Raw genomic sequence first — 165,001 nt, 5'->3', positions numbered from 1 at the left:
CTCGCGCAGCTGGTGCAATGGGCGGCGACTTTCCTCGTGATTCGGATTCTCGATCCGCACGACTACGGCCTGTTCGCGATGACTCAGGTGATTCTCGTCCTGCTCAACATGCTCAACGGCTACGGCCTGGCGAGCGGCCTCATCCAGAAGGCCGAGATCGGCAAGCGGGAGATTCGCCAGCTGTTCGGCATGCTGGTGCTGCTGAACTTCGGCCTCGGCGCCACGCAATTCCTGCTCGCCCCGCTCGCCGCGGCCTATTACCGGCAGGATATCGTGATGCACCTGCTCCGGGTGCAGGCGCTGCTCTATCTTACCACCCCCTTCATCGCACTTCCCTATGCGCTGCTGTCGCGCACGATGGATTTCCGCCTGCAGGCCCGGGTCAACATCCTCGCCTCGATCGCAAGCGCGAGCGCAGCACTGGGCGGCGCGCTGGCCGGGCTCGGCGTATGGACGTTGGTGCTCGCCCCGATCGTCCTGTTCAGCGTGCGGGCGATCGGCATGACGATCGCGGCGAAATCGCTGGTGTGGCCGAGCTTCGACTTCCGCGGCGCAGGCAGCCTGGCCAAATATGGTGGCATGATGGCCGCGGGCCAGCTCTTCTGGTTCTTCCAGAGCCAGGCCGATGTGTTCATCGCCGGCCGGCATTTCAGCCCGCACATGCTCGGCATCTATACGACCAGCCTGTTCCTCACCCAGATCTTCGTGTCGAAGTTCGTGCCGCCGCTGAACGAAGTGGCCTTTTCCGCCTATGCGCGAATCCAGCACGACACCGAAGCGGTGGCGACGGCGTTCACGCGCAGCGTGCGGATCATCATGATCGCAGCCCTGCCCTTCTATTTCGGCCTGGCCGCCACGGCCGAACCGCTGGTGCTGACCGTGCTCGGCGACAAATGGGCCGAGACGATCCCCGTCGTCCACCTGCTTGCGCTGGCCATGCCGTTCATGACGCTCCAGGTCCTGCTCCAGCCCGCCTGCGATGCGCGGGGCCGCCCCGGCATCGGCGTCCGCAACGGCGCGATCGGCGCGGTGATCCTGTCGGTCGGTTTCCTGGTCGGGGTGCGCTGGGGTCCCGACGGGCTCGCCATGGCGTGGATCGTCGCCTACCCGATCTATCTCGGTGTCAGCCTGTGGCGGTCGCTGCCGGTGATCGGCACGAATATCCGCGCCATCGCCGATGCGATCGCGCCAGCCCTGCTTGCCGCGCTCGCCATGGCGCTGGCGGTCGTGCTGGTCGACAGCATCCTGCCGCCGCTTCACCCGCTGCCGCGCCTGGCGATTCTCGTCGCGACGGGCGCGCTGGTCTATGCGGCGTGGCTGCTGCTGTTCGCGCGCGGCGTGGTGCGCGAACTCATCGCGATCGTGCGGAAAAGGCCGCTCGCCTGATCCCGTCGCGGCACCGGCGCCGCGGCACTATCACGCCGACTGGATATAGGTCCGCATCGCCTCGGCATCGGCCTCGATCCGGTCGATGCGATATTTGACCAGATCGCCAATCGAGACGACCCCGATCACCCGGCCGCCCTCGACCACCGGCAGATGCCGGATTCGCCGCCGGGTCATCAGCGAGAGCGCGCCGATCACCGCTTCGGCCGGTCCGACGCTGATCGCGGGCGAGGTCATCACCTCCCCGACCTTGCGATCGAGGGCGCCGGCACCGTGGCTGCTGAGCGCATGGATCACGTCGCGTTCCGAAAAGATCCCGACCACCTGGGCCCCGTCCATTACCGGTACCGCGCCGATCCGCCGGTCGGCGAGCAGCGCCACCGCCTCGGCCAGACTCTGATGCGCGGTGATCGAGATCACGTCGCGTCCCTTGCCGGCCAGGATCGCTGCTATCGTCATCGTCAGTCTCCTCGTCCGCGACCCGTCGACCCGAGTCCCTGAGGCGCTTGAGGATTCCACGTTTGCGGCCCAATGGGAAGCATGAGCGAGCATCCGTCAGGACTGGATAACCCCGAACAGGCGGCATTCGCCTGGCGTCGCTATCGTCGGCTGCTTGGGTGGATGACCCTGTTCTCGCTGTTTTGCGGGCTCGCCGCGGTGTTCGGGCTGCAGCATTTCTACGGGCCGCTGTCCTGGATCGCGATCCTCGCCGCGATCGGCGGCATCGGCGGATCGGTACTGATGGCCTCCGCCCTGATGGGCCTGGTGTTCCTCAGTTCGGGCACCGGCCATGACGAGGCGGTCGACGCGCGCGACCCCGAAAAGACCGGCCCGCGGCACGACCGGCCCTAACGCGCCGTCTCCAGTTTCAACGCGAAGTCCAGTTTCGCCTCGCCATTGCCCCGGGACGGTCACGCGCCAAGTCTTCAGCCCCTTGCGCTCGACCAGCGGTCCGTTCGCCGAACCGATCTTGTAGGGAATCGGCAGCTCGAAGATTATCGGCGTGGCGCGGGCGTTGGTGACCCTGACCGAATAGGGTTTGCGCCGGTCCGATCCGGGCCGCGCGACGATGGTGTAGCGGACGTCGCTGCTTTCCCCCGCGCCCAGTTCGACCTCGTCGCCGACCGCCCGATCGCGAAGGCTGCTCTCGGCGACCAGCAGCGAGGCACCTCGCACCGACTCGAACAGGGCGACGCCACCCGCCGGCAGGGGCAGGCCGAGCCCGTTCGTGTCGCGATTTTCAGTCCGCAACAGCACGGCCGACGCAACGCTTTCGGGCTCGCCGTTCCTGTCATAGTCGAACTCCTCGAACGTGCCGGCATGGATCCGTTCGAAGCGCACGCCCTTGCGATCGATCATCGCCACCTGCTTCCGGCTCCGCGCGGCGACCGTGACGCGTTCGGGAATCCGGTAGAGCTTCAAGTCGCCCAGTTCCTCCTGGACAGCGGTCACCACACTGACCGCCTCAGCCGATTCGTGCGAGCCCCGTTTCATCGCCGATGCCGTCACGACGATATCGGAACCTTCCATATCGCCCTGGACCAATCCTGGCGGTGCCGGCGCGGGCAGCCGGTCGATGCCCCAGCGCGGGTGGGTGCTGGTGATGTCCATCGGCCAGCATTGCAGGTGCAGGTCGGGCGCCGGGCCTGCCGGAAGCTTCGCATTGGCCTCCTTGTTCGGCGCACCCGCGACCGCCTGGGTATGGGCGTCGGCAAAGCCCTGGCTTCCGCCATTGGCGATGGTCAGCCAGGCGAACAGGTCGAGCGTCTTCCCATCCTCGCCGAGCCGCGCGACATAATGAGCCGACCAGTCGAAGCCTTGCGCAAGATAGGAAAGCTGCACCGTCGCGTTCGCCGCCGCCACACTGTCAGTCACAACGGACAAGGTCGGTTTGGCCGACAGGTCCGCGGGCACACCCGGATAGGACAGGGATTCGGGCAGGCCGGAGCAGGACAACGCCTCGACCCCGTCCGCCGTGGTCAGCAACACCCCGCCGCTGGGCCCCGACTGGATGATCGCCTCCCCCGTAGTCGTCGCGCCGATCCGGCGACTGGTGCGGCGGATGGTCACGCGGCGCTTGAGCCATGCATCGACCAGCGCCGCCGGCGACAGCAGCCGGGCATCCCGATTCTTCTCGTTCACCCGGCGCGGCAGGCCGGTAACGATCGCGCTTTCGGGCAGCATGCCTTCGGACACGCCTTCGAACCGGATCACCGATCGGCCCGCGGGTATCGCGATCGTCCGCGTCTCTGTGATCAGCGCGTAACCGGCCGGCCAGCCAGGCGGGATCGCACCCTCCCCGCGGGCGGGGGTCGCGGTACAGCGTGACCGATACGGCATCGACCCGATCCGATTCCACCATCGTCTGCGCCGCCACGGGCACATTCGCGACGACGAGCAGCAGCGGGACGCCGCCTCGCATTCTCATGTCGGGCTCATTTCGGGACGTCGAACGTCACGTTCAGCACCACCACGTCATTGGCGGGAACCGCCACGCGCCAGGTCTTCACTCCCTTGCGCTCGACCAGCGACATGCTCGCCGACTTGACCTTGAAGGGCAGGGGGAGCTCGAACGTCTCGGGCGTCGCCCGTGCATTGGTGACGCGCACCGTGAAGGCAGCGCGCCGCTTGCCGCGCGGCAGGGCGGTCGTCACATAGCGCAGGTCGGGGCTGGTGCCGGCGCCCAGCTCGACCTCCTCGCCGATCGCCCGGTCTTTCAGGCCGCTCTCCCCCACCAGCATCGGCGTCCCGCCCGCAGCCTCGAACACCGCGACGGCACCCGCCGGAAGGGGCAGGCCAAGGCCTTTCGCGTCACTATTCTCGGTACGCAGGACCAGCTCGGCGGGCTGGCTCGGCATCGCCACGGACTGCCCATCGAGCGTGCTGTTGAAGACGCCGGTATAGATGCGCTCGAAACGAACGCCCTTCCGGTCGATCATCGCCACCTGCTTGCGGCTCAGTGCAGCGACGGTGACAGGTTCCGGAATGCGATAGAGCTTCAGGTCGCCCAGATCCTCCTGCTGCGCGACCATGACCGGCACGGGTGCCGGTGGCGGCGGCGGGGGTGGCGGCGCCATCATCATCCTGTCGCGGCGCGATGCGGTCACCACGATATCGGAATAGCCCCGCAACATCTCCATCTGTGGCGGAGCGCGGTCGATGCTCCATTTGGGATGAGTGCTGGTGATGTCCATCGGCCAGCATTGCAGGCGGAGCTCAGGCGGCGGGCCTTTTGGCAAGGGCCGCACCTGCTCCCGGTGAAGACCGCCCGCCACGGCCTGGGTGCTTGCCCCGGCAAAGCCCTGGCTGCCGCCGTTCGCCACCGTCAGCCAGGCGAACAGGTCCAGCGTCTTCCCGTCATCGGCGACGCGCGCGACATAATTGGCCGACCAGTCGAACCCCTGCGCCAGATAGGAAAGCTGCACCGTCGCGGTCGCCGCCACGGGGCTGTCCGTCACCACCGACAGCGTCGGCTTGGCGGAAAGACCTTCGGGTACGCCGGGATAGGACAGCGATTCGGGCAGGCCCGAACAGGACAGCGCCTCGACCCCATCCGCCGTGGTCAGCAGCACGCCGCCGCGGGGCCCCGACTGGATGACCGCGTCCCCCGTCGTCACCTTGCCGGTCGCGCGATTGGTGCGGCGAATGGTGACGCTTCGTTTCAGATAGGCGTCGACTAGGGACGCCGGCGACAGCAACCGCGCGTCGCGATTCTTCTCGTTGACCCGCCGGGGCAGCCCGCTGACGATCGCGCTTTCAGGCAGCATGCCTTCGGACACACCCTCGAAGCGGATCACCGACCGGCCGGCGGGGACCGCGATCGTCCGCGTCTCGGTGATCAGCGCATAGCCGCCGGGCCAGCCCGGACGGATCGCCCCCTCACCCCGGCCCGGCTCGCGATAGAGCGTCACCGACACCGAATCGATCCGGTCGGACTGAACGATCGCCTGCCCCGACGCGGGCCCCGCGACGGGCAATCCGGCCATCAGCGCGATCTGGAGAGCGAGACGCCGCACCGTCAGTACCGTGTGTCGAACACCACGCTCAGCGATGCCTTGCCATTGGCCGGCACCGGTACTTTCCACTCCATCCGGTCAGCGGAAATGCGCTCCCCGTCGATGCTCTGGTCGGTCACGCGGACATCGCCCCACAGCCCGTCCTGCGCCAGGTCGATCGTCACCGGCTCGGGCCGGGCATTGGTGAAATCATAGCGCATCGTCGTACGCCAGCGGCTTGACGACTGTCGCTTACGCTCCACCACGACCGCCATGCCCTTCACGTCGAACGCCTCGCCGGTACGTATCGACATCTGCGATCCCATCGGCGTCGCCGGAATTCGGTTCTCGCCGATGAACTGCGGATCGCCCCGCGCATCGCGCATATAGACGCGGATCGTACCGGCCGGCAGCTGATCGCCCAGCCCGCCGCTCTTCGAGGTCGAGAATTTCAGCACGGTCGCCGCACTGCGCGGGTCGGACGTCGTACCCAGCCAGCCATTGATCCATTCATAGGCCTTGCGCGCCGGCGCGCCCTTCACGTCGAGGAAGCTGACCTGCTTCTGCTGCGCATTGGCGATCGTGGTGCGCTCCCCCAGCGGGTAGAGATAATAGTCGCCGAGCCGTTCCCGCGTGCCCGTTTCGGTGCCGGCCTGCTCGATCGCCTCGCTACCGGGCCGGTCGAAGCCACCGAGCCGTTCGAAGCTGCCGGGGGTGCGGTTGGGATTGCCCGCGACGAGCAAGACATCGGCATTGCCGTAGGTCGTGCCCGTGCTGTTGGTCAGCGTGACCCAGCCCTGCACGTCGACCGTCGCCTTCGCCTCGTCGAACAGCATGACATAGTCGCTGGTCCAGCCAAGGCCCGGCGTCAGATAGGAAAGCGTCGCGGGTACCCGCCCGGCGCGCGCGACCTGCAGGGTGACCGACAGGGTCGGCCGCGCGCGCAGATTCTCCGGCACCTTGTCGAACACCACGCGCACCGGCAGCCCGTCGTCGCGCAGCACCTCGATCCGGTTGCCGATCTGCAGCACGATGCCGCCGTTCGCCGCGAGCACCTTCGCCTGCTCCCGCGTCTCGACACCGGTCGCCGGATTGGTGCGGACGATGGTGACGACCGAACCGACCGCTTTCTCCATCAGCTTGTCGGGAGAGAGCAGGTCGAAATCGAAATTCTGCTCGACGATGCCGATGCCGGGTCCGCCCAGCGTGACCGTCTCCGACCTGATCTGTGCCGAGACGTCGGGGAATTCCTGCCGCGTGCGGCCCGCGGGGAGATCGAGCTGGCGGATATCCTGCACCAGCGACTGGCCATTCTGATAGATGGTCACCGAAACATCGCCCTGCGTGCTCGGTCCGGTCGGCAGGGTCGGCGTCGTTTGCGCCGCAACCGTGGTCGGCAGCGCCGTCAGCGCCAGCATGGTCCAGAACCGCATCACCGTCCTCCCGGTTAGGTTATGAACCATCGTGCTAGAGCAGCGGCGGCGGAGGTCAATCCTTCTGATTCCTCCCTGCCACGGGGACGAATGAAAAAGGCCGGCCCCACTTTCGCGGGACCGGCCTGTTCTCTTCGTTCCGGACGGATCAGCCGACCGTCGTCGTCTCGCTCGCGGGCGGGCGGCCGCGGCGACGCTTGGGCTTTTCTTCCGGCTCTTCGGTCGAGACGGCCGAAATGCTCAGCGACGGCGGCAGCAGACCGGCCTCGAACATGGCAGGAGCCTCGTCCTCGACCGGGCGGCGCGGCGGACGACCGCGGCGGGGCCGTGCGACGACCTCGGCCTCGGCCACGGGCGCAACCTCCTCGCGCGGTGCCTCCTGACGGACCGGTGCACGGTCCTCGTCGACCTGAACGGAAGCAGCGCGGTTGCCGCGATCCTCGCCACGGCCCACGGTGCGATCGCCGCGCTCATTGCCGTTGCGGTCATTCGCGTTGCGCTCGTTCCGCTCTTCACGGGCGTTACCGTTGCGGTCGCCCCGGTCCTCGCGGGCATTGCCATTGCGATCGTTGCGCTCGGCACGGTCCTCACGGGCGTAGCGGCCATTGCCGGCATCGCCATAGCCATTGCCGTTCCGGTCGCCATTGCCGTTGCGCGAACGGGGCCGTTCGTCGTCATACTGGCCGGTCTGCTGGTTGCCGCTCTGGCCTTCGTTGCCCCGATCCTGACCCCGGTCCTGACCATTGCCATTGCCCTGGCGGGAGTCGCGCGCATTCTGCTCGCGGACGATCGGCTCGCCGTCCTCGTCATATTCCTGCTCGTCCTCCTCGAAGGCCGCGCCGCCATTCTGGCGCCGGTTCTCCTCGAAGCGCGACCGCGTCTCGGCAAGCACGCGGAAATAATGGTCCGCGAACTGCAGGTAATATTCGGTGTTGACCCGGTCGCCCTGCATCTGTGCGTCCCGCGCGAGAGTCTTGTACTTCTCGAGCAGTTGCGCGGCATTGCCACGCGCACGGTTGTCGATGCGGTTGCCGTTATCCTGACGGCCCGAATTTCCCTGCGGGCGCTGCTGCTGCCCGCCACGGCCGCGACGGCGGCCGGCCTGACGATTATTGATCAAGTGTTGTTGTCCTGTCGTTCGTAACCAACCCGGTCGTGCTCCAGAAATGTGGATGCAAGCCCCTTGGCCCGTGCGCACCGACCATCGGCGAAACGGGCCTGCCACGGTCGCCGGACGGCAGCGACTTCATGACGAAGGAGGCGGGCAACAGCCCGTTTTCAACCGGTTATGATGAAAACGCGTGCCCCTGCCCCGCTCAATAGCGGCTGGCGGCACAATCTCCAAGAAGAATATTGTGAAGTTTTTATGCTGATTCAAGTCGCGATCAACACACGAGGATTATTGCCCAGGTCCCGCCGCAGCGTGACCGACAGTCCCTGCGCGACCAGAAGCGCGGTGACGGCATCGGCCTGGGTCGACCCGATCTCAAGGATCGCGACCCCGCCGGACGCGATCAGCCGCGGGAGCTGGGGCACGATAATACGATAATCGTCGAGACCATCGGGACCGGCGAACAACGCGGACGCCGGCTCATGGTCGCGCACCTCGGCCGGCAACGCCTCGCCGGTGCCGATATAGGGCGGGTTGGCCAGGATCAGGTCGAACTGCCCAGCGACCCCTGCGGCCCAGTTGCCGGACTCGAAACGGGCCCGGTCGGCCATGCCCAGCCGGGCGGCGTTGGCCCTCGCCATGTCGAGGGCGATATCCGATGCGTCCACGCCGAGACCGGTCGCGCCTCGCCATTGGTCGAGCGCGGCGAGCAGCAGGGTGCCGGGACCGGTACCCAGATCGAGGATCGTCGCGGGCGCGCGACCGGTGAAATGGTCGACCGCCGCCTCAATCAGGGTCTCGCTGTCGGCACGGGGAACAAGGGCGCCCGGTCCGACCTGCAGCTCGATCGTCCAGAAGGCGCGGGTACCGGTGAGATAGGCGATCGGCTCATGCTTCCGACGGCGGGCGACGAGCGGCGCGAAGGTTGCCGGGACCGGATCGTCGAGATGGCGAAGGAGCAGGGATTCGCGGGTCGCGCCGAGGGCATGAGCCATCAGGAGTTCGGCATCGAGGCGCGGCGTTTCGGAGATACTGGCAAATGAGGCAGCGGCACCGGCAAGCGCCCGTCTTACCTCCCCTCCCGCTTGCGGGAGGGGATTGAGGGGTGGGCTCGCGCTCACCGCAAATGTTCCGCTTGAGGTCGGCCGGGCGCCCACCCCCAGCCCCTCCCGCAAGCGGGAGGGGAGAGACTAACCATCGAGGCTCGCAAGCCTTTCGGCCTCGTCCTCGGCGATCAGCGCGCCGATCAGTTCGTCAAGCTCGCCCTGCAGGATTTCCGGCAGACGGTGAAGCGTCAGGTTGATCCGGTGGTCGGTCACCCGGCCTTGCGGGAAATTATAGGTCCTGATCCGCTCCGAACGATCGCCCGACCCCACCATAGACTTGCGCGCGCCGGCGCGCTCGGTGTGAAGCCGGTCGCGCTCAAGCTCGTACAGGCGGGTGCGCAGCACCTTCATCGCCTTGGCCTTGTTCTTGTGCTGCGATTTCTCGTCCTGCTGGATCACCACCAGGCCAGTGGGGATATGCACGATCCGCACCGCTGAATCGGTCGTGTTGACCGATTGCCCGCCCGGCCCGGACGACCGGTAGATATCGATGCGCAGGTCCTTGTCGTCGATCTTGACGTCGACCTCCTCCGCCTCGGGCAGCACCGCGACAGTGGCGGCGGAGGTGTGGATTCGCCCGCCCGCCTCGGTGACGGGCACGCGCTGCACGCGGTGAACGCCGCTTTCGAACTTCAGCTTGGCGAACACGCCCTTGCCCTCGACCGAGGCGATTGCTTCCTTGAAGCCGCCCGATTCGGAGGAGGACGCCGAGATCAGGTCGACCCGCCAGCCCTGCGATTCGGCATAGCGCTGGTACATGCGGAACAGGTCGCCGGCGAACAGCGCCGCCTCGTCGCCGCCGGTCCCGGCGCGGATCTCGAGCATCGCGGCGCGCTCGTCCGCGGCATCGCGCGGCAGCAGCGACAGCGCCAGTGAGCGTTCCGCCTCGGGCAGGGTCCCGCGGATCGCCTCGATCTCCTCGCGCGCCATGGCGCGGATCTCGGGATCGGCCTCGTTCTCCATGCCAGCCAGCACATGCAGCTCGGCGCGAAGCCGCCGCACTTCGCCCGCCGCCCGCGCCACCGGCTCAAGCTCGGCATATTCCTTGGAAACGGCGACGAAACGGTCGGACGGCAGGTCACCGGTCGCCATCAGCGCCTGCAACTCGTCGCGCCGCGCCTCGATCTGCGCGATCCGTTCCCCCGAGATCGTCGACATCAGGCGCTCAACACCCGCGCGAGATCGTCGAACGGCACCTCGTCCTGCGTGCCGGCGCCAAGCGCCTTCACCGCGGCGACACCCTTGGCGAGTTCGTCGTCGCCGAGGATGATCGCGAAGCGCGCACCCTGCGCATCGGCCCTGGCCAGCCGCCGCTTCATATTGCCCTTGAACGCCATGTCGGCCGCGATTCCGGCGCGGCGGAGATCGGCGAGGATACCCGTCGCGCGAAGCTCGGCTGCCTCGCCCATCGGCACGATCACCGCGTCGATCCGCTCGGCCGCAGGCTCGTCGATCAGCATCGCCAGCCGCTCGACGCCAGCCGCCCAGCCGACACCCGGCGTCTCGTTGCCGCCCAGCGCACCGATCAGCCCGTCATAGCGGCCCCCGGCCAGCACCGTGCCCTGCGCGCCGAGCCGGTCGGTGACGAATTCGAACGCCGTGTGCCGGTAATAATCGAGACCGCGCACCAGCCGCGCGTTGCGCGTCCACGCGACCCCGGCGGCATCCAGCCCCCTGGTCACGCTTTCGAAGAACGCGCCAGCCTCGCTGGTTAGGTAGGCGTCGATATCGGGCGCAGCGTCGGCGATCGGTCGGTCCCCGGGATCCTTGGTATCGAGGATACGCAGGGGATTCCGTTCGAGACGATCCTGACTTTCCGCAGACAGGTCGCCCTTGTGCTGCCCGAAATGGGTAATCAGCGCGGCACGCCACGCGTCCCGCGTCTCCGCATCGCCCAGCGTGTTGAGCTGCAAGGTCACGCCGTCCGAGATACCGAGTTCGCGCAGGAGCTGATCGGCGAACACCAGAAGCTCGACGTCCGCCGCCGGCTCGGCCGCGCCGATCACTTCCGCGTCGATCTGGTGAAACTGGCGGAACCGCCCCTTTTGCGGTCGCTCGTAGCGGAACACGGGGCCCGCGGTCGCCAGCTTCAGCGGCGCATATTGCTGCCAGCCCTCGGTCAGATAGGCGCGCGCGATCCCCGCGGTGAATTCGGGACGCAGCGTCAGGGAGTCCCCGCCGCGATCCTCGAAGGTGTACATTTCTTTCGAGACGACGTCGGTCGTCTCGCCGAGCGAGCGCGCGAACACGGCGGTCGATTCGAACACCGGCACGTCGACGCGCTGAAACCCGTAGAGCCGCCGTACATGATCGAATGCCGCGAGCACGCGCGCGAAGCGCCGTTGCTCGTCGCCGAAGATATCCTGCGTGCCGCGGATGCGCTTTGGGGTTTCAATACGGGCCATAAAGGCGCGCTATCTATGCGAGGGCGGCGTCAAGCGCTAGCCTCTGGATAACAGGCGCCCAACCATGGCGTGCCTCTGTCTTCGGGGACGATGTCATGCAACTCGGCAGGAAGATCGCCCCGGCGCGATTCGTCGTCTTCATCCTGGTGTTCGCGGCCGGGCTCGCGGTCCTGATCCCGATGCTCGGCAAGGGGCGCGGCACGATGGCCGCATTCGACATCGCCAGCGCCCTGTTCCTGCTGCTGGTCGCCCCCCTGCTCCGCGACACGACCGACGACATGCGGCAGCACGCCAAGGACAATGACGCCAACCGCGCCCTGCTGCTGGCGCTCACCGCGCTTGTCTCGCTGGTGGTGCTGGTGTCGGTCGCGAGCGAACTGCTGAGCGGCAAGGGAAACCCGGTCTCCACCGCCTTGCTGATCGTGACGCTCGCGCTGGCCTGGCTGTTCTCGAACACCGTCTATGCCCTGCATTATGCCCATATGTTCTATTCGCGCGCCGGCGGGGGCGGTGACACCGGCGGCATCGACATCTCGAAATGTCCGGAGCCGGATTACTGGGACTTCGTCTATTTCAGCTTCACGCTGGGAATGACCTTCCAGACATCCGACACTGCCATCAGTTCCGCGCGGATCAGGCGCGTCGCGATCGGCCATTGCCTCGCCGCCTTCGTGTTCAACATCGGCGTGCTGGCCTTTTCGATCAACGTACTCGGCGGCGGCGCCGGCTGATCGCCAACGCGATCTCAGCGCTCGCGCCGCACCGTCACCGAGCGCCGGCCCTTGATGTCGAAGAAATGCGCGCCGAGCATGCTGCGACGATAGGTCACTACATCGCCGACGGCAGGCCGCGCGCCACCGCTGGTGGTGGTGCTCCACACGCTGCCATCGGCGAGCCGGAACTCGTACAACCCGAAGCTCGTCGGAGAAATGCCGGCGATGGTGCTGCGGAATCCCGATTTGGGTGCCGCGGGCTCGGGCGCCCTCGCCTCGCGCACGGCGGCATGACCGGGCTCCGGCCGGACCGGTTCGGCCGTCGGGGCAGGCGTTGCTGCAGGGGGTCCCTGCTGCTGGTCGTAGCAGGCGAGCCGCCGGGCCGGATCAGCGATCGAACGGCAATCCTGCGCCTGTGCCGGCAGTGCCAAAGCCCCGATGCCAAGAACCAGGGCGGCCGAAAGCGCCGCCGTCCGATATACGCTAATCATCACCCGGACCGCTCCTATAGGATATATAATCCTGAAACCCTAGCGCGGCGACGGGCGGGACGCCATAGCCGCGTTGGGTTTGCGAGCCCGGTCTGCCGTCCGATTCAGGCGGCGTCGGCAATTTCCAGAGCGCCCTGGCCACGCAATCGCTCCGCGTCGCGTGCCGGCGGGCAACCGAACATCCGCGCATATTCCCGGCTGAACTGCGATGCGCTTTCATAACCGACCGAATAGGCCGCGCGCGAGGCGTCGGCACTGGCGATCAGCAGGCGGCGCGCCTGCTGGAGGCGCAGGGATTTCTGATATTGCAACGGGCTCATCGCCGTTGCCTGCTTGAAGTGCCGGTGGAAGGACGCGGGACTCATCCCGGCGATCTCAGCCAGTGCCTCAACCCGGAGCGGCTTGTCGAAATGGGTCCGGATCCAGCCGATCGCGGCGCGCACCTGCGACAAGCGGCTGTCGGCCATCGCCGCCTGGCGCAGCAGGCCACCCTGCGGCCCCTGCAGGATACGATAGAGGATCTCCCGCTCGAGCATCGGCGCCAGCACCGGGACATCGCCGGGAGACTCGAACAGGGCAAGCAGCCTCGCCCAGGAATCGAGCAGCTGCGACGTCACCGAGCCGACCGCGAAGCCGGCGGTCGGCTCCTCCGCCCGGAGCGGCAGGTCCGATAGCAGGGACGTCACCGCGTCCTGGTTCAACGCCATGCTGACCACGATATAAGGCTTGTCCGCGCTTGCCTCGACGATGCAGCCAGACACCGGCAGGTCGATCGAGGCGATGAGCTGGTCAGCCGCGCCATAGTGCAACAGGCGGTCGCCGATCATCACCTGCTTCGCCCCCTGCAGGACGATGCAGATCATCGGCTCGTACATGCCGGGCAGGGCCCCGGTCGGCGCCCCGCTGACGTGCACCGCCAGGCGCGGGATTACACCGCCACGCCGGCCATCGTCGTGATGCCGCAAGGCAAGGGCGCACAATCGATCGAGCTGGTCCTGCATGCCTGCAACATGGCGCGCAGGGCGCACGAAACAAGCGCAATACGGTCGGCACGCCAATCGGCTGATAGGATCGGGCAAGAACTCGACACGATCAGGCGCGCGGATCGGGGCCGCGCCGACCAGATAGGCGCCGCAACCTGCCCACCCTTTGCTAGGAAATCCCCATGAGCGGCACTTTCGGCGACACCACGACCACCGACGAAATACTCGACGGCGTATCCCTGCGCGGCAAGCGCATCCTGGTGACCGGCGCCTCGGCCGGCCTCGGCGTCGAGACGGCGCGCGCCCTTGCCGCTCACGGGGCGCATGTGGTCGGCGCCGCGCGCGACCTCGCCAAGGCGGAACATGCGACCCAGGTGGTGCGCGACCAGGCAGCCAATGGCGGCAGCCTTGAACTGGTCCAGCTCGACCTGGCCGATCTCGCCAGCGTGCGCGCCTGCGCCGACGCGCTGCTTGCCGATGGCCGCCGCTTCGACGTGGTGATCGCCAATGCCGGTGTCATGGCGACTCCGAAAGGCACCACCGCCAACGGGTTCGAGACCCAGTTCGGTACGAACCATCTCGGCCATTTCGTGCTGGTCAACCGAATCGCCTCGCTGATCAATGCGGGCGGGCGGCTGGTGAACCTGTCATCGGCGGGCCATCGCTTCGCCGATGTCGATCTCGACGACCCGAATTTCGAGCATACGCGCTATGCCGAATTCGTCGCCTATGGCCGTTCCAAGACCGCCAATATCCTGTTCGCGGTCGAGTTCGACCGGCGCCACAAGGAGCGGGGTATCCGCGCCACCGCGGTCCATCCCGGCGGCATCCACACTGAACTCGCCCGCCATATGACTCAGGAGGCAATGGACGCGCTGGTCACATCGATCAACGAAGCCCAAGCCGCGGCGGGGGGCGCCCCTTTTCGCTTCAAGACCATCCCGCAAGGCGCGGCGACCTCGGTCTGGGCCGCGATCGTCGCCGACCCGGAAGAGACGGGCGGCAGATATTGCGAGGATTGCCACGTCGCCGGCATCGTCGAGGGCGAAGGCCTTCGCGGCGGCGTGCGCCCCTATGCGCTGGACCCGGACCACGCCCGGGCGCTCTGGGCGAAGAGTGAGGAGATGGTGGGCGAACGTTTCTGACCGCCGCCCGCCACCAACACTGACAACGGGAGTATCACATGAAGACCATCGGCTATGCGGCACAGGACGCCGAATCTCCCCTCGCGCCGTTCGCCTTCGAACGACGCGAGCTACGCGACAACGACGTAGCGATCGACATCCTCTATTGCGGCGTCTGCCATTCCGACCTGCACATGACCCGCAACGACTGGGGTGGGGCGATCTATCCCTCGATCCCAGGCCATGAGATCATCGGGCGGGTCTCGGCCGTCGGGGGCGGCGTCACGCATCACAAGATCGGCGACCAGGTCGCTGTCGGCACGATCGTCGACAGCTGCCAGCACTGCGACCAGTGCCTGAAGCACGAGGAGCAGATGTGCCGCGAGGGCGTGACGCTCACTTATAACGGGCGGGACCGGATCACCGGCGACCTTACTTATGGCGGCTATTCGAAGCATATCGTCGTGCGCGAGGAGTTCGTCCTGGCGTTGCCCAAGGGCCTCGATCCGGCCCATGCGGCGCCCCTGCTCTGCGCCGGCATCACCACCTGGTCACCACTGCGCACCTGGAATGTCGTGCCCGGCAGCCGGGTCGGCGTCATCGGGCTTGGCGGGCTCGGCCATATGGCGGTGAAGCTTGCGGTCGGGCTTGGCGCGGAAGTGACGGTCATCACCCGGTCGGATGCGAAGGCGGCCGATGCGCTGGCGCTTGGTGCGGGGCGCGTGCTGGTTTCCGGAGACGACGCCGCGATGCAGGCGGCGGCCTCGTCCTTCGACCTGATCATCGATACGATTCCGGTGGGCCATGACCTGTCGCCCTATCTCGGGCTGCTCGATGTGGATTCGACGCTGGTGATCGTCGGCGCGCTGGCGATGATGGACAGCTATTCGAGCCTGCCGCTGATCATGGGTCGCCGCCGCATCTCCGGGTCGCCAGTCGGCGGCACGGTCGAGACCCAGGAGATGCTCGCCTTCTGCGCGGAAAAGGACATCCTGCCCGATTGCGAGATCGTCCCGATCCAGCAGATCAACCATGCGTTCGAGCGGATGGAACGGGGCGACGTGCGCTACCGGTTCGTGATCGACATGGCCTCGCTTGCATGACGGCCCCGCGCTGAGCGCCTGACCGGCGTTCAGCGCGCGTCGTGGAAGATGATGCCAAGCGTGTGGCGGTGGCCCATGCGGACCTTGCTGACCCCATGCCGCAACGCCACCCGGTAATCGCCGCGCGTGCCGCGCTGTGGCCGCTGGTTGACCGCGAACACCACGGCATCACCCCTCGCGAGCGGCACCACCTCCGCGCGCGACTGCATGCGCGGGCGTTGCTCGGTCAGCACGAATTCGCCGCCGGTAAAGTCCTCCCCGGGCGCCGACAGCAGGATGGCGACCTGTAACGGAAAGACATGCTCGCCATACAGATCCTGGTGGAGGCAATTATAATCGCCCGCGCCGTAGCGGAGCAGCAGCGGCGTCGGCCGCGACTGCCCCGCCGCATGGCACCGGTCGAGAAAGGCGGCGTGATCGCCGGGGAAGCGCGCATCGATCCCCATCCGCTCGTTCCAGCGATCGGCGATCGGGGCAAGGCGCGGATAGAGCGCCCCGCGCAGCCCCGCGACCAGCGGCGGCAGGGGGTAAGCGAAATAGCGATATTCGCCCTGCCCGAAGCCGTGCCGCGCCATCACCACGTGGCTGCGGAAGGCCGGCCCCGGCCCATAGAGCGCGGTGGTCGCATCGCATTCGGCGGCAGAGAGCAGGCCGGGCAGCATCGCCCAGCCCTGCCCGTTCAGCGCGGCCTGCACGCCGCTCCAGTCGATCGCCTCGATCACGCCGCCTGCCCGCTTTCGAGGCCGAGCAGCCGTTCCTTCGCCGCCAGCCCGCCGGCAAAGCCGGTCAGCGCGCCGTTCGATCCGATCACCCGGTGGCACGGCGCGATGATCGAGATCGGGTTCTTCCCGTTCGCCGCGCCGACCGCCCGCACGGCGCTCGGCCTGCCGACCTGGCGGGCGATCTCAGCATAGCTGCGCGTCTCGCCGAACGGGATGGTCAGCAGCGCCTGCCACACGCTCTTCTGGAAATCGGTGCCAGCGAAATCGAGCGGGACGGTGAACGCGGTCAGCGTACCGGCGAAATAGGCGTCGAGCTGCCGCCCGGTCTCGACCAGCACGGGATGGTCCGCGTCCTCGACCATCACGCCAAGCCGGACTCGGCCCGGACGATCATTCTCCCACAGGATCGCAGCCAGCCCCTTGTCGCTCGCGACCAGCTTCAGGTCGCCGACCGGCGACGGGATCGTCTTGTAAGAATAGGTCATGTCGTTGCTCCGTTCTTGCGGATCATGACATGGGCCCGGGCGCCGATCGACACACCCCGGAGATTGCCTTCAAAGTTTATTCGGCCCGGCGGGGAGCGAACGATATCCTCCCCGCCGGTGCCGGTTGCGCCCTGCCCTAGAAATTCAGGTCGGGCGTCATCGTCCGCAGGCTGAACGCCAGCCAGACCAGATAGACGGCTGAGATCGCGACCAGCACGGTCCATCCCGTCGCCAGTCGCTTGCGGTCCGAACTGCGTGCCATCGTCCAGGCATTCCAGAGGGTCAGCGCGGTGCCCGCGACGGCGACCAGCGTCAGCAGCTGCAGCAGCCGCATCCAGATATCGAGCCGCCCGTCGAGCGCCGCGAGGTTGCTGCCCAGCACCGCCAGCATCGCCATCCAGCCGCCCGCGACGATTAGCGCTATCCATGCCGTGATCCGCGTCGCCCGGTGCAGCATCAGCGGCCTCCCTGCGATCGACGGGCGATAGCCATAACGACGGCGCACCAGCGCGACGATCGGCCAGGACAGGGCGGTCACCAGCATCACCGCCAGCGCCGCGAGCAGTGTCGGCACGATCCACCCGGCATTCAGCGACGTGGAAGCCGGCAGGAACAGGATGATCGCGGCGATTCCCTTGGGCGCCAGGGCAACGACCTTGCCGTCCCTCACCAGCGCGCCGAGCCGATCGTCGCCGCCGACCTCCTGCCATTGCCACGGCGCCACCTCGCGCCAGCGCTTCGGCGCGCCGGCGGCATCGGTCAGGGCTGACACCGTGATCGTCTTGTCGTCGTTGAGCACGACCGTCGCCTCGCCAAGCAGGGTGGCGATACGCAGCCAGTTGGTCAGCGAACCACGGCTGCTGACATAGTGGCCGACCAGCAGGCGCCCATGCTCCGCCGCCGTGGCAAGCGTCGGCAGTTCAGGCGCGGGCTGCGGGAAATAACGGTCGGAGAAGCCCTCGAACAGCTTGCCGCGCAGGGTGTGTGCCGCCCCCGCCTTGCCCGAGCTGTTGAACGACACGAACAGCCCGACATTCTTGTCGAGATACAGATGCAGATCGGAATGGAACCAGTTGGTGTCGCCGCCATGCCCGACGATGTTCAGCCCGTTGCGGTCCTCATGATAGAAACCGAGCGCCATGCCCGGCAGGCCGGGGATCGGCGTGTTGGCGGTCGCATGCATCAGCGCGGCGGTCTGCGGGTTGAGCAAGGGCCCGCCCTGGGCGAGGTGCGCGATCATGAACTGGGCCATGTCGGCACCGGTCGAGGACAGCGCCCCGGCCGGGGACATCGGGATGATCTCGAATTTCTGCGGCTCGCCCGAAGCGACGGCATAGCCTTGCGACATGGCCGCGGCGAGCGCGGGCGGCAGCGGCTGGGCGAAGCTCGAATGGCGCATGCCGATCGGCGCCAGGATATGGCGCTGGACATAGTCGTCGAACTTCTCGCCCGAGACCCGCTCGACCAGATAGCCGGCGAGCGACGCGCCATAGTTGGAATAGGAAGCCGTGCTGCCCGGCGCATAGATCCGGTGCGGCACCCAGCGCTTCAGCACCGCGTCGAGGGGCCGGTTGTCCTCGGGCTTGGTCGTGATGAGGTACTTCGCCGTCTCCTCGAAGCCCGAGGTGTGAGTCATCAGGTTCCGCAGCGTGATCGGCTTGCCGTAGGCAGGCGGAATGGTGAAATCGAGATAGGCGTTCACATCCTTGTCGAGATCGAGCTTGCCCGCCTGGACCTGCTGCATCACGGCCGTCCAGGTGAACAGCTTCGAGACCGAGCCGGGCCGGAACAATGTCGCCGCCGGATCGACCCGCTTGCCGGTCTTCACATCGGCCTTGCCGAAGCCGCGCTGGGTCAGGACCTTGCCGTCCTTGACCACGACGACCACCGCCCCCGCGATTCCGCCCGATTCGATGCTATAGGGCATCAGCCCGTCGAGCCAGCTGTCGACGTCAGTCGCGGTCAGTTGCGCACCCGCCGACGGGGCTTGCGCCGTGACCCCGGCGGGGACGAGCGATGCCGCAGGCGCACGCGGCGACTGTCCCGACGCAGGCAGGGCCAGTGCCGCAAGGCACAAGGCGATGGTCTTCACGATTCGCATGCTCACGCTTCCTCCCCTTTACCGGTATCGAATGCCCGGCCTGGCGCCGGTGTTGGGCGCCCTCGATCGAAGCGCCTGTTGCCCATGCTTCCCTCGAAACACGCGCGCATCATGACGTATGTTTCACTTATGGCAACCATTTTCTCATCAGGCTAACGGCGTTCCCTGCCCGGCTGGTTTGCGCTAGCAATGCCCGGAGAGGGAATATGGCCAAGGCAAGTACCAAGAGTCAGCATCCGGGCCTCGCATTGCGGGCCGCGCGAACCGAGCAGGGGCTGACGCTCCGGGCATTGTCCGCCCGGATCGACATGCCCTTTTCCACGCTGTCGAAGCTGGAGAACGGCAAGATGGCGATGACCTATGACAAGCTGGTGCGGCTGGCGCAGGGCCTGGGCGTCGACATCGGCAGCCTCGTCGCGGGCACCACGCCGGCCGAGCAGCCCCCCGCCGCCGTGGGCCGCCGCAGCGTGCAGCGCGCCGGAAAATGGCCCGGCGCCAGCTCCGAACGCCACACCCATCACTATCCGGCCGCCGATCTGCTGGGGAAGATGATGGTGCCGATCATCATCGAAGTAAAGGCGCGCAGCGTCGACGAGCTGGGCGGGCTGGTCCGCCATTCCGGCGAGGAATATCTCTATATCCTTTCGGGCGCGATGGAGCTTCACTCCGATCTCTACGCGCCGCTGCCGCTTGCTCAGGGCGATTCGGTCTATTTCGACAGCGGCATGGCGCACGCCTATGTCTGGGTCGGCGGGGAACCGTGCCAGGTACTCTCGGTCTGCGCCGGCGCTGGCATGCAACGCATGGCACAATCGGCCGGAAAAAGCTGGGACCTGGTCTCCACCGACTAATCCGGTTCGTCGCTCGAGAACCATGTTTCTGATATTGAAACATGAACGCATCCATGTGATGGAACGCGGCATGGAAGCCCCGATCACGCTCGCCCGCCCGCTCTCGCTCACCCATCGCCGCGACGCGATGCTGATGCGGGAGCCATTCCGCATTTCCGGCTATCTGTTCGAAGCGATGCCCGCGGTTACCGCGACTCTCTCGGACGGCGAGTATGCAGGCCGGGGCGAGGCGGCCGGCGTCTATTATCTGGACGACGATCCCGCCCATATGGAAAGCGAGATCGAACGGTGCCGCGAGGCGATCGAGGCGGGGATCGACCGGCAGGGCCTCCGCGACCTGCTCCCCGCCGGCGGCGCCCGCAACGCGCTCGACTGCGCCTTGTGGGAACTCGAATCGCTGCGCAGCGGCGAGCCGGTGTGGAAGCTCGCCGGAGTCGGCCCGCCCAGGCCGCGCGTCACCACCTTCACCCTGCCCGCCGACGACCCCGCCGTGATCCAGCAGCGGCTGGCGGGCCTGCCGACCGCCCTGGCGATCAAGCTCAAGCTGGAGGGCGATCTCGCCGCCGATACCGAGCGGGTTCGCGTGGTGCGCGCCGCGCGGCCGCACGTCTGGATGGGGGTCGATGCCAATCAGGGCTATGACGGCGACGATCTCGACGGACTCGTCGCGATGCTGGGCGACCAGAATGTCGCGCTGCTCGAACAGCCGGTCAGGCGCGGCGCCGAGGCACTGCTCGACGGCTGGCGCTCGCCGATCCCGCTCGCCGCCGACGAGAGCGTCCAGGACCTGGCCGAGATCGACGCCCAGCGTAGCCGTTTCCAGGTGATCAACATCAAGCTCGACAAATGCGGCGGCCTGACCGAGGCGCTGCTGATGGCCGATCACGCCCGGCGGCTCGGCCTGAAGGTGATGGTCGGCAACATGGCCGGCACGACTCTCGCGGCCGCGCCCGCCTTCGTCCTCGCCCAGCTTTGCGACGTGGTCGATCTCGACGGCCCCTGGTTCCTCGCCGACGATCCCCTCGCCGCGAGCCTCTACAAGGACGGCGAGGTCATGGTGCCAGCCAGCCTGTGGGGTGCCGGCTGAGGCGGGAGAGCAGAGTACCTATTTTGCAGATCCCTCGCTGCGCCAACGGCTGCTTTCGCGCCCAAAGCAATGTCCCGCCCGGCCAAGCCCGCGGCTTGACATGCTCTAAAATGCTACGTATTCTTTTGTAGCATTTACGGAGCAATCATGTATCATTATTTACCCTTGCGGGACTTTCTCGCAGCCAGAGGCGATCGAGCGGTCAGCCTATCCTTCAAGGAGATCGAGGACCTTATCGGCCGGCCTCTGCCATCGTCAGCATCGGGCGCGGTCAGCCGCCAATGGTGGTCCAATGCACCTTCCCATTCTCAAGCCCGTGCGTGGTTGTCCCTAGGGCGCAAAGCCAAGCTTAACCTTGCCGCGCAGATGATCACCTTCTCTCGGCCTGTGCCTCCTACGACTTTGCCCGAAGCCATCGTTATCGACACGGCCGATCTTCATCCTGTGGCGCTTCGGCTGCTCGAAACCATCGTATCGGAGAGCAAGCTCCCCGTAGAGACTGCCGCTGCCGCGCTGCTCAACAGTGCGGCCAATGACAGGCAAGCAAAGCCCGAATAATAGTCCGGCGTTGACTCACCGCGAGTGTCTTCTTTTCCCAATAGCCGACATTATCGGCGCGATGCTTGCACCAGGGAAGCATGCTACGGCCGGCCGAGTCCATCTGCGTTTCATGGAAGGCGCCGAGGCGAACCTATGTTCGCCAGCCACCAGAGAGTCGCGGCAAGCGACCCCATTCCCAGTGGAATGACCCAAAAATGGAATGGACTTATGAACTGGATAAAAAACATCACTATTACCAAGGCTACAAATTCATCGATTCCTTCACTGTCGCCACGCCAGGTCAGCAAGACAAAAAATAACGGAAATACCGTAAATGCAATGGCGAATGTCGAAAATAGAGTGAGCACGAATCGTTTCAATCCGACCTCCTGGCATCGAGCGGCCGCCATATGCCGATCTGTTGTGCAGACTAAATGGAGGCGGTGACCTCTTTCCATCACCTCAAGCCGTTCGTGGGAGGGGCGGTCGCGTCCCGGGAAGCTGCATCACCATGCGATGGGGCCGCGATCCTTCACCACCCGCGCGCTGCGCCCGTTCATCTTTCTCCGCGAAGAAGACCCAATCACGACAAAGATGCCCGCACCCTTTTCGATGACCGGAACTGAAAGCTTCCTCGACGGCGTCAGCCATGGTCTCGGCATGGCGCAGATACCCCCGTTCCGCATCGGACGCGATCTGGCCGAGGGGCGGCTTGAACGAATCCTTGCCGAATATCCCCTTCCGCCCTGCCCCGTCTCGATCCTCTACCCGCGCAATCGCCAGCTTTCGCCGCGCGTGCGCGTGTTCATCGACTGGATCGGCCAGCACGCGATGACGGACTCATGAAGCTGGCTTGGCCGCAAGCAACCCGGTCACCGAGATTGCGATGCCGATGACGGCAAATGTGCTGAGAACATTGTGCCATCAGCTGCCAAGATGCGAATCATACCAGGCGAGCATCTGTTCCAGGGAGTCCTGCTGGTGCGGCCTTTCCGAGAAAAAATGCCCCTCGCGCGGATAGCGAATCATTCTGGTTTCCCGGCCCATGAAGCGCAATCCATTGAAAAGCGTCTCACCCTGCCCGATCGGCACCCGCGCATCCTCCTCCCCATCCACGACCAGGGTCGGCGTGTGGCAATCATCGAGGAAGCGCGCCGGGGAATGAGCGTCATATAGCGACCGGTTCGAAGCGAGCGGTCCGAAATAGCGGGTCAGGAAGCTCGGTGCGATGTCGGTGCTGGTGGCCATGCTGAACAGATCGCCCATCGCTGCGCCTGCTACGGCCGCCTTGAACCGATTGGTATGCGTGACGGTCCAGGCCGTCAGGAAGCCCCCATAGCTCCAGCCGCCAATGCCCAGCCGGTCAGGGTCAGCGATTTTCCTGGCCACCAGAAGATCGACCCCATCCATGATATCCTGGAACTCGGCACTGCCCCAGTCGCGGTCGTTCGCCGCGCTGAAATCGGGGCCCTGACCGCTTGACCCCCGCGGGTCGGGCAGCAGCACGACATAGCCGTGAGACGCAAGAACAAGGCCCCAATCATACCAGGAACCGTGAAACCCGAGGGTCCATGCACCCACCGGGCCGCCATGGAGATGCACGACTGTCTTGTACCGGCGCTTGCTGTCGTAGTTGGGAGGAAACAGCACCACGCCGTGAATGACGCGACCGTCCTTCGAGCTTTTCCAGCAGAGAGCCTGCTGGCTGCCCAGGTCCCAGGCAGCGACCTGAGGATTGGCGTTTGTCAGCGAACGCGCCGTGGTGCCCGAGAAAACATAGACTTCACCGGGATGCTGCGGCGTTTCCTCGACAAAGGCTATCTTACGGCCATCGCTGCTGACCGTGATCTTCTCGGCGGCGCCCGCCAGTGGCTCAAGGTCGGATACGACGCCGGATGCCGCATCGACCCTGGCAAGCGAATATGTCGCGCCCCGCAGCACCAGGGCTGTCAGGCTCTTTCCGTCTCCGTTCCAGACCATATCCGCAATGCCGAGCAACGCACCGCCACCCACCACGACCCGTTTTCCGGAAGCCAGGTCGGCGAGAACGGGGATTCCGGTATCCGTCGTCGGCGCCAACTGAATATAGCCAAGCGCGCGGCCGTCCGGCGACCAGCGGATCATGCGCTCGCTGGCAAAACCGGGAAGGGTCTGGTCGACCTGCCCCATGCCGGTCTTGAACGTCATCACCGAAAGACGGTTTTCGACATCATCGGTACGCGGCGTTTCCGAAACGGTAGCCGCGATGCGCGCCCCGTCCGGCGACCAGTCATAGTCGACGATATTGGTATTGCCTCTCGTCAGCAGTCGAGCCTCATGGGTCGACATATCGTAAAGCCACAGGCGACTATATTTCGGGCTCTCCCCGACAACGATCCCGTCCTGGCGCGTCTCCCGCCGGCGCGCCTCGGCCCGGGTCTCCTGATCTTTCCGGGTGAAGGCCAGAAACCTGCCGTCTCTCGACCATTTGAAGTTCCTGACGTTGCCGCGGATATTGGTCAGGGGAAGAGGCTCGCCGCCCTCCGCCGCAACCAGCCATATCTGCTGCCCCGGCAACGCATCCGACTCCACCGAGTCTATCGGCGCATCGCCCTTCGCGTGAAAGTCGATCCGGTCGTCGGCATTGGCTATGGTGAAGCGAAACGTCCCGTCCGCCACATGAGGATTGGGGCGGCTCGAGAGAAAAGCGATTGATCGACCATCGGGCGACCATCGCGGTGACGTCGCGGATTCGTCAGCCCCCGCCAATCGCCTGGCGGGACTTTTCCGATCTGTCCCAACCACCCACAACGACGAACTGTCTCCAGCGTCCACCACATAGGCAATCGAGGCGCCATCCGGGGAGATTTGCGCGCCACCAACTCCCTTCATATTCACGATATCTGCCGGATCGACCGTCTTCCGGCTCGGGGCAGCATTTGATTCAGAAGCGAGCAACGCAAAAGCCGTAAAAACCAGTATCACGTATTTCATGACGCGCCCCCACTTCGCCCGCGATTTGATCGCTACGCTCGCTTGTCTTCGGTCATCCGAATATTTATCGATACGCTACTATTGCACTTCAACCAGTCCGATCACCTCGACGGCCTCGCTCCGACAAAAAGGCCGAGTATAGCAACGGCGGGAAGTTAATCCTCCGGCGCTGAAATAGCGACCGGGGGATTTTCCGTGATCGTCAACCGTTCAGGCATGCCCAACGGAATGCCGTTCCCCGGCGCTGGACTCGGCGCGCCTTACCCCATTAAGCCACCCCATCTTCTCTTTTTGCCGAAAGGCCCTCCTTGATGATCCGTCGCGTCCTTTTCGTATCCCTGCTCGCCTCCGTCGCAATGCCTGCCCTTGCGGAGAATTCGAAACCGCAGCCCGTGCCCTTCGTGAACACCATCCCCGAGGCGCGCGACATTCCCTATCCGGGCACGATCACGCTCGAGATCGATGCGACCGATACCAGGCGCGGCATCTTCACGACGAAGGAGACCATTCCGGTCGCCAAAACCGGGCCGATGGTGCTGCTCTTCCCGAAATGGCTGCCCGGCGCGCACTCGCCGCGCGGCGAACTGGACAAGGTCGTCGGCCTGCATATCCACGCGAACGGCAAGGAGCTTCACTGGACGCGCGATCCGGTCGACGTCTTCGCCTATCATATCGACGTGCCGTCGGGCGCGAAGACGCTCACCGTCGACCTGCAATTCGCCTCCGCCACCGCGAGCGACCAAGGCTCGATCGTCGTCTCGCCCGAGATGCTGCGCCTGCAGTTCAACTCGATGAGCCTCTATCCGGCAGGCTATTTCACCCGCCAGATCCCGGTGAAGGCCACCGTCAAATATCCCGATGGCTGGCACGCCTCGTCGGGCCTGCCGTCAAAGGCAGTCGGATCGACCTACAGCTATGAACCGACCAACTACGAAGTGCTGGTCGATTCGCCGGTGCTTGCCGGCCGGTATTACAAGGGCTGGGCGCTCAGCCCGCGGGTGAACCTCAACGTCTATGCCGACAATGCGGCGGAGCTCGCCGCGACGCCGGAGCAGATCGACGCGCACAAGCGCCTGGTCGATCAGGCGGTGAAGCTGTTCGGCACCCAGCATTACGACAATTATGAATTCCTGCTGTCGCTGTCGGACCAGATGAGCGGTATCGGGCTCGAGCATCACCGCAGCTCCGAGGACGGGGTGAAGCTCGGCTATTTCCTGAAATGGAAGGACGGCCCCGGCTCGCGCAACCTGCTGCCGCACGAATATACTCATAGCTGGGACGGCAAGTACCGCCGCGGCGCCGACCTGTGGACGCCCGATTACCGCACGCCGATGCGCGGCTCGCTGCTGTGGGTCTATGAAGGCCAGACTCAATTCTGGGGCTATGTGCTTCAGGCGCGGTCGGGACTGGTGTCGAAGCAGGACACGCTCGATCAATATGCCTCGATCATGGCGAGCCTCGACAACCGCCCGGCGCGCGAATGGCGCAACCTGGTCGACACCACCAACGATCCGGTCATCTCGCAGCGCCGGCCCAAGGGCTGGCTGAGCAACCAGCGTTCCGAGGATTATTACAACGAGGGCCTGCTGGTCTGGATGGAAGTCGATTCGATCCTGCGCAAGCTGTCCGGCGGGACGAAGTCGATCGACGATTTCGCCGGCACCTTCTTCCGCGGCAAGGACGGCGACTTTGGCCAGGTCACCTACACGTTCGACGATGTCGCGGCGACGCTGAACAGCATCCAGCCCTATGACTGGGCCGGTTTCCTCAAGGAGCGCACGACCGAGACGGGCGAACCCGCTCCGCTTCAGGGTTTCGTCAGCAACGGCTACAAGCTGATCTACACCGACGAGCCGACGCCGTCGTTCAAGCATGCCGAGATGACCGCGAAGCGTGTCGATCTCAGCTATTCGCTCGGCCTCGCGCTCAACAACGAAGGCGCGGTCACCGGCGTGATCTGGGACAGCCCGGCGTTCAAGGCAGGGCTGACGGTCGGCGACACGATCGTCGCGATCAACGGCGCCACCTGGTCGGCCCAGACGATAAAAGACGCCGTAACGGCGGCGAAGACGGGCAAGGAGCCGATCGTGCTGCTGGTGAAGTCAAGCGACCGCATCACGTCAGCGAGCATCGACTATCATGGCGGCCTGCGCTATCCGCGCCTCGAAAAGATCGGCAACGGCGAGGGTGGCCTCGATAAGCTGCTGACGGCCAGATAAAGGAGAGGGGCACCCCCACACCGCTCGATCCGGGCTTGCCGGGGCTTTCACGCCTCCGGCCGGTCCGGATGAACGACCATGAGAGCCCAGGACAGACATGAACATCGATTTGATCTCGATCGGCGACGATCCCCCCAACAGCCTCAACGTCATCATCGAGGTGCCGGTCGGCGGCGAGCCGGTGAAATATGAATTCGACAAGAAATCCGGCGCACTGTTCGTCGATCGGATTCTCCACACGCCGATGCGTTATCCGGCAAATTACGGTTTCGTGCCGCACACCCTGTCGCCCGATGGCGATCCGCTCGACGCGCTCGTCATCGCGCGCTCGCCCTTCGTGCCGGGCTGCGTCGTACGTGCGCGCCCGATCGCGGTGCTGAAGCTCGAGGACGAGGCCGGCGGCGACGAGAAGCTGGTCTGCGTGCCCGTCGACACCACCTTCCCTTATTATTCGGACGTGGGCGAACGCGGCGATCTGCCCTCGATCGTGCTCGCGCAGATCGAACATTTCTTCAAACACTACAAGGACCTGGAGTCCGAGAAGTGGGTGCGTATCGGCCAATGGGGCGATGCCGAGGAAGCCAGGCGCATCGTGATCGAGGCGATCGCAGCAGCGAAGGCCGCTAAAGAGGCCAAGAACGCGGCATGATCCACGGATGACACCCCGAACGGCCTGGAGGGGATGCGCGGCGGCGGGAATCGTTGCCTTCATCTGCTCCGCGTCGTTCGGGCTCATCCCGGGCATGGCCGCGTGCGGGCCGACGGGCGGCCTCGACCCGATCGTCGCCTTCGAATTCACCCGCACCCCGGCCGATGTCGCCACCCTGTTCGGCGACGAGCCCTGCACCTCGTCCCTGGTCGCCGCGCAGAAGACCGGCCTGCTGCTCGACACGCTCGGCTTCATCCCGAGTTATACCGCCTTCCTTATCCTCGCCGCGATCGCCACAGGCACATCTCGCCCAAGAGGCCGAACGACAATGATCGCGACCTTTCTCGTCGCGGCCGTCAGCGACCAGATCGAAAACGGGCTGCTCTACGCGATCGTGCGCGACCTGCCCGGCACATCAGCGCTGCTCGGCCCCTTATGGTGGGCAGTGCACGTGAAGTTCGCCCTGCTGGCGCTAGGCACGTTGGGGCTGGGTATCCTCCTCGCCGGCCGTCCGCGGTCAGGCTCGGCGTTCGGTGCGATCATCGGCCTTGGCGGACTGGTTGCGCTGTACGGCCTGGCCACCATGCCCGGCGACGGGATGGCGACCGGGTTCCTCATCGCCTGGGTCGCCCTGCTGATCGCGGCGCTTATCGCTTCTTTCGCGCCTTCGCTTTTCGCGGTGCGCGCTGCCCCGCCGCCAGACCGAGCGACGCCCAGCGCCTGAGCTCGTCCGCATCGTCATAGACCTCGTCTGGCGCGCGGCGGTAGTTCATCGATTCGACCCGGCCCTCGCTCATCTCGTAAGAGAAACGCGAACACCCGGCGGCATCCCATTCAGCGTCGCTGACCGAATCGGATTTGAACCACGCCCCCTCGTCCGAGACGATCGCGAAGATGGTGCCGTCACAATACAGCGTCGCCCCGCCCATCATCTTGCGCATCGTGACGGTACCGACCGGCTCCATCGCCTCGGCGATCCAGTCAACCAGCCCCTGGTCGAACGCCATCCGCCTCTCCTCAGCCGCGCCCCGCGAGCCTGGTGAGCGCCGTGCCGGACACGCGATTGACGGTCCAGTCGTCCATCGGCACCGCGCCCATCGCCTTGTAGAACTCGATCGCCCTGGTGTTCCAGTCGAGCACGGCCCATTCGAAACGCGTGCATCCGCGGTCGACCGCGATCCCGGCGAGATGCCGCAGCAAGGCCGCCCCGACTCCCTGTCCGCGCGCCTCGGGCGTCACGTACAGATCCTCAAGATATAGGCCGCGCCACCCGGTCCAGGTCGAAAAATTGTGGAAGAACAGCGCCATGCCAAGCGGCGTCCCGTCCTGCTCCGCGATCACCGCCTCGACGGCCGGATGGTCGCCGAACATCGCCTCGTGCAGCAGCGCCTCGGTCGCCACGACCTTGTCGGCCTCGCGCTCGAACTCGGCAAGCTCGCGCACGAAGCGCATGATGGTGGCGACATCGTCGGGAGTGGCGAAACGGAGTTGGGTCATGCTGCGGCCTCTGTCTGCGGGGCGGGTGCGGCGGTGCCGCGAATGGCGGCGAGGCACCCGGCGATGATCAGGCCGGCCCCCGCCACGGTGTAGAGCGAGACATGCTCGCCAAAGACGATCCAGCCAAGCATCGCCGCCCAGATAAAGGCGGTATATTCGACCGGCGCAAGGATCTGCGCCTCGGCCCGGCCATAGGCCCAGGCGAGCGCCGCCGCCGAGAAGGTGCCGAGCAATGTCGCCAGCCCGATCGCGGGCAGTTGCGCCACGGAGGGCATCACCGCGAACCAGGGTGCGCCGATCAGGAGCAGCACGCCGATCACCCCGCCGGTAAACAGCGTCACCTCGATCGGGTCGGCAAGCTGCGCCTGCTTGCGCAGCAGGACCAGGCTGAAACCATACAGGAAGGACGCCAGGATGATCGCACCCGACCCAAGCAGGGTCTCGCTCGACGCGCCCGTCTTCGCCTGCCCCCAGGCGATCACCACCACGCCGACGCTCGCAATGACTGATCCAAGGATCGCCGCGCGCCGGATCTGCTCGCCGAGCATCGCCGCCGCCAGGTACAGCGCGACCAGCGGCGCGAGGAAGGTCAGCGCCACGCCCTGCGCCATCGGCACGCGGACCAGGCCCCAGAAGAACAGCAGCACCGACATGCCGGCGGCAAAGCCGCGCCCGATATGCAGGTTGAGCGCCATGCGCGCCGGCCATTTATTACCACGAATAATGAAGATCGTGCCGGTCAGCACGGCACCGGCGACCGACCGCCACAGCACGGCACTGTAAGCGCCGCTGGCGATGCTCAGCCCCTTCATCACGGCATCCATCGCCGAATAGGTCGCGATGCCGAGGGTCGCGACCCCAAAAGCCACGGTTGCCGCCGAATATCTCGGGGACGCGCTCACACCCGGAGCCCGTCGCGCGGCGTGCTGCGCGACAGCATGGCCAGCGCGACCAGCGCCGCGACTCCAACCAGCGCCTGCGCCACGCGACCGCGCGCATCGGGCCTGCCCATCCTTTGTCTCCCGGTGACCGCCGCGTCAGGCGGCGGCGCGTGCCTCGTCCGCCGCCTCGATCTCGGCGGCCTTCGCCTCGACCAGCTTGACGATATGCTCGATCATGTCCTCGCTCTGGACGGTGTGATCGGTGACGCCCGACAGATAGACCATGTGCTTGCCGTTGCCGCCACCGGTCAGTCCGATATCGGTCTCGCGCGCCTCGCCGGGGCCGTTGACCACGCAGCCGAGCACCGACAGCGACATCGGCGTGCGGATATGCTGAAGCCGTTCCTCGAGCGCCTGCACCGTGCGGATCACGTCGAAGCCCTGGCGCGCGCAGCTCGGGCAGGAAACCACCCGGACGCCGCGGTTGCGGATGCCGAGCGCCTTGAGGATCTCGAAGCCGACGCGGACCTCCTCCTCTGGCTCGGCGGAGAGCGAGACGCGGATCGTGTCGCCGATGCCGTACCAGAGCAGCGAGCCGATCCCGATCGCCGACTTGACCGTCCCGCCGACGAAACCCCCTGCTTCGGTGATGCCGAGATGCAGGGGACAATCGACCACTTCCGCGAGTTGCTGGTACGCGGCGACCGCGAGGAACAGGTCCGACGCCTTCACCGCGACCTTATATTCGTGGAAATCGTGATCTTGCAGGATCTTGATATGATCCAGCGCGCTCTCGACCAGCGCCTCGGGGCACGGCTCGCCATATTTTTCGAGCAGGTCCTTTTCCAGGCTGCCCGCATTCACGCCGATACGGATCGCGCAGCCATTGGCTTTCGCCGCGTTGACGACTTCCCGCACGCGATCGGACGAGCCGATATTGCCCGGGTTGATGCGCAGGCAGGCAGCACCGGCATCGGCTGCCTCGAGCGCGCGCTTGTAGTGGAAATGGATGTCCGCGACGATCGGCACCCGGCTGGCGCGGACGATCTGCTTCAGCGCCGCCGTGCTCTCAACATCGGGGCAGGAGACGCGGATGATGTCGACCCCGGCATCCTCGCAGCGGCGGATCTGGTCGATCGTCGCCTTCGCATCGGAGGTCGGCGTGTTGGTCATGGTCTGGACGGTGACGGGCGCGTCGCCGCCGACAGGAACATTGCCGACCATGATCTGGCGGCTCTGACGGCGCGTGATGTCGCGCCAGGGACGAATGGACATGGAATTTCCTCGCTTCGCGGCCCCTATAGCGCCGGACAAGCGCGCAAGAAAGCACGAGCCTCAGCCCTGCATCGAATCCCGATAGCGACGGCTGCCGCGCAGGCTCGTCCCGTCAGCGAGGGTGACGGTGAAATCGCCGCTTCGATCGGTCTCGACCCGTCTCACCGCGGCCCGGCGGACCAGGCGACTGCGATGGATCTGGACGAAGCCGGATCCAAGCTCCGCCGCGACCGCGGCCAGGGTGGCGCGGTGGAGCAGGGTCCGCCCAAGCCAGGCCAGTTCGACATAGTTGCCGGCGGCATTGACGTGATCGATCTCATCGACCGGAATCTGATGCGACACCGCCCCGTCCACTACCTTCAGGGTGCGCGGCGACGCCGGCATATCCTTCGTCTCCCCGGCGCGCGCGAGCAACCACTGGGCGATGGCGATGAGGCCGGCAAACTGGAGATAGGAGGCGAAGTCCTTGCGAAATTCGTAGAGGATCGGGTTGGAGAGCCGGTTCAAGAACAGATACTGCCCGCCCTCCGCTGCGTAGTAGAGCTTTCGCAGGACCGTCATCAGCGCCATGTGAGCCAGCGACAACGGCACGCTGGCCAGCACGATCAGCAACAGCACGACGGCCCAGGAAAAGCGCGGCGGCCGCAAATGCCTGATCAGCCAACAGATCGCGGGCGCCACCGTCAGCCAGGCGACGATGCTGGTGACTTCCCAGACCCAGACATGCGCCTTGGTCTCGTGCCTGCCCGCAAGGGCAAGGTCACTCATCGTCGATTCGGCATTGGCGATCATCACGGCGAGCAGGATCACGAGGAAGCCACCGCCGAGAATGAGGGCGAGCCGGCGCTGCGCACCGTTCATCCCGCCTCCGCCGCTATTCGTCCCCATCGTTCTGGCCATCGTCCCTGTGATGCCGCGTTCCGCCCCTCCCCGATACCGGGCCGGGCGGGCCCTCGCTAGCCGTTGCCGATCGATGAACGAGAGGCGCGAGGGAGAGAGGCGCGATGGAACGACATTACGGAATGGACTGGCTGAGGATCGGGGCGTTCGGCCTGCTGATCTTCTACCATGTCGGCATGGTCTTCGTGACCTGGGGCTTTCATATCAAGACCGCCGACCCGGCCGAGTGGGTGGCGGTGCCGATGCTGCTGACCAATGCGTGGCGGCTGACCCTGCTCTTCGTCGTCTCGGGCTTCGCCAGTCGCGCGCTGTTCGCCAAATCGACCGGGATTCGCGGCTTCCTCGGCAACCGCAATGCGCGCCTGCTCCTGCCCCTCGCCTTCGGCGTCATCGCGATCGTGCCACCGCAAAGCTGGGTCGAACTGGTCACCCGGCATGGCTATGCGCACAGTTTTCTCTGGTTTCTCACGCATGACTATTTCCGTTTCGGCACGCTGGACGGGGTCATCCTGCCAACCTGGAACCATCTGTGGTTCGTCGCCTATCTCTGGGTCTACACCCTCGCCCTTGCGCTGTTGCTGGCACCGCGCCTGCCCGGCGTGCAGGCAATGTTCGACCGGCTGTTCGGCGGACCTGGCGTGCTCTGGATCCCGCTCGCCTGGCTGCTCCTGATCCGGGTGGCCCTGTTCCCCAATGTGGATGAAACGCACGACCTGGTCACCGACGGGGTCGCGCATCTGCAGTATTTCCCCGCCCTCCTGTTCGGCTTCGGACTGGCCGGCTCACGGCCGGCGCGGGCGGCGCTCGCACGATTCTGGGTGCCTGCGGCAGTGCTGGCGGTGGCGAGCTATGCGATCGTCGCCTCGTTCGCGATCGCCTATCCCGGCTTCGCTATCCCCACCCGGGCGATGGCGCGAATCTTCCATGTCGCCCGCGAGGTGCAATGCTGGGCGAGCATCGCCGCGCTGATCGGCATTGCCGAGCGCTTCTGGAACCGGGACCATGCGTGGCGGCCGATGCTGACCGAAGCTGTCTTCCCTTTCTACATCATCCACCAGACGGTGATCGTGGTGGTGGAATATTGGCTGAAGCCACTCGACATCGGCCCGGTCGCCGAGTTCGCGATCCTCGTCCCGGCGACGGTGACAGGATGCTGGGCCTTCTACCTGATCGGCCGCAGGATCGGCTGGCTTCGGCCGCTGATCGGCCTGAGGCGGAACCTCGCGCCGAAACCGGAGGCGGTCGCCGCCGACCTCCAGCCAGCCTGACCGGCCCGGACGAGGCGACCGCCTCGTCCGGGCCACCGCCCGCCGTGCGGCGTAACCCCTTGACTAGCCATGGCGTCAGGAAACGCTAAAGGCGCGCTCATGGAACGGCACTACGGCCTGGACTGGCTCCGCATCGGCGCCTTCGGCCTACTCATCTTCTACCATGTCGGCATGGTCTTCGTGCCGTGGGACTTCCATGTGAAGACAGCCCACCCGATCGACTGGGTGGCGATCCCCATGCACACGACCAACAGCTGGCGGCTGATGCTGCTGTTCGTCGTGTCGGGCTATGCCAGCCGGGCCCTGCTTGCCAAGAGCGCGAGCCCCGGCTCCTTTGTCGGATCGCGCAACAAAAGGCTGCTGATCCCCCTGCTGTTCGGCATGGCGATCATCGTCCCGATCCAGCCCTGGGTCGAGCTGACCACCAAGCACGGCTATGATGGCGGCTTCGGCTGGTTCTGGCTGCACGACTATTTCCGCTTCGGGACCTTCCACACCCTCCTCCTGCCCACATGGCAGCACCTGTGGTTCGTGCTGTATCTCTGGGTCTATACGGTGGCGCTGGCCGGCGGTGTGTGGCTGATGCGCGGGCGCAGCCTGCAGGGGATCTTCGACCGGATTTTCGGCACCGTCGCGATCCTGTTGTTGCCCGTCGCCTGGCTGCTGGGCGTCGACCTGTATCTTCTGCCCGGCGCGCGCGAGACTCACGACCTGTTCAGCGATGCGATCGCGCATGCCCATTACCTGCCCGGCTTCCTGTTCGGCTTCGCGCTGGCGCGGTCGGAGCCGGCGATGGCGGCGATCGGACGCTGGTGGAAAGCAGCGGGGATCGCCGCGGTGCTGAGCTACGCAGCGGTCGCCGCGATCGAGCTGCGCTGGCCGGGCAGCGCCATGCCCTATCCGTACGGCTATCTCTTCGCCTCGGCGCGGGCGATCCAGGGCTGGGGCGCGATCATCGCGCTGATCGGTATCGCCGAACGCTACTGGAACCACGACCATGCCTGGCGCCGGATGCTGACCGAAGCGGTGTTTCCCTTCTACATCATCCACCAGACGGTGATCGTCGCGGTCGAATGGGTGCTGCTGCCCTATGGCCTGCCCCCGCTGGCCGAGTTCGCGATCCTGGTCTTGGCGACGATCGCCGGATGCTGGGCCTTCTATCTTGTCGGGCGCGAGGTCGGGTGGTTGCGGCCGCTGATCGGGCTGCGCGGCTTCATCGCGCCACGGCATGCGCGCCCTTCCCCCAAACTGGCAACCGCGGAGACCCTGTCATGACTCAATCCGGCTGGACGCTCGTCATCCATGGCGGTGCAGGCATGATGACCCGCGATCGCATCACCCCCGAACAGGATGCCGGCGCGCGATCCGCGCTGGGGCTGGCGCTCGACGCAGGATCGGCCGTGCTGGCGGCCGGCGGCAGCGCGCTCGATGCCGTCGAGGCGGCGGTGCGCGTGCTTGAGGACGATCCCCATTTCAATGCCGGGCGCGGCGCCGCCTTGACTCATGAGGGAGTCGCCGAGCTCGACGCGGCGATCATGGAAGGAGCCGGCCGGGATGCCGGCGCGGTCGCCGGGGTGACCGGCACCCGCCATCCGGTGAGCCTTGCCCGCGCGGTGATGGAGCAGAGCCGGCACGTGCTGCTCGGCGGCGAAGGCGCCGACCTGTTCTCGCGCGAGCACGGACTCGAACAGGCCGGCCAGGACTGGCTCGTCCTGCCCGAGCGCCGCCGTCAGCTCGAGGAGTTGCAGGCGCGCGGCGCCGATGCGTTCGACGTCGACATGAAATACGGCACGGTCGGCGCGGTGGCCCGCGATAGCGCCGGCCATGTCGCCGCGGCCACCTCCACCGGCGGCGTCACCGGCAAGCGCTGGGGCCGGATCGGCGATTCGCCGCTGATCGGCGCCGGCACCTATGCCGACGACCGGGCCGGCGCCGTCTCGGCCACCGGCTCTGGCGAATATTTCATTCGTGCCGGCGTCGCCCACGAGATCTGCGCGCGGGTGCGCCTCGCCGGCATACCGCTCCGGGCCGCGGCCGATGCGGTGATGGCCGACGTGCTGGCGCTCGGCGGCAAGGGCGGCGTGATCGTGACCGGGCCGGAAGGCGAGCCGGTCTGGAGCTTCACCACCGCCGGCATGTACCGGGGCCGTGCCGGATCGGACGGCGCACGGACGATCGCGATCTACGGCGACGAATAGCCCATGCTTTCACGGTCAGGCCCGAACGGGTAGAGCGACGGCCATGAGTCGCTTCCTCCCCGCTCTCGCCGCCGTCGCCCTCGCCGCGACCGCTTCCCCCGCCGCCGCCTATTGGGAATATGGTCACCAGACCATCGCCCAGATCGCGCGGGCGAACGTCAAGCCGAAGACGCGGGTGGCGATCGATCGGCTGTTGCGCCAGTCGACACTGCTCGGCACGCCGACCTGCCCGGCGCGCTCGATCGAGGATGCCAGCATCTGGGCTGATTGCATCAAGAATATCAAGGGTCCGGACGGCAAACGCCCGTTCGATTTCGCCTATAGCTGGCACTATCAGAACGTGAACATCTGCAAGCCGTTCGATCTCACCGTGCCGTGCAAGGACGGCAATTGCGTATCGGCGCAGATCGAGCGCGACGTGAAGCTGCTGCGTGACAAGGCGACCCCCTTGAAGGATCGCGTCGAGGCGCTTGTGTTCCTGATCCACTTCGTCGGCGATCTGCACCAGCCGCTCCATGCCGGCGACAAGGGCGACAAGGGCGGTAACGAGGCCAAGACAAGCTATGGCATCCTGGAAACGCCGCGGCTCAACCTGCACACCGTGTGGGACGGCTATCTCGCCGAACGCGCGATCTCGACACCACCGTCCGTGGTGCGGCGCTATTCCGCGACCGAGCGCGCGACGATGGCGACCGGCGACGTGACCGACTGGAGCCGCGAGAGCTGGCAGATCGCGCACGACTCCGCTTATGCCAGCGCGATGAAGGGCGATCCCTGCGCACCGACGCCGGAGCACATGACGCTGGACGACGCGACGATCGCGTCGCTCGTCCCGGTCGAGCGCCTGGAAGTGCAACGCGGCGGGCTTCGGCTGGCGAAGCTACTCGACAAAGCCTTTTCCTAGTCCTGCGACCCCCAGCGCCAGCGCCAGCCGCCGTCGGTCTTGCGCCAGGCGATGGTCGCGAAGGCCACGATCAGCGTAACGCCGACGATGGCCTTGAACAGGTCGCCGGGCAGAAAACGGATGTCGAGCAGCAGCGCCGCGCAGAAGCCCAGCGTCAGCGCCCAGCCCTGCCACGTAACCGGCGTCGCACCCAAGCCGAACAGCTTGGGCGCGAACCAATAGCCTTCGCGCACATGGTACCAACGTTTGATATCATCCAATCCCATCACCGCCTCCATCAGCCGGGGTTTTTGCCGGCCTTCCGCGCTTTGCCCGGACCGGCGCTTCAAGCTTCACGCCACGCTTCGACAGCGCCTCGCGAATCAGGCATTCGAGCTGGGCATTGACGCTCCGCAGGTCGGCCGCCGCCGCACGCTCGACCGCCGCGTAGAGCGCGGGGTCGAGGCGTAGCGGGAACGCCTTTTTGGAGGGAGCGCTCAACGAGACCGGCTTACTGGTAGAGCGTGCCGGTATTGACGACCGGCTGGGTATCGCGTTCGCCGCACAGCACGACCATCAGGTTGGAGACCATCGCGGCGCGGCGCTCGTCGTCCAGCTCGACCACATTCTTCGCCGACAGCATCTCCAGCGCCATCTCGACCATGCCGACCGCGCCCTCGACCAGCGTCTTGCGCGCGGCGACCACGGCCTGCGCCTGTTGCCGCCGCAGCATCGCCCCCGCGATCTCCTGCGCATAAGCGAGGTGAGTGAAGCCGCATTCATCGACGGTGATGCCCGCGACGGCGAGCCGGGCAATCAGTTCCTCGCGGAGTTCGGCGCTCACCTGATCATGATTGCCCCGCAGCGTGACTTCCTGATGCTCGAAATCGTCATAGGGATAGCGGGCGCCGATAGTACGCACGGCGGCCTCGATCTGGACGATTACGAACGCCTTATAATCATCGATATCGAACAAGGCCTGAGCGGTGTCGGTCACGCGCCAGACCACCTGCGCCGCGATCTCGATCGGGTTGCCACGCAGGTCGTTCACCTTGAGCCGTTCCGAGATCATGTTGTTCGCGCGGAGCGACACCTTCTTGCGGACCAGCCAGGGCAGCACCCAGCGCAGGCCGGTGGTCCGATCGGTGCCCTTGTACGATCCGAACAGGGTGATGGCCGCCGCCTGGTTGGGCTGGAGCATGTAGAAGCCGGCCAGCAGGAACACTGAAACGACGATGCCGCCGGTTATCAGCACGCTGGCGAGCCCCGGCACGTCCCTGACGAGCGTCGTCCCGAAACCCGCCGCGGCATTGGCGATCAGGATGACGAGCAACATGACATAGCCGCTGGACGTGGACGCCGTCCGCTCTTTCGACAGTGTGAGCGCGGTATTTCTGACGACCGAATCCGACATGGGAGCCTCCCGTTAATGTGATATCACATTTATATCGAGATTTAGCCCTGGGCAAGCGGAAACGAAAACGCCGCCGGATCGGGCGATCCGGCGGCGCTGTCGATACGCGAAGTGAGAGAGTTCAGTTCAGGACGATCGTCACCGCGCGGCGGTTCTGGGCCCAGCTCGCCTCGTCCGAGCCGAGCGCGATCGGGCGTTCCTTGCCATAGCTGATCGTCGAGATGCGCGCCGGGTTGATGCCGCGCGCCGCAAGGTAATTCTTCGCGGCGTTGGCGCGGCGATCGCCGAGCGCGAGGTTGTATTCGCGGGTGCCACGCTCGTCGCAATGGCCTTCGAGGCTGACGGGCACGTTGGGCCATTTGGCGAGCCACGCAGCCTGGCTGTCCAGGATTTCACGGGCATGCGCGTCGATATCGTAGCGGTCGAGCGCGAAGTTGACCGTGTTGCTCGTCACCGAGCGCTCGAAGTCGGCGCGCGAGCCGGGAACGACATCGTCGCGGGTCACCGGGCCGCTGGGGCTCGTGTCCGGACCGGGCGCGGGCGGAATCTGCTTCGGTTTCGGGCTGCATGCGGCAGTCGCGACGAGCGCGGCGGCAACGATGAGCGTGGTCGTCAGTCTGGCCATCAGGCTTCTCCTTCGATCAAGAGTCGTTTCGATTGCGTCTCGCCCCACCGGCATCGCTTTAAGGTTAACCGGAGTCAACGTCAGGCTGAACGGTGATACGGGCGCGAATTGCTTCAGGGGCGTAACGGTCCCCAGGCCGGATCCGATCCGTCAAGCGGCGTCGGAATCTTCCGTTCGTTGACCCCGGTCAGGTCGACCGACCACAGATCGGCATTGCCGGCGCCACCCCGGTGCGAGCGGAAGAAGGTGAGCACACGGCCATTGGGCGACCAGCTTGGCCCCTCGTCCTGCCAGCTGTTGGTCAGCAGGCGTTCGCCGCCGCCGCTCGGGCTCATCACGCCGATCCGGAAATCGCCCGAAATCCTGGTGAAGGCGATCAGGTCGCCGCGCGGGCTCCAGACCGGGGTGGCGTAGCGCCCGCCGCCAAAACTGATGCGCTGCTGGTTCGATCCGTCGGCGTTCATCACATAGATCTGCTGGCTGCCCGAACGATCGCTCTCGAAGGCGATACGGGTGCCGTCGGGCGAATAGCTGCCGCCGGTGTCGATCCCCGGCGCATTGGTCAGCCGCTGCGGCGACCCGCCGGAGGTCTGGACCCGATAGACATCGGTATTCCCCGCCACCGCCATCGAGAACACGATCCACCGCCCATCGGGCGAGAAGCGCGGGGCGAAGGTGAGGTTGGGATTGTTGACCAGCAACCGCTGCTGCGCCGTCGCGACATCATAGACGTAGATGGCCGGGCGATCGTTCAGATAGCTCATATAGACGATCGACTTCTGGTCCGGCGAGAAGCGCGGGGTCAGCACGGTCGACTGGCCGTTGGTCAGGAAACGATGATTCGCACCGTCCTGGTCCATGATCGCCAGCCGCTTGAACCGCTTCGCCTTTGGTCCGGTTTCGGAAACGTAGATGACACGGCTGTCGAAATACGGCCCTTCGCCGGTCAGCCTCGTGTAGACCATGTCTGCGCATTTGTGCCCGGCACGGCGCCAGTCTCCCGGCGAGACGACGAAACCCTGGCGGGTAAGCTCGCTGCGCGCGAACACGTCGTAGAGATAGCAGCCGACCGTCAGCGTGCCGTCGTCGTTCGCGCGGACGAATCCCTGGACCAGGGTCTGCGCGCCGGCACCGCCCCAATATTCGAAGGACGGCGCGGTGACTTCGGGAAAGGCGACGCCCTTGAGCGCGTTCGACGCGATCGGCTTGAACAGGCCGCTGTTCTTCAGGTCGTTGGTCACGATCTGCGCGAGATCGCGACCGAGCTTGTCGGTCGGGCCGGCGGGCGTGTTGACCACGGCTGAGGTCGGCATCACGGGAACAGCGATCCCCAGTGGTGCCGAGGTGCCGCCGACGACATCGACCACCAGGCCGCCGTCCTGCGCAGGGGGCACCTGGGTAGCCGTCACCGGCGGCGGGGCGACGGGAGCATTCTGCGCCTGGGCCGAAAGCGGCAACAGGGCGGCGAACGCGGCGGCCAGTAACACGATAGGGGAAGATGTCATCATGGTCCTCATCCCGGAAGTTTGTAGCGCAAGCTGAAATTGCTCCAGCCATTGGGGCCGTCGTAGAGTTCTGGCGGCAGGCCCCGGAGCGGCGAACAGTCCCGAAACGCCGTATTGGCGCCATCGACCACGGCACCGACATATCGACGGTTGGAGTCGTCCACGCCCGCTGGCTCACCTACCATCTCCGGCGCGGCGGCAAGGGACCCATCGCGATTATAGCGGAGTCTCACCGTCAAGACGATCCGCTCCGCCCCCGGCCCTGGCTTAGCGATGCGGTCGAAGCAGGGCGAGAACTGGCGCCTGATCGACGCCGCCATGTCAGCCATCGCCTGCCCGCTGAGAGGATCCGGCGACGCGATATGCGGCTTCTGCGCATCGGCATGTCCAAGGGACACAATCAGTGCGCACAGTCCGACGAATGCGAGGGCGTAGCGGGATGGGGACATCGCATACCTCATCCCGGCAACTTGTAGCGCAAGCTGAAATTGCTCCAGCCATTGGGGACGTCATAAAGTTCGGCGGGTAGCCCGCGGAGCGGCGCGCAGCCCTTGAAGGTGGCGATCGCATTGTCGTCCACCCGGTCCTGGTAGCGGCCATTCTCGGCATCGACGCCGCTATGGCCGACGACCTGCGGATTGCCAGCGAGCGACCCGTCACGGTTGAGGCGAAGCCGGATCGTCACGATGATCCGCTCGGCGCCCGGCCCGGGCTGCACCTGGCGATCGGCGCAGGGCTGCACCTGGCGCCGGATCGCCGAACCGATATCGGCTGCGGCCTGCTGGCTCATCACCGCCGCCTGCGGCACCACCGACTTGGCGGGCGACGGCTTGTCCGACAGGCCCTTGAGGAAATCGTCGCCCAGGCGCGATCCACGCGGGCGCGGCTTCGTCGACGCCGTGTCGGTGCCGGTGGCGCGGTTATGAGAAGCGGTCGCGCGGCTGGTTGGCGCTGCCTCGCGGGTCGGCGGCTTCTTCGACTTGTCTGGCGTCGGGGCGACCGGCTTCTTCGGCTCAGGCACCGCATTGGGCGCGGGCTTGGGCGGCGGCGCTGCCTTGGGCTGGGGCTTGGGCGGCACCGGATCCGGCTGCGGCTCCTCCTTCGGCGCGGCAGGCGCGGCATCTTCGGGCGGGCCCTGCTCGGGCGCCTGCGATTCGGCCGGCGGCGTCACCGCCTGCGGCGCCTTGGCGACGAGATCGACCTTGTCGACCAGCGACACCTCGATCGGCGCCTGCTTCGGCATTTCCGGATCCCGCGCGGCGAGGAAGCCCATCGAGAGCAGGCCAAACAGGACGGCATGGCCGAACAGCGCGACACCCAAGGCGATCGCTTCGGACCGCTGCATCGTACGAGACCTATGAACCGTTCGTTTCGAGCGCAGTCGGGAAACGAGCCGCGGGCGCGACGCATGGTTTCTCTACTGCGCTCGAAACGAACGGAAGGGGAGCGCGTGTCATTTGCCGTCGTCGCCGACCGTCACCAGCGCGACCCGGTTGAGGCCAGCATGGTTGAGTTCCCCCATCACCCGCATGACGCGGCCATAGTCGAGACTCTTGTCGGCGCGCAGGAATATCTGGGGTGGCTTGCCGCCTTCAGTCTTCGCGGCGAGCTGCCGCAGCACGTCAGGCAGGATATCCTGGCTGACCTCGTCCTGGTCGACATGGATCTTGCCGCCGGCCTCCATCGAGATCTGCACCGGCTTCTGGTCCTGGTCGAGCGGCTTGGCGCGGCTGTCCGGCAGGTTCACCGGTACGCCGGCGGTCAGCAGCGGCGCGGTGACCATGAAGATGATCAGCAGCACCAGCATCACGTCGACCAGCGGCGTGACGTTGATCTCCGCCATCGGTGCGCGCCGGCCGCGGCTGCGCTGCGAGGGAAGCTGCATCGCCATCTAGAGCTTCCGCCCGTCAGTCTCGAGTTGGCGGCTCAGCGTCGCGTGGAAACCGTCGGCGAAGCGGTTGAGCCGTGCCTCGATCCGGTTGATGCCGTGGCTGAAGCGATTGTAGGCGATCACCGCCGGGATGGCGGCGAACAGGCCGATCGCGGTGGCGAACAGCGCCTCGGCAATGCCCGGCGCGACCACGGCAAGCGAGGTGTTCTGCGCCGAGGCGATACCGGTGAAGCTGCGCATGATGCCCCAGACAGTGCCGAACAGCCCGACGAACGGCGCGACCGACCCGACGGTGGCGAGGATGTTGAGCCGGTCCGACAGCTTGTCGATCTCGCTCGCCACCATCGATCCCATGGCGGTCGCCAGTCGTTCGCGCGTGCCCTCGCGATCGATCGCACCGCTTGCGGTCGAGCGGCGCCATTCCTTGACGCCGGCCGAGAAGACCCGCGCGATCGGCAGATCGCTATCGCCCTGGATGCGGTGGAAGGCGTCGATATCCTCCGCTTTCCAGAAATCGCGCTCGAATTTCTCGATCTTGCGGCGCGTGCCGCCGATCCGGCGCCAGAAAGTGAGGATGATTGCCCAGGTCCAGATGCTGGCACCCAGCAAACCGAGCATGACGATCTTCACGACCAGGTCCGCCTGGAGGAAAAGCGCGACCGGCGACATCGTCGCGGCATCGGTATTAAAGAACACTTCGTTCACGCTTCCTGATCCCTCTGGCCAACGAGGCGCTGGAATGCCTCGATCCATTCTCTTGGCTGCCGCTTCGGCTTGCCAGATACACCGACCAGCGCCGCAGTCACTTCCGCCTCGCTCAGTATCTGGGCACCGCGCATGACTCTCTGATGAATATCGACCGACGCGGCGCGCACCTGCATCAATCTGGTCACCACGACCAGCGCATCGTCGAGCTTCGCCGGCGCGCGATAGCGAATGGCGAGCGCGCTGACCGCATAGGCACCCTCGCCCCCTTCCTGCGCCGCGCGCTGGTCAATCCCGGCGAGGCGGAGCATGTCCGACCGGGCACGTTCCATGTAGCGCAGATAATTGGCGTGATAGACGACGCCTGACAGATCGGTGTCCTCGAAATAGACGCGGACCGGGAATCGATGCTCGATCCCGTCGAAGCGGCCTTCGACCGGTTGATCCTGTTGCTGCGCCACCATGTCCTGTCGTCCTAACGGACCGGTTCATCGGAAGGAACCCCGTTCACCGCGCCGGAGGTTCATCTCGTCCCCTGCTTGACAGTAAAGTAACCCATGGGTTACATGTAACCTCAGAGTTACAAGGACGCGACATGATCAATCAGACCGATCTTGCCGATCGCATCGCCTGGGGCCGCGCCCGCGCCGCCACCGCGATGGCACTCGTATTCGTGGCGGCGCAGGCGGGCAGCTTTCCCGACGCGCCGGTCAATCGCCCGCAAAGCCTTCACCTCGCTGCCTGGATCGTGTGGGCGGCAGCGCTGCTGCTGTTCCTTGCCTGGGGCGGCGGATTGCTGCGCGGCGCGCGGATGCGCGCCCTGCTCAACGACGAGACAACGCTAGATCATCGCAAGCGGGCGATGGCGCTTGGATTCTGGGGCGCGATCGGCACGGCCACCCTGGTCTATGCCATCAGCTTCTACGAGCCGATCTCGGCACGCGAGGGTGCCCGGCTCGTCATCACCTTCACGATCGCACTCGCCCTGCTCCGCTTCGGCACGCTCGAGCGGCGGGCGCTGAAGGATGGCTGACCGGCTGCTCAACAGCCTGAAGGACGAACGCGCCCGGCTCGGCCTGACCCAGGCCGATCTGGCCGACCGGGTCGGCGTCAGCCGCAAGACGATCAACACCGTCGAAAACGGCGTGTTCATCCCCTCCACCACCCTCGCACTGAAGCTCGCCCAGGCGCTGGAGAGACGTGTCGAGGACATCTTTCAACTCGCCCCGGAGAATTGACAACGACCCATCTGGACGGCCCCGCACATTGTTCTAGGCTGTAGCGCATGACCGAACCCGCCCTCAGGATCCGCGGCCTGTCCAAGAGTTTCGACAAGCCGGTCATCACCGGCCTCGACCTGGAGATCGGTGCCGGGCAGCTCTATGCCCTGCTCGGCCCGAACGGCGCGGGCAAGACCACCACCCTGCGCATGGTGACCGGCCTGACCCGGCCGGATTCGGGCACAATCCATATCTACGGCATCAGCGCCCGGCAGCATCCCAACGAAGCCAAGGCGATCACCGCCTGGCTGCCGGACGAGCCGATGCTCTACGACAAGCTGACGCCGAGCGAATATCTCGCCTTCGTCGCCGGGCTTTGGCGGATGGAGCCGCAGGCCGCGGCTGACGAGGCCGAGCGACTGCTCCACTGGCTCGACCTGTGGGACGAGCGGGATACGCGATGCGAGGGCTTTTCGCGCGGCATGAAGCAGAAGGTCGCACTGGCCGGCGCGCTGATCCACGACCCGAAGTTGCTGATCCTCGACGAGCCGCTGACCGGGCTCGACGCCGCCATGGCGCGGGCGGTGAAGGATGCGCTGCGGGCGCAGGTCGATGCGGGGAAGACGGTGATCGTCACCACCCACATCCTGGAAGTGGCGGAGCGCATGGCCGACCGGATCGGCATCATCGCCGGCGGCAGGCTGCTCGCCGAGGGCACGCTCGAGGAACTGCGGAGCAGCGCCGGTACCGAGGGCCAGACGCTGGAAGACACCTTCATCCGCCTGACGAGCGGCGCATGATCGCTGGCCTGAGGCCGGTGCCGGGCAGCTTCACCTGGCTGGCCCTGCACGAGATCCGGCTCGCCTGGCGAACCCGGCCGCGCAAGGGCGCGACACGCTGGATCGGCTACATGATGCTGCTGGCATGGCTGGCCTTTGGCTGCTTCCTTGCCTGGGTCCTGCGCGACGAGCCGATCCTGCCGCTGCCCGGAATCATGACCGGCATCCTGGCCGGCAGCATCGTCGGCTTCAGCTTCATGACGACCCAGGCGATCATCGGCAGCCAGCGCACCCTGTACGAGAATGGCGATCTCGACCTGCTCTTTTCAGCACCGATCGAGGGGCGGACGGTCCTGCTCGCGAAGCTGTCCGGCATCGCCGGCACGATCGTGCTGACCTATGCAGTGCTGCTGCTGACCCTGGTCTTGCCGATCGCGCTCTTCGGCCATCCGCAATTGCTGGGGCTGGTGGCGCTGCTTGCCGCGCTCGCGCTGGCCGCCGCGGCGATCGGGCTGGGGATCACGCTCGGCCTGGCGAAGCTGGCGGGGCCCCGCGCCGCGCGGACGGTCGGCCAGATCTCGGCCGCGCTACTGGGCGGCGCCATCTTCCTCGTCTCCCAACTGGCGGGCCATGGCGACCGGCGCGAATCGAGCGTGTCGGTGCTGTTCGAACGCTTCAGCGACGAGGGTGTCGGGAGCACCGGCCTGTCCGGCCTGCCCGGCCATGCCGCCTTTGGCGATCCTGTCGCGGTCATCGTCCTGCTGGGCATCGGCGTGCTGCTGTTCGTGCTGGCCGGCATCATGCTGCAACGCCTGTTCCTGTCCGGCTATCAGGACGGCGGCGCCCGCCTGTCCCGCGCCCGGCCGACCGGGCGAGCCACCGACCGGTTGTTCCACGCCAGCCTGTTCCGGTCGGTCTTCGCCAAGGAATGGCGGCTGCTCGCACGCGACCCGGCGCTCGTCTTCCAGATCCTGCTGCGGCTGATCTATCTCGCGCCGATCGTCTTCGTCGCCTTCGGCCGGGGCAGCCATGCGCCGATGACGCCCGGCCTCGCCTTCGCCAGCGTGCTGCTCGCCGGCCAGATGGTCGGCAGCTTCGCCTGGCTGACCGTCTCGGCGGAGGACGCGCCCGACCTGATCACTGTCTCCCCGGTCAGCAAGGCGGCAATCGACCGGGTAAAGCTGATGGCCGCGTTCGCGATGGCAGCGCCGATCGGGGTGATTCTGCCGATCGTGATCGCGTTCCAGACGCCGCCGGGGGCACTGGTGACGCTGGCGTGCACGGCGGTCGGCGGCAGCGCCGCCGGCTATATCGAGCTCAAGCTCGGCAAGCCGGCGCAACGCAGCAGTTTCGCGCGGCGGCGCTCCGGATCGGTGGTCGGGAACATATTGTCGATCCTGGTCGCCATCATCTTCGGCGGAATCGCGGGAGCAGCGGTTTATTTTATCCGCTGACGAAGGCCGTTGCGCCGGGCTAAGCTTGGGGTACCGAATCATCCCTTCAGGAGAGCATCGATGGTCGAGCGGCCCACCAACGGCATCACCGCGTTCCTCACGATCCGCGGCAAGCGCGGGCAGGAAGCGCTCGATTTCTACACCCGCGCCTTCGGCGCCGAGGTGACCGAGAAGAATCTCGCCGAGGACGGCCAGCGGCTGATGCAGGCCGGCCTGAAAATCAACGGCGGCTGGCTGATGCTGTCAGACGAATTTCCCGAATGGCGCGGCTATGACGAGCCCGAGCCCAAGGGCGTCGGGCTTCATTTGCAGGTCGACGATGCCGATGCCTGGGCCGAACGCGCGGCCGCGGCGGGCGCCACGATCACCATGCCGGTCGACAACCAGTTCTGGGGCGACCGTTACGGCCAGCTCACCGATCCGTTCGGGCATCTCTGGTCGATCGGGTCGCCGATCAAGGAATAGCACGCGCCGGTTTCAGTGCACCGTCTCGCCGCGGGCGCACATGCCGACGAACTTCACGATCCGCGCGGCGCGGGTTTCCGGCTTCTTCGCGTCATGGATGCGGTAGAGGATCGCATAGCGGTTCGCGCCGGTAAGGCCGTCGAAAAAGGCCCGTGCGCCGGGTTCGGCGTCGAGCGCCGCGGCAAGATCGTCGGGAACGGCGATGCTGCTTTGCGGGGCATAGGCCGCGTCCCAGCGCCCGTCGGCTTTGGCCGCATCGATCTCCCGCTGGCCCGCCGGCGCGATCCGCCCGGCCTTGCCAAGCTCGACGGCGCGATCGCGGTTCCTCTCCGACCATTTGCCCCGGGGCTTGCGCGGCGTGAAGCGGATCAGCCACCAATGCTCGTCATAGGGATCCGACTGGCCGTCGATCCACCCATGGCACAGCGCGCCGTCGATCGCCCCGGCCTTCGATACCGACAGGACGCCGGCATGTGCCTTGGCAAGCTTCAGCCACACGCCCTTGCTGTCACGCGGCTGCGCGGCGAGCCACCCCTCCCATGCCTCGCCATCAGCAAAGGACAGGATTGGCAGGCCGGCGCGTTCCTCCACGTCAGGCCGCCCTTTTCTCCAGCGCGTGCGCTGCCTCGGCCATCAGCGACTCGATGATCTCCGCGACCGGCTCTTCCTTCGTCACCATGCCGACCGACTGGCCGGCCATCAGGCTGCCATGCTCGACATCGCCGTCGATGACCGCACGGCGCAACGCGCCGGCCCAGTAATGCTCGATCTGGAGCTGCGCCTCGCCCATCTCGACCTTGCCCTCATCGAGAAGCTGCGCGACCTCGCGCTGCTTCGCGGTGAACAATTCGCCGCCGGCATTCTTCAGCGCGCGCACCGGGATGACCGGCAGGCGCGGATCGATCTGGACGCTGGCGATCGCATCGCGAGCGGAGGCGCGCAGGAACGCCTTCTTGAAATTGGCATGCGCAATCGATTCGGTCGCGCAGACGAAGCGCGTCCCGAGCTGGACGCCCGCCGCGCCCATATCGAGATAGCCTGCGATCGCCTCCCCCCGGCCGATGCCGCCGGCGACGAACACCGGCACTGCATCGGCGACCTCAGGCAGGATCTCCTGGGCCAGCACGCTGGTCGAGACCGGGCCGATATGACCGCCGGCCTCCATGCCCTCGACAACGAGCGCGTCGACGCCGGAGCGGATCAGCTTCTTGGCGAGCGACAAGGCGGGGGCGAAGCAGATCAGCTTCGCGCCGTTCGCCTTGATCGCGTCGATCGACCCCGTCGGCGGCAGGCCGCCCGCGAGCACGACATGGCTGACACCGTGTTTGTTGCAGACCTCGATCAGGTCGAACAGCATCGGGTGCATGGTGATGAGGTTCACGCCGAACGGCTTGTCGGTCAGCGCCTTGGTGCCGGCGATCTCGGCGTCGAGCAGCTCGGGCGTCATCGCCCCGCAGGCGATCAGGCCGAAGCCGCCCGCATTGGAAATGGCGGAAACGAGATTGCGCTCCGACACCCAGGACATGGCGCCGCACAGAATGGCTGTTTCCGAGCCGAGGAATGCGGCCCCGCGCGCCATGCGGCGGCGAAGCCTCTCGCCTCCCACTGAGTGAGTGGGGCTGGGGGCGGACGTGTCGGCATGTGCCAGGGTATCGGTCATGTCGCGCACATGCCCTCCCGGCGGCAAATGCGCAATCAGGTCGGAATGGTCACTGCGTATTTCTCAGCCATGTCGGGGATTGGCCCTTTAACGGGCCCTCTCCTAACTCCTCCCGCAAGCGGGAGGGGAACAATCAGGCCGCGTCTTCGGCATCAAGACCATAAGCGGTATGCAGCACGCGCACCGCGAGCTCGGTATAGTCTTCCTCGATCAGCACCGAGACCTTGATCTCCGAAGTGGTGATGACCTGGATGTTGATGCCGCGCTCGCCCAAAGTCTTGAACATCGTCGCCGCGACGCCGGCATGGCTGCGCATGCCCACGCCGACCACCGAGATCTTGGCGACGCGAGTATCGTGGAGAAGGCCGGTATAGCCGATATCGCCCTGCGCGTTGCCAAGCACCTCGAGCGACCGGGCCAGATCGGCGCCGGGCACGGTGAAGGTCACATCGGTCGATCCGGTCGCATGGGCGACGTTCTGCACGATCATGTCGACATTGATATTGGCATCGGCCAGCGGGGTGAAGATCGAGGCGACCGCGCCGGGACGGTCGGGCACCGCGGTCAGCGTGATCTTCGCCTCGTTCTTGTCATGGGCGATGCCCGTGATGAGCTGGCGTTCCATATCGTCGATCTCCTCTTCGCCCACGATCATCGTACCGGGCAATGTATCCGCCATCGGCGCGTCGTCGCCGGTGAACGACGACAGCACCTGGACGCGGACCTGTTCCTTCATCGCAAGCCCGACCGAGCGCGTCTGGAGCACCTTGGCCCCGACGCTGGCGAGCTCCAGCATTTCTTCGTAGGTGACCCGCTTCAGCTTGCGCGCGCGCGGCACGATGCGCGGGTCGGTCGTATAGACGCCGTCGACATCAGTGTAGATGTCGCAGCGATCGGCCTTCATCGCCGCCGCCATCGCCACCGCAGAGGTATCCGAGCCGCCGCGCCCGAGCGTCGTCACGCGCTCGCCGGTCGCGACGCCCTGGAAGCCGGGGATCACCGCGACCTCACCCTTGTCGAGCGACAGATTGAGCGTGGCTGTGTCGATCTCGGCGATGCGCGCCGAGCCATGACCGTCCGACGTGCGGATCGGCAGCTGCCACCCGAGCCAGCTCCGCGCAGGCACGCCGATCGCCTGGAGCGCGATCGCCAGCAGGCCGCTGGTGATCTGCTCGCCGGCGGACACCACCACGTCATATTCGTGCGGATCGTAGAGCGACGAGGCCTCGCGGCAGAAATTGACCAGCCGGTCGGTCTCGCCCGCCATCGCCGACACGACGACCGCGACCTGGTTGCCGGCCTCCACCTCGCGTTTGACACGCGCGGCGACACTCCGGATCCGCTCGATCCCCGCCATGGAGGTGCCGCCGAACTTCATCACGATACGAGCCATGGAGATGCAGAAATCCTTGGGGTGAGCGGGGCGCCCTGATAGGAAGCAGATATGGTGATGGCAAGCGACCCCGTAACGACGATCGATCCCGAAGAGGCAGCGCATTTCGGCGCGATGGCCGCCGAGTGGTGGGACCCGAAGGGATCGTCGGCGATGCTCCACCGCCTGAACCCAGTGCGACTCGGCTATCTGCGCGAGCGGATCGACGCGCATTGGGGACTGGATGGAGCCAGCTTCACGCCGCTGGCGGGGAAGACGGCGCTCGATGTCGGCTGCGGTGCGGGGCTGTTGTGCGAGCCGCTCGCCCGGCTGGGCGCGACGGTGACCGGAATCGACGCGGCGGCGGAGAATATCGCGGCGGCCCATGCCCATGCCCGACAATCCGGGCTGACGATCGACTATCGTACCGGCGGGATCGAAGGACTGGGCGCGGCACGCTTCGACCTGGTGACCAGCCTGGAGGTGATCGAGCATGTCACCGATCCGGCGGCGTTCGTCGCGGGCCTGGCCGGCGCGCTGGCCGATGGCGGGCTGATGGTCCTGTCCACGCCGAACCGCACGGCGCTGTCCCGGCTGGCCATGATCACCATCGGCGAGGGTACCGGACAGATTCCCAGGGGCACGCATGACTGGGACAAGTTCCTCACGCCCGAGGAACTGATCGCGCTGATCGAGGCAGCCGGGTTGACGGTGGTCGATACGCGCGGGCTCAGCTTTTCAGTGGCGAAGGGCTTCGTGATTTCCGACGATATGACGCTGGATTATTTCGTGACGGCGACCCACGGATAACGTCACCCCGGACTTGTTCCGGGGTCTACCCCGCCGCAAACCAAAACGCCGGGGCTTTCGCGGCACGGTGGATGCCGGAACAGGTCCGGCATGACGGGTGGCACTACAGGCCGACCTTCTTCTCCAGCCAGCGCGCCGCGGCGTCGGGCGATGCCTTGTCGCGGTCCCGGTCGACCATGTAATTTGCCTCGCGCATCGCCTCGACGGGGATATGGCTGATCAACGGGGTGACCGCATCGACAAAGGCGCGGTCCCGAGCGCGTTTCGGCGAGACGAGCAGGATTGCATCATAGCCCGGGATCGCTCCCTTCGGATCGGTCAGCACGGTCAGCCTGTCAGCCGCGATCCGGCCGTCAGACGAGAAGGCAGGGATGACGTCCGCCGTGCCGTCGGTGAGCGCGCGGAACATGAAGGTCGGCTGATAGGGATGCGCCTCCCTGAAGCGCAGGCCGTAAGCGCGCTTCACCGCCGCCCATTCTGGACGTTCGAGGAATTCGATGTCGGTGGCAAGGCGAAGCTGCGGCGCGATAGGCGCGAGATCGGTGATACTGCGGATGCCGCGCCGGGCGGCATCGTCGCCGCGCATCGCGAAGGCATAGCTGTTCTCGAAACCCAGGGTGCCAAGCAGCCGGACGCCATGGTGACGTTCCGCCCAGTCGGCCACGCCCTTCACGATCGCGGCGCGCGGCGGCACATCGGTGCGCTTCATGCCGTTGGTCCAGACCGTCCCTGAATAATCGACATAGACATCGATATCGCCGCCCGCGACGGCCGAGAAGGCGACGACCGAGCCAAGCCCCTCGCGATACTCCACGCGGTAGCCCGCCTTTTCCAGCCGGTGGCCGATCACCCGGGCCAGGATATATTGTTCCGAGAAGCCCTTGGCGCCGACCACGACCGTCTGCCCGCCGCGCGGCCATAGGGGCGCGAGCGCGGCCAGGACGCTCACCGCCAGCACGGCAGCCGCGATCCACACCCGCAACGGCCGCCGCGCGGCAATGCCATGTTCGATCGCCCCGAGCAGCGCATCGACCGCAAGCGCAAGCGCCGCCGCCGTCAGGCAGCCCGCCAGGACCAGCGCCCAGTTCTGGGTCTGCAGCCCGGCGAAGATCATGTCGCCAAGGCTCGGCTGGCCGACGGTGGTGGAAAGCGTCGCCGCGCCGATCGTCCAGACCGCCGCGGTACGGATGCCGGCCATCAGCACCGGCGCGACCAGCGGCGCCTCGACCAGGCGGAGCTTCTGCCACGCCGTCATGCCCACGCCGTCAGCCGCCTCGATCACCGCCGGATCGATACCGGCAAGACCGGTGACACCGTTCCTGAGGATCGGCAGCAGCGCATAGAGCGTCAGCGCGAGCAGGGAGGGCAGGAAACCAAGCGCCGGGATGCCGCCGCCGACAAGGGTCGAGAGCGACAGCAGCAGCGGATAAAAGAGCGCCAGCAGCGCAAGCGACGGGATGGTCTGGATCAGGCTGGCGAAACCGAGCGCGATCTTCGCCACGGTGGGCCGTCGCGCCGACCAGATCGCCAATGGCAGGCTGATAACGAGCCCCAGCGCCAGCGCCGAGGCGGCGAGCAGCAGATGGGCGGCCAGAAGATCCGGCACGCGGGTGAGCGCTTCGAGGAACGGGCTCATGCCCCCTGCTCCAGGGCGTGCAGCCGCCGGGCCTGCTCGCGTGGCACGGCGACGAGCGCGTCGGCCTCCGTCCCGCCCTCGCCCGCCAGCAACGCCCTTGGCGTCGCATCGGCAACGATCCGCCCCGCCGCCATCACCAGCACCCGGTCGGCGAGCAGCAGCGCCTCCGCCATGTCGTGAGTCACCATGATCGTGGTGAGGCCGAGCCGGTCGTGCAGCGCGCGGATCGCGACGCCGAGTTGATCCCGCGTCACCGGATCGAGCGCACCGAAAGGCTCGTCCATCAGCATCAGTCCCGGCGCGGTGGCGAGCGCCCGGGCGACGCCGACACGCTGGCGCTGGCCGCCCGACAGCGCGTCGGGCATGCGGTTTCCGAAATCGCGCGGCAGATCGACCAGGTCGAGCAGGTCAGCGATTCGCCCGGCCCGGTCGCGCTCCCCGGCGAGACGCAGGCCAATGCCGATATTCTCTGCAACGCTCATATGCGGAAACAGGCCGATATTCTGGAAGACATAGCCGATCCGGCGGCGCAGCGCGTGCGGCCCGGCGTTCGTCACTTCCTCCCCGCCGATCGCGATTCGCCCGGCGGTCGGTTCGATCAGCCGGTTGACCATCTTGAGCAGGGTCGACTTGCCCGACCCGGATGCCCCGACCAGCGCGACGAAGCTGCCCCCCGCAATCTCGAGCGATACGCCGTCGACCGCGACCGCGCCGCCCGGATAGCGCTTGGCGACGCCATCGAAGGCGATCGAGGGGCCGGGCGATTGTGCTGGCATCGGCGCAGTTTGTGCGGGAGGATGACGCGAACGTCAAACAGCGACGAATGATGGTGAAGTGGAGGCAGCATGGCAGAGGCGGCAGGGAAATCGATCTTCATCACCGGTGGAGGATCGGGTATCGGCCAGGCGACGGCGAAGCTGTTCGCAAGCCGCGGCTGGCGCATCGGGCTGGCCGACGTCAACGCGAAGGGCCTTGCCGAGACCGCGGCGATGCTGCCGACGGGCATGGTCGAAACCTATGTGATGGACGTGCGCGACCGCGAGGCCTGGACGGCGAACCTCGACGCCTTCACCGCGCCCGCCGGCGGAGCGCTCGACGTGCTGTTCAACAATGCCGGGATCGGCACCGGCGGGCCTCTCGCCGAGATGAGCTTCGAGGATATCGACCGGACGGTGTCGATCAACCTGATGGGCGTGCTGAACGGTGCGCGGATCGGCTATGTCTATCTCGCGCGGGCGCCGGGTTCGTGCCTGCTCAACACCGCTTCGGCATCGGCGATCTACGGGGCCGCGGGGCTGGTACCCTATTCGATGAGCAAGTTCGGCGTTCGGGCAATGACCGAAGGACTCGACGGGGAATGGCATGGTGCCGGGATCAAGGTGCGCGACATCGTGCCGAGCTTCATCGAGACGCCCCTGCTGAACAGCCCGAGAGGCGGATCGAACCAGTCGATTCGCGAAACGGTGACGGCCGCTGGCCTCGAACTGACGCCGGTGGAAGCCGTCGCCCAGGCCGCCTGGGATGCGGTGCATGGCGACAAGGTGCACAGCTATGTCGGCAAGACCGCGCACCGCATGGCCTTCGCCGCCCGGTGGATGCCGGGCCAGCTTCGCAAGATGATGCGACGAGGGGTTACGGCGGCGAAGTGAATCGCCGCCCCTTCAAAGGAGATGCCTGGAAAATCAGTCCACCAGCAGGTCGATCGCCTCGGCCATGTCGACATCGCGTTGCGAGAGGCCGCCCGCATCATGGGTGGTCAGCAATATCTCCACCCGGTTCCACACGTTCGACCATTCGGGATGATGATCGGCCTTCTCCGCGAGCAGCGCGACGCGGGTCATGAAGGCGAAGGCCTCGCTGAAATCGGCGAAGGTGAAGGTTCGGGTGATCGCGTCGCGCGCCTCGTCGAAATCCCATTCATCGAGCGCGTCCAGCGCTTCGGTCCGTTCTCCCTCGGTCAACTGTTCGATCGCCATCAGTGCCTCCTGTAGCGCTCGATGCGCCTTCGCCCTATGGCATAGCCGATGGCGATCCCCGTTCAACCGCGCACCGCGCCCGATGCCGATGCGATCCGCGCGATCGCGCTGAAGACGCTCAACGCGCTGCCGGCCGAATTCCGCGCGCATCTCGGCGATGTCGTGCTGATCGTCGAGGAGTTAGCCGACGAGGAGACGCTCGCGGCCCTCGGCATCGAGCACCCGCTCGACCTGAGCGGGCTCTATCACGGGCGGCCGGTCGGCGAGAAATCCTCGATGGAATCGGGCGCCCTGCCCGACCGAATCCATCTCTATCGCCGCGCGATCCTGGAGGAATGGATCGAGACCGGGATCGCGCTGGACGAGCTGGTCGCGCATGTGATGATCCATGAAGTCGGTCATCATTTCGGCCTGTCTGACGCCGATATGCATGCGCTGGAGGACATGGTGGGAGACGCGTGACGGACGCGCTGGCGTTCCGCGACGTGACCTGCGCGCGGGGCGGGCGGGTATTGTTCGAAGGATTGTCCTTCGCCGTCCCGGCCGGCGGCGCTGCCCTGGTCACCGGGCCGAACGGGGTCGGCAAATCAAGCCTGATACGAGTGGCGGCCGGACTGCTCCGGCCGGCGAAGGGCGCGGTCGAGGGACCGGCGGCGCGAGCGCTGATGGCCGAGGCCGCCGCGTTCGATGCTGAACGGCGGCTGGGCAGCGCATTGCGGTTCTGGGCCGCGCTCGATGATCACGACACCGATCCCGACTCTCGCGTCGCCGCCGCGCTCGAAGCGACGAACCTTGCGGCGCTGGCCGAGGTGCCGTTGCGGCTTCTCTCGACGGGCCAGCGTCGCCGCGCGGCGCTGGCGCGGGTGGTAGCGAGCCGGGCGCCGCTATGGCTGCTCGACGAACCCGCCAACGGGCTTGACGATGCGAGCGTGGGCGTTCTGGAAATCCTGATCGCCGCGCACCGTGCTGGCGGCGGGATCGCGCTGGTCGGGACTCATCTGCCGATCGACGTGCCGGGCGCACAACCGATCATGCTGGGGGCCGCATGAGGCCGTTCCTCACCCTCGTCGCGCGCGATCTCGGTCGTGCCTGGGCTGGCGGGAGCGTGACCTATACGCTCGCCTTTTTCCTGCTCGTCGCGATCCTGTTCCCCTTCGCCATCGGCCCGGATGCCGCCCTGCTGGCGCGGGTCGGCGGCGGGGTGATCTGGGCGGCGGCGCTGCTCGCGGCGTTGATGCCGGTCGAGCGGCTGATCGGGCCCGATGCCGAAAGCGGCGTGCTCGACCAGTTCGCCGTGCGCGGACTGAGCATGGCGAGCGTCGCGGCCGCGAAGATCGCGGCGCACTGGCTCGCCTTCGGGCCGCCGCTGATGCTGGCGGCGGTGATCGCGGCGGGGCTGCTGGATTTGCCGGGCGAGACGGTGCTTCGGGTTGAATTGGGGTTGCTGATCGGGACGCCCGGGCTGGCGGCTTTGGCGGTCGCGACGTCAGCCCTGGTGTCGGGGCTGCGCGGCGCTGGGGCCGTCGCTGGACTGGTGATGCTGCCGCTCGCGGTGCCGCTGCTGATCTTCGGTGCTGGCTCGATCGACGGCGGGATGGGGGCGGTCAAGCTGCTGGCGGCGGTTAGCCTGATGCTGGTGGCTGGAGCGCCGTTCGTAGCGGGTGCCGCGATGCGTGCGGGAATGGAGTGAGCTTTCTACTCCCCCTGCGAGCGGTAGGGAGAAATTAACGCGACCACCGCGCCCAGATCGCGGTCGGCAGGAGCAGCCCGCGCGTTTCCTCGCGGACCGCCAGTTCTCCAGCTTCGACCTTGCCGCCGAGATCGCCCAGGGCCTGGTTGAGCAGTTCGCCGATCGCCAGCGCCGACATGCGCACCGCATAGACAGTGAGGAACAGGAAGCGCGATTCAGTGTCGAGCAGCTTGCGGCAATCGGCGATCAGGCCCGGCAGACCTTCCTCCAGCTTCCACACCTCGCCCTCCGGGCCGCGGCCGAACTTGGGTGGATCCAGCAGGATACCGTCATAGCGCCGGCCGCGCCGGACCTCGCGCGCGATGAACTTGGTGGCGTCATCGGTCATCCAGCGGATCGGCTTGTCCGCCATGCCTGACAGCACCGCATTGGCGCGGGCGGCCTCGACCGATTTCTTCGAAGCGTCGACATGGACCATCTTCACGCCTTTGGCCGCCATCGCCAGCGTGCCGACGCCGGTATAGCCGAACAGGTTGAGGCACTCCGACGCCTCCCTGTCGGCGACTTGTTCACGCATCCAACTCCAGACTGGCGCCATGTCCGGGAAGAAGCCCAGATGGCGGAAGGGCGTGTTCTGCGCGGTGAAGCTGACATCGTCCCATTTAAGCGGCCAGCCCTCGCGCGGGACTGGCTCGGAGAACTCCCAGCGGCCACCGCCGTCCTCGTCGGAGCCGGGAATGAATTCGGCCTGGGCGCGCCAGTCGTCGCGGGCGGGCGCCCACAAGGCCTGTCCCTCGGGGCGGATGAAGCGGAAGCGGCCATAGCGTTCGAGCTTGCGGCCGTTGCCTGAATCGATCAGCCCGTAATCGGCCCAGGGCTCGCCGATGAGTGTCTTGAGGTCCATCTAGAAACCCGTTCGTGTCGAGTAGAGGTCGAGCGCGTCGAGAACGCGTATCGAGACACATTTGCCCCTCGACATGCCATCTCGACAAGCTCGATGGCTATTCGGGGCGAACGGCATTTGGGACAGCGCGCTCGGCGATATAGCCGGTAACCGCCTCGAACGTGCCGGGCAGCGATGCGTACCGCTCCTCGCGATCGAACAGGTCGCCGATCCGCGCGGGCAGCGATGGGCGGATGCCGGTCGCGCGTTCGACCGCATCGCCGAACTTGGCCGGATGCGCGGTCGCGAGAGTCACCACGGGTACATCGGCGGGGAGATCGACTCGACGCGCCGCGGCGAGGCCGATCGCGGTGTGCGGGTCGATGACCTCACCCGAACCATCGGATGCCCAGCGCATCGCCAGCGCCATGTCGTCAAGATCGACCCGGTCGCTGGCGAACAGGCTCGCCGCGCCTTCGCGCTGGGCGTTGGTCAAGCGCATCGCCCTGGTCGATTCGAAGTCGCGCATCTGCGCGCGCGTCGCGGCACCGTCGCGGCCGCCGAGATCGAACAGCAGGCGCTCGAAATTGCTCGACACCTGGATGTCCATCGACGGGCTCGGCGTCGGCACGACGGTGCCTTGCGAATAGTCGCCCTGCGACAATGCGCGATGGAGGATGTCGTTGACGTTGGTCGCCACCACCAGCTTCGCGACGGGCAGGCCCATCTTCGCCGCGACATAGCCGGCGAACACGTCGCCGAAATTGCCGGTCGGCACCGAGAAGGCGACCGGCCGGTCAGGCGCGCCGAGGCGGACCGCAGCGTAGAAATAATAGACCACCTGCGCCATCAGCCGCGCCCAGTTGATCGAGTTCACCGCCGAGAGCTGGAATTTCCCGGAGAATCCGGGATCGTTGAACATCGCCTTCACCAGCGCCTGGGCGTCGTCGAAGCTGCCGTCGATCGCGATGTTGTGGATGTTGGGCGCGAGCACCGTGGTCATCTGGCGGCGCTGCACGTCGGAGACGCGGCCCTTGGGATGGAGCATGAACACATCCACGCCAGCGCGGCCGGCCAGCGCGTCGATCGCGGCCGAGCCGGTATCGCCCGAGGTCGCGCCGACGATCGTCACCTGCCGGTCGGAACCGGCAAGGAAACGTTCGAACAACAAGCCGAGCAACTGGAGCGCGACGTCCTTGAAGGCCAGCGTCGGGCCGTGAAACAGCTCGAGCAGCCATTGCTGATGGTCGAGCTGGACCAGCGGGGTGACCGCGGCGTGGGAGAAACGGCCATAAGCCTGCACGCAAAGGTCGCGCAGTTCCTCGCGGGAGAGCGTGCCCTCGACAAAGGGCGCCATCACCGCGACGGCGGTATCGACATAGGAAAGGCCGCGCAGCGCCGCGATCTCGTCCCTGCCCAGGCTTGGCCAGGTCTCCGGGACATAGAGGCCCCCGTCACTGGCGAGGCCGGCAAGCGTGACCTGTTCGAAGTCGAGGACGGGGGCTGCCCCACGGGTACTGATATAGCGCATGGCCGATGCGCCTAACCGCGACGCGGCAAAGTCACAAGCATGTCAGGCTTTCGGGCGCATCAAGCTTTCAGGCGGCGACGCACGGCTATCGCGTAGATCACCGCCGCGACGAGCGCGAACAGGAACCATTGAACGGCATAAGCAAGGTGGTTGTTGGGGACCGCCGACAGATCCGGCCCAGGATTGGCGTCGAGCCCCGGCGCGGGCGGGTCGGCCATAAGCATCAGCGTCTTGGGTTCGGACGAGAAGATCGAGGCGATGAGCGGACGATGGTCGAGTGCATGGGTGATATAACCGGTCACCTCGCCGCCGCGCCATGTCGGCTTCGCATCGGGCGCCTGGGCGACACCGATCTGTACCGTCAGCCCAGGCCCTTCAGCACCGGTGCGGCACTGTGCGATCTGGCGCCAGCCGACCCCGCCGCGCGCATTGCGCCCGCCCTCGACCCTGAAGCTGACCGGTTCGAGGCAGAAGGCACTTGCCCGGCGGAACAACAGGCTGTCGTCAACCGGAATGCGCGGAAAGGCGATCGGCGGCAGCCCGCGATTCGCGGAGAGGCGAACCAGCATCGCCTCCTTCTCGCCCTTGCGCTGGAACTGCCAGACGCCGAGCGCGATCATCGCCGCGATGGCCAGGCCGACCAGGACGGTCGCCACGATGGGAAAGCGCTTCATTCGTCCGCGATCCGGCCTTCGCGCGCCGAATTGCGATATTCGAACGCGAGCAGCGCGCCTTTGGCGACGCGCAGCGACCCGGTGACCGCTATGGCCGCGAGCGGCACCAGGATCAGCGCGAGCAGCCAGAGCGGCGGTTCGACCGTCAGTTGCAGCGTCACCGCCACACCGACGAGCAGGCCGCCGACGATCAGGGTCAGGAACGCGGCGGGGCCGTCCCCGACGTTGAACCGCGTGAGATCGAGCCCGCAGGCGGCACAGCGATCGGCGAATTTCGTCATGCCGGCGAACAGCGTGCTGGCGCCGCAGCGCGGACACAGGCCCTTGAGCGCCACATCGAACGGCCCGGGGCGCGACGAGGCGACCGGATCAGGCGCGACCGACGCACCAGGGATCGGGCTGCATGTCGACGGGCACACCCACGGCATCGGGCGCGGGGTAGCGCAGCTTGAAGGTGAAGGCGCGCTCGCTCGGGCCGAACCGGTCGAGCAGCCAGAGTCGGGCAAAGGCCTCGTCGATCGTTGGCACGGCCCCGACAGGGACCCACCACAGCGCCTGATAGGCCCCGTCGAATCGATCGAACCAGCTGCGGCGTTGCGCCATCACCGGGGTGTGGGCGCTGCGATAGACATAGTCGAAAAGTGATTCGGCATCGGCCCAGACCGACATGTTGACGATCAGTCTGGGATCGGGCGTCGGCTGGAGATCGGTGGCGCTGTTGCCATCGCCTTTCAGCCGCCAGACGAATCCCGCGCTTGCCTCGGCGAGCGCGTTGATCCGGTCGAGTTCCAGGAAGAAGCCGGCCACCTGCGGGTCATCGGCCGGCGCGACGAGCCGACCGACATTGACCTGCGCGAGATGCCAGCCCGACGTCACGCCGGGGCTAGCCGCCGTGGACCGCTGCGCCCCAGCCGCCCCAGACATAGATCGAGACGAACAGGAACAGCCACACCACGTCGACGAAGTGCCAGTACCAGGCGGCAGCCTCGAAGCCGAAATGCTGGCGCGGGGTGAAGTCGCCCTTATACGCCCGGATCAGGCAAACGATCAGGAAGATCGTGCCGATGATGACGTGGAAACCATGGAAACCGGTCGCCATGAAGAAGGACGCGCCATAGTTGATCCCGTGGAAGGGGAACGGCGCCTCGGCATATTCATAGGCCTGGATCGACGAGAACAGCAGGCCGAGAACGATCGTCAGCCACAGGCCCTTGAGCACGCCGTCGCGGTTGCCGACGCCGAGCAGGCCCCACAGGCCGGTCTTCTCGCCGCCGCGCTGGTTGTGGATCAGGGCGTGGTGCGCCCAGGTGACCGTCGTGCCGGAGGTGAGCAGGATGATCGTGTTGAGCAGCGGGAACTTGAACGCGTCGATCACCTCGATGCCCTTCGGCGGCCAGGTGCCGCGCGCTGCATCGGCGATCAGACTGACCGTGCCGTCGGCGATCTGCACCGGCGCCGGGAACAGCGAAAAATCGAAGAAGGCCCAGAACCAGCCGACGAAGAACATGACCTCCGAGGCGATGAACAGGATCATGCCGTAGCGCAGGTGAAGCTGCACCACCGGCGTATGATCGCCGGCATGCGCTTCACGGATCACGTTGCTCCACCAGGAGAACATGGTGAGGAGAACGGCCGCGACGCCAATGAAGAAGATCGTGCCGCCGCCGATGCCGAACACGCTGCCGGAATGCATCCACATGATGCCACCGATCGCCATGGTGAGCGCTGAGAACGAGCCGACGAACGGCCAGATATCGGGTGGCAGGATATGGTAGTCGTGGTTCTTGGCGCCGGCCATTCTTCGGTCCCCGTTAAGTAGGCTGTCGACAACGCTCTAGCTGGCTGCTTTCGCGGAATCCACAGGGTAAAAGGTGTAGCTGAGGGTGATCGTCTTCACGTCAGCCGCGTCGGGATCGGTGAGGATCTTCGGGTCGACGAAGAAGATCACCGGCATGCGGGCGGTCTCGCCCGGCTTGAGCGTCTGCTGCGTAAAGCAGAAGCACTGGATCTTGGTGAAATATTTGCCCGCCTGGGCCGGCGTGACGTTGAACGTCGCGGTGCCGGTCACCGGCTTGTCGCTGTTGTTCGTCGCGGTGAAGAACGCCATATCGCGCGCGCCGATCGCGATCGTTTCCGACGGCACTTCCGGCTTGAACGTCCAGGGCAGCTTAGGCGCGACATTGGTGTCGAAATCGACCCGCACCTGCTCGTGCCCGACCGCGCCCGGCGCCACCAGTCCGCGCTGGGTGGTGCCGTTGAGCCCGGTCGCCTCGCAGAACATGCGGTACAGCGGCACGCTGGCATAACCGAGCCCGGTCATGAAGCACACGCCGACACCGGCGAGGATCGCGGTGCGCAGCGTGCGGGTCAATGCGCCGCCCCGGCCTTGATCTTCACGATGCTGATCGCGAAGACGAGGATGACGAAGGCGCCGAGCAGCACTGCCATGACGATCGCGCGGGAACGCTGGCGGGCGCGAATCTGATCGTCTTCGTTCTTCATCAGCCGACCCACCTGTCGACGACCAGCGCGCCGAAAATAATGAAAAGATAAAGGATCGACCAGGCGAACAGCCGCTTTTCGGGCCGCATCGCATCGCCCGTGCCGGTCGTGCGCAGGCTGACCTGAAGCGCGAGCGCGGCGAAGACGAGCGTCGTCGCGATGGCAACCACGCCATAGATCGCGCCGGTCAAGCCAAGCGCCCACGGAGCGATCGCGACCGCCGCCATCGGGATGGTGTAGAGCCCGATCTGCAATCGGGTCGTGCGCTCCCCGGCGACGACCGGCATCATCGGCACGCCGGCGGCGGCGTAATCCGACTTCATGAACAGCGCGAGCGCCCAGAAATGCGGCGGCGTCCACAGGAAGACCAGGGTGAACAGCAGCACCGGCAGCGTCGCGATGTCGCCGGTGGCGGCCGCCCAGCCGATCAGCGGCGGAAAAGCGCCGGCGGCACCGCCGATGACGATATTCTGCGGCGTCCGGCGCTTCAGCCAGACGGTATAGATCAGGACATAGAACAGGATCGAGGCAGTGAGGATCGCGGCGGCGATCAGGTTCACCGCCAGTCCCATCAGGATCACCGAGAAGAATGCCAGGCCGACGCCGAAATGCAGCGCCGCCTGCCGGTCCATGCGGCCGGCCGGCAACGGCCGGCGCTCGGTCCGCTTCATCCTGGCGTCGAGATCGGCCTCATACCACTGGTTGAGCGCGCCGGCAGCGCCGGCGCCGAGCGCGATGCACAGGATCGCGGTGAAACCGAGCACCGGATCGATGCCCACCGGCGCCGCCAGCATCCCGCACAGGCCGGTGAAGACGACGAGCGTCATCACCCGCGGCTTCGTCAGCGCGAGGAAATCGCGCCAGTCGGCGGGAAGGGCAGAGGCGGGCAATGTGGTCGTCGTGGTCATTTCTTTATTCTCCCTTCCCGCATGCGGGAAGGGCCGGGGGAGGGCATATCGAAGGGAGGCGCCCTTACAGGCCCTCCCCCAAAACCCCTCCCGCATGCGGGAGGGGGATTTCCTTGAGCCGCCCGCGAGCGGCCCCGTGCGGTCAGTCGATGCGCGGCAGCGTCTCGAACTGATGGTAAGGCGGCGGGCTCGACAGCGTCCACTCAAGCGTCGTCGCGCCTTCGCCCCAGGGGCTGTCGCCTGCCTTCTTGCCCGCGAACAGCGACCAGAACAGGTTGACGAAGAAGACCAGCATGGACGCGGCCATGATCATGTAGCCGACCGTCGCGATCCAGTTCCAGTGCTCGTACGCCGGGTTATAGTCCGGAATACGGCGCGGCATGCCCTGGAGGCCGAGGAAGTGCATCGGGAAGAACAGGATGTTCACGCCGATGAAGAAGACCCAGAAGTGCAGCTGGCCGAGGAACTCGCTGTACATCCGGCCCGACATCTTCGGGAACCAGTAGTAGAAGCCGGCGAACAGACTGAACACCGCGCCGAGCGACAACACATAGTGGAAGTGCGCGACGACGTAATAGGTGTCCTGCATGTAATCGTCGACGCCGCCGTTCGCGAGCACGACGCCGGTCACGCCACCGACGGTGAACATGAAGATGAAGCCGATCGCCCACATCATCGGGGTCTTGAAGCTCATCGAGCCGCCCCACATCGTCGCGATCCACGAGAAGATCTTGATGCCGGTCGGAACCGCGATGACCATCGTCGCTGCGGTGAAGTACATCTTCACGTTCACGCTGAGGCCGGTGGTGAACATGTGGTGCGCCCACACGACGAAGCCGACCACGCCGATCGCGACCATGGCATAGGCCATGCCGAGATAACCGAACACCGGCTTCTTCGAGAAGGTTGAGATGATGTGGCTGATCATGCCGAAGCCCGGCAGGATCATGATGTACACCTCGGGATGGCCGAAGAACCAGAACAGATGCTGGTACAGGACGGGATCGCCGCCGCCGGCCGGATCGAAGAAGGTGGTGTGGAAGTTGCGGTCGGTCAGCAGCATCGTGATCGCCGCGGCGAGAACCGGCAGCGAGAGCAGCAGCAGGAAGGCGGTGACCAGCACCGACCAGACGAACAGCGGCATCTTGTGCAGGGTCATGCCCGGCGCGCGCATGTTGAAGATGGTGGTGATGAAGTTGATCGCCCCGAGGATCGAACTGGCGCCCGCGAGATGGAGCGACAGGATCGCCATGTCGACCGACGGCCCCGGCTCCCCATATGTGGAGAGCGGCGCATAGACCGTCCAGCCGGTGCCGGCGCCCCCGAAGAAGGGCGAGGCGAGCAGCAGCGTGAAGCTTGGCACCAGCAGCCAGAAGGAGATGTTGTTCATGCGCGGGAACGCCATGTCCGGCGCGCCGATCATCAGCGGCACGAACCAGTTGCCGAAGCCGCCGATCATCGCCGGCATGACCATGAAGAACACCATGATCAGGCCGTGCGCGGTGATGAGCACGTTCCAGAGATGCAGCGCGTGATCCAGCCCCTGGTCGCCGCCGGGCAGCCAGGCAGCCCATTCGCCGAGATACTGGATGCCGGGATGAGCCAGCTCCGCGCGCATCAGGCCCGAGATGCCGCCACCGATGATGCCCGCGCAGATCGCGAAGATCAGATAGAGGGTGCCGATGTCCTTGTGGTTCGTCGACATGAACCAGCGCGCGAAGAAGGCCGGCTTGTGATCGGCGTCGTGATGCGCGTGATCGTCATGGTGCGCATCGAACGCGGACGGGTGAAGGGCGGTATCGGTCATTGTCTTACTGTCCAGCGTTGCCGGCGCCGGCGACGTTGGTCGCGGCAGCCTGGTTGGTGGCGGGAGCGGCGCTGGTCGCGTTCTCGACCGGTCCGGTGGCGTTTTCGGTGGCCGTTTCGGCCGGCGCGGTCGCCGCTGCGTCGGCCGGCTTGGCGCCGCCGGCGGCCGGCATCGTGCCGCCCTTCGCCTTGACCCAGGCGGCGAACACCGCTGGCTTCACGGCCACGACCGTGATCGGCATGAAACCATGGCGCGCGCCGCAAAGCTCGGAGCACTGGCCGAAATAGACGCCTTCCTTCTCGATGGTGAAGCTCGTCTCGTTCAGGCGACCCGGGACCGCGTCGAGCTTGATCCAGAAGGCGGGCATCGCCCAGCTGTGGATCACGTCGTTCGCGGTGGTGATGAGGCGGATCGGCACGCCGACCGGCAGCACGATACGGTTGTCGGTCGCGAGCAACGCGGGGCCGTCGGCATCGGTGCGCGCACGCTCGCCCGGCTGAACCTGCCCCTTCTCCTTCAGCATGTTCGAGGTGATCTCGAAGCCGCCATGATCAGGATATTGATAGGTCCAGTACCACTGGTTGCCGATCGCCTTCAGCGTGACGGCATTGGCGGGCGCCGGCTTGAACTGCGCAGCGAGCAGCCCGATCGAGGGCGCGGCGATCAGCGCGAGGATGATAACCGGGACCGCGGTCCAGATGATCTCGATGAAGGTGTTGTGCGAGGTCTTGGATGCGACCGGGTTCGCCGCGCGGCGATAGCGGAACATCACCCACATCAGCAGGAACAGCACGAGCACCGAGATGGCGGTGATGACGGGGAGCAGGATCGCATTGTGGAACCAGTGAGCGCGACGGCCATTCGGCGTCACCTGATCCTGCAGGGTCAGATGCCCGTCCACCGGCATGCCGACACCCGGGACCGGACGGACATCCGGCCCGCCATCGAGCACGAGCATCGGATCGGCCGGCGCCGCGACGGCGGGCGCGGCGCTGGTGGTCGGCGCAGCATTGGTCGTTGCCGGGGCCACCGTCGTGGTAGGCGTGGCCGCCTGTGGCGCCGGTGCCGCGGCGTTGCCGATACCCGCTATCGCGAGTCCTGCCGCCAGCACAATCGACTTCAACCCCTTACTGCGCATGCGTCTCGTCACCCCTGATTGCGCCTTTTCCGTCTCCGGCGCGCGAGCGGACATACGCTCGTTGCGATGGGCCTATACGCGGGAGGTGCTGGTGCCTCAAGCGTGTCGGGGCGTTTTTTGACACTGGGGCCGACCCGGACGTTGCGCGCCCCCTGCCGGGCTCCTATCAACCCTTCGCTTCACGAAAGACCCGCGCAGATGACCGACGACGAGATCCTGGCCGAGTTCCGAGCCGCCGACGCCCTGCTTGAAGGACATTTCATCCTGTCCTCGGGCCTGCGTTCCTCCCGCTACCTGCAATGCGCGCGCGTGCTGATGGATCCGGCGCGGGGCGCCCGCCTGTCGACCGAACTGGCGACGCGAATCCCGACCGAGCTGCGCTCTCGGATCGACGTCGTGGTCTCGCCCGCGATGGGCGGGGTGATCGCCGGGCACGAGATGGCGCGCGCGCTCGGCGTCGAGGCGATGTTCCTCGAACGGCCCGACGGCGTGTTCGAACTGCGCCGCGGCTTTCGCCTGTCGCCCGGCGCCAAGGTGCTCATGATGGAGGATGTCGTCACCACCGGCCTTTCGTCCCGTGAGGCGATCGCGGCGATCGGACGGGCCGGGGGCGAGACGATCGCGGCCGCCTCGCTGGTGGACCGGTCGAGCGGAACGGCCGATCTGGGCGTGCCCTTCTTCCCGCTGATCCGGCTCGACGTACCGACCTACAGGGCCGAATCGCTGCCGCCCGAGCTGGCGGCCCTGCCCGCGATCAAGCCGGGCAGCCGGGCCGCGGCATGAACGATTTCCTGCGGCTCGGCGTCAACATCGACCATGTCGCGACCGTCCGCAACGCGCGCGGCGCCGGCTATCCCGATCCGGTCCGCGCCGCTCTGGCCGCCGCCGAGGCAGGCGCCGACGGAATCACCGCGCATCTGCGCGAGGACCGGCGCCACATCACCGACGACGATATCGCCCGCCTGTCAGAACAGCTGACCATCCCGCTCAATCTTGAGATGGCGGCGACCGACGAGATGCTCGCCATCGCGCTGCGCCACCGGCCGCACGCTGCCTGCATCGTTCCCGAAAAACGCGAGGAACGCACCACCGAAGGCGGGCTCGACGCGGCGGGACAGCATAACCAGCTTGCTCCCCTGGTCAGCGCGCTAGGCGCTGCGAAAATCCGCGTGTCGCTGTTCATCGAGCCCGAGGCCCGCCAGATCGAGGCAGCGCTGCGTCTCGGCGCACCGGTCGTGGAGCTGCATACCGGCCGCTATGCCGAACTTGAAGGCGCGGCGCAGGCGGACGAACTGCGCCGGTTGAGCGACGCCGCTGCTCTTGCCGCCAAGAATGGGATCGAGGTCCATGCCGGCCACGGCCTGACCTATGACAATGTCGCCCCCATCGCCGCGATCCGGCAGGTGCGCGAGTTGAACATCGGTCATTTCCTGGTGGGCGAGGCGATGTTCATCGGCCTTGGCGAGGCAGTGCGCACGATGCGCGCCGCGATGGACGCCGCGCGGTGATTCCTCCCCGGCACGGAGAGGGAGACCGCGCGCTTCTTCAGCGCGTGGTGGAGGGGGGCTTCTACAAGCGCTTCGCCTGTGGAAGCCCCCCTCCACCATCCTGCGGATGGTCCCCCTCCCCGTACCGGGTAGGATTTGCTCCATGATCATCGGGCTCGGTTCCGACCTGTGCAATATCGAGCGTATCCAGGCGTCGCTCGACCGGTTCGGCGCGCGCTTCGAGAATCGCGTGTTCACCGAAATCGAACGCGCCAAGGCGGATCGCCGCCCCTTTACCAAGGCCGGCACGCTGGCCAAGCGCTTCGCCGCGAAGGAGGCTTTCTCCAAGGCGGTCGGCACCGGATTCAAGCGCGGCGTTTTCATGAAGGACATCGGCGTGATCAATGCGCCGTCGGGCGCGCCGACGCTGGCGCTGACCGGCGGCGCCCGGGCGAGGCTTGACGCGCTGACACCTGCAGGCCACGTCGCCCATGTACATCTGACGCTGACCGACGATCATCCATGGGCGCAGGCCTTCGTGGTGATCGAAGCGATCAGGACTGAGTAGGACGACATATGAGTGAGGAGTTGGCGTTGGACCGAGTGCCCGAACAGGAGGCCGCGCCCGCGCCGGAAGCCGTCGACACGCGCCCGACCACCGACTGGTGGGGCGAAGTGAAGGGAATCCTCTGGCTGATCCTGGCAGTGCTCGGCTTCCACAGCTTCATCGCCAAACCCTTCTACATCCCGTCCGAATCGATGTTGCCCGGGCTACAGGTCGGCGATCAGCTGATCGTCACCAAATATGCCTATGGCTGGTCCTTCGTCTCGCCGACCATCCCCAACCCTGTCGCGATGTTCCGCAGCCTGGTGCTGCATCAGGAGGTGGAAAGCTGGGGCGTGCAATTGCCCTTCATCCAGGGCCGGCTGTTCGGGAAGATGCCCGAGCGCGGCGACGTCGTCATCGTGACGCCGCCGGGACGCAACACCGACTACATCAAGCGCCTGATCGGCCTGCCCGGCGACCGGCTCCAGGTGATCGACGGCACCGTCTATCTGAACGGCACCGCGGTGAAGCGCGGGCTGCCGCACGACACGCTGATTCCGGTCGATGCCAAGACGGTGTGCGATCCGGAACAATATCCCGGCGCGCTCCAGACCGGCCCCGACGGCAAGCAATATTGCCGCCTGACGCTGGTAACCGAGACGCTCCCCAATGGCCGCCACTACGACACGGTCGAATCAGGACCGAGCGACGGCGACAATTACGGCCCGATCACGATCCGCCCCAACCATGTGTTCCTGATGGGCGACAATCGCGATCATAGCGCCGACAGTCGCTTCTCCGTGTCGGCCATGGGCCTGGGCGGCGACGTGCCCTGGGAGAATCTGGGCGGCCGCGCCGAGTTCATCACTTTCTCTAAGAGCGGCAACGGGACGTGGAATCCCTTTACCTGGGGGCAGAGCTTCCGTCCGGGCCGTGCTGGCACCTCGCTGCACGCGGCGCGGGATACTGCGAAGGAATGACGATGGCGACGCCACCCGCAGCAACCGAACCCGGCCCGAACGAACTGCGCGATCCCTTCGTCCGCAAGGAGCTGAAGCGCGCGACCGTGTGGCTCGGGCTCGCCGCGGCGATGGCCCTGGTGGTGGTGCTGATCCAGCCGATCCTGATCATCTTCGGCGGCCTGGTCTTCGCCGCGATGCTCGACGGCGGCGTTCGCCTGATCGGGCGCGTGCTGCCGCTCGGACGCGGCCTCCGCCTGCTGATCGTCGTGCTCTGCACCATCGCGTTCGTGGTGGGCGTCATCTACATGACCGGCGTGCAGGTCACCGACCAGGCGGAGCAACTGCGCGTGACGCTCGAGGTGCAGGCCAACCATCTCGTCACCTGGGCATCGGGCATGGGCCTGATGCCGGGACGTGCCGATGTGAACGGCCTGCTCCAGCAGGCGATGGGGTCCTTCGGCAAGCTCACCTCCTGGGTCGGCTCGGCGCTGGGGGCGCTGACCAGCCTGTTCATGGTGCTGGTGATCGGCCTGTTCGTGGCGATGGAACCGCGGCTCTATGATCGCGGCCTGCAATGGATGGTCCCTTCCGACGTGCGCGGCGAATTCGCCATCACCATCGACCGGATGGCGGCGACGATGCGGCGGCTGCTCGCCGGGCGCCTGGCGGGCATGTTGTTCGAGGGTGTGTTGACCTGGCTCTGCCTGTGGGCGGCCGGCGTGCCGATGGCGCTGCTGCTCGGCATCCTGACCGGCCTGCTCGCCTTCATCCCCAATATCGGCGCCTTCACGAGCGGCGTGCTGATGACCGCGGTCGGCTTCAGCGCCGGGGTCGAGACCGGCCTGTGGGCAATCGCGATCTATTTCACCGTCCAGACCTTCGACGGCTATGTCGTGATCCCGATGGTCGCCCGGCGGACCGTCGACCTGCCACCCGCTCTGACCCTCTCGTCGCAGATTCTGGCAAGCACGCTGTTCGGCGTGCTCGGCCTGGCCTTGGCCGACCCGATCGTGGCGATGATCAAGGTCGCGCTCGAGCGCAATTCGGAGCGCGCGATCGAGGACGCCAGCGAAGAGGGGGCCAGCGCGGCATGATCAGGCTCTATGATTACTGGCGGTCGTCGGCTGCCTATCGCGTGCGGATCGCGCTGAACCTCAAGCACGTCCCCCATGAGCGCGAGAATATCGCCCTGCTCGAAGGGGTGCATCGGTCGCCGGAGAATCTGGCGCGCAACCCCCAGGGATTCGTGCCGACGCTGGTGGTGGAAGGCGAAGCGCTGACTCAGAGCCTGGCGATCATCGACTATCTCGACGCGCTCTATCCCGATCCACCGATGGTACCGCACGATCCGCTCGCCCGCGCACGCGTCCTTGCCCAGGCGCTGCTGATCGCGGCCGACATCCATCCGGTGAACAATCTGCGTATCCTCAAGCGGCTGGAAAGCCAGTTCGGCGCCGATCAGGCGGCGAAGGACGAATGGTACCGCCACTGGATCATCGAGGGCTTCACGGCGCTGGAGAAGCTGGCGAAATCGGGTCCCGGCCCGCTGCTCGGCGGCGACGCGCCCAATCTCGCCGATGTCTGCCTGGTGCCGCAGATGTTCAACGCGCGCCGCCTCTCGGTCCCGCTGGAGGGTTTCCCCAGGCTGGTGGCGGCTGACGCCGCGGCGAATGCGATTCCCGAGATCGCAGCCGCGCATCCCGACCGCGTCAAACCCGAGCGCTAGCGCCGGGCGACGACCGAATCGAACAGGTCGAGATAGCGTCGCGCTGAATCGGCGCCCGGTTCGGGCATCGGTTTCGGGCGTAGACGATCGGGCATGAGCCAATGGTCGAGCGCGCCGACCAGGGCATCGTCATCCCCCACCGGCACGATGCTGCCCTGCGCCGGGATCGTGACGATCTCGCTGACCGCAACGCTCGAATCGGTCGACACCACCGGGGTCCCCTCGGCGAGCGCCTCGCGCAGCACGCCCGGCACGCCTTCGAAATCGGACGTCAGCACGACCGCGGTCGCCCGTGCCAGCACATGGCATGGATCGGGATGATAGCCAGGCAGATGGACCCGGCCATCCAGGCCGAGCGCGGCGACCTGCGCCTCGAGCGCGGGCCGTTCGGTACCCTCCCCCAGAATCACCAGTTGCACATCGTCATCCGCCAGCCGGGGCAGCGCAGCGATCATCCGATCCCAGCGCTTCTGCGGCGCGAGCCGGCCCACGCCGAGCAGGAAACGCCCCCCGGGCAACCAGGCAGGCCTATCATAGGGCGCCCGATGCGCCGGCGGATTGGGGATCACGCTGATCCGATCAGCTGCGATTCCCATCCTCGCGATCGATTCGTCATGCATCGCCGCCGTCATCGCGACGACGTGATCGACGAAGTGCGGATGGGTGAGCAGCCAGACCCGATAGGCGGCCGAAAGAAGCGGCCCCTGGTCGGCGCGGTCGAGCCGGTTCGATACCTTGGCGACGATCGGCGGGCAGTGTCGGCCGAGACGGAGCCGCAGGTACAGGGCCATGCCGGTATAATGGTTGCCCGGGCAGAAGATCAGGTCGGGCGACAGCTCGCGAGCGATTCCCGCCACCGCACGCAGCCCACCGTAGGAGCGATCGCCGAGGATCCGGATGTCCAGGGTTTCGGGTGTGATGAGAGGCAGTTCGCGCGCCAGCGGGCCGCTCGCGTCGCCGATCACCAGGGTGACGCGCCGCCCCGCCTCGCTCCAGCTGCGGGCGAGCCGCAGCAATACCCGCTCGACTCCGCCGCCTTCGAGCGTCTGCGCATAGGCCAGTATGCTGGCTGGCTGGAGAGAGGGATTCGGCATCTAGCGGAGTGCCATAACGGCTCATTGCAGCAAAAGTGTCGCAGCGCAGCACAAAACGGACATTATTTGGGTGCAGGTTGCAAATTGCCGCAGAAAAACGATCTAGCTAAAGGCGCGCCAACCCCGGTCAAGACCGGAACCAGAATAAAACAGGTCGAAACGTGGACGGACTGGGCTCGAAAATTCCTATCATCGACAGTGCCAATGCGCCCCTGGTGACGGTCCCCGACCTCGCCGGGCTCGAACCCGTGCAAACGCTGAAACGGCGCTGGCCCATGGTGATCGGGGCCATCATCACCCTCGCGATGATCGGGGGGCTTCTCCGCGAACTGTTCGGATCTGGCCTCGCCGGCCTGAGTCGCGCCGTGCCGCACGACCCGCTTTTCTACGTAGCCTTCACCCTGTTGTATCTCGCCCCGCCGGTCGGCGACTTCATCATCTTCCGCAAGCTGTGGCGCATTCCCCTGTCCGGGCTGGCCGCGCTGCTGAAGAAGCGGATCGCGAACGACGTGGTGCTCGGCTATTCGGGCGAAGCCTATTTCTACGCCTGGGCGCGGCAGCGCTCGCAGATGGTGGCGGCCCCGTTCGGTGCGGTGAAGGACGTCAGCATCCTGTCCGCGATCGCGGGCAATGCCGTCACCCTGGGAATGATCGCGATTGCCTTGCCGCTCGGCGTCGATCTGCTCACGCCGATCCAGCTTCACACGGTGGCGACATCGGCAGCGATCACCTTCGCCATGTCGCTGCCCTTCCTGATCTTCTCCAAGCGTGTCTTCTCGCAGCCGCGCCGCACCCTGTGGTGGATCTTCATGGTTCACGCCATCAGGCTGATCTCCGGATCGGTCTTCCTCGCCTTTGCCTGGCACTATGCGCTGCCGACCGTTTCGATCGGCATGTGGCTGATCCTCGGCGCAGCGCGACTGCTCGTCTCGCGGCTCCCATTGGTGCCGAACAAGGACCTTCTTTTCGCCAATTTCGCGATCATATTGATCGGGCAGGATGCAGAGCTTTCGGAACTGATGGCGATGACGGCTGCCCTCGTGCTGCTCGTGCATGTCATCCTGATCGGTTCCTTCAGCCTGTACGGCTTGCTGAGGACGAAGAATGTCGTTGCGTAAATCTTTCACGGGCATCGTGCTGGGTGGTGCGATGATCCTTCCGCTGGCTGGCCAGGCGCAGGCCGGCGTGCTCGGCCCGGACAGCACGGCGTGCACCAGCGGCACCGGCCCTGCGATCCGGGTCAATATCTCTGGCCTGAAGGATCGCACCGGCGAGTTGAAGCTTGAACTCTATCCGGCGACCGAGGCGGATTTCCTGAAAGACGACCGCGATCTCATCAAGGAAGGCAAGTTCTTCCGGCGGGTCCGCGTACCTACCCCGCAATCGGGCGCGATCACGATGTGCATCAAGGCGCCGACGCCGGGCCATTACGCGCTGCTGTTCACGCATAATCGCGACGGCCGGAACAAGTTCGATTTCTGGAGCGACGGCGCCGGATTCCCGAGTAACGTGAAACTCGGCCGAACGCGCCCCAAGCTGAACATGGCGATGATCAATGTCGGCTCGGGCGTGACGACCACCGACATCCAGGCGCAATATCTGCGCGGCCTCGGCGGCTTCGGCCCGATCAAGCCGAAGAGCTGAGGGCGACATGCGAATCGTCGACGTCAACGAATTCTATTCACCCACCGGCGGCGGCGTCCGTACCTATATCGACCGGAAAATGGGAATCATGTCCGAACTGGGGCATGAACTGATCGTGATCGCCGCCGGCCGCGAGAATCTGGTCGAGGAACGCCCGGGCGGCGGCAAGATCATCTACGTCAAGGCATCCCGCCTGCCCTTCGACAAGAATTACGGCCTGTTCTGGGATGCGGCCCCCGTCACCAGCCTGCTCGACGAGCTCAAGCCCGACCTGGTCGAAGCCTCTTCGCCTTGGCGACCGGCCTGGATCGTCGGGCAGTGGCAGCAAAAGAGACGACAGGAGGACGCCGCCAAGGTGTTCTTCATGCACAACGACAATGTCGCGGCCTATGCGCTGCGCTGGTTCGAGGGCCTGGCAGCGCAAGACCGGATCGAGCGCGCCTTTGCCTGGTACAGCCGCTATATGAGCCGCTTCCTCGACAATTACGATGCGGTCGTGACCAACGGTCCAGCGCTGGAGAAGCGGCTGAAGGCGCGCGGCGTGCGAATCGACGCGGCAATGCCGTTGGGTATCGAGCGCGGTCATTTCTCCCCCGACCTGCGCGACGAGACGCTGCGCAACGCCCTGCTCGCCCAGTGCGACCTGCCACCCAACGGCCATTTGCTGCTCGGTCTCGGTCGTCACCACCCGGAGAAGCGCTGGCGACTGGTGATCGACGCGGTCGAGCGCGCCGGATCGTCACTGCCAGTGGGCCTGGTGCTGCTCGGCACCGGTATCGAGAGTCGCACGATCGAAAAACGCATCGCTGGGAGCCCGCATATCCGTATGTTCCGCCCAGTCTATGACCGCGAGCGGCTGGCGCGGATCGTGGCGAGTTGCGACGCACTGATCCACGGGTCAGAAGCCGAGCCATTCGGGCTGGTTGCGTCGGAGGCGATGGCCGCGGGGCTACCGCTGATCGCGCCCGACACCGGCGGGTGCGCGGAGATCGCCGATCCGCATTGCTCCGAACTCTACACCGCACGTGACGCCCAGTCCGCGGCGCTTGCCATCCACCGCTTGTTCGCACGCGACCCGGCTATCCTGCGCCGCGCCGCCAGGGTTGCCGCCGGGAAGGTCCGCAGCGACCGCGAGCATACCATAGAGTTGATGGACTATTATACCGGACTAGTCGCGGCGCGGCGCGACGGACGGATGAGCAGCGCCGTCGCCTGACGCACCCCGGCCCGGCACCCGCATTTCCACCGCGGTTCGGTTAGCGCGGTGCGGGTTGAAAGCGATCAGCGTACTTCAGACAGCGCCCACAATAGCTTGCGATATCCTCGCCGCTTCGGTGGCGGCGCCAAACGTGAGGGCGACCGATTTTGCGAGACCGCTTCATGATGAAACAGACCACTAGGCTCGCACCAGCTTCATAACAGCCTCCGGCTCGTGGTATCAGATCAGCAGTGTCTTTCAGGTGCGTCCCAAATGGATGCGTCAAATATCGCCAAAATGGACACAGTTCCTCTGTCGGCAAGACGAATAGGATTGTCTTGTATCAAAGACTTATGGTTCAGGGGTGGCGTTCCTGCGGCATCTTTTGGCGAAGCGGGCGGCTTGAGCTTGGGGGGCGAGTTCATCAGTGAGCGAGGCGAGCGACACGTCCGTCTGGCGCCCGCCGATGACCCGCCGGTCGAAAGCGACCGGCCCGTGCCAGTCTGGTTATCCTGATCCGGCTATTGGCGCTCCAAAGAAGTAGTCGTCACGAGCCAAATGAGAACAGAAACTTGCGCCATCTAACTAAGATTTATCCAACAAAACTTCTAGATCTATTAGCCTCCAAGACTACCAGAACAATGACTACCCACCTTTACTTTCACACTCACAAGACGACTGCATTGACGACTCAAAAATGCATGAATAACCTGCATTTTCTAACAGCAGTTCGACAACCCACAAGTTCGGAGATATGATTTATGAGAATAACAAGGGCATCAGTCATTGCTACGGCAACTGCGTTCAGCGCACTGCTGTCCACTCCGTCCTATGCCGCATGCACCGTCGGTCCATATATAAGCATGCCGACAGCTACCTATTCAGACACCGTAACCGCAGCACAGAATGTGAGCTTGTACGCGAATTCTGCTATCTACTCGACGACTGGTGTATACAAACTAATCTTCCAGGTTGACGGAAATTTAGTTCTTTATAAGAATGGGAGTCAGGTAATTTGGGCCGTTAACGTTCAAAATTGCATCCCCACGCCGAACGTAGCAGTTAGAGCAAGGTTCGAGACAGATGGAAATCTGTCAATTTACTATGCCCTGCAGAACAACCCCACACAGGAATTCAGTGTCTGGAGTACGAACACCCAGGGGCATCCCAACTCCAGACTAATAGTGCAAAATGACGGAAATGTTGTAATTTATGATTCCAACAACTCAGTTGTATGGGCTATTCGCCACTAACAACTGTACAATACAAACGTGGTGCCGCCATCTCAAGATGACGGCACCACATTACAGATATACATAACTCTTTGCGCAATGCGCCCGCGGAAGAGCTCGTATTATTTTCGAATAGAATCTCCGTTTTTGAGATGAAATTTGCTGTATGTTATCACAACACTTACATTAACGCAGACAGTAAGCGACGGAGTGAAGGAGCAGGCTAGCGCCGCCTCACAAGGAAGCACTACATCTGTCGACAGAAAGCAGTCGGATGAGATTGTCGTTACCGCCCGCCGGGGCGACGCGGCGCTGCCCGCCGAGACCGAGTTCAACGAAGACGACATCGCTGCGGATGGCTCGGATAGCATCCGAGAGCTAATATCGAACCTCCAACCGTTCATCGACCCTACTGGCGCCGAACCGGTCTTCCTGATCAACGGCAAGCCGGCAGGATTTGACACCTCGATCCTCTCCTACCCCGTCGAAGCTCTAACCAGAGTTGCGGTACTGATGCCGGAGGCCGGCCCCCGTTATGGGGCAAGGGCGGGCGCGCGCGTTGTCAACCTGGTGCTGAAGCCGAAATTTTCGAGCCACGAGGCGGAAGTAAGTTTCAATGCAGCGACTGCGGGCGGGCAATATGGCGGCAGCCTCGGTGCGACACGGAATGCAATAAGCGGGGACACGCGTTGGAGCGCGCGCGTCCAATTCAGTCACCAAAGCGTACTACTCAAGTCTGCGCGCAGAATCCCGCGGAGTGCCGATGCTTCCTACAGAAGCGACTCTCCTGCCGAACTTGAGGGAACGAAGATTGTTTCAACGCTTGAGCAATTTGCAGCGACAGCTAATCAGATCGACCCGGACGATTTCGAAACGCTGCAGCCGTCAGCTCGCAATGTAACCTTCGGCATCAACGTAGCGCGCCCACTCGGCAATCTCACGGCGTCGGTCAATCTCGACGCAGGCCGGAACGACAGCGACGGGTTACGTGGTATTCCGAAAGTATTGCTGGCCTCGCCGACCGGCAGCAGTTGGTCGCCGAACGGGGCGGTCCTGCCGCTCGTTAGCGCGCGCGCGCTGCGTAGCAACAACAGCGTGCAAACCCTTGGAGCGTCACTGACACTGTCGGGGATGGTTCGGCGCGTACAGACCAGCCTTGCAGCGGGCTTCTCACACAGCAACAGTCACGATCTGCTCGAAAGCGAGGCCGATGTAGCACGGTTGCAGCAATCGGTTGATTCGGAAGATCCGAAATTTGATCCCTATGCTCCTTTCAATGATTCTTTCCTAAACTTCAGGCGCGGCTATTCTCGCACAAATGGCCTGAATATTCGCTTGAACCTGCAAAAGCCCATACTGAACTTGCCCGCAGGACCGCTTTCTTGGAGCTTTTCTGCAACGGCAGTTCAGGGGCATAGTCTCGCCATGCAACGAGATAATGCTGCGCTGACATCGAATCGCTCCAAATACGCGCAGTCGACTGGCCAGCTCTCCGTCAGTCTCCCAATCTCCAGCCGGGGTTCCGCGTTCGCCGCGTTCCGCGATCTCACGATTGATCTCTCGGCTGGCCGTCAAAGCGGTGCAGGCGGCAGCGCTGAAACCAGCTATGGCAGTGGCGTGACCTGGGCGCCATTTGCACCGCTCCAGTTTCGCGGATCGATGGATCGAGCGCAGAACACACCATCGTTTGATCAGCTCAACGGACCGATAGTCGCCACTGTCAATCGCATTTTCGATTATGCCCGAGAGGAGGTCACGGAAACGACATGGACAACCGGCGGCAACCCTCTACTCGGGCGCGGCAACCAGACTAGCGTTTCACTCGCGATGATGGTGCAGCCGCTTAGCCGACAAGAGTTGGCGCTAAACTTCACCTATCGGCAATTTGTCGCGACGGACAGCCCGGCAGCGTTCCCGGAACTGACCCCTTTGATCGAAAAGGCCTTTCCCGAGCGCGTTACGCGCGATAGCGTGGGCCGTCTGCTCGCCGTCGATGCTCGCCCAATCAGCATCGAACGGCAGAAGGACGCAAATCTTAGTTCCAGCCTGACCTGGCGTTTGGGCGGAATCCGGCGACCCTCCCTAGGGGGTATGGCCCTGAACCTCGCAGCCGATCGAGCTCAAATCAATCTGGCGCTAAGTTATCAACTGCGTTTGCAAAGTGAGAGCTTGATCCGGCGTGGGCTTCCCGTGATTGACCGCCTCGTCGATTCCGGAACATCGCGCCATGAATTGGCTCTCCGGATCAGCGTGGGCAAGCGCGCGTTTGGCGGAAGTCTAAATACCAGTTGGAGCAGCCCCGCGCGCGTAACCGGAAGTGATGGGGCCTTTCGGCTGACGCCACCGCTGATGTTCAATCTCTCCTTGTTCGCTAACGTCGATCGATTGCTTAGGGCTCCGCAGGGTAATGGGTGGACCCGAAGGATGAAGGTGTCTTTCGACATCCAGAACCTGTCTAAAAGCTATCGCCGCATCACGCTTCCCGACGGGAGTGTGCCGGCGGGATACTCGCGCGACGAGGTTGATCCACTCGGGCGCACAGTACGGCTGACACTGAGAAAGCAGTTCCAGTGAACTGAACGCCTATGCGGACACATAGTCGACCCGTTTGACACAGTGCCAGCATTTCTCGCGAATGTAGAGGCGCGGATATTTTCAGACCGCGCGCGCCATAGCACCGATGCCTCGGGTTTTAATGCGCGGGAGATGAGCCTTGAGCTTTGGGAATGCCATTTCGTCCGGATTGAGATCAGAGCGATAGAGCGGCAGGCAGACGAGCCAAGCACCATGCCCCTTTAGGATTGGCTCGGCCATCTGGACATGCCTCCACGAGGTGATTAGGCGGCGGCGATGGAGCAAGCGCACCCCGCCGACGTCGTGTCTCCGCCCATGCCCAGAACCGCCCGCAGTCGTGCCGCGCTTGCGCTCGTCTTCATAGCGGCGATGGCACTGTTCTTCCGTACGCCGATTCTCAGCGGGTTCGATCTCGGCTTCGGAGATCGCGCCGACGGGATGATCGAGATCAGCATTCTCGAACATTGGCGCAACGTGCTGAGCGGTGTCGCACCCTGGAATGCGACGGGCTATTTCTATCCCTATGCCGGTACGCTCGGCTATAATGACGGCTATTTCCTATACGGGCTGGTCTATTCCTTCTGGCGACTGTTCGCCGATCCGTTCCATGCCGACACGCTGAACATCTTGACCTTCAAGACGATCGGTTTTGTGTCGGCCTACCTGCTGGTCGCCCGAACGCTTGGCTGGGGCCGAACCGCGGCGTCGCTGGTGGCACTGCTGTGGACAATCGCGAGCAATATCTCGCTCCAGGCGATGCACGCGCAGTTGCAAAGCGTCGCGCTGCTGCCGGTCGCGATGATGCTGGCGATAGCAATCGCTCGGGCTGAGCAAAAAGGGCGCTATCGCCGCGCTCGATTACTGGCCGTGGCGCTCGCCGCGCTGATGGCGGCGTGGCTGCTGACCGCCTATTACATGGCCTGGTTCACGATCTTTTCGGCCGGCCTGTTCGCCGTCTGTTGGTGCGCCCTTAGCGGTAACTGGCGACCCGCCGCACTCCTTCGCCTCGTACATCGCCACGCCGGGACGCTTGCCTGCACCGCCAGCGCTTTCATCGTCCTGATCATTCCCTTCCTCAGCGTCTATCTGCCCAAGGTGGGTGAGACCGGCGGGCAGTCGTACCGCCACATGCTCGGCTACCTCGTCACGCCGCTGGTCGACATGATCAATGTGGGGGCCGACAACTATGTCTGGGGCTGGATCTTCCGGCTATTGCTCGCATTGGTCCATGCTGTCCTGCCGGCGGATCCGGCGCTGCCGGGGCGGGTGCTCGGCGGGGAACATGAATCGGGATTGCCGCTGATCCTGTTCCTCCTTGTAGTGACTGCGGCGTGGCGGATCATCGTTCAGCGCCGCGTCGGTCAGGATCGGTCGGCTTCTACAGAATTGCGGGCGTTCGCGCTGGCGATGATGGTCGCGTGGCTGCTCACGTTGCAATTTTGGGTAGCGTCGCCGTGGGGGCTCGTGTTCGAGCTGGTGCCTGGGGCGAAGGGCATGCGAGTCGTGTTGCGCTATCAGCTTTGGCTGATGCTGCCGTTTCTGCTGCTCGTCGTCGCGGCCTGGCGGGAAAAGGCAACCCTGCTGGCGCGATCGAAGCCCTGGTTGGCCGTGGTGTTCGTAGCGCTGCTGGTGGTCGAGAATCTCAACGCCGAATCTCCCGCGCGGCTCAGTCGTTCCCTACAGCGCTCAGCTCTATGGGGCATCCCCCCACCGCCTGCCCGCTGCGCGAGCTTCTATGTAGTCGCCGCCCGTCAAAACGAGCCGCTCTTTATCAATGCCGAGAAGAATGAGCGCCTTCCGCATAATGTCGATGCGATGTTCCTTGCCGAGCTCTGGCGTGTGCCGACGATCAATGGCTTTTCCACCTTCAACCCGCCCGACTGGAAGTTCGCCAAACCGCTGGCCGCCGATTACGACGCCCGGGTATTGGAGTATGCGCGGCGCCACAAACTACGCAACCTCTGCCGGCTCGACGTGCGGCGCGCCGATCTGTGGACTCAGATTTCCAGCTAACGCAAAATTGCCGGAAATCCATTTCGCGTCATGTCGATCCTGTGGTGGAATCGCCTGAGCGGGTCGCGATTTAACCGGCCACTTAGAGTCGAATTCGATTCCAACACCCTCTACCGCCGGGCAAAGATCTCGATCGTCTGGTTGCCAAGCGGCCTGACCGCCTGCAACCGGTAGTTCCGTCGCATCTCCGCCATCACCAGCGCCCGCAGGTCCGCGCGTTCGCCGCGATACGCCGGTCGCAGGACGACGATGGCTGGCTTCTGCGCGAGGATGCGCTCGATCTCTCCCTGTTGATCGACGCCGATCGCGCCCTCTTCGCGGATGCGTCCGAGATGGCTGGGAAAGACATAGCGGGTCGGCACGCAGCGGCCGCTGGCCGGATAGAAGCCGCTTTCGCCCGAATAGACGTAGAGGCAGCCGGGCCCACGCCCGATCGCGTCGGCGACGGCGTAGAATTGCGCGGCCGTGCCGCGATTGTGGCGCTTGATGGCGAGCAGCGTCTGGCCCCCGACAAAGGCGATCAGCAGCACCGGCAGGGCGACGCGCCGGCCCGTGCGGTGATCGCCAAAGAAGCCGGACGCGCAGATCGCGAGCGGCACCATCAACGGCAGCGCATAATGTTCGAACCAGGACCCGAAAACCAGGAGTCCCAGCGCCGCCGCGGCGGCCCAGGCGAAGAGCCAGCGCCGCACCCCACGCTTCTCCGGCGTCCGCACCCCGTCCGAGCCGATCGCCAGCAGGGTCGCGGCGATCAGCGGCGAGGTGATCAGCAGGATCGTCGCCAAATTGCCGAGTTGCTCGAGCATCGGATCAGGCTTGCGATCGAGGATCGAGGTGATGTTGGCGTAGAACCACGCATCGCTCGCGCCGAGCGAGGCGAAGGCGAGCCAGGACAGGATCGTCGGCATCAGCGCGACCGCGACCAGCCCGGCGCCATAAGACAGGATCGCCCAGCGCGCGCCGGCTCGCCAGTCGCGCCACAACAGCCACAGGCCGAAGAACATGCCTTCGAACACGACCGAATATTTGACCTGAAGCGCGAGGCCCACCAGCGCCATGCCCGCGAAGCCGCGCAGGCGCGGGGCGTGTTCCTCCGCCCGGGGGGCGATGAGCGCCGCGGCGGCAATGATCAGCAGATTGTAGAAGATCGGGGCCTGCCCGCCCTGCCCGTCGACGAAATTGACCCACAGGACATAAGCGAGCGCCCCCGCCAGCGCGCCCCTGCCCCAGCCGGCGCGATCGGCGAGGCGCGCGATCAGCAGGGCGGTCGCCACCAGGCTGGCCAGCGCCATCGCCTGATAGGCCCAGATACCGAGCGGCATGCCGAGCGCCGCCGCCGGCAGATAGATCAGGAACAGCCCGATCGGTTTCCTGTCCCACACATCGACATAGGGCAGCGCGCCATGAGTCCAGGCCTGCGCCGCGACGAAATAGAATTCCTCGTCGACATGAACGACCGGGCTGCCGAAGGTGATCGCCCGGGCGATGATCGCAACAAGAAGGATGACGATCATTCGCCGGCCCGGCGTCGCAGGCTTCGTCAGCCGGTCAGCGGCCAGGGAAAACAATCGAGACATCGACCCCGCCCTTAGAAGCGATGGCACCTGCTGTCACGGAGCCGCCATAGAGCAGGTGCAGGGACAACCGGCAGGAAGAAGGAAATGCCGATGCACCACCGGATCGATCGCCGCTCGTTCATGCTGACGGGGTCGCTTGGCCTCGGCGCCTTCGCCATTCCGGGCTTCGCCCAGACGCCCAATGTCGCCCATGGCACGGGCTTCACTCATTCAGTCGCGAGCGGCGAGCCGTCGGCCGATTCTATCCTGCTATGGACACGCTACGTCCCCGCGAACGGCGACGCGGTCGAACTGAAGGCGGAACTATCCGAAACGGCCGACTTCGCGAAGATCGTCGCGGGCGGCGTGCAGATCACCGGCCCCTGGCGCGACCATACGGCGAAGATCACCGTCGGCGGCCTCGCACCGGGCCGGACCTATCACTTCCGCTTCGTCGCGCCGGACGGGAGCTTCTCGCCGACCGGCCGAACCAGGACGCTGCCCGAGGGCGCGGTGAAAAGCTTCCGCGCGGCGATCTTCTCCTGCTCGAACCTGCCCTTCGGCTATTTCAACGCCTATGCCCATGCCGCGGCGCGCGACGACCTCGATCTTGCCGTCCATCTCGGCGACTATATCTACGAGTATCCGGCCGGCATTTATCCGTCGGTGCAGGAAACGGTACCTGGCCGGCGGATCGAGCCCGCGACCGAGATGATCCACCTCGCCGATTACCGGCTGCGCTATGCAAGCTATCGCGCCGATCCCGACCTGCAGAAGCTGCACAGCCTGGTGCCGATGATCGTGCAATGGGATGATCACGAATCGGCGAACGACAGCTGGGAAGGCGGGGCGGAGAACCACCACGCTGACGAGGGCGACTGGAATGTCCGGCGCGCTGCCTCGATCCAGGTGTTCCGCGAGTGGATGCCGGTCTCCGACGAGCCGTGGAAGGCCTATGACATCGGTACGCTGGCGACGTTGTTCCGTACCGAGACCCGGCTGCTGGCGCGGACGAAGCAGCCCGATATCGGCCCCCTGTTCAAACAGGCCGATCCGGCAACGGCACTGAAGGCGTTCCGCGACGGTGCCTGGCAGGATCCGGCGGCAACCATGATGGGGTCGCAGCAGGAGGATTGGCTGGCGCATGCGATGCGGGCCTCCGTCAAGGCGGGCCAGCGTTGGCAAGTGGTCGGATTCGGCACGATCATGGGCGAGACGGTGATGCCGGCCGCGGCTGCGAGCTGGCTCGCGCCGGACGCGAGCCAGCGCTCCAGGGGCTATATCATGGCCGGCATCGCCGCGGCGAAAAGCGGTCTGCCGTTCAATTTCGACAATTGGGGCGGCTATCCCGCCGCACGCGCGCGCTTCCTGAAATCCTCGCAGGCGCTGGGCGCCAACCTCGTCGTCATTTCCGGCGACAGCCACAATGCCTGGGCCTATGATCTGGCGCAGGACGGCAAGCCCGCCGGCGTCGAATTCGCGGGGCATGCCATCACGTCCCCCGGATATGAATCAGCGCTCGGGACCGATCCCAAAGCCGTCGCCGCGGCGCTGGTCGCGGCCAATCCCGAGCTGAAATGGTGCGACACCAGCCGGCGCGGCTATATGGCGATGACCCTGACGCCCGAGCGGGTGAGCAACGACTGGGTCATGGTCGATACGATCAAGACACGCTCGGCCAAGGGAAATGTCGGCTACAGCACCAGCATCGCCCGTGGCCGCAACGTGATGGCGTGAGATAGCCCGGCACGCTTGACTCGCCCCTCGTAATGCCGTGCTGGCGAATCGAGGGGAGAGGGCAGCTGACGGGGACAGGCGAGCAGGGCGGGATTTCGGCCACCGTCTATCGGCGCGAGATCGACGGGCTGCGCGCGATCGCGGTGCTGGCGGTGGTGCTGTTCCACGCCCGCATCCGTGGTTTTCCGGGCGGGTTCGTCGGCGTCGACATCTTCCTGGTCATTTCGGGCTATCTGATCACCCAGTTCATCCTGCGCGAGAGCGACGCCGGCCGCTTCACCCTGATCGGCTTCTACGAGCGGCGCGTGCGACGGATCATGCCGGCGCTGCTGACGATGCTCGCCGCATCGGGCATCGCTGCCTGGATCTTGCTGCCGGCCGACTTCCGCACTTTCGGCCAGAGCCTCGCGGCGATCGCCTTGTTCGGCTCCAACCTGCTGTTCTGGGGCTGGGAGGGTTATTTCAGCCTCACCGGTGAAGCGACACCGCTGCTCCATACCTGGTCGCTCGCGGTGGAGGAGCAATTCTACATCCTGTTCCCCGCCCTCCTCCTGCTGGTGCGGCACAAGGCCCGGACGACGCGCACTGCCCTCATCGCGGCGGGGCTGGTCTCGTTCGCCTATGGCGTCTGGGCATTGCAGAACGATCCCGGCGGCGCCTTTTATTCGCCGCTGTCGCGGGCCTGGGAATTCATGGTCGGCGCACTGCTCGCCACCGGCATCCTGCCCCCCCCGCGACGCCGCTGGCAGGGCGATGCAGTCGCGCTGATCGGGCTCGCCGCGATCGGACACGCCATCTGGACCCTCTCCGAACGATCGGCCTTTCCCGGCGTCAACGCTCTCGAGCCGGTGCTGGGCACCGCTGCGATCCTCTACGGAACGCAGGCGCCCGGGTCGCGCATCGGACGAGTGCTGGGCACAGCGCCGCTGGTGGCGATCGGGCTGATTTCCTATTCGCTATATCTCTGGCACTGGCCGCTGCTCGTGTTCGGCAATTACTATCTGCTTGGGCCATATCGCTTCGTGCGGCTGGGGATGGTGCTGCTCGCCTTCCCGATTGCCTGGCTTTCCTGGCGCTATATCGAGCGCCCCTTCCGCAAGCCCCGACTGCTACTGCCCGGGCGGACGCTGTTCCTGGGCGCGGCGGCCGCAAGCGGCGCGCTCGCGCTCTATGGTATCGGCATCTACCTCGCCAACGGCCTGCCGGAACGCTTCGACCCGGCCGTACAGCACCTGAACGAACGCGGGCCCGAGCCCGATTACGGATGCGCGGGCCAGCCGGTCGCCACGATCCGCACCGCCACGCGCTGTCGCATCGGCGCCGCGACGGCACGCCCCAGCTTCGTGCTGTGGGGCGATTCGCATGCGGCAGTCTATATGCCCGCGCTCGACATGCTGGCCCACCGCCATCACGTATCGGGATATGACCTGACCTCGCTTGGTTGTCCGCCGCTGTTGCCGATCCGCGCCCACGGAGAACAGGCGAACCAATGGATGTTCCTGGCGAAGAATAAGCAGGAATGCGCGGCCCGCAACGCGGCGGTGATGCGGTTCCTCGCCGAGGAACGGCCGCAGGTCGTCCTCCTGGCCGCCCATTGGAGCGTCTACCGCGGCGGCAGGCACGCCGATCCGGAACCGCTGGACGGCGACCGGCGCGCGTTCGAGGCGGGCGTGAAGCAACTTCACGCGCTCGGTATCGCGGTTCAGATCGTCCAGGACGTGCCCGATGCGCCCTATGCCGAGCCACGACGGCTGGCGAAGGCCCAGTTGCTGGGCATGATGCACCGGATCGAGCCCCGACGTGCCGACTATCTCCGCCGCGATGCCGCCTTCCGCGCCATCACGTCAGACCTCGAACAACAGGGCCTGATCCGGGTCATCGAACCGGCGGACCGGTTGTGTGGGCCGCTGACCTGCAGGATCACCGACGCCGGCTACCCGCTCTATTTCGATGGCAACCATCTGAGCGCACGTGGCGCGCGCTTCGTCGCGCCGGTGTTCGAGCCGATGTTCGCGACACTGCCGGAGCCCCCGCGTCCATAGAATCTCCGACGGTCCGCGGGCGTGTTGGCGTACCGCCCAGAACACCCCCGCCCGCCCTCCCGTGAACAATCATCGGATGATTGAAACGCGGCAAGCGCCTAAGGCCCCGTTACCCGCAACGCGACCATGGAGCCCGGCACGGTGATTACTTGCTACATCAGATATGAGCTCGACGCGGACAGGATTCCGGCCTTCGAACGATATGCCGCGATGTGGCTCGACCTGCTGCCGCGTTTCGGCGGGACCCATCACGGCTATTTCCTGCCGTCAGAAGGTGCGAGCGACGTCGCGCTGGCCATGTTCAGCTTTCCGAGCCTCGCCGCCTATGAACAATATCGAAAGGACGCGAGCGTCGATCCCGACGTCGCCAAGGCAATCGCCTTCGCGACCGAGAACCAGTGCTTCCGACGCTATGAGCGCTCCTTCTTCCGGCCCCTGTTGCCGAAGGACGCCTGATTCGACACTCGCCCGGCGCGGTGGTGGGCACCCGACCACCCCGACTGAAGGCCGGATCGGATGAAATTCCCTAAATCTGATTGAAATATAACAATAAAATCGATGTCGCCAGATTAAGGCATAAGAAAAGCTACAACCCGGGCGGCGATTTTCGCTGATTGGGGAATGACCCGATCATCCCAGCGATTCCTCGATCAGCAGCAGGCCGAGGAAACCGATGAAGAACATGCTGGTAACAAGCGGCGTGTCGGGCTTCGCATGCGCCTCGACGAGCAGTTCCTCGGTCACGAGATACAGCAAGGCCACAAGGCCAAAACTCAGGAAGCCGGCGATCACCACCGGCGGCAGCGCAGCGACTGGCACGGCGACCAGCGCACCGATCGGCAGCATCAACGCCAGTCCCGCGACGATCGCGATCACCCGCAGCTTCGACCGCGCCCCTTCCGCGAGCTCAGTCGTGACCGACAGGCCAAGGAAGAGCACTTCAAGGGTTAGCGCGATGGTGAGCAGCAGCCCGGCCTTTGCCCCGGCGATGAAAGCCAGGCCGAGCACGAGCCCGTCGACAAGGATATCCAGGCCGACCGCGACAAGCAGCGCGACCTTGCCGGCAAAGCGCTCCTCGATCTGCTTGAGGCCAAGCATGACCGCGATGCCGAGGCCGCCACCGATCAGCGTTGCCAGGGGTGATGCCTGATGCAGCACCTGGGGCAGGATCTCGGTGGCGGCGGCGGCGAACACCACGCCTGCGGCGAGGTGCTGCATCGCGCTGATCACCGCATCGCCGGGCCAGCGGATGACGGCGACGAGCGATCCGAGCAGGACCGCCGCCACCGGCACCAGCGTATAGGCGAGCGCGGACATCAGCCCCGCCGCCCCTGAGCGAAAATGCCGCCGAGGATATCGACCACCACCGCACGGTCGCTTTCGGGAACGTGGCGCCGCCGGACACGCGCGGGGCTGGCGACGACTTCGAGCACCTTGCGGTTCCCCAGACGGGCGGTTTCGTCGGTATGGATGCGTAGCAGGCTGACGTTGGACATTCGGTCCCTCCTCAAGCTTCAGGGTGCGGAGCGGCTTCACCGCCCACCCCCTGATTCTCCTCACGCCTGGCCTTGCGGCCATCAGCCATCCCAAGGATGACCCTGGAGATGGCCGGAAGTACCAGCAAAGTGAGGATGGTGGCAGCGATCAGTCCGCCGATGACGGTCGTGGCAAGCGGCTTCTGGACCTCGGCGCCGGTACCCGTGGCAAGCGCCATGGGCACGAAGCCGATGGCGGGGACGAAGCCGGTCATGATCACCGCCCGCATCTTTTCCGCCATGCCTTGCCTGATCGCCTCAGGCGATGCGACGCCTGCCTCGAGACGCTCGCGGATCGCCGTCATGACCACGAGGCCGTTGAGCACCGCGACGCCGGCAAGGCAGATGAAGCCGACGGCCGCCGACACCGAAAAGGCGATCCCGGTCATGACGAGGGTGAACACCCCGCCCGCCAGGCCAAGCGGAACGGCGAGGAACACCGCTGCTGCCCGGGCAACGCCGCCGAGCGCCATGTAGAGCAGGCCGAAGATGATCGCGAAGCAGATCGGGACCACGATCGACAGGCGCTGGGATGCCGCCTGCAGATTCTGGAACTGTCCGCCCCATTCCAGATAATAGCCGGCCGGCAGCGTCACCTGCCCCACCTTGGCCATTGCCTCATCGACGAACGACCCGGCATCGCGGTCCCGCAGGTTCATCTGGATCACGACGCGGCGCTTGCCGTTCTCGCGGGTGATCTGGTTGAGTCCATCGGTGAAGCGGATCTGGGCGACCTGCGCCAGCGGGATCGATCGTCGTGTCGAGCCTTCCGTCTGCGGCAGAAGCACAGGAAGCGACAGCACATCGTCGAGGTTGACGCGGGTGGTTTCGGGAACGCGCACGGCAATCTCGTAGCGGCGGTCGCCTTCGAAAAGCAGGCCGGACTCGCGCCCGCCCATCGCCGCCGCGACGGTGTCCGCCACTTCCTTCACGGTCAGCCCGTAGCGGGCGATCGCCGCGCGATCGAACCGGACGTCGAGCGTGGGGGCGCCCCCGGTCTGGTCTGCCTTGACGCTCGCCGCGCCCGGAATGCCCTGGAGCACACGGACGATCTCGTTGGCCGAGGCCGACATCCTGTCGAGATCGTCGCCATAGAGCTTGATCGCGACGTCACCGCGCACACCCGCGATCAGTTCGTTGAAACGCAGCTGGATCGGCTGGCTGACTTCGAACAGGTTCCCAAGCTGGCCACCTGCCGCCTTTTCGATGCGTTCGAGCACCTGCTCCTTCTTGGTGACACCGGCAGGCCACTGATCCTGGGGCTTGAGGATGACGAACGCGTCCGAGACGTTCGGCGGCATCGGGTCGGTCGCGACCTCCGCCGTGCCCGTCTTTGAGAACATCAGTTCGACCTCGGGGAGCTTGCGCACCGCCTCCTCGACCTTGAGCTGCATCGCGAGCGACTGGCCGAGACTGACCGAGGGCACGCGCGTCGAGGCGAGCGCGACATTCTTCTCGTCGAGTTGGGGGATGAACTCCGATCCGAGCAGACCGAAGGCGGGAATGGCCAACAGGAAAAAGGCCAGTCCACCGCCGATGAATGGCCAGGGCCGCGCGATCGCCATGTCGAGGAGCGGCAGATATCGCTCCTTGGACTTGCAGATCAGCCAGACTTCCTTCTCGGCCACCTTGCCGCGAATGAACAGTGCAACGAGCGCCGGAACCAGCGTGATCGCAAGGATGAACGCCGCGCCCAGAGCCAGCATGATGGTGATCGCCATCGGCGAGAAGGTCTTGCCCTCCACCCCGGTGAACATCAGCAACGGCGCGAAGGCGAGCAGAATGACCGCCTGTCCAAAGACGGTAGGTCTGATCATCCCCTGCGATGCCCGCATCGTCTCCTCGAGCCGCTCGCGCAGGATGAGCAGCCTGCCCTCGTGCTCCTGCCGGTGTGCCAGGCGCGCCAGACAATTCTCGATGATGATGACCGCACCGTCGACGATGAGGCCGAAATCAAGCGCACCGAGGCTCATCAGGTTGCCGGGCACGCCGAACGCCCGCATGCCCATTGCCATCATCAGGAAAGAGAAGGGAATGACAAGCACGGCAATGATCGCCGCCCGCCAGTTGCCGAGCAGCAGGAACAGGGCGGCCGCGACGAGCAGCGCGCCCTCGGTCAGGTTGCGTTCGACCGTCGAGACGGTCGCGTTCACAAGCTTGGCGCGATCGAGCACCACCTCCACCTTGATGCCCGGCGGCAGAGTCTTCGCGACCTGCCCGAGCTTGTCGCCCACCGCCTTGGCGACGACGCGGCTATTCTCGCCGATCAGCATCAGCGCGGTGCCGACCACCGCCTCGTCGCCATTCATGCTGGCGGCACCGGTGCGCAGGTCGCCGCCCACCTTCACATTGGCGATCTGGCCGACGGTCACCGGCATGCCGCCGCGAGTCGCGGCGACGGCGTTGCGAATCTCCTCTACCGAGCGGATTCGAGCGTCCGCGCGAACCAGATAGGCCTCGCCGGCGCGGTTGAAGAAATTGGCGCCAACCGCGACATTGGCATTTTCCAGCGCCTCGCCGAGTTCGCTGTACGAGATACCATAGTTGGACAACTTCACCGGGTCGGGCTCGACGACGAAGGTCTTGGCATAGCCCCCGATCGAGTCGATACCGGCGACACCGGAGACGGTTCTCAGCTGCGGGCGGATGATCCAGTCCTGGACTGTCCGCAAATAGCCGGCCTTGGCGATCTCGTCGGTCAAGCGCTCGCCTTCCGGCGTCAGATAGCTGCCGTCCGATTGCCAGCCGGGTTGGCCGTCGACCGTCTTTGCACCCCTGCCGTCAGGATTCGCATAGCCGACCGTGTACATGACGACCTCGCCGAGGCCGGTGGTGACCGGGCCGATCTGCGGCTGGACGCCCTGGGGCAGGTTTTCCTGCGCCTGGGTCAACCGCTCCCCGACCTGCTGGCGGGTGAAATAGAGATCTGTGGAATCCGAGAAGATCGCCGTGACCTGGCTGAACCCGTTGCGGGACAAGGAACGTGTCGTCTCAAGCCCGGGGATACCGGCCAGCGCTGTCTCGATCGGGTAGGTGACCAGCTTTTCCATCTCGACCGGGGAAAGCCCGCGGTCGATCGTGTTGATCTGCACCTGCTTGTTGGTGATGTCCGGAACGGCGTCGATCGGCAGCTTCATCAGCTGCCAGACGCCGACGCCTGCTACGCCCAGGAAGAGAAAGAGGACTGCCCAGCGTGCACGCACGGACAGCGCGATGAGGTTCGCTATCATCGCTTATTCCTCCTCACCCGCACCCTTGCCGAGCTCGGCTTTGAGCAGGAATGCGTTGCGCGTCGCGACGCTCTGGCCGGCCTGAAGACCCGACAGGATTTCGACGCGGCCTGCGCTGCGCTGACCGAGGCGGACGGTGACCGCGCGGAAGCCCTGGGGGGTTCGCACGAAGACGACGTCCCTTCCTTCCAGCGACTGGACGGCATCCTCAGGCACGACGATCGCCTTGCTCACATTGCCAGGCGCGGGCATGAGCCGCACCCGCACTGCAAGGCCGGGCTGAAGGCCTGCGGGCACGTTCAGCACCGCGGTCGCGGAACGCGTCGCGCCGCTGAGCGTCGGCGTGACGGCGCGGACGCTGGCATCGACCGTGCGCCCATCGGGTAGTTCGACGATCGCCCTGTCGCCCGGCGAAACACGCTGGGCATCGGCCGGGGCGATCGCTGCCTCGATCTGGATCCTGCTCGGATCGGCAACCCGGTACAGTTCGGTTTCCGGCTGGACGAACGCGCCCAGCGTCACCGCCTCGGCGGCGATCTTGCCGGAGATCGGGCTGGCGACGATCACGCCGCGTCCGTCCCGCGTGACATTGGCGGCACCGGCGGCCACCTGGGCGCGCCGCGCTTCCGCCATTGCCGTGGCGGCCGCGGCCTGGGCCTGTTCGAGTTCGACCTTGGCCGAAACGCGCTCCTTGTAGAGATATTGCTCGCGGGCGAGCGCCTTCTGCGCCTGGACGACCTTAGCGTTCGCGACCGATCGGTCGGCGGCGATCTGCGCTGCATCCCGGCTCTCGACGATCGCCAGCGCCTCACCGGCGCGAACCGGGTCACCGAGCCGTTTGAACACGCGGGTCACCGCGCCACCGGCACGCGCCGTCACGATCGCCTCGCCCGACGGAGGATGGGAGACGGTCGCCTGGGCCATGATCTCCGCACCGAGCCCGCCTTCCTTGATCGTCTCGACGGCGATGCCGGCCTGCTGGATCGCGTTTTCCGCCATGGCCACGCTGTCGGTCGGCACTTCGGCAGGCTTTCCCTTTTTCGGAATCTCGGCCCCGGGGGGAGTTGCCGATTCGCCCGACCATTGGCCGATGCCATAGCCGCCGACCGCCGCGACCAGCGCAACGCCGGCCGCGCCACCGAGGAGGCGCATTGTATCGTTCGTCATTGATCGTCTCCGAAAGAAGCGGGCGCGGGCGCGATCAGGCGCGCCAGCCGGGCCTCGGCATCATGATATTGGGCGAGTGCATCGACGGCGGCGTCGCGGGTCTCGGCGAGAGTCCGCTCGGCATCGAGCAGCACGAGTTGATCGAACTTGCCCTGGCCGTAGCCAAGACGGGCGATGCGGGCGGCCTCCATTGCCGCCGCGAGCGCCGGCCCGGAAGCCCGGACGCTGGCCGTCGCATTGTCCCGGTCCCGCTGGACGATTGCGATGTCCCGCTCGGCGTCGAGCTTTGCCGCCCGCTGCCGCGCCCCGGCCTGATTGAGTTCGGCATTTGCCTGCGAGACCGAGGCGCGCCCGTTGCTGAAGAACGGTAACGGTGCTGAGATCCCAAGCACCGCCGCGGTGTCACCGGTCGCCGACAGCCGCCGCGCACCTGCGCTGAGCGTCAGGTCAGGCACACGCTGGCTGCGCGCGAGCCGGACATTGGCGCCGGCGATCAGCAGGTCGGCGCTCGCCGCTGCATAGGCCAGCGTGCCCTCCCCCGTCGGTCGCATTTCCGGGCCAACGGCACGGACGCGATCGAACCAGGCCTGGTCGAGGGACCCCGCAAGAGGCTGTCCGAGCAGTAATGCCAGATTGTCGCGGGCGACCTGGAAGCCGCGCTCGGCGCGCTCCAGCCCGGTTTGCGCATTGATCTGGGCAACCGAGGTGCGCTGTTCGTCGATCGGCGAACTCTCGCCGACCATCACCCGATCCCTGGCAACCCGCAGCGACTCATTGGCGATGCGCAGCTGATCCCGCGCGATGATGAGGCGGCGGTCAGCGGCGACTGCCTCGATATAGGCCTGGGTGACACGCAGCCGAACATCGGCACGCGTGATCGCCGCTTCCAGTTCCGCACGCCCGATTCGCGCGTCCGCGACGCCGATTCGGGCACCGCGCTTGCCGCCCAGTTCGAGCGGCATCGAGAAAGTGACCGTGGTCTCGGCCTGGTCGAACCGGCGATAGGGCCCGCTGCCGACGACATTTTCGGACTGCGCGGAAAGCGACGGGTTGGGCCGGAGACCAGCCACCGTCCGGCCCGCTTCAGCCGCGCGGATGCCCGCGGTCGCGGCCTCCGCTTGAGGAGAGGAGACACCCGCTTGAGCGAGCGCCGAATCCAGGGTGAGGACCTCACCCGACTCTACGGGCGATGAAGTCTGCGCCTGCGCCACACCGGCACAGGACGCCGCGGCGAGCAACGCCGCGACAAATCGATGCATCTATGAAACTCCTGACAAACCAGACGAGTCCCGCGCGGCTCAGGGCCGGCGGGCGTTTGGCAGTCAGGCTTGTGGAGGGCGCAGCGCGGGGTCGACGGTTGCCGCAGGCAGGAAATAGCTCTTGCCCGGAGATGGAAGAGCCTGGGACGCGAGGCTCACGACCGGCCCGTCATTGTCGGATTGCGGGGTCACCTGGTGACCGTGGCAGGCGCCATGATGGTGGGGATAGCCGTTGTCGCTGTCCGCCGGCACCTGGTCGCCATCGCCGTCGACATGGCCCAGAATCTGGGTCGAACTCGAGTCCATGCACGCAAGGTCTTCATTGGCGTGCACCATCGATGCCGCAAAGAGCGACATCGTCATCATGCAGAGGATGAGAAAGGTCCAGACTGCGCGCATTGAGCGTCAGTTAGCAGCTATCCGGCTTTGATCCAAGCTCCGGCCATGAACCACGGAGCACGTGAAAAGACCGGGCAGAGGTGTGCGCGAATTCAAGCGATCCGCAAATACGTAATCAGCAGATTTCTGCGGTTCTTCCTGCCCTCCCCGGTTCGGGCAGGTTCGCTAAAGATCGAAATCTGGCGGAGACGGAGGGATTCGAATTCCCCCCTTACGCCTTGAATCATATATCTTAAACCAATCTCTACTCGCGGCAGTGCCCCGGCCCGTACCCCGTCGATTCCGCCCAGAATAAAATTTTCGGGCCGTTATCGCCGGGACGCCTACAGCTCGAAAGTGATCCTGCCGCGCCCCAGCTTCGCGAGGTTGTCCATGTCACCCGACGCGAGGTGCGCCGCGTCCCGGATCGTGACCTGCGCGCGGCGCGGGGCGCCGGCGTTTAGGATGTTGGCGATGAGGCCCAGCTGCGCCTGCGTGGCGCTCACGCTGACATGGCAGTCCTGCTGGACCACGAAGATCATGTCGTTGACGGTCACGCAAACGCTCCTCAGGTCGGGTTGGTGTATGCGGCGACCCCGCAAGTCACCAGCTGTCGGGCGCGCTGCTCGGGGGTAAGGGTCTGGAGCGGCGCGGGCGGAAGCGGCGTCGTGAAGTCGGTCGGCGTCTGTACCCTCGCCCTGTCGTCCTGCGCCTTCGCCTCAGCAGGGTCGTAGGCACCCTCGACGATCTTCTTCACATTCCTCATGCTCGTGGGGCGGATCATGCACCGCACGTAGCCGGTGAGGAGGGCTTGGCCGGTCGTCGGCTTGGTGAGCCGGAAACTCACGATCAGGCCAGCGCTGACCTGGATCGCACCTGGTGCCCCAAGCGAATACCAAATGTTCGAACGTGTAACCGCAGTGCCGGAGTTCTGTTCGACGGCGACCCGCAGGACGAGAGGCTTGTCGGCTGTCAGGGTGTTGATCTGAGCGGCGGCGATGATCGGCGGAGTGCTGTCCTTGTCGGCCGACGTGACGGTGCTCACGAACGCGTTGACCTCCGCCACCTTGCCCTTGAAGGGCTTGCAGTCGGCATTGTCGCGGGCCCAGGCCGCAACCTTGTCGAGGCGGGCCAGCATGCCGGTCGCGTTCGCCACGTCCAGATCGACCAAGTCGCTGGGCGCGCGAAAGCTGCCAACCGCCGCGTCACCCTGCGTCTCGAGGATCGGCGCGGTCAAAGCGCCGGGAAGATACCATTGGGAAGGGACAAGCGCGCCTGTTCCGTCCGGACTGCCCATAAGGACCGCGTCGACGAGCATCCTGTCGTCCGTCGAGAGGCTGAGGCCCTTCACGTCGATGTCTGTCATCACCGCCGCCGTCAGGTCGGTCGGTGAAAGCGCGGCCCGACCCTGGGGCGTGTTGAGGACCAGCCAAGGGGCCGAATAGTCGAATAGTTTCCCCGACGAGGTCTCGGGCGGTGGAGACTTCGTCGATTTGGGCGGGGGGGGCGTCTTGGGGCAGGTATCGCCGACATACTTCTCGAGGTTGGTGAGCTTCCAGTCGACGAAACGGGCCTTGGCGAAATCGACCGCGTCGCCATGACCCAGAACGAGGAACGAACTCTTCGGCGCCACGACCATCGCCAACCGCCGGATCTCAGCTCCAGCGACCAGTACTCCCTCCGTGTTCAGGACGGCCGCCTCGGCTATCCCTCCATTGTCGGAGACGCTGTTCTTCCCGGACGCCGCCGCGAGGCCCACGCCCGCCGCGAGCCCGACCGTCTTGGGGTCATCGGCGAAGGCGGGCGACGCGGTGAACATGGACGCGATCAGCAGGCTTGTGAGTGAACCGCGCATACCCCCCCGAGTCGTGTCCATTCAAGTAACGACGAAATTAGAGGCCCGGTAAAATGGAATCACAACGAGAATTTACTCCAACTTGGCGTCAATCCGAAGACGGCCTGATTTTGAAAATATCAGAGCAATTCTACGTCTCTTCCGACGATGGATTCCATGCTCTCCGAACTTGCCGAACACTTCACGGACGCGAAGAACGCGGAGGTTGTCCAGAACCTGATCGGACTCGCGATGAGGCATGTGCCGCAACGATTGCCTGAGCGTTCCAACCGAGGACTTCGAGCGCATCGATGCCGCGGACGCTCGGATGGTCGCTAACTGACCGGCGGTCGAAAGCCGGTCGGAGCTAATGTGAACGACGTCGACCCCACATCGCCTCCGACCTACCTTTAGCCGACACGAACAGAGGTGCCCAGCCATGGGACTCGATCGTCCCCATCTGGACATAGCTCGCCAGGCCTTCGGCACTGTCGATGAAGAGATACGGCTCCTCATGGCCATCCTTCTCCTCCATTCCGACGTGCTTGACCGCGTCGCCGAAGCTGCCTGCGTCATGCTTCTGGAAGAAGCACTTCTTCGCGCGACTCTGCGGATATCGGACGAGGCTGATCGGCCGGCTGCCGACCCAGGGAGCGTGATCGGAGCGACGGTCGTGTAGTAGTCGGCGAGTTGGCCCTTGGTGACGTTCGACTCTGGAAAGATAACACGATCGCGATTGGTGACCTTCACCTTTGAGACGTGGGCGGCGGCGACCTCGGAGACGGGCTGCTCAATTTCGAGCACGACCGCCTCCGGCCTCTTGTCTGCTCGCAACCCGAGATAGCTCGGATGTCGCAGCGTGCCTTCGCTGCGCTACGAGCGCCATGAAGCGGGAGCAAAGACGCGTGACAGGTGACACACCCGCCCGATCGACAGCACGGATCAGCTGACGAATCTGACTGACGTCCGTCAGCGCCGGATAGCGTTTTTCGGAGGCACCGGCTTCAAGGCGTCCCGCACGTTCACGGCGGGGTTGGAATTCGGCGCACCGGAAGACCTTCTCCGCACGCTGCCGGAGGCGATGGGCCGTCTCGATCGCGCCGCGCTTCTCCACCCCCCCTCAGTGCTGAAAACAGCAGGCCCTCGTCGATCTCGTTCACCGGGAATGCGCCGATCGCAGGGAAGAGATCGCGCTCCATGGACGTGATCACGTCGTTGGCGTGGACTTCCTTCCAAGCGTCCTTCTGTTGCTCATGCCAGTTTCGCGCGAAGAACTCGAACGTGTTCTCGTGCCCCACCTTGCGCGTGTGGCGCGCACGCTTGGATTCAAGACCGGGATCGCTGCCTTCGCGCAGCAGGCGCTTGGCGTCGTCACGCATCTCCCGCGCGCGCTTCAGCGTGATGTCGGGATAGGGCCAGAAAACGATGCGGCGCTCCTTGCCGCCGAAGGTATACTTGAAACGCCAGCTCTTGCCGCCACCGGGCAACACGTAGAGGTGAAGCCCTCCCGAGTCGGTGACCTTCCCCCCTAGTCACGGGGCACGGCGCCCTTGAAATCCGAGTCCTTCCTCATGGTGCCCCTACTTTGCGCAGGGCACTACCCTGCCCGTGCCCCGGCGATACGTCGGTTGGACCCGGCACGTCTCGGCAGCTCTCAGTAAGGAGCTAAGAATAAGAAGGAGTGAAAACAACGCCGTCCGGCACCTGCCGGCATCGGCCGGTAGATGAACTGGCGGAGACGGAGGGATTCGAACCCTCGGTACGAGTAAACCCCGTACGGCGGTTTAGCAAACCGCTGGTTTCAGCCACTCACCCACGTCTCCGGCCTGGCGGCGAAGGGCGGCTATAGCGAGGGGTTCGGCTGCGATCAACCGGCCTCTCGCATGTCGTCCAGCCCGAATTCGACTCGGGTCGTCGCGCGGTTCATTGTGGGGCAAGCCGCAGACGGGCAACACTGATCCATTAAGCGCGTTGGGGGAGTATTACGGATGCGCAAGGCCCTTCTGATCCTGTTGCTGGTGGCGACCGCCATCGGCGTCGGTCCCGCGCCCTCGATTGCCCAGGTGCGTACGATCGATCCCAATGAGGCGATCGACAGCGACCTGCAGCGCCGTCAGACCCCGCCGCCGCCCGCGCCGGAGCGGAACACGGCGGTGTCGCCCGATACCCAGCCCCGGTACAATGACACGCCGGTCGAATCGGGATCGCAGCAATATCCGCCCTATGACCCGAGCAGCCCCAACACACCCGCCCCCGGCTACCAGCCCGGGCCTCCGGCCCAGGGCGGCACGGCGCTGACCGAAGCCAATGCCGATGCGGCGCAGGGCTCGACGTTCAGGCGCGAGGAACTGCTCAGCGCCGCGGAAGGCACGTTCGGCAAGGGCGCGTCGGGCCTGGCCGGCATCCTGGAGCGGACTCTGAAGGAGCAGGGCGAGCCCAACGCCTATATTTCCGGCCGCGAAGCCTCCGGGGCGCTGGTCGTCGGGCTGCGATACGGCAGCGGCACGATGTTCCACAAGATCGAGGGGCAGATGCCGATCTACTGGACCGGGCCGTCAGTCGGCTTCGACCTGGGCGGCGACGCGAACAAGGTATTCGTGCTGGTCTACAACCTCCACGATTCGGAGGAATTGTTCCGCCGCTTCCCGGCAGGCGAAGGCCGGCTCTATTTCGTCGGCGGTTTCGCCGCGACTTATCTTCGCCGTGGCAATATCGTGGTGATCCCGATCCGCCTCGGCGTCGGCTGGCGGCAGGGCGTGAACGTCGGCTACATGAAGTTCAGCCACAAATCGAAATGGCTGCCCTTCTGAGCGACGCCGTCACTCCGCGAAATTGCGCATCATGAAATAGAGACGGTTCACGTGCTTCGGGAAATCGAAGCTCGTGTCCTCCATCAACAGACCGATCGCGCGGGAAACGCGCGACGATTCGCCGTTATAGGCGAGCGACCAGCCGGCAAAATCCCGCCTGGCCCGGCCGCCGAGATCAACCAGCCTGATGTCGCGGTGGCGCTGGTCGCGCCGGATGCTGGCCATCAACTGAGCCAGATGTGCCTCGGGGCCTTCGAGGATTTGCGCAAAGCTGCCCGGCGTCGCGACGAGCGCACCCGTCACGTCGAGCGAAGCGTTGCGCGACCGGGAAATGGCGACGATGTCCTGCACGTGCGTCGCGCCGCCATCGGCACCGGGACAACGCGTGCTGACATACAGCAGCGACTGATCCATCCGGTCAGCCGAACTCCACTGCCTCGAAGCGAATCGGTTCGCCTCGCGCCGCGCTCGCCAGCGCACCGTCCCACATCACCCGCTGGCCGCGCACGACCGTGCCGATCGGCCGGCCGGTCAGCGTCATGCCGGTGAAAGGGGACCAACCGCTGCGCGAGGCGAGCCAGCTCTCCTCGATGGTCCAGCGCGCCTTCAGGTCGACGATGCTGAAATCGGCATCATAGCCGATCGCGATCCGGCCCTTGCCGACGATGCCGAACACGCGCTGCGGCCCGGCGCTGGTCAGGTCGATCACCCGGGCGAGCGTCGTGCGCCCTTCGGCGACATGGTTGAGCATCAGTGGCAGCATCGTCTGCACGCCGGGCATGCCACTGGGGCTATCGGGATAGGGCTTGCCCTTCTCCTCCAGCGTATGCGGCGCATGATCCGATCCGAGGATGTCGGGCACTCCCTGTTGCAGCCAGTGCCACAGCCCGTCGCGATGCGTACCCGACCGGATCGGCGGGTTCATCTGCGCGAGGGTGCCGAGCCGGGGATAGGCCTCCTCGCCGGCCAGGGTGAGATGCTGCGGCGTCACCTCGCAGGTGGCGATGTCCTTGTGCCGGCCGAGCAGTTCGAGCTCAGCTGGCGTGGTCACATGCAGCACATGGATACGGCGGCCGGCGTCGCGCGCCAGCTTCAGGATACGCTTCGTCGCGAGCAGCGCGCTCTCGTCGTCGCGCCACACCGGGTGGGAAGAAGGGTCGCCTGGCACGCGTTCGTTAGCGCGCGCGTTCATCCGCGCCTCGTCCTCGGCATGAATCGCGACGCGGCGATGGCCCGAGGCGAGCACTTCGGCCAGCGAAGCATCCTCGGCGACGAGCAGGTCCCCGGTCGAGGCGCCCATGAAGATCTTGACCCCGGCCGTGCCCGGCAGGCGCTCAAGCTCGGCGAGCGCAGCCGCATTGTGGTTGGTCGCGCCGACATAGAAGGCGTGGTCGCACCACATGCGATGGTGCGCGCGGGTGAGCTTGTCCTGGATCGCCTCCGCGCTGTCGGTATTGGGCTTCGTATTCGGCATCTCGAACACCGCGGTCACGCCGCCGAGCACCGCCGCGCGACTGCCGCTTTCGAGATCCTCCTTGTGGACCAGCCCCGGCTCGCGAAAATGGACCTGGGTATCGATTACCCCGGGCAGGATATCGAGCCCGGTACAGTCGATCGTCTCGCCGGCATCGCCTGCCGCGCCGATGGCGACGATCCGGCCACCCAGCACCCCGATATCGGCCCGCACCGGGCCGGCTGGGGTGTGGACGGTCCCGCCCGTCAGCTTCAGGTCATATGTCGCTGTCACGATCTTCTCCGGCTCTTCCGCTTGCCCGGCGGACCTCCTACCTGTTCGCCATGAGCGAAACTACCCCGCATGCCACGATGCTCGCCAATCGAGCGCTGATCCGTATCGCCGGCGAGGATGTCCGTGGCTTCCTGCAAGGCCTAGTGACTCAGGACGTCGTGACGCTTGAAGCATCGGCGCCGCGCTGGTCGGGCCTGCTGACGCCGCAAGGCAAGGCGCTGTTCGATTTCCTGCTCTGGCCCGATGGCGATGCCGTGCTGATCGATTGCGAAGCGGATGCCGCCGACGCGCTTGCCCGGCGCCTGATGATCTATCGCCTGCGCCGTCCGATCACGATCGAACGCGTCGCGGGCGCGGTGCACTGGTCGATCGACGGCGACCGGGGCGTGGCCGACCCGCGCCTTGCCGAACTCGGCCGGCGCTGGCTCGGCGCGCCCGGCGAGGCCGCGACTGGATGGACAGCGCATCGCCTGTCTCTCGGCGTCACCGAGGGCCTTGCCGAGCTCGGATCGGACAAGACCCTGTGGCTCGAGGCGAATGCCCGCGAGCTGAACGGCGTGAGCTTCGCCAAGGGCTGTTATGTCGGCCAGGAGAATACCGCGCGGATGCATCACCGCGCCAAGGTCAATCGCCGTCTGGTGGTCGCGCCGATCGCGGAACCGGGCGACCGTACGCGTGCGACCTATCTCGAACTCGGGCTGATGGTCGAATTGCGTCGGATCGAGGCACTGGGCGACGCGAGCGTGCCGGCCTGGTTGCAGGCAGCGCTGCTTTCATGAACCAGTATCGGGCTGCGTAGAACCGGCTCGGGTGGGTTTTTCGCGCATTGCCCATTGCCTGATCGATAGCCTGCCCCTTTTGTGCTGCCAGATCGCCAGAGAGGAACCCGATGACCTTCTCGCTCCACGCCGCCACCATTCCTTCGCAACTGCAAATGCTTGGCACCGTGGCCGGCCTGATCGGCAAGGCCGAAGCCTTTTGCACCGAACGGGGCCTCGCCCCCGACGACATCATCCAGGCGCGCCTCGCCGAGGATATGCTGCCTTTCGCCTATCAGGTGAAATCGACCGCCGTGCATTCGCTCGGTGCGATCGAAGGCGTTCGCCGGGGCAGCTTCTCGCCCGACCTGTCGACGCCGCCGGGAGATTTCGCGGGGCTTACCGCCCGGATTTCGGAAACGATCGCTGCGTTGCGCGCCATCGACCCCGGCGAGGTGGACGGCTTCATCGGCCGCGACATGCGCTTCTCCGCCGGCGAGCGCCAGGTCGACTTCACCGCCGAGGAATTTCTGCTCTCCTTCTCGCAGCCCAATTTCTATTTTCACACCGCGACGGCATACGACATCCTGCGCTGGAAAGGCGTCCCCCTCACCAAGCGCGATTTCATGGGCAGGCCGCGCACAAAGGCATAATCCGGCGCCAGGCCCCCCGGACTAGGGGAGACGATTATCGCCCGATCGAGCTGTAAGCGAAACCGGCCTTCTCGACTTCGGCCGGGCGATAGACGTTGCGCAGGTCGACCATCACCTTGCCGTTCATCGTAGTGGCCAGGCGACCAAGGTCGAGCGCGCGGTAGATGTCCCATTCGGTCACGATCACGACCGCGTCGGCGCCTGCCGCCGCCTCATAGGCATCACCGCAATAGGTCACGGCAGGCATCATCGCCTTTGCGATATCCATGCCTTCGGGATCATGCGCGCGAACCGTCGCGCCGGCATCGAGCAGGCTCTGCACGATCGCCAGACTCGGCGCGTCGCGCATGTCGTCGGTGTTGGGCTTGAAGGTCAGGCCGAGGATTGCGACCGTCTTCCCTTTGCCCTCGCCACCCAGCGCCTTGATCACCTTGCGGCCCATGGCGCGCTTGCGGTTGTCGTTGACCTGGACCACCGCCTCGACGATGCGCACCGGCGTTTCGTAATCCTCTGACGTCTTGAGTAGCGCCAGCGTGTCCTTGGGGAAGCACGAGCCGCCATAGCCCGGGCCGGCGTGGAGGAATTTCGAACCAATCCGGTTGTCGAGGCCGATGCCGCGCGACACGTCCTGGACGTTCGCGCCGACAGCCTCGCACAGATCGGCGATCTCGTTGATGAAGGTGATCTTGGTCGCGAGGAATGCGTTCGCCGCATATTTGATCAGTTCGGACGTACGACGGCCGGTGAACAGGATCGGGCTCTCGTTGAGATAGAGCGGACGATAAATGTCACGCATCACCTGCTGAGCGCGCGCGTCCTCCGTGCCGACGACGATTCGGTCGGGGCGCTTGAAGTCGCCAATCGCAGCGCCTTCGCGCAGGAATTCAGGATTGGAGACGACCGCGATCTCATAGTCGCCAGCCGCTTCCTTCATGATCTCCTCGACCTTGTCGCCGGTGCCGACGGGTACGGTCGATTTGGTGACGATCACGATCGGGCCGTCGATCGCTGCTGCGATCTCGCGCGATGCTTCGAAGACATAGGTCAGGTCGGCATGACCATCGCCGCGTCGCGACGGCGTGCCGACCGCGATGAACACGGCATCGGCGCCGGAAACGGCCGACTTCAGGTCTGTGGTGAAGCTCAGTCGGCCGGCCGCGACATTGGTCGCCACCAGCGTATCAAGTCCGGGCTCGAAGATCGGCATCTTGCCGGCCTCGAGCGCGGCGATCTTGTTCGCGTCCTTGTCGACGCAGATCACGTCATGGCCGAAATCCGAGAAGCAGGCGCCCGATACCAGACCAACATAGCCCGAACCGATCATCGTTATCCGCATGCCTGGTACCCTGTTTCATATGTGGATGGCGCCGCTGCCGGCCCGCGTCCTCTAGCCTACCAAAGGGCGATTGCCACCCCTGACGGCGCAGACGGCAGGACAAACACGGTCAGGCCAAAGAAATTGTCGGCGCATCGCCAGGGCGCCAAGCGGCAATCAGCCGACATCAAGCGAATTGATGTCGGATCGGCCATTGATTGCCGTCGTCATACTGCTCGCACAAACGAAAAGGGAGACCGGCGACGCCGATCTCCCCCTCGTTTCTTCGAACTCAAGTCCGGGCTTAGTTGCCCGAGCCAGGTCCGTAGGTAACTTCCACGCGACGGTTCTGAACCTCGCGAACACCGTCGGCGGTCTGGACGCGCGGACGGCTTTCGCCGAACGCTTCCGTCGAGATCACACCCTCGGGGATCGAGTGCGCGGACATGTAAGCCTTCACCGAGTCAGCACGACGCTGCGAGAGGCCCACATTGTACTTGGGCGAACCCGAACGGTCGGCGTGACCGGCCAGCATGACCTGCGCATTGCCGCAGTTCTGGTACTGGGTGATCGCGTTGTCGAGGATCGACGACGCGTCCGGCGTGACGTCCGACTTGTCCCATTCGAAGAACACGATGAACGGGCCAGGCGAGCAGACCGGGGGTGCCACGACCGGAACCGGCTCCGGCGGAGGCGGCGGGGGAGGCGGCGGCGGGGGAGGCGGCGGAGGCGGCGGCGGTGCCGGCGGCTCGCCGAAGTTGTAGGTCAGACCGCCCAGGATGCTGTGCGACCGGTAACGACCGTCGAACGCGCGACCCGAAACGTCGACCAGCTTGAGGTTGGCGGCGTTGAAGAAGCGATACTTCAGCGTGGCGTCGAGATGGCTGGTCAGCGGAGCGCGGATACCGGCCAGACCCTGCCAGGCGAAGACGGTGTCCGAATCGTCAAGGAAGTTGCTGAGCGTGTTCAGCCCAACCTTGGTCTTGACGCGGGCGACACCGACACCACCGCCGATAAAGCCCTGGATGCCGTCATCGGGACCGAAATCGAGCAGGCCGTTCAGCATGAAGCTGAGCGCCGTCGTCCGACCGCCAGCATAGTCATAGGTGCCCGCCGGAGCGTTGATCGGCACGTTCTGGAAATTGCGGATCGGAGTCGTCGTGGTCGAAGAATAGGTATCGACCGTCGAGCTCTTGTAGCCGACTTCGGTTTCGACCCGGAATGCACCGAAATCGTAACCGATCACGCCGTCAACATCGTACCCATAATGATGGTCGATCTTGGCAGCACCGGAAAGCGCGCCGATATCAAAATTCGAATCTTCGACGAGCAGCGCACCACCTTCAACACCCACATACCACGAATTGTCGCGGGCCAGGGCAGGTGAGGCGAGAGCGGTGGAGGCAAGCGCCATAGCAACGGCAAGCTTCCGCATAAAAATCCCCTTTCTCAGTTGTCACTCGGACAGCGCAAACTCCCTACCCAAAGGATGGTTTCCGCGCAAGCGAACAAATTCTGCGGCCTGTTGCCCAAGCGCAACAGCTTTGGTTCCTTCTTCCTGCCCGGGCCACCCTCCTCGTCAGGGCGCCTGGACAAAGATCGCGGCAATCGCTGGCGCCCGATGACGAGCGCCCGCCCGTTTGCGCTGCACCGCAGCGATATCCCGACCTGGCTGGAGACCAAGGGAGCGAGGCCGAGCGGCGCTCTCGGTATCGTCCGCGCGATTTACCATCGGAAAGCACGCAATTGCGTAGATTGGTGGCCTGTCGCAGTGCCGTACAACCGGCAATTCGAGCATGGCCTCGCAGCCACCGGCGCTCCTGGCGTTCGCTCTCGCAACGTCGTTGCCCAGCAGGCGTCGGAGGGCGACAGCGTCGATCAACGACAATCGACACTGACCACGCACCGCCACGCAATGCGGCAGATGCGAAGAGAAAAATGAAGCCGTTATGGGACAAATTTATGAGACCGCTGCGGCCCGTGCGCCGATGCAGCGCCGGATTTTCCGGAAGTGGCTGTAATGTCCCACATGATTCGCGCAAACGAATCGTCGGACCGCCGCGTCGTGAGATCGCCGGACTGGCCCCGATGCCGCATCGTTCCGGCGGGCCAACGTCATTCGGAACCGGCTGCCTGGATATTGGCGGCCTGCTTGCCCTTTGGCCCTTCGATCACCTCGAACGATACGCGCTGCCCTTCGGCAAGCGTCTTGAAACCGGGCATGTTGATGCCCGAGAAATGGACGAACAAATCCTCGCCCCCGTCATCCGGGGTCAGGAAGCCGAAACCCTTTGCGTCGTTGAACCATTTTACCGTTCCGGTCGCCATGGCCTCTCTCCTCTTCGCCCGCGAGCCTATGTCAGGGCCGCCCCCCTTCCAAGTCAATTATGTTTCGGATGAGTAACAGTTACCCCCGCCATGGCAGAAACGACCATCCGTGGGGAACCGTGGGGAACGGGAGGAAGCCCCCCGGCGTCAGAGCCGCATCGCCAGCCAGATGACGTGGCGCGCGCCGCGTCCGCCCCTGGCCTTCACGATCACCTCCTCGACCGAGAATCCCGCCGTCTCCAGCCGCCGCACGAACGCTGCATCGGGCGCGGCAGACCAGACAGCGAGCAGCCCCCCTGGACTGAGCGCCAGGCGCGCCGCGTCGAGCCCGGCCGCGCTGTAGAGGCGGCGGTTGCTGCGCCGCGTCAGGCCGTCGGGGCCATTGTCGACATCAAGCAGGATCGCATCCCAGGCGCCCCGCGCACCAGCGATCTGTGCTGAGACATCCTCTTCCACGACGGCTGTCCGGGGATCCTCAAGGCATCCAGCGAAGATCGACGCCATCGGCCCCCGCGCCCAGGCGACGACCGCCGGCACCAGCTCAGCCACCGTCACCATCGAGTCCGCGCCGAGCCGGCCGAGCGCGGCGCGAAGCGTGAAGCCCATGCCGAGCCCACCGACCAGGAGGCGCGGCGCCGCTCTGACGCCCAGGCGATCGCAGGCCAGGATGGCAAGCGCTTCTTCCGATCCGGAGACGCGGCTGTTCATCAGTTCGTTGGCGCCGAGCATGATCGAAAATTCGTCACCGCGACGGAACAGCCGCAATATGTCGCCACCAGGGATCTCGGCCGTATCGATCAATATCCGGGGAACCATGGCTGTTCTTTCGTCCTGCGGCGTCACCGGATTCCTGCAAAAGCGGGCGGGACGGGGTTGGCGGCGGCGGAGATTGCGCTACGCTATCGTGATGAGCGAGTCATGCACACATCTGGGTGATATCCGCGACGTGACGCCAAGCGCGGACGGATGCGAGGAATGCCTGAAGACGGGCGACTGGTGGGTTCACCTGCGCTTGTGCCGCACCTGCGGCCATGTCGGTTGCTGCGACGATTCGCCCAATCGGCATGCCACCGCGCATTTCCACGCGACCGGCCATCCGATCATCGAAGGCTATGATCCGCCCGAGGGCTGGGGCTGGTGTTACGTCGACGAAGTGGATTTCGACCTGTTGGACCGGATGACCCCGCATCCGCGACCGATCCCGCGTTTCATCTGAAAACCGTAACGGCACGGAATCGAAGTGATTCCGCGCCGCTATGGTTAGGCAACAAAGTGACGCCGGATCAGCGGCACTTCACCTGCTGGTTGTTCTGGTCGATCGACTTGCCGGCCACGCCACCGACTATCGCACCCAGGATCGTACCCACGCCGCGCGAATGCCCGCCATCGATCACGTTGCCGAGAATGCCACCGCCGATCGCGCCGACGATCAGGCCCGTCGTGCCGTCGTTGCGCTTGCAATAATAGCGGCCGTCAGTGCCGCGATAGACACGGTCGTCGGAGGTCAGGACGCGTTCCTGATAATTGCCCCCGCCACGATAGTAGCGCGACGGATCATAGCCGCCCTCGTCCCGATCGTCATTGTAATAACCATCGGGGCCGCCCGGGCCCCGATCATATCCGCCGCCGCGGCGGTAATTGCGCGATGCCTGCTGATAGCGGTCGAATTCCTGCTGGAAGACGCGCAGTTCGTTCTGGAACCGCTGCTGCGCCTGCTGGAAACGGGAATCATCCTGTGCCGTCTGCGCGAAGCCCGGCGTGGCGATCGCCAGGCAACTCGTCGCCGCTATGACGGCGATCTTGGTAAAGCGATTCATTGATACCCTCCTGGTGACGTTACGTAGGCAGAACGACTGATGCCGCCGAACGTTGCGCGGACACAATCGCCGACGGCACAATAAAAGGGGCGGTGGCGACAATGCCACCGCCCCGTCGGCAACCGTCAGCGGCAAACGCGCACGCGGTGGCCATAGCGCCAGACCGTCCGGCAATGGCGGTTCCAGCCATAATGGCGACGATTATAGTGGCGGCGGTCATAGCCGTTGTGCCGGCCGCGATCATAGTGACGGCGGTCCCGATACCCACCACGGTCGCGATGCCCGTCGCGATAGCCATCGCGATCATGGTTCCGGCTCTGCGCGACGGCTGCAGTGCTGACGCCCATCGACGCGACGGCCAGTCCGGCTGCGGCGAGCATGATAGAGATTTTCATGACAACTCCTCTCTTGCCCATCCATTGGGCGATGAGGAGAAGTACGCCTCAGTTCGAGCATGGTTGCTGAACATGGTTGTCGGCTTAGGTACAGGTTCGCGCGATCGAAGATGTTATCCGATCGCCTCGACCACCCCGGCCCAGGCCGCGATCTCGGCATCGAAATGCCGTGCGACGGTCAGGTCGCCCGCCAGCCCACGCTCCCAGTCGACCTCGGCCGATCCTTCCCATTCGAAGGTAGCGTTGCCTGACAGGCGGACCATGCCGTCGCTTTCCGCCTGCGCCCGGACCAGCCCGCCGCGGTTGAACACGGTCAGTTCAGCACCAAAGGCCGCGCGACCAGTCAGGCAGGCAGCGAAAGTGGAGGCAGCCATCGCGCTGCCGCAGCTGTCGGTCAGGCCCACACCGCGCTCGAACGTGCGGACGAACAGCCCGTCGGGACGCGCTTCGACATAGGAGACATTCGCGCGGTTGGGCAGCCAGCCCGGCGCCGCCTCGCAAACCTCGCCCACGGCGACCAGTTCTGCCTCGTCAACCGTGTCGACGAAGCTCACCAGATGCGGGTTGGGCATCGCCACCGCGGTGAAGCTGCGTGCGGTCGGCAACAGCGCGACCGGCTGCTGGACGATCTCATGCGCGTCGATGCCGAGCGGCCAGCGCGTCACGTCGAGATCGGCCGGCCCGGCGGTTTCGCGAATCGTCACCACGCCCGGCGCGATATCGGCATCGCGCGCAGCCTCGGCGGTGCTGGTCTTCAGGCGGACCAGCGCGCGGTCTATCCCCTGTCGCTCGAACCCGAGCCGCGCGACGCACCGCAGGCCGTTCAGGCAGGTCTCGGCCTCGCTGCCATCCGCATTGAACATCCGCATGCCAAAGCCGTGGATCTTGTCGCCCGGCGTCAGCAGCAGCAGCCCGTCGCCGCCGACCGCCCCGCGCCGGTCAGCCAGAGCGCGCGCCACGCCCGCCCAGACCGAATCGTCGAGCAGGATGTCGCGCGCGTCGATCAGGGGAAAATCATTGCCCGAGCCGTGGCATTTGATGAAGCCGAACCGCATGGGTCGCCTCCTAGCCGAAAATGCCGCCCCGCTCCACCATCGGCGAGCGCGACCACCGCTCCGCATGGTCCGAGACCGATATCCGACCAGATAGGGCGAAACGATTCCATCCGTCTCGGCTTCGCTATAGGGCGATGGCCATGGATATGCTCACAGCCTTCGGCCTTTTCGCCGTCACGGGAATGCTGGTCTGCTACGCGTTCGACGCACGGTCGCACTGGTGGGGCCTTGGCTTCGCCCTGTTCTGCCTGCTCGGGTCGGCCTATGGCTTCCTGCAGGGCGCGTGGCCGTTCGGGCTGGTCGAGGGCATCTGGGCCATCGTCGCGGCGCGGCGCTGGTGGACGCGCCAGAGGCCGGCCTGACAGCGGAGGACCATGCGCGCCGTCACGCGACCCGCGCGATGAACGCCTGCTCCGCCGCCACGATCGGCGCGAAGCTCGGCCGCGCCAGGATGCCGCGCACATAGGCGGCCGTCTTCGGCCAGCGCGCCGGATCGATCGGGCAGCCGACATGGGCCAGGTTCACGAATGGGCTCGCCACCGCGATGTCGGCCAGGGTGATGCGATCCTCAACCAGGAAACCGCTCGCCGGAATCTGCCCTTCCAGATAGTCGAGCAGGGGTGGCAATTCAGTGGTGACCGCAGCCTCGGCCACCGCTTCGTCGCCTGGCTGCTTCAATACCCTGGGCGAAACGAAACGATTGAAGAACACCTTGCCCGCCATCGCGAACAGGATCGTGTCGGTGAATTCCTCGAACCAGATGGTCCGCGCTCGCTCGATCGGCGCGACCGGGATCAGGTTCGGCTCCGGGAACTTCGCGTCGAGATAGGTGATGATCGCGGTCGAATCCGAAATGCAGAAATCGCTGCCATTGTCGGCCCCGGGATCGCGAAAGCCCGGCATCTTGCCGAACGGGCTACACTCCTCGAACGCCGGGCCGCCCCGGCCCATGCCGGCGGGCGACAATTCGAGCGTGATCCCCTTCTCGGTGCCGAAGGCAAGCACCTTCCGCACGAATGGCGACATGCTCGATCCATAGACGATCATCGGATATTCTTCCTTTTCGGCCCCTGTGTCGAACGCTGGTTCCTAGCACATCAGTTGCATATCGCAACCAATTCTCGGGGCGCGTGACGCGAGACAGCGTGGCCACGCTGTGGCAGACTCACGCCGCTGCGGAACCGGGGAGGCGCACGTGACGGGTATCTTGTTCATCGCCGCGGTCGCGCTCGGAATCGCGCTTGAGCGCGTCATCGCCCGCGTCCGGCGGCTCGAACACCGCGTGTCCGACCTGCAGGACCGGTTGATCCGGCTCGATCCCGGCCTGACGACCGATCGCCGGCCGCGCGACGACGAGAACCCGGCACCTCAACGCACCGCGCCTGCGGAGCCATGGCGCCCGGCGGCGATCGTGCTGGCACAGGCCGCCACCGCGCCGCCCACCATCGCCCACCCCTCCGAACTGGAACCCGTGCCAGCCGAGTCAGCGCCTGCCGCGCCGGAACCCGCCGTGCCGGATCCGGTCGAGGAGGTGCCAACCGCCCATGACGACACGATTCCCCGCCGCGAGCCGATCCGCCTCAGCTTCGAGAATATCGTCGGCGGCAAGCTGCCGATCTGGATCGGCGGTGCCGCGCTTGTGCTCTCCGCCTTCTTCCTGGTGCGCTATTCGATCGAGAACGGCCTGCTCGGCCCCGCCGCCCGCACGATCATCGCCGGACTGTTCGGGCTGATCCTGGTCGCCGCGAGCGAAGTTGCACGTCGCCTCCCCGCCACCCGCGACGACGAACGGATCGGGCAGGTGCTGTCGGGGGCGGGAATCGCGAGCCTGTACGGCACCCTCTATATCGCGGCGCAGCTCTATCACCTGCTCGGCGCAGCCCCGACCTTTGCGATCATGGTCGCGGTGACGGCAGCCGGCCTCGGCCTTGCGCTGCGCCATGGCCCGCCCACCGCGATCATGGCGCTGATCGGCGGCTTTGCGGCACCGCTCGTCTCAAGCTTCGATCCCGGCAATGTCGGGCCGCTGCTCATCTATCTCGGGCTGCTCGTCGCGGCACTGTTCGGGCTGGCGATCCGGCGCGGCTGGGCGTGGCTGGCGATCGCCGCATGCGGTGGCGGCTTCGCCTGGGTAAATATCCTGGTTGCCGCGGCTTCCGGACATGCGCTGGCCGGCGTGGGCGGCTTTGTCGTTCTGCTCGCGATCGGGGCAACGCTGGCGCTGCCGCGCACCGGCGCGGCACGCGCCTGGCTTCGTGTGCTGCCGATGGTGGCGGGGCTGGTCCAGCTGCTGATCCTCGCCCCCGCACTCGATTTCGGGCCGCTCGCCTGGGGGCTGTATCTGTTACTGAGCGCAGCCGCCCTGTGGCTCGGATCACGCGATGACGCGCTGGCACCCGGTGGGGCCGCGGCGCTCGTTCTCGTTCTGGTCCTGCTCGGCATCGCGCTCGAGGCCGGCAATCCGACCAGCGCACCGCTGGCGGCCCTGGCCACCGCCTTGCTGTTCGGCATTGCCGGTCATCTTTTCGCGCGGCGAGGCGTGCTGTGGGCCGGGATCGCGCTCGGCGCGACGGGAGGGCCGATCCTGCTGGTGCTGGCCCTGGCGCACGACCTGCTGGCATCGCCGTCCTGGGCAGCCTTGCTGACGCTGACCGCGCTCGCCGCCGCCGCGCTGAGCTGGCGCGCGCGGGACGAGGCTGACGATACGCCACAATGGTCGACCGCGCTCACGGGCGGCGCAGCGCTGGCGGCGCTGTTACTTGGCGTCGCCATGGCCGAACTCATCGCGCCGCCATGGTGCTGGTGCGCCTGGCTCATCATCGCTGTCGCGCTTGCGGCATGGGCGCGGCGTACCCGCGATTCCCTGATCGGCTATCTTGCTTTCGCACCGGTAGCGACGACGATGGCGGCGATGGCCCTTGATACGCGGACCACCGGCTATGCGCGGAGCATCTTCTTTGCCGAACCGGCACCTTCGATCCTCGATCTCGCCGCGATCGGCCTGCTGCCCGCCTGCCTGCTTGCGGCATCTGCCTGGCTGCTGCTGCCCGGAAGGGCACGCACGGCGTTCGGCTGGATCGCGCTCACCTGGTCGCTCGGCTTCGTTCCGGCATTGTTGCCGGCCCCATGGCATACGCCCGGACTCGCAGCGGCGACCGCAGCGCTGATCCTGTGCCGTCCGGCACCACGTCCCTGGCCGATTGCCGCCGGGGCCGTCACTTTTGCCTTCGCCATCCCGCTGCTGGGCAAGCTGCTATGGATGCTCGGACTGTCGCTCTCTGGCGATCAGCTTCCCTATCTCGCCTTGCCGCCGCTGCTAACGGTGGTGCGCGAGCTGACGCTGTCCGGCGCCCTGATCGGCATCGCCTTGTGGCGCGGGCCGGCATTGCCCGAACCATGGCGGATACGCAGCATCGCGGTGCTCGCCGTGATCGGGACCATCACCGTCTACGCGCTGGCCAAGGCGCCGCTGGCCATTGCCGACACGCCGCGTTTCGAAATGCTGGGCATGCTCGAACGCGTCGCCATCACCCAGATCTTCTTTGCCGCCGCGTGGATCGCCGCGCGATACCGGCAGGACATCGCCCGCGCCCTGCTGATCGTCGCGCTGGCCCGGTTCGTCTGGTTCGACCTTGCCATCCTCAACCCCGCATTCGTGCCCCAGGCAGTCGGCACGATCCCGCTGTTGAACCTGGCGACGCTCGACGCCGCATTGGTCGCCGCATGGCTCTGGCCACGGCGCGGCGATCGGTGGTGGCGAGGTGCCATGCTGGCCGCCGTCGCCATGGCAGTCGCGGCGACCGTTCGCCAGGCAACGCATGGCGGCATCCTCACCGGGCCGATCGGCCGGACCGAGAACTGGCTGTACTCCGCCGCCTTTCTCGGGCTCGCGCTGGTCTGGCTGGCCCATGGCATCCGCCGCAACCTCGACGATTTCCGCGTCGTCGGGCTTGGGCTGCTGGTCGCGGTGACGCTCAAGGTGTTTCTGATCGATGCCGCAGTCCTTGAGGGGATATTGCGCATCCTGTCCCTGCTTGGCCTCGGTGTCGCGCTGATCGCGATCGGCTGGGCGTATCGCCGGTTCGTCGGGGTTCAGAGCCTGAGCACATAGCCCTTTTGCGGCGGGGCGCGGCCGGCCACCTGCTCGCGCCACACCCGTTGCAGCGCCTCCGCGCCTGTGCCTTTCTCGACGCTCACCCAGGTTTCCGCCTCGGCGACGAAGCCTGCCCAGCGCTCGGCCAGGGCGGCATTGAACGCCTCCGGGCCGATTTCGCCGATCAGCGCGGTTGCCGCATCGGGCGCGAAGAACCAGACCGGCGCGGGCCCGGGCAGCTCCCCCGTTTCACCCTGTTCGTCATGATGAGTCACCCCGACACGCAGCACATAGGCGAGTTGCCCGGGCAACTGATCATATACGGCGTGAAGCAACGCCGCATTGCCGGCGAAATCGACCAGCACGGCGCTGCCTTCGACCACCAGCCCTTCAAGCGAATCATAGCCGATGACCTCGTCATACAGGCCGGTCGCCTGCACAAAGACGATATTGCCGGGGCTCGTCAGCCCGATCCGCCGCACCGCCGGGCTGTCCGCCCGAGCGACATGCGCCGCAGCCATCGCTGTCTTGCTCGACGCACTGGTGACGATCAGCGTGGTCGCACCATGCCAGCCAGCCCGGCGCAACTGATCGCCGATCAGGAAGCTGGTGGTGAACAGCGGCGCGAACAGCATCCGTGCATCCTCCCGTGCCGGATCATGCGCGGGATCGGCGGCAAGGCGGCGATACTGGTTGTAGATCGGGCTCATCGGCTGGCGATGCGCCGCCATGTCGCGAAACCCGTCCAGCGTGATTTTGCCCGGCTGGACGATCAGGTGAGAGGCCATCGGCAGATAGCCATAGACTCGCTCGCCGACCGCGATCTCGGGGTGCCGTGACGTGACGACCCGCGCATGACCCCACACGGGCACGATTCCCCAGCTCTCTGGTGCGGGGAAGAAATTCCAATAAGCGAGCTGGTCGCCCACCACTGCATAGGTGACGTTGTTGGCGGTCACCGCGAACGCCTCGATCTCGAGCAGGATCTCGCCGTCCCTGGGCTCACTCACCAGCGTCTCGTTGATCGCAGTCTGAGTCAGATCGCCGCGCCGGACCATCATCTCGCGCTTCACGGGCATGCCGGTCTCCCTCGCGCCGCCCCACCGGCGCGGCGCGCATCATGATCGGCGAAGCCGCCGGGCGCCAGCCCCGTTGCAGGTCATTCCGGCTGAAAAAGGACGAGCCTTGTCCCGGTGGCGCGTTTGGGGGATAAACGGAAACCGATCTGGTTAGGAGTCGGCAATGATCACCGCGATCCGCGAAGTCCGCCGCGCCAAGGGAATGACCCTGGACGATGTCGCCCACCGTTGCGTGCCGCCGACCACCGCGCAGACGATCGGCCGGCTGGAAACCGGCACCCGCACCGTTTCGGTCGGCTGGCTCAACCGCATCGCCGATGCCCTTGGCGTCACCGCCGCCGACCTGGTCAAGCTGCCCGAACGCGCCGACATCTCGGTCGCGGCCGTGCTTGACGCCAACGGCGCACACGCGCCGAAACGCCCGGCGACTGTCGTCCCGCCGCTGCCCGCGCCGGGGCTGGTCGCTGTCACCATCACCACCGGGATCGGCGACTATCGCGCCGGCGACGAACTATGGTGCGAGACGCTGGGCCCCGGCGGCTATGCCCAGGCGCTCAACCGCGACGTACTGGTGCCGCGCCCGGCGGGCCGCTTCCTGTTCGGGCGGCTGATCGGGCGGGAGGAAGGCAGGCTGCAGATCCTGCCGCTCGGAGCGGGCGCGCGACAGCAGGTCGTCGCCGACCCGCCCTGGATCGCCCGGGCGGTACGGCTGCTCAGATCACTATGAGCTCAAAAACCTAATCCTCGCCGCGCTGCTCGCGCGTTGCCCTGGCTTCCTCGGCAAGCGCCTCCAGCTCAGTCCGATAAGCGGCGATTCGCCGCATCTCGCCGGGCTCAGCTTCGTTCGCATCGGCGCCGGCAATCAGTTCGTCGACGAAATCGCTGTCCGGAAGCCGGGCAAGAAGTTCGGCGATCACGTGCCGGTGAGCCATGCGGACACCGTCCAGCGAGATGACGTGACCCATGAAATTTTCCAGCAGCTTGTTCAGCCGCTCGTCCGGTGTGGCCATGATCGATTGCCTCCTGTTCATATGCACCGGCCGCGCCGTGCGGGCAGATCGCGCGCCCTCGCGCTCGGGGGAGGGGATGGTGGGCGATGACGGGCTCGAACCGCCGACATTCTCGGTGTAAACGAGACGCTCTACCAACTGAGCTAATCGCCCCTCCCAAAAGGATTTCGCGCCGGGAGAACCGGTGATTCGGAAATCGCGTCCTGGAGCGGTCCCCGTTGCCATCGCCCGCGGCGATGGGCAAGCGTCAAGCGACAGGTCCGCCGCGTTTCACCGCCATGAAATAGTCGCGCATCCCGTCATGCGCCTTGGGCGACAGCGCCATGAAGGCGCGGCGCTTGTCGAAGGGATCGGCGTGGCGGACGAACACCCCGGCCTCGGTCATCTTCGCGATCCAGCGCAGCGCCGTGGTCGGCGCGACCGCGGCGGCGATGCACAGGCTCGATACCGAGACCTGGGTCTGTTCGAGTTCGGCCGCGAACAGATCGAGCAGCATGTCCCAGGCGGGGTCCTCGAATAGCCCGCGCTCGAAGAACTGGTCGCGCAGCCGGCGGGCGCGAATCACTTCGCGCACGTCGCGCGCGATAACCGGCGTCGATTCGCCGTCCGGCACCGCGTCATAATCGCCCGCACGGCCCTTGAGGCCGGGCAGGAGCGGCTCGCCATCTTCTTCGCCACTCAACCGGGCGATGATCTCGGCGATCCGGGCAATCTCCTTCTGCATCCGGCGCAAGCGCGCCGAATCGGAATCGCGCCGCGAATCATGGAGCCGCCCGGTAGGCGGCATCAGCGCGACGGCGAGCGCCGCGACGCGATCGGCGAGCGACGGTGCGCAGAGCAGGTCGACATGGCCGCCGAACAGATACGCCGAGACCAGATCGATCTGGTGCGGAGCCAGCGCGACGACGACACGGGCGTCGATGGCCCGCACCAGGGTCTCGACATGAGGCAGCACGGCAACAAGCGTCTCGTCGGGAATGTCCTCGGCTTCGATCATCACGAGGCCAAGCACGTTCTGCTGGCCGAGATGCTCCGCTGCATCATGCCAGTCGACACGGCCGAGCGCCCGGCCGCCAGCCAGCGCAATCGCCTCGAGCGCGGCCAAAGCCTCTGCGCCCTCGTCGGCGACGATCAGCGCCGGCACGGTCATGGCGTAGGTTGCCTCCTTCGCCGAATGGATCATTGTCCCCACCATCACGCGATCCGGTTGCCCCCTCGGCCCGGAGTTCCGCAAAAATACTCTTTCAGGCGGAATGGGTTAGCCATAGGTACATCCATAATGGATGGGAAAGCGAGAATATCGTCCAGAGACAGGCGCTCACGATGCAAAAATACCAGCCAAAACGGATGCATCATCTGAATGAACCCTCGGTTCCGGATCAATCGAGCGATTTGACGATCTCCTCGACCATCTTCTTCGCGTCAGCCAGCAGCATCATCGTGTTGTCCTGGTAGAATACATCGTTATCGACGCCGGCATAGCCGACACCGCCCATCGAGCGCTTGATAAACAGCACGGTCTTGGCCTTGTTCACGTCGAACACCGGCATGCCGTAGATCGGCGAGGACTTGTCGGTCTTGGCTGCCGGATTGACCACGTCGTTGGCGCCGATGATGAACGCGACGTCGGTCTGGGCGAACTCGCTGTTGATGTCCTCGAGCTCGAACACCTCGTCATAAGGCACGTTGGCCTCAGCGAGCAGCACGTTCATATGCCCCGGCATGCGCCCCGCGACCGGGTGGATCGCATATTTCACCCGAACGCCGTGCTCCTTCAGCTTGTCGGCCATCTCGCGCAGCACATGCTGGGCCTGAGCGACCGCCATGCCGTAGCCCGGCACGATGATGACCTGCTCCGCCTGACTCATCAGGAAGGCGGCATCCTCGGCCGAGCCGCGCTTCCACGGCCGGTCGGTTGCCGCAGCCGCACCGCCGCCGGCGCTGTCGCCGCCAAATCCGCCCGCGATCACGCTGATGAAGCTTCGGTTCATCGCCCGGCACATGATGTAGCTGAGGATCGCACCCGACGATCCGACCAGCGCGCCGGTGATGATCATCGCGGTGTTGTGCAGCGTGAAGCCCATCGCCGCCGCCGCCCAGCCCGAATAGCTGTTGAGCATCGACACCACGACCGGCATGTCAGCGCCGCCGATCGGGATGATCAGCAGGAAACCTATCGCGAAGCTGAGCAGCGTCACGGTCCAGAAGATCCACGGGCTCTGGTCCTGGGTGAACCAGGCGATCAGCCCGAGGATGCCGGCCAGCACGCCGAGATTGATGACATGGCGCCCCGGCAGCATGATCGGCTTGCCGCCCATATTGCCGTTGAGCTTGAGGAAGGCGATGACCGAGCCGGAGAAAGTGATCGCGCCGATCGCGACGCCGAGCCCCATCTCGATCCGGCTGACCGTCAATATCTCGCCGTCGGCGCCGGCAATGCCGAACGCCTCTGGATTGAGGAACGCCGCCACACCGACCAGCACCGCCGCCATGCCGACCAGCGAATGGAAGGCGGCGACAAGCTGCGGCATGTCGGTCATCGCGATCTTGCGCGCGGTGACCACGCCGATCGCGGCACCGATCGCGATCGCGACCAGGATTTCCGGCAGCGAAGCGATCTCATGGGTAAACAGCGTCGTGCCCACGGCGAGCGCCATGCCGATCATGCCATAGCGATTGCCCTGCCGCGAGCTCGCCGGAGACGACAGGCCGCGCAACGCCAGGATGAAGCAGACGCCCGAAATCAGGTACGCCAGCGCTACCCAGGGATTGACCGGTGCTGCTTCATGCATGTGCTAAACCCCCAAAAAACCTCGTGCCACTCACTTCGCGACGGGCTTTTCCTTCTTCTTGTACATGGCGAGCATCCGCTCGGTGACGGCGAACCCGCCGAAGATGTTCACGCTGGCGAAGACCACCGCGAGCAGCCCCAGCCATTTCGACGAGGCCGATCCGCCCGCTGCCGCCGAACTCGCGATCAGTGCGCCGACGATGATGACCGACGAAATCGCATTGGTCACCGCCATCAGCGGCGTGTGCAACGCGGGCGTGACCGACCAGACGACATAATAACCCACGAAACAGGCCATGACGAAGATCGACAGGATTGAGATGAAGTCCATGACTCTTCCTTAATCCTCCCCGGAACGGGGAGGGGGACCATGCGGAGCATGGTGGAGGGGGCGGGCCGCATACGCAACGATCGCTTCGGCAGCCGCATCGGGATCGTAAAGAATCCGAGCAGCGGCGACATGCAAAACGCACAAACCATTATCGCGCAGGAAACGATCGCGCAGTTCATCCCGCACCGCCCGATCACCGCGCGAATGCACTTCGCCATCGATCTCGATGACCAGCGACGCCTCGCGACAGTAGAAGTCGACGATATAGGGGCCAATCGGATGCTGGCGCCGGAACTTGAAGCGGCCGACGCGCCTTCGAAGCCGCTGCCAGAGCTGCACTTCGGGTAGGCTCATCTCACGACGAAGCACCCGAGCGATCGAGACTTCGGGACGCAGCATTTGCGGAAGCCCCCCTCCACCAGCTGCGCTGGTTCCCCTCCCCGTTCCGGGGAGGATCAAGACAGCAGCCTCGCGTTGACGACCTTGCCACCCTGCGTCAGCCGGATCGCGTCGCCGATCTCCGCGTCGAGCACCGGCTTGCCCGTTTCCTTATCCCAGAAGGCGCTGAGGAAGTTGAACAGGTTGCGGGAGAACAGCGCCGAGGCATCGGCCGCCAGCCGGCCCGGTACGTTGCGGTGTCCGACGATCTTCACGCCCGAAACGGTGACGATCTCGCCAGCGACCGCGCCCTCGACATTGCCGCCTTGCTCGACCGCGAGGTCGACGATCACGCTGCCCGGCTTCATCGACGCGACCTGCGCCGCCGAGATCAGCCGGGGCGCCGGGCGACCCGGGATCAACGCCGTGGTGATGACGATGTCCTGCTTGGCGATATGGCCCGAGACCAGCTCAGCCTGCGCTGCCTGATATTCGGGGCTCATCTCGCCGGCATAACCGCCCGATCCCTCGCCCTCGATGCCGGCGACATTCTCGACGAAGATCGGCTTCGCGCCGAGCGACTGGATCTGCTCCTTCGTCGCCGAGCGCACATCGGTCGCCGAAACCTGCGCGCCCAGCCGCCGAGCGGTGGCGATCGCCTGCAGGCCGGCAACGCCGACGCCCATCACGAACACGCGCGCGGCCGACACGGTGCCGGCTGCCGTCATCATCATGGGGAAGACGCGGCCATATTCCGCCGCCGCGTCGAGCACCGCCTTGTACCCGGCAAGGTTCGACTGCGAGGACAGGATATCCATCGACTGGGCGCGCGTGATGCGCGGCATGAATTCCATCGCCAACGCCTCATAGCCGCCTGCCGCATAGGCATCGACCCGCGCACGCTCCCCGAACGGGTTGAGGCTCGCGACGATCCAGGCACCCGGTGCCGCGCCGCCGAGGCTCGCCGGATCGGGACCCTGCACGCCGAACACGATGTCGGCGCCCTTCAGCGTCTCGGCCCGCGTGCCGACCGCCGCGCCAGCCGCAGCATAGTCCGCGTCGGCGCAGGACGCGGACTCGCCCGCCCCCGCCTCGACCGCCATCTCGGCGCCCAGCGCGATGAATTTCTTGACCGTTTCGGGGGTCGCGGCAACGCGGCTTTCCCCAGCGGCCTGCTCCTTGAGGACCGCGATCTTCACCCGGCGCTACTTGCCGGAGATCAGCCAGATCACCAGCGCGGCGATCAGGAAGCAGGCAATGGCGCCCCATTTCAGGAGACCGATCACCTTGTGATACGTCTCTTCGTGAAACTTGATATCGCCGTTTCCGGCCATCGGTCGTCCCCTGCCTGTAACTCTGTGCAGGCTGCTTAGCGGGCAGTGCGCTGTCCCTCAAGTCCCGCCTTGGGGCGTTTAAGGCCGCTTTTACACCTAAGGCCTATGGTTACCGCTTGGACCGGGACGATTGGACAAGCGGAATGACGCGCAACGGACAACGGCTGTTGATGCTGATCGATGACGAACCGGCGCAGCGCCGCCTTGTCGCGGCGCTCGCCGCGCGGCGTGCATGGCGCGCGGTGTTCGCCAATGACGGCGAGATGGCGATCGCCATGCTCGGCACGCAGGACGGCATGCAGCTCGACGCGATCCTGCTCGATCACTGGGCGCCGGACGCGGATGCGACCGCGCTGATCACCGAGATCCGCCAGCGCCGCCCGGCGCTGCCCCTGCTGATGCTGACCGCGAACGGTTCCGTGGCACATGCCGTCGCGGCGATGCGCGCCGGGGCAAGCGACTTCCTGGTCAAGCCGCTCGCGCCGGAACGCCTGCTCTGCGCGCTCGACGCCGCCGTCGCCGGCAAGGCAGCCGGCGAGTTGCGCCCGCTGACCGAGAAGATCCCCGCCCTGCTCGCCTTCGACGAGATCGTCGGCTCGGCCCCCGATTTCCGCGCCGCGCTCGCCATCGCCGCCAAGGCCGCCCGCGCGCGTGTTCCAGTGCTGATCGAGGGAGAAAGCGGCGTCGGCAAGGAGGTCGTGGCCGAAGCGATCCACGCAGCCTCCCCGCGCGGGAAGAAGCCGATGATCGCGGTCAATTGCGGTGCGATCCCCGCCAACCTGGTCGAATCCGAATTGTTCGGTCACGAGAAGGGTGCCTTCACCGGCGCATTCGAGCGCAAGATCGGCCGTTTCCAGGAGGCCGATGGTGGCACCCTGTTCCTCGACGAGATCGGCGAGATGCCGCTGGAGGCACAGGTCAAGCTGCTCCGTGTGCTTCAATCGGGCGAGATCCAGCCGATCGGGGCGCGCCACACCCGCGAGGTCGATGTGCGGGTCATCGCCGCGACCAACAAGCGCCTGATCGAGGAGGTCGAGGCCGACCGCTTCCGCGAGGATCTCTATTACCGCCTCAACGTCGTCCAGGTAACGATCCCCCCCTTGCGCGAACGCACCGGCGACATCCCGGCGCTCGCGCGCCATCTGCTCGCGCGAATCGCGGAGCAGCCGGGGTTGCGGGAACTGGGCATCACCGACGACGCACTGGCGCTGCTGGGCAAATATGACTGGCCGGGCAATGTCCGCCAGCTCCAGAACGCACTGTTCCGCGCCGCCGTTCTCTGCGACGGCGACGCGCTGACCAGGCTCGATTTCCCGCAGATCGCGGCGCTCGGCTCACAGCGCCACACCACGCCCGGTCCGTCGCCGATGGCGACCAGCGGCGGCGTCACCCTGTTCCACGCCGACGGCAATCTGCGCGCGCTCGAAGAGATCGAGGCAGACGTGATCCGCCTCGCCATCGGCCATTATCGCGGCCGCATGACCGAAGTGGCGCGGCGGCTGGGGATCGGCAGGTCGACGCTGTACCGCAAGCTCGGCGAGTTGGGGATCGACAACGCGGCCTGAGCAGCCGCGCCTCCTCCAGCCCGCTATCCGGTCGTGTCAGCGTTGCGCCACCAGCGCCGCATCCTTCAGCCCGCGCCACACCCGTAGCGCCTGCACCGTTTCCGCAACGTCATGGACGCGGAGCAACTGGATGCCTGCCTCGACTCCCCTGAGCGCCAGCGCGATCGACCCGCCGAGCCGCTGGTCGGCCGGGGCCTCGTTCGACAGCGCCCCGATCATCCGCTTGCGGCTCGCGCCGAGCATGATCGGGCAACCCAGGCCGTGGAACAGCGCCAGTCCGTTGAGCAGCGCCAGATTGTCCTGCAGCGACTTGCCGAAGCCGATGCCGGGATCGACGATGATCCTCGCCCGATCGACGCCGGCCGCGGCCACTACCGCAACGCGTGCCTCCAGCCAGTCGAACACCTCGGTCAGCACGTCGCTATAACCGTCGCCGCCATGTGGCCCCTTTTTCGGGTCGGGCGAGTGCATCAGGATCACGGGGCACCCGGCGCGGACGACGACATCGAGCGCACGGTCGTCCCACAGCAAGGCCGCCACATCGTTGACGATCGCGGCATCGGCGGCAAGCGCCGCCTCCATCACCGCCGCCTTGCGGGTATCGACCGAGATCAGCGTGCCGCTCTTCGCCAGCCGCTCGATCACGGGAACCACGCGCTTCACCTCGTCGCCTTCCCAGACCAGCGGCGCGCCCGGCCGGGTCGATTCGCCCCCGACATCGATCAGCGCGGCGCCTTTGACCGCGAGATCGAACCCGGCTTCGGCAGCGGCTGCCTCATCGACATTCCTGCCGCCGTCCGAGAAACTGTCCGGCGTCACATTCAGGATGCCAGCGACCGAAGGCTGGTCGAAGCGGAGGACACGCTCGCCCAGTGTCAGCGCGGGACGCGGCACGGTGATGCGCGCATGGAGTTGCGCGGCGCGTTCACTCTGCCCGGCGAGCGTTGCCTCGAACGCGGCGATCGGCACCGTGCGGCGCTTGCCGCCCTCGATCACCTCATAGGCCGAGAACCACGTCATCCCGCCCGCCAGCCGCGCCACCTCTCCGTCGCGGCCGACCGGCGTATCGACGAACTGGACCGGGCGAAGGTGGAGCGCGTTGGTCATGTCTCTTCCTTCGTCATGCCGGACCTGTTCCGGCATCCACCGTTCCGCAAGTAGTGCGCGATCGATTCTTGCGGCACGGTGGCCCCCGGAACAAGTCCGGGGTGACGGAGAGGATCAGGGCTGGGTCGCCAGCAGATATTCCTGCCGCAACGCGTCGATCGGTTTCAGCCCATTAGGCGTCTCGTAGTGCCAGAAGGTCCAGCCATTGCAGGCAGGTGCGTTCTGCAACGTCGCGCCAAGCTTGTGAATCGATCCCGTCACGTCGCCGCTCATGACGGAGCCGTCGGCGCGCACCGTCACACGGTAGCGGCGCTTGGCATCGGTCAGCACCGCGCCGGCGGTGAGCATGCCGTTCTCGACGATCGTCCCGAACGCGACACGCGGCGCTGCCTTGGGCGACTGCATCGTCACCAGCGCCGATTCGTCCAGCGGCAGCGCCGCCTCGATCCGCTCGATCGCGGCAGCGCAATAGCCGGCCTCGCGCTCGATGCCGATCCAACGCCGGCCGAGCCGCTTCGCCACCGCGCCCGTCGTGCCGGTGCCGAAGAACGGGTCGAGCACCACGTCGCCCGGCTTGGTGCAGGCGAGCAGGATCCGGTAGATCAGCGCCTCGGGCTTCTGTGTCGGGTGGACCTTCACGCCGTCGCGCTTGAGCCGCTCCTGCCCGCCGCAGATCGGGAATTCCCAGTCGCTCCGCATCTGCAGCTCGTCGTTCAGCGTCTTCATGCTGCGATAGTTGAAGGTGTAGCGCGCCTTCTCGCCCATCGACGCCCAGATCAGCGTCTCGTGCGCATTGGTGAAGCGCGTGCCCTTGAAGTTCGGCATCGGGTTGGCCTTGCGCCACACGATGTCGTTGAGGATCCAGTAGCCGAGATCCTGGATCGCGCTGCCGACCTTGAAGATGTTGTGATAGCTGCCGATCACCCAGATCGCGCCATTGTCCTTCAGGATGCGCTTCGCCTCGGCCAGCCATGCGCGGGTGAATACGTCATAGGCATTCAGCGAATCGAACTTGTCCCAGTCGTCGGTGACGGCATCGACATGGCTGCCGTCCGGCCGGCTGAGATCGCCGCCGAGCTGGAGGTTGTAGGGCGGGTCGGCGAAGATCAGGTCGACCGACTTCGCGGGCAGCGCGCGCATCGCGGAGATGCAATCCTGCATGATGATGCTGTCGAGCGGCAGCCCGGCATGCGCCCGCTGTTCCGTCGCCGGCTCAACCGCACGCGCCTTAACCTTCTCGATCACACCCATCACTAGCTACCCCCGTTGAAGAGCGGCGCATCCCTGCGGATGTACGGACTCGGGTCAAGCAGAGTTTAGTTAACGAGAATGCCTGCCAAATCGTTAACAAACCGGAACATTTTAGGAAGCTGCCCAGATATTGAGTCGAGTTATCCACAGGGGCTCAATCCATGGTGTGTGGCCGAAAAGACTCACAAATCCAGATATGGGCTAAAAATCGAGCCAGGCCTGCGCGACCGGAGCGAAGCTGCGCCGGTGAAACGGTGTAGGGCCATGAGCACGCAGCGCATCGAGGTGCGCGCGGCAGCCATAGCCCTTGTTCGAGTGCCATCCGTACTGCGGATGCGATTCGGCATGAGCGATCATGATGGTGTCGCGGGTGTGCTTGGCGATGATCGACGCGGCCGCGATCGACAGCGAGATCGCGTCGCCCGACACGATTGCCGTCGCCTGGTGGGACCAGCGCGGCAGGCGGTTGCCGTCCACCAGCACATGCGCCGGTGCTTGGCCGAGCGCCTCGACCGCCAGCGTCATCGCCTTCATCGTTGCCCAGTAGATGTTGAGCCGATCGATCTCGTCAGCCTCGACGATTCCGACCCCGACCATGGCACAGGCGCGCAGCCGGTCATGCAGCCGGCCGCGCTCGGTGGCGCTGAGCTTCTTCGAATCATCGATCCCGCGCGGAATGCCCTTGGCAGGCAGGATCACCGCCGCCGCCACGACCGGCCCGGCCAGCGGCCCGCGCCCGGCCTCGTCAACGCCGGCAACCGGTGCGAGGCAGAGCTTTTCATGCTTGAGGGAGGGCCGAGTCACGGCAACCGCCATGCCGGAAAGCGGCGATTCTCGCCAGCCTGGTAGAGGCAGAGCGCATTGCCGGCGGGGTCGGCGAGCCGTGCCTCGCGCCAGCCCCAGCTTTCCGCCACGGGATCGGAAATGGCGATACCGGCTTCGCGCACCCGCACGACCATCGCATCCAGATTTCCGCATTCGAGGAAGATCACCGGCCTGCCCGCGATCTCGTCAGCCATCTCGATCGACAGGGTGCCACCGCCAGCACTTTCGAACCGGGCGTAGCGTGGCGCCGACTCAACGATCTGGCGCAGGCCGAGCAGGCGATAAAAGGCAGCGCTCGCCTCGTAATCGGCAAGCGGCACGGTGATCTGGTTGAGCATCGCCCCGCCGAGGTCACCGTCGAGCCGCACAGCCTGATGCCCCATCGGACCATGGCCGCCGCCGAAGCCGGGCGCCTCGCGCAAGGCAAGCCTGACGAACATCCGCGCCCGCGCGACAGAATCCGCCAGCGTCATGCCTCGCCCCAGGCCGGTCGCGATGGCGCTCGCCAGGGTGCAACCGGTGCCATGGCTATGACGCGTCTCGATGCGTGGATCGGCCCAGCGGATTTCGCCGCCATCGGCGAGCAGCAGGCGGTCGACCACTTCGTCGCCATCGCCATGCCCCCCTTTCACCAGCAGCGCGCCCGTGGTCCGGCGAACCGCGGCCTCCCCGCCCAGCACCTCGAGCTCGGGCAGGTTCGGCGTCGTCACGGTGGCGATCCGCATCAGCCGCGCGAACGCGGCGATCGTCGCCACGTCGGAGAGGATGGCACCGCTGGTCGCCACCATCACCGGATCGAAGACGATCGGCACGCCCCGCATCGCCTCCAATCGGTCAGCCACCGCGTTCGCCGTCTCAGCCGATCCGATCATCCCGATCTTCACCGCGTCCACGCCGATATCGGAGACGACCGCATCCATCTGCGCCAACACCATGTCGGTCGGGACCGGGTGAACGCCCTGCACGCCAAGCGTGTTCTGCGCCGTGATCGCCGTGATCGCGGTCATCGCATGGCCACCGAGCATGGTGACGGTCTTGATGTCAGCCTGGATGCCGGCACCGCCGCCCGAATCGGAGCCCGCGATGATGAGGATGCGGGGAGTCACGCCCAGCCTTCTCTTCCTCCCCTCTCCCAGCGGGAGAGGGGCAAGCTGCGTAGCAGCGCGGGGTGAGGGTGAGCAGGGCGCGGGTCAATCGCCCTCACCCTTCCGCCGCTACGCGGCTCCCTCCCTCTCCCACCGGGAGAGGGAAATAGTGCCCGCGCAGTCTTCACGCCCGCCCCTTGAACTTCCGCTCGGTCGACGCCGGATAGCGCTCCAGCGCTTCGTCCACCCGTGCCGGCCGGTCCATCAGTTCGCCGCCGCAATTGGGGCAGCGATCGTCCATCGCCTCGGCGCACGGCGCGCAGAAGGTGCATTCGAACGAGCAGATGAACGCGCCCGCCTCGTCGGCGGGCAGCTCGGCGCCGCAGCGTTCGCAATCGGGGCGCATCTCAAGCATCGGAACTCCTCTCTCCGTTCGTTTCGAACGAAGGGTTGGTACGATTCACCTTACGCAGCCGCCACGCGCACCGCGTCGCAGATCCGGTCAACCACGCGCTCGACCTGCGCCGGATCGTCGCCCTCGGCCATCACCCGGATCACCGGCTCAGTGCCCGGAGGGCCGGATCACCAGCCGGCCCTTGCCCTCAGAGCTCGGCCTCGGCATCGGCGATCACTGCCTTCACGGCCTCGGCTTCGAGCGGCTTCCCGCCCTTGAAGCGGACATTCTTCAACAGCTGCGGCAAAGGTTCGAACCGGTGCAGCAGCTCGCTCGCCGGGATGCCGCTCTCGACCAGCTCGGCCAGGATCTGCAGCGCCGCGACCAGCCCGTCGCCGGTCGTCGCATAATCCGACAGGATGATGTGGCCCGATTGCTCGCCGCCGACATTGTACCCCTGCGCCCGCATCGCGCTCGAGCACGTAGCGGTCGCCGACCTGGGTGCGGATCAGCTTGATTCCCTGAGTCGCGAGATGCCGCTCGAGCCCGAGATTCGACATCACCGTCGCGACCAGCCCGGCGCATTGGCCAGCCGGCCCCGCCGGGCCCAGCCGCTCGCGATCGTCGCCATCAGCTGGTCGCCGTCGACGACACGGCCCTGCTCGTCGACCACGATCAGCCGGTCCGCGTCGCCGTCCAGCGCGATGCCGATCGCCGCGCCCGAGGCCACCACCGTCTCGCACAGGACGTGCGGCGCGGTCGAGCCGACGCCGTCGTTGATGTTCTTGCCGTTGGGCGTGGTGCCGATCGCGATCACCTCGGCGCCGAGCTCCCACAGCGCGGAGGGCGCGACCTGGTACGCGGCGCCATTGGCGCAATCGACCACGATCTTGAGCCCGTCGAGCCGCAGATGTTCAGGAAAGGTCGACTTGGCGAAGTGGATGTAGCGCCCGCGCGCATCCTCGACGCGGCGGGCCCGGCCGATATCGGGCGACGGCGCCAGCGGGACCTCTCCGTCGATCAGCGCCTCGATCGCCAGTTCGTCGGCATCGGACAGCTTGTAGCCGTCGGGCCCGAACAGCTTGATGCCGTTATCGGCATAGGGATTGTGGCTGGCCGAGATCATCACGCCCAGATCGGCGCGCATCGACTGAGTCAGCATCGCGACCGCCGGCGTCGGCATCGGGCCGACCAGCACCACGTCCATGCCAACGCTGGTGAAGCCGGCGACCATCGCATTCTCGATCATGTAACCCGAGAGGCGCGTGTCCTTGCCGATCACTACGCGGTGCTTGTGGTCGCCGCGCACGAAATGCGCGCCGGCCGCCATGCCGACCTTCATCGCCATCGCCGCCGTCATCGGGGAGACATTGGTCGCCCCGCGAATACCGTCGGTGCCGAAATATTTTCTTGCCATGCCCGCGTGTCCGATCCGCCTGTGTGCCCCGCGCCTCCCGGTTTCGAAAACCGGTTCCCACTTCTCCGGGAAGCGCTATGCCGTCTGTTTGTCGTAGCGGCGTGATAGCGCCGGATAGATCGAAGGGCGAGCATGTCGCAAGCAACCCGCATTCTCCTTGCCCTTGTCCTGGGTCTCGCCATCGGCATCGGTCTCGCCACCTCGTCGCCGACCACGGCCGAAGACGGGCTTGTCGTGGCGCAGCCGATCGGCACCGCCTGGCTCAACGCGCTTCAGATGACGATCGTCCCGCTGGTCGTATCGCTGCTCATCACCGGTGTCGCCGCGACCGCCGAAGCGGCCCGCGCCGGACGGGTCGCCGGCCGCGCGCTTGGCCTGTTCATCGGCCTGTTGTGGTTCTTCTCCGCCTTTGCCGCGATCCTCACGCCCTTGCTGCTTGGCTGGTTCCCGCTTCCGACCGATGCCGCGACCGCGTTGCGGGCCGCGCTCGGCGCGACGGCGCCGGTCGGCCCGGTGCCGCCCTTCGCCGATTTCATCGTCTCGATCGTGCCGACCAATCCCGTCACCGCCGCGGCCACCAACGCCTTCCTTCCACTGATCGTCTTCACCATGGTGTTCGCCTTCGCGCTCACCCGCCTGCCCGCCGAGCCGCGCGAATTGCTGACGAAATTCTTCCAGGCGGTCGCCGATGTCATGCTGATCATCATCGGCTGGATATTGTGGCTTGCTCCGATCGGCGTGCTGGCGCTGGCCTATGTCGTCGGCGCGAAAGCCGGCACCGCCGCGTTCGGCGCGCTGCTTCACTATGTCGTCATCATCTCGTCGATCGGCATCCTGGTGTGGATCGCGGCCTACCCGATCGGCGCGATCGGCGGGCGGATCGGCCTCGCCCGCTTCGCCCGCGCGACCGGCCCGGCCCAGGCAGTGGCGATCAGCACGCAATCCTCGCTTGCCTCGCTGCCCGCGATGCTACGCGGCGCCGAAGGACTTGGCGTGCCGGTCGCCACCTCGGGCGTCGTCCTGCCGCTCGCTGTCGCGATCTTCCGGGTCACCGGGCCGCCGATGAACCTCGCAGTCGCCATTTATGTGGCTTACTGGTTCGGCGTACCGCTCGGCCCGGCGCAGCTTGCCGCCGGTGTGGCGGTCGCAGCGATCACCACCATGGGCGCGGTCAGCCTGCCGGGTCAGATCAGCTTCGTCACCTCGATCGCGCCGATCTGCATCGCGATGGGCGTGCCGGTCGCCCCGCTCGGCCTGCTGGTGGCGGTCGAGACGATCCCCGACATCTTCCGCACGCTGGGGAATGTGACGATGGACCTGGCGACGACGGTGACGGTATCGGCGCGCAGCGGCAAAGTCCCCGAGACGGAAGGGGATGCGTTGCTTCGGGCATAGACGGAACCGATCCTCCACAAGGGCTGTTTCATGCCCGATACGAAAATGCCCGATACGAAAATGGAGGTCATGACGTGGGAAAAGGCTGTCTGCTCTGGGCCATCGGCGTGCCGATCCCCGTCATCATCATCCTGTACCTGCTGTTCGGCCACTAAGGCGGATCGACATCCAGAACCGACCGGTCGGCCGCCCAAAGATGATGGTTCGCGCAGAGGCGCGGAGGACGCTGAGAAGCTGCAGCCAGCAGTTCGGGCGGTTTGCAATGACAAGCAGGTTCACAAACAGACAGCTTACGAGCGCCCGATGATCGAGGTCATATCAGCTCAGCGTCCTCCGCACCTCTGCGCGACCCTTCTCCGCGCCAACGGGAATATCGACCCGACGTAGAACACAGGCGCCGGGGTCGAAGATCGACGCACCGAAACCGACAAGTCGCGCCGTTTTTCCCCATCGTTGCGCCAGAAATTTTTTTACCGCTGTTATGTTGGATTTCGATTCAGAATTTCTGATTGTTTTTCAATATCTTGCTGGCAACTTTCCCTGTTATCGAATAATGGGGTGGAACAGGGGTAAATCGGGACGACAACAGCGGACTATTCCGCTGTTATCGCCGGAAACGGAGACGCGAATTCCCCTGCGATCTTCAAGCTGAGAAAGAGCGAGACAGTGCCGGAACTGCGCGCCGTCCGATGCTACGCTGGCATGGTCCGACGCGTCATTGAATCGAACGCCCCAGCATCGATCCGGCGCTGGACCACCCTGCCTAAGCTCGTTCCGTTCTTGCCAAGCAGCCACCAAGCTTGTCGAGAGGCGTATCGAGGGACAAGCGTCATGCGCTCAACCGTATCTCGATACGAGCTCTCGATACGCCTTCGGCTACTCGGTCTCTACTTGGCACGAACGGGCAGGGTGGGTCCGATGTGCTCGGCGGGCTAAGCCCGGCTCAGCGCCGCCGACCAGGCATAGCCGCGATACAGCGGCTGGAACGTCCAGCTCAGCCCGTGCGCGGCAGCGACGGTCTGGACCGCCGACCGCAACTCAGCGCGCGGCGACACGTCGAATTTCGCCAGCCAGGCGAGCAGCAATTTGCGGAACGCGCGCGGCAGCCCTTCCTGCTGGCCGAAATCCACGATGCCGAGCCGACCGCCCGGCGCGAGCTTGCCCGCACCCTCGCGCAGCGCGCCCTGCCAGTCGGGAATCATCGACAGCGTATAGCTCTGAAATACCCGGTCGAACTGCGCGACGCCGAACAGCGTCTGCGCGTCGAACGCCGTCGCATCGCCCTGCGCGAAGACGATCCTGTCGGCCAATCCGGCCTTCGCAACGTTCTTGCGGGCGGTCTCAAGCATCGCTTCGGAGATATCGATCCCGTAGAAGCGCGCATCCGGCCAGGCACGGGCCGCGACGATCAGGTTGCGCCCGGTGCCGCAGCCGATCTCGATCACGCTGCCACCCGGCGGGGGCGCCAGCTCGCGGATCAGCCGGTCGCGGCCGAGCAGATAATATTTGCGGGTCAGGTCGTAGAAATGGCGCTGCGTCCGGTAGATCGCATCCATATGCCCCGCATGGCCGCCGTCCATGCTCAGGCTGCGTCGCCCAGCACGTAGAGATGCACGCCGCCATAGATCGAGGAACGATCGCGCCGGGTGTAATCCAGCGAATCCTCGGCGCGGTAGTCCCAGCGGCCCAGCACCGCGTCCGGCACCCGGCCGGGCAGGATCGTCGCGGTGCCCGCCGTGCGGAACAGCACGCGCGCGCCGGGCTTCGCCGTCCGCGTGATCTCGGTCCAAAGGTCGGTCAGCTGCTCGTCGGTCATCCAGTCCTGCGCGTCGAGCAGGATATAGCGGTCGAGCGAGGCGTTCTCCCGGCTGCGCAGATAATCGGTGAAGTTGATGTGGCGCACCTCGATCCGGTCGACGCGCTCGACGATCTCTTCGTAATGCTCGCGCTGGAGATAGGGCGGCAGCGGCGCCGAAGGGCCATCGCCATAACCGCGGTTGAACGCCTGCCAGGCGAAATAATTGTCCTTCAGGTCGAAATCGCAGGCGAGCTTCTCAAGTCGCTCGCGCAGCACCGTCGCCATCTTCTCGTCGCCGGCCAGCGCCTCATACTGTGCCGGCGGGATGCCAAGGCCGAACAGCGACGCCGGCTGGTCGGTGAGCCAGCGGATGAAGCCCTTGTCGAACATCGGCGCAAAGTGGCGATCGAAGATCTCGCGCTGTTCCTCGATCGAATTGGCCTTGAGCAGCACCTTGGGGTTCAATCCGTTCAGCCGCGCCAGGATATGGGCGACGCTGATGAAATTGCCGAGCAGCCCGCGCTTGTACACGCCGTGCGCGAAGCCGCCGATGCGGCGGCGCCCGATCATGTCGCGGCCTTCCCAATAGCGCCGCGTCGTCTCGTCGAGATGCGGTCGCACATGGGTGCGATAGGCGAGGATGTTGGCGCGGCTGTTGGCGTTGCCGAAGAAGCGGTGGAAGGCGTCATATCCGGGCAGGCGCCGCGCCGCGACCAGCTTGAGCTTGTTGAGCGCGATATGCGCCGTGTTCAGATCGACCGCGGTGATCGCGCGCGGATTGGCCGTCAGATACGACAGGACGTTGCAGCCGCCCGAGGCGATGGTGACGACATGGCTGTCGGGCGTGATCGCCAGCGCTTCCATGTCGACCGCCGGGTCCTCCCAGATCTGCGCGTAGACGAGGCCGCGGAACGCGAAGGTGAAGGCGCGTTCGAGCAGGCCCTGCTTCGACAGGTGATCGTGCCGGTGCACGGCGGCGCGCACCGCATTGTTCTTGGACGCATTGGGCGATCGATCGGCGATGGCCATGGGAATACTCTCCTGCGGACCTGAAACAGGCGGGGCCCACGCCCCGCTAGGACAATCCGATGACGCTTCCATGACGAGCTTGCGTCGAAATGAAAAGGACCTGCCGGCGAAGGGGGCCGGCAGGTCCGGTACGCACGGCACCGCATAGGAGGGGGAATGGCGGTACCTGGTTACTCGCCTTTCGCTTGGGAAGGAAAGACAAAGGCTAATACGCGCGTGGAGTCCGCTCGGATGCATACCCGCGCATATTTTTTTCTGATCAGGGCATCATCACCGTGTCGATGACATGGATCACGCCGTTCGACTGGATCACGTTCGCGATGGTGATCCTGCCCTTATGGCCCTTGGCATCCTCGATCGCCCAGCCCGTGCCGCTCTTCATGAAGGTCAGCGTGCCGCCCTGGACGGTGGCATAGGTCGCCTTGCCCATATGCGCCCTCGCCTTGGCCGCGATATCGGCCGCGGTGATGCGGCCGGGCACCACATGATAGGTAAGCACGCTGGTCAGCGTGCCCTTGTTCTCGGGCTTGAGCAGCGTCTCGACGGTACCCTTCGGCAGTTTGGCGAAGGCAGCGTTGGTCGGCGCGAAGACGGTAAAGGGGCCGGGGCCCGACAAGGTATCGACCAGCCCGGCCGCTTTCACCGCGGCGACCAGCGTCGTGTGATCCTTCGAATTGACCGCATTCTCGACGATGTTCCTGGTTGGATACATCGCCGCCCCGCCAACCATCGGATTGGTCTGGGCATTGCTCATTGACGCGCCGCTCACCGCGACGGCGGCGGCGACGATGGCGATTCGGACGGATCGGTGCATGGATGCTCTCCTGTACGGGCGCCCGGCTGGGGCACGGTACAGATACGGCCGGAATCGGATAAGGACGCAGGCGCGCCGGTATCAAACTTGCGAGAGGGCGCCCGTGGCGACGACCGGACCGGTCGGCAGGCCGGTCGGCGAGCCGCCGATCGGCTCAAGCGACACCGCCAGCGTGGCCCCTGCGGCAAGGCGCGCGCGATTGGCGGTATTGACCGCGAAGGAGGACCCGCCCGAACTGCGCAGCAGGCCGAGCGAATGCGGCACGCCGTCGCCGCCGATCACCCACAGCTCAGCGCTGCGATTGGCATCGGCGAGCGCTGCCGCGGTAAGGCGCAATGCCCCCGAGCCCGGATCATAGACCGCGGTCACCGGCGTTCCCTTCTCGACCGGATCGATCGAGGCGACGAGCATCTTCGCCGGCACCGGGGCGACCGGCGCGGTCGGCGTCGCAGCGGGCCGGACCGGGTGCGGCACATAGCTGATCGGACGCAGCACCACGAAGAGCAGCAGCGCCGCGGCCGCGACGCTTGAGACGCCCGCTATCGCCGGCCAGAAGAAGTGGCGCCGCGGCGGCGTCGGGACGGCCATGGCGGCCGGCCCGTCGATCGACCATTCGACCCGCTCAAGCAGGCCAGCGGGCGCGGGGATCGCCGGCCAGAGATCGAACAGCTGTGCCAGATGGCCGCGCCACCGCTCGACATCCTGCGCGAAGCCAGTCTCGGCGAGCACGCGGCGCAGCGCGCGCGAACGCTCCTCGCCCTCGAGCAGTCCCAAAGCGAGCTCGGCCGCGGCCATGTCGGGCGTGTCGTCCAGGGTGCGATCGTCGCTCACCGGTCGAGACACTCCCTGAGCTTGGCAAGACCGCGCCTGACCCAGCTCTTCATCGTGCCGAGCGGCACGGATTCACGTTCGGCGAGTTCGGCATAGGTCACGCCGTCGAAAAAGGCGGTACGGATCGCGCCGCGCTGGCGCTCCTCAAGCCCTTCGAGGCATCCGTGGAGCCGGTGCGCCTCCTCGTCCGCCGCCAGCGTCTCGCTGACCAGCGGGGCTTCGTCCGCAATCGGCGGCGCGTCCTCGATCGGCGTCGACCGGCGGATGCCCTGCGCGCGTCGCCAGTCGATCGCACGGTTGCGCGCGATCGTGGCAAGCCACGTGATCGGGCTCGCGCGGTGCGGCTCATAGGCGCCCGCCCGTTTCCAAATCGTCAGATACACGTCGTGCAACACATCTTCAGCCGCCTGCCTTTCGCCGCAGATACGGTAGCAGATGCCGAAAAGCTTCGCGGAGGTGAGCGAATAAAGATCGCGAAAGGCGCCGCGGTCCTCATGCCCGGTGCGGACCAGCGCCTCGACCAGCCGCAGGCGGGCATCGCCTGCGGACTGTAGCTGGGCTGCTTGGGGCACATCCGTCACACCCCGAGGCTAGCCCGCGCGGGAGGGCGCGGCAATCCCACGCTCTCCCAATCGGTTATTTCTCGGCTGGCGCTGATAGCTCAGCTTTGCGCCGCAACCGACTCTAGCCTGTAGCGTTCGCCGCGCGCTTTGCGTAAAGGCCCCCGCATCCGCTTTCGCTGAGTAAAGGAGCGCGTCGTTCATGCGCATCGCCATAGCATCCGATCATGCCGCCTTCGCGCTGAAGGAGATGCTGGTCGCGTGGCTGGGCGAACAGGGGCATGAGGTCGCCGATCTCGGCCCGCATTCGGACGCGCGGGTGGATTATCCCGATTATGGCTATGCGCTTGCCGGGCATGTCGCGGCCGGCAAGGCCGATCGCGGCATCGCGCTGTGCGGTTCGGGCATCGGCATCTCGATCGCGGTCAATCGTCATCCCGCCGCGCGCTGCGCGCTGGTCGGCGAGCCGCTGTCGGCGGCGCTCTGCCGCGAGCACAACGACGCCAACATCCTTGCCATGGGGGCCCGCCTCACCGGCGAGGACATGGCAAAGGCCTGCGTCACCGCTTTCCTGACCACCGAATTCGCCGGTGGCCGCCACACCCCGCGCGTCGAGATGCTCGGCGCGCCCAGCTTCGCGAAGGAACCCGCATGAGCACGAACCCCCGCAGCCTCAACGACGTCCAGCCCGACGGTTTCTTCACCCGCGGCCTCGCCGAGGCCGACCCGGCCGTGTTCGGCGGCGTCGCCCATGAACTGCGGCGCGAGCAGACCCAGATCGAGCTGATCGCGTCCGAGAACATCGTCTCCAAGGCGGTGCTTCAGGCCCAGGGCTCGGTCTTCACCAACAAATATGCCGAAGGCTATCCCGGCAAGCGCTACTACCAGGGCTGCGAACCGTCGGACGAAGTCGAGAGCCTCGCGATCGAGCGCGCGAAGAAGCTGTTCAACTGCAACTTCGCCAACGTCCAGCCGCATTCGGGCGCCCAGGCAAACGGCGCGGTGATGCTCGCCCTGGTCAAGCCGGGCGAGACGATCATGGGCCTCAGCCTCGATGCCGGCGGCCATCTGACTCACGGCGCCAAGGCGGCGATGTCGGGCAAATGGTTCAACGCGGTGGCTTATGGCGTCGATCCGGTCACCCACCTGATCGATTTCGACCAGGTCGCCGCCCTTGCGCGCGAGCACAAGCCGAAGCTGATCATCGCCGGCGGCTCGGCCTATCCCCGCCAGATCGATTTCGCCAAGTTCCGCGCCATCGCTGACGAGGTCGGCGCGATCTTCATGGTCGACATGGCGCATTTCGCCGGCATCGTCGCGGGCGGCCTGCACCCCTCGCCGATCGAGCACGCCCATGTCGTGACCACCACCACGCACAAGACGCTGCGCGGGCCACGCGGCGGCATGGTGCTGACCAATGACGAGGCGATCGCCAAGAAGATCAATTCGGCGGTGTTCCCGGGTCTCCAGGGCGGCCCGCTGATGCACGTCATCGCCGCCAAGGCGGTCGCGTTCGGCGAGGCGCTCCAGCCCGAGTATAAGAGCTACATCGCCGCAGTGGTGGAGAACGCCAAGGTGCTGGCCGCGACGCTCAAGGAGCGCGGCGCCGAAGTCGTGTCGGGCGGCACCGACACGCATCTCGCGCTGATCGACCTGACCCCGCTCGGCGTGACCGGCAAGGACGCCGACGAGGCGCTGGAGCGTGCCGGCATCACCTGCAACAAGAACGGCATCCCCAACGATCCACTGCCGCCGACCAAGACGAGCGGCATCCGCGTCGGGTCGCCGGCCGGCACGACGCGCGGCTTCGGCCCCGCTGAGTTCCGCGAGATCGGCAACATGGTCGCCGACGTGCTCGATGGCCTGCGCAAGAATGGCGAGGCGGGCGACGGACAGGTCGAGGCGGCCGTGCGCGAGCGGGTGCTGGCGCTGTGCGCACGCTTCCCGATCTACCCGGAAGGCATCTAGCAACTTCCGTTCGCGCGGGGTAGCGAACGAGCGACGTCGAGCGCGGGTATCGAGGGCATGTCCCTCGATACGACGCCTCGACGCGCCAGACACCACCTCGACACGAACGGGATATTGATCCGATGCGTTGCCCCTTTTGCGGCCATGAAGACAGCCAGGTAAAGGACAGCCGTCCGACCGATGACGGCGCCGCGATCCGCCGGCGCCGCCAGTGCGAGGGCTGCGCCGCGCGTTTCACCACCTTCGAGCGAATCCAGCTCCGCGAGCTCCATGTGATCAAGAGCGAGGACAAGCGCGAGCCGTTCGACCGCGAGAAGCTGCTCCGCTCGGTCTCGATCGCAGCGCGCAAGCGCCCGATCGACGCGGTGCGGATCGAGAAGCTCGTCTCCGGCATCCAGCGCCAGCTTGAGACTCAGGGCGAGAACGAAATCCCCTCGAAACGGATCGGCGAGATGGTGATGGAGGGGCTCAAGGGCCTCGATTCGGTCGCGTACATCCGCTTCGCCAGCGTCTACAAGGATTTCCGCGAGGCCAGGGACTTCGAGGAATTCGCCGGCAATGTGAACGAGGTGGCCAAGGGGTGAGGCTCCCCCACCATTCTTCCAGCCGTTGCCTTTCCTTTACGCTACTGCCATTCGCCCAACCCGTTGCCGTTCGTCCTGAGTAGCGGCTGAGCGAAGTCGAAGACGCGTATCGAAGGACAGGTTCTTGAGCTTCTACGCCTACATCCTCCGCTGCTCTGACGGCAGTTATTATGTTGGCCATACCGACGGCCTCGAACAGCGCATGGGCCAACATGATCGCGGCGAAGTCGCCGGCTACACGCAGAACCGGCGGCCCGTGACTCTCGAATGGTCGCAGGATTTCCCCTCGCGGATCGAAGCGCTCGAAGCCGAACGCCAGATCAAGGGCTGGACCCGCGCCAAGAAGGAAGCACTGGTCGCTGAAGACTGGGACACCATTCGCTCCCTGGCGCGCAAGTCCTTCGATACGGGTCTTCGACAGGCTCAGCCCCTACTCAGGACGAACGGTGAAGAGGAAACGCAGCCTCACTCCCAATCCTCCGCCCCGCCCCCGGTCATCGTCCTCGTCCGCCCGCAGCTCGGCGAGAATATCGGCAAGGCGGCGCGCGCCATGCTCAATTTCGGGCTGACCGAGATGCGTCTCGTCACCCCGCGCGACGGCTGGCCCAATCCTTCCGCCGGCCCGGCCGCGTCAGGCGCCGATATCGTGCTCGAACGGGCGCAGGTGTTCGACAGCGTTGCCGAGGCCGTGGCCGATTGCACCCAGGTCTATGCGACCACCGTGCGCAAGCGCGGCGTGACCAAGCCGGTCATCACCCCCGACGAGGCGGCGACCGCGATCCACGCGAGCGCGGGCCGAACCGCGATCCTGTTCGGTCCCGAGCGTTCGGGGCTCGAAACCGACGATGTCGCGCTGGCGCGCACCATCATCACCGTGCCGATCAATGCCGAGTTCGGTTCGCTGAACCTCGCCCAGGCAGTGATCCTCGTCGCTTACGAATGGTCGAAGCGAATCGCGCTCGCCTCCCCGCCGGAGACCGACCTGCCCGAGCCGGCACCGCAGGAGGAGCTCGAGGGAATGATCCTTCAGCTGGACGCGATGCTTGAGGATGCCAATTTCTTCTTCCCGCCCGACCGGACACCGGTCACGCGGCGGACATTGCGCACGCTCCTGACCAAGCCAGGCTGGTCGAGCCAGGAGGTACGGACCCTGCGTGGCGTGCTGTCGGCGCTGGCGGGCGCGAAACGGCCCAAGACCCCGCGCCAGCCCTGAGGCGCCGGCGCCGACGGCCCCCTTACGCCTGGTCGTCCCGCTGATCGAACGCCTTCATCTCATAGGCGATCGAGACCTCCACGAGCCGGTCCCACAAATCCGCGATCTCCGCGCCGGGCAGGCCGGCCGCCTCGGCCGCCGCACGGGCATTGGCGATCACCCTTGCCTTTCGCGCCTCATCGCGCACGGCGCCACGCTCGGTCTTGATGCGCGCGGCGGCATCCATATAGGCGAAGCGGCGGGCGAGCAGATCGACCAGGTCGCGATCGACCTGATCGACCCCCGCGCGCACCTCGATCATCGTCGTACAGTCGATGCCGGACAGGATCGTTTCAGTCATGCCGCCTGATAGCGCCGTCGAAACGCGTGTCCAGCACCGGCACGCCCGGCGATTGGAACCGTCGCGCCGAAAACAGCGGAACCGTTATTTAAACGCCGTTTTTTCAACTCTTGCGGCCATCAATGCGCGACGATACGTCCTGTCGCCATGCTGGCTGACGGCGACTGTCGACTCTTTCTTGAAACTGGGGATAATCATGCGGACCTTTGCCACCCTGGCCCTCACCTGCGTCATGCTCTCGTCGGTTCCGGCGCTTGCCAAGGGCGAAGAACCGGCCAATCCCGACAAGAAGATCTGCCGCCGGGACCAGGCGACCGGATCGAGGGTGCGCAGCAAGCCGCAATGCCACACCGCGGCGGAGTGGAAGGCAATCGACGACGCGAACCGCGATTCGTCGCGCTGGTATGCCGACCGGCGCGGGGGCAGCGCGTCAAGCGACCGCCAATAGAAGGTTGACCGCGGCGGCGCTTTCTGCAAGAGGCCGCCCCTTCGCAAAAGGCCCCGCACTCCGGTGAAGCGGCGGCCCTGCCTGATTTCCGAATCAACCGGGCAGAGCGATGACCGGATATCGATCGGCACCGCCAGGTGCAGGTCCTATTGTTGGCACTTGCAAAGGAATACACATGTCGAAGCGCTCCAGCGCCAAGTACAAGCTCGATCGCCGCATGGGCGAGAACATCTGGGGTCGTCCGAAGTCCCCGGTGAACAAGCGCGAATACGGTCCCGGCCAGCACGGCCAGCGCCGCAAGGGCAAGGTTTCCGATTTCGGCATCCAGCTCCGCGCCAAGCAGAAGCTCAAGGGCTATTATGGCGACGTGACCGAGAAGCAGTTCCGGGCATGCTATCATGAAGCCGCCCGCATGAAGGGCGACACCGGCCAGAACCTGATCGGCCTGCTCGAGCAGCGCCTGGACATGATCGTCTATCGCGCCAAGTTCGCGCCGACCGTGTTCGCCGCGCGCCAGCTCGTCAGCCATGGCCACATCAAGGTCAACGGCGTGAAGTGCAACATCGCGTCGCGCCGCGTCTTCCCGGGCATGGAGATCACGCTCGGCTCCAAAGCGCAGGAAATGGCGCTGGTGATGGAGGCGCAGAGCCTCGCCGAGCGCGACATTCCCGATTACGTCGCGCCGGACGGCAGCGCGAAGGTGACCTTCACCCGCGTGCCGACCCTGGACGAAGTGCCCTATCCGGTGAAGATGGAACCGAATCTGGTCGTCGAGTTCTACTCGCGCTGATCCACCGGTCTTCCGGCAAGAAACAAAGGGCGGTCCCGCGAGGGGCCGCCCTTTTTCTGTTGGTCAGAACTTCATCGATGCCCGAAGGAACTTGTCCATCTTGTCGAGCATCCCGGTGCGGACATTGCTGTCGTCGAGATAATGGTCGAGATTGTGGAACTCGACCAGTTCGACCGGCTTCCCCGCTTCCTTCAGGCGCGATGCCATCATCCGCGATTCGCGGATGCCGACATTCCGGTCGCGGTCGCCGTGGAACATCAGCACCGGCGCGGCGATTCGTTCGACATTCTGCGCTGGCGACCCTTCCCGCACATGGGGGCCGTGGCCGATAAAGGCGTCGACCCGGTAATAGTCCGAGAAACTCTGCGATTCGGACCGGAGAGTCTCCAGATCGGTGACCGGCGCCACCGCCACGATCGCCTTGAACAGCCTCGGATCGAGCACCGGGGATTGCAGAGCGGCATAGCCGCCATAGGACCAGCCGACGATCCCCAGTTTCGCCGGATCCGCGATGCCCTGCTTGATCAGCCAGCGCCCGCCATCGTTGACGTCGCCGACGGCGATCTTCCACGATTTGAAGCCGTTCTGCTTGAACCAGGCTGAACCATAGCCGGCCGATCCACGGAAATTCGGCTGAAGCACAGCATAGCCGCGATTGGCGAAATATTGCGACAGCCAGTCGAAACCCCATTCATCCCGGTCGCCCGGCCCGCCATGCGGCATCACGATCGCTGGCAGGTTCTTGCCGTCGCTGCCCGGCGGCAAGGTCAGATAACCGGGAATCTGAGTCCCGTCGGCGGCGGGGAAGCTGATCGGCTTCACCGTGGCCAGGGTCGTCCTGGCAAGCTGCGGCCTTTTCGGAAGAAGCTCCTCGAGTTTGCGCGTCTTCTTGTCGAACAGATAATAGCGGCCGGGATCGACATCGCTGCCGGCGAACAGGAGCAGCCTGCTCTCGTCAGCACTGGCATCGACGACCGACACGAGCGGCAGGCCGGGCAGCGCCTTGGACAGCGACGCCGAAAGCTTCTTCAGTTCCGGATCGAAGAATTCCACCTGGCGCCGCTCAGTCGCATAGCTTGCGCCGACGACACGCTGTTGCCGGCCGATGCGGATCAGGTCGTCGACATCCACATCGGGCCGCGCCAGCACCAGATTGCGCTGCAGCGTTCCATCGAGGGCGATCGAATAGAGCGCCATATGCCCCGCATTGTCATCGAAACCATAGACGATGTTGAGGTCGCGATCGACTGCATAGGGATCGAATCCATTCGCGGGACCGGACGAATCCTTAACCGAACCGAGCGGCGACCAGTCACGACCGCCCGGTTTGCGATACAGATAGTTGATCTTCGTCTGATCGTACCCGTCAGCCGTCTTGGGGCGCATGCCCATGATCCGCACTGTGCCATGACCGTCGGAAATATACTCAGCCGCGTCCACCCGCGGAGTCTCCACCATGGCCCGCTTCAGGCTGTTGGTATCGACTCGCTCGATACCGAGCCCGTCGTGCGAGTTGGCAATCCTGGTGCCCGTGCTTTCCTCCGGGACATATTTGCGCGTCATCAGCACGCTGCCATCGGCATTGTCGCTCAGCCAGTCGATGACGTTTCCGCCATTCTGCATGATGTCCAGCGCCCTTGATGAATCACGTGCGCTGAGCACCTTCAGATTCTTGCCGTCGGCATCGATGCCGATCATCCGCGTGAAGCCAAGCACGCCGATCCCGCTCGGCACGATCATGTAGATGCCGCAGACGAGACGCTTGCTGGTCGACCAGCGGCAATAGCTCAGCCGGTCGGGATCGCCCGACGAATTCAGGATGCCCACCGGCTGGGCCGTCGCCAGATTGACGATATAGAGCGAAGCGCCTCGCCCGGCAGTCGGCTGGATATAGGCGATGCTGTTGCCGTCGGGCGACAGGCTGATCTGCTGAACGCCCTCGCGCACGCCGAAACTGGCCGCAGCCTCATTCGCCACAGGCGCAGCCTGCGGCGCGGCAAGCGCGCCCGCGAGCGCGCCCAAAATCCAGAATGTCACGAGCCTTATCCCCCAAACTCACTATGCTATACTTCATAGTACCGGCGGATATGGCTGGAACAATCGAGCAATTCATCCGGATCGGTTGTATTTCCGGATCGCTTGCGCCCGCCCCGGCGCGCTGTCAGAAAGCGGCCCATCACGAAATCCCGAGGAGCCGTCATGCGCCCCCTTCTCCTTCTGTCCGCTGCCGTCATCCTCACCGCGGCTGCACCCGATTCACCCGAGATCCCGCTGCAGACCCTGAAGGACGTGACGAAGACGCTTTCGTCCGACGCGTTCGAGGGCCGTGCCCCGGCCACCCCCGCCGAGGACAAGACCACCGCCTATATCGTCGAGCGCTTCAAGGCGGCCGGGCTGAAGCCGGGCAACAAGGGCAAGTGGTTCCAGGACGTGCCGCTGGTCGAGATCACGGCGCAGAATGTCGGCCCGCTCGTCTTCACCGGCGGCAAGGCGCCGGTCAGCCTCGCCTATCGCACCGACGTCGTGATCGGGACTTATCAGGTGGTGCCAAAGGTCGTCCTCAAGGACAGTGAAGTCGTCTTCGTCGGATACGGCGTCAACGCGCCCGAGCGGGGCTGGAACGACTATGCCGGGGTCGATGTGAAGGGGAAGACGGTCGTTATCCTGATCAACGATCCCGACTGGCAGACCATGACGCTGGACGGCGATTTCGGCGGCCGCGCCATGACCTATTATGGCCGCTGGACCTATAAATTCGAGGAAGCCGCGCGACAGGGCGCAGCCGCGGCGATCATCGTCCACGATACCGAACCTGCCGCCTATGGCTGGGGCGTCGTCCAGTCGAGCTGGACCGGGCCGCAGCTCGAACAGGACACGCCGGGCAACCATATGGATCAGTCGAAGGCGATCGGCTGGATCCAGAAACCCGCCGCCGAAGCGCTGTTCACGAGCGCGGGCAAGGATTTCGCGACCCTCGCCGCGGCGGCGAAGGTCAAGGGCTTCAAGGCAGTGCCGCTGGGGCTGAAGGCCAATGGAAGCTGGACCAACACCATCCGCCGCCAGGCATCGAAGAACGTGGTCGGCGTGCTGCCAGGCACCGAACGGCCAGACGAGGTCGTGCTGTATTCGGCGCATTGGGATCATCTCGGCCGCTGCGACGCGGTCAATGGCGACGATATCTGCAACGGCGCGGTCGACAACGCGTCCGGCGTCGCCGCCCTGGTCGCCCTGGCCGAAGCCAACGTCAAGGCGGGTGCCGCGAAACGCTCCCAGGTGTTCCTCGCGGTCACTGCCGAGGAATCGGGGCTGCTCGGTTCCAAATTCTACGCCGAGAACCCGGTCTATCCGCTCAACAGGACCGTCGGCGGCGTCAACATGGACGCGCTGAAGATCTATCCCGAGGCGCGGGACTTCGTGATCGCTGGCGCCGGCAAATCAGAGCTCGAGGACATGGTCAAGCCGATGGTCGCGGCGCAGGGCCGGCACATCGCGCCCGAACCGTCGCCGGAGCGCGGCTATTATTATCGTTCCGACCATTTCAGCTTCGCCAAGCTCGGCGTGCCGATGCTCGACGGCAGCGCGGGCGAGGATCTGGTCGTCGGGGGGCCGGCCGCCGGCAAGGCAGCGTCGGACGACTACAACACCAATCGCTATCACAAGCCGCAGGACGAATATGATCCCAACTGGAACTGGGGCGCTGCGTTGCAGGACGTGAAGCTCTATTACACGATGGGCCGTACCCTTGCGGACGGCACTGCATGGCCCAACTGGTATCCGACCGCCGAATTCCGCGCGGTCCGCGACAAAAGCCGCGCGGAGGCAAAGTGAAACGCATTACCCCGCCCGCCGAATGGGCCCCGCACAAGGCGGTCTGGATCGGCTTTCCGAGCCATCCCGATCTGTGGGAGGAGGATCTCGACCCCGCTCGGGCTGAAGTCGCGGCGTTCGCGCGCGCGGTCCATGCCGGGGGCAAGGGCGAGCGCGTGCTGCTCGTCGCCGCCGACGAGGAAGCGGCCAGGGCCGCCAGGGCGCTGGCGGGCGACGCGGCGCAGGTCGTGGTCGAGCCGTTCGGTGATATCTGGCTCCGCGATACGGCGGCGATCGTCACCGGAGACGGCCATGCGCGGGATTTCCGGTTCAATGGCTGGGGCGGCAAATACGACCTGCCCGGCGACGACGATATCGGCCTGCGCCTCGCCGCGCGGCGGCACATCCAGACCGAGACGTGCGGCTGGATCCTCGAAGGCGGCGCGATCGACGGCGACGGCACCGGCCTGGTCGTCACGACCGAGCAATGCCTGCTCAATCCCAACCGCAACCCCGGCCTGTCGCGTGCCGATATCGAGGCGCGGCTGGCGGAGGATCTCGGCTATTCAGAGGTCATCTGGCTCGGCGACGGGCTGATGCACGATCATACCGACGGCCATGTCGACAATCTCGCGCGCTTCGTCGCGCCCGGAAAGCTCGCCATTCCCGAGCCCGACGACAATGACCCCAACTGGCTGGTCTATCAGAACGCAGCGCGCGACGCGGCGCGCCACGATGTCGAGATCGTGCGCATCCCCTCGCCCGGCCGCGTCCTGCGCGACGAGGAGATCATCCCCGCAAGCTACATGAACTTCTATATCGGCAATGCCACGGTGGTCGTGCCGCAATATGGCGCCGCCAATGATTCGGCGGCGGTCGCGGCGATCCAGGCCCTGTTCCCCGACCGGCACGTCGTCGGCCTCCATGCCGACGCGATCCTGACCGGCGGCGGCAGCTTCCACTGCATCAGCCAGCAGATTCCGGCCTGAACGGGGTGCCGTTTCCCCGCGAAAGCCGCTAAGGGGCAGCGCATGACCGAAATCACCGTCGCCGCGCTCCAGCTCGCCTTTTCGAGCGATATCGACGCGAACATCGCCCATGTTTCCGAGCTCGTCCGCGAGGCGGCGTCGAAGGGGGCGCAGGTGATCCTGCCGCCCGAGCTGTTCGAGGGCGAATATTTCTGCCGGGTCGAGGACGAAGGCCTGTTCGCCAACGCCAAGCCGGTCGGGCAGCACAAGGCGGTGCTCGCCATGCAAACCCTCGCCGCCGAACTCGGCGTCACCATCCCGACCAGCTTCTTCGAGGCTGACGGGCCGCACCATTACAACAGCCTGGCGATGATCGGCCCCGATGGCGGCCTGATGGGCGTCTATCGCAAGAGCCACATCCCGGATGGCCCGGGCTATGAGGAAAAATTCTATTTCCGCCCCGGCAACACCGGCTTCAAGGTCTGGCCGGGTCCGTCGGCGACGCTTGGCGTCGGGGTGTGCTGGGATCAATGGTATCCGGAGACCGCCCGCGCGATGATGCTGATGGGCGCCGAGATCCTGTTCTATCCGACCGCGATCGGCAGCGAGCCGCACGACGCCGATCTCGACACGAGCCGGCTATGGCGCCGGGCGATGGTCGGCCATGCCGTGTCCAACGTCGTGCCGGTGGTCGCCGCCAACCGGATCGGCACCGAGCATGGCCAGCATTTCTACGGCCACAGCTTCATCACCGACGAGCGCGGCGACCTGATCGCCGAGTTCGGCGCGGACGAAACCGGCGTGCTGGTCGCGACGCTCGATCTCGACCGGGTCAAGCGCCACCGCGCGGCCTTCGGCTTCTTCAGGGATCGGCGGCCCGACCTGTATGGAAGGCTGGCCGAGGATATCTGACGCCTCGGCGCGCCAGCGCCCGCTTGACCCCGTTCCTCCGCCGATCGGCGGAGAGCGTCACTTCGGCCGCGTGTCGCCCTTGGGCTTGGGCAGATCGGGCAGCCTCGGCTGGCCGACCGGCTTTGGCCTGGGGCACGGGGCATAGGAACAGGCCGGCGGCGTGGTTTCCGGCGGGCAGCAACGATGAATCTCGGCACGCAGCGCGGCAAGCCGCTCGCTTTCGAGCGCCGCCGCCGGGTTGGTGGTCTCGGCGATCGCCAGCAGCGCATCGAGATCGTTCCGCATCCCGGTCTGGAGCCCAGTCTGCACCGTTGCCTGGGTAAGGATTCCGCAGGTGTTCTGCGAGATATGCTCAAGGGCGCAGATCATCGTGTCCGCCTGTTCCGTCAGATGGAACATGAGCTTCACTTCCTCGACCTCGATCGCAGCGATCACCGAGAGGACGGCGACTGCCTGATCGAGCGCGGCGACGGTGGCGGCAAAACCCGATTTCACGTCGGTATCGAGCTTGTCGACCGATGCTTTCACCGCGTTGGTCGCGCTGGTTCCAGCGATGACGTTGGTGTTGATGCTTGCCAGCGCCGAATTGACGGTGACCAGCTGATTATAGACGTCGTTGATCGAAGCCATGTCGAACTCTCCTATTTGCGGCTTGTCGGCCGGGCAGGTTCCGCCTTCACCCGGGCGGAAAAGGTTTCGCTGCCGCTCAGGGCGCGGGCGCGATATTCGGTGCCGGTTTCATGCTCTTTCACCGCGGGCAGCGGGTCGGCGCTGTGCTGTACGCGGATGTCGACGGAATCGACCGGCCCGATGGGATCCTCGACCCAACCCACCCCATTGGCCGCGGGCTTGCGGATCACCGAAGGGATGAGGGCCTGCAATGTCGCCTTGCCGCCCGGCGCGACCTCGACCTGCTTTGGCGTGCGGGGATGGTCCGAAATCATGATGAGGCCGGGCGGCAGCGCCGGAGCCTTTTCTTCGAGATGGACCGTCAACACCCGGGTCGCCGCATCATAGGCATAATATCGGGGAGTGCTGTTCGCGTAGCGCCGGGTGGCGCTGGTGTTCTCGACCGCCACATCCAGGGCGATCGGCGCGCGCGAGCCCGCGGCCACGTCCGGAGCGGTTATCGCGATCTGGTTCACCTTCACATCGTTGCTTGCCATGATGACTGTCCGCCTTCTTCGCCGATCAGGAAATGAAACCGTGACGGCACAGCGCGTCGCGTTTTCCGGGCCATGCCGCCGCGAGACGCATGCCCAGCCGCTGCCGCGCATGCGGCGCAAAGGCGAGCAGATGCGCGAGCGCGCCGATCTCGTCGTCAGCCGGGTCGCGCACTGTCTCGATCCGGTCGATCGGAGCAGCGGCGAGCCAGGCGGCGACTTCCGCGATCAGGCCATCCTCCGCGCCCGTGCTATCCGCGGGGATGCGCCACATCGCCGCCAGCGGTTCAAGCAATGCCCAGCGCGCGAACGGCAGTCCCGCGAGGTGACGAAGCTCGGGCGCAAGGGCAAGCAATGCGGGATCGATCTCGCCCCGCGCCGCCCGTTCGAGCAGCGGTGCGAACAGCACCGCGCCGTCGGTGTCGCGGGCCCTGCCCGCCATGGTGAGCCATTTTCCCACGGCGGCGCGGTCAGCCGGATCGCGCGTCAACTGGTCGGCCAGGTTGAACCAGGCGAAGAGCGGGCTGACGACCAGGTCCCCCACCGCGCGCTGCGCCGCGTTCGCCGTCGCGATCCGCGCGGCGATGCCGATGCTGAAGCGAAAATATTCGTCATAGACCGCGCCGATCAGCGCTCCGGCGATTGCCGAGCGCACTGCCAGCCCGTCGCGAAGCGCGCGGAGCGCCAGGATCTCAGGCGCCTGGCCCGATCCGGCGGCGGCGGTGACGATGAAGCAGCCAGTGTCCTCGTCGGGCGCATCGCCATCAGCCAGCGGCGGGCCGGTGGGCGTCGCCCGCCCGCCGCACGCCTTGCCCCAGCCGATCCCGCCATTGTGGTTGCACACGTCGCGCTGGCACAGGCCGAGCTGAGTCCGCAGCACATTCTCATCGATTTCCGCCGCCGGTTCGTCCGACGTGTTGCCCGGACAGGCACTCTGCGGAAAAGGAATCTGGTTAAGCGCGTTGTGAAAGGCGTGGGACATTTCGTGGTAGAGGATCACGGCATTGGGTGTCTGAATGGCGTGACCGCCTACGTCATAGAGCGCGAGGCCCTGTCCGTTCGCCTGGCTGGTATCATAGGCGATATGGATGACGTTCGGGGTGACATTGGTGTCGACATAAGTGAGGCCGTTACCGGTGATATCCTCGCCGGAATAGGGATCGATCCCGCCGAACAGGCCGGTGATCACGATTGGGTCGGCCCAGTTCAGGCCGGTGGCGGTGGTGACCATCTGCGACAGGCGGCTGGCCGTGGCCATGCCCGTCGTCACCCCGCCGGCATAGGTTACCGGCGCGACCGGAATTGAGCTCACGCCGCCGAGGCCGCTGGCAACGGTGGTGTTTGTCCCCTGGCCGAGATTGCCGTCGTTCCACGATATCGTGAACAGATCCATCGTGACATTGCCGGTATCGGCGCCCGACGACTGATCGACAAATACACTCATATTCGCCACCCGCGCTGAAGATATCCATGATTCTTCCGCACCTGAAACAATATCAGGCACAGACCATGAAGTATCTGCTGGAGATACTATCTATCTTGCGACCGGAGAATATGTCGTTTCTATACAATAACCTATATTGCAGAAACGATCTGAAACTTAGATACAAATCGCATTTCTGATTCGCAAGCTTGAATATTGAGCCGATTCTCGTTGCAAATTGAATTTGCCAGCAAAATCAAAAAGATGTCTATCCACATTTCGATAAGAATGCGACGAAGCAGTGTTTCAAATGCTCAATCTCGACAATTTTTGAATTTTCTGTCGAAGAAGATCATCAATATCTCGATTCTTAAATTATACCCATATTGGATTAATGCCCCGTTATACAAAGATTCGAAATACCGGAGACCGCGAACGATCATGGAAAGCATTCTATCATGCCTGGATGATCGGGCGCGCCAGCAAGGCGACGCACTGCTGTTCGCCTTTCATGACGGTGCCGGCCATGAAACCGCGCGTTATGATTATGCCGGCACCGCCGAACGTTCGAAACGACTGGCGGCGCATCTGCGCCGACACGGGCTGAAACGCCTGCAGCGGACAATATTGCTGCATCCGCCAGGAATCGAACTGATCGTCGCCCTTCTCGCATGCTGTCGGCTGGGAGCGATCCCGGTGGTGGCGCCGGTTTCCTCCCCGCGCGGCTGGCGCAGTCCGGCGGTGCGCGGGCGTATCGCCGCGATCCTCGGGGATTGCGCGCCGGCGGTCGGCCTGGCGCTTGAATCGCAGATCGCTGAGCTGGCCGATGACGCTGCCCTGGGTCAGTCCTTGATGCTGCTCGCCAGCGATGGGCCGCTCGAACCAGCATCCGCCTGGTGCGACGAACCGGGCGAGATCGCCCTTCTGCAATATACATCGGGTTCGACCAGCACCCCAAAGGGCGTGATCGTCACTCACCACAACATCATCGCGAACGCGCGCGCGCTGCTCGACCATGCACCGGTCGGCGTGTCGTGGCTGCCGCAGTTTCATGACATGGGCCTGATCGGTTTCGGCCTGTTTCCCATCGTGATGGGCGGCCGCTCGCACGGTTTCGCGCCGGCGGATTTCCTGCGCCGGCCCGCATTGTGGCTGCGGCTGCTCTCGACACAGCGCGCAACCTTCGCGGCGGCGCCCAATTTCGCATATGAGCGCGCGCTCGCACCGGATTCGATCAGCGACGAAGAGCTGGCTGATATCGACCTGTCGGCGCTGCGGGTGATGATCAACGGTGCCGAACCGGTTCGGCCTGAAACCTGCCGGCGATTCAGGGCTCGCTTCGCCGCGCATGGCCTGCGCCCCGATGCGCTGGTCGCTGCCTATGGGCTGGCCGAGGCAACGCTGGCGGTGACCGGCGGCGGGTGTGCTAGCCGTACAGTCGACGCACAACAGCTCGCTATCGGGAAGGCGGAATCTCCAGCCGCGGCGGACGGACCGGGCGTCGAACTGGCCAGTTGCGGCCCACCGCTCCCCGATCTGGATATTGCCATCGGGACCACCGGAGATCGCTGCGGCGCGGGAGAAGTCGGCGAAATCCATGTCCGTGGCCCAAGCATTACCCCGGGCTATTGGAACCGGCCGGCGCGGACGGCGGAGGAATGGCTTGCCACCGGCGACCTGGGTTTCCTGTGGGACGGCGAGCTCTATGTCACGGGGCGCGCGCGCGAGCTGATCATCCAGGCCGGCCGGAACTTCCACCCGCATGACATCGAAGCGTTGCTCGGCAATGATCCGCGCGGGATCGCGGTGCAGGACGACGACGGAGACGTCCTGTTATTGTGTGAGCCGTCACGCAGCACGCCGCCGGTCGATCCTGCCGCCCTGGCCGACCGGATCGCGGCATCGAGCGGATTGCTGATCGACCGGGTGATCCAGTTGCCGGCGCGCAGCATTCGCCGCACCACCTCGGGCAAGCTCGCGCGGCGACGCATGCTGGAGGAATTGCAGGCCGGGCTGCTTCGACCGGTTTTCGACCATCGTGTGACGGCAGGCAGGTCGTGCGAGGCACGGGAATCAGCGCTCGACTGGCTGAGGCGTCGCGTGAAGCACGCGCCGGAGCTAGCCGGACAGTCGCTCGAGGCAGCCGGAATCGACTCGCTCCGGCTCGTCCAGCTTCAGCTCGAGTTCCAGGATATGGTCGCGCCGGGTGCCGGGGGGGCCGGCGATGGCCTCGATGGCCCTCAGCTTCAACAGGCCTGCTGCGGCGAGCTTCTCGAGCTTGCCGACGCATTTGCCGGGGGGCACGCAGTTCGCGCCCATAGTGCCGCCGCGCGGATAGCGTCGGGCGCTGCGCTGGGCAGGGCGGCTGAACAGGAGCGGATGAGCAGCGATGCCGCGATGCCGCTGGCGCGCGCGACGCCGCGTCCGTCCGTTGCCGGGCGTGGCGAGGCGGTGTTGCTGACCGGGGCGACCGGCTTTCTCGGCCCGTTTCTGCTGGCCGAGCTGCTCGAACAAAGCCCCCTGCCGATCACTGTCCTGGTCCGCGCGGAGGATCGCGACATGGCGCGGCACCGGGTCATCGCCGCGCTCGACCGCGCCGGCCTGACGCACCGGGCAGTCGCCGCCGGGGTCGCGGAACGGCTCACCGTCTGGCCGGGCGACCTGTCCCGCCCGGCGCTTGGCCTCGACCCGGTACAGCTCCAGTGCATCGCCGGGACTCGATACGATATCGTCCATAACGGCGCGATGGTCGACTATGTGCGCACATATGACGCGCTCCGCCCGGCGAATGTCTGCGGCACGCGGTCATTACTCGACCTTGCCGCGCGCGGTGCGCCAAAGCGTTTTCACCTTGTGTCGTCGACCTTCATCTTCGGCTGGACCCGCGCCGGGGTGCTGCGCGAAACCGACTGCAACGAGGCGATGGAAGCGCTCGACTTCGGCTATTCGCAGACCAAATGGGTCGCTGAAACGCTGGCCCGCCGGGCCGGTGCGCAGGGGCTGCCGGTGGCGGTCTACCGACCGTCACTGATCTCGGTCGGCGCCGGGTTGCAGGGCGACAGCCACGACGTGGCGGCCCGGCTGCTAGCCTTCATGATTCGCCATGGCGTGGCGGTCGATACGCCGAATCAGGTCAGCCTGCTGCCCGTCGACATGGTCGCGCGCAATCTGGTGGCGATCAGCCAGCGACCGATCGATGCGACCGCGAGCTTTCACCTGACGGCGGACCGCTATTACAGCCTGACCGAACTGGTGCGCCAGATCGGGCGGGATTTCGGTTTCCGCTTCCGCTATTTGCCGATCCTGCCCTTTGTCGCGCGGTTGAACGCGCTGGCGACGCCGGGCGAACCGGTGTTTCCACTGCTCGATTTCTTCAACCGTTCAGCACCGCACATCGCGGCGATGAGCCTCAAGCGCTACGACAGCACCGCCTATCGCTCAGCGCGGGCGACGATCCCCGGGACCTTGCCCGATCCGTCGCTTGAAGTGATCGCCGGCCGCATGGTCGGTTTTCTCGAACGACAGGGCTGGCTGTCCGATATCCCCTCCCGCCCGGCGGAACCGATGGCGGCGAGCCGATAGGCAATCAGCGCCAGCAAGGCGCCGGCAGCGGCGTCAGCGAGGAAATGCTGCTTGGTGAGGCAGACCGCCACCATCTGCAGCGCCGCCATGGCCACCGCCAGCCACCGCCAGCGCGAGCCGGCATGACGGAGCCACAAAGCGGTGAGCACCGCATAGCCGACATGCAGCGAGGGCATCAGATTGACCGGCGGGTCGAGCCGCTCGACAAGGCCAAGGACCCCGCCGGTCGCCGCGGCGCATTGCGCGCGGAGAGCGCTGCCGTCGGTCGGGAAGGCCAGGAAGAGAATGCCGGCCATGGCGCTTAGCACCACGAAGGCGGCAAGCCCGCGGTCGACCAAATATCGCGGCAGGAGAAACGCCAGCGCGAACGGCCACAGCACTCCGATGGCATAGACCCACGCCATGGCGGGGACGCAGGGAAGGCGCCAGTCGATGGGCAGCGCGGGATTGATGCGGGTCGCAACGGGGCCAAGCGCCTGTACCCCGTAATAACAGGCCACGAAACAGCTCGCGCCGATCGCGGCCCGCCCCGCCCTCATCGACAGATCATAGGGCGACAGCGTCGCGCTCCGCATCGGGCACAGTGGCCATCATGACGGGCAAGGCGAAAAGCGCGACGACAAGCATGAATCCACTCCATCGACGACGAAACGGGCATAGCATGCGCCGCGCCGAAAATCGAACGGGAGTGTCCTCTACATTGGGCATGTCGCGTTTCGGCTGAGTTCAGACACGCACGCCCATTGGCGGGCAATGCCGAAAACCACGCATATCCTGAACGCCGCGTCGAACCTGCTCGGTATCACCGTGCTGATCATCGCTGGCCTGCACATCACCAACCAGGCCCAGAAATCCTTCGCCGACGAGATCGCCTGGTTCAGCGCCGTCTGCTTCAGCGCAAGCTGCGGCCTGTCCTATCTATCGATCCGCGCGACGCCCGAGATCGACCGCTGGGAAGACTGGGCCGACCGTATCTTCCTCCTCGGGATCGTCACCCTGCTCGGCGCGGTACTGGTGCTGGCGCTTTAGCCGGGCCTGAGCTCGAGCGCCCGGGCGAATACCGCGTCGAACATCTCGTCGGTCAGCCGGCCGGTATTCTGGTTGTAGCGCGAGCAGTGATAGCTATCGATCAGGATTCGCCCGTCGGGCACGCGGTGCTCGGCAAGATGCGCGAAACGGCATTTCGGCAGCTTGCCGCCCAGGATCTTCACCGCCGACTGGTGCGCGATCTGCCCGAGCGCGACGAACACCCGTGCCCTGGGCAATGCCGCCACCTGGCTTTCCAGGAATCCGCGGCAGGTGCGGATCTCCTCCGGCACGGGCTTGTTCTGCGGCGGCAGGCATTTGACCGCGTTCAGGATCATCGCGCCGTTCAGCTTCAGCGAATCCTCCGGCGTCCCTTCATAGTCGCCGCTGGCGAGCCCGTGCGCGCCGAGCGCCCTGAACAGCAGCGTACCCGACCCGTCGCCGGTGAAGGGCCGGCCGGTGCGGTTGGCGCCCTGTCTGCCCGGCGCCAGCCCGACGATCACCAGCCAGGCGTCGGTATCTCCCCAGGCAGGCACCGGCGCGTTCCACCAGTCGGGCTGCTCCGCCCGCAGGGTTTCGCGAAAAGTGGCGAGGCGCGGACAGAGCGGGCAATCGCGCGGCGGCTCGGTGCCGGGGATCGGGCTTGGGGAGAAGGTCATGCCGCGCTAGTGCACGTCCCGGTGCCAGTAACAAGATACGCCATCGCGATCGGATCGAACCGCCCCGGGCGCCACGGCTCCCCCGAGGCGATGGTGCGTGCGGCAATCGCGGCGCTGGGGCCGGTCGTCGCGGTATCGCGATTCTTCGCCACCGCCCCGGTCGGCCCGTCGTCGCGTCGCTTCGTCAATGCCGCGCTGATCCTCGATTCGGCCGAATCGCCCCGCGCCCTGCTCGACCGGCTCAAGCGCATCGAGCGGGATTTCGGGCGCCGGCCCGGGCGCCGCTGGGGTGCCCGGGTAATCGATCTCGACATCGTCCTCTGGTCGGGCGGCGTGTGGACCGATTCGGCGCTGACAGTGCCGCACCGCGCCTTCCGCGCGCGCCGCTTCGTGCTCGATCCGATGGCGACGCTGGTGCCTGCCTGGCGCGATCCGGTCACCGGTCTGACGGTTCGCCAGCTCCTGGCGCGCGCACGCGCGGTTGACCGGCGCCCGCGTCGCTCGTAACGCGCGTCCCTGGTCGGGGCCCGTAGCTCAGTTGGTAGAGCAACGGACTTTTAATCTGTAGGTCTCGGGTTCGAATCCCGACGGGCCCACCACACCCTTGTGGCAAAGCGACAAAGCGCATCGCCATCCGCAGGTCCACTACAGCAGGTAGACCGACGAGGGGCGTCGATCGCTACGGCAGCGAGATCGTCGCCGAGACGGTCGACTTCCTGAGCCGAGCGAAGACCCAGCATGACGGCCAGCCGGATCTCGACGACGAGATTCCCTTCTGACGGCTCGGCCAAGGGGCTCGGTGGCGAAGGCCGCCGGGCCTTTTGCCTGGCTCAACGTTCTGGAGGCGGCCTTGCCGCGGGCGAAAGCTCGTATATGCACGCAGCGCAGGAGTGATCACGCGACAGCTTCAGGTTACACCGGTCATGGCTTCGGAATCTGTTCGACAGCATTGATTAGGAAGCAGCCGATCGAGTGCCCCGGCGAACGCGGTTCGCAACCACGACAAGGAGGCGGAGATTGTCTAGCCGGTTTAGCCCTCGTCCGCCTTTGACCCATCGGCGGATCGTCACCCGCGGCTTCCAGATCTCGGGGTGGCTGTTGGGCGTCCCCTCTTTACTCATGGCGCTTGTCCTGGGAGGGAGCGCGTTCATGATCGGGTCGGATCATGCCTCGCGGCCGCCACAGTATCTGGACGTGCCGACATACGGTCTGGTTGGGCTTCTATCGAACGCCGCCACGGGCCTTGGCGCCGCTTTTTCGTTCATGAACGGGGTGGTTGCCGGAATATTTGCGATGCTGGCCGGGGTCGCCCTGATCGCAGCACTGTTCGCGGGAGCGCTAGGTCTCGTCGGGCGCGGCCTGAAGACCTCGGCGAAGTGGGCGCGACCCATCGCGGTGGCTCTGCTGTTGGTCCTGGCGGTGATCGGGCTGCTCGCCCTCACTGTCTTGAATGGCGTAGCCTGGTTTGCGGACGGGGCCGTTCTGGCTGTCTTGTTGTACGGGCTCTGGGTACTGGTCTGGAGACATGAGGATCATGAAGCTGCCTGAAGGCTGGCTGAAGAGTGGTGTGCCTTCCAAGGGCTCTCGTCGCGCCGACTGATCTTCCATCGTCGATCAAGGTCAGTCGGGCAGGAAGGTTCAGGCCCCAGGGTCCACAGCACCATTCGGGAAGTCGCCTGCTGGGCGCATTTCCGGCGCAAGATATTCGAGCACCAAACCACCAGCCCGACGCCGTTGACGAACAAGCTGCTGGATCGGATCGCCACTCTCTTCCGGATCGAGGAAGAGAAGCTCAGCCTACGCAGTCGAGACTCATTGGTGATCTCAGAAGGCTATTGCCGCCCGCCGCTCTCAACGTCCTGCGGCTCGGCGTTTACGAAGGGACAATCTACCCCCGGGCAGCTCTCCCCGTTGCAAATGGCGGGCTTGTCGTCGTGCACGCGGACATATTCGTCGAAAGGAGAGAGGGGTTCGGTCACCCTAAGAATTTCCCAACAGCATCGGCGCTGAACGCGCCTGATCGCTCCTTCAGGCTCCGGATCAGCCCTGCCAGCGGCTCGGCCGGTTCCTCCGCGATCCAATAGGCGCGCACCGGGAACAGCGCGCCCGGCGCGTCGACCGGCCGCACCACGATCCCGTCGCCGACATGGTCTTCATGGCTGCCGCTGATCAGCGCGACGCCGGCACCCTGCGCGACGCGGTCGAGGATTTTCGGGGGCCCGAGATCGATGATCGTTGCGTTGAGCGCCGACCCGGGCGGCAGGATGCGCCGCGCGAGAAAGCGGTGCATGTCGCCGCCGAACTGCTGCTGCGACGTCAGGAAGAGTTCGTCGCGAAGCTCGGACGGCTCGACCCCCGCCGACGCGGCCAGCCTGTGCCCCGCCGCCATCGCGACCAGCACGCGGTCCTGCCACAGCCCGATCGACTGAGTCCCCGGCTCGGGCTCGCCGGGCAGCACGGCCAGCGACAGGTCGCCGCCACGCAGCGCGGGCAACAGGGCGCCGCGCGGCATCTCGTGCACGCCGATATCGATGTCGGGACAGCGCCGCGAGAACAGGAGCAATTCGTCCGCCAGCCGGTCGCGGCAAATCGAGGCGAAGCAACCTACCGCAAGACTTTGCAACGATTCCGGGTTCTTGGGTGCAGTGGAGCCGGATGCGGCGGATACGCTTTCCATGCTATTAATCCTGCGCGATCCGGCGGCCGGGTGGCCACGGCTTGCGACGAAAGCGACGAAGCTGCGACGAACGTGGCGCGGCCAGCGACCGGGCCGCGACCGCGCCCTTCTGCAAGCCACCGAAGTGGCGCTATCATGCGGCGCAGAGGGGCAGAGCAACCATGCAGGACCGACACGGCGTCGACGCCAATCCCGAATCCGATTCGGCGGGCAGCGCGGCGCCCGACGCGCTCGGCGGGCATCGTACCATCGCCGAGCTGCGCGAGAGCGAAGAACAATTCCGCATGCTCGCGGAGAACCTGCCCGGCCTGTGCTGGGTCGGCGACGAGAATGGCGTGCTGCGCTGGGCGAATCGCCAATGGCACGAGATGTTCGGCGGCACGAGCGCCGAGCAGGGCGATCCGAGCGGGATCTGCCATCCCGACGACCTGCCGCTCGCGCTCGAGACCTGGAAACGATCCTGGGACGAGGGGGAGACCTCGACCCTGCTGCTGCGGATGCGCTGCCCCGACGGGAGCTATCGCCCCTATCTCAGCAAGGCAGTGCCGATCCGCGATGCCGATGGAACGGTCGTGCGCTGGTGCGGCGTGCAGATCGATTTCAGCGACAAACAGGCGCACGACCGGCGCCAGGCCGTGCTGCGCACCTTTCACGACCAGTCGCGCGACCTGGCCGACACCGATGCGATCCTGATCATGCTGTCGCGCGTCCTCGCCGAACATCTCGGCGTCGCGCACATGCTCTATGGCGAGATCGGGGACATCGGAGCGGACCCGCCCGACATCTTCCACGCCGCCGGTGGCGTGCGCCAGCACGATGCCGCCAGGCTTCTGGCGCTGGGCGAGGCCCTTGCCGGCCTCGCCGGGCGGCATGACGTAAGCGAAAGCCGGGTGGTGGAGGACAATCACGGCCCCGGCCGCGATCCCGCCGATCCGGTACGGCGCGTCGCCGAGCTGATCGGGGTGCGTTCGAGCATCAACGTCCCCATCGTCAAGGAAGGCAGGCCGGTCGCCATGCTGGCAGTGCTCGACACCCTGCCGCGCATCTGGACTCGCGACGAGATCGAGCTGTGCGAGGAACTGGCCGAGCGAGTCTGGGCAACGCTTGCCCGCGCCCGCGCCGAGACGGCCCTGCAGGAACGCGAGCGCAACCAAGCCTTCCTGCTCGCCTGGAGCGACAAGGTGCGCGGCGAGGCCTCGCCCGACGCGATCATGGCGACCACGCTCGAATGGCTGGGCAGGCATCTCGGCGCCACCCGCACCACTTATGCCGAAGGCGATGCGGCGGGCCGGATGGTCACCGTGACGGGCGAATGGCGCGACGGCGTCGCCAGCCTCCGCGGCAACAGCTTCCTGCTGGAAAGCATCGGCGCGGCGGCCGATCGCGAATGGAACGCCGGCGAGATCATCCGGTACGAGGACGTCGAGGCCGATCCCCGGCTCGAACCCCGGGCGGTTGCGCGCTACCTGGATGCCGACATCCGGGCCTTTGTCACCGCGCCGATGGTCCAGGGCGATCGGCTCCACTCAGCCCTGTCGGTCCACCACCATGAGGCGCGCCGCTGGCATGTCGGCGAGATCCAGCTCATGCGCGACATCGCCGAGCGTACCTGGGTCGCGCTTGAGCGCGCTCATGCGCAGGCGGCGCTGCAGGAACGCGAACGCAACCAGGCCTTCCTGCTCGCCTGGAACGACCGCATCCGCCAGCAGGCGACCGCGCGCGACATCCTGGCCCAGACGCTGGCCGCGCTCGGCGAGCATCTCGGCGCGATGCGCACCAACTTCGCCGAGAGCGAGGATAACGGGATCACGCTCTGCATCTTGCAGGAATGGACGACTGGCCGGCCAAGCATCGTCAACCAGCGCTACGCCTCGGCGGCGCTCGGCACGAGGCTGGCCGCCGCCCACATGGACGGGCAGCCGGTGCGCGTCGACGATGTCGCCACCGATCCCCGTTTCGACGAGCGCAATCGCCCCTTGTTCGAATCCCTCGGCATCGGCGCGGTGCTAACCCTGCCGATGATGCGTGGCGGGAAGATCGTCGCGGTGCTCTCGGTCCAGCACGGCAACCCGCGGCGGTGGACCGACAGCGAGGTCGATCTGGTCCGCGATCTCGCCGACCGAACGCTCGCGGTACTCGAACGCGCCCATTCGGAGGAGCGGCTTGCCGAAAGCGAGGCGCAACTCTCCGCCTTCCTGGAGAACGCGCCGGTCGCGATGCATCTGAAGAGCGGGGACGGACGCTACGTCCGGGTCAATCCCGAATTCGCCAAGACGCTGGGTCGCATGCCGGAGGATCTGCACGGCGCGCATTCCGACGAGATCTTCCCGCCGGCAATCGCCGCCGAGCTTGCCCGGCTCGAAGAGCTTGGCCGGGACGGGCAGGTCGCCAGCGCCGAGATCACCCTTGAGGGCATGGGCGAGAACGGAGACCGGGCCGCCGGCGACCGCCACGTGCTCTCCATGGTCTTCCCGATCACCGGCGCCGGCGTCGCCCGGACCGGCGGCTTCACCCTCGACCTGACCGAGCGCAAGCGCGCCGAGGCAGCGCTCGCCCGCTCGCGCGAGGCGCTTTACCAGACCGAGAAGCTGTCGGCGCTCGGCTCGCTGCTCGCCGGGGTCAGCCACGAACTCAACAACCCGTTGTCGATCGTCGTCGCCCAGGCAGTGATGATGGAGCGCCAGTCGCGCGGCAGCGAGCTGGCCGAGCGCGCGCAGAAGATCCGCCGCGCCGCCGATCGCTGCGCGCGGATCGTCCAGACCTTCCTCGCCATGGCACGGCAGAAGCGGCCGGAGCGCGAGCCGGTCGATCTCAACGCAGTGGCCAACGCCGCCTACGACCTGGCCGAATATGGCCTGAGGAACGACGGCATCGCCGCGACCCGCGATCTTGCCCCGGCGCTGCCCGGCATCTCGGCTGATTCGGACCAGCTCCACCAGATCATCATCAACCTGATCGTCAACGCCCAGCAGGCATTGGTCGAGGCTCGCCTGCCCGACCGCGCCTTGACGGTACGCACCGCGATCGGCGACGATCCGGGCACCGTCATCCTCGAGGTCGCCGACAACGGCCCCGGCATTCCCGAAGAGGCGCGGCGCCGGATCTTCGAACCCTTCTTCACCACCAAGCCGCAGGGCCAGGGCACCGGTGTCGGCCTGTCCTTCTCCCAGGGCCTGGCCGAGGCCCATGGCGGCCGGCTTGACCTGATGCCGGCCGCGCGCGGCGCCTGTTTCCGCCTGACGCTCCCGATCGACGCCGGCCCGGTACCGCCGACCGCTGCCGCCGAGCCCATGCCGCAGATCGAGGCGCCGGTGCGCAAGGCGCTGGTCGTCGATGACGAGCAGGAAATCGCCGAATCGCTTGCCGACTTCCTCTCCATCGAGGGATTCGTCTGCGATGTCGCGGTTGGCGGCGGCGCTGCGCAGGAGAAACTGGCACAGGGCCAGTACGACCTCGTCGTCAGCGACCTGCGCATGCCAGGGATCGACGGCCCGCATCTCCATGCCTGGATCGCGGCGGAGCGGCCCGACCTGCTCGACCGGGTCGCCTTCGCCACCGGCGACACGCTGGGCGTCGCGGCGGCGCGCTTCCTCGAGGAGGTGAAGCGCCCGGTCCTCGAAAAACCCTTCACGCTCGACGCGGTACACCGGTTCCTCAAGCAGATGGATCTCGCATGACTTCCCCCGCCAATCCACGCCCCATCGACCCGCATCCCGTCAGTCCGCGCGGCGCCAATCCGCACATCGTTGCCCACATTGTCCCCCACATCGTCGTGGTCGATGACGAGGAGGACCTGCGCGAGCCGGTCGCTGCCTATCTCCGCGAGCAGGGCATGGATGTCGACGAAGCCGGCAGTGGCGCCGATCTCGACATCATCCTCGGGCGCGGCATGCCGACGCTCGTCGTGCTCGACGTGACCATGCCCGACGAGGACGGCTTCAGCATCGCCCGCCGGCTGCGCGCGCTGAACCCGACCATCGGCATCGTCATGCTCACCGCGCGCCGCGACGTGATCGACCGGGTCGTCGGGCTCGAACTGGGCGCCGACGATTACATCATGAAGCCGTTCGAGCCGCGCGAACTGCTCGCGCGAATCCGGTCGGTGCTGCGCCGCCTGGGCGCCACGACGCCGGCCGAAACCGCCGACGAGGCGACGGGCGACGCTGAAACCGCCCCGCCCCTGCGCAGCACCTATCAGGAGGAATTCTGGATCCCCACCTCGCGCGGCGAAATCCGCGTGCCGGTCGATACGATCGAATGGATCGAGGCGGCCAAGGATTACGCGCTGCTCCACACGCCGGAACGAAGCCATATGATCCGGATCACCATGGCAGCGCTCGAACAGGGGCTCGATCCAGCGCACATGATCAGGGTGCATCGCTCAGCCTTTGTCAGGCCCGAATCGGTGCTGCGGATCAGCGCGATCGGGCGGCACATGGTGCTTGAGCTGAAGTCAGGCGCGGTCGTCCGCGTCGGCCCGCGCCATTGGGGCGAGGTACGGCACCGCCTCAAGGCTTAGACTGGAGGTTTCGCCGCACCGCAGCAGATTCGTCGCGCTCCTGTCGCAGCGCGACGGACAGCGCTGGGCGAATGAGTCACAAGACTCCGCGTACCGTCACCCTAAAGCCCCCCCGGCGACGGCGGTACGCCCGGCCCGTCTTTGCCCCTCACTGACGGGCCGGTATCGACCATCCGGACCTCGTGTCCGGATGGCCGATGTGCACCGATCCCGTCCCCTTGGGTGCCAGAGGAGAAACCCGTGAAGCGGATCGTCCCGCTGGTTCTCGCCAGCCTTCCCCTCGTCATCATGATCGGACTGTGGAGCGGCGGCATCTGAACGCGCGCCGAGTCGTCCAGCGCGGCCAATGGCTGTTCTTGCGGCTTGCATCGCCGCGCCTCCCGGGCAATCATATAGGATGGGAGCGCACCACATGGTGCGGCAACGGCGCAAGTCCGTGGCTCCCGACAGGAGGGGTCCGATGCTCGATCGCCGCATGTTTCTCGGTGCCGCAGGCGCTGCCATTGGTACTGCATTGCTGCCGGTATCCGCCGGTGCCATGCCGCTCGGCCTGCCGCCTGGCCTCCAGCTCTGGACGGTCAAGGAAGACCTCGCGAAGGATTTCGCGGGCACGCTGAAATCGCTGAAGGCGATCGGCTATGACAGGGTCGAGGCAGCCGGCTGGACCGGCCTGTCGCCGGCCGATTTCCGGAAAGGCGTCGCCGCCGCCGGGCTCGACTGTTTCTCCTGCCACTATTCGATGATGGAATTGATGGGCGAGGTCGACACGCGGCTCGCCGCTGCGCGCGATGTGGGCGTGCGCTATTTCGTCGCCTCCTCGCCTGCCTGGCGGAAGCCGCTCGCCCCCGGCCGCCCTTGGGTCCAGGCCGTCGCCGAGGCGATGACCCTCGACGACTGGCGCCGCAACGCCGCGCGGATGAACGAGGTCGGCGCCCGGGCAAAGGCGCTCGGCATGCGCTTCGCCTATCATAACCACCCGGCCGAATTCCTCGCTTATGACGGCAAGGTCGCGTTCCATGAGCTGTTGGAGCATACCGATCCGGCGCTTGTCGCGTTCGAACTTGATCTCGGCTGGGTCGCGGCGGCCGGACATGATCCCGCGCATGTGCTGAAGGAGCATGGCGCGCGGATCGAGCTGCTCCACGTCAAGGATATCGCGACGAAGGAGCGCAAGCCCGGCACGATCGCCGGGGATCTGACCACCGTGCCGATCGGCAAGGGCAGTATCGACTGGCCGGCGGTGTTCGCGGCGGCGAAGACAGCGCGGATCAAGAGCTGGTTCGTCGAGCAGGAAGCCCCCTGGGTTCAGCCGCAGCTCACCGCTCTCGCTGAAAGCATCGCCTATCTGCGGACGCTTCCGGCGTGACGGCCGATCCGGTCAGATATGCCATGATCGGCGGCGGCGAAGGCGCGTTCATCGGCCCGATTCACCGCACCGCGGCGGCCATCGCCGGCAATTGCCGGCTGGTCGCGGGTGCGCTGAGCAGCGATCCCGAGCGGGCGAAACGCTCCGGCATCGCGGCGGGTATCGCCCCCGACCGGAGCTACACCAGCTACCGGGCGCTGATCGACGGCGAGAAGGCACTGCCGGAAGACGAGCGGGCCGAATTCGTCGCGATCGTCACGCCCAATCATGTCCACGCGCCCATCGCCATCGCCGCGCTCGATGCCGGTTTGCCCGTGCTCACCGACAAGCCCCTCACCGACACGCTCGATGCGGCGCTCGCGTTCGAGGCGGCCGCCATCCGCACCGGCGGGCTGGTGGGCGTCACCCATACCTATCTCGGCTATCCGATGGTGCGGCAGGCGCGCGCGCTGATCGCGGCGGACGATCTCGGCGCGGTGCGGCGAGTCTCGGTGCGCTACACCCAGGGCTGGCTGGCGCAGGCCGGCGACGCGGTCGGCAAGCAGGCCGAATGGCGGATCGACCCCGCGCGCTCCGGCCTGGCCGGGGCGTTCGGCGATATCGGGACTCATGCCTTCAACCTGGTCGAATATATCACCGGCGAGCGCATGACCCGGCTCTCGGCCGAACTGCGCGCGGCGGTGCCGGGCCGGACGCTCGATGATGACGGCGCCGCGATGTTCCACCTGGTCGGCGGCGGTCGCGGCACGCTGGTCGCCAGCCAGATCTGCACCGGCGACGCCAATGGCCTGGAGATATCAGTCTGGTGCGAGCATGCCGGGCTTCACTGGCATCAGGAGCATCCCAACCATCTCCGCGTCGCGCGGCGCGGGGGGCCGGAGGAGATCTGGACCCCCGGCGTCGACCGCTCCTACCTCGGTGAGGCCGCGATGCGCGTCACCCGGGTGCCGTCGGGCCATCCCGAGGGCTATCTCGAAGCCTTCGCCAATATCTATCGCGATTTCGCCGACGCGGTGCGGGGCAAGACGCCCGACCTGCCCTGTTATGCCAGCCTTGCCGACGGTGTCGCCGGCATGCGCTTCATCCAGGCGGCACATGACAGCAGCGCCGGCGGCGGCGCGTGGACCAATCTGGGAGAACATGCATGAAGGGTCCCGCCATCTTCCTCGCTCAGTTCGCGGGCGACGCGGCGCCGTTCGACACGCTCGGCGGAATCGCGCGATGGGCGGCCGGTCTCGGCTATGTCGGGGTGCAGATCCCGACCTGGGATTCGCGCCTGTTCGACCTGAAGCGGGCAGCGGAAAGCCAGGATTATTGCGACGAGGTCGCCGGGATCTGCGCCGAGGCCGGGGGTCGCGATCACCGAGCTGTCGACTCACCTCCAGGGCCAGCTCGTCGCGACTCACCCCGCTTATGACGAGCTCTTCGACGCCTTCGCTCCTGCCGAGGTGCACGGGAAACCCGCCGAACGCACTGAATGGGCCAGGGACCAGGTCCGCATGGCGGCCCGCGCCAGCCGCCGGCTCGGGCTGGACTCGCACGCCACCTTCTCCGGCGCGCTGCTCTGGCACACCATGTATCCCTGGCCGCAACGCCCCGCCGGACTGGTCGAGGAAGGTTTCAGGGAGCTGGCACGGCGCTGGACGCCATTGCTCGACGTCTTCGAGGAAAACGGCGTCGATGCCTGTTTCGAGATTCACCCGGGCGAGGATCTACACGACGGGATAAGCTGGGAACGCTTCCTCGCCGCGGTGAACCATCACCCGCGCGCCAACATCCTCTACGACCCAAGCCATTTCGTGCTGCAGCAGCTCGATTATGTCGAGTTCATCCACCTCTATCACGACCGGATCCGCATGTTCCATGTGAAGGATGCCGAGTTCAGGCCCAATGGCCGCGCCGGCGTCTATGGCGGCTATGCCGACTGGGCCGACCGCCCGGGCCGCTTCCGCTCATTGGGCGACGGCCAGGTCGATTTCGGCGCGATCTTCTCCGCCTTCACCAGGCACGACTATGCCGGCTGGGCGGTGCTCGAATGGGAATGCTGCTTCAAACACCCCGAACAGGGTGCGGCCGAAGGCGCGCCGTTCATCGAAGCCCATATGATCCGCAAGGCCGACCGCGCCTTTGACGACTTCGCCGGGACGGCACCGGATTCAGCGCGCAACCGTCGCATTCTCGGGCTGGACTGATTCCGCCTCCTGAAAGGGAGGAGTGCGTGGCGCCGGACGCGATCTGAGATCCTCTTTCGTCCTGTCGGACTCGTTGCGGCATCCGCTGCTCCGCCTGCATCACGCTCGTTGGACGTGCGGCGCAATGGGCCCCGGACAAGTCCGGGGTGACGATGGTGGTTGGGCAGACGCCCCGGCTCGTCAATGCAGCTTCAGCCTCGGCCTGATGATGGTGTTGACCCGGCCGATCACGATCAGCCCGATGCCGCGCAACCAGCCATGGATCGCGATCAGGTGCATACGGTAAAGCGAGACATAGACGAATCGGGCCAGCCGCCCCTCGATCGCCATGCGCCCGCCGACGAGATTGCCCATCAGGCTGCCCACCGTCGAGAAGCGGCTGATCGACACGAGCGAGCCGTGATCGTGATAGGCGAAGGGCACCAGGCCCCGCCCGTCCATCAGCCGGACGAGATTGCCGAACACGCTCGACGCCATCTGGTGCGCCGCCTGGGCGCGGGGCGGGACCGGGCGACCGGTCGCCGGATCGAGGCAGGAACAGCAATCGCCCATTGCAAAGATGCGGTCGTCAAGCGTGGTCTGGAGCGTCGGCCGCACGAGAAGCTGATTGGTGGCGTTGGTTTCAAGCCCGCCGATATGATCGAGCGTGGCGGCACCGCGAACACCCGCCGCCCAGACGCGCAGCTCGCTCTCGATACGCTCGCCGGTGCCGGTGACGATCGCCCCGGCGGTAACCTCGGTCACCCGCGTGCCGGTCAGCACGCGCACGCCAAGCGCTTCGAGCTCAGCCTGCGCCGCCGCGGCAAGCTTTTCGGGAAGTGCCGGCAGGATGCGCGGGCCTGCCTCGATCAAAGTCACCTGCAGACGGCTCTCGTCGAAGGTCTCAAGCCCGTAATAGTGCAGCGCCGCCGCCGAGTTGAACAGTTCGGCGGTCAGCTCGACGCCGGTGGCGCCGCCGCCGACGACAGCGACCCGGACATGCTCGTCCGACGCCGGATCGAGGCTCATCGCGCGGGAAACGCGCAGGCAATGGTTGAGCAGGCGGTTGCGGAACCTGTCCGCCTGGGTGCGGTCGTCGAGCACCATGCAATGCGCGCGGGCGCCGGGCGTGCCGAAATCATTGGTCTCGGCGCCGACCGCGATCACCAGATAATCGTAACGAATGGCGTGGCGCGCGATCAACTCGCTGCCGTCCTCGTCGAGCAGGGGCGCGACGACGATCTCCCCATGCTCGCGATCGATGCTTTCAAGCGTGCCGAGGAAGAAGCGATAGCCCCAGCGGTGGCAATGGCTGCGATAGCCGACCTCATCGAGATTGGCGTCGAGCGATCCAGCCGCGACCTCGTGCAGCAGCGGCTTCCAGATATGGGTGCGGTTGCGTTCGACCAAGATGATGTCGTGGCGCCTGCGCCCATATTTCGCGCCGAGGCGACGTGCGAGCTCAAGCCCGCCAGCGCCGCCCCCGACGATCACGATCTGGATCTTGCGCTCGCTCACGTCGCCCCCCGGATATCCCGCCGCGTCGCACGATAGCAGCGGCCGGAACGTTGGCGAGCGGAATTGGCCTCGACGCTTCCGGGTGCTTGAACTCCAGCGCAAAGTCGATACCCGTGCGCCGTCCCATCCCTTTCAAGGCGAACCCTGGATGACACCAACCGACGATGCGGGAATCGACCCTCGTCTTCTCCTGGGCGATTTTTCCAGCAGCCTGTGGATTCCCCGCTACCGCGCCGGCACCTGGGGCCCCTGGACGCTGAGCGTCATCCTGATGACGGGCGCGCGGGGCTATTGGGGCAAGACCTATGGCATGGCGGGCACCACGATCCTGACGGGACCGTCCGAGGGCAGCGATGCGAGCTGGATGTCGATCGTCCCCGCCGAGATCGAGAGCCAGGAGATCGGGATCGCCGCCGCCTATGGCCATACGGCGGTGCTGGGCATGGGCATGGGCTGGTGCGCGGCGAATGTGGCGCTCAACCCGGCGGTCGAGCGCGTCACCGTGGTCGAGCGCGATCCGCACATCATCGAACTGATCGACACGCTCGGCATCCTCGACCAGCTACCGCCCGAGGCCAGGGCCAAGATCACCGTGGTGGAGGACGATGCGCTCGCCTGGCTTCCCGACGAGCGGGTCGACAGCGTTCAGGCGGACATCTGGGCGAAGTTCGTCGAGCCGCAGAAATGGGACGATGTCCGCCGCATTCAGGCCAATACCGGCGCGACGTCGCTCTATTTCTGGGGCCAGGAGATGGAGCTGTACCGGCTTGCCTGCCGCGAGCTCGGCCATGAACCGGAGCGGCTCGACCGCGCGACGATCATACGCCTGGCCGAGTCGACGGGCCTTCCGCTGGTGCACCCGGACTGGCCCGATTATGCCGACCGAATCGTCGCGGCGGCGCCGTGGTGGACACCGAAGGACGGAAAATGGTGGCGGGCTGAATAGAGCGCCCGGCGTCGGAACGCCGGTGTCCCTGATCAGCCGTCGCTGACGCGTTCGATGTCGGCACCGACCGCGCTGAGCTTTTCCTCCAGCCGCTCGTACCCCCGGTCGAGGTGATAGACGCGCTGGACCTGGGTCTCGCCCCCGGCGGCGAGCCCGGCGAGGATCAGGCTCATCGAGGCGCGCAGATCGGTCGCCATCACCGGCGCACCGACGAGCTTGTCGACGCCGCGCACCACGGCGGTGCGCCCGCGCACCTGGATGTCGGCCCCCATGCGGGCCAGTTCCGGCACGTGCATGTAGCGATTCTCGAAGATCGTCTCGGTCAGCACGCTCGCGCCGTCCGCCAGCGCCAGCATCGCCATGAACTGCGCCTGCATGTCAGTCGCGAAGCCCGGAAAGGGCGCGGTCGACAGAGTCAGCGGGCCGAGCCGGCCGGTCGCCTCGACGAACAGGCTGTCGCCCCGTTCCTCCACCGTGACGCCCGCCTCCACCAACGCGGCGACGGTCGCGCGCATATCGTCGATCGCGACACCGGCCAGTTCGAGCGCGCCGCCGGTGATCGCTGCGGCACAAGCATAGCTGCCCGCCTCGATCCGGTCGGGCATCACCCGATAGGTCGCGCCGTGAAGCCGGTCACGCCCCTCGATCTCAAGCGTTTCGGTGCCGATGCCATTGATCGACGCCCCCATCGCGACGAGCATGTTGCACAGATCGACG

Annotated in this window: 163 protein-coding genes, 3 tRNA genes and 5 pseudogenes (2 of these 171 cut by a window edge); 70 read left to right on the top strand and 101 right to left on the bottom strand. The window is 65.9% G+C overall.

The annotated features are described in order from the left end of the window. Positions 1–1,386, top strand: the 3' portion of a protein-coding gene (locus P0Y59_20905) for a lipopolysaccharide biosynthesis protein (protein WEJ99361.1). The gene continues 93 nt to the left of window position 1, outside the view; 1,386 of the gene's 1,479 nt are visible here — the last part of the coding sequence; the start codon falls outside the window, past its left edge; its stop codon occupies positions 1,384–1,386. 30 nt (positions 1,387–1,416) lie between these two features. Here P0Y59_20905 and P0Y59_20900 read toward each other — a convergent pair whose 3' ends face one another. From P0Y59_20900 to hisS, 8 genes are all read right to left on the bottom strand, one after another. Continuing rightward, positions 1,417–1,845: a CBS domain-containing protein gene (locus P0Y59_20900; protein WEJ99360.1), complete on the bottom strand. Its 429-nt coding sequence runs from the start codon at positions 1,843–1,845 to the stop codon at positions 1,417–1,419. Positions 1,846–1,941: 96 nt separating this feature from the next. Next, positions 1,942–3,600 carry a hypothetical protein gene (locus P0Y59_20895; GenBank protein WEJ99359.1) on the bottom strand — a complete coding sequence of 553 codons (1,659 nt, stop codon included), beginning with the start codon at positions 3,598–3,600 and terminating at the stop codon, positions 1,942–1,944. Positions 3,601–3,821: 221 nt separating this feature from the next. Next, entirely contained in the window at positions 3,822–5,402 is a 1,581-nt protein-coding gene (locus tag P0Y59_20890) for a hypothetical protein (GenBank protein WEJ99358.1), read from the bottom strand. A 2-nt stretch (positions 5,403–5,404) separates the two neighbouring features. Then, complete coding sequence (locus tag P0Y59_20885; protein WEJ99357.1) at positions 5,405–6,814, bottom strand: DUF4139 domain-containing protein; 1,410 nt, start codon at positions 6,812–6,814, stop codon at positions 5,405–5,407. A 148-nt stretch (positions 6,815–6,962) separates the two neighbouring features. After that, on the bottom strand, positions 6,963–7,934 hold the full coding sequence (locus tag P0Y59_20880) for a DUF4167 domain-containing protein (protein ID WEJ99356.1): 972 nt from the start codon (positions 7,932–7,934) through the stop codon (positions 6,963–6,965). A gap of 254 nt (positions 7,935–8,188) precedes the next feature. Further along, a complete protein-coding gene (gene prmC / locus P0Y59_20875; GenBank protein WEJ99355.1) occupies positions 8,189–9,046 on the bottom strand; it encodes a peptide chain release factor N(5)-glutamine methyltransferase in 858 nt (285 codons plus the stop codon). 69 nt (positions 9,047–9,115) lie between these two features. Next, positions 9,116–10,189, bottom strand: a complete 1,074-nt coding sequence (gene prfA / locus P0Y59_20870; GenBank protein WEJ99354.1) for a peptide chain release factor 1 — start codon at positions 10,187–10,189, stop codon at positions 9,116–9,118. After that, complete coding sequence (gene hisS / locus P0Y59_20865; protein ID WEJ99353.1) at positions 10,189–11,436, bottom strand: histidine--tRNA ligase; 1,248 nt, start codon at positions 11,434–11,436, stop codon at positions 10,189–10,191. The genes prfA and hisS overlap by 1 nt, the downstream gene beginning before the upstream one ends. 95 nt (positions 11,437–11,531) lie before the next feature. On the opposite strand from hisS, the gene P0Y59_20860 reads away from it, so the two are divergent. Next, on the top strand, positions 11,532–12,167 hold the full coding sequence (locus P0Y59_20860) for a DUF1345 domain-containing protein (protein WEJ99352.1): 636 nt from the start codon (positions 11,532–11,534) through the stop codon (positions 12,165–12,167). Between the two features lie 14 nt (positions 12,168–12,181). Here P0Y59_20860 and P0Y59_20855 read toward each other — a convergent pair whose 3' ends face one another. Together P0Y59_20855 and P0Y59_20850 are read right to left on the bottom strand one after the other, a co-directional pair. Continuing rightward, a complete protein-coding gene (locus P0Y59_20855; protein ID WEJ99351.1) occupies positions 12,182–12,640 on the bottom strand; it encodes a hypothetical protein in 459 nt (152 codons plus the stop codon). A gap of 104 nt (positions 12,641–12,744) precedes the next feature. Next, entirely contained in the window at positions 12,745–13,641 is an 897-nt protein-coding gene (locus P0Y59_20850; protein WEJ99350.1) for an AraC family transcriptional regulator, read from the bottom strand. A 164-nt stretch (positions 13,642–13,805) separates the two neighbouring features. Between P0Y59_20850 and P0Y59_20845 the strand changes: the two genes are divergently transcribed. Further along, a complete protein-coding gene (locus P0Y59_20845) occupies positions 13,806–14,768 on the top strand; it encodes an SDR family NAD(P)-dependent oxidoreductase (GenBank protein ID WEJ99349.1) in 963 nt (320 codons plus the stop codon). Between the two features lie 38 nt (positions 14,769–14,806). Beyond that, entirely contained in the window at positions 14,807–15,850 is a 1,044-nt protein-coding gene (locus tag P0Y59_20840; GenBank protein ID WEJ99348.1) for an NAD(P)-dependent alcohol dehydrogenase, read from the top strand. Between the two features lie 29 nt (positions 15,851–15,879). On the opposite strand, the gene P0Y59_20835 is transcribed toward P0Y59_20840, so the two are convergent. The 3 genes from P0Y59_20835 to P0Y59_20825 form a co-directional block, all read right to left on the bottom strand. Continuing rightward, the gene (locus tag P0Y59_20835) at positions 15,880–16,512 is read right to left on the bottom strand and encodes a 2OG-Fe(II) oxygenase (GenBank protein ID WEK02639.1); all 633 of its coding nucleotides are present in this window, start codon (positions 16,510–16,512) and stop codon (positions 15,880–15,882) included. A gap of 56 nt (positions 16,513–16,568) precedes the next feature. Continuing rightward, on the bottom strand, positions 16,569–17,057 hold the full coding sequence (locus P0Y59_20830) for a methylated-DNA--[protein]-cysteine S-methyltransferase (protein WEJ99347.1): 489 nt from the start codon (positions 17,055–17,057) through the stop codon (positions 16,569–16,571). Between the two features lie 136 nt (positions 17,058–17,193). Next, on the bottom strand, positions 17,194–19,158 hold the full coding sequence (locus P0Y59_20825; protein WEK02638.1) for a serine hydrolase: 1,965 nt from the start codon (positions 19,156–19,158) through the stop codon (positions 17,194–17,196). A gap of 206 nt (positions 19,159–19,364) precedes the next feature. On the opposite strand from P0Y59_20825, the gene P0Y59_20820 reads away from it, so the two are divergent. From P0Y59_20820 to P0Y59_20810, 3 genes are all read left to right on the top strand, one after another. After that, positions 19,365–20,009 carry an XRE family transcriptional regulator gene (locus tag P0Y59_20820; protein ID WEJ99346.1) on the top strand — a complete coding sequence of 215 codons (645 nt, stop codon included), beginning with the start codon at positions 19,365–19,367 and terminating at the stop codon, positions 20,007–20,009. Positions 20,010–20,079: 70 nt separating this feature from the next. Further along, positions 20,080–21,096: a dipeptide epimerase gene (locus tag P0Y59_20815; protein ID WEJ99345.1), complete on the top strand. Its 1,017-nt coding sequence runs from the start codon at positions 20,080–20,082 to the stop codon at positions 21,094–21,096. A 147-nt stretch (positions 21,097–21,243) separates the two neighbouring features. Continuing rightward, the gene (locus tag P0Y59_20810; GenBank protein WEJ99344.1) at positions 21,244–21,654 is read left to right on the top strand and encodes a hypothetical protein; all 411 of its coding nucleotides are present in this window, start codon (positions 21,244–21,246) and stop codon (positions 21,652–21,654) included. A 110-nt stretch (positions 21,655–21,764) separates the two neighbouring features. On the opposite strand, the gene P0Y59_20805 is transcribed toward P0Y59_20810, so the two are convergent. Then, positions 21,765–22,016: a hypothetical protein gene (locus P0Y59_20805; protein WEJ99343.1), complete on the bottom strand. Its 252-nt coding sequence runs from the start codon at positions 22,014–22,016 to the stop codon at positions 21,765–21,767. Positions 22,017–22,230: 214 nt separating this feature from the next. On the opposite strand from P0Y59_20805, the gene P0Y59_20800 reads away from it, so the two are divergent. Beyond that, entirely contained in the window at positions 22,231–22,482 is a 252-nt protein-coding gene (locus P0Y59_20800) for a LysR substrate-binding domain-containing protein (GenBank protein WEJ99342.1), read from the top strand. Positions 22,483–22,560: 78 nt separating this feature from the next. On the opposite strand, the gene P0Y59_20795 is transcribed toward P0Y59_20800, so the two are convergent. Further along, positions 22,561–24,294 (bottom strand): S9 family peptidase, encoded by a 1,734-nt coding sequence (locus tag P0Y59_20795; GenBank protein ID WEJ99341.1) that lies wholly within the window; start codon positions 24,292–24,294, stop codon positions 22,561–22,563. 626 nt (positions 24,295–24,920) lie between these two features. Between P0Y59_20795 and P0Y59_20790 the strand changes: the two genes are divergently transcribed. The 3 genes from P0Y59_20790 (at position 24,921) to P0Y59_20780 (ending at position 28,201) form a co-directional block, all read left to right on the top strand. After that, entirely contained in the window at positions 24,921–26,828 is a 1,908-nt protein-coding gene (locus P0Y59_20790) for a PDZ domain-containing protein (GenBank protein ID WEJ99340.1), read from the top strand. A gap of 97 nt (positions 26,829–26,925) precedes the next feature. Beyond that, positions 26,926–27,477 carry an inorganic diphosphatase gene (ppa, locus tag P0Y59_20785; GenBank protein ID WEJ99339.1) on the top strand — a complete coding sequence of 184 codons (552 nt, stop codon included), beginning with the start codon at positions 26,926–26,928 and terminating at the stop codon, positions 27,475–27,477. A gap of 7 nt (positions 27,478–27,484) precedes the next feature. Then, the gene (locus tag P0Y59_20780) at positions 27,485–28,201 is read left to right on the top strand and encodes a hypothetical protein (GenBank protein WEJ99338.1); all 717 of its coding nucleotides are present in this window, start codon (positions 27,485–27,487) and stop codon (positions 28,199–28,201) included. Here P0Y59_20780 and P0Y59_20775 read toward each other — a convergent pair. The 5 genes from P0Y59_20775 to P0Y59_20755 form a co-directional block, all read right to left on the bottom strand. Beyond that, on the bottom strand, positions 28,125–28,484 hold the full coding sequence (locus P0Y59_20775) for a TfoX/Sxy family protein (protein ID WEJ99337.1): 360 nt from the start codon (positions 28,482–28,484) through the stop codon (positions 28,125–28,127). The two genes, P0Y59_20780 and P0Y59_20775, sit on opposite strands and share 77 nt — an antisense overlap. Positions 28,485–28,494: 10 nt before the next feature. Further along, positions 28,495–28,974, bottom strand: a complete 480-nt coding sequence (locus P0Y59_20770) for a GNAT family N-acetyltransferase (GenBank protein WEJ99336.1) — start codon at positions 28,972–28,974, stop codon at positions 28,495–28,497. Continuing rightward, a complete protein-coding gene (locus tag P0Y59_20765; protein WEJ99335.1) occupies positions 28,971–29,843 on the bottom strand; it encodes a DMT family transporter in 873 nt (290 codons plus the stop codon). The genes P0Y59_20770 and P0Y59_20765 overlap by 4 nt, the downstream gene beginning before the upstream one ends. A 168-nt stretch (positions 29,844–30,011) precedes the next feature. Next, positions 30,012–31,130, bottom strand: coding sequence for a flavodoxin-dependent (E)-4-hydroxy-3-methylbut-2-enyl-diphosphate synthase (ispG, locus tag P0Y59_20760; GenBank protein WEJ99334.1), 1,119 nt, complete (start codon positions 31,128–31,130; stop codon positions 30,012–30,014). Between the two features lie 60 nt (positions 31,131–31,190). Next, entirely contained in the window at positions 31,191–32,018 is an 828-nt protein-coding gene (locus P0Y59_20755; protein ID WEJ99333.1) for a LytTR family DNA-binding domain-containing protein, read from the bottom strand. 116 nt (positions 32,019–32,134) lie between these two features. Between P0Y59_20755 and P0Y59_20750 the strand changes: the two genes are divergently transcribed. The 4 genes from P0Y59_20750 to P0Y59_20735 all read left to right on the top strand — a co-directional run bounded on the left by P0Y59_20750 (position 32,135) and on the right by P0Y59_20735 (position 36,400). Next, positions 32,135–33,298 carry an acyltransferase gene (locus P0Y59_20750; protein ID WEJ99332.1) on the top strand — a complete coding sequence of 388 codons (1,164 nt, stop codon included), beginning with the start codon at positions 32,135–32,137 and terminating at the stop codon, positions 33,296–33,298. 99 nt (positions 33,299–33,397) lie between these two features. Continuing rightward, entirely contained in the window at positions 33,398–34,573 is a 1,176-nt protein-coding gene (locus tag P0Y59_20745) for an acyltransferase family protein (protein ID WEJ99331.1), read from the top strand. Beyond that, complete coding sequence (locus P0Y59_20740; protein WEJ99330.1) at positions 34,570–35,496, top strand: isoaspartyl peptidase/L-asparaginase; 927 nt, start codon at positions 34,570–34,572, stop codon at positions 35,494–35,496. The genes P0Y59_20745 and P0Y59_20740 overlap by 4 nt, the downstream gene beginning before the upstream one ends. Positions 35,497–35,539: 43 nt before the next feature. Beyond that, complete coding sequence (locus P0Y59_20735) at positions 35,540–36,400, top strand: S1/P1 nuclease (GenBank protein WEJ99329.1); 861 nt, start codon at positions 35,540–35,542, stop codon at positions 36,398–36,400. Here the strand turns inward: P0Y59_20735 and P0Y59_20730 are convergent. The 10 genes from P0Y59_20730 to ybgC form a co-directional block, all read right to left on the bottom strand. Further along, positions 36,397–36,666, bottom strand: a complete 270-nt coding sequence (locus tag P0Y59_20730) for a hypothetical protein (GenBank protein WEJ99328.1) — start codon at positions 36,664–36,666, stop codon at positions 36,397–36,399. The two genes, P0Y59_20735 and P0Y59_20730, sit on opposite strands and share 4 nt — an antisense overlap. Then, the gene (locus tag P0Y59_20725; GenBank protein ID WEJ99327.1) at positions 36,653–36,880 is read right to left on the bottom strand and encodes a toxin-antitoxin system HicB family antitoxin; all 228 of its coding nucleotides are present in this window, start codon (positions 36,878–36,880) and stop codon (positions 36,653–36,655) included. Before P0Y59_20725 ends, P0Y59_20730 begins: the two co-directional genes overlap by 14 nt. A 10-nt stretch (positions 36,881–36,890) precedes the next feature. Further along, the gene (locus P0Y59_20720) at positions 36,891–37,793 is read right to left on the bottom strand and encodes an SPFH domain-containing protein (protein WEJ99326.1); all 903 of its coding nucleotides are present in this window, start codon (positions 37,791–37,793) and stop codon (positions 36,891–36,893) included. Positions 37,794–37,914: 121 nt separating this feature from the next. Then, positions 37,915–38,418, bottom strand: a complete 504-nt coding sequence (gene pal, locus P0Y59_20715; protein ID WEJ99325.1) for a peptidoglycan-associated lipoprotein Pal — start codon at positions 38,416–38,418, stop codon at positions 37,915–37,917. 113 nt (positions 38,419–38,531) lie between these two features. Then, positions 38,532–39,923 (bottom strand): Tol-Pal system beta propeller repeat protein TolB, encoded by a 1,392-nt coding sequence (tolB, locus tag P0Y59_20710; GenBank protein WEJ99324.1) that lies wholly within the window; start codon positions 39,921–39,923, stop codon positions 38,532–38,534. A gap of 8 nt (positions 39,924–39,931) precedes the next feature. Continuing rightward, positions 39,932–40,252 carry a hypothetical protein gene (locus tag P0Y59_20705; protein ID WEJ99323.1) on the bottom strand — a complete coding sequence of 107 codons (321 nt, stop codon included), beginning with the start codon at positions 40,250–40,252 and terminating at the stop codon, positions 39,932–39,934. Between the two features lie 128 nt (positions 40,253–40,380). Further along, the gene (locus P0Y59_20700) at positions 40,381–41,268 is read right to left on the bottom strand and encodes a cell envelope biogenesis protein TolA (GenBank protein ID WEJ99322.1); all 888 of its coding nucleotides are present in this window, start codon (positions 41,266–41,268) and stop codon (positions 40,381–40,383) included. Positions 41,269–41,376: 108 nt separating this feature from the next. After that, on the bottom strand, positions 41,377–41,814 hold the full coding sequence (locus P0Y59_20695; protein ID WEJ99321.1) for an ExbD/TolR family protein: 438 nt from the start codon (positions 41,812–41,814) through the stop codon (positions 41,377–41,379). Further along, the gene (tolQ, locus tag P0Y59_20690; GenBank protein ID WEJ99320.1) at positions 41,815–42,519 is read right to left on the bottom strand and encodes a protein TolQ; all 705 of its coding nucleotides are present in this window, start codon (positions 42,517–42,519) and stop codon (positions 41,815–41,817) included. After that, entirely contained in the window at positions 42,516–42,983 is a 468-nt protein-coding gene (gene ybgC, locus P0Y59_20685) for a tol-pal system-associated acyl-CoA thioesterase (protein ID WEJ99319.1), read from the bottom strand. The genes tolQ and ybgC overlap by 4 nt, the downstream gene beginning before the upstream one ends. A 131-nt stretch (positions 42,984–43,114) precedes the next feature. Here ybgC and P0Y59_20680 point away from each other — a divergent pair, with 131 nt between their 5' ends. Genes P0Y59_20680 through P0Y59_20660 form a run of 5 tightly spaced genes read left to right on the top strand, consistent with a single transcriptional unit; the run spans position 43,115 to position 46,437 of the window. Next, the gene (locus P0Y59_20680) at positions 43,115–43,552 is read left to right on the top strand and encodes a hypothetical protein (GenBank protein WEJ99318.1); all 438 of its coding nucleotides are present in this window, start codon (positions 43,115–43,117) and stop codon (positions 43,550–43,552) included. Continuing rightward, positions 43,545–43,757: a helix-turn-helix transcriptional regulator gene (locus P0Y59_20675; protein WEJ99317.1), complete on the top strand. Its 213-nt coding sequence runs from the start codon at positions 43,545–43,547 to the stop codon at positions 43,755–43,757. The genes P0Y59_20680 and P0Y59_20675 overlap by 8 nt, the downstream gene beginning before the upstream one ends. A 47-nt stretch (positions 43,758–43,804) precedes the next feature. Next, positions 43,805–44,539, top strand: coding sequence for an ABC transporter ATP-binding protein (locus P0Y59_20670; protein WEJ99316.1), 735 nt, complete (start codon positions 43,805–43,807; stop codon positions 44,537–44,539). Continuing rightward, positions 44,536–45,972 (top strand): hypothetical protein, encoded by a 1,437-nt coding sequence (locus tag P0Y59_20665; GenBank protein WEJ99315.1) that lies wholly within the window; start codon positions 44,536–44,538, stop codon positions 45,970–45,972. The genes P0Y59_20670 and P0Y59_20665 overlap by 4 nt, the downstream gene beginning before the upstream one ends. A 60-nt stretch (positions 45,973–46,032) precedes the next feature. Then, the gene (locus P0Y59_20660) at positions 46,033–46,437 is read left to right on the top strand and encodes a VOC family protein (GenBank protein ID WEJ99314.1); all 405 of its coding nucleotides are present in this window, start codon (positions 46,033–46,035) and stop codon (positions 46,435–46,437) included. Between the two features lie 12 nt (positions 46,438–46,449). Here the strand turns inward: P0Y59_20660 and P0Y59_20655 are convergent, their stop codons facing one another. The 3 genes from P0Y59_20655 to P0Y59_20645 all read right to left on the bottom strand — a co-directional run bounded on the left by P0Y59_20655 (position 46,450) and on the right by P0Y59_20645 (position 49,490). Continuing rightward, positions 46,450–47,028 carry a YdeI/OmpD-associated family protein gene (locus tag P0Y59_20655; protein ID WEJ99313.1) on the bottom strand — a complete coding sequence of 193 codons (579 nt, stop codon included), beginning with the start codon at positions 47,026–47,028 and terminating at the stop codon, positions 46,450–46,452. 1 nt (position 47,029) lies between these two features. Continuing rightward, positions 47,030–48,016 carry a nitronate monooxygenase gene (locus P0Y59_20650; protein WEK02637.1) on the bottom strand — a complete coding sequence of 329 codons (987 nt, stop codon included), beginning with the start codon at positions 48,014–48,016 and terminating at the stop codon, positions 47,030–47,032. Between the two features lie 214 nt (positions 48,017–48,230). After that, positions 48,231–49,490, bottom strand: a complete 1,260-nt coding sequence (locus P0Y59_20645; GenBank protein ID WEJ99312.1) for an aspartate kinase — start codon at positions 49,488–49,490, stop codon at positions 48,231–48,233. A gap of 57 nt (positions 49,491–49,547) precedes the next feature. On the opposite strand from P0Y59_20645, the gene ubiG reads away from it, so the two are divergent. Continuing rightward, entirely contained in the window at positions 49,548–50,279 is a 732-nt protein-coding gene (gene ubiG, locus P0Y59_20640) for a bifunctional 2-polyprenyl-6-hydroxyphenol methylase/3-demethylubiquinol 3-O-methyltransferase UbiG (protein ID WEJ99311.1), read from the top strand. 103 nt (positions 50,280–50,382) lie between these two features. On the opposite strand, the gene P0Y59_20635 is transcribed toward ubiG, so the two are convergent. Continuing rightward, positions 50,383–51,915: a glycine betaine ABC transporter substrate-binding protein gene (locus P0Y59_20635; GenBank protein ID WEJ99310.1), complete on the bottom strand. Its 1,533-nt coding sequence runs from the start codon at positions 51,913–51,915 to the stop codon at positions 50,383–50,385. Further along, positions 51,912–52,691 carry an ATP-binding cassette domain-containing protein gene (locus P0Y59_20630; GenBank protein WEJ99309.1) on the bottom strand — a complete coding sequence of 260 codons (780 nt, stop codon included), beginning with the start codon at positions 52,689–52,691 and terminating at the stop codon, positions 51,912–51,914. Before P0Y59_20630 ends, P0Y59_20635 begins: the two co-directional genes overlap by 4 nt. A 69-nt stretch (positions 52,692–52,760) precedes the next feature. Between P0Y59_20630 and P0Y59_20625 the strand changes: the two genes are divergently transcribed. Then, positions 52,761–53,564, top strand: coding sequence for an SDR family oxidoreductase (locus tag P0Y59_20625; GenBank protein WEJ99308.1), 804 nt, complete (start codon positions 52,761–52,763; stop codon positions 53,562–53,564). Positions 53,565–53,597: 33 nt separating this feature from the next. On the opposite strand, the gene P0Y59_20620 is transcribed toward P0Y59_20625, so the two are convergent. Beyond that, positions 53,598–53,891, bottom strand: coding sequence for a 4a-hydroxytetrahydrobiopterin dehydratase (locus P0Y59_20620; GenBank protein WEJ99307.1), 294 nt, complete (start codon positions 53,889–53,891; stop codon positions 53,598–53,600). Positions 53,892–53,939: 48 nt separating this feature from the next. Between P0Y59_20620 and P0Y59_20615 the strand changes: the two genes are divergently transcribed. The 3 genes from P0Y59_20615 to P0Y59_20605 are packed head-to-tail and all read left to right on the top strand — an operon-like array spanning position 53,940 to position 55,581. Continuing rightward, on the top strand, positions 53,940–54,353 hold the full coding sequence (locus tag P0Y59_20615; protein ID WEJ99306.1) for a metallopeptidase family protein: 414 nt from the start codon (positions 53,940–53,942) through the stop codon (positions 54,351–54,353). After that, positions 54,350–54,940: a heme ABC exporter ATP-binding protein CcmA gene (gene ccmA, locus P0Y59_20610; GenBank protein ID WEJ99305.1), complete on the top strand. Its 591-nt coding sequence runs from the start codon at positions 54,350–54,352 to the stop codon at positions 54,938–54,940. The genes P0Y59_20615 and ccmA overlap by 4 nt, the downstream gene beginning before the upstream one ends. Further along, entirely contained in the window at positions 54,937–55,581 is a 645-nt protein-coding gene (locus P0Y59_20605; GenBank protein ID WEJ99304.1) for a heme exporter protein CcmB, read from the top strand. The genes ccmA and P0Y59_20605 overlap by 4 nt, the downstream gene beginning before the upstream one ends. Positions 55,582–55,615: 34 nt before the next feature. Here the strand turns inward: P0Y59_20605 and P0Y59_20600 are convergent, their stop codons facing one another. The 11 genes from P0Y59_20600 to coxB all read right to left on the bottom strand — a co-directional run bounded on the left by P0Y59_20600 (position 55,616) and on the right by coxB (position 65,024). Beyond that, the gene (locus tag P0Y59_20600; GenBank protein WEJ99303.1) at positions 55,616–56,485 is read right to left on the bottom strand and encodes a class I SAM-dependent methyltransferase; all 870 of its coding nucleotides are present in this window, start codon (positions 56,483–56,485) and stop codon (positions 55,616–55,618) included. 97 nt (positions 56,486–56,582) lie between these two features. Then, positions 56,583–57,995 carry a threonine synthase gene (thrC, locus tag P0Y59_20595; protein ID WEJ99302.1) on the bottom strand — a complete coding sequence of 471 codons (1,413 nt, stop codon included), beginning with the start codon at positions 57,993–57,995 and terminating at the stop codon, positions 56,583–56,585. Positions 57,996–58,054: 59 nt separating this feature from the next. After that, entirely contained in the window at positions 58,055–58,669 is a 615-nt protein-coding gene (locus tag P0Y59_20590) for an SURF1 family protein (GenBank protein WEJ99301.1), read from the bottom strand. Next, positions 58,666–58,950, bottom strand: a complete 285-nt coding sequence (locus P0Y59_20585; protein ID WEK02636.1) for a DUF983 domain-containing protein — start codon at positions 58,948–58,950, stop codon at positions 58,666–58,668. Before P0Y59_20585 ends, P0Y59_20590 begins: the two co-directional genes overlap by 4 nt. An 88-nt stretch (positions 58,951–59,038) precedes the next feature. Continuing rightward, a complete protein-coding gene (locus P0Y59_20580) occupies positions 59,039–59,545 on the bottom strand; it encodes a DUF3291 domain-containing protein (protein WEJ99300.1) in 507 nt (168 codons plus the stop codon). Positions 59,546–59,552: 7 nt separating this feature from the next. Then, positions 59,553–60,467: a cytochrome c oxidase subunit 3 gene (locus P0Y59_20575; protein WEJ99299.1), complete on the bottom strand. Its 915-nt coding sequence runs from the start codon at positions 60,465–60,467 to the stop codon at positions 59,553–59,555. 36 nt (positions 60,468–60,503) lie between these two features. Beyond that, complete coding sequence (locus P0Y59_20570) at positions 60,504–61,040, bottom strand: cytochrome c oxidase assembly protein (GenBank protein ID WEJ99298.1); 537 nt, start codon at positions 61,038–61,040, stop codon at positions 60,504–60,506. Continuing rightward, the gene (locus tag P0Y59_20565) at positions 61,037–61,171 is read right to left on the bottom strand and encodes a hypothetical protein (protein WEJ99297.1); all 135 of its coding nucleotides are present in this window, start codon (positions 61,169–61,171) and stop codon (positions 61,037–61,039) included. Before P0Y59_20565 ends, P0Y59_20570 begins: the two co-directional genes overlap by 4 nt. Then, positions 61,171–62,079 (bottom strand): heme o synthase, encoded by a 909-nt coding sequence (locus P0Y59_20560; GenBank protein ID WEJ99296.1) that lies wholly within the window; start codon positions 62,077–62,079, stop codon positions 61,171–61,173. The genes P0Y59_20565 and P0Y59_20560 overlap by 1 nt, the downstream gene beginning before the upstream one ends. Positions 62,080–62,221: 142 nt before the next feature. After that, entirely contained in the window at positions 62,222–63,886 is a 1,665-nt protein-coding gene (ctaD, locus tag P0Y59_20555; protein ID WEJ99295.1) for a cytochrome c oxidase subunit I, read from the bottom strand. 4 nt (positions 63,887–63,890) lie between these two features. Further along, a complete protein-coding gene (gene coxB / locus P0Y59_20550) occupies positions 63,891–65,024 on the bottom strand; it encodes a cytochrome c oxidase subunit II (protein ID WEJ99294.1) in 1,134 nt (377 codons plus the stop codon). A gap of 198 nt (positions 65,025–65,222) precedes the next feature. Between coxB and pyrE the strand changes: the two genes are divergently transcribed. The 6 genes from pyrE (at position 65,223) to maiA (ending at position 69,746) form a co-directional block, all read left to right on the top strand. Continuing rightward, positions 65,223–65,807 (top strand): orotate phosphoribosyltransferase, encoded by a 585-nt coding sequence (gene pyrE, locus P0Y59_20545; GenBank protein ID WEJ99293.1) that lies wholly within the window; start codon positions 65,223–65,225, stop codon positions 65,805–65,807. Then, positions 65,804–66,532 (top strand): pyridoxine 5'-phosphate synthase, encoded by a 729-nt coding sequence (locus P0Y59_20540; GenBank protein ID WEJ99292.1) that lies wholly within the window; start codon positions 65,804–65,806, stop codon positions 66,530–66,532. The genes pyrE and P0Y59_20540 overlap by 4 nt, the downstream gene beginning before the upstream one ends. A gap of 142 nt (positions 66,533–66,674) precedes the next feature. Further along, positions 66,675–67,079, top strand: coding sequence for a holo-ACP synthase (gene acpS / locus P0Y59_20535; protein ID WEJ99291.1), 405 nt, complete (start codon positions 66,675–66,677; stop codon positions 67,077–67,079). Between the two features lie 8 nt (positions 67,080–67,087). Next, complete coding sequence (lepB, locus tag P0Y59_20530; protein WEJ99290.1) at positions 67,088–68,038, top strand: signal peptidase I; 951 nt, start codon at positions 67,088–67,090, stop codon at positions 68,036–68,038. A gap of 2 nt (positions 68,039–68,040) precedes the next feature. Further along, positions 68,041–69,114 carry an AI-2E family transporter gene (locus tag P0Y59_20525; GenBank protein ID WEJ99289.1) on the top strand — a complete coding sequence of 358 codons (1,074 nt, stop codon included), beginning with the start codon at positions 68,041–68,043 and terminating at the stop codon, positions 69,112–69,114. Then, on the top strand, positions 69,111–69,746 hold the full coding sequence (gene maiA, locus P0Y59_20520; GenBank protein ID WEJ99288.1) for a maleylacetoacetate isomerase: 636 nt from the start codon (positions 69,111–69,113) through the stop codon (positions 69,744–69,746). The genes P0Y59_20525 and maiA overlap by 4 nt, the downstream gene beginning before the upstream one ends. Here the strand turns inward: maiA and P0Y59_20515 are convergent. Next, positions 69,743–70,840: a glycosyltransferase gene (locus P0Y59_20515; protein ID WEJ99287.1), complete on the bottom strand. Its 1,098-nt coding sequence runs from the start codon at positions 70,838–70,840 to the stop codon at positions 69,743–69,745. The genes maiA and P0Y59_20515 overlap by 4 nt on opposite strands. A 212-nt stretch (positions 70,841–71,052) precedes the next feature. On the opposite strand from P0Y59_20515, the gene P0Y59_20510 reads away from it, so the two are divergent. The 4 genes from P0Y59_20510 (at position 71,053) to P0Y59_20495 (ending at position 77,488) form a co-directional block, all read left to right on the top strand. After that, the gene (locus tag P0Y59_20510) at positions 71,053–71,958 is read left to right on the top strand and encodes a hypothetical protein (GenBank protein ID WEK02635.1); all 906 of its coding nucleotides are present in this window, start codon (positions 71,053–71,055) and stop codon (positions 71,956–71,958) included. Positions 71,959–71,989: 31 nt separating this feature from the next. Further along, complete coding sequence (locus P0Y59_20505) at positions 71,990–72,484, top strand: DUF2141 domain-containing protein (protein ID WEK02634.1); 495 nt, start codon at positions 71,990–71,992, stop codon at positions 72,482–72,484. Positions 72,485–72,491: 7 nt separating this feature from the next. Further along, complete coding sequence (locus tag P0Y59_20500; GenBank protein WEJ99286.1) at positions 72,492–73,700, top strand: glycosyltransferase; 1,209 nt, start codon at positions 72,492–72,494, stop codon at positions 73,698–73,700. 1,373 nt (positions 73,701–75,073) lie between these two features. Next, a complete protein-coding gene (locus tag P0Y59_20495) occupies positions 75,074–77,488 on the top strand; it encodes a hypothetical protein (protein WEJ99285.1) in 2,415 nt (804 codons plus the stop codon). 81 nt (positions 77,489–77,569) lie between these two features. Here P0Y59_20495 and P0Y59_20490 read toward each other — a convergent pair whose 3' ends face one another. Continuing rightward, the gene (locus tag P0Y59_20490; protein ID WEJ99284.1) at positions 77,570–77,728 is read right to left on the bottom strand and encodes a hypothetical protein; all 159 of its coding nucleotides are present in this window, start codon (positions 77,726–77,728) and stop codon (positions 77,570–77,572) included. A 75-nt stretch (positions 77,729–77,803) separates the two neighbouring features. On the opposite strand from P0Y59_20490, the gene P0Y59_20485 reads away from it, so the two are divergent. After that, entirely contained in the window at positions 77,804–79,501 is a 1,698-nt protein-coding gene (locus P0Y59_20485; protein WEJ99283.1) for a hypothetical protein, read from the top strand. 110 nt (positions 79,502–79,611) lie between these two features. Here P0Y59_20485 and P0Y59_20480 read toward each other — a convergent pair whose 3' ends face one another. Next, on the bottom strand, positions 79,612–81,078 hold the full coding sequence (locus P0Y59_20480; GenBank protein ID WEJ99282.1) for a hypothetical protein: 1,467 nt from the start codon (positions 81,076–81,078) through the stop codon (positions 79,612–79,614). A gap of 90 nt (positions 81,079–81,168) precedes the next feature. Here P0Y59_20480 and P0Y59_20475 point away from each other — a divergent pair, with 90 nt between their 5' ends. The 3 genes from P0Y59_20475 to P0Y59_20465 all read left to right on the top strand — a co-directional run bounded on the left by P0Y59_20475 (position 81,169) and on the right by P0Y59_20465 (position 85,292). Then, on the top strand, positions 81,169–82,794 hold the full coding sequence (locus tag P0Y59_20475; protein WEK02633.1) for an alkaline phosphatase D family protein: 1,626 nt from the start codon (positions 81,169–81,171) through the stop codon (positions 82,792–82,794). A gap of 32 nt (positions 82,795–82,826) precedes the next feature. Further along, positions 82,827–84,836, top strand: a complete 2,010-nt coding sequence (locus P0Y59_20470) for an acyltransferase family protein (GenBank protein ID WEJ99281.1) — start codon at positions 82,827–82,829, stop codon at positions 84,834–84,836. Between the two features lie 141 nt (positions 84,837–84,977). Then, positions 84,978–85,292 (top strand): NIPSNAP family protein, encoded by a 315-nt coding sequence (locus P0Y59_20465; protein WEJ99280.1) that lies wholly within the window; start codon positions 84,978–84,980, stop codon positions 85,290–85,292. A gap of 174 nt (positions 85,293–85,466) precedes the next feature. On the opposite strand, the gene P0Y59_20460 is transcribed toward P0Y59_20465, so the two are convergent. The 11 genes and pseudogenes from P0Y59_20460 to P0Y59_20410 all read right to left on the bottom strand — a co-directional run bounded on the left by P0Y59_20460 (position 85,467) and on the right by P0Y59_20410 (position 96,062). Further along, positions 85,467–86,153, bottom strand: a complete 687-nt coding sequence (locus P0Y59_20460; protein WEJ99279.1) for a transporter — start codon at positions 86,151–86,153, stop codon at positions 85,467–85,469. Beyond that, the gene (locus tag P0Y59_20455; GenBank protein ID WEJ99278.1) at positions 86,153–86,332 is read right to left on the bottom strand and encodes a hypothetical protein; all 180 of its coding nucleotides are present in this window, start codon (positions 86,330–86,332) and stop codon (positions 86,153–86,155) included. Before P0Y59_20455 ends, P0Y59_20460 begins: the two co-directional genes overlap by 1 nt. Positions 86,333–86,343: 11 nt before the next feature. Then, positions 86,344–89,601 (bottom strand): CusA/CzcA family heavy metal efflux RND transporter, encoded by a 3,258-nt coding sequence (locus P0Y59_20450; protein WEJ99277.1) that lies wholly within the window; start codon positions 89,599–89,601, stop codon positions 86,344–86,346. A 3-nt stretch (positions 89,602–89,604) separates the two neighbouring features. Then, positions 89,605–90,768: an efflux RND transporter periplasmic adaptor subunit gene (locus P0Y59_20445; GenBank protein ID WEJ99276.1), complete on the bottom strand. Its 1,164-nt coding sequence runs from the start codon at positions 90,766–90,768 to the stop codon at positions 89,605–89,607. Beyond that, a complete protein-coding gene (locus tag P0Y59_20440) occupies positions 90,765–92,027 on the bottom strand; it encodes a TolC family protein (GenBank protein WEJ99275.1) in 1,263 nt (420 codons plus the stop codon). The genes P0Y59_20445 and P0Y59_20440 overlap by 4 nt, the downstream gene beginning before the upstream one ends. A gap of 63 nt (positions 92,028–92,090) precedes the next feature. Next, positions 92,091–92,426, bottom strand: coding sequence for a hypothetical protein (locus tag P0Y59_20435; GenBank protein WEJ99274.1), 336 nt, complete (start codon positions 92,424–92,426; stop codon positions 92,091–92,093). 323 nt (positions 92,427–92,749) lie between these two features. Further along, positions 92,750–92,962 (bottom strand): hypothetical protein, encoded by a 213-nt coding sequence (locus tag P0Y59_20430; GenBank protein ID WEJ99273.1) that lies wholly within the window; start codon positions 92,960–92,962, stop codon positions 92,750–92,752. Positions 92,963–92,973: 11 nt separating this feature from the next. After that, a complete protein-coding gene (locus P0Y59_20425) occupies positions 92,974–94,260 on the bottom strand; it encodes a hypothetical protein (protein WEJ99272.1) in 1,287 nt (428 codons plus the stop codon). A 412-nt stretch (positions 94,261–94,672) separates the two neighbouring features. Then, a pseudogene (locus P0Y59_20420) lies at positions 94,673–95,106 on the bottom strand (DNA ligase D). Positions 95,107–95,261: 155 nt separating this feature from the next. Then, positions 95,262–95,741, bottom strand: a pseudogene (locus P0Y59_20415) (Arm DNA-binding domain-containing protein). Positions 95,742–95,969: 228 nt separating this feature from the next. After that, positions 95,970–96,062 (bottom strand) — tRNA-Ser (locus tag P0Y59_20410). A gap of 165 nt (positions 96,063–96,227) precedes the next feature. Between P0Y59_20410 and P0Y59_20405 the strand changes: the two genes are divergently transcribed. Further along, positions 96,228–97,049, top strand: a complete 822-nt coding sequence (locus tag P0Y59_20405; protein ID WEJ99271.1) for an EipA family protein — start codon at positions 96,228–96,230, stop codon at positions 97,047–97,049. A 9-nt stretch (positions 97,050–97,058) separates the two neighbouring features. On the opposite strand, the gene P0Y59_20400 is transcribed toward P0Y59_20405, so the two are convergent. Continuing rightward, complete coding sequence (locus tag P0Y59_20400) at positions 97,059–97,463, bottom strand: BLUF domain-containing protein (protein ID WEJ99270.1); 405 nt, start codon at positions 97,461–97,463, stop codon at positions 97,059–97,061. Between the two features lie 4 nt (positions 97,464–97,467). Then, the gene (locus tag P0Y59_20395; protein WEJ99269.1) at positions 97,468–98,796 is read right to left on the bottom strand and encodes a dihydroorotase; all 1,329 of its coding nucleotides are present in this window, start codon (positions 98,794–98,796) and stop codon (positions 97,468–97,470) included. 50 nt (positions 98,797–98,846) lie between these two features. On the opposite strand from P0Y59_20395, the gene P0Y59_20390 reads away from it, so the two are divergent. After that, positions 98,847–99,575, top strand: coding sequence for a folate-binding protein (locus P0Y59_20390; GenBank protein WEJ99268.1), 729 nt, complete (start codon positions 98,847–98,849; stop codon positions 99,573–99,575). A 110-nt stretch (positions 99,576–99,685) separates the two neighbouring features. Continuing rightward, positions 99,686–100,207: a DUF1993 domain-containing protein gene (locus P0Y59_20385; GenBank protein ID WEJ99267.1), complete on the top strand. Its 522-nt coding sequence runs from the start codon at positions 99,686–99,688 to the stop codon at positions 100,205–100,207. A gap of 34 nt (positions 100,208–100,241) precedes the next feature. Here P0Y59_20385 and P0Y59_20380 read toward each other — a convergent pair whose 3' ends face one another. Next, positions 100,242–101,543 (bottom strand): UDP-glucose/GDP-mannose dehydrogenase family protein, encoded by a 1,302-nt coding sequence (locus tag P0Y59_20380; GenBank protein WEJ99266.1) that lies wholly within the window; start codon positions 101,541–101,543, stop codon positions 100,242–100,244. A gap of 283 nt (positions 101,544–101,826) precedes the next feature. Beyond that, complete coding sequence (locus tag P0Y59_20375) at positions 101,827–102,957, bottom strand: OmpA family protein (GenBank protein WEJ99265.1); 1,131 nt, start codon at positions 102,955–102,957, stop codon at positions 101,827–101,829. A gap of 54 nt (positions 102,958–103,011) precedes the next feature. Here P0Y59_20375 and P0Y59_20370 point away from each other — a divergent pair, with 54 nt between their 5' ends. Then, entirely contained in the window at positions 103,012–103,464 is a 453-nt protein-coding gene (locus tag P0Y59_20370; protein ID WEJ99264.1) for a hypothetical protein, read from the top strand. A gap of 173 nt (positions 103,465–103,637) precedes the next feature. On the opposite strand, the gene P0Y59_20365 is transcribed toward P0Y59_20370, so the two are convergent. Beyond that, the gene (locus P0Y59_20365) at positions 103,638–103,850 is read right to left on the bottom strand and encodes a cold-shock protein (GenBank protein WEJ99263.1); all 213 of its coding nucleotides are present in this window, start codon (positions 103,848–103,850) and stop codon (positions 103,638–103,640) included. 147 nt (positions 103,851–103,997) lie between these two features. Further along, entirely contained in the window at positions 103,998–104,666 is a 669-nt protein-coding gene (locus P0Y59_20360; protein ID WEJ99262.1) for a hypothetical protein, read from the bottom strand. A 91-nt stretch (positions 104,667–104,757) separates the two neighbouring features. Between P0Y59_20360 and P0Y59_20355 the strand changes: the two genes are divergently transcribed. Further along, on the top strand, positions 104,758–105,066 hold the full coding sequence (locus P0Y59_20355; GenBank protein WEJ99261.1) for a UBP-type zinc finger domain-containing protein: 309 nt from the start codon (positions 104,758–104,760) through the stop codon (positions 105,064–105,066). Between the two features lie 67 nt (positions 105,067–105,133). Here P0Y59_20355 and P0Y59_20350 read toward each other — a convergent pair whose 3' ends face one another. The 3 genes from P0Y59_20350 to dapF form a co-directional block, all read right to left on the bottom strand. Further along, positions 105,134–105,667 carry a glycine zipper 2TM domain-containing protein gene (locus P0Y59_20350; protein WEJ99260.1) on the bottom strand — a complete coding sequence of 178 codons (534 nt, stop codon included), beginning with the start codon at positions 105,665–105,667 and terminating at the stop codon, positions 105,134–105,136. Positions 105,668–105,792: 125 nt separating this feature from the next. After that, the gene (locus tag P0Y59_20345) at positions 105,793–106,062 is read right to left on the bottom strand and encodes a hypothetical protein (protein WEJ99259.1); all 270 of its coding nucleotides are present in this window, start codon (positions 106,060–106,062) and stop codon (positions 105,793–105,795) included. A 113-nt stretch (positions 106,063–106,175) separates the two neighbouring features. Further along, positions 106,176–107,117 carry a diaminopimelate epimerase gene (dapF, locus tag P0Y59_20340; protein ID WEJ99258.1) on the bottom strand — a complete coding sequence of 314 codons (942 nt, stop codon included), beginning with the start codon at positions 107,115–107,117 and terminating at the stop codon, positions 106,176–106,178. Between the two features lie 140 nt (positions 107,118–107,257). Here dapF and P0Y59_20335 point away from each other — a divergent pair, with 140 nt between their 5' ends. Beyond that, a complete protein-coding gene (locus P0Y59_20335) occupies positions 107,258–107,479 on the top strand; it encodes a hypothetical protein (GenBank protein ID WEJ99257.1) in 222 nt (73 codons plus the stop codon). Between the two features lie 22 nt (positions 107,480–107,501). Here P0Y59_20335 and P0Y59_20330 read toward each other — a convergent pair whose 3' ends face one another. After that, positions 107,502–108,164 (bottom strand): glutathione S-transferase family protein, encoded by a 663-nt coding sequence (locus P0Y59_20330; protein WEJ99256.1) that lies wholly within the window; start codon positions 108,162–108,164, stop codon positions 107,502–107,504. Between the two features lie 148 nt (positions 108,165–108,312). Here P0Y59_20330 and P0Y59_20325 point away from each other — a divergent pair, with 148 nt between their 5' ends. Continuing rightward, positions 108,313–111,228 carry a DUF2339 domain-containing protein gene (locus tag P0Y59_20325; GenBank protein WEJ99255.1) on the top strand — a complete coding sequence of 972 codons (2,916 nt, stop codon included), beginning with the start codon at positions 108,313–108,315 and terminating at the stop codon, positions 111,226–111,228. On the opposite strand, the gene P0Y59_20320 is transcribed toward P0Y59_20325, so the two are convergent. Then, positions 111,210–112,289 carry a DUF2855 family protein gene (locus P0Y59_20320; GenBank protein ID WEJ99254.1) on the bottom strand — a complete coding sequence of 360 codons (1,080 nt, stop codon included), beginning with the start codon at positions 112,287–112,289 and terminating at the stop codon, positions 111,210–111,212. The genes P0Y59_20325 and P0Y59_20320 overlap by 19 nt on opposite strands. 163 nt (positions 112,290–112,452) lie before the next feature. Between P0Y59_20320 and P0Y59_20315 the strand changes: the two genes are divergently transcribed. Beyond that, a complete protein-coding gene (locus tag P0Y59_20315) occupies positions 112,453–113,016 on the top strand; it encodes a helix-turn-helix transcriptional regulator (GenBank protein WEJ99253.1) in 564 nt (187 codons plus the stop codon). 10 nt (positions 113,017–113,026) lie between these two features. Here the strand turns inward: P0Y59_20315 and P0Y59_20310 are convergent, their stop codons facing one another. The 8 genes from P0Y59_20310 to P0Y59_20275 all read right to left on the bottom strand — a co-directional run bounded on the left by P0Y59_20310 (position 113,027) and on the right by P0Y59_20275 (position 118,133). Next, positions 113,027–113,299, bottom strand: coding sequence for a hypothetical protein (locus tag P0Y59_20310; GenBank protein WEJ99252.1), 273 nt, complete (start codon positions 113,297–113,299; stop codon positions 113,027–113,029). Positions 113,300–113,376: 77 nt separating this feature from the next. After that, positions 113,377–113,452, bottom strand: a tRNA-Val gene (locus P0Y59_20305). A 94-nt stretch (positions 113,453–113,546) separates the two neighbouring features. Beyond that, entirely contained in the window at positions 113,547–114,482 is a 936-nt protein-coding gene (locus P0Y59_20300) for a hypothetical protein (protein WEJ99251.1), read from the bottom strand. A gap of 196 nt (positions 114,483–114,678) precedes the next feature. Beyond that, positions 114,679–116,091, bottom strand: a complete 1,413-nt coding sequence (locus P0Y59_20295) for an NAD(P)(+) transhydrogenase (Re/Si-specific) subunit beta (GenBank protein ID WEJ99250.1) — start codon at positions 116,089–116,091, stop codon at positions 114,679–114,681. 30 nt (positions 116,092–116,121) lie between these two features. Beyond that, on the bottom strand, positions 116,122–116,421 hold the full coding sequence (locus tag P0Y59_20290; protein WEJ99249.1) for an NAD(P) transhydrogenase subunit alpha: 300 nt from the start codon (positions 116,419–116,421) through the stop codon (positions 116,122–116,124). 9 nt (positions 116,422–116,430) lie between these two features. Then, complete coding sequence (locus tag P0Y59_20285) at positions 116,431–116,820, bottom strand: endonuclease domain-containing protein (protein ID WEJ99248.1); 390 nt, start codon at positions 116,818–116,820, stop codon at positions 116,431–116,433. Between the two features lie 56 nt (positions 116,821–116,876). Then, a complete protein-coding gene (locus tag P0Y59_20280) occupies positions 116,877–117,998 on the bottom strand; it encodes an NAD(P) transhydrogenase subunit alpha (GenBank protein ID WEJ99247.1) in 1,122 nt (373 codons plus the stop codon). Between the two features lie 6 nt (positions 117,999–118,004). Continuing rightward, positions 118,005–118,133 (bottom strand): aa3-type cytochrome c oxidase subunit IV, encoded by a 129-nt coding sequence (locus P0Y59_20275; GenBank protein ID WEJ99246.1) that lies wholly within the window; start codon positions 118,131–118,133, stop codon positions 118,005–118,007. Between the two features lie 143 nt (positions 118,134–118,276). Between P0Y59_20275 and P0Y59_20270 the strand changes: the two genes are divergently transcribed. Next, a complete protein-coding gene (locus P0Y59_20270) occupies positions 118,277–119,698 on the top strand; it encodes a sigma-54 dependent transcriptional regulator (GenBank protein WEJ99245.1) in 1,422 nt (473 codons plus the stop codon). A gap of 36 nt (positions 119,699–119,734) precedes the next feature. On the opposite strand, the gene folP is transcribed toward P0Y59_20270, so the two are convergent. From folP to glmM, 6 genes and pseudogenes are all read right to left on the bottom strand, one after another. Continuing rightward, positions 119,735–120,805 (bottom strand): dihydropteroate synthase, encoded by a 1,071-nt coding sequence (folP, locus tag P0Y59_20265; protein WEJ99244.1) that lies wholly within the window; start codon positions 120,803–120,805, stop codon positions 119,735–119,737. Positions 120,806–120,919: 114 nt separating this feature from the next. Further along, complete coding sequence (locus tag P0Y59_20260; GenBank protein ID WEJ99243.1) at positions 120,920–122,056, bottom strand: site-specific DNA-methyltransferase; 1,137 nt, start codon at positions 122,054–122,056, stop codon at positions 120,920–120,922. Between the two features lie 201 nt (positions 122,057–122,257). After that, complete coding sequence (locus P0Y59_20255) at positions 122,258–122,872, bottom strand: ribonuclease HII (GenBank protein WEJ99242.1); 615 nt, start codon at positions 122,870–122,872, stop codon at positions 122,258–122,260. Continuing rightward, on the bottom strand, positions 122,857–123,987 hold the full coding sequence (thiD, locus tag P0Y59_20250) for a bifunctional hydroxymethylpyrimidine kinase/phosphomethylpyrimidine kinase (protein ID WEJ99241.1): 1,131 nt from the start codon (positions 123,985–123,987) through the stop codon (positions 122,857–122,859). The genes P0Y59_20255 and thiD overlap by 16 nt, the downstream gene beginning before the upstream one ends. A 163-nt stretch (positions 123,988–124,150) precedes the next feature. Then, entirely contained in the window at positions 124,151–124,381 is a 231-nt protein-coding gene (locus P0Y59_20245) for a DUF1272 domain-containing protein (GenBank protein WEJ99240.1), read from the bottom strand. A 50-nt stretch (positions 124,382–124,431) separates the two neighbouring features. Continuing rightward, positions 124,432–125,777 (bottom strand): annotated as a pseudogene (gene glmM / locus P0Y59_20240) (phosphoglucosamine mutase). A 132-nt stretch (positions 125,778–125,909) separates the two neighbouring features. Between glmM and P0Y59_20235 the strand changes: the two are divergent. Beyond that, positions 125,910–127,172, top strand: a complete 1,263-nt coding sequence (locus P0Y59_20235) for a dicarboxylate/amino acid:cation symporter (GenBank protein ID WEJ99239.1) — start codon at positions 125,910–125,912, stop codon at positions 127,170–127,172. A 932-nt stretch (positions 127,173–128,104) separates the two neighbouring features. Here the strand turns inward: P0Y59_20235 and P0Y59_20230 are convergent. The 5 genes from P0Y59_20230 to P0Y59_20210 form a co-directional block, all read right to left on the bottom strand. Then, entirely contained in the window at positions 128,105–128,752 is a 648-nt protein-coding gene (locus tag P0Y59_20230) for a class I SAM-dependent methyltransferase (GenBank protein ID WEJ99238.1), read from the bottom strand. Positions 128,753–128,754: 2 nt separating this feature from the next. Continuing rightward, positions 128,755–129,999 (bottom strand): DUF3419 family protein, encoded by a 1,245-nt coding sequence (locus P0Y59_20225; protein WEJ99237.1) that lies wholly within the window; start codon positions 129,997–129,999, stop codon positions 128,755–128,757. Between the two features lie 259 nt (positions 130,000–130,258). Beyond that, positions 130,259–130,813, bottom strand: coding sequence for a fasciclin domain-containing protein (locus P0Y59_20220; GenBank protein ID WEJ99236.1), 555 nt, complete (start codon positions 130,811–130,813; stop codon positions 130,259–130,261). Positions 130,814–130,894: 81 nt separating this feature from the next. Next, positions 130,895–131,644 carry an anti-sigma factor gene (locus tag P0Y59_20215; protein WEJ99235.1) on the bottom strand — a complete coding sequence of 250 codons (750 nt, stop codon included), beginning with the start codon at positions 131,642–131,644 and terminating at the stop codon, positions 130,895–130,897. Beyond that, entirely contained in the window at positions 131,641–132,225 is a 585-nt protein-coding gene (locus P0Y59_20210) for a sigma-70 family RNA polymerase sigma factor (GenBank protein ID WEJ99234.1), read from the bottom strand. Before P0Y59_20210 ends, P0Y59_20215 begins: the two co-directional genes overlap by 4 nt. A 181-nt stretch (positions 132,226–132,406) precedes the next feature. Here P0Y59_20210 and rpiB point away from each other — a divergent pair, with 181 nt between their 5' ends. The 4 genes from rpiB to P0Y59_20190 all read left to right on the top strand — a co-directional run bounded on the left by rpiB (position 132,407) and on the right by P0Y59_20190 (position 135,969). After that, a complete protein-coding gene (gene rpiB / locus P0Y59_20205; protein ID WEJ99233.1) occupies positions 132,407–132,859 on the top strand; it encodes a ribose 5-phosphate isomerase B in 453 nt (150 codons plus the stop codon). Then, positions 132,856–134,172: a serine hydroxymethyltransferase gene (locus P0Y59_20200; protein ID WEJ99232.1), complete on the top strand. Its 1,317-nt coding sequence runs from the start codon at positions 132,856–132,858 to the stop codon at positions 134,170–134,172. Before rpiB ends, P0Y59_20200 begins: the two co-directional genes overlap by 4 nt. A gap of 122 nt (positions 134,173–134,294) precedes the next feature. Next, entirely contained in the window at positions 134,295–134,756 is a 462-nt protein-coding gene (nrdR, locus tag P0Y59_20195; protein ID WEJ99231.1) for a transcriptional regulator NrdR, read from the top strand. 124 nt (positions 134,757–134,880) lie between these two features. Beyond that, positions 134,881–135,969, top strand: a complete 1,089-nt coding sequence (locus tag P0Y59_20190; protein WEJ99230.1) for a TrmH family RNA methyltransferase — start codon at positions 134,881–134,883, stop codon at positions 135,967–135,969. A 22-nt stretch (positions 135,970–135,991) separates the two neighbouring features. Here P0Y59_20190 and P0Y59_20185 read toward each other — a convergent pair whose 3' ends face one another. Then, positions 135,992–136,309, bottom strand: a complete 318-nt coding sequence (locus tag P0Y59_20185) for a chorismate mutase (protein ID WEJ99229.1) — start codon at positions 136,307–136,309, stop codon at positions 135,992–135,994. A gap of 196 nt (positions 136,310–136,505) precedes the next feature. Between P0Y59_20185 and P0Y59_20180 the strand changes: the two genes are divergently transcribed. Together P0Y59_20180 and rpsD are read left to right on the top strand one after the other, a co-directional pair. Further along, positions 136,506–136,757 carry a hypothetical protein gene (locus tag P0Y59_20180; GenBank protein WEJ99228.1) on the top strand — a complete coding sequence of 84 codons (252 nt, stop codon included), beginning with the start codon at positions 136,506–136,508 and terminating at the stop codon, positions 136,755–136,757. Positions 136,758–136,932: 175 nt separating this feature from the next. Next, entirely contained in the window at positions 136,933–137,547 is a 615-nt protein-coding gene (gene rpsD, locus P0Y59_20175; GenBank protein ID WEJ99227.1) for a 30S ribosomal protein S4, read from the top strand. A 63-nt stretch (positions 137,548–137,610) separates the two neighbouring features. Here rpsD and P0Y59_20170 read toward each other — a convergent pair whose 3' ends face one another. Beyond that, positions 137,611–139,584 (bottom strand): S9 family peptidase, encoded by a 1,974-nt coding sequence (locus P0Y59_20170; protein WEJ99226.1) that lies wholly within the window; start codon positions 139,582–139,584, stop codon positions 137,611–137,613. Between the two features lie 162 nt (positions 139,585–139,746). Here P0Y59_20170 and P0Y59_20165 point away from each other — a divergent pair, with 162 nt between their 5' ends. From P0Y59_20165 to aguB, 3 genes are read left to right on the top strand one after another with little or no spacing between them, the layout of a single operon-like run. Beyond that, complete coding sequence (locus P0Y59_20165; GenBank protein ID WEJ99225.1) at positions 139,747–141,375, top strand: M28 family peptidase; 1,629 nt, start codon at positions 139,747–139,749, stop codon at positions 141,373–141,375. Further along, the gene (locus P0Y59_20160; GenBank protein ID WEJ99224.1) at positions 141,372–142,343 is read left to right on the top strand and encodes an agmatine deiminase family protein; all 972 of its coding nucleotides are present in this window, start codon (positions 141,372–141,374) and stop codon (positions 142,341–142,343) included. The genes P0Y59_20165 and P0Y59_20160 overlap by 4 nt, the downstream gene beginning before the upstream one ends. Positions 142,344–142,385: 42 nt before the next feature. Continuing rightward, the gene (aguB, locus tag P0Y59_20155) at positions 142,386–143,234 is read left to right on the top strand and encodes an N-carbamoylputrescine amidase (GenBank protein WEJ99223.1); all 849 of its coding nucleotides are present in this window, start codon (positions 142,386–142,388) and stop codon (positions 143,232–143,234) included. A gap of 57 nt (positions 143,235–143,291) precedes the next feature. On the opposite strand, the gene P0Y59_20150 is transcribed toward aguB, so the two are convergent. The 3 genes from P0Y59_20150 to P0Y59_20140 are packed head-to-tail and all read right to left on the bottom strand — an operon-like array spanning position 143,292 to position 145,841. After that, a complete protein-coding gene (locus P0Y59_20150) occupies positions 143,292–143,864 on the bottom strand; it encodes a hypothetical protein (protein ID WEJ99222.1) in 573 nt (190 codons plus the stop codon). A gap of 11 nt (positions 143,865–143,875) precedes the next feature. After that, a complete protein-coding gene (locus P0Y59_20145) occupies positions 143,876–144,400 on the bottom strand; it encodes a hypothetical protein (GenBank protein WEJ99221.1) in 525 nt (174 codons plus the stop codon). 25 nt (positions 144,401–144,425) lie between these two features. Next, positions 144,426–145,841: a hypothetical protein gene (locus tag P0Y59_20140; GenBank protein ID WEJ99220.1), complete on the bottom strand. Its 1,416-nt coding sequence runs from the start codon at positions 145,839–145,841 to the stop codon at positions 144,426–144,428. A 420-nt stretch (positions 145,842–146,261) separates the two neighbouring features. Here P0Y59_20140 and P0Y59_20135 point away from each other — a divergent pair. After that, positions 146,262–149,204, top strand: a pseudogene (locus P0Y59_20135) (thioester reductase domain-containing protein). A 47-nt stretch (positions 149,205–149,251) separates the two neighbouring features. Here P0Y59_20135 and P0Y59_20130 read toward each other — a convergent pair. Beyond that, positions 149,252–149,977 (bottom strand): phosphatase PAP2 family protein, encoded by a 726-nt coding sequence (locus P0Y59_20130; GenBank protein WEJ99219.1) that lies wholly within the window; start codon positions 149,975–149,977, stop codon positions 149,252–149,254. Positions 149,978–150,155: 178 nt separating this feature from the next. Between P0Y59_20130 and P0Y59_20125 the strand changes: the two genes are divergently transcribed. Beyond that, positions 150,156–150,431: a hypothetical protein gene (locus tag P0Y59_20125; protein ID WEJ99218.1), complete on the top strand. Its 276-nt coding sequence runs from the start codon at positions 150,156–150,158 to the stop codon at positions 150,429–150,431. Here the strand turns inward: P0Y59_20125 and P0Y59_20120 are convergent. Then, on the bottom strand, positions 150,428–151,087 hold the full coding sequence (locus P0Y59_20120; protein WEJ99217.1) for a uracil-DNA glycosylase: 660 nt from the start codon (positions 151,085–151,087) through the stop codon (positions 150,428–150,430). The two genes, P0Y59_20125 and P0Y59_20120, sit on opposite strands and share 4 nt — an antisense overlap. 21 nt (positions 151,088–151,108) lie before the next feature. On the opposite strand from P0Y59_20120, the gene folK reads away from it, so the two are divergent. The 4 genes from folK to P0Y59_20100 all read left to right on the top strand — a co-directional run bounded on the left by folK (position 151,109) and on the right by P0Y59_20100 (position 153,097). Then, entirely contained in the window at positions 151,109–151,594 is a 486-nt protein-coding gene (gene folK, locus P0Y59_20115; protein ID WEJ99216.1) for a 2-amino-4-hydroxy-6-hydroxymethyldihydropteridine diphosphokinase, read from the top strand. A gap of 16 nt (positions 151,595–151,610) precedes the next feature. Beyond that, positions 151,611–151,686: transfer RNA gene (locus P0Y59_20110), tRNA-Lys, on the top strand. A 550-nt stretch (positions 151,687–152,236) separates the two neighbouring features. Further along, positions 152,237–152,635 carry a hypothetical protein gene (locus tag P0Y59_20105; GenBank protein WEJ99215.1) on the top strand — a complete coding sequence of 133 codons (399 nt, stop codon included), beginning with the start codon at positions 152,237–152,239 and terminating at the stop codon, positions 152,633–152,635. A gap of 114 nt (positions 152,636–152,749) precedes the next feature. Continuing rightward, positions 152,750–153,097 (top strand): transposase, encoded by a 348-nt coding sequence (locus P0Y59_20100; protein ID WEK02632.1) that lies wholly within the window; start codon positions 152,750–152,752, stop codon positions 153,095–153,097. Here the strand turns inward: P0Y59_20100 and P0Y59_20095 are convergent. Next, positions 153,063–153,764, bottom strand: a complete 702-nt coding sequence (locus tag P0Y59_20095) for a LysR family substrate-binding domain-containing protein (GenBank protein ID WEJ99214.1) — start codon at positions 153,762–153,764, stop codon at positions 153,063–153,065. The two genes, P0Y59_20100 and P0Y59_20095, sit on opposite strands and share 35 nt — an antisense overlap. Positions 153,765–153,925: 161 nt before the next feature. On the opposite strand from P0Y59_20095, the gene P0Y59_20090 reads away from it, so the two are divergent. The 5 genes and pseudogenes from P0Y59_20090 to P0Y59_20070 all read left to right on the top strand — a co-directional run bounded on the left by P0Y59_20090 (position 153,926) and on the right by P0Y59_20070 (position 161,841). Next, positions 153,926–157,441 (top strand): GAF domain-containing protein, encoded by a 3,516-nt coding sequence (locus P0Y59_20090; protein WEJ99213.1) that lies wholly within the window; start codon positions 153,926–153,928, stop codon positions 157,439–157,441. Continuing rightward, a complete protein-coding gene (locus P0Y59_20085; GenBank protein ID WEJ99212.1) occupies positions 157,438–158,283 on the top strand; it encodes a response regulator in 846 nt (281 codons plus the stop codon). Before P0Y59_20090 ends, P0Y59_20085 begins: the two co-directional genes overlap by 4 nt. 460 nt (positions 158,284–158,743) lie before the next feature. Further along, positions 158,744–159,649, top strand: a complete 906-nt coding sequence (locus P0Y59_20080; protein ID WEJ99211.1) for a sugar phosphate isomerase/epimerase — start codon at positions 158,744–158,746, stop codon at positions 159,647–159,649. Further along, complete coding sequence (locus P0Y59_20075) at positions 159,646–160,797, top strand: Gfo/Idh/MocA family oxidoreductase (GenBank protein ID WEJ99210.1); 1,152 nt, start codon at positions 159,646–159,648, stop codon at positions 160,795–160,797. Before P0Y59_20080 ends, P0Y59_20075 begins: the two co-directional genes overlap by 4 nt. Further along, positions 160,794–161,841, top strand: a pseudogene (locus P0Y59_20070) (sugar phosphate isomerase/epimerase). The gene P0Y59_20075 and the pseudogene P0Y59_20070 overlap by 4 nt, the downstream one beginning before the upstream one ends. Positions 161,842–162,021: 180 nt before the next feature. On the opposite strand, the gene P0Y59_20065 reads toward P0Y59_20070, so the two are convergent. After that, positions 162,022–163,338 (bottom strand): NAD(P)/FAD-dependent oxidoreductase, encoded by a 1,317-nt coding sequence (locus tag P0Y59_20065; protein ID WEJ99209.1) that lies wholly within the window; start codon positions 163,336–163,338, stop codon positions 162,022–162,024. Between the two features lie 148 nt (positions 163,339–163,486). Here P0Y59_20065 and P0Y59_20060 point away from each other — a divergent pair, with 148 nt between their 5' ends. Beyond that, on the top strand, positions 163,487–164,284 hold the full coding sequence (locus tag P0Y59_20060) for a hypothetical protein (protein WEJ99208.1): 798 nt from the start codon (positions 163,487–163,489) through the stop codon (positions 164,282–164,284). 32 nt (positions 164,285–164,316) lie between these two features. Here P0Y59_20060 and murA read toward each other — a convergent pair whose 3' ends face one another. Further along, on the bottom strand, positions 164,317–165,001 hold the 3' portion of the coding sequence (murA, locus tag P0Y59_20055) for a UDP-N-acetylglucosamine 1-carboxyvinyltransferase (protein ID WEJ99207.1). 599 nt of this gene lie beyond the right edge of the window; 685 of the gene's 1,284 nt are visible here — the last part of the coding sequence; its start codon lies off the right edge, out of view; it ends in the stop codon at positions 164,317–164,319.

This window comes from Candidatus Sphingomonas phytovorans (assembly GCA_029202385.1).
In the GTDB taxonomy this organism is placed as follows: domain Bacteria; phylum Pseudomonadota; class Alphaproteobacteria; order Sphingomonadales; family Sphingomonadaceae; genus Sphingomonas; species Sphingomonas phytovorans.
Note: the sequence above shows the minus strand (reverse complement) of the source record. Positions and strands in the feature narration are given on the sequence as shown.

Bases quoted from the DNA above. Each gene is read 5' to 3' on its own strand.
- P0Y59_20900 (WEJ99360.1), bottom strand. From the start codon at position 1,845: ATGACGATAGCAGCGATCCTGGCCGGCAAGGGACGCGACGTGATCTCG.
- P0Y59_20885 (WEJ99357.1), bottom strand. From the start codon at position 6,814: ATGCGGTTCTGGACCATGCTGGCGCTGACGGCGCTGCCGACCACGGTT.
- prfA (WEJ99354.1), bottom strand. From the start codon at position 10,189: ATGTCGACGATCTCGGGGGAACGGATCGCGCAGATCGAGGCGCGGCGC.
- hisS (WEJ99353.1), bottom strand. From the start codon at position 11,436: ATGGCCCGTATTGAAACCCCAAAGCGCATCCGCGGCACGCAGGATATC.
- P0Y59_20860 (WEJ99352.1), top strand. From the start codon at position 11,532: ATGCAACTCGGCAGGAAGATCGCCCCGGCGCGATTCGTCGTCTTCATC.
- P0Y59_20855 (WEJ99351.1), bottom strand. From the start codon at position 12,640: ATGATTAGCGTATATCGGACGGCGGCGCTTTCGGCCGCCCTGGTTCTT.
- P0Y59_20850 (WEJ99350.1), bottom strand. From the start codon at position 13,641: ATGCAGGACCAGCTCGATCGATTGTGCGCCCTTGCCTTGCGGCATCAC.
- P0Y59_20845 (WEJ99349.1), top strand. From the start codon at position 13,806: ATGAGCGGCACTTTCGGCGACACCACGACCACCGACGAAATACTCGAC.
- P0Y59_20840 (WEJ99348.1), top strand. From the start codon at position 14,807: ATGAAGACCATCGGCTATGCGGCACAGGACGCCGAATCTCCCCTCGCG.
- P0Y59_20835 (WEK02639.1), bottom strand. From the start codon at position 16,512: ATGCTGCCCGGCCTGCTCTCTGCCGCCGAATGCGATGCGACCACCGCG.
- P0Y59_20830 (WEJ99347.1), bottom strand. From the start codon at position 17,057: ATGACCTATTCTTACAAGACGATCCCGTCGCCGGTCGGCGACCTGAAG.
- P0Y59_20825 (WEK02638.1), bottom strand. From the start codon at position 19,158: ATGCGAATCGTGAAGACCATCGCCTTGTGCCTTGCGGCACTGGCCCTG.
- P0Y59_20820 (WEJ99346.1), top strand. From the start codon at position 19,365: ATGGCCAAGGCAAGTACCAAGAGTCAGCATCCGGGCCTCGCATTGCGG.
- P0Y59_20815 (WEJ99345.1), top strand. From the start codon at position 20,080: ATGGAAGCCCCGATCACGCTCGCCCGCCCGCTCTCGCTCACCCATCGC.
- P0Y59_20810 (WEJ99344.1), top strand. From the start codon at position 21,244: ATGTATCATTATTTACCCTTGCGGGACTTTCTCGCAGCCAGAGGCGAT.
- P0Y59_20800 (WEJ99342.1), top strand. From the start codon at position 22,231: ATGCCCGCACCCTTTTCGATGACCGGAACTGAAAGCTTCCTCGACGGC.
- P0Y59_20790 (WEJ99340.1), top strand. From the start codon at position 24,921: ATGATCCGTCGCGTCCTTTTCGTATCCCTGCTCGCCTCCGTCGCAATG.
- ppa (WEJ99339.1), top strand. From the start codon at position 26,926: ATGAACATCGATTTGATCTCGATCGGCGACGATCCCCCCAACAGCCTC.
- P0Y59_20780 (WEJ99338.1), top strand. From the start codon at position 27,485: ATGACACCCCGAACGGCCTGGAGGGGATGCGCGGCGGCGGGAATCGTT.
- P0Y59_20775 (WEJ99337.1), bottom strand. From the start codon at position 28,484: ATGGCGTTCGACCAGGGGCTGGTTGACTGGATCGCCGAGGCGATGGAG.
- P0Y59_20770 (WEJ99336.1), bottom strand. From the start codon at position 28,974: ATGACCCAACTCCGTTTCGCCACTCCCGACGATGTCGCCACCATCATG.
- ispG (WEJ99334.1), bottom strand. From the start codon at position 31,130: ATGTCCATTCGTCCCTGGCGCGACATCACGCGCCGTCAGAGCCGCCAG.
- P0Y59_20755 (WEJ99333.1), bottom strand. From the start codon at position 32,018: ATGGGGACGAATAGCGGCGGAGGCGGGATGAACGGTGCGCAGCGCCGG.
- P0Y59_20750 (WEJ99332.1), top strand. From the start codon at position 32,135: ATGGAACGACATTACGGAATGGACTGGCTGAGGATCGGGGCGTTCGGC.
- P0Y59_20745 (WEJ99331.1), top strand. From the start codon at position 33,398: ATGGAACGGCACTACGGCCTGGACTGGCTCCGCATCGGCGCCTTCGGC.
- P0Y59_20740 (WEJ99330.1), top strand. From the start codon at position 34,570: ATGACTCAATCCGGCTGGACGCTCGTCATCCATGGCGGTGCAGGCATG.
- P0Y59_20735 (WEJ99329.1), top strand. From the start codon at position 35,540: ATGAGTCGCTTCCTCCCCGCTCTCGCCGCCGTCGCCCTCGCCGCGACC.
- P0Y59_20730 (WEJ99328.1), bottom strand. From the start codon at position 36,666: ATGGGATTGGATGATATCAAACGTTGGTACCATGTGCGCGAAGGCTAT.
- P0Y59_20720 (WEJ99326.1), bottom strand. From the start codon at position 37,793: ATGTCGGATTCGGTCGTCAGAAATACCGCGCTCACACTGTCGAAAGAG.
- pal (WEJ99325.1), bottom strand. From the start codon at position 38,418: ATGGCCAGACTGACGACCACGCTCATCGTTGCCGCCGCGCTCGTCGCG.
- tolB (WEJ99324.1), bottom strand. From the start codon at position 39,923: ATGACATCTTCCCCTATCGTGTTACTGGCCGCCGCGTTCGCCGCCCTG.
- P0Y59_20705 (WEJ99323.1), bottom strand. From the start codon at position 40,252: ATGGCTGACATGGCGGCGTCGATCAGGCGCCAGTTCTCGCCCTGCTTC.
- P0Y59_20700 (WEJ99322.1), bottom strand. From the start codon at position 41,268: ATGCAGCGGTCCGAAGCGATCGCCTTGGGTGTCGCGCTGTTCGGCCAT.
- P0Y59_20695 (WEJ99321.1), bottom strand. From the start codon at position 41,814: ATGGCGATGCAGCTTCCCTCGCAGCGCAGCCGCGGCCGGCGCGCACCG.
- ybgC (WEJ99319.1), bottom strand. From the start codon at position 42,983: ATGGTGGCGCAGCAACAGGATCAACCGGTCGAAGGCCGCTTCGACGGG.
- P0Y59_20680 (WEJ99318.1), top strand. From the start codon at position 43,115: ATGATCAATCAGACCGATCTTGCCGATCGCATCGCCTGGGGCCGCGCC.
- P0Y59_20675 (WEJ99317.1), top strand. From the start codon at position 43,545: ATGGCTGACCGGCTGCTCAACAGCCTGAAGGACGAACGCGCCCGGCTC.
- P0Y59_20670 (WEJ99316.1), top strand. From the start codon at position 43,805: ATGACCGAACCCGCCCTCAGGATCCGCGGCCTGTCCAAGAGTTTCGAC.
- P0Y59_20665 (WEJ99315.1), top strand. From the start codon at position 44,536: ATGATCGCTGGCCTGAGGCCGGTGCCGGGCAGCTTCACCTGGCTGGCC.
- P0Y59_20660 (WEJ99314.1), top strand. From the start codon at position 46,033: ATGGTCGAGCGGCCCACCAACGGCATCACCGCGTTCCTCACGATCCGC.
- P0Y59_20650 (WEK02637.1), bottom strand. From the start codon at position 48,016: ATGGCGCGCGGGGCCGCATTCCTCGGCTCGGAAACAGCCATTCTGTGC.
- P0Y59_20645 (WEJ99312.1), bottom strand. From the start codon at position 49,490: ATGGCTCGTATCGTGATGAAGTTCGGCGGCACCTCCATGGCGGGGATC.
- ubiG (WEJ99311.1), top strand. From the start codon at position 49,548: ATGGCAAGCGACCCCGTAACGACGATCGATCCCGAAGAGGCAGCGCAT.
- P0Y59_20635 (WEJ99310.1), bottom strand. From the start codon at position 51,915: ATGAGCCCGTTCCTCGAAGCGCTCACCCGCGTGCCGGATCTTCTGGCC.
- P0Y59_20630 (WEJ99309.1), bottom strand. From the start codon at position 52,691: ATGCCAGCACAATCGCCCGGCCCCTCGATCGCCTTCGATGGCGTCGCC.
- P0Y59_20625 (WEJ99308.1), top strand. From the start codon at position 52,761: ATGGCAGAGGCGGCAGGGAAATCGATCTTCATCACCGGTGGAGGATCG.
- P0Y59_20620 (WEJ99307.1), bottom strand. From the start codon at position 53,891: ATGGCGATCGAACAGTTGACCGAGGGAGAACGGACCGAAGCGCTGGAC.
- P0Y59_20615 (WEJ99306.1), top strand. From the start codon at position 53,940: ATGGCGATCCCCGTTCAACCGCGCACCGCGCCCGATGCCGATGCGATC.
- P0Y59_20605 (WEJ99304.1), top strand. From the start codon at position 54,937: ATGAGGCCGTTCCTCACCCTCGTCGCGCGCGATCTCGGTCGTGCCTGG.
- P0Y59_20600 (WEJ99303.1), bottom strand. From the start codon at position 56,485: ATGGACCTCAAGACACTCATCGGCGAGCCCTGGGCCGATTACGGGCTG.
- thrC (WEJ99302.1), bottom strand. From the start codon at position 57,995: ATGCGCTATATCAGTACCCGTGGGGCAGCCCCCGTCCTCGACTTCGAA.
- P0Y59_20590 (WEJ99301.1), bottom strand. From the start codon at position 58,669: ATGAAGCGCTTTCCCATCGTGGCGACCGTCCTGGTCGGCCTGGCCATC.
- P0Y59_20585 (WEK02636.1), bottom strand. From the start codon at position 58,950: ATGACGAAATTCGCCGATCGCTGTGCCGCCTGCGGGCTCGATCTCACG.
- P0Y59_20575 (WEJ99299.1), bottom strand. From the start codon at position 60,467: ATGGCCGGCGCCAAGAACCACGACTACCATATCCTGCCACCCGATATC.
- P0Y59_20565 (WEJ99297.1), bottom strand. From the start codon at position 61,171: ATGAAGAACGAAGACGATCAGATTCGCGCCCGCCAGCGTTCCCGCGCG.
- P0Y59_20560 (WEJ99296.1), bottom strand. From the start codon at position 62,079: ATGACCACGACGACCACATTGCCCGCCTCTGCCCTTCCCGCCGACTGG.
- ctaD (WEJ99295.1), bottom strand. From the start codon at position 63,886: ATGACCGATACCGCCCTTCACCCGTCCGCGTTCGATGCGCACCATGAC.
- coxB (WEJ99294.1), bottom strand. From the start codon at position 65,024: ATGCGCAGTAAGGGGTTGAAGTCGATTGTGCTGGCGGCAGGACTCGCG.
- pyrE (WEJ99293.1), top strand. From the start codon at position 65,223: ATGACCGACGACGAGATCCTGGCCGAGTTCCGAGCCGCCGACGCCCTG.
- P0Y59_20540 (WEJ99292.1), top strand. From the start codon at position 65,804: ATGAACGATTTCCTGCGGCTCGGCGTCAACATCGACCATGTCGCGACC.
- acpS (WEJ99291.1), top strand. From the start codon at position 66,675: ATGATCATCGGGCTCGGTTCCGACCTGTGCAATATCGAGCGTATCCAG.
- lepB (WEJ99290.1), top strand. From the start codon at position 67,088: ATGAGTGAGGAGTTGGCGTTGGACCGAGTGCCCGAACAGGAGGCCGCG.
- P0Y59_20525 (WEJ99289.1), top strand. From the start codon at position 68,041: ATGGCGACGCCACCCGCAGCAACCGAACCCGGCCCGAACGAACTGCGC.
- maiA (WEJ99288.1), top strand. From the start codon at position 69,111: ATGATCAGGCTCTATGATTACTGGCGGTCGTCGGCTGCCTATCGCGTG.
- P0Y59_20515 (WEJ99287.1), bottom strand. From the start codon at position 70,840: ATGCCGAATCCCTCTCTCCAGCCAGCCAGCATACTGGCCTATGCGCAG.
- P0Y59_20505 (WEK02634.1), top strand. From the start codon at position 71,990: ATGATCCTTCCGCTGGCTGGCCAGGCGCAGGCCGGCGTGCTCGGCCCG.
- P0Y59_20500 (WEJ99286.1), top strand. From the start codon at position 72,492: ATGCGAATCGTCGACGTCAACGAATTCTATTCACCCACCGGCGGCGGC.
- P0Y59_20490 (WEJ99284.1), bottom strand. From the start codon at position 77,728: ATGGCCGAGCCAATCCTAAAGGGGCATGGTGCTTGGCTCGTCTGCCTG.
- P0Y59_20485 (WEJ99283.1), top strand. From the start codon at position 77,804: ATGCCCAGAACCGCCCGCAGTCGTGCCGCGCTTGCGCTCGTCTTCATA.
- P0Y59_20480 (WEJ99282.1), bottom strand. From the start codon at position 81,078: ATGTCTCGATTGTTTTCCCTGGCCGCTGACCGGCTGACGAAGCCTGCG.
- P0Y59_20475 (WEK02633.1), top strand. From the start codon at position 81,169: ATGCACCACCGGATCGATCGCCGCTCGTTCATGCTGACGGGGTCGCTT.
- P0Y59_20470 (WEJ99281.1), top strand. From the start codon at position 82,827: ATGCCGTGCTGGCGAATCGAGGGGAGAGGGCAGCTGACGGGGACAGGC.
- P0Y59_20460 (WEJ99279.1), bottom strand. From the start codon at position 86,153: ATGTCCGCGCTCGCCTATACGCTGGTGCCGGTGGCGGCGGTCCTGCTC.
- P0Y59_20455 (WEJ99278.1), bottom strand. From the start codon at position 86,332: ATGTCCAACGTCAGCCTGCTACGCATCCATACCGACGAAACCGCCCGT.
- P0Y59_20450 (WEJ99277.1), bottom strand. From the start codon at position 89,601: ATGATAGCGAACCTCATCGCGCTGTCCGTGCGTGCACGCTGGGCAGTC.
- P0Y59_20445 (WEJ99276.1), bottom strand. From the start codon at position 90,768: ATGACGAACGATACAATGCGCCTCCTCGGTGGCGCGGCCGGCGTTGCG.
- P0Y59_20440 (WEJ99275.1), bottom strand. From the start codon at position 92,027: ATGCATCGATTTGTCGCGGCGTTGCTCGCCGCGGCGTCCTGTGCCGGT.
- P0Y59_20435 (WEJ99274.1), bottom strand. From the start codon at position 92,426: ATGCGCGCAGTCTGGACCTTTCTCATCCTCTGCATGATGACGATGTCG.
- P0Y59_20425 (WEJ99272.1), bottom strand. From the start codon at position 94,260: ATGCGCGGTTCACTCACAAGCCTGCTGATCGCGTCCATGTTCACCGCG.
- P0Y59_20405 (WEJ99271.1), top strand. From the start codon at position 96,228: ATGCGCAAGGCCCTTCTGATCCTGTTGCTGGTGGCGACCGCCATCGGC.
- P0Y59_20400 (WEJ99270.1), bottom strand. From the start codon at position 97,463: ATGGATCAGTCGCTGCTGTATGTCAGCACGCGTTGTCCCGGTGCCGAT.
- P0Y59_20390 (WEJ99268.1), top strand. From the start codon at position 98,847: ATGAGCGAAACTACCCCGCATGCCACGATGCTCGCCAATCGAGCGCTG.
- P0Y59_20385 (WEJ99267.1), top strand. From the start codon at position 99,686: ATGACCTTCTCGCTCCACGCCGCCACCATTCCTTCGCAACTGCAAATG.
- P0Y59_20380 (WEJ99266.1), bottom strand. From the start codon at position 101,543: ATGCGGATAACGATGATCGGTTCGGGCTATGTTGGTCTGGTATCGGGC.
- P0Y59_20375 (WEJ99265.1), bottom strand. From the start codon at position 102,957: ATGCGGAAGCTTGCCGTTGCTATGGCGCTTGCCTCCACCGCTCTCGCC.
- P0Y59_20370 (WEJ99264.1), top strand. From the start codon at position 103,012: ATGGTTTCCGCGCAAGCGAACAAATTCTGCGGCCTGTTGCCCAAGCGC.
- P0Y59_20365 (WEJ99263.1), bottom strand. From the start codon at position 103,850: ATGGCGACCGGAACGGTAAAATGGTTCAACGACGCAAAGGGTTTCGGC.
- P0Y59_20360 (WEJ99262.1), bottom strand. From the start codon at position 104,666: ATGGTTCCCCGGATATTGATCGATACGGCCGAGATCCCTGGTGGCGAC.
- P0Y59_20355 (WEJ99261.1), top strand. From the start codon at position 104,758: ATGAGCGAGTCATGCACACATCTGGGTGATATCCGCGACGTGACGCCA.
- P0Y59_20350 (WEJ99260.1), bottom strand. From the start codon at position 105,667: ATGAATCGCTTTACCAAGATCGCCGTCATAGCGGCGACGAGTTGCCTG.
- P0Y59_20345 (WEJ99259.1), bottom strand. From the start codon at position 106,062: ATGAAAATCTCTATCATGCTCGCCGCAGCCGGACTGGCCGTCGCGTCG.
- dapF (WEJ99258.1), bottom strand. From the start codon at position 107,117: ATGCGGTTCGGCTTCATCAAATGCCACGGCTCGGGCAATGATTTTCCC.
- P0Y59_20335 (WEJ99257.1), top strand. From the start codon at position 107,258: ATGGATATGCTCACAGCCTTCGGCCTTTTCGCCGTCACGGGAATGCTG.
- P0Y59_20330 (WEJ99256.1), bottom strand. From the start codon at position 108,164: ATGATCGTCTATGGATCGAGCATGTCGCCATTCGTGCGGAAGGTGCTT.
- P0Y59_20320 (WEJ99254.1), bottom strand. From the start codon at position 112,289: ATGCCCGTGAAGCGCGAGATGATGGTCCGGCGCGGCGATCTGACTCAG.
- P0Y59_20315 (WEJ99253.1), top strand. From the start codon at position 112,453: ATGATCACCGCGATCCGCGAAGTCCGCCGCGCCAAGGGAATGACCCTG.
- P0Y59_20310 (WEJ99252.1), bottom strand. From the start codon at position 113,299: ATGGCCACACCGGACGAGCGGCTGAACAAGCTGCTGGAAAATTTCATG.
- P0Y59_20300 (WEJ99251.1), bottom strand. From the start codon at position 114,482: ATGATCCATTCGGCGAAGGAGGCAACCTACGCCATGACCGTGCCGGCG.
- P0Y59_20295 (WEJ99250.1), bottom strand. From the start codon at position 116,091: ATGCATGAAGCAGCACCGGTCAATCCCTGGGTAGCGCTGGCGTACCTG.
- P0Y59_20290 (WEJ99249.1), bottom strand. From the start codon at position 116,421: ATGGACTTCATCTCAATCCTGTCGATCTTCGTCATGGCCTGTTTCGTG.
- P0Y59_20285 (WEJ99248.1), bottom strand. From the start codon at position 116,820: ATGCTGCGTCCCGAAGTCTCGATCGCTCGGGTGCTTCGTCGTGAGATG.
- P0Y59_20275 (WEJ99246.1), bottom strand. From the start codon at position 118,133: ATGGCCGGAAACGGCGATATCAAGTTTCACGAAGAGACGTATCACAAG.
- P0Y59_20270 (WEJ99245.1), top strand. From the start codon at position 118,277: ATGACGCGCAACGGACAACGGCTGTTGATGCTGATCGATGACGAACCG.
- folP (WEJ99244.1), bottom strand. From the start codon at position 120,805: ATGACCAACGCGCTCCACCTTCGCCCGGTCCAGTTCGTCGATACGCCG.
- P0Y59_20260 (WEJ99243.1), bottom strand. From the start codon at position 122,056: ATGGGTGTGATCGAGAAGGTTAAGGCGCGTGCGGTTGAGCCGGCGACG.
- P0Y59_20255 (WEJ99242.1), bottom strand. From the start codon at position 122,872: ATGGCGGTTGCCGTGACTCGGCCCTCCCTCAAGCATGAAAAGCTCTGC.
- P0Y59_20245 (WEJ99240.1), bottom strand. From the start codon at position 124,381: ATGCTTGAGATGCGCCCCGATTGCGAACGCTGCGGCGCCGAGCTGCCC.
- P0Y59_20235 (WEJ99239.1), top strand. From the start codon at position 125,910: ATGTCGCAAGCAACCCGCATTCTCCTTGCCCTTGTCCTGGGTCTCGCC.
- P0Y59_20230 (WEJ99238.1), bottom strand. From the start codon at position 128,752: ATGGACGGCGGCCATGCGGGGCATATGGATGCGATCTACCGGACGCAG.
- P0Y59_20225 (WEJ99237.1), bottom strand. From the start codon at position 129,999: ATGGCCATCGCCGATCGATCGCCCAATGCGTCCAAGAACAATGCGGTG.
- P0Y59_20220 (WEJ99236.1), bottom strand. From the start codon at position 130,813: ATGCACCGATCCGTCCGAATCGCCATCGTCGCCGCCGCCGTCGCGGTG.
- rpiB (WEJ99233.1), top strand. From the start codon at position 132,407: ATGCGCATCGCCATAGCATCCGATCATGCCGCCTTCGCGCTGAAGGAG.
- P0Y59_20200 (WEJ99232.1), top strand. From the start codon at position 132,856: ATGAGCACGAACCCCCGCAGCCTCAACGACGTCCAGCCCGACGGTTTC.
- nrdR (WEJ99231.1), top strand. From the start codon at position 134,295: ATGCGTTGCCCCTTTTGCGGCCATGAAGACAGCCAGGTAAAGGACAGC.
- P0Y59_20185 (WEJ99229.1), bottom strand. From the start codon at position 136,309: ATGACTGAAACGATCCTGTCCGGCATCGACTGTACGACGATGATCGAG.
- P0Y59_20180 (WEJ99228.1), top strand. From the start codon at position 136,506: ATGCGGACCTTTGCCACCCTGGCCCTCACCTGCGTCATGCTCTCGTCG.
- rpsD (WEJ99227.1), top strand. From the start codon at position 136,933: ATGTCGAAGCGCTCCAGCGCCAAGTACAAGCTCGATCGCCGCATGGGC.
- P0Y59_20165 (WEJ99225.1), top strand. From the start codon at position 139,747: ATGCGCCCCCTTCTCCTTCTGTCCGCTGCCGTCATCCTCACCGCGGCT.
- aguB (WEJ99223.1), top strand. From the start codon at position 142,386: ATGACCGAAATCACCGTCGCCGCGCTCCAGCTCGCCTTTTCGAGCGAT.
- P0Y59_20150 (WEJ99222.1), bottom strand. From the start codon at position 143,864: ATGGCTTCGATCAACGACGTCTATAATCAGCTGGTCACCGTCAATTCG.
- P0Y59_20145 (WEJ99221.1), bottom strand. From the start codon at position 144,400: ATGGCAAGCAACGATGTGAAGGTGAACCAGATCGCGATAACCGCTCCG.
- P0Y59_20140 (WEJ99220.1), bottom strand. From the start codon at position 145,841: ATGAGTGTATTTGTCGATCAGTCGTCGGGCGCCGATACCGGCAATGTC.
- P0Y59_20130 (WEJ99219.1), bottom strand. From the start codon at position 149,977: ATGCGGAGCGCGACGCTGTCGCCCTATGATCTGTCGATGAGGGCGGGG.
- P0Y59_20125 (WEJ99218.1), top strand. From the start codon at position 150,156: ATGCCGAAAACCACGCATATCCTGAACGCCGCGTCGAACCTGCTCGGT.
- P0Y59_20120 (WEJ99217.1), bottom strand. From the start codon at position 151,087: ATGACCTTCTCCCCAAGCCCGATCCCCGGCACCGAGCCGCCGCGCGAT.
- P0Y59_20105 (WEJ99215.1), top strand. From the start codon at position 152,237: ATGATCGGGTCGGATCATGCCTCGCGGCCGCCACAGTATCTGGACGTG.
- P0Y59_20095 (WEJ99214.1), bottom strand. From the start codon at position 153,764: ATGGAAAGCGTATCCGCCGCATCCGGCTCCACTGCACCCAAGAACCCG.
- P0Y59_20090 (WEJ99213.1), top strand. From the start codon at position 153,926: ATGCAGGACCGACACGGCGTCGACGCCAATCCCGAATCCGATTCGGCG.
- P0Y59_20085 (WEJ99212.1), top strand. From the start codon at position 157,438: ATGACTTCCCCCGCCAATCCACGCCCCATCGACCCGCATCCCGTCAGT.
- P0Y59_20080 (WEJ99211.1), top strand. From the start codon at position 158,744: ATGCTCGATCGCCGCATGTTTCTCGGTGCCGCAGGCGCTGCCATTGGT.
- P0Y59_20060 (WEJ99208.1), top strand. From the start codon at position 163,487: ATGACACCAACCGACGATGCGGGAATCGACCCTCGTCTTCTCCTGGGC.